This window comes from Mycobacteroides sp. LB1 (assembly GCF_013449725.1).
Lineage (GTDB): Bacteria > Actinomycetota > Actinomycetes > Mycobacteriales > Mycobacteriaceae > Mycobacterium.
Map to the genome: position 1 here is coordinate 1 of NZ_JACCFF010000004.1, position 228,243 is coordinate 228,243.

Annotated in this window: 226 protein-coding genes, 5 tRNA genes and 2 pseudogenes (1 of these 233 only partly in view); 129 read left to right on the top strand and 104 right to left on the bottom strand. The window is 63.9% G+C overall.

The annotated features are described in order from the left end of the window. Nucleotides 1-319 precede the first annotated feature (319 nt). From MLB1_RS16160 to MLB1_RS16185, 6 genes are read left to right on the top strand one after another with little or no spacing between them, the layout of a single operon-like run. Nucleotides 320-1,579: a cytochrome P450 gene (locus tag MLB1_RS16160; protein WP_180750876.1), complete on the top strand. Its 1,260-nt coding sequence runs from the start codon at nt 320-322 to the stop codon at nt 1,577-1,579. A 23-nt stretch (nt 1,580-1,602) separates the two neighbouring features. Then, on the top strand, nt 1,603-2,664 hold the full coding sequence (locus tag MLB1_RS16165) for an acyl-CoA dehydrogenase family protein (RefSeq protein ID WP_180750877.1): 1,062 nt from the start codon (nt 1,603-1,605) through the stop codon (nt 2,662-2,664). Between the two features lie 12 nt (nt 2,665-2,676). Next, nucleotides 2,677-3,840 carry an acyl-CoA dehydrogenase FadE29 gene (fadE29, locus tag MLB1_RS16170; RefSeq protein ID WP_180750878.1) on the top strand — a complete coding sequence of 388 codons (1,164 nt, stop codon included), beginning with the start codon at nt 2,677-2,679 and terminating at the stop codon, nt 3,838-3,840. Nucleotides 3,841-3,848: 8 nt separating this feature from the next. Next, entirely contained in the window at nt 3,849-4,793 is a 945-nt protein-coding gene (locus MLB1_RS16175; RefSeq protein ID WP_371750642.1) for a bifunctional MaoC family dehydratase N-terminal/OB-fold nucleic acid binding domain-containing protein, read from the top strand. After that, on the top strand, nt 4,778-5,182 hold the full coding sequence (locus tag MLB1_RS16180; RefSeq protein ID WP_219603222.1) for a MaoC family dehydratase: 405 nt from the start codon (nt 4,778-4,780) through the stop codon (nt 5,180-5,182). Before MLB1_RS16175 ends, MLB1_RS16180 begins: the two co-directional genes overlap by 16 nt. Further along, a complete protein-coding gene (locus MLB1_RS16185; protein ID WP_180750881.1) occupies nt 5,179-6,339 on the top strand; it encodes a lipid-transfer protein in 1,161 nt (386 codons plus the stop codon). Before MLB1_RS16180 ends, MLB1_RS16185 begins: the two co-directional genes overlap by 4 nt. Before the next feature lie 5 nt (nt 6,340-6,344). Here the strand turns inward: MLB1_RS16185 and MLB1_RS16190 are convergent, their stop codons facing one another. Then, the gene (locus tag MLB1_RS16190; protein WP_180751244.1) at nt 6,345-7,031 is read right to left on the bottom strand and encodes an Rv3717 family N-acetylmuramoyl-L-alanine amidase; all 687 of its coding nucleotides are present in this window, start codon (nt 7,029-7,031) and stop codon (nt 6,345-6,347) included. A 221-nt stretch (nt 7,032-7,252) separates the two neighbouring features. Here MLB1_RS16190 and MLB1_RS16195 point away from each other — a divergent pair, with 221 nt between their 5' ends. After that, a complete protein-coding gene (locus MLB1_RS16195) occupies nt 7,253-8,011 on the top strand; it encodes a hypothetical protein (RefSeq protein ID WP_180750882.1) in 759 nt (252 codons plus the stop codon). Nucleotides 8,012-8,020: 9 nt separating this feature from the next. On the opposite strand, the gene MLB1_RS16200 is transcribed toward MLB1_RS16195, so the two are convergent. Beyond that, the gene (locus MLB1_RS16200) at nt 8,021-8,878 is read right to left on the bottom strand and encodes a MaoC/PaaZ C-terminal domain-containing protein (protein ID WP_180750883.1); all 858 of its coding nucleotides are present in this window, start codon (nt 8,876-8,878) and stop codon (nt 8,021-8,023) included. A 9-nt stretch (nt 8,879-8,887) separates the two neighbouring features. Continuing rightward, nucleotides 8,888-10,576 carry a 3-oxosteroid 1-dehydrogenase gene (gene kstD / locus MLB1_RS16205; RefSeq protein WP_180751245.1) on the bottom strand — a complete coding sequence of 563 codons (1,689 nt, stop codon included), beginning with the start codon at nt 10,574-10,576 and terminating at the stop codon, nt 8,888-8,890. A gap of 88 nt (nt 10,577-10,664) precedes the next feature. Here kstD and MLB1_RS16210 point away from each other — a divergent pair, with 88 nt between their 5' ends. From MLB1_RS16210 to dmpG, 4 genes are read left to right on the top strand one after another with little or no spacing between them, the layout of a single operon-like run. Beyond that, nucleotides 10,665-12,314, top strand: a complete 1,650-nt coding sequence (locus MLB1_RS16210) for an FAD-binding protein (RefSeq protein WP_180750884.1) — start codon at nt 10,665-10,667, stop codon at nt 12,312-12,314. Beyond that, complete coding sequence (locus MLB1_RS16215) at nt 12,307-13,092, top strand: 2-keto-4-pentenoate hydratase (RefSeq protein ID WP_180750885.1); 786 nt, start codon at nt 12,307-12,309, stop codon at nt 13,090-13,092. The genes MLB1_RS16210 and MLB1_RS16215 overlap by 8 nt, the downstream gene beginning before the upstream one ends. Before the next feature lie 6 nt (nt 13,093-13,098). Further along, entirely contained in the window at nt 13,099-14,007 is a 909-nt protein-coding gene (locus tag MLB1_RS16220) for an acetaldehyde dehydrogenase (acetylating) (RefSeq protein ID WP_180751246.1), read from the top strand. Between the two features lies 1 nt (nt 14,008). Beyond that, complete coding sequence (dmpG, locus tag MLB1_RS16225) at nt 14,009-15,085, top strand: 4-hydroxy-2-oxovalerate aldolase (RefSeq protein ID WP_358149805.1); 1,077 nt, start codon at nt 14,009-14,011, stop codon at nt 15,083-15,085. 11 nt (nt 15,086-15,096) lie between these two features. On the opposite strand, the gene MLB1_RS16230 is transcribed toward dmpG, so the two are convergent. From MLB1_RS16230 to MLB1_RS16295, 14 genes are all read right to left on the bottom strand, one after another. Continuing rightward, entirely contained in the window at nt 15,097-16,272 is a 1,176-nt protein-coding gene (locus MLB1_RS16230; protein WP_180750886.1) for a hypothetical protein, read from the bottom strand. After that, nucleotides 16,272-16,595 (bottom strand): WXG100 family type VII secretion target, encoded by a 324-nt coding sequence (locus tag MLB1_RS24280; protein ID WP_180750887.1) that lies wholly within the window; start codon nt 16,593-16,595, stop codon nt 16,272-16,274. Before MLB1_RS24280 ends, MLB1_RS16230 begins: the two co-directional genes overlap by 1 nt. Nucleotides 16,596-16,750: 155 nt before the next feature. Continuing rightward, on the bottom strand, nt 16,751-17,035 hold the full coding sequence (locus tag MLB1_RS16240) for a hypothetical protein (protein WP_180750888.1): 285 nt from the start codon (nt 17,033-17,035) through the stop codon (nt 16,751-16,753). Between the two features lie 20 nt (nt 17,036-17,055). After that, entirely contained in the window at nt 17,056-17,334 is a 279-nt protein-coding gene (locus MLB1_RS16245; protein ID WP_180750889.1) for a WXG100 family type VII secretion target, read from the bottom strand. A gap of 80 nt (nt 17,335-17,414) precedes the next feature. After that, the gene (locus MLB1_RS16250) at nt 17,415-18,227 is read right to left on the bottom strand and encodes an ESX secretion-associated protein EspG (protein WP_180750890.1); all 813 of its coding nucleotides are present in this window, start codon (nt 18,225-18,227) and stop codon (nt 17,415-17,417) included. Then, nucleotides 18,224-19,330, bottom strand: coding sequence for a PPE domain-containing protein (locus MLB1_RS16255; RefSeq protein ID WP_180750891.1), 1,107 nt, complete (start codon nt 19,328-19,330; stop codon nt 18,224-18,226). The genes MLB1_RS16250 and MLB1_RS16255 overlap by 4 nt, the downstream gene beginning before the upstream one ends. 48 nt (nt 19,331-19,378) lie before the next feature. After that, nucleotides 19,379-19,666: a PE family protein gene (locus MLB1_RS16260; protein ID WP_180750892.1), complete on the bottom strand. Its 288-nt coding sequence runs from the start codon at nt 19,664-19,666 to the stop codon at nt 19,379-19,381. A 13-nt stretch (nt 19,667-19,679) separates the two neighbouring features. Beyond that, a complete protein-coding gene (locus MLB1_RS16265; protein ID WP_180750893.1) occupies nt 19,680-20,975 on the bottom strand; it encodes a hypothetical protein in 1,296 nt (431 codons plus the stop codon). Between the two features lie 11 nt (nt 20,976-20,986). Then, nucleotides 20,987-21,274, bottom strand: a complete 288-nt coding sequence (locus MLB1_RS16270; RefSeq protein ID WP_180750894.1) for a hypothetical protein — start codon at nt 21,272-21,274, stop codon at nt 20,987-20,989. A 607-nt stretch (nt 21,275-21,881) separates the two neighbouring features. Next, the gene (locus MLB1_RS16275; protein ID WP_180750895.1) at nt 21,882-23,324 is read right to left on the bottom strand and encodes a hypothetical protein; all 1,443 of its coding nucleotides are present in this window, start codon (nt 23,322-23,324) and stop codon (nt 21,882-21,884) included. Between the two features lie 35 nt (nt 23,325-23,359). Beyond that, on the bottom strand, nt 23,360-23,995 hold the full coding sequence (locus MLB1_RS16280) for a hypothetical protein (RefSeq protein ID WP_180750896.1): 636 nt from the start codon (nt 23,993-23,995) through the stop codon (nt 23,360-23,362). An 8-nt stretch (nt 23,996-24,003) separates the two neighbouring features. After that, a complete protein-coding gene (locus MLB1_RS24285; RefSeq protein WP_180750897.1) occupies nt 24,004-27,414 on the bottom strand; it encodes a DNA/RNA non-specific endonuclease in 3,411 nt (1,136 codons plus the stop codon). 17 nt (nt 27,415-27,431) lie between these two features. Next, nucleotides 27,432-27,731, bottom strand: a complete 300-nt coding sequence (locus tag MLB1_RS16290; RefSeq protein WP_180750898.1) for a hypothetical protein — start codon at nt 27,729-27,731, stop codon at nt 27,432-27,434. Nucleotides 27,732-27,755: 24 nt separating this feature from the next. Next, nucleotides 27,756-28,244 carry a YbaB/EbfC family nucleoid-associated protein gene (locus MLB1_RS16295; protein ID WP_180750899.1) on the bottom strand — a complete coding sequence of 163 codons (489 nt, stop codon included), beginning with the start codon at nt 28,242-28,244 and terminating at the stop codon, nt 27,756-27,758. A gap of 227 nt (nt 28,245-28,471) precedes the next feature. Between MLB1_RS16295 and MLB1_RS16300 the strand changes: the two genes are divergently transcribed. From MLB1_RS16300 to MLB1_RS16310, 3 genes are read left to right on the top strand one after another with little or no spacing between them, the layout of a single operon-like run. Beyond that, nucleotides 28,472-29,410 (top strand): hypothetical protein, encoded by a 939-nt coding sequence (locus MLB1_RS16300; protein WP_180750900.1) that lies wholly within the window; start codon nt 28,472-28,474, stop codon nt 29,408-29,410. Between the two features lie 15 nt (nt 29,411-29,425). Then, on the top strand, nt 29,426-29,851 hold the full coding sequence (locus MLB1_RS16305) for a YbaB/EbfC family nucleoid-associated protein (protein WP_180750901.1): 426 nt from the start codon (nt 29,426-29,428) through the stop codon (nt 29,849-29,851). Continuing rightward, nucleotides 29,848-30,147: a hypothetical protein gene (locus MLB1_RS16310; protein WP_180750902.1), complete on the top strand. Its 300-nt coding sequence runs from the start codon at nt 29,848-29,850 to the stop codon at nt 30,145-30,147. The genes MLB1_RS16305 and MLB1_RS16310 overlap by 4 nt, the downstream gene beginning before the upstream one ends. Nucleotides 30,148-30,165: 18 nt before the next feature. On the opposite strand, the gene MLB1_RS16315 is transcribed toward MLB1_RS16310, so the two are convergent. From MLB1_RS16315 to MLB1_RS16375, 13 genes are all read right to left on the bottom strand, one after another. Further along, nucleotides 30,166-31,962, bottom strand: a complete 1,797-nt coding sequence (locus MLB1_RS16315) for a hypothetical protein (RefSeq protein WP_180750903.1) — start codon at nt 31,960-31,962, stop codon at nt 30,166-30,168. A gap of 28 nt (nt 31,963-31,990) precedes the next feature. After that, the gene (locus tag MLB1_RS16320) at nt 31,991-32,308 is read right to left on the bottom strand and encodes a hypothetical protein (protein ID WP_180750904.1); all 318 of its coding nucleotides are present in this window, start codon (nt 32,306-32,308) and stop codon (nt 31,991-31,993) included. Continuing rightward, a complete protein-coding gene (locus tag MLB1_RS16325; protein WP_180750905.1) occupies nt 32,301-33,347 on the bottom strand; it encodes a 3-oxoacyl-[acyl-carrier-protein] synthase III C-terminal domain-containing protein in 1,047 nt (348 codons plus the stop codon). The genes MLB1_RS16320 and MLB1_RS16325 overlap by 8 nt, the downstream gene beginning before the upstream one ends. Before the next feature lie 6 nt (nt 33,348-33,353). Beyond that, nucleotides 33,354-34,112, bottom strand: a complete 759-nt coding sequence (locus MLB1_RS16330; protein ID WP_180750906.1) for an ESX secretion-associated protein EspG — start codon at nt 34,110-34,112, stop codon at nt 33,354-33,356. Nucleotides 34,113-34,212: 100 nt separating this feature from the next. Next, nucleotides 34,213-34,497, bottom strand: a complete 285-nt coding sequence (locus tag MLB1_RS16335; protein WP_180750888.1) for a hypothetical protein — start codon at nt 34,495-34,497, stop codon at nt 34,213-34,215. 20 nt (nt 34,498-34,517) lie between these two features. Then, a complete protein-coding gene (locus tag MLB1_RS16340) occupies nt 34,518-34,796 on the bottom strand; it encodes a WXG100 family type VII secretion target (RefSeq protein WP_180750889.1) in 279 nt (92 codons plus the stop codon). An 80-nt stretch (nt 34,797-34,876) separates the two neighbouring features. Next, nucleotides 34,877-35,689, bottom strand: coding sequence for an ESX secretion-associated protein EspG (locus tag MLB1_RS16345; RefSeq protein ID WP_180750907.1), 813 nt, complete (start codon nt 35,687-35,689; stop codon nt 34,877-34,879). Continuing rightward, nucleotides 35,686-36,780 carry a PPE domain-containing protein gene (locus MLB1_RS16350; RefSeq protein WP_180750908.1) on the bottom strand — a complete coding sequence of 365 codons (1,095 nt, stop codon included), beginning with the start codon at nt 36,778-36,780 and terminating at the stop codon, nt 35,686-35,688. The genes MLB1_RS16345 and MLB1_RS16350 overlap by 4 nt, the downstream gene beginning before the upstream one ends. Nucleotides 36,781-36,831: 51 nt before the next feature. Next, nucleotides 36,832-37,125, bottom strand: coding sequence for a PE family protein (locus MLB1_RS16355; protein WP_180750909.1), 294 nt, complete (start codon nt 37,123-37,125; stop codon nt 36,832-36,834). A gap of 12 nt (nt 37,126-37,137) precedes the next feature. Next, nucleotides 37,138-38,427, bottom strand: a complete 1,290-nt coding sequence (locus tag MLB1_RS16360; protein ID WP_180750910.1) for a hypothetical protein — start codon at nt 38,425-38,427, stop codon at nt 37,138-37,140. Nucleotides 38,428-38,438: 11 nt separating this feature from the next. Further along, nucleotides 38,439-38,726, bottom strand: coding sequence for a hypothetical protein (locus tag MLB1_RS16365; protein ID WP_180750911.1), 288 nt, complete (start codon nt 38,724-38,726; stop codon nt 38,439-38,441). Nucleotides 38,727-39,208: 482 nt separating this feature from the next. Beyond that, entirely contained in the window at nt 39,209-39,565 is a 357-nt protein-coding gene (locus MLB1_RS16370) for a YbaB/EbfC family nucleoid-associated protein (protein ID WP_219603224.1), read from the bottom strand. Then, the gene (locus tag MLB1_RS16375; RefSeq protein ID WP_219603225.1) at nt 39,562-39,885 is read right to left on the bottom strand and encodes a hypothetical protein; all 324 of its coding nucleotides are present in this window, start codon (nt 39,883-39,885) and stop codon (nt 39,562-39,564) included. The genes MLB1_RS16370 and MLB1_RS16375 overlap by 4 nt, the downstream gene beginning before the upstream one ends. 135 nt (nt 39,886-40,020) lie before the next feature. Between MLB1_RS16375 and MLB1_RS16380 the strand changes: the two genes are divergently transcribed. From MLB1_RS16380 to MLB1_RS16390, 3 genes are read left to right on the top strand one after another with little or no spacing between them, the layout of a single operon-like run. Next, on the top strand, nt 40,021-43,197 hold the full coding sequence (locus MLB1_RS16380; protein WP_180750912.1) for an AAA family ATPase: 3,177 nt from the start codon (nt 40,021-40,023) through the stop codon (nt 43,195-43,197). Between the two features lie 23 nt (nt 43,198-43,220). Beyond that, nucleotides 43,221-45,035: a type VII secretion AAA-ATPase EccA gene (gene eccA / locus MLB1_RS16385; RefSeq protein WP_180750913.1), complete on the top strand. Its 1,815-nt coding sequence runs from the start codon at nt 43,221-43,223 to the stop codon at nt 45,033-45,035. Continuing rightward, the gene (locus MLB1_RS16390) at nt 45,035-46,972 is read left to right on the top strand and encodes a MinD/ParA family protein (protein WP_180750914.1); all 1,938 of its coding nucleotides are present in this window, start codon (nt 45,035-45,037) and stop codon (nt 46,970-46,972) included. Before eccA ends, MLB1_RS16390 begins: the two co-directional genes overlap by 1 nt. Here the strand turns inward: MLB1_RS16390 and mnhG are convergent. The 10 genes from mnhG to glp form a co-directional block, all read right to left on the bottom strand. Continuing rightward, the gene (mnhG, locus tag MLB1_RS16395) at nt 46,969-47,295 is read right to left on the bottom strand and encodes a monovalent cation/H(+) antiporter subunit G (RefSeq protein ID WP_180750915.1); all 327 of its coding nucleotides are present in this window, start codon (nt 47,293-47,295) and stop codon (nt 46,969-46,971) included. The genes MLB1_RS16390 and mnhG overlap by 4 nt on opposite strands. Next, on the bottom strand, nt 47,292-47,582 hold the full coding sequence (locus MLB1_RS16400) for a monovalent cation/H+ antiporter complex subunit F (RefSeq protein ID WP_180750916.1): 291 nt from the start codon (nt 47,580-47,582) through the stop codon (nt 47,292-47,294). Before MLB1_RS16400 ends, mnhG begins: the two co-directional genes overlap by 4 nt. Next, the gene (locus tag MLB1_RS16405) at nt 47,579-48,142 is read right to left on the bottom strand and encodes a Na+/H+ antiporter subunit E (RefSeq protein WP_219603249.1); all 564 of its coding nucleotides are present in this window, start codon (nt 48,140-48,142) and stop codon (nt 47,579-47,581) included. Before MLB1_RS16405 ends, MLB1_RS16400 begins: the two co-directional genes overlap by 4 nt. Nucleotides 48,143-48,153: 11 nt before the next feature. Beyond that, nucleotides 48,154-49,755 (bottom strand): Na+/H+ antiporter subunit D, encoded by a 1,602-nt coding sequence (locus MLB1_RS16410; protein ID WP_180750918.1) that lies wholly within the window; start codon nt 49,753-49,755, stop codon nt 48,154-48,156. Next, nucleotides 49,752-50,216 carry a Na(+)/H(+) antiporter subunit C gene (locus MLB1_RS16415; protein WP_180750919.1) on the bottom strand — a complete coding sequence of 155 codons (465 nt, stop codon included), beginning with the start codon at nt 50,214-50,216 and terminating at the stop codon, nt 49,752-49,754. Before MLB1_RS16415 ends, MLB1_RS16410 begins: the two co-directional genes overlap by 4 nt. Next, complete coding sequence (locus MLB1_RS16420) at nt 50,213-53,122, bottom strand: Na+/H+ antiporter subunit A (RefSeq protein WP_180751250.1); 2,910 nt, start codon at nt 53,120-53,122, stop codon at nt 50,213-50,215. Before MLB1_RS16420 ends, MLB1_RS16415 begins: the two co-directional genes overlap by 4 nt. Nucleotides 53,123-53,208: 86 nt before the next feature. Beyond that, the gene (locus MLB1_RS16425; protein WP_180750920.1) at nt 53,209-55,407 is read right to left on the bottom strand and encodes an AAA family ATPase; all 2,199 of its coding nucleotides are present in this window, start codon (nt 55,405-55,407) and stop codon (nt 53,209-53,211) included. Between the two features lie 6 nt (nt 55,408-55,413). Continuing rightward, nucleotides 55,414-56,298: a CDP-diacylglycerol--serine O-phosphatidyltransferase gene (gene pssA, locus MLB1_RS16430; protein WP_180750921.1), complete on the bottom strand. Its 885-nt coding sequence runs from the start codon at nt 56,296-56,298 to the stop codon at nt 55,414-55,416. 11 nt (nt 56,299-56,309) lie between these two features. Then, nucleotides 56,310-57,041, bottom strand: coding sequence for a phosphatidylserine decarboxylase (locus tag MLB1_RS16435; protein WP_180750922.1), 732 nt, complete (start codon nt 57,039-57,041; stop codon nt 56,310-56,312). 39 nt (nt 57,042-57,080) lie between these two features. Further along, a complete protein-coding gene (gene glp / locus MLB1_RS16440) occupies nt 57,081-58,274 on the bottom strand; it encodes a gephyrin-like molybdotransferase Glp (RefSeq protein ID WP_180750923.1) in 1,194 nt (397 codons plus the stop codon). A 152-nt stretch (nt 58,275-58,426) separates the two neighbouring features. Between glp and MLB1_RS16445 the strand changes: the two genes are divergently transcribed. Continuing rightward, nucleotides 58,427-59,224 (top strand): HAD-IIA family hydrolase, encoded by a 798-nt coding sequence (locus MLB1_RS16445; RefSeq protein ID WP_180750924.1) that lies wholly within the window; start codon nt 58,427-58,429, stop codon nt 59,222-59,224. Nucleotides 59,225-59,239: 15 nt separating this feature from the next. Then, nucleotides 59,240-59,629 (top strand): VOC family protein, encoded by a 390-nt coding sequence (locus tag MLB1_RS16450; RefSeq protein WP_180750925.1) that lies wholly within the window; start codon nt 59,240-59,242, stop codon nt 59,627-59,629. Here MLB1_RS16450 and MLB1_RS16455 read toward each other — a convergent pair. Both MLB1_RS16455 and MLB1_RS16460 read right to left on the bottom strand, forming a co-directional pair. Further along, nucleotides 59,626-60,036 (bottom strand): hypothetical protein, encoded by a 411-nt coding sequence (locus MLB1_RS16455; protein ID WP_358149724.1) that lies wholly within the window; start codon nt 60,034-60,036, stop codon nt 59,626-59,628. The genes MLB1_RS16450 and MLB1_RS16455 overlap by 4 nt on opposite strands. Next, nucleotides 60,033-60,620 (bottom strand): MspA family porin, encoded by a 588-nt coding sequence (locus MLB1_RS16460; RefSeq protein WP_180750926.1) that lies wholly within the window; start codon nt 60,618-60,620, stop codon nt 60,033-60,035. The genes MLB1_RS16455 and MLB1_RS16460 overlap by 4 nt, the downstream gene beginning before the upstream one ends. Nucleotides 60,621-60,817: 197 nt before the next feature. Between MLB1_RS16460 and MLB1_RS16465 the strand changes: the two genes are divergently transcribed. Further along, complete coding sequence (locus tag MLB1_RS16465) at nt 60,818-61,732, top strand: SDR family NAD(P)-dependent oxidoreductase (protein WP_180750927.1); 915 nt, start codon at nt 60,818-60,820, stop codon at nt 61,730-61,732. On the opposite strand, the gene MLB1_RS16470 is transcribed toward MLB1_RS16465, so the two are convergent. From MLB1_RS16470 to MLB1_RS16480, 3 genes are all read right to left on the bottom strand, one after another. Then, nucleotides 61,729-62,232, bottom strand: a complete 504-nt coding sequence (locus MLB1_RS16470; protein ID WP_180750928.1) for a cupin domain-containing protein — start codon at nt 62,230-62,232, stop codon at nt 61,729-61,731. The genes MLB1_RS16465 and MLB1_RS16470 overlap by 4 nt on opposite strands. A 19-nt stretch (nt 62,233-62,251) precedes the next feature. Beyond that, a complete protein-coding gene (locus MLB1_RS16475) occupies nt 62,252-63,946 on the bottom strand; it encodes a DEAD/DEAH box helicase (protein ID WP_180750929.1) in 1,695 nt (564 codons plus the stop codon). 144 nt (nt 63,947-64,090) lie between these two features. Then, entirely contained in the window at nt 64,091-65,011 is a 921-nt protein-coding gene (locus MLB1_RS16480; RefSeq protein WP_180750930.1) for an SDR family NAD(P)-dependent oxidoreductase, read from the bottom strand. Between the two features lie 100 nt (nt 65,012-65,111). Here MLB1_RS16480 and MLB1_RS16485 point away from each other — a divergent pair, with 100 nt between their 5' ends. The 3 genes from MLB1_RS16485 to groL all read left to right on the top strand — a co-directional run bounded on the left by MLB1_RS16485 (nt 65,112) and on the right by groL (nt 68,646). Continuing rightward, complete coding sequence (locus MLB1_RS16485; protein ID WP_180750931.1) at nt 65,112-65,675, top strand: TetR/AcrR family transcriptional regulator; 564 nt, start codon at nt 65,112-65,114, stop codon at nt 65,673-65,675. 46 nt (nt 65,676-65,721) lie between these two features. Next, complete coding sequence (locus MLB1_RS16490) at nt 65,722-66,810, top strand: hypothetical protein (protein WP_180750932.1); 1,089 nt, start codon at nt 65,722-65,724, stop codon at nt 66,808-66,810. Nucleotides 66,811-67,020: 210 nt separating this feature from the next. Next, entirely contained in the window at nt 67,021-68,646 is a 1,626-nt protein-coding gene (gene groL / locus MLB1_RS16495) for a chaperonin GroEL (protein WP_180750933.1), read from the top strand. 71 nt (nt 68,647-68,717) lie between these two features. On the opposite strand, the gene MLB1_RS16500 is transcribed toward groL, so the two are convergent. Then, the gene (locus MLB1_RS16500; RefSeq protein ID WP_180750934.1) at nt 68,718-69,737 is read right to left on the bottom strand and encodes a hypothetical protein; all 1,020 of its coding nucleotides are present in this window, start codon (nt 69,735-69,737) and stop codon (nt 68,718-68,720) included. 391 nt (nt 69,738-70,128) lie between these two features. On the opposite strand from MLB1_RS16500, the gene MLB1_RS16505 reads away from it, so the two are divergent. From MLB1_RS16505 to MLB1_RS16545, 9 genes are all read left to right on the top strand, one after another. Next, nucleotides 70,129-70,998 carry a TauD/TfdA family dioxygenase gene (locus MLB1_RS16505; protein ID WP_180750935.1) on the top strand — a complete coding sequence of 290 codons (870 nt, stop codon included), beginning with the start codon at nt 70,129-70,131 and terminating at the stop codon, nt 70,996-70,998. Beyond that, entirely contained in the window at nt 70,995-71,549 is a 555-nt protein-coding gene (locus MLB1_RS16510; RefSeq protein WP_180750936.1) for an FcoT family thioesterase, read from the top strand. The genes MLB1_RS16505 and MLB1_RS16510 overlap by 4 nt, the downstream gene beginning before the upstream one ends. Nucleotides 71,550-71,598: 49 nt before the next feature. Beyond that, nucleotides 71,599-73,092 (top strand): fatty acid--CoA ligase FadD10, encoded by a 1,494-nt coding sequence (gene fadD10 / locus MLB1_RS16515; RefSeq protein ID WP_371750643.1) that lies wholly within the window; start codon nt 71,599-71,601, stop codon nt 73,090-73,092. After that, the gene (locus MLB1_RS16520) at nt 73,085-73,336 is read left to right on the top strand and encodes an acyl carrier protein (protein WP_180750938.1); all 252 of its coding nucleotides are present in this window, start codon (nt 73,085-73,087) and stop codon (nt 73,334-73,336) included. The genes fadD10 and MLB1_RS16520 overlap by 8 nt, the downstream gene beginning before the upstream one ends. Further along, the gene (locus tag MLB1_RS16525; protein WP_180750939.1) at nt 73,333-77,517 is read left to right on the top strand and encodes an AMP-binding protein; all 4,185 of its coding nucleotides are present in this window, start codon (nt 73,333-73,335) and stop codon (nt 77,515-77,517) included. Before MLB1_RS16520 ends, MLB1_RS16525 begins: the two co-directional genes overlap by 4 nt. A 31-nt stretch (nt 77,518-77,548) precedes the next feature. Beyond that, nucleotides 77,549-77,857 carry a PE family protein gene (locus tag MLB1_RS16530; protein ID WP_180750940.1) on the top strand — a complete coding sequence of 103 codons (309 nt, stop codon included), beginning with the start codon at nt 77,549-77,551 and terminating at the stop codon, nt 77,855-77,857. 38 nt (nt 77,858-77,895) lie between these two features. Continuing rightward, nucleotides 77,896-78,189 (top strand): type VII secretion protein EsxS, encoded by a 294-nt coding sequence (locus MLB1_RS16535; protein WP_180750941.1) that lies wholly within the window; start codon nt 77,896-77,898, stop codon nt 78,187-78,189. A gap of 33 nt (nt 78,190-78,222) precedes the next feature. Further along, nucleotides 78,223-78,513 (top strand): WXG100 family type VII secretion target, encoded by a 291-nt coding sequence (locus tag MLB1_RS16540; protein WP_180750942.1) that lies wholly within the window; start codon nt 78,223-78,225, stop codon nt 78,511-78,513. 68 nt (nt 78,514-78,581) lie between these two features. Continuing rightward, on the top strand, nt 78,582-78,806 hold the full coding sequence (locus MLB1_RS16545) for a heavy-metal-associated domain-containing protein (RefSeq protein WP_180750943.1): 225 nt from the start codon (nt 78,582-78,584) through the stop codon (nt 78,804-78,806). Between the two features lie 27 nt (nt 78,807-78,833). Here the strand turns inward: MLB1_RS16545 and MLB1_RS16550 are convergent, their stop codons facing one another. Further along, a complete protein-coding gene (locus tag MLB1_RS16550) occupies nt 78,834-79,640 on the bottom strand; it encodes a class I SAM-dependent methyltransferase (protein ID WP_180750944.1) in 807 nt (268 codons plus the stop codon). Between the two features lie 166 nt (nt 79,641-79,806). Between MLB1_RS16550 and MLB1_RS16555 the strand changes: the two genes are divergently transcribed. From MLB1_RS16555 to MLB1_RS16575, 5 genes are all read left to right on the top strand, one after another. Then, nucleotides 79,807-81,225 (top strand): PPE domain-containing protein, encoded by a 1,419-nt coding sequence (locus MLB1_RS16555; RefSeq protein ID WP_180750945.1) that lies wholly within the window; start codon nt 79,807-79,809, stop codon nt 81,223-81,225. A gap of 150 nt (nt 81,226-81,375) precedes the next feature. Next, nucleotides 81,376-82,413, top strand: a complete 1,038-nt coding sequence (locus tag MLB1_RS16560; protein WP_180750946.1) for a pyridine nucleotide-disulfide oxidoreductase — start codon at nt 81,376-81,378, stop codon at nt 82,411-82,413. Beyond that, nucleotides 82,410-82,757 carry a DUF202 domain-containing protein gene (locus MLB1_RS16565; protein ID WP_180751252.1) on the top strand — a complete coding sequence of 116 codons (348 nt, stop codon included), beginning with the start codon at nt 82,410-82,412 and terminating at the stop codon, nt 82,755-82,757. Before MLB1_RS16560 ends, MLB1_RS16565 begins: the two co-directional genes overlap by 4 nt. 122 nt (nt 82,758-82,879) lie before the next feature. Next, nucleotides 82,880-82,951 (top strand) — tRNA-Thr (locus MLB1_RS16570). 51 nt (nt 82,952-83,002) lie between these two features. Continuing rightward, entirely contained in the window at nt 83,003-83,401 is a 399-nt protein-coding gene (locus MLB1_RS16575) for an HNH endonuclease (protein WP_180751253.1), read from the top strand. A gap of 8 nt (nt 83,402-83,409) precedes the next feature. Here the strand turns inward: MLB1_RS16575 and MLB1_RS16580 are convergent, their stop codons facing one another. Continuing rightward, nucleotides 83,410-84,168, bottom strand: coding sequence for a hypothetical protein (locus MLB1_RS16580; protein WP_180750947.1), 759 nt, complete (start codon nt 84,166-84,168; stop codon nt 83,410-83,412). Nucleotides 84,169-84,300: 132 nt separating this feature from the next. Here MLB1_RS16580 and MLB1_RS16585 point away from each other — a divergent pair, with 132 nt between their 5' ends. Both MLB1_RS16585 and MLB1_RS16590 read left to right on the top strand, forming a co-directional pair. Beyond that, entirely contained in the window at nt 84,301-85,041 is a 741-nt protein-coding gene (locus MLB1_RS16585) for a response regulator transcription factor (protein WP_358148403.1), read from the top strand. Next, nucleotides 85,041-86,525: a HAMP domain-containing sensor histidine kinase gene (locus MLB1_RS16590; RefSeq protein WP_180750948.1), complete on the top strand. Its 1,485-nt coding sequence runs from the start codon at nt 85,041-85,043 to the stop codon at nt 86,523-86,525. Before MLB1_RS16585 ends, MLB1_RS16590 begins: the two co-directional genes overlap by 1 nt. On the opposite strand, the gene MLB1_RS16595 is transcribed toward MLB1_RS16590, so the two are convergent. Both MLB1_RS16595 and MLB1_RS16600 read right to left on the bottom strand, forming a co-directional pair. After that, nucleotides 86,497-86,901 (bottom strand): HIT family protein, encoded by a 405-nt coding sequence (locus MLB1_RS16595; RefSeq protein ID WP_180750949.1) that lies wholly within the window; start codon nt 86,899-86,901, stop codon nt 86,497-86,499. The genes MLB1_RS16590 and MLB1_RS16595 overlap by 29 nt on opposite strands. A gap of 30 nt (nt 86,902-86,931) precedes the next feature. Continuing rightward, entirely contained in the window at nt 86,932-87,888 is a 957-nt protein-coding gene (locus tag MLB1_RS16600) for an EamA family transporter (protein ID WP_180750950.1), read from the bottom strand. 72 nt (nt 87,889-87,960) lie between these two features. Between MLB1_RS16600 and MLB1_RS16605 the strand changes: the two genes are divergently transcribed. Continuing rightward, nucleotides 87,961-88,854 (top strand): LysR family transcriptional regulator, encoded by an 894-nt coding sequence (locus MLB1_RS16605; RefSeq protein WP_180750951.1) that lies wholly within the window; start codon nt 87,961-87,963, stop codon nt 88,852-88,854. A gap of 3 nt (nt 88,855-88,857) precedes the next feature. Here MLB1_RS16605 and MLB1_RS16610 read toward each other — a convergent pair whose 3' ends face one another. Together MLB1_RS16610 and MLB1_RS16615 are read right to left on the bottom strand one after the other, a co-directional pair. Continuing rightward, nucleotides 88,858-89,712 carry an alpha/beta fold hydrolase gene (locus MLB1_RS16610; protein WP_180750952.1) on the bottom strand — a complete coding sequence of 285 codons (855 nt, stop codon included), beginning with the start codon at nt 89,710-89,712 and terminating at the stop codon, nt 88,858-88,860. Beyond that, nucleotides 89,709-91,487: an amidohydrolase family protein gene (locus MLB1_RS16615; RefSeq protein WP_180750953.1), complete on the bottom strand. Its 1,779-nt coding sequence runs from the start codon at nt 91,485-91,487 to the stop codon at nt 89,709-89,711. The genes MLB1_RS16610 and MLB1_RS16615 overlap by 4 nt, the downstream gene beginning before the upstream one ends. 109 nt (nt 91,488-91,596) lie before the next feature. Between MLB1_RS16615 and MLB1_RS16620 the strand changes: the two genes are divergently transcribed. Genes MLB1_RS16620 through MLB1_RS16630 form a run of 3 tightly spaced genes read left to right on the top strand, consistent with a single transcriptional unit; the run spans nt 91,597 to nt 94,131 of the window. Then, the gene (locus MLB1_RS16620; protein ID WP_180750954.1) at nt 91,597-92,193 is read left to right on the top strand and encodes a TetR/AcrR family transcriptional regulator; all 597 of its coding nucleotides are present in this window, start codon (nt 91,597-91,599) and stop codon (nt 92,191-92,193) included. 31 nt (nt 92,194-92,224) lie between these two features. Then, nucleotides 92,225-93,484: a phosphoribosylamine--glycine ligase gene (gene purD / locus MLB1_RS16625; RefSeq protein WP_180750955.1), complete on the top strand. Its 1,260-nt coding sequence runs from the start codon at nt 92,225-92,227 to the stop codon at nt 93,482-93,484. Nucleotides 93,485-93,504: 20 nt separating this feature from the next. After that, complete coding sequence (locus tag MLB1_RS16630) at nt 93,505-94,131, top strand: hypothetical protein (RefSeq protein WP_180750956.1); 627 nt, start codon at nt 93,505-93,507, stop codon at nt 94,129-94,131. Here the strand turns inward: MLB1_RS16630 and MLB1_RS16635 are convergent. After that, on the bottom strand, nt 94,128-94,937 hold the full coding sequence (locus tag MLB1_RS16635) for an alpha/beta hydrolase (RefSeq protein WP_180750957.1): 810 nt from the start codon (nt 94,935-94,937) through the stop codon (nt 94,128-94,130). The two genes, MLB1_RS16630 and MLB1_RS16635, sit on opposite strands and share 4 nt — an antisense overlap. Nucleotides 94,938-94,999: 62 nt before the next feature. Next, nucleotides 95,000-95,806 (bottom strand): alpha/beta hydrolase, encoded by an 807-nt coding sequence (locus tag MLB1_RS16640; protein ID WP_305803606.1) that lies wholly within the window; start codon nt 95,804-95,806, stop codon nt 95,000-95,002. Between the two features lie 72 nt (nt 95,807-95,878). Between MLB1_RS16640 and MLB1_RS16645 the strand changes: the two genes are divergently transcribed. The 4 genes from MLB1_RS16645 (at nt 95,879) to MLB1_RS16660 (ending at nt 100,442) form a co-directional block, all read left to right on the top strand. Further along, nucleotides 95,879-97,024 carry a pyridoxal phosphate-dependent aminotransferase gene (locus tag MLB1_RS16645; protein ID WP_180750959.1) on the top strand — a complete coding sequence of 382 codons (1,146 nt, stop codon included), beginning with the start codon at nt 95,879-95,881 and terminating at the stop codon, nt 97,022-97,024. Nucleotides 97,025-97,109: 85 nt separating this feature from the next. Then, complete coding sequence (locus tag MLB1_RS16650) at nt 97,110-97,793, top strand: TetR family transcriptional regulator (RefSeq protein WP_180750960.1); 684 nt, start codon at nt 97,110-97,112, stop codon at nt 97,791-97,793. A 9-nt stretch (nt 97,794-97,802) separates the two neighbouring features. Further along, complete coding sequence (purB, locus tag MLB1_RS16655) at nt 97,803-99,221, top strand: adenylosuccinate lyase (RefSeq protein WP_180750961.1); 1,419 nt, start codon at nt 97,803-97,805, stop codon at nt 99,219-99,221. 3 nt (nt 99,222-99,224) lie between these two features. Then, nucleotides 99,225-100,442: a cytochrome P450 gene (locus MLB1_RS16660; RefSeq protein ID WP_180750962.1), complete on the top strand. Its 1,218-nt coding sequence runs from the start codon at nt 99,225-99,227 to the stop codon at nt 100,440-100,442. 67 nt (nt 100,443-100,509) lie between these two features. Here MLB1_RS16660 and MLB1_RS16665 read toward each other — a convergent pair whose 3' ends face one another. Further along, a complete protein-coding gene (locus MLB1_RS16665) occupies nt 100,510-101,136 on the bottom strand; it encodes a hypothetical protein (protein ID WP_180750963.1) in 627 nt (208 codons plus the stop codon). A gap of 18 nt (nt 101,137-101,154) precedes the next feature. Between MLB1_RS16665 and MLB1_RS16670 the strand changes: the two genes are divergently transcribed. Genes MLB1_RS16670 through MLB1_RS16680 form a run of 3 tightly spaced genes read left to right on the top strand, consistent with a single transcriptional unit; the run spans nt 101,155 to nt 105,000 of the window. Next, nucleotides 101,155-102,048, top strand: coding sequence for a phosphoribosylaminoimidazolesuccinocarboxamide synthase (locus MLB1_RS16670; RefSeq protein ID WP_180750964.1), 894 nt, complete (start codon nt 101,155-101,157; stop codon nt 102,046-102,048). Continuing rightward, nucleotides 102,045-104,186 carry a S9 family peptidase gene (locus MLB1_RS16675; protein ID WP_180750965.1) on the top strand — a complete coding sequence of 714 codons (2,142 nt, stop codon included), beginning with the start codon at nt 102,045-102,047 and terminating at the stop codon, nt 104,184-104,186. The genes MLB1_RS16670 and MLB1_RS16675 overlap by 4 nt, the downstream gene beginning before the upstream one ends. Further along, on the top strand, nt 104,179-105,000 hold the full coding sequence (locus MLB1_RS16680) for an SDR family oxidoreductase (protein WP_180750966.1): 822 nt from the start codon (nt 104,179-104,181) through the stop codon (nt 104,998-105,000). The genes MLB1_RS16675 and MLB1_RS16680 overlap by 8 nt, the downstream gene beginning before the upstream one ends. Here the strand turns inward: MLB1_RS16680 and MLB1_RS16685 are convergent. Continuing rightward, nucleotides 104,993-106,396, bottom strand: coding sequence for a sugar porter family MFS transporter (locus tag MLB1_RS16685; RefSeq protein ID WP_180750967.1), 1,404 nt, complete (start codon nt 106,394-106,396; stop codon nt 104,993-104,995). The two genes, MLB1_RS16680 and MLB1_RS16685, sit on opposite strands and share 8 nt — an antisense overlap. Nucleotides 106,397-106,463: 67 nt before the next feature. Here MLB1_RS16685 and MLB1_RS16690 point away from each other — a divergent pair, with 67 nt between their 5' ends. From MLB1_RS16690 to MLB1_RS16705, 4 genes are all read left to right on the top strand, one after another. Next, complete coding sequence (locus MLB1_RS16690) at nt 106,464-106,964, top strand: glutathione peroxidase (protein WP_180750968.1); 501 nt, start codon at nt 106,464-106,466, stop codon at nt 106,962-106,964. Nucleotides 106,965-107,149: 185 nt separating this feature from the next. After that, complete coding sequence (locus MLB1_RS16695) at nt 107,150-107,854, top strand: DUF2334 domain-containing protein (protein ID WP_180750969.1); 705 nt, start codon at nt 107,150-107,152, stop codon at nt 107,852-107,854. Nucleotides 107,855-107,871: 17 nt separating this feature from the next. After that, nucleotides 107,872-108,507 carry a hypothetical protein gene (locus tag MLB1_RS16700; protein WP_180750970.1) on the top strand — a complete coding sequence of 212 codons (636 nt, stop codon included), beginning with the start codon at nt 107,872-107,874 and terminating at the stop codon, nt 108,505-108,507. Between the two features lie 29 nt (nt 108,508-108,536). Then, nucleotides 108,537-110,189 carry an FAD-binding dehydrogenase gene (locus MLB1_RS16705; RefSeq protein ID WP_180750971.1) on the top strand — a complete coding sequence of 551 codons (1,653 nt, stop codon included), beginning with the start codon at nt 108,537-108,539 and terminating at the stop codon, nt 110,187-110,189. 116 nt (nt 110,190-110,305) lie between these two features. Here MLB1_RS16705 and MLB1_RS16710 read toward each other — a convergent pair whose 3' ends face one another. Next, complete coding sequence (locus MLB1_RS16710; RefSeq protein WP_180750972.1) at nt 110,306-110,944, bottom strand: MBL fold metallo-hydrolase; 639 nt, start codon at nt 110,942-110,944, stop codon at nt 110,306-110,308. Nucleotides 110,945-110,995: 51 nt separating this feature from the next. Between MLB1_RS16710 and purS the strand changes: the two genes are divergently transcribed. The 3 genes from purS (at nt 110,996) to MLB1_RS16725 (ending at nt 112,759) form a co-directional block, all read left to right on the top strand. Then, nucleotides 110,996-111,232 carry a phosphoribosylformylglycinamidine synthase subunit PurS gene (gene purS / locus MLB1_RS16715; protein WP_180750973.1) on the top strand — a complete coding sequence of 79 codons (237 nt, stop codon included), beginning with the start codon at nt 110,996-110,998 and terminating at the stop codon, nt 111,230-111,232. Further along, on the top strand, nt 111,229-111,903 hold the full coding sequence (gene purQ, locus MLB1_RS16720; protein ID WP_180750974.1) for a phosphoribosylformylglycinamidine synthase subunit PurQ: 675 nt from the start codon (nt 111,229-111,231) through the stop codon (nt 111,901-111,903). The genes purS and purQ overlap by 4 nt, the downstream gene beginning before the upstream one ends. Nucleotides 111,904-112,168: 265 nt before the next feature. Then, entirely contained in the window at nt 112,169-112,759 is a 591-nt protein-coding gene (locus MLB1_RS16725) for a hypothetical protein (protein WP_180750975.1), read from the top strand. Between the two features lie 97 nt (nt 112,760-112,856). Here the strand turns inward: MLB1_RS16725 and MLB1_RS16730 are convergent, their stop codons facing one another. Beyond that, entirely contained in the window at nt 112,857-113,654 is a 798-nt protein-coding gene (locus MLB1_RS16730) for a family 1 encapsulin nanocompartment shell protein (RefSeq protein WP_180750976.1), read from the bottom strand. Continuing rightward, nucleotides 113,651-114,658, bottom strand: a complete 1,008-nt coding sequence (locus MLB1_RS16735; protein WP_180750977.1) for a Dyp-type peroxidase — start codon at nt 114,656-114,658, stop codon at nt 113,651-113,653. Before MLB1_RS16735 ends, MLB1_RS16730 begins: the two co-directional genes overlap by 4 nt. 42 nt (nt 114,659-114,700) lie before the next feature. Between MLB1_RS16735 and MLB1_RS16740 the strand changes: the two genes are divergently transcribed. Next, nucleotides 114,701-115,957 (top strand): M18 family aminopeptidase, encoded by a 1,257-nt coding sequence (locus MLB1_RS16740; RefSeq protein WP_180751255.1) that lies wholly within the window; start codon nt 114,701-114,703, stop codon nt 115,955-115,957. Here MLB1_RS16740 and MLB1_RS16745 read toward each other — a convergent pair. After that, complete coding sequence (locus MLB1_RS16745) at nt 115,947-116,765, bottom strand: maleylpyruvate isomerase family mycothiol-dependent enzyme (protein WP_180750978.1); 819 nt, start codon at nt 116,763-116,765, stop codon at nt 115,947-115,949. The two genes, MLB1_RS16740 and MLB1_RS16745, sit on opposite strands and share 11 nt — an antisense overlap. Before the next feature lie 134 nt (nt 116,766-116,899). On the opposite strand from MLB1_RS16745, the gene MLB1_RS16750 reads away from it, so the two are divergent. The 7 genes from MLB1_RS16750 (at nt 116,900) to purF (ending at nt 124,827) form a co-directional block, all read left to right on the top strand. Further along, complete coding sequence (locus tag MLB1_RS16750; RefSeq protein ID WP_180750979.1) at nt 116,900-117,292, top strand: DoxX family protein; 393 nt, start codon at nt 116,900-116,902, stop codon at nt 117,290-117,292. Nucleotides 117,293-117,352: 60 nt separating this feature from the next. Beyond that, entirely contained in the window at nt 117,353-119,638 is a 2,286-nt protein-coding gene (purL, locus tag MLB1_RS16755; RefSeq protein WP_180750980.1) for a phosphoribosylformylglycinamidine synthase subunit PurL, read from the top strand. Then, nucleotides 119,635-121,434 (top strand): alpha/beta-hydrolase family protein, encoded by a 1,800-nt coding sequence (locus MLB1_RS16760; protein ID WP_180750981.1) that lies wholly within the window; start codon nt 119,635-119,637, stop codon nt 121,432-121,434. Before purL ends, MLB1_RS16760 begins: the two co-directional genes overlap by 4 nt. Then, nucleotides 121,431-122,072, top strand: a complete 642-nt coding sequence (locus MLB1_RS16765) for a CPBP family intramembrane glutamic endopeptidase (RefSeq protein ID WP_371750638.1) — start codon at nt 121,431-121,433, stop codon at nt 122,070-122,072. Before MLB1_RS16760 ends, MLB1_RS16765 begins: the two co-directional genes overlap by 4 nt. A gap of 61 nt (nt 122,073-122,133) precedes the next feature. Then, nucleotides 122,134-122,745, top strand: coding sequence for a hypothetical protein (locus tag MLB1_RS16770; RefSeq protein WP_180750982.1), 612 nt, complete (start codon nt 122,134-122,136; stop codon nt 122,743-122,745). Between the two features lie 53 nt (nt 122,746-122,798). Then, nucleotides 122,799-123,185, top strand: coding sequence for a sterol carrier family protein (locus tag MLB1_RS16775; RefSeq protein ID WP_180750983.1), 387 nt, complete (start codon nt 122,799-122,801; stop codon nt 123,183-123,185). A gap of 91 nt (nt 123,186-123,276) precedes the next feature. After that, on the top strand, nt 123,277-124,827 hold the full coding sequence (gene purF / locus MLB1_RS16780) for an amidophosphoribosyltransferase (RefSeq protein ID WP_219603231.1): 1,551 nt from the start codon (nt 123,277-123,279) through the stop codon (nt 124,825-124,827). On the opposite strand, the gene MLB1_RS16785 is transcribed toward purF, so the two are convergent. From MLB1_RS16785 to MLB1_RS16795, 3 genes are all read right to left on the bottom strand, one after another. Continuing rightward, complete coding sequence (locus MLB1_RS16785; RefSeq protein WP_180750985.1) at nt 124,824-125,351, bottom strand: hypothetical protein; 528 nt, start codon at nt 125,349-125,351, stop codon at nt 124,824-124,826. The two genes, purF and MLB1_RS16785, sit on opposite strands and share 4 nt — an antisense overlap. A gap of 76 nt (nt 125,352-125,427) precedes the next feature. Then, nucleotides 125,428-126,441 carry an AraC family transcriptional regulator gene (locus MLB1_RS16790; protein ID WP_180750986.1) on the bottom strand — a complete coding sequence of 338 codons (1,014 nt, stop codon included), beginning with the start codon at nt 126,439-126,441 and terminating at the stop codon, nt 125,428-125,430. A gap of 120 nt (nt 126,442-126,561) precedes the next feature. Beyond that, entirely contained in the window at nt 126,562-127,032 is a 471-nt protein-coding gene (locus MLB1_RS16795) for a MarR family winged helix-turn-helix transcriptional regulator (protein WP_180750987.1), read from the bottom strand. A 103-nt stretch (nt 127,033-127,135) separates the two neighbouring features. Between MLB1_RS16795 and MLB1_RS16800 the strand changes: the two genes are divergently transcribed. After that, a complete protein-coding gene (locus MLB1_RS16800) occupies nt 127,136-128,017 on the top strand; it encodes an SDR family NAD(P)-dependent oxidoreductase (RefSeq protein ID WP_180751257.1) in 882 nt (293 codons plus the stop codon). Here MLB1_RS16800 and MLB1_RS16805 read toward each other — a convergent pair. Next, the gene (locus MLB1_RS16805) at nt 128,003-128,983 is read right to left on the bottom strand and encodes an NAD-dependent epimerase/dehydratase family protein (RefSeq protein ID WP_180750988.1); all 981 of its coding nucleotides are present in this window, start codon (nt 128,981-128,983) and stop codon (nt 128,003-128,005) included. The two genes, MLB1_RS16800 and MLB1_RS16805, sit on opposite strands and share 15 nt — an antisense overlap. Nucleotides 128,984-129,188: 205 nt before the next feature. Here MLB1_RS16805 and MLB1_RS16810 point away from each other — a divergent pair, with 205 nt between their 5' ends. The 4 genes from MLB1_RS16810 to MLB1_RS16825 are packed head-to-tail and all read left to right on the top strand — an operon-like array spanning nt 129,189 to nt 134,333. Beyond that, nucleotides 129,189-130,715 (top strand): ABC transporter substrate-binding protein, encoded by a 1,527-nt coding sequence (locus MLB1_RS16810; protein ID WP_180751258.1) that lies wholly within the window; start codon nt 129,189-129,191, stop codon nt 130,713-130,715. Beyond that, nucleotides 130,712-131,737 carry an ABC transporter permease gene (locus tag MLB1_RS16815; RefSeq protein WP_180750989.1) on the top strand — a complete coding sequence of 342 codons (1,026 nt, stop codon included), beginning with the start codon at nt 130,712-130,714 and terminating at the stop codon, nt 131,735-131,737. Before MLB1_RS16810 ends, MLB1_RS16815 begins: the two co-directional genes overlap by 4 nt. Further along, nucleotides 131,737-132,678 (top strand): ABC transporter permease, encoded by a 942-nt coding sequence (locus tag MLB1_RS16820; protein ID WP_180750990.1) that lies wholly within the window; start codon nt 131,737-131,739, stop codon nt 132,676-132,678. The genes MLB1_RS16815 and MLB1_RS16820 overlap by 1 nt, the downstream gene beginning before the upstream one ends. Continuing rightward, nucleotides 132,675-134,333, top strand: a complete 1,659-nt coding sequence (locus tag MLB1_RS16825) for an ABC transporter ATP-binding protein (RefSeq protein WP_180750991.1) — start codon at nt 132,675-132,677, stop codon at nt 134,331-134,333. Before MLB1_RS16820 ends, MLB1_RS16825 begins: the two co-directional genes overlap by 4 nt. On the opposite strand, the gene MLB1_RS16830 is transcribed toward MLB1_RS16825, so the two are convergent. The 3 genes from MLB1_RS16830 to MLB1_RS16840 all read right to left on the bottom strand — a co-directional run bounded on the left by MLB1_RS16830 (nt 134,330) and on the right by MLB1_RS16840 (nt 138,537). After that, nucleotides 134,330-136,381 carry an alpha/beta fold hydrolase gene (locus MLB1_RS16830; RefSeq protein WP_180750992.1) on the bottom strand — a complete coding sequence of 684 codons (2,052 nt, stop codon included), beginning with the start codon at nt 136,379-136,381 and terminating at the stop codon, nt 134,330-134,332. The genes MLB1_RS16825 and MLB1_RS16830 overlap by 4 nt on opposite strands. 117 nt (nt 136,382-136,498) lie before the next feature. After that, complete coding sequence (locus MLB1_RS16835; RefSeq protein ID WP_180750993.1) at nt 136,499-137,908, bottom strand: amidase; 1,410 nt, start codon at nt 137,906-137,908, stop codon at nt 136,499-136,501. Then, nucleotides 137,905-138,537 (bottom strand): TetR family transcriptional regulator, encoded by a 633-nt coding sequence (locus MLB1_RS16840; RefSeq protein WP_180750994.1) that lies wholly within the window; start codon nt 138,535-138,537, stop codon nt 137,905-137,907. The genes MLB1_RS16835 and MLB1_RS16840 overlap by 4 nt, the downstream gene beginning before the upstream one ends. A gap of 90 nt (nt 138,538-138,627) precedes the next feature. Here MLB1_RS16840 and MLB1_RS16845 point away from each other — a divergent pair, with 90 nt between their 5' ends. From MLB1_RS16845 to purM, 3 genes are read left to right on the top strand one after another with little or no spacing between them, the layout of a single operon-like run. Beyond that, nucleotides 138,628-139,644, top strand: coding sequence for a Rieske 2Fe-2S domain-containing protein (locus MLB1_RS16845; protein ID WP_180750995.1), 1,017 nt, complete (start codon nt 138,628-138,630; stop codon nt 139,642-139,644). Further along, entirely contained in the window at nt 139,641-140,714 is a 1,074-nt protein-coding gene (locus MLB1_RS16850; RefSeq protein ID WP_180750996.1) for a dihydrodipicolinate reductase, read from the top strand. Before MLB1_RS16845 ends, MLB1_RS16850 begins: the two co-directional genes overlap by 4 nt. A gap of 60 nt (nt 140,715-140,774) precedes the next feature. After that, nucleotides 140,775-141,854 (top strand): phosphoribosylformylglycinamidine cyclo-ligase, encoded by a 1,080-nt coding sequence (gene purM / locus MLB1_RS16855; protein WP_180750997.1) that lies wholly within the window; start codon nt 140,775-140,777, stop codon nt 141,852-141,854. A gap of 21 nt (nt 141,855-141,875) precedes the next feature. Here purM and MLB1_RS16860 read toward each other — a convergent pair whose 3' ends face one another. Beyond that, entirely contained in the window at nt 141,876-142,058 is a 183-nt protein-coding gene (locus tag MLB1_RS16860) for a DUF3073 domain-containing protein (protein WP_180750998.1), read from the bottom strand. A gap of 132 nt (nt 142,059-142,190) precedes the next feature. Beyond that, nucleotides 142,191-143,267 (bottom strand): folate-binding protein YgfZ, encoded by a 1,077-nt coding sequence (locus MLB1_RS16865; RefSeq protein WP_180750999.1) that lies wholly within the window; start codon nt 143,265-143,267, stop codon nt 142,191-142,193. A 69-nt stretch (nt 143,268-143,336) separates the two neighbouring features. On the opposite strand from MLB1_RS16865, the gene MLB1_RS16870 reads away from it, so the two are divergent. Continuing rightward, complete coding sequence (locus MLB1_RS16870; protein WP_180751000.1) at nt 143,337-144,191, top strand: aminodeoxychorismate lyase; 855 nt, start codon at nt 143,337-143,339, stop codon at nt 144,189-144,191. A 312-nt stretch (nt 144,192-144,503) separates the two neighbouring features. On the opposite strand, the gene MLB1_RS16875 is transcribed toward MLB1_RS16870, so the two are convergent. Further along, a complete protein-coding gene (locus MLB1_RS16875) occupies nt 144,504-145,124 on the bottom strand; it encodes an FABP family protein (RefSeq protein WP_180751001.1) in 621 nt (206 codons plus the stop codon). Nucleotides 145,125-145,471: 347 nt separating this feature from the next. Here MLB1_RS16875 and MLB1_RS16880 point away from each other — a divergent pair, with 347 nt between their 5' ends. Together MLB1_RS16880 and MLB1_RS16885 are read left to right on the top strand one after the other, a co-directional pair. After that, nucleotides 145,472-145,846, top strand: coding sequence for a hypothetical protein (locus MLB1_RS16880; RefSeq protein ID WP_180751259.1), 375 nt, complete (start codon nt 145,472-145,474; stop codon nt 145,844-145,846). A gap of 141 nt (nt 145,847-145,987) precedes the next feature. Then, entirely contained in the window at nt 145,988-146,350 is a 363-nt protein-coding gene (locus tag MLB1_RS16885) for a hypothetical protein (protein WP_180751260.1), read from the top strand. Between the two features lie 25 nt (nt 146,351-146,375). Here the strand turns inward: MLB1_RS16885 and MLB1_RS16890 are convergent, their stop codons facing one another. Further along, nucleotides 146,376-147,029, bottom strand: coding sequence for a response regulator transcription factor (locus MLB1_RS16890; RefSeq protein ID WP_180751002.1), 654 nt, complete (start codon nt 147,027-147,029; stop codon nt 146,376-146,378). A 130-nt stretch (nt 147,030-147,159) separates the two neighbouring features. Here MLB1_RS16890 and MLB1_RS16895 point away from each other — a divergent pair, with 130 nt between their 5' ends. The 4 genes from MLB1_RS16895 (at nt 147,160) to MLB1_RS16910 (ending at nt 150,833) form a co-directional block, all read left to right on the top strand. After that, complete coding sequence (locus MLB1_RS16895) at nt 147,160-148,623, top strand: DUF4118 domain-containing protein (protein ID WP_180751003.1); 1,464 nt, start codon at nt 147,160-147,162, stop codon at nt 148,621-148,623. A gap of 384 nt (nt 148,624-149,007) precedes the next feature. Continuing rightward, complete coding sequence (locus MLB1_RS16900; protein ID WP_180751004.1) at nt 149,008-149,664, top strand: MspA family porin; 657 nt, start codon at nt 149,008-149,010, stop codon at nt 149,662-149,664. Nucleotides 149,665-149,679: 15 nt separating this feature from the next. After that, nucleotides 149,680-150,246, top strand: coding sequence for a hypothetical protein (locus tag MLB1_RS16905; protein WP_180751005.1), 567 nt, complete (start codon nt 149,680-149,682; stop codon nt 150,244-150,246). Between the two features lie 17 nt (nt 150,247-150,263). Continuing rightward, nucleotides 150,264-150,833 (top strand): hypothetical protein, encoded by a 570-nt coding sequence (locus tag MLB1_RS16910; RefSeq protein WP_180751006.1) that lies wholly within the window; start codon nt 150,264-150,266, stop codon nt 150,831-150,833. Between the two features lie 92 nt (nt 150,834-150,925). Here the strand turns inward: MLB1_RS16910 and MLB1_RS16915 are convergent, their stop codons facing one another. The 6 genes from MLB1_RS16915 to lmeA all read right to left on the bottom strand — a co-directional run bounded on the left by MLB1_RS16915 (nt 150,926) and on the right by lmeA (nt 154,054). Continuing rightward, entirely contained in the window at nt 150,926-151,231 is a 306-nt protein-coding gene (locus MLB1_RS16915) for a DUF1416 domain-containing protein (protein ID WP_070936675.1), read from the bottom strand. Nucleotides 151,232-151,233: 2 nt separating this feature from the next. After that, nucleotides 151,234-152,067 (bottom strand): sulfurtransferase, encoded by an 834-nt coding sequence (locus MLB1_RS16920; protein WP_180751007.1) that lies wholly within the window; start codon nt 152,065-152,067, stop codon nt 151,234-151,236. Nucleotides 152,068-152,110: 43 nt separating this feature from the next. Next, on the bottom strand, nt 152,111-152,608 hold the full coding sequence (locus MLB1_RS16925; protein WP_180751008.1) for a DUF4395 domain-containing protein: 498 nt from the start codon (nt 152,606-152,608) through the stop codon (nt 152,111-152,113). Nucleotides 152,609-152,677: 69 nt separating this feature from the next. Next, on the bottom strand, nt 152,678-152,764 hold the full coding sequence (locus tag MLB1_RS24290; protein ID WP_353615267.1) for an Ms5788A family Cys-rich leader peptide: 87 nt from the start codon (nt 152,762-152,764) through the stop codon (nt 152,678-152,680). Nucleotides 152,765-152,774: 10 nt separating this feature from the next. Beyond that, complete coding sequence (locus tag MLB1_RS16930; protein ID WP_180751009.1) at nt 152,775-153,194, bottom strand: thioredoxin family protein; 420 nt, start codon at nt 153,192-153,194, stop codon at nt 152,775-152,777. Nucleotides 153,195-153,238: 44 nt separating this feature from the next. Beyond that, complete coding sequence (lmeA, locus tag MLB1_RS16935; RefSeq protein ID WP_180751261.1) at nt 153,239-154,054, bottom strand: mannan chain length control protein LmeA; 816 nt, start codon at nt 154,052-154,054, stop codon at nt 153,239-153,241. A gap of 98 nt (nt 154,055-154,152) precedes the next feature. On the opposite strand from lmeA, the gene MLB1_RS16940 reads away from it, so the two are divergent. The 7 genes and pseudogenes from MLB1_RS16940 (at nt 154,153) to MLB1_RS16970 (ending at nt 160,975) form a co-directional block, all read left to right on the top strand. Next, nucleotides 154,153-154,947: a response regulator transcription factor gene (locus MLB1_RS16940; RefSeq protein ID WP_180751262.1), complete on the top strand. Its 795-nt coding sequence runs from the start codon at nt 154,153-154,155 to the stop codon at nt 154,945-154,947. Between the two features lie 22 nt (nt 154,948-154,969). Then, complete coding sequence (gene mshD / locus MLB1_RS16945; RefSeq protein WP_180751010.1) at nt 154,970-155,848, top strand: mycothiol synthase; 879 nt, start codon at nt 154,970-154,972, stop codon at nt 155,846-155,848. A gap of 168 nt (nt 155,849-156,016) precedes the next feature. Further along, nucleotides 156,017-157,156, top strand: a complete 1,140-nt coding sequence (gene pstS / locus MLB1_RS16950) for a phosphate ABC transporter substrate-binding protein PstS (protein WP_180751011.1) — start codon at nt 156,017-156,019, stop codon at nt 157,154-157,156. Between the two features lie 80 nt (nt 157,157-157,236). Beyond that, nucleotides 157,237-158,310 carry a phosphate ABC transporter permease subunit PstC gene (gene pstC / locus MLB1_RS16955; RefSeq protein ID WP_180751012.1) on the top strand — a complete coding sequence of 358 codons (1,074 nt, stop codon included), beginning with the start codon at nt 157,237-157,239 and terminating at the stop codon, nt 158,308-158,310. Next, nucleotides 158,307-159,215 (top strand): phosphate ABC transporter permease PstA, encoded by a 909-nt coding sequence (gene pstA, locus MLB1_RS16960; RefSeq protein WP_180751013.1) that lies wholly within the window; start codon nt 158,307-158,309, stop codon nt 159,213-159,215. The genes pstC and pstA overlap by 4 nt, the downstream gene beginning before the upstream one ends. A gap of 10 nt (nt 159,216-159,225) precedes the next feature. Next, the gene (pstB, locus tag MLB1_RS16965) at nt 159,226-160,002 is read left to right on the top strand and encodes a phosphate ABC transporter ATP-binding protein PstB (protein WP_180751014.1); all 777 of its coding nucleotides are present in this window, start codon (nt 159,226-159,228) and stop codon (nt 160,000-160,002) included. A 39-nt stretch (nt 160,003-160,041) separates the two neighbouring features. Next, nucleotides 160,042-160,975 (top strand): annotated as a pseudogene (locus tag MLB1_RS16970) (NADP-dependent oxidoreductase). A 7-nt stretch (nt 160,976-160,982) separates the two neighbouring features. Here MLB1_RS16970 and phoU read toward each other — a convergent pair. The 4 genes from phoU to MLB1_RS16990 all read right to left on the bottom strand — a co-directional run bounded on the left by phoU (nt 160,983) and on the right by MLB1_RS16990 (nt 166,387). Then, nucleotides 160,983-161,660, bottom strand: coding sequence for a phosphate signaling complex protein PhoU (phoU, locus tag MLB1_RS16975; RefSeq protein WP_180751015.1), 678 nt, complete (start codon nt 161,658-161,660; stop codon nt 160,983-160,985). Between the two features lie 112 nt (nt 161,661-161,772). Beyond that, nucleotides 161,773-164,052 carry an LCP family protein gene (locus MLB1_RS16980; protein ID WP_180751016.1) on the bottom strand — a complete coding sequence of 760 codons (2,280 nt, stop codon included), beginning with the start codon at nt 164,050-164,052 and terminating at the stop codon, nt 161,773-161,775. Nucleotides 164,053-164,198: 146 nt separating this feature from the next. Further along, complete coding sequence (gene dusB / locus MLB1_RS16985; protein ID WP_219603269.1) at nt 164,199-165,332, bottom strand: tRNA dihydrouridine synthase DusB; 1,134 nt, start codon at nt 165,330-165,332, stop codon at nt 164,199-164,201. 41 nt (nt 165,333-165,373) lie between these two features. Next, complete coding sequence (locus MLB1_RS16990) at nt 165,374-166,387, bottom strand: acyl-ACP desaturase (protein WP_180751018.1); 1,014 nt, start codon at nt 166,385-166,387, stop codon at nt 165,374-165,376. A 214-nt stretch (nt 166,388-166,601) separates the two neighbouring features. On the opposite strand from MLB1_RS16990, the gene MLB1_RS16995 reads away from it, so the two are divergent. After that, a complete protein-coding gene (locus tag MLB1_RS16995) occupies nt 166,602-166,949 on the top strand; it encodes a hypothetical protein (RefSeq protein ID WP_180751019.1) in 348 nt (115 codons plus the stop codon). Here the strand turns inward: MLB1_RS16995 and MLB1_RS17000 are convergent. Continuing rightward, on the bottom strand, nt 166,906-167,550 hold the full coding sequence (locus MLB1_RS17000; protein WP_180751020.1) for a TetR/AcrR family transcriptional regulator: 645 nt from the start codon (nt 167,548-167,550) through the stop codon (nt 166,906-166,908). The genes MLB1_RS16995 and MLB1_RS17000 overlap by 44 nt on opposite strands. 74 nt (nt 167,551-167,624) lie before the next feature. Here MLB1_RS17000 and MLB1_RS17005 point away from each other — a divergent pair, with 74 nt between their 5' ends. The 3 genes from MLB1_RS17005 (at nt 167,625) to MLB1_RS17015 (ending at nt 170,487) form a co-directional block, all read left to right on the top strand. Beyond that, on the top strand, nt 167,625-168,641 hold the full coding sequence (locus MLB1_RS17005) for an oxygenase MpaB family protein (protein ID WP_180751021.1): 1,017 nt from the start codon (nt 167,625-167,627) through the stop codon (nt 168,639-168,641). A gap of 84 nt (nt 168,642-168,725) precedes the next feature. Continuing rightward, the gene (locus MLB1_RS17010; RefSeq protein WP_180751022.1) at nt 168,726-169,730 is read left to right on the top strand and encodes an oxygenase MpaB family protein; all 1,005 of its coding nucleotides are present in this window, start codon (nt 168,726-168,728) and stop codon (nt 169,728-169,730) included. A gap of 82 nt (nt 169,731-169,812) precedes the next feature. Further along, nucleotides 169,813-170,487, top strand: coding sequence for a GAP family protein (locus MLB1_RS17015; RefSeq protein WP_180751023.1), 675 nt, complete (start codon nt 169,813-169,815; stop codon nt 170,485-170,487). Between the two features lie 9 nt (nt 170,488-170,496). Here the strand turns inward: MLB1_RS17015 and MLB1_RS17020 are convergent, their stop codons facing one another. After that, entirely contained in the window at nt 170,497-171,345 is an 849-nt protein-coding gene (locus tag MLB1_RS17020; RefSeq protein ID WP_180751024.1) for an SDR family NAD(P)-dependent oxidoreductase, read from the bottom strand. Nucleotides 171,346-171,385: 40 nt separating this feature from the next. Beyond that, a complete protein-coding gene (locus MLB1_RS17025) occupies nt 171,386-171,883 on the bottom strand; it encodes a DUF1772 domain-containing protein (RefSeq protein WP_180751025.1) in 498 nt (165 codons plus the stop codon). Nucleotides 171,884-171,985: 102 nt separating this feature from the next. Here MLB1_RS17025 and MLB1_RS17030 point away from each other — a divergent pair, with 102 nt between their 5' ends. Continuing rightward, nucleotides 171,986-172,450: a DUF2269 family protein gene (locus MLB1_RS17030; RefSeq protein WP_180751026.1), complete on the top strand. Its 465-nt coding sequence runs from the start codon at nt 171,986-171,988 to the stop codon at nt 172,448-172,450. Between the two features lie 51 nt (nt 172,451-172,501). After that, a complete protein-coding gene (locus tag MLB1_RS17035; RefSeq protein ID WP_180751027.1) occupies nt 172,502-173,404 on the top strand; it encodes a DMT family transporter in 903 nt (300 codons plus the stop codon). 7 nt (nt 173,405-173,411) lie between these two features. Here MLB1_RS17035 and MLB1_RS17040 read toward each other — a convergent pair whose 3' ends face one another. Further along, nucleotides 173,412-174,374 (bottom strand): AraC family transcriptional regulator, encoded by a 963-nt coding sequence (locus MLB1_RS17040; RefSeq protein ID WP_180751028.1) that lies wholly within the window; start codon nt 174,372-174,374, stop codon nt 173,412-173,414. Between the two features lie 111 nt (nt 174,375-174,485). Here MLB1_RS17040 and MLB1_RS17045 point away from each other — a divergent pair, with 111 nt between their 5' ends. Beyond that, a complete protein-coding gene (locus tag MLB1_RS17045; RefSeq protein ID WP_180751029.1) occupies nt 174,486-175,181 on the top strand; it encodes an alpha/beta hydrolase in 696 nt (231 codons plus the stop codon). A 65-nt stretch (nt 175,182-175,246) separates the two neighbouring features. Here MLB1_RS17045 and MLB1_RS17050 read toward each other — a convergent pair whose 3' ends face one another. Continuing rightward, nucleotides 175,247-176,533 (bottom strand): MFS transporter, encoded by a 1,287-nt coding sequence (locus MLB1_RS17050; RefSeq protein ID WP_180751030.1) that lies wholly within the window; start codon nt 176,531-176,533, stop codon nt 175,247-175,249. A 71-nt stretch (nt 176,534-176,604) separates the two neighbouring features. After that, nucleotides 176,605-176,680, bottom strand: a tRNA-Lys gene (locus MLB1_RS17055). Nucleotides 176,681-176,818: 138 nt separating this feature from the next. Between MLB1_RS17055 and MLB1_RS17060 the strand changes: the two genes are divergently transcribed. From MLB1_RS17060 to MLB1_RS17095, 8 genes are all read left to right on the top strand, one after another. Beyond that, a tRNA-Glu gene (locus tag MLB1_RS17060) sits at nt 176,819-176,891 on the top strand. Between the two features lie 29 nt (nt 176,892-176,920). Next, nucleotides 176,921-176,997, top strand: a tRNA-Asp gene (locus MLB1_RS17065). Nucleotides 176,998-177,043: 46 nt separating this feature from the next. Beyond that, nucleotides 177,044-177,120, top strand: a tRNA-Phe gene (locus tag MLB1_RS17070). A gap of 189 nt (nt 177,121-177,309) precedes the next feature. Next, complete coding sequence (locus MLB1_RS17075) at nt 177,310-177,543, top strand: hypothetical protein (RefSeq protein ID WP_180751031.1); 234 nt, start codon at nt 177,310-177,312, stop codon at nt 177,541-177,543. A 500-nt stretch (nt 177,544-178,043) separates the two neighbouring features. Beyond that, complete coding sequence (locus tag MLB1_RS17080) at nt 178,044-180,632, top strand: polymorphic toxin-type HINT domain-containing protein (protein WP_180751032.1); 2,589 nt, start codon at nt 178,044-178,046, stop codon at nt 180,630-180,632. Between the two features lie 15 nt (nt 180,633-180,647). Continuing rightward, on the top strand, nt 180,648-181,043 hold the full coding sequence (locus MLB1_RS17085) for an ankyrin repeat domain-containing protein (protein ID WP_180751033.1): 396 nt from the start codon (nt 180,648-180,650) through the stop codon (nt 181,041-181,043). 255 nt (nt 181,044-181,298) lie between these two features. Beyond that, nucleotides 181,299-181,586, top strand: coding sequence for a hypothetical protein (locus MLB1_RS17090; RefSeq protein ID WP_180751034.1), 288 nt, complete (start codon nt 181,299-181,301; stop codon nt 181,584-181,586). Nucleotides 181,587-181,601: 15 nt separating this feature from the next. Beyond that, a complete protein-coding gene (locus MLB1_RS17095) occupies nt 181,602-182,375 on the top strand; it encodes a DUF695 domain-containing protein (RefSeq protein ID WP_180751035.1) in 774 nt (257 codons plus the stop codon). Nucleotides 182,376-182,509: 134 nt separating this feature from the next. Here the strand turns inward: MLB1_RS17095 and MLB1_RS17100 are convergent, their stop codons facing one another. The 3 genes and pseudogenes from MLB1_RS17100 to MLB1_RS17110 all read right to left on the bottom strand — a co-directional run bounded on the left by MLB1_RS17100 (nt 182,510) and on the right by MLB1_RS17110 (nt 185,281). Next, a complete protein-coding gene (locus tag MLB1_RS17100) occupies nt 182,510-184,003 on the bottom strand; it encodes a PPE domain-containing protein (RefSeq protein ID WP_180751036.1) in 1,494 nt (497 codons plus the stop codon). Nucleotides 184,004-184,124: 121 nt separating this feature from the next. Further along, nucleotides 184,125-184,292 (bottom strand): annotated as a pseudogene (locus MLB1_RS17105) (VOC family protein); the annotation flags it as partial. Nucleotides 184,293-184,390: 98 nt separating this feature from the next. Further along, nucleotides 184,391-185,281 (bottom strand): alpha/beta hydrolase, encoded by an 891-nt coding sequence (locus tag MLB1_RS17110; protein WP_180751037.1) that lies wholly within the window; start codon nt 185,279-185,281, stop codon nt 184,391-184,393. A 106-nt stretch (nt 185,282-185,387) separates the two neighbouring features. Here MLB1_RS17110 and MLB1_RS17115 point away from each other — a divergent pair, with 106 nt between their 5' ends. From MLB1_RS17115 to MLB1_RS17135, 5 genes are all read left to right on the top strand, one after another. After that, nucleotides 185,388-186,131 carry an SDR family oxidoreductase gene (locus tag MLB1_RS17115; protein WP_180751038.1) on the top strand — a complete coding sequence of 248 codons (744 nt, stop codon included), beginning with the start codon at nt 185,388-185,390 and terminating at the stop codon, nt 186,129-186,131. A 28-nt stretch (nt 186,132-186,159) separates the two neighbouring features. Next, complete coding sequence (locus tag MLB1_RS17120; protein WP_180751039.1) at nt 186,160-186,597, top strand: SRPBCC family protein; 438 nt, start codon at nt 186,160-186,162, stop codon at nt 186,595-186,597. Nucleotides 186,598-186,667: 70 nt separating this feature from the next. After that, the gene (locus MLB1_RS17125; protein WP_180751040.1) at nt 186,668-187,243 is read left to right on the top strand and encodes a TetR/AcrR family transcriptional regulator; all 576 of its coding nucleotides are present in this window, start codon (nt 186,668-186,670) and stop codon (nt 187,241-187,243) included. Nucleotides 187,244-187,250: 7 nt separating this feature from the next. After that, nucleotides 187,251-188,021, top strand: coding sequence for an SDR family oxidoreductase (locus tag MLB1_RS17130; protein WP_180751041.1), 771 nt, complete (start codon nt 187,251-187,253; stop codon nt 188,019-188,021). Next, on the top strand, nt 188,018-188,830 hold the full coding sequence (locus tag MLB1_RS17135) for an enoyl-CoA hydratase/isomerase family protein (RefSeq protein WP_180751042.1): 813 nt from the start codon (nt 188,018-188,020) through the stop codon (nt 188,828-188,830). Before MLB1_RS17130 ends, MLB1_RS17135 begins: the two co-directional genes overlap by 4 nt. Before the next feature lie 10 nt (nt 188,831-188,840). Here the strand turns inward: MLB1_RS17135 and MLB1_RS17140 are convergent, their stop codons facing one another. The 7 genes from MLB1_RS17140 to MLB1_RS17170 form a co-directional block, all read right to left on the bottom strand. Continuing rightward, complete coding sequence (locus tag MLB1_RS17140; protein ID WP_180751043.1) at nt 188,841-189,485, bottom strand: TetR/AcrR family transcriptional regulator; 645 nt, start codon at nt 189,483-189,485, stop codon at nt 188,841-188,843. After that, nucleotides 189,485-190,267, bottom strand: a complete 783-nt coding sequence (locus tag MLB1_RS17145) for an enoyl-CoA hydratase-related protein (RefSeq protein ID WP_180751044.1) — start codon at nt 190,265-190,267, stop codon at nt 189,485-189,487. The genes MLB1_RS17140 and MLB1_RS17145 overlap by 1 nt, the downstream gene beginning before the upstream one ends. Beyond that, a complete protein-coding gene (locus MLB1_RS17150) occupies nt 190,264-191,418 on the bottom strand; it encodes a thiolase domain-containing protein (protein WP_180751045.1) in 1,155 nt (384 codons plus the stop codon). The genes MLB1_RS17145 and MLB1_RS17150 overlap by 4 nt, the downstream gene beginning before the upstream one ends. Next, nucleotides 191,415-192,485, bottom strand: a complete 1,071-nt coding sequence (locus MLB1_RS17155) for a lipid-transfer protein (RefSeq protein ID WP_180751046.1) — start codon at nt 192,483-192,485, stop codon at nt 191,415-191,417. The genes MLB1_RS17150 and MLB1_RS17155 overlap by 4 nt, the downstream gene beginning before the upstream one ends. Further along, nucleotides 192,478-192,954: an OB-fold domain-containing protein gene (locus MLB1_RS17160; protein ID WP_180751047.1), complete on the bottom strand. Its 477-nt coding sequence runs from the start codon at nt 192,952-192,954 to the stop codon at nt 192,478-192,480. Before MLB1_RS17160 ends, MLB1_RS17155 begins: the two co-directional genes overlap by 8 nt. Next, nucleotides 192,951-193,406 (bottom strand): OB-fold domain-containing protein, encoded by a 456-nt coding sequence (locus tag MLB1_RS17165; RefSeq protein WP_180751048.1) that lies wholly within the window; start codon nt 193,404-193,406, stop codon nt 192,951-192,953. Before MLB1_RS17165 ends, MLB1_RS17160 begins: the two co-directional genes overlap by 4 nt. A 120-nt stretch (nt 193,407-193,526) precedes the next feature. Further along, nucleotides 193,527-194,492, bottom strand: coding sequence for an ABC transporter substrate-binding protein (locus MLB1_RS17170; protein WP_180751049.1), 966 nt, complete (start codon nt 194,490-194,492; stop codon nt 193,527-193,529). Nucleotides 194,493-194,713: 221 nt separating this feature from the next. Here MLB1_RS17170 and MLB1_RS17175 point away from each other — a divergent pair, with 221 nt between their 5' ends. The 6 genes from MLB1_RS17175 to MLB1_RS17200 all read left to right on the top strand — a co-directional run bounded on the left by MLB1_RS17175 (nt 194,714) and on the right by MLB1_RS17200 (nt 200,870). Next, complete coding sequence (locus tag MLB1_RS17175) at nt 194,714-195,700, top strand: hypothetical protein (protein WP_180751050.1); 987 nt, start codon at nt 194,714-194,716, stop codon at nt 195,698-195,700. A gap of 64 nt (nt 195,701-195,764) precedes the next feature. Next, on the top strand, nt 195,765-196,715 hold the full coding sequence (locus tag MLB1_RS17180; protein WP_371750644.1) for a hypothetical protein: 951 nt from the start codon (nt 195,765-195,767) through the stop codon (nt 196,713-196,715). Next, nucleotides 196,712-197,476, top strand: coding sequence for a hypothetical protein (locus MLB1_RS17185; protein WP_180751263.1), 765 nt, complete (start codon nt 196,712-196,714; stop codon nt 197,474-197,476). The genes MLB1_RS17180 and MLB1_RS17185 overlap by 4 nt, the downstream gene beginning before the upstream one ends. A gap of 38 nt (nt 197,477-197,514) precedes the next feature. After that, nucleotides 197,515-198,534, top strand: coding sequence for a hypothetical protein (locus tag MLB1_RS17190; protein ID WP_371750645.1), 1,020 nt, complete (start codon nt 197,515-197,517; stop codon nt 198,532-198,534). Between the two features lie 72 nt (nt 198,535-198,606). Continuing rightward, entirely contained in the window at nt 198,607-199,698 is a 1,092-nt protein-coding gene (locus tag MLB1_RS17195) for a CaiB/BaiF CoA-transferase family protein (protein WP_180751051.1), read from the top strand. A gap of 98 nt (nt 199,699-199,796) precedes the next feature. Continuing rightward, nucleotides 199,797-200,870 carry an alpha/beta hydrolase gene (locus MLB1_RS17200; RefSeq protein WP_180751052.1) on the top strand — a complete coding sequence of 358 codons (1,074 nt, stop codon included), beginning with the start codon at nt 199,797-199,799 and terminating at the stop codon, nt 200,868-200,870. Here MLB1_RS17200 and MLB1_RS17205 read toward each other — a convergent pair. After that, entirely contained in the window at nt 200,859-202,028 is a 1,170-nt protein-coding gene (locus MLB1_RS17205) for a pyridoxal phosphate-dependent aminotransferase (RefSeq protein ID WP_180751053.1), read from the bottom strand. The two genes, MLB1_RS17200 and MLB1_RS17205, sit on opposite strands and share 12 nt — an antisense overlap. Before the next feature lie 21 nt (nt 202,029-202,049). Then, complete coding sequence (locus tag MLB1_RS17210; RefSeq protein WP_180751054.1) at nt 202,050-202,457, bottom strand: hypothetical protein; 408 nt, start codon at nt 202,455-202,457, stop codon at nt 202,050-202,052. A gap of 282 nt (nt 202,458-202,739) precedes the next feature. On the opposite strand from MLB1_RS17210, the gene MLB1_RS17215 reads away from it, so the two are divergent. From MLB1_RS17215 to MLB1_RS17240, 6 genes are all read left to right on the top strand, one after another. Beyond that, nucleotides 202,740-203,948 (top strand): acetyl-CoA C-acetyltransferase, encoded by a 1,209-nt coding sequence (locus MLB1_RS17215; RefSeq protein WP_180751055.1) that lies wholly within the window; start codon nt 202,740-202,742, stop codon nt 203,946-203,948. A gap of 29 nt (nt 203,949-203,977) precedes the next feature. Then, nucleotides 203,978-206,125, top strand: a complete 2,148-nt coding sequence (locus tag MLB1_RS17220) for a 3-hydroxyacyl-CoA dehydrogenase NAD-binding domain-containing protein (RefSeq protein WP_180751056.1) — start codon at nt 203,978-203,980, stop codon at nt 206,123-206,125. 576 nt (nt 206,126-206,701) lie between these two features. After that, nucleotides 206,702-208,093: a condensation domain-containing protein gene (locus MLB1_RS17225; RefSeq protein WP_180751057.1), complete on the top strand. Its 1,392-nt coding sequence runs from the start codon at nt 206,702-206,704 to the stop codon at nt 208,091-208,093. 60 nt (nt 208,094-208,153) lie between these two features. Next, nucleotides 208,154-209,353 (top strand): serine hydrolase domain-containing protein, encoded by a 1,200-nt coding sequence (locus tag MLB1_RS17230; RefSeq protein WP_180751058.1) that lies wholly within the window; start codon nt 208,154-208,156, stop codon nt 209,351-209,353. After that, nucleotides 209,350-210,711, top strand: coding sequence for a hypothetical protein (locus MLB1_RS17235; protein WP_180751059.1), 1,362 nt, complete (start codon nt 209,350-209,352; stop codon nt 210,709-210,711). Before MLB1_RS17230 ends, MLB1_RS17235 begins: the two co-directional genes overlap by 4 nt. A 2-nt stretch (nt 210,712-210,713) precedes the next feature. Beyond that, entirely contained in the window at nt 210,714-213,848 is a 3,135-nt protein-coding gene (locus MLB1_RS17240; protein ID WP_180751060.1) for an MMPL family RND transporter, read from the top strand. Here the strand turns inward: MLB1_RS17240 and MLB1_RS24295 are convergent. Further along, complete coding sequence (locus MLB1_RS24295) at nt 213,775-214,443, bottom strand: TetR/AcrR family transcriptional regulator C-terminal domain-containing protein (protein ID WP_180751061.1); 669 nt, start codon at nt 214,441-214,443, stop codon at nt 213,775-213,777. The genes MLB1_RS17240 and MLB1_RS24295 overlap by 74 nt on opposite strands. Before the next feature lie 65 nt (nt 214,444-214,508). Here MLB1_RS24295 and MLB1_RS17250 point away from each other — a divergent pair, with 65 nt between their 5' ends. The 5 genes from MLB1_RS17250 (at nt 214,509) to MLB1_RS17270 (ending at nt 220,144) form a co-directional block, all read left to right on the top strand. Then, a complete protein-coding gene (locus MLB1_RS17250; RefSeq protein ID WP_180751062.1) occupies nt 214,509-215,978 on the top strand; it encodes an FAD-dependent monooxygenase in 1,470 nt (489 codons plus the stop codon). A 1-nt stretch (nt 215,979) separates the two neighbouring features. Further along, nucleotides 215,980-216,981 carry an LLM class F420-dependent oxidoreductase gene (locus tag MLB1_RS17255; protein WP_180751063.1) on the top strand — a complete coding sequence of 334 codons (1,002 nt, stop codon included), beginning with the start codon at nt 215,980-215,982 and terminating at the stop codon, nt 216,979-216,981. 87 nt (nt 216,982-217,068) lie between these two features. Beyond that, on the top strand, nt 217,069-217,554 hold the full coding sequence (locus MLB1_RS17260; RefSeq protein ID WP_180751064.1) for an SRPBCC family protein: 486 nt from the start codon (nt 217,069-217,071) through the stop codon (nt 217,552-217,554). 23 nt (nt 217,555-217,577) lie between these two features. Continuing rightward, the gene (locus MLB1_RS17265) at nt 217,578-218,927 is read left to right on the top strand and encodes a PA14 domain-containing protein (protein WP_180751065.1); all 1,350 of its coding nucleotides are present in this window, start codon (nt 217,578-217,580) and stop codon (nt 218,925-218,927) included. 71 nt (nt 218,928-218,998) lie between these two features. Beyond that, complete coding sequence (locus tag MLB1_RS17270; protein ID WP_180751066.1) at nt 218,999-220,144, top strand: acyltransferase; 1,146 nt, start codon at nt 218,999-219,001, stop codon at nt 220,142-220,144. A 4-nt stretch (nt 220,145-220,148) separates the two neighbouring features. Here MLB1_RS17270 and MLB1_RS17275 read toward each other — a convergent pair whose 3' ends face one another. Next, the gene (locus MLB1_RS17275; RefSeq protein WP_180751067.1) at nt 220,149-221,801 is read right to left on the bottom strand and encodes a DNA repair helicase XPB; all 1,653 of its coding nucleotides are present in this window, start codon (nt 221,799-221,801) and stop codon (nt 220,149-220,151) included. Between the two features lie 88 nt (nt 221,802-221,889). Then, nucleotides 221,890-224,118, bottom strand: a complete 2,229-nt coding sequence (locus MLB1_RS17280) for a helicase-associated domain-containing protein (protein WP_180751068.1) — start codon at nt 224,116-224,118, stop codon at nt 221,890-221,892. A gap of 95 nt (nt 224,119-224,213) precedes the next feature. Here MLB1_RS17280 and MLB1_RS17285 point away from each other — a divergent pair, with 95 nt between their 5' ends. The 5 genes from MLB1_RS17285 to MLB1_RS17305 all read left to right on the top strand — a co-directional run bounded on the left by MLB1_RS17285 (nt 224,214) and on the right by MLB1_RS17305 (nt 227,185). Next, nucleotides 224,214-224,387, top strand: coding sequence for a hypothetical protein (locus tag MLB1_RS17285; protein ID WP_180751069.1), 174 nt, complete (start codon nt 224,214-224,216; stop codon nt 224,385-224,387). A 7-nt stretch (nt 224,388-224,394) separates the two neighbouring features. Next, on the top strand, nt 224,395-224,892 hold the full coding sequence (gene moaC, locus MLB1_RS17290; RefSeq protein ID WP_180751070.1) for a cyclic pyranopterin monophosphate synthase MoaC: 498 nt from the start codon (nt 224,395-224,397) through the stop codon (nt 224,890-224,892). Beyond that, nucleotides 224,877-225,365, top strand: a complete 489-nt coding sequence (locus MLB1_RS17295) for a MogA/MoaB family molybdenum cofactor biosynthesis protein (RefSeq protein WP_180751071.1) — start codon at nt 224,877-224,879, stop codon at nt 225,363-225,365. Before moaC ends, MLB1_RS17295 begins: the two co-directional genes overlap by 16 nt. Continuing rightward, the gene (locus MLB1_RS17300; protein ID WP_180751072.1) at nt 225,362-225,790 is read left to right on the top strand and encodes a molybdenum cofactor biosynthesis protein MoaE; all 429 of its coding nucleotides are present in this window, start codon (nt 225,362-225,364) and stop codon (nt 225,788-225,790) included. Before MLB1_RS17295 ends, MLB1_RS17300 begins: the two co-directional genes overlap by 4 nt. Nucleotides 225,791-225,877: 87 nt before the next feature. Next, on the top strand, nt 225,878-227,185 hold the full coding sequence (locus tag MLB1_RS17305) for a lipase family protein (RefSeq protein WP_180751073.1): 1,308 nt from the start codon (nt 225,878-225,880) through the stop codon (nt 227,183-227,185). Nucleotides 227,186-227,189: 4 nt separating this feature from the next. On the opposite strand, the gene MLB1_RS17310 is transcribed toward MLB1_RS17305, so the two are convergent. Together MLB1_RS17310 and MLB1_RS17315 are read right to left on the bottom strand one after the other, a co-directional pair. Continuing rightward, a complete protein-coding gene (locus tag MLB1_RS17310; RefSeq protein ID WP_180751074.1) occupies nt 227,190-227,897 on the bottom strand; it encodes a class I SAM-dependent methyltransferase in 708 nt (235 codons plus the stop codon). A gap of 6 nt (nt 227,898-227,903) precedes the next feature. Continuing rightward, nucleotides 227,904-228,243, bottom strand: partial view of a class I SAM-dependent methyltransferase gene (locus MLB1_RS17315; protein WP_180751075.1) — the end only. Its footprint extends 449 nt past the window's final position; only the last 340 of its 789 coding nucleotides appear in the window; its start codon lies beyond the right edge, outside the window — the gene reads right to left on this strand; it ends in the stop codon at nt 227,904-227,906.

Here is a 228,243-nt window from a genome sequence, read left to right on the forward strand (position 1 = left end):
CTGGATGCTGCCCAGCAGCTCGGCAGGATGCAGCCCCGCGAGCCATCCACCTCGTTTGCCGATAGGGCTGCGTGTCGCTTCGACAATGACTGGATTACCCATGGAGCTGCTCCTTTGCGCTCTGAACCTTCACTTAAAGGTAGAACACGTTTCAGTCTGGAAGCAATGAGAACGTGTTCTCCCCCTGTGCACCACGTTTCGTCTGCGCTGATCGTGTGCTTCAATGGGGCTAGAGAGTGTCGTATCTCACTCGGCTCTCACTAGACGGTCTAACCAGATCGTCCCTGAAAGACGCCCCGAAAGGCCATAGGAGTTCAACGTGGTGCACCCCAGCCTTCCCGCCGGTTTCGACTTCACCGACCCGGAGATCTACGCAGAACGGCTCCCGATCGAGGAGCTCAAGGAGCTACGGAAGACGGCTCCAATCTGGTGGCAGGAACAGCCAGAGGGAGTTGGCGGCTTCAACGACGGCGGATACTGGGTCGTCTCCAAGCACAAGGACGTCAAGGACGTGTCGCTACGCAGTGACGTCTTCTCCAGCTGGGAAAACACCGCGATCCCGCGGTTCCAGGACGACATCACGCGCGAGGCGATCGAGCTGCAGCGCTACGTCATGTTGAACATGGACGCCCCGCACCACACGCGCTTGCGCAAGATCATTTCCCGTGGTTTCACTCCGCGTGCCATTGGTCGGTTGCGTGACGAGCTGAACGAGCGCGCTCAACAGATCGCGAAGACGGCGGCGGCGAGCGGCAGCGGGGACTTCGTCGAGCAGGTCTCTTGTGAACTGCCGCTGCAGGCCATCGCTGGGCTGCTCGGGGTGCCCATCGAGGATCGCGGCAAGCTGTTCAATTGGTCCAACGAGATGACCTCGTATGACGATCCTGAGTTCTCTCATATCGACCCAGCGGTCTCGTCGATGGAGATCCTGGCCTACTCGATGGAGATGGCGAAGCAGAAGGCCGAGAACCCGGGCGAGGACATCGTGACCACGCTCATCAACGCCGAGGTCGAGGGCGAGGGCAAGCTGTCCGATGACGAGTTCGGCTTCTTCGTGATCATGCTGGCAGTGGCCGGTAACGAGACTTCGCGCAACTCGATCACCCAGGGCATGATGGCCTTCACCCAGTTCCCGGAGCAGTGGGAGCTGTACAAGAAGGAGCGCCCCGAGACTGCCGCCGATGAGATCGTCCGCTGGGCAACCCCAGTGACGTCTTTCCAGCGGACGGCGTTGGAGGACACCGAGCTTGGTGGTGTGCAGATTAAGAAGGGGCAGCGCGTGGTGATGATGTACCGCAGCGCCAACTTCGACGAAGAGGTGTTCGAGGATCCGTTCTCCTTCAACGTCATGCGTAACCCCAACCCGCACATGGGTTTCGGTGGCAGCGGTGCGCATTTCTGCATCGGGGCCAACCTGGCTCGTCTGACCATCAACCTGATGTTCAACGCCATCGCCGATCACATGCCGAACTTGGCTCCGGCAGGCGATCCGAAGCGGTTGCAGTCCGGCTGGCTCAACGGCATCAAGCACTGGCCGGTTGACTTCACCGGCGTTAGCGGTTGCCCGGTTCTGCAGTAGTTATTCAAAAGGAAACGCACGCTATGGATTTCGCTTTTGCAGAGGAGCAGCAGGCTGTCTCCGATGTGGTCGAAACGGTGCTTGCCGATCGTGAATTCATCGGCGTAGTGCCCGCGATCGGATACGACGAACCTGTCTGGCGGGCACTGGCTGACAACGGGGTCCTGAATCTTGCGCTGCCGGAACGACTGGGCGGTGACGGACTGGGCCTTGCCGAGGTATCGGTGGCGCTCCGGGTGCTCGGTAAGCACGGCGCCCTGACGCCGGCGCTGTCCACTCTCGGGTTCGGTGTGGTTCCCCTGGTGGAACTGGCCTCTGACGAGCAGCAGGATAGGTACCTTGCCGGTGTGGGCTCCGGCGGAATCCTGACGGCGGCTCTGAATGAACCGGGCCGAGCCGTTCCTTTCACGCCTTCGGTGTCCGCCGTACGCGATGGGTCCTCGGTGGTGTTGAACGGCCGCAAGATCGGCGTTCTGCATGCGGCCGAGGCGAATTGGATACTTGTCACCACCGACAATGGCGTCGTTGTGGTGGCACCTAACACCCCGGGCGTGACAATCGCCCGGACGCCTACGGCCAGTAAGGCTGCCGAATACGCGGTGACCTTTTCCGATGTCTCGGTACCTGCGTCGGATGTGTTGAGCGGGTCGGTTGATCGGCTGAATCACCTTGTTTTGGCAGCTGTTGGTTCCTACGCGGATGGATTGGTTTCCGGCGCTTTGCGTCTTACTGCAGACCATGTGTCGAACCGGGAACAGTTCGGCAAGCCGCTGGCTACCTTCCAGGCGGTATCGCAGCAGCTGGCAGATGTGTACGTGGTGTCGCGGACACTGAATCTCGGTGTCACATCTGCGGTGTGGCGGCTGTCGGCAGCGCTCGATGCGACCGAGGACCTGGACATCGTGGCGTTCTGGATGGCCTTGGAGGCGCAGCGGGTCATGCAGATCTGCCATCACCTGCACGGCGGTCTGGGCGTGGATATCACCTACCCCATGAATCGCTACTACTCGACGATCAAGGACCTGAGCCGTCTGGTGGGCGGTTCCTCCGAGCGTCTTGACGTACTCGCTGCGGCGCAAGTCTGATTGGACTCGACGATGCTCATTGATCTCACGCCGGAACAGGCGAAGCTGCAAAGCGATCTGCGGCAGTATTTCTCGAATCTCGTCACTTCCGACGAGACCCGCGGGATGATGGTCGACCGTCATAGCGCGTCCTATGAGGCCGTCGTGCGTCGGATGGGTCAGGACGGCTGGCTCGGTGTCGGATGGCCCAAGGAGTATGGCGGACACGGATTCGGTCCGCTGGAGCAGCAGATCTTCATGAACGAGGTCATCCGCGCCGATGTCCCGATGCCCCTGGTGACACTGCAGACTGTCGGTCCGACCCTGCAGAAGTACGGCACCGAAGAGCAGAAGAAGAAGTTCCTACCCGGAATCCTGGCCGGCGAAATCCATTTCGCCATCGGATATACCGAGCCGGAGGCGGGAACGGACCTGGCGTCCTTGCGCACCTCCGCGGTTCGCGATGGCGACCACTACATCGTCAACGGGCAGAAGATCTTCACCACCGGCGCACACCAGGCCCAGTACATCTGGCTGGCCTGTCGCACCGATCCGGATGCACCCAAGCACAAGGGCATCTCGATTCTCATCGTCGACACAAAAGATCCGGGTTACTCGTGGACGCCGATCATCACCAACGACGGTGCACACCACACCAACGCCACCTACTACTCCGATGTCCGGGTGCCGGTGGAGATGTTAGTGGGCGAGGAGAATCAGGGCTGGAAGCTCATCACCACCCAGCTGAACCACGAGCGGGTTTCACTGGGCCCCTCTGGGCGAATTGCCGGCATGTACGACCGGGTATATGAGTGGGCCGCGAAGCCGGGGGCCGACGGTGTCGCGCCGCTGTCACACGATGATGTCCGCCGCGTTTTGGGTGAGATGAAGGCAGTATGGCGGCTCAACGAGCTGCTCAACTGGCAGGTCGCCTCGTCGGGTGACGACATCAGCATGGCGGATGCGGCGGCGACGAAAATCCTTGCCACCGAATGGATTCAGAAACTCGGCCGGTTGAGCGAAGGAGTCGTGGGCCGCTATGGCGATCCCGCGGACGCGAACACTGCCGAGACACTTGAATGGCTTGATGCACAGACCAAGCGCCACTTGGTGATCACCTTCGGTGGCGGTGTGAATGAGGTTATGCGCGAGATGGTTGCAACCGCAGGACTAGGAACCCCGAGGGTTCCGCGATGACTGATGTAGTGCTTCAGGTTCAAGAGGGTGCGGCCAAGATCAAGGCCGACGGGCCGAGTACACCCAAGGTGGGTCGCGACCCCGTCAACCAGCCGATGATCAACAACTGGATCGAGGCGATGGGGGACAAGAACCCCATCTACGTGTCCGATGAAGCGGCCCGTGCCGCAGGGCATCCCGGCATCGTCGCACCGCCGGCGATGGCGCAGGTGTGGACCATGGGCGGGTTGCACAAGGTGCAGGCCACCGACGACCCGCTGGGTCGTGCAATGGAGCTATTGGACGGAGCTGGGTACGAGTCGGTCGTCGCGACCAACTCCGAACAGATCTACCACCGTTACTTAGCGCCGGGTGAAGAAGTCAGCATCACCAACGAGGTGAGCGACATCTTCGGACCCAAGCAGACCGCGCTGGGTGAGAGTTTCTTTATCAACATCCACGTCGAGTGGACGGTCGGCGACGAGCTTGTCGCCGAAATGAATTGGCGCATTATGAAGTTCCGACCGGGCGCGAAGCCCACATCGGATGTGCCCGAAGACCTTGATCCGTCCAAGTTGATGCGACCGTCCTGGTCGCGCGATAGCGCCTACTTCTGGGAAGGCGTCGCCGCGCACGAGCTGCGTCTGCAGAAGCGGCCCGACGGCTCGTTGCAGCACCCGCCGGTACCTGCGGTCTGGCAGGACAAAGAGGCGCCCGTCGAGTACCAGGTGGCCAGCGGCAAGGGTGCGGTGTACAGCTACGTCGTGCATCATGCGCCGCAAGTTCCCGGGCGTACTTTGCCTTTCGTGATCGCCCTGGTCGAGCTCGAGGAAGGTGTCCGGATGCTCGGGGAGCTCCGCGGCGTCTCACCCGATGATGTCGTAATCGGGTTGCCCGTTCAGGTGACATATCTCGACTTCCCGGCCGAGGGCGATAGTCCGGCGTGGACCCTATACGCATGGGAGGCAGCGTGAGTATCGTTGGCGAGAAGCTGCCCGAGCTGAAACTCGAAGGCACTCCGACATTTATCGTGTCGACCGCGTTGGCGACCCGTGACTTCCAGGATGTGCACCACGATCGCGATCTGGCGCAGGCCAAGGGTTCCAAGGACATCTTCGTCAATATCCTCACTGACACCGGTTTGGTGGAGCGGTTCGTCACCGACTGGGCGGGCCCGTCTGCGCGTGTGAAGTCCATCGCGTTGCGTCTGGGCGTCCCTTGGTACGCCTACGACACCACGGTGTTCTCCGGTGAGGTGTCGGCCGTCGAGGACGGGCTCGTGGAGATAGATGTGGTGGGCCGCAACAGCCTTGGTGATCACGTCACCGCCAAGGTCAAGCTGACGATCGGAGCGGGACAGTGAGTCTCTCGGGTAAGGCCGCCATCGCGGGCATCGGCGCCACCGATTTCTCCAAGAAGTCTGGACGCTCGGAGCTGCGCCTGGCGTCGGAAGCCGTGCTGGACGCGCTGGACGATGCCGGGCTAGCCGCGTCGGATGTTGACGGCTTGGTGACCTTCACCATGGACTCCAACCTGGAGACCGCAGTCGCCCGCTCGACGGGTATCGGCGAGCTGAAGTTCTTCAGCCAGATCGGCTACGGCGGCGGGGCGGCAGCCGCGACGGTGCAGCAGGCCGCGTTGGCAGTTGCCGCCGGTGTCGCGGAAGTTGTTGTGGCATACCGTGCATTCAACGAGCGTTCGGAGTTTCGGTTCGGCCAGGTGATGACCGGACTCAGTTCAACGGCTGACTCGCGCGGGGTGGAGTACAGCTGGTCGTACCCGCACGGGTTGAGCACACCGGCGGCATCGGTGGCGATGATCGCCCGGCGGTACATGCATGAATACGGCGCCACAAGTGCCGATTTCGGTGCCGTGTCGGTGGCCGACCGTAAGCATGCGGCCACCAATCCAAAGGCTTTCTTCTATGGCAAGCCGATCACCATTGAGGACCACCAGAACTCGCGGATGATCGCCGACCCGGTGCGACTGCTCGACTGCTGTCAGGAAAGCGACGGTGGGGTGGCGATCGTCGTGACGACTCCCGAACGTGCGCGCGATCTGAAGCATCGTCCGGCAATCATCGAGGCCGCCGCGCAGGGGTCGAGCGATGACCAGTTCACCATGTACTCGTACTACCGTGACGAGCTTGGGCTGCCCGAGATGGGCCTGGTCGGCCGGCAGCTGTGGGCGCAAAGTGGCTTGACGCCCAATGACATTCAAACCGCGATCCTGTACGACCACTTCACGCCGTACACCCTGCTGCAGCTCGAAGAGCTGGGCTTCTGCGATAAGGGCGAGGCCAAGGATTTCGTCGCCAACGGCGCCATCGAGCTGGGCGGGAAGCTGCCGATCAATACGCACGGCGGTCAGCTCGGCGAGGCCTACATCCACGGCATGAACGGCATTGCCGAGGGTGTGCGTCAGCTGCGCGGCACGTCCGTCAACCAGGTGCCGAATGTCGAACATGTCCTCGTCACCGCCGGTACCGGGGTGCCGACCTCCGGCCTCATCCTGGGGTAATCGACTCAGCTCAGGAACCTGGCTATGCCCTGAGCGATCGCCGCCGCCAGACGGGCTTGGCCATCCGGACTGGACAGCATCGCGGCGTCGTCGCCGTTCTTCATGTTTCCGCACTCGATGAGGATTGCCGGGTACTGGGCCAGGTTTAACCCGGCTAGGTCGGAACGCCCATAGAGACCGTCGTTTCCACGGTAGGTCGACGGCTGGAATCCGGAGGTCTTGAGCTGATCGCGCATGGTGCTGGCCAAGCGCAACGACGGACCCGCCTGCGCTTCGTTGATCGGCGGATTCGAGTAGTTGACGTGAAATCCCCGGCCGTCTCGGGGGCCGCCATCGGCATGAATACTGACAATCGCATCGGGATTGAAGGAGTTGCCGTTAGCGGCGCGCTGGTCGATGCATGGTCCGAGTGCGTTGTCGTTGCCGCGTGAGAGCGCGGTGCGAACACCGGCCCCGGTAAGGGCCTGGCGGATGTGCAACACCACATTCCAGTTGAAAGTGTGCTCAGGAAAGCCTGCATCGGTGGCGGTGCCGCTGGTCTGGCAGTTCTTGGTGCGCCCCCGGCCGTCACTGACCTGCCGGGTGATCGAGCCGTCGTTGGCGCCGTTGTGGCCGGGGTCGAGGAAGACGATCTTGCCCGCGATGGGAGATTGGGCATGGGCCAGGGCGGCGGTTGAGAGCATGGCCGGCATGCTCAACAGGACGGGCACGCTCGAGGCGTACTTGAGGACATCGCGTCGCGAGAGGCAGCGGGACCGCTTGGCGGGACCGCACGGGGAGGTCTGCACGCGGGAAAGGTATGCGCCGAACCTGGGGTACGGTGCTCGGACATGTGGCTCGGTTGAACTGTGGCCGAGACGAGACCGTATCGCAGTCACAGCTTTCTGACAGAAACCCCGGTAATGCTTGGTCGATGATCTATCGGGAGGCCTCGACCGCGGCGGGCGTGCTGACCCGCCTGCGCAGGGACCTTGCCGAGACCTTTCAGCCGCCACGTCGATGGCTCGAGGGATTGGGTCTGAACCTCGCACTGTCGATCGCCTACCTAATCATCTGGCAGCCGATCGCCCAACACGGACGCAAGCGCGACTGGGCGCTACTCGTCGGGACCTACTTCGCCATGTTCATCTTTGCCGACGTGTCCGTGACCAACATGCTCGGTCTGGACGCCGATCGAGTCAGGCACGCGTTGCGGGGTCATCGGTCGCTTCTACATGTCTTGCTGGTCAAGAACATCGCACTGTTTCTCGTCGCCGGGCTACCGACACTTGTGCTGACGGCTTTCCTGACCATCCACCGGCAGCAGGCAACCCAGACCGCGATCACGGTGCCCGATGTCGCCGTGCACATCGTGAGCTGGCTGGGCCTGGGCAATCTGGTGTCGGTGCTGCTGCCCATGGTGGCTCGGCCGCTGCGGATGCGTTGGCGGCAACGGGGCGACCTGTTGGTCACCGCGCGATGGCTCATCTATCTGGCCCTGCCATATGGCGTCTACTACCTCGTGGCACCGGTAGGAGGTATTCCACGGGCCATATTCGGGCGCAACGTTTTCCACTCCATGCCGCTTACCGAGCGATCCCTCATGGAACTCGGCTTGGGTATCGCGGTCTGGAGCATCGGCACCGTGCTTGCGCTGGGGGTGAACCGCTACCGCGGAATACGGTGGTACTAGCCGGAACGGCTATTTGTAGGTGAGCTCCACATCGGCCAGTGCGGGAGCGTCCTCACGCTCGGCCACGACTGCAGAGATCAGCAGCTTGCCGTCTTCCTTCCAGATGCGGGTCTTGAGTGTCTCGCCCGGGAACACCACACCCGCGAACTTCGCGGCATATGAGGTCACCCGCGAGGCGTCACCGTCCAGCGCCGCGTCGACGGCCGCCTTGCAGACCACGCCGTAGCTGCACAGCCCATGCAGGATCGGACGGGGGAATCCCGCCGCTGCCGCGAAGGCGGGGTCGGAGTGCAACGGGTTGCGGTCGCCGCAGAGCCGGTACAGCAGCGCCTGCTGCGGCAGGATGTGCGTCGAAACTTCCAGGTCCGGCGCGCGTTCGGGAGCACCACCGGCAGCGGACGGACCTCTTTCGCCGCCGAAGCCGCCCTCGCCGCGCGCGAAGATCGAACGACGGATGGTCCACAGGGGCCCCTGGTCGTCGGAAGTTGTTGTCTCCGTGACGATAACGGCAGCCTTGCCCTTGTCCCAGATCTCTACGATCTTGCCTTCCGACCGCGCGGTACCCGAGGGTGGCAAGGCGCGGTGCGCGGTCACCTGCTCGGTGCCGTGCAGGATCTTGGCCAGGTCGATCTCTATACCCGGGAACGACACCTTGGGGGGCTCCACCGCGTGGAAACCGGAGGCGACGGTCGCGAACGTCGGCAACACCTGCGGGGTCTTGTCTTGTAGGTACCGCAGTTCGGTCTCGCTGACTGGATCGGCGCCTGCACCAATCGCCAGGTGATACAGCTGCACATCGGATGCGGTCCAGGAGAATTCCGCGGGCTCGACAGCAGCGCCCAGGGCGATATCGACGTTGATAGGCATGAGCCGACCCTACTTGCCGGCGATATCGAGCGCGGCGAGGTAACCCCACGTCATGGCTGGGCCAATGGTGGCGCCCGGGCCGGCGTAGGTATGACCCATCACCGGAGTGCTGACATTGCCTGCGGCGTAAAGACCTTCGATGATGCTGTTGTCATCGCGCAGCACCCGGCCTTGGAGGTCGGTGCGCACACCACCCTTGGTGCCCAGGTCTCCCGGCACCATCTTGGCCGCGTAGAACGGGCCCTTCTTGAGCTCACCCAGATTTGGGTTCGGCTTGTTGGTGGGGTCGCCGTAGTAGCGGTCGTAGGCGCTCTTGCCGCGGCCGAAGTCCTCGTCCACACCGTCGCGGGCGAAGCCGTTGAACCGCTCGATGGTCTGCGCTAACGCATCTATGGGGAGTTTCGCCAATTCCGCTAGCTCTTCGATGGTGTCGGCCTTGACGATGACACCCGACTCGATCCACTTGCTCGGAATCTTCTGTCCCGGCTGCAATCCGCCGAAGATGTACCGGTTGCGGTACTCCTGGTCGAAGACGAGCCACGCGGGCAGGTTCTCGCCCGGACCTGCGCCTTGGCCGTACTCGCCGCCGTACATGCGGTGGGTGGCCTCGACGTAGGGCAGCGATTCATTCATGAACCGCTTACCGGACGCGTTGACGATGATCGACCCGGGGGAGTTGCGCTCGGACAGTGCGAACCATGGCCGGCCGACCAGCGGAACTGTCGGGCCCCACCACGAGTCCTCCATGAACTCGAGCGCAGCGCCCAGCTTTTCGGCCGCCAGGATGCCGTCACCGGTGTTGGCCTTGGCGCCGACAGTCCACTCGGTGGTGATGGGGGCGCGCTGGTACTTCACGCGCATCTGCTCGTTGTGCTCGAAACCACCCGAGGCCAGGATGACGCCCTTGCGTGCCTTGATGACCGTCGGCTCGGCGGACTCGGCGCCATTGCTATCGCGCACGTAGACGCCCTTGACGGTGCCGTTCTCAATGTAGAGATCGGTCAACGCGGTGTTGAGCTTCACTGAAACTCCCGCGTCGCGCAGGCCGATACGGAGTGCCGCCGACAGCGCACGCCCCATGCCGACGAGCTTCTTGCCGGTGCCCTGCGCCCAGAACGTGCGCACGCCGACGCGCAGGCTGCGCAGCAGGCCACGCGGGTGGCGCTTGAGTTGGTTCAGCCGCACGTAATCTTGCTGGCGCACCACGACATTCAGCGGAACCTTGCCGTACGGTGGCTCCAGGTTGGGCAGCTCGTCACCGAGCTTCTTGGCGTCGAAAGGCTTTGGCTCCACCGAGCGTCCGGCGGCACGTCCACCCGGCGCCTCGGGGTAGTAGTCGGAGTAGTTGGGCACCCAGTCGAGCTTCAGCGGGGAGTTCGCGAGCACGAACGAGAGCATCTCCGGGCCGCGATCGAGATAGGTGTCGATCTTCTCGCGGGGCACGACATCGCCGATGATGTTGTAGAGGTACTCGCGGGCCGCCTCGGGGGTGTCGGTCTGTCGGGCCTTCTTGAGCACCTCGTTGTTGGGGATCCAGACGCCACCACCGGAACGGGCGGTCGATCCGCCGAAGTGGGGGGCCTTCTCGATCAGTACGGTGCTCAGCCCGTTGTGTGCCGCGGTGAGCGCCGCAACCATGCCGGCGCCACCACTCCCGACGACGACGACGTCGTACTCCTGCTCAGTCATGTAGAACACGTTATAGAATTGAGGCGGCCCGGCGCTACCGGCGCTGGCCTGTGGTTTCATCGTTCCGACACTTTGATGTTGCGGTGAAAACAGAAACATGTTGCTGTTTTGGCTATATGACGATGAGGGAGGCCCAGTGCCGGGTCGGTTGGATGTGCCCGCTGTGCCCTCCCCGGATGTTGTCATCGTCGGGTACGGAGTGGCCGGAGCGGCGGCCGCCCTGGCCGCGCTCGAACGCGGTGCGTCCGTCACGATCTTGGAGCGATTCGACGGTGGCGGGGCTTCCGCCATTTCAGGGGGCATTTACTACGCCGGCGGCGGGACGAACATTCAGCGCGACGCGGGCGTTGAGGACACCCCGGAGCTGATGCTGGAGTACTTGCAGCTGGAGGTCGGGGACGCTGTGAAACCCGAGACGTTGCGCCGTTTCGTCGACGGCAGCGTCGACACCCTGGATTGGCTACAAGGTTACGGAGTGCCGTTCGAGGGTTCGCTGGCTCCGTTCAAGACTTCGTACCCCACCAACGACTACTACCTCTATTTTTCCGGCAGCGAATCCTCTGGGATGGCGCGCACGGTGACGCCCCCTCGTCAACGCGGACATCGGGCCTTTGGCCGCGGCGTGTCCGGTAAGGCGCTCTTCGCGCCGTTGGCGGCCTCCGCGGAGCGTTTGGGTGCCGACGTGTGGCGGCAGACCCGGGTCACGGATCTGATCATCGAGGGCGGTCGTGTCGTCGGGGTGCGGGGGGCGACGCTGAAGGACGCACCGGGTTGGGTGCAACGGACGTACGCGCGTTTGACGCGCTACGCCACTAAACCCGGCATCTACTACCCACCGATGCGAAAGGCATTGGAGGGGCCTGCCTATGCGTTGGAGCGTCGGTTCGCCAAGCCGTTTGAGATCCGCGCCAACGACGGGGTGATCCTGTCCTCCGGCGGGTTCATCGCCAATCGTGAGTTGGTGGAGCGATATGCCCCGGCGTACGGGGACGGGTTGCAGCTGGGTACTGCGGGTGACGACGGAACCGCGTTGAAGCTCGCGGCGCCGTTGGATGCAGCCACCGGGCACCTCGACGAGATCTCCGCCTGGCGTTTCATCGTGCCACCCGCCGCATTCCTTGGCTCGTTGTTGGTGGATGCCAAGGGGCAGCGGATGGTTGACGAATCGCGTTATGGCGCCGCGCTGGGCAAGGCGATTGTGCAGCAGGCCGGTGGGGTGGGGTATCTGGTGGCCGATAAGGCGCTGCTGAAGCGGGCTCGTCAGCAGCTTGGTTCGCAGACGCTGTGGTTCCAGCGGATACAGGCCGAGGCGTTCCTCAATGTGGGGCGCAAGAAGGCCGGCTCCATCGAGGAGTTGGCGGCCAAGGCGGGTATCGATCCGGAAGCCTTGGCGCGCACCGTATCCGAGCATAATGACGCTATTGACGGCGGCGCGCCGGATCCGATGGGGAAGCCCGACGATTTTCGTGTCAAGATCGGGCAGGGACCGTTCTATCTGTTCAACGTGTCCATCAAGACCAACATGCTGAATCCGTGCCCGATGCTGACTCTTGGCGGGCTGGTTGTGGACGAGGAGACTGGTGTCGTGCAGACGACATCCGGCGACGCCATCCCGGGGCTCTATGCCGCCGGACGTGCGGCGGTGGGTATCTGCTCCAATTCGTATGTGAGCGGGTTGTCCCTAGCCGACTGCGTCTTTTCCGGGCGCCGGGCGGGGACCGAGACTGGAAGGCGCCTAGATGCTTAGTTCCGAAGTTCGTGAGGCCATTGCCGCCGATCTGGCCGAGGCCGAGCGCACCCGGGTGGCCATTGGGCCGCCCACCGACACCTACCCGGATTTCGGCGTCGTGGACGCCTACGAGATTCAGCTCGCCAATATTCGCTCTCGCCTAGCGGACGGTGCCAAGGTCGTCGGGCACAAGGTCGGCTTATCGTCCGAGGCGATGCAGAAGATGATGGGTGTCCACGAGCCGGACTACGGGCATCTGCTGGCCGATATGGAGCTATTCGAGGATGTCGCGGCGTCGGCGTCCAAGTTCCTGTTCCCGCGGGTGGAGGTGGAGGTCGGATTCATCCTGGCTGCTGATCTTCCCGGTGAGGATTGCACCGAGGATGATGTGTTGGCCGCGACTGCCGCGTACGTGCCGTCCATCGAGGTGGTAGACAGCCGGATCACCAACTGGCAGATCAAGATCTGCGACACCATCGCCGACAACGCATCCTCGGCCGGGTTTGTCATTGGCAAGCAACGGGTTTCGCCGAAGGACATCGACATCAAGTCGATCGATGCGGTGCTGACCTGCAACGGCGAGAAGTTGGCTGAGGGCAGAAGCGACGCGGTGCTGGGCAATCCGGTGACGTCGGTGGCATGGCTGGCGCGCAAGGTGGCGTCGTTTGGTGTGCGCTTGCGTGCGGGCGACGTGGTGTTGCCGGGGTCGTGCACACGGGCATTTGACGCCCATCCGGGGGACGAGTTTTTGGCCGAGTTCGCCGGACTTGGTTCGGTCCGACTGGCTTTCGAGTAGAGGAGAATTGTGAGCAAGGCATCTGTAGCGATTGTCGGTTCGGGAAATATCAGCACCGACCTGCTGTACAAACTGCAGCGGTCCGAGTGGCTGGAGCCGCGGTGGATGATCGGGATCGACCCCGAGTCCGAAGGCCTCAAGCGCGCCCGCGGGTTCGGGCTGGAAACCTCGCACGAGGGCGTCGACTGGCTGCTGGCGCAGGATGAGAAGCCCGACTTGGTGTTCGAGGCGACCTCTGCGTACGTGCATAAGGCCGCGGCACCGCGATACGAGGAAGCCGGGATCCGGGCGATCGACCTGACGCCCGCCGCGGTGGGTCCTGCGGTTGTGCCGCCCGCGAATCTGCGCGCACACCTTGATGCCCCGAACGTCAACATGATCACCTGCGGTGGCCAGGCGACGATTCCGATCGTGTACGCGGTGTCGCGAGTAGTCGAGGTGCCCTACGCGGAGATCGTGGCGTCGGTGGCGTCTGTTTCGGCAGGGCCGGGCACGCGCGCCAACATCGACGAGTTCACCAAGACCACGTCCAAGGGTGTCGAGGTGATCGGTGGCGCCAAGCGCGGCAAGGCCATCATCATCCTGAATCCGGCCGATCCGCCGATGATCATGCGCGACACAATCTTCTGCGCGATCCCGGAGGGCGCGGACAGGGATGCGATCACGGCGTCGATCCACGATGTGGTGAGCCAGGTGCAGCAGTACGTGCCCGGGTATCGGCTGCTCAACGAGCCGCAGTTCGACGAGCCCTCGGTAGTCAACGGCGGCAACCACGTCGTCACCACCTTCGTCGAGGTGGAGGGTGCGGGCGATTTCCTGCCGCCGTACGCCGGGAACCTGGACATCATGACCGCGGCCGCGACCAAGGTCGGCGAGGAAATCGCCAAAGAACTTCTATCAGCGAAGGTTTCGTAATATGGTTTCGGACACCAGTACTCAGCTTTTGGGCACCGACGGCATCTTCTTCGACGCGGCATGGGATGTGCGGATCACCGATACCTCGCTCCGTGACGGCTCGCATCACAAGCGGCATCAGTTCACCGCCGACGAGGTGCGAGCCATTGTCGCGGCTCTCGACGGCGCGGGTGTGCCGGTCATCGAGGTGACTCACGGTGACGGGTTGGGCGGGTCTTCGTTCAACTACGGCTTTTCGAAAACCCCTGAGCAGGAACTGATCAAGATCGCAGCGGAGACGGCTACGAATGCCAAGATCGCCTTCCTGATGCTGCCGGGTCTCGGGACCAAGGAAGACATCATCGAGGCGCAGGGCAACGGTGGATCGATCTGCCGTGTCGCCACGCACTGCACCGAGGCCGATGTCTCGATTCAGCATTTTGGGCTGGCACGTGAGCGCGGGCTGGAAACCGTTGGCTTCCTGATGATGTCGCACACTGTTTCGCCGGAGAAGCTGGCCAAGCAGGCGCGGATCATGGCGGATGCCGGATGCCAGTGCGTGTACGTGGTGGATTCGGCGGGCGCATTGGTTCTCGACGGTGTGGCTGACCGGGTCGCCGCGCTGGTGGCCGAGTTGGGTAACGATGCGCAGGTTGGTTTCCACGGGCACGAGAACCTGGGTCTGGGTGTCGCCAACTCGATCGAGGCCGTACGCGCCGGTGCCAAGCAGATCGACGGCAGCACAAGGCGTTTCGGTGCCGGCGCGGGCAACGCTCCGGTTGAGGCGTTGATCGGCGTGTTCGACAAGATCGGCGTGAAGACCGGTATCGACTTCTTTGATATCGCCGATGCCGCCGAAGAGGTTGTCGCGCCCGCGATGCCGGCCGAATGCCTGCTAGACCGCAACGCGTTGATCATGGGCTACAGCGGGGTGTACTCCAGCTTCCTCAAGCACGCGATCCGGCAGGCGGAGCGGTACGGGGTGCCCGCGCACCAGCTGCTGCACCGCGCCGGTCAGCGCAAGCTCATTGGTGGGCAGGAAGATCAGCTCATCGATATCGCTCTGGAGATCCAGCGGGAGAACGCAGCGAAGGGGTAGCAATCTCCTCGCTAGGGTGTCGGCAGCTTTACTTTGTCCGGGTACTGCTGCGTTAATCCAACAGCACTGTCACTCGAGACGGGGTGCCACGTAGCAGTCGGAATGATCGGAATGCTTCCGACATTGACCGCGTACTGGGTTCGCATCTCGTAGTTGTATTTGTAATTCACTCCGAGACAAGGATTGCCTTTGCCATCAAGCGCGACATAGTACTGGCTCGGCGTGGCACCGGTGGTGCGAAATTGCACTCCTTTGCTCACGCTGATGTCGATGTTCTTCAGCTTGCCGGGGTTGGCGGCATTGCCGGTCGGGTTTGGATCGCGGGGTCCAGGTACCGTGAGTGTGGCCTTACCGTCCGCGTTGCGGCCGGTAAGTAGATTTCCGCTGTAGCCTCCGGTACTCCCCTTCTTATTTGGGTCAAGCGCCACTGCGGGCGCGTACATTGCGCCGAGCCGTTGGAGTTCTTCTGGTGTTGCGTTAAGGGGCACACGCACATTGGGAAGGATTCGATTGGCGTTTCCGGGTAGGTTCGCTTGCCCCATCGTCGGCTTCCCGTTAATCGTCGATGGCGGCACGACCCCAGGCACATGGTCAGGCTTCTCAGGAGTGGGCATTGACTGCGTCTCGATGCCGCTAATCGGCCGCTGGCCGCTCGCCCCCTCGATGGCTGTCGCGAGGTTCATATCAGCTTCATTGCCTTTATCTGTCGCCTCCTTGACCATTTTCTCCGCCCACTGACGGTTGAGTTCTCTGAGGCGGTTCTCTTCGGCATCGGATGCCTGGCTTGCATACGGGCCTACTAAGGGGACCCCGGGTGCAACTTCCGGACGTGACAAGAACGTTGCAGTGACTTTCCCGGTGGAATCATCAAGTGAAAGATATGGCCGCTCCGCGATGTAGCTGCGTGCATCGCGTAACTTGTCCTTGGCTTCTTGAAACTGCCGCTCGGCCGTCCATGCCGCGAAACCGACTTGTACTGCTTCATTTCCGTGGGCGTCGATGTCAACACGGTGCTCCTTGGCTGCACGTTGCGCCGCCTCGCCCGTGGACCCTGTCCATTGTGAGAACAGATCCGGGTTCTTGAGATGCTCGTTTAGCCCGGTGCACGTCTGCCCCTTCTGCTGGCAGAGATTGAACACTTGTCCGATCGAACCGGGGTCGATCTTGTCGAGTTCCGCCGGTGTCATTAGACGGTCCTTGGACGGTCACCCGAGGGGGAGGGCTGAGAGGTATGGTCGCGATCAACCGACTCAAATCCATAGGCGCTGCTGTGAAGATGCCCGCCGTGGCTATCGACGTTGGTGACTATTCGGGACGTGCTGGATTCCCAGCTGGTAAGGACGCTCTGCATTGCGCTGACTGACCTTGACGACCAGCCACTCAATGCGTTGTGGATACCTTGATGTTGGGACGTGAATTCATCTTCGCTGTCACTCGCCGCCTTTCGCACTCGGCTGCCAGTTTGATGGAGTAGATCCGTATCTACCTGAAGATTCAAGGGGTTCGTCATTCGATTTCGTCCTAATGTAGAGCGACAGTTGTCAAGCCAATCGAGCTGTCTTCTATGGATCGATCGTCGCGGACTGAGAACTACTTGGATTTTGAACCGTCCGGCCGGGTGGGCTCGGTGTGTGATTGCTGTGCCGAGCCCACCTGGGGCGGGTGTTAGAACTGTGCGGCGTTGGCTGCGTCCATGGCTTGCATGGTTTCTTGTTTTTCGCGGGCTTGTTGTTGGGTGTTGTGTAGGTCGGTGATGCAGTTGTCCATCATTTGGGCGACGTTGATGTGGGCCTGGTGTAGTGCTTGTTGGCCTTGGCCGGTGTAGACCTCGCCGAGCTGGCGGAACAGGGTTTCGATTTCTTGTTTGGCTTCTTCGGCTTTTTGCAGTCCGCCGGTGATGCCGTCGATGGCGGAGTGGTTGGCTTCGAATTGGTAGACGATCTCGCTCATATGCTTTGTCCTCTCGGTTTTTAGCGGGCGCCGTCGTTGGAGGCGACGCTGTTCATGTGGGTTTCGGCTTTGTTGACGAGTTCGGTGAGGGTTTTGATCAGCACATCGAAGTCATCGGTTTGGCTTGAGGACTGCTGGAAGTACAGCGATGAGGCGTCGCCTTTCCAGGTGCTGCGGACCATCTCATCGACCGAGTTCTTGATTTCGGTGAGCTTGCCGGCGATGGATTGCACGGTTTGGTGCATGGTGTCGGCCTTGGACTTGGCCTCGGCGTGAGTGAGTGAAAGTGGTGATCCCACGGTTGGTTCCTTTCTTGGTTTTCTTTATGCGGTGACTGCTCTGTGGTGGATCCCAGCGGAATCCAGGACACCTGGCCTACTTATCGATCCCCCTCCCATCCGCCGGGCAACAACTCAACTAGCTGGCAGATGGCCTGCGAAACAGAATGATTGGAACCACCCTTGAGCGTGGCCCACACCTGCCCACTAGGAGACAAACTCGGCGCCGACACCAACCGACCCCGCTTGGTATAGAAAACCCCAACAGCCGCCGATGCCCGAACAATCCGGTCATCCACATCGAGTGTGTAGTACACGATTTCACCGAACGCCTGCCGTGACGCCAACGCCGAACCCAGAAGCATCGCGTTTCTTTGGTCGGTGCCCAAAGCGCGAATCGTGTCGGAAAGCGCGGCCGCATCATGCGTACCGTTCAATGCGGTACTGAGCACATCGATAGGGGCGCCAACAGGATCGACGGGCATCGCCTCGGCTGCGGGTAGCTCGCCGAGCAGCGCACGTGCGGCCACATCGAATTCCCCGTGCCCGCTAAGTTCTCGGAGCAGAATTTCGTTTCCGATCCGCCGTGCCAACACCATCTGTCGGCCCGAACGAACTACTGCGACTCGTGAGATTCCCTCGGGCGTAACGAGTCTCATCGATAACTCGCGCTCGGGCCGCTGTAGTACCCGAACCATCGGAATCAGTTCAGGAGACACCAACCCACCAGCGATAAGTCCACGTGACGAAAGCGCCGTCGTCGCGTAGTCGAATGCCGCGTCGAGCACGGCATGGGTCGTGTGCCGCGGTCTGATCGCCAGCACGGTGGGAAAGGTATGGACCCCAATGCGGTTTCCGACGACCTGCAACTCGTCATCGGTGAGCGTGTACGCCGAAGCCAGGAAGGTCGTCATGCCGACTCCTTGTCCCCACCGATGACCGCTGGTGACACCCAGCGGTCGGACACCGGCTCAAGCGTCCGCTCAGGCTCGGAACTGTCCCACGGTGCTGGGGCCGGTTCAGCCGGGACCGCCAACTCGTCGAAGACTGATGAGGTCGGCGACCAGCTCACGTTCGACACCTGGAACGGTGAATCATTCTGAGCCGCTGCAGGAAGCCAACCGGGCCCGCCGGATGACAGCCCGGCACCGGCCTCGCCTGCACCCTGCAACGTGGAAGCCGGTCGCACCGAATCGAACTCGCGATCGTGGTCTCCACCGCGGCCGGCTCCCGTCATCGGGGCATAGGGGGATCCACCCATACCGGAGCCCATCGCACCGGCCCCACCGGCACCGCCGCCGAATCCAACGCGCTGCAACTGAGCAGGTGTCTTGCTCGCTTGCACCGCGCGATCCTGCCGAGCCTGTAACGCGGTGGGTGCCATCGGCGCTCCGCCCATGCCGCCGGCGCCTCGGCCTGAGGCAGCTTTCCCCGCTGCCTCCTTTGCGTCCTTCTCTGCCCTGAGGGCATCACCGTTGACAACCTGCGGTGGAGGCGGTTCCTCCCACGGTTCGGCCAACGGTGTGACAGCTTCTTCGTACTGCGTCATCACCAGTGCGGCGTTGGCCAGATCGGTCGTCGCGTTCTCATCGAACTCCGCGAACGTCCCGCTCAGCACCGCGCCGTTGTATGCCTCCAGTGAGGCCATCATGTCGTGGCGGGCTCTGCTTTCGACGGCCTCCGTGACGCTCGGCATCGCGAGCACGGCAACGGTATTGGCGACTGCTGCTTCCTCGGCGCGCTGCCCGTTGGCCGCGGAGTTCAGCGCGGTCGCAGACAACCACTCGACCATTGCTTCCAGTCGTGAGATCACGGCATTTGAGCCATCGCTGGACCATGCCGCGCGCAGCGTGTCGAGGATCTTCTTGTAGTCCTCTGACGCTGTCGCGTGCGCATTCGCGATCCGCACCCATGCTGCGCCCGCCTCGCCCATGGACGTTGGTCCTGCGCCCTCGGTGAGGTCACGCGCCAACTGCTCAGTGCTGCGTGCTTCCCACACTACGTTTGTGAATCCCACGTGAACCTCCCCTCGGCCTTATCGCAGTGGTCTCTTGAGTTGTTACCGTCAGAACGCGGAATCGACTGCAGCGGAGGCATTTCCGTGTGACCGCAAGGTGGCCGCGATCTCGCGAAGCTCATTCAGGCCCTGCTGATTCGACTTGCCGAACGACGCCTTCACCTCGTTCATGGTTGCGGCTGCGCGCACCGACACCTCGTCACGTCCGGGTGCAATCACATTGAGGTTCGAGTCCTCGTCCTGCATGGTCTTCTGCAGCCGATCCGCGAGCGCATCCAACTGCTTTGCGGCTTCGGCGACTTCGCCGACATTGATCGAAAGTCCCGAATTGCTCATGATTTTCTCCTTCTTAGATCCGTAGGCCAATATCTGGTTCGTCAAATGGGTCTGCCTCGCCGAGCACGGGTACGCCGACCTGCATGTCGTTGATCCCGGCCAGATCCCACTCGTTGGACTTCAACAGATCGGAGTTGTGGACGCCTTGCTCGTTGGCGTTCCCACCGCGGCCGCCCGCGCCGGGCGCCATACCCGTGCCGCCGCCCGACGAAGCGCCCATGCCGGGTCCGGCGGCGCCACCGCGGACGGCACCAAAGGAGCTCAGCTTGGTGGAGTCGCTGTTGCCGATACCCGCGCCAGGCATGCCTCCCCCCATACGCGCAGCCAGGCTCTGCTTCGGCGTGGCCGACCCGATGCCGTGACCTGCGCTCTTCGCGCCGGCAGCGGCGAGAGGCTTGTAGTCCTTGATCGGGGTCTTGGCTGCGGTCTTGCTCGCATCCTTTGCGGCACTGGACATCTTGCTGATCATGTCGGTGCCGGTTTTCATGCCGGTGCTCGCACCCTGGGTGACCATGCTGAGGCCGGAGGAAAGGAGTCCGGTGCCGACTTGCAGGCCGGGGCCGATAAGTGAGGCGACGGGCACCTGCGTGCCGGCGATGTTCACCGCCGCGGTGTTACCGGCCAGTGCACCTTGGGTTGTCGTGATGACCGTCGCGGCCTGGGTTACGGCGTTCACCGCGCCGGCGATGATGTTTCCGAGGGTGAGGGGAATGCCCGGAAGATTGACGGCGACGAGCTGCTGGAAAGTGGCGATGATGGTCATGAGCTCGGTGCGAGCCTTGGCGGTATGTGCCGCTGCCTGAGCGGTATTGGCTTTCACGGTCTGCGATTGATCGGAGATCTTCTGGCCGCTTTGCGCCGCGTTCTGTGCGGCCTGCGTCGATGCATTCGACGCTTGACCGGTCCACTGAGATCCGTTCGAAGATGCCGACTGGTTCATCGCAGTCGATGCGCTTTCGATTGCCTTCGACACACTCTCCATGAGCTTCGTCGGATCCATGGATTCGAAGATCCCTGTGCCCAAGCTGCTGAGCGCATCGGTTACCGGAGTGATCATCGACGACGGATCCATTGGGTTGGACGCAGCGGGATCCTGCTCTCCAGGCTTTGCTTCCTGATTGGCCTGGCCCGGAATGGCTGGAATCCCAAGCCGATCCATGATCTCGTGGACAGGCATGTTCAGGTAATCGGCCAGGTTCTGCTCCGACGCAGCGATGATCGGTCCGGGATCAAACCCGGACTGCTGCGGTGCGACTCCGCCGCTCGCGCTCGGCGCGATCGGGGTGGGCTGCGGAGTGACGTCGGCCATGTCGGATTTACCTAGAGCGCCGAATCCACCGCGACGAACGCGGTCTTGGAAGCTTCGGTGCCTGCGCCAATCCCGGCGTGCAGGGCTCCCAGCGCCAGAGTGGACGCCTGGTTGTTCCCGAGTGCCTGCGCCAGCGCGGCGAGGTATGTCACGCCGATCGGGCCAATTGCAGCACACGCGGAAGCGAACGTCGCGGCGCCGTCGAACGACCCGGCCGCTGTCACGGTCTCGCCTGCCGCCACAGCGGTGGCCGACATGGCCTCCATCGCGACGGGCACTGCTGTGAGTTCGTTACTCATCGATTTACGACCCCTCAACGTCTCGCGGTCGCCCTTAGCCGACCTCTTTAAGTAATTGACGGCGAGCATAGCTAGGAGGAAATGACTACGCCAGTTGTCAAAGTGGAATTTTGAGCTCGCCGTGGTTGCCGGGGCCGAATGGATGCGCGAGGCGATTTGGCCCTTTCGGACCCCGCAGGGGGCCGCGCTGCGTTTGACGACGTAGAGAGCGTTTTTTCGGCGAATGATTGATTGACACGTGTCGAAATACCGCACTACAAGTGTAGTTTGCACGCACTATAGTCGTAGTTGGAAATTTTTCACCGGGCATACGTGAGGCCGGTGTCGCGTGATTTCCGGGTCGATCGGAGCGCCCCCGTTGCCCGATTTCGCCCTCCAAACAAGACTCAAAACGGGTCCTCCAGTCGACCCGAGTATGTCGCTAGCGGGACCTGTGAAGTTGCTTGGCGGCCGGAATTCGGAGGTTGCTAGATGTATCGATTCGAGGTAACTCCCTCTAGCCGAGGCGGCGCAGACGCTGCGTTTGATGAACCGCTGACGCCGCAGCTCCGAGAGCTATCGCCGCTTCAAGGGGCCTGCGTCCGCACCGTGCGCAGCGGCCGGTCGGTCAGCGAGCCTTGCGAATCCGCTGCGCGAACCGGCGGGCGAACACTTCGGCGAGCTGCGACGGCGCCGCAGACGTTGAGGCCTGCTCCACCACACCGTCATCGGCCACCAGGAAGACCGCACGACCGATGGCGATTTCACCCTCGGCGATCGGCGCGAACACCTGCCAGCCCCCGTCCCATCGGTCGGCGACCAGCCGATCCAGCGGGTACTCGACGCGATGAGTGCGGCAGAAGTCCACAACGCGATCTGTGGCGGTCGCCCGATCTATCGGCGGATGCGTCGGCAACAACAGATCGGCCGCGTCGAGCTGCGCGAGAGCCTCCGCCATATCGAAGGATTCGGGTGCGCCATCGACGAACAAACGACCAAACACCCGCTCGGTGACAATTCGCGCCTCGGCCGCATGCACAAGATCTGCTGTGGCATAGGCATTCTGGTCAGTCGGTTCCACGCCAATGCGCTTCAGAACGGTCGCGACCAGACTTGCCGTGCTCTCCAGCGTCCACACTCCCGGTAGCCCACGCGCGATCTCGTCAGTGGGTTTCCAAGCATCCTCGCCGGCGAGTTCCGGGCGATACCAGTGTTCCCCGTCCCACCAGTAGCAGAAGGACAGCAGCCCGCGTTCGGCCCGCGGATCCAAGTACAAGTTGTGCAACCATGAGGGCGCATCACGGTAAAGGTCAGGCCAGCCGATCACGCCGCCATACGCAGCAGACAGCAGCCGGGAGTCCTTCCGTCCGCCGGATAACACCGCCCGGTTGCCGGGCAGCCGGCACAGCGTGGACCCGCCGTTATCGCCGATGTACAGCTGAAAGGCGGGGTCCACGCGCAGGTTGATTGGCGCCTCGGAGCCGCGGCACACTGCGGCGAGCACCGCGATACGCGCCCACAGCGTTGGCAGCGAAGGGATTTCGTCATCGGAGACGCGAGCACCGCCGACCGCCACAGCCTCCGCAACCGCCTGTGCCGCGGTGCGCAGCTGCTGCCCCGTGTTGTTCATGTACGCCAGCAGCCACAGCGGCACCTCGCGCGGGAACTCCTCGATATCGCGCCGGTAGGCCTCGGCAGGCAGCAGCTGGTCAAAGGGCAGCTCCTCCTGCCCGTAGTCGAACGAGACTTGCAGGGCACCCGTTTTGTCGCAGTCGAACAGCAGTCGCAGCCACGGCCCCTGCGGGCCAACGGTCACCCTCCGATGCACGCGGATCAGCTCGATGACGCTCGACGTGATAGGTATCTGAGTCGGCTCGCGATCACCCACTACCGCAACGGCATTCGCAATTTCGCGACCACCGGCAAGGCTAAACACCGCGTGCAGGTCATCCCAGCCCTCCGGTGCAGCCTGCGCGATCACCTGAACAACCTGCTCGACAAGCGCTTTGGGTTCCAGGTCGGCGACGGGGTGGTCATCGCTGACGACATCGAACTGCTGGGGTTCGGTCATCGGGCGCTCTCCTTGACTAGCTCAATCGGACTGCGTCAATCGGCGTGCACGGCTAATTGGTCGAACCTGACAAACGTGAATCCATCCATACCGGGCACGAACACGCGCACCGTCAGCAGGGGTGTGGGCTCATTATCGAACACGATCACCTCGGTGGTGTCGGGTGGCAGCTCGGCCGGCCATCCCGCATCGTCGGTCGGCTCGCTCACCAGCAGCTTGGCGGTCCGGCCCTTGAGCCCCGTCTGGTCGACTCGCACGGGTTCCCAGTCGTCCGGCTGATCGACACCGCCCTCCCCGAAAAGCCGAAAGGCGCGATCCGCGATATCTGCCTGGTTGTCGGGCGTCATCTCCCATGCCTCGGCATCGATACCGAGGAACGGGTACAGAACTCCGGTCGGTGTGCCTTTTCGCACGGTCACGACGGCCGCATTCCACAGGTCCTGTGCCGGGAGGACGCCCTCGTTCCGGATGGCTTCCATGATGTCCTCAATCGCGCCATGGCAATTCGTCGGACCGGGGTACCACCGACGCCCGACGAATCGGAAACCCGACGACGTCACGACACCCTCATCGATATAGATGAAGTACACATAGCGGTCCCACTCAGCGGCATTCAGGCGGCTGTCGGCGTGGAGGAGCTCGGCTATCCGGTCGACGTCGTGCTGGCTCATCTCACTCCCTACTTAAGCTTCTTGGTTATCTCAGGTGTGGGCAGTCGCGTGAACTTTTGGCCGCCGGTGTTGTCGAAGGTCTTCCGGTTGAAATACACGGTCTCGTCGGTTCCGGCCTTGTTGACGACCCACTCGACCGCGACCTTATCAGGGCGTTCCGAGGGCGGAATGAGGTCGATTCGGGCGTATACCTCGCCGCCGCGGTCGATGAATACCCCCCATTCGTTCTCCACCGTCTTAAATGCGCCACGGTTGAAATTCAATTCCTGCGGAAAGAGATTCGCGAACTCTTGATCCAGGGTGAATCGGAACGCCGACATGTGTCCGGCATCGTCACCGGCATGACTGGAACTGACCGCTCCCTGCGCGCTGGTCTCACTGCTCGGACGCTCGGGTACCGGATCAAACGTCTGCCGGTGGAGGAAGTCGACGCGGGCGGGGTGGCCATCCAGCACAGTGAAAACCGCAGTATTTCGCCCGACGGTTACCTCTACCTCCCTGACCGCCGAATCCGGGAATTCCAGATGGGTGCCGCGCGTGAAATCACGTTCAATTCGGGTGCGCGATACATCGGTGGTGTCAGGGTGCCCGAGAATGCCGTCTCGAGGAACTCCTGGTTCACCCAAGTGGCTTTCCCAGGCGTAGTGCCGTTCGGTTACGCCGGGACGCACCTCGCGGGTGCTGATTGGATCGCCGGGTCCGTCATCAACCATGTAGCGCTTGGGCTTCTTCGACTGCTCGGCTTCGGCAGCGGGCTCGGTGGTGTGATCGGGTGGTGGGCCATGATCGCCATCGGGCGCTCGTGCGCCGATATTGTCCTGGGCTCGAATGTCCGGCAGGTCACCAGGATTCCTGGGGTCGATACCCAGCCCCTCGTTGACGCTCTGACGGCTGGCGGTCGACTTCTCGATGATGCGTTCGTAAAGCTCTCGTCCTTGGTAACCCTCCGACGAGTATTTCGCGACGACCTGGTCCCAGCTTCGGTTCGGGCTGTCCCGGTTGAGGTCCGACGCAGCTTGCCGATCGACCATCAGTTCCCGCGCCCACGAACGCAATTCGTTCCGCATATCGACCATGGCCCGGGCGCGGGTCTCGGGGTCGACGCCGCGCGACACCATATCGTCGTGCATGGCGTTCATCCGCTGCTCACCGTTGAGATAGACGGTGCGAGTCTGGTGGCCGTCGAGGGTGCCCGGGTGATATCCGGGAAGGTCTAGCCGGTTCGAGATGTGGTCGGACGGATAGTCGTACGGTGGAACATCATTGGCGCTGTCGACCTCGGTGCGGTCATGGGGTACGCCGGAGTCGGGCGAATCCGCTATACGCACTCCATCATCGCCGTGCGATGCGGCCCGTTCGACGGGGGACATCGGATGCACCGGCTGTCCGTCCGGATGGAATTCCGCCATCTGGGTGCGCGCGACCCGGTCGAGCCCGTGGGGTGGCCATGGATGCGGTGTGCGGTCGGGTCCGTCGTACACCAAGGGGCGGTTCGGATCCCGAGGATTGGGCTCGACGGAATAGGTATGCGATCCGGGATGCCCTTGGGTGAGACCTTCGGCGCGGTAGGTGTCGACAACGATGACGCTGCGGCCCTCACGGGTGGCGGCCAGGATATCGGCGGGTGTCGCATCGCGTAGGCGGGTTCCCAGGGCCTGTTCATAGTCGGAGCGCGGCGTCCCCTCGCCACCGTGGTCCTTGACTTGTTCTACGGTCGTGTTGGGATGCCGGTCCTGGAAGCCGTCAATGGTCTGTCGCGCACATTCGTTGGGGCCGGGGTATCGCGCGCCGGCGCCGTCTCCATGGTCAACCGCTCGTGCATCCGGAACATGATGTGCCGCCTCTAGATCGATCTGATCCGCACGGTTGTTACTACCGCTGTCCACTGGCTCTGGACCGTCACGCGGGGTATGCGGCGCATCCGTCTCGACGTCCCTTGCCGGGGTGTGATCGGCGCCGGTCTCGTGCACGGGGCTTGCCTCGGATTTGGCGTGGGGCGCCATCTCCGGGGTTCGTGAGATGTCTGCGCCCGAAGTCTTCGCGACGGGCGCCGCAGCATCTTTAACCCCGGCAGCCGGGGCGCCCGCGTGTGATGACGCTGCCGTGTTGGCGTGCGATGACCCTGCGGAACTCGTTGCCGTCGTTGATGACTGCTGTTGTGCATGCGGTGGTGGCGTGGAGGATCCGGCGGGATGGGATGGGCTAGCCGCGGAAGAGGACGGGGTTGTCGCGCCGGCCTGGTTCGGCGCCGTGCCAGACCGCGGCGCCCCGTCCTGCGACAAGGAGGGTTGTCCAGACCTGATCGGATCGCTTGGGATGGAGGACGATTCAGTGCGTGGCTGAGCAGCGGACTCGGTCGATTCACCTGTGTGTCTGGCCGCCGCGGTATCCGTGCCGGTGTGCCCGTTCTCGGGCGTCGCACCGTTTGTCCGGGCAGCTGCCTCTGCGGGGCCGCGATCGCCCACCGACGCGCGCGCCGCCGGCTCGCTCGGACCGCCACCGGTGGTTCGCATGACGTGGTTGTCCACCGATCGGTGCATGAGCCCGGCCGTGGCCGCGCCACCGAAGATCATGGTGGGGTCGAAAGTGACGCCTTCCCGGTACGTCATCAAGGCCGCGGTGCCGGCGACGTTTGCGCCCACGCCGGTGGAGTATCCACGGAAGGCCGATGAGGCCACCCTCGCGAACGGCGAGTTCCCGCGGGCGATCAGGCGGCTCAGTCCGGGGGCGATCATGTGCCCCGTGGCGGCACCAACCGTGCTGGCCACCGCCGTATCGATCAGCCGGTCCACGTCATACCCGTGCCGGGTTCCGAGCGCGTTCTGCAATGTTTGAATGCCGAAGTCTTGGCTGCCTGCGATCGCCAGCTGAATCCCGACCGACTTGACGAGTCGCTTGACCGCAGTCTTGGTGAACGCCTTGGCCGCGGTCTCAAGAATCCGCTTGAGCAGCCACGCACCGAGCTGCCTGATCGTACTGATAGTGATGGCCTCGACGACGGGAATCTCCGCAAGGGACCCGCCGAAGGTCTCGGGTGCAGCCGCTATCGCGAAACTGATCTGGACGGCCGCGATGGCCAGCGTGGAGAGGACCAGCATCTTGATGTACTGGATCTCGGTTCCGTGCATACCGGCCATCTCGCCGATGGCCTCCAACGCCTGGGCGAGCTTATCCAGCGAGTAGTCACCGTCGAAGAGTTTGGCGAATTCCGCATCGATTGCGTTGGCGGATTGGCCAATTACCGCATGTGTGGTCTCCGCGCGCACTCGATTGGTTTCCGGGATGAGGTCCCTGAATTCACTGGCTGACGCCTGCCAGGCAGCCTTCAACCGCTGCATGGCGTCTTCGTCGCCCTCGGGCCACTCCGATCCGGCCAGATAGGAGACCCATTGCAGCCAACCGGGTATCTCGATGGTCACGAGGAACTTTCTTCGGGCTAGGCGCGGTCGGTGCCCTCGAGATTATTGGCGGTGAGGTTGATGCCCGTGGCGTACTGGTCGAGCAGGTCGGTCTTCGCGTCGACGGATCCGTGCACCCAATTCACCTGTGCGAGATAACCCTCTGCGCCGTTGGCGAATGCTCTGCCATCCTTGCTGCCGCCCCAGGCGGCCCCTTCGGTATTGGTCTTGTCGACGAGCCGCGACAGCACATCCTTGTAGCGCTCGCTCACGCTATCGAGATGCCTTGCGACACCACGCAGTTCGCTCGGGGTCAGCTCGGTATCGTCACCCACCATCGGATCCTTTCGTCATGACGTGGCTCAACCCCTGACCCGATGCCAGGGGTTGTCGTTGCCGTCGTCGGGGAATGTCGGTTCACGCTCGAGGCTCAGACGCTCGGGGGAGTCCGGCGGCGCAGTCGACACCGACGGGATCCTGGATTCGAAGTCATGCAGGTCGGGTGCGCCGTGCAGAATTTCCGATAGAGGAGGAAGTTCGGCACGGCGGTCCAACAGCGGCTCCATCAGTGCCGCGGCGCGGCGGTTGACGTCCTGTGCCGCGAGTTGGGCCGCATACGTAATGTCTTGGCCGAGTTCTTCAAAGTCGTATTCGTCGAGATACTCCGGATCGATCTTTGTTTCGACCACGACACCCCGCGCGTTTACCGACACCTGAACCATGCCGTCGGCTACCGCCGCGGTGGCGGTGAGGGCCGCCTGCTGCCGCTGTACGACGGCGATATCGGCAAGTTGCTCCTGAGCGACCGCCATGATTTCGGTGAAGTCGACACCTGGGCGTTCATTCACCATTCGAAGACAGGCCAATCTTGCCTCGTCGGTACTGCCATGGGGGTGATTCTTCCAGACTGTCGGGGGCGCGCGCTCAGTAACAGCGAATCCAACCGCTAGGCGCATGCAGCAACGCCGAATGGAAAAGCCGATCCGATCAATATTTCGTTTACCTGCTGGACATTTGGATGTCAGATCAGTATTTTTTGCATCAAAGATGGCTAACACCAAACATGTTAGGGTCGCACATGACCATTCAGATCCCGGGGTATCTGCAATGGGTTTCGTATCTGGTGGGGTCGGAGTGGCCGAAGGGCGACGAGGATGCCATGTTCCGCATCGGCAACGACTGGCGTACGTCCTCAGACGATATGACGGGACTAATACCCGAGCTGAACCGAATGCGTGCGAGCACCATGGAGGTGCTTCAGGGGCAGACCGCCGGCGCGGCAGATAAGCAGTTCAAGCTGCTATTCGACGGGGAAGCCTCCGTCGATAAGCTCGCCAAAGCAATGGCGGCACTTGGTGATCTCTCGGATGGTACCGGCAAGAGCATCGAGTACACCAAGCTACAAATCCTGACCTCGTTGGCGATCGCGGCGTTTGAGATCTCCTGGGCTCTTGCGCAGACATCGGTGACGTTCGGCGCCTCCGCCGCGGCAATCCCAGTTATCGAAGGAGCCACCTCGATCACCATTCGTCAGGTGGTGGCGATGCTGATGCGGCAGATCATGACCGACCTGGGAAAGACGCTGACGAAGACCACGGTCAGCCGGATCGTCAAGAAGACCGGCGTCGAAATGTCCGAGGCAGTCGGGCAGGAACTCTTTGTCCAGGGCATACAGCAGTCCAAGGGGCACCAGAACGGTTACAACTGGCAGAAGGTCGGCATCGTCGCGGTGGCGAACGGCGCGGGCGGTGCCACACAGGGCACCGTGGGGATCGTAGGCAACCGTTGGGTCGCGAAGACCGGTATGAATCCCTACGTCTCGGGAACACTCGTGGGGTACAGCTCGGGTGTCGCCAAGAAGATCGTCGGTCAGGTATCCACCGGTCAGCCCGTGGATATCGTGTCCGCTTTGGGTTCTGCCAGCACTGCCGCCACTGGTGGCATCAGGGGCGGACGGGGAGCACGGGCGAGCGCCGCACGGGCCGATGCGGACACCGCTGCTGCGGCTTCCGCGTAAGGGAACGGGCATTCGATGGACAACGACGCGCTACGCCACGAGCTCGTCGATGCATTGGCGCTCGTCCAAGAACATATGAATGACCTTGCGGCCCTTGAGGAAAAGCGCGCTGCCTTGTCCGCAACCGTGACAGTCGCCGACGCTACCGTCGCGGTGACCGTGGACGCCGACGGCGTCGTCATTCAGACAGTTGTGGATGAGTCGTACATCGACGAACACGACCTGACCGACTTGGGAAGCTACGTCACCGCGGCCGCACAGGAAGCCGCCAACGATGTGGAGTGGCAGCTAGCGGAGATGCTCCAACCGATCGCGGAACGACGCGAACAGTTCCCGTCATTATCCGAAATCGTCAACGGCGCACCTGATATCAGGGAGCTGGTACCGGACTTCTTTAAGATTCAACACAGCCCCTACCCGACAGCGAGGAGCAAGCGATGAGCCAACCGTTGGGTGTCACACCCGCCGACTTACGGGCGACCTCCCGGTATCTCGCCGATGTCAGCTCCCGGATGAAGGGAGTGCGGACATCGCTGGAGGGAATGCTCGGCGGCGAGGGGGAAGCGTGGGGACATGACAAGATCGGCGGTCGGTTCGCCAATGGTGGTCATGGTTATAAGTCCCAATTGAATTGGGTCAATGGATCGATTGACGCCAAGACCGACCTGCTCGACTACTACGCCGACAGCCTCAAGAAAACTGCCGACACCCTCGAGCAGGGCGACTCCACCTGGTAGCCCGAGACAGACCGTGAATTACAGGTTCAACATCTGATCGGATGACGGCGAGTCGGAAGACTGTTGGGCCGGAGCGGAATCGCGCCGTCCACCCGGCGCAGCGGAATCGGGCTGCCACGACGAGTGTCGAGATGGCACCCGGCGACGCGGCGGAGCCGGCTGTGCTTCCTCGGCGGGTGGAGGTGTGTCGCCGAGTACGGGGACAACCGTATCCGGGTCGCCGATGAGCTCCGAACCGTTCTGACGCGACCGGAGCGCCTTGTTGGCCTTGTGTTCCTTGCCTTCTGCTCCTTTCGCTCCGGTGGGTCCGCCACCCATACCGGGCGCACCCCCCATAGCGCCGGAGGCAGAACTGGCTGCCGCAGGCACCCCCGCGCGGGAACCGCCGGAGTTGGATGACGCCTGTGGTGAAGACAGCCGTGCCCCGGGTTCATGTGCACCCGCGCCGCCGATGCCGCCACCAGAGCCGCCACCGATGCCCTTTGGCACGGGTGCCTTGTTGCCCAGTCCGAGCGCGCCTTCCTTGAGACCCGAGAAAGGCTTCTGCCCCTGCGCGGCGCTCGCAGCCTGTTGTGCCGCCTGTTGCGCGGCCCCCAGTGCGGAATTGAGGCCCTGGGTCATTCCCTGCAGTGCCGACTGAGCCGCCGACGTCAGATCCTGAGATCCGGAGCTCGTCGAAGGCTTGTTCGTGTTGTTGTTCTGCGAGGGGTCTGTTGTCTTGTTATCGCCGGGTTCGGTTTGGTCACCTGGGAGGATGGGGGTGTTCCCCTTGAGCTGGTTCTCCAGTTCCTTCGGGTCAAACGCCGGCTTGCCCGCACCGGGTGTGTTGAGGGCAGGCGTTCCGCTGCCGGGTGTACCTCCGGGTAAACCACCGGGGTTGCTTCCGGGAACGCTGGGACCTGGGGTCGGCTGTCCGTAGGTCATGTTCGGCGGCGAGGGAAGATTGGGGAAATTCTCCACCACTGCAACGACTGTCGGGTTGTACGTGTCCTTGAAGAGCTGTACCGCCAAGTGGTAGTCGGCGATGGAGCGCTTGATCTGCTCCATCTCTTTGAGGGCATCGGCCGCCGTGACGTAACCGTCGCTGTTGTTCCGCAGACGGCCCCCGCCGTCGAGGTGATACTTCGAATTGAACTCGCCGATCCGCTGATCGAGCCGCTCCTTGTTGAAGTTTCCCGAGTCGATCAGCTGGTCGTTGGCATCGTTGGGGAATCGGTCCCGGATGCTGGTAAATGCGTCGCTCAGCACCTTCAAGCGATTCGCGAGCGCATCGGAAGACGGAGTGAAGTCGAAAATCGATGTCTTGGTGACCTGTTCGGAGGCGGTCTCGGCGGCCTCGGCGCTCTCTCCGGACCACTTGCCGGAGATCGCGCCACCCACCTGGGTCTTGAAGTCCTCGGAGGCCGTCTTCAAGGTGTTGCCGTGGTCCCGCCACGCCGTCCCAGTGGTGTTGAGCTGGTCGGGCTTCAGTGCGTCCTTTTCGCGGCGTAGGTCGGTGAAGTTCCGGCTCTCCCAGTTGAGAGCCTGGGGACCGTGTAAACCTCTTTGAACCTCCTGGGCCACACTGTGATCGGAAAGCAAGCCGGGTACCTCGCCGAGCAGCTTGCTGTCGGGTGTGTACTTCTTCTGGTCGTTATCGGTCTTAACGGCATCGGCGGGCAGCTGCACGAACTTGCCATCGGGCCCGACCAGGGCGGCACGCTTGGAATAGTTCGGATTCGTCACCCACGCGTTGTCGTAGACAGCACCGCTCTTGCCTTCCTCATTGGTGCTGGTGCCCATGGTGGCACCCACGTAGTTTCCAAATCCGCCCATGATTCGCTACCTTCTGTCGGCGATCGTCTCAGTTTTGGTCGGTCTGCTGAGCGGCAGTTGCCGCGTCGCGGGCCGTCTTGACGAAGTCCTTGGTCTGACTGAGCTGCTCGCTCAGATACTTGGTGAGCGTGGTGCCGCGCGCATCGAAAGCCTTCTTCAGCAGCACGGCCAACGGATTATCCGGCGTGCCATACCCTTCGGTGTTGTCGAGGGTGTCGTTGATCATTGTGGTCAGGCTGTTCTCGTAGGGGGCGATCGTCTTGTCGATCGCGGGAATTGCCGACGGGTCGAGGTAAAGCTTCTTGTTGCCGGTGGCAGCGTCGAGGGAAGCCCAGGGGTTAGTCATGATTCTCCTCATTGGTGATCGGTTCTACAGAGACGTTGATGGGTAGCGTCACATCCTTTTCGATCCGGACGAGGACCGCTGCGGAGTTGACGAAGTTTCCGGCTGAGAACAGCATGACGAGATCGCCGACCTTCGCGATCTTGTTGTTCATCAGGTACGCGAGATTCACACAGAAGTCGGACACCGTCAGATGGCCGAATCGAGCACCGAAGTCATGCAACGCGGGGTTCGGCTTCAGCTGCGACTGCTTGGCAATCAACTCGGTGACGTAGGACGGCTCGATGAAACACGGTGCAAACAAATCGATTTCGCTGGGGTCGACGCCAACGCGTTCATAGCAATCGACGACGGTGGCGATGGCACTGCGAAAGCTTGCCATGGCGTTGTTTGCCGCGGCTTCCGGATAGCGAGAGTTGTGCTCCTCGAATCGAGCCAGATAGCCTGCCAATTCTGGGAACACGGGATCGTCGATGCCGAAATCGGCTCGGCTGCGCATGGCATCGGCTGAGGCATTATATGAGCGCGTTGCCCCGGAGAGGATCCTCGCGAATCCGTCGTGCTTATTCAGGATCGCGCAGAAGGCGTTGTCGCCCAGTAGGGAACCTTCGACGATCGGACTGGCCGCGTATTCGTATCGGTCGAAGTAGAAGATCGAGTCACCGCCGGTGACCATCGCGTAATCGCCATTCCACCCCGCCTCGAGCACGGCATCGGCCAACATGACTCCGAACAGCCCGCCGGAACAGAACTGCCGGATCTCGGCGGCCCCGCCCGCGGAATCCCTGCCGAGGACCGATCGTTGCAGCGAGTTGTGGATCGGCCACAGGTGCTCACCCTGATACAGCGTTCCGCAATGAAATGAGGCCGCGAGGTTGTCCGCGGCAATCGCGAGTAGCGACGAATCGATCTGGTGGGCAGCGGCTTCCACCATTTCATGAACCGACGGCATCTCCGGGGCATTAGTCGTGAGATGACGTGGTCGGCCCTCGGCATCCGTACCGTCAGGTACATAGGCCGACACCATGCTCAGGTATGCCATCGTCGCTTAGTCCGATCCCGCCGAAAGTCGTTCCGCGGCTTTCATCTGCAGCTCTTCCACCCGCCGGAAGGCGTCGAGGAGGTTGGGGACGGTCGCCGGAACCACCTGGAATTCCTCGGCTCCCTCGTTGACCAGATACGCGCCATCGTCGGTAAGGTTGACCAGCGTGAGGTAGCTCGGGTTCCGGAGTTCGTAATCCAGACTGAAGTCAGCGGAACCTGCCAACAGGATCGACGCGGTGATGTCCGTTTCGTCAAAGAGCTGTGATGGCGTCTCGTTCTCGTATCGCCCCTTCTTGGCAGGGCGCGTTCCCGGCGTGTATTCGGGAAATGCTTCCAGCACCACCTGCGGGAAGTCGACGTTCGCGCAGCCGATGATCTGTACGTCCTCGCCGAAAATCGTCTGCTCACTGGGGTCTTGGGTGATCACGGCGCAGTATCCGGTTGTCCCGATGACACCGAACAGCCGGTACAACCGCTGGTCCTGGCCTTCTTCGATCCGCCCGAATCCCTGCATCATGAAGGCGGGAAACCGCAGCGCTTCGAGGATCCGTACGCGGTTCTCGTTTAAACTCTCGCGTAACCGACTCAGTGCGGCGGCTCTATCGGCCTCCACTTCGGACATGTATTGCTGCCGGTTTCGGTAGGAGAGCGGAAACGGCATGTTGTCAAGGCCGAGAGCCTCCCAGATGCATCTGAACTCGAAGCCGGTCATGAACCATGGCTCCACATTGAAACGCACGGGCGCAAGCTCGTCGGTGATCATGCTGGATTGCCTTTAGCCACTAGATATCTCCCTCGCTCGAACCGTCCGGCCGGGTGGGCTCGGTGTGTGATTGCTGTGCCGAGCCCACCTGGGGCGGGTGTTAGAACTGTGCGGCGTTGGCTGCGTCCATGGCTTGCATGGTTTCTTGTTTTTCGCGGGCTTGTTGTTGGGTGTTGTGTAGGTCGGTGATGCAGTTGTCCATCATTTGGGCGACGTTGATGTGGGCCTGGTGTAGTGCTTGTTGGCCTTGGCCGGTGTAGACCTCGCCGAGCTGGCGGAACAGGGTTTCGATTTCTTGTTTGGCTTCTTCGGCTTTTTGCAGTCCGCCGGTGATGCCGTCGATGGCGGAGTGGTTGGCTTCGAATTGGTAGACGATCTCGCTCATATGCTTTGTCCTCTCGGTTTTTAGCGGGCGCCGTCGTTGGAGGCGACGCTGTTCATGTGGGTTTCGGCTTTGTTGACGAGTTCGGTGAGGGTTTTGATCAGCACATCGAAGTCATCGGTTTGGCTTGAGGACTGCTGGAAGTACAGCGATGAGGCGTCGCCTTTCCAGGTGCTGCGGACCATCTCATCGACCGAGTTCTTGATTTCGGTGAGCTTGCCGGCGATGGATTGCACGGTTTGGTGCATGGTGTCGGCCTTGGACTTGGCCTCGGCGTGAGTGAGTGAAAGTGGTGATCCCACGGTTGGTTCCTTTCTTGGTTTTCTTTATGCGGTGACTGCTCTGTGGTGGATCCCAGCGGAATCCAGGACACCTGGCCTACTTATCGATCCCCCTCCCATCCGCCGGGCAACAACTCAACTAGCTGGCAGATGGCCTGCGAAACAGAATGATTGGAACCACCCTTGAGCGTGGCCCACACCTGCCCACTAGGAGACAAACTCGGCGCCGACACCAACCGACCCCGCTTGGTATAGAAAACCCCAACAGCCGCCGATGCCCGAACAATCCGGTCATCCACATCGAGTGTGTAGTACACGATTTCACCGAACGCCTGCCGTGACGCCAACGCCGAACCCAGAAGCATCGCGTTTCTTTGGTCGGTGCCCAAAGCGCGAATCGTGTCGGAAAGCGCGGCCGCATCATGCGTACCGTTCAATGCGGTACTGAGCACATCGATAGGGGCGCCAACAGGTTCCAGCTGTGCGGGCTCGGCGGCCGGGAGCTGGCCGAGCATTGCCTGCACCGCAATCCTCATCTCGCCGCCCGACTCGAGCTCGCGCAGGAGAATCTCGTTACCGATCCGCCGCGCCAACACACTGCGATTGCCCTTGCGAACCACGGAGATTCGTGCAGTCCCATCCGGGGTGACAAACCTGACCGCGAACTCGCGGTCAGGGCGCTGCAAGGCGCGGACCAGTTCGATGAGCTCTGGAACCACCAACCCGTCGACGATGAGGCCGTCGTCGGTGAGGTCGGTAGTTGCCGCATCGAAAGCTGCGTCCAAGGACGGCTGGGTGGCATACCGGGGACGAACAGCAAGAACAGTGGGGAATCCTTGTGCACCAATGCGACTGGCGACGACTTGGAGTTCGTCATCGGTCAGTCGGACTTCCGATCGCAGCGCCGTGGTCATTGCGACTCCCTCTCGCCACCGATGACTGGCGGCGAGACCCAGCGGTCGGAAACCTGTTCCAGGGTGCGTTCGTCGTCGGGTGCCCAGTTCTCCGGTGCGGGTTCCGCGGGAACTGCCAGTTCGTCGAAGAGAGCACTGGTCGGCGACCAGCTGACATTCGACACGATGAACGGCGATTGGTTCTCGGCCGTCGCAGGCAGCCAGCCCTGACTACCGTCCGAAAGCCCGGAGGCCGCCTCGCCACCTCCGTCAAGTGTGGAAGCCGGTTGCACGGAATCGAATTCACGATCGTGCCCGAGACCTCGGGCCGCCCCCGCCATCGGTGCATACGGCGCGCCACCCATGCCGCCTCCGCCGCCGGAGACCGGGCCGCCTCCGAAACCGACGCCTTGAAGCTGCGCGCGCGCATTGCTCGACGTGACCGTGCGATCCTGACGAGCCAGGAGAGGTGCGGGGGGCAATCCCGCGCCACCGTATCCGCCGCCCCCGCCGGCCGCGGCCTTTTCGGCGGCGTTCTTGGCCTCCGTCTCGGCCTTGAGCGCCGCGCCGGACACGACCTCCGGGGGAGGGGGTTCTTCCCATGGTGTCGCGAGTGGAGTGACAGCCTCCTCATACTGGGCCATGACCTGGGCGGCGTTGGCCTGATCGGCAGTGGCCTGCTCATCGAACTCGGCGAACGTCCCGGTCAGGACCGCGCCGTTGTATGCCTCGAGTGAGGCCATCATGTCGTGGCGGGCCTTGTTTTCAACCGCCTCGGTGACGCTCGGCATCGCCAGCACCGCAACGGTATTGGCTACAGCAGCCTCTTCCGCACGCTGCCCGTTGGCCGCAGCATTCAGCGCGGTCGCCTCCAGCCACTCTCCCAGGGACTCGATCCGTCCGATGACCGCGCTGGATCCGTCGCTCATCCACGCCGTGCGCAGGGTGTCGAGGATCTTCTTGTAGTCGGCCGATGCGGTGGCGAGTGCGTTGGCGATGCGCACCCATGCCGCACCTGCTTCGCCGATCGATGTGGGTCCGGGACCGTCGGTGAGGTCGCGGGCGAGCTGCTCGGTGCTACGTGAGTCCCACACCACGTCGGTGAACCCCACGTATGCCTCCCGCTGCCTCTCGTAGAACGTTCTTGTGTTGAATATCGCTGGCTAAAAACGGAAATCGGAATCGATGACTTCGGTGTTCGTTCCGTGTACGCGCAGCGCGGCCGAGATTTCGCGAAGCTCGTTCAGGCCCTGCTGGCTCGATTTCGCGTAGGAATCCCTGACCTCGTTCATCGTGGTGGCGGCGCGCACCGACACCTCGTCGCGGCCGGGCGCGACGACGGTGAGGCCGGCCTCCTCCTCGTGAAAGGTCTGTTCCAGACGGTCGGCAAGCTCATCGAGCTGCCTTGCCGCATCGGCCACACCGGTGGTGTTGATCGAGAGTCCTGAATTCGCCATGGCTTTCCTTCGTTACGTTGACAGCGAGATTTCCTGTGGTTCAGCAGATTCCGCCGCCCCGAGAACAGGAGGGGCGACCGTGCCGAGATCACCGACGATCTCGTCACCCTGGCCGGTGGTGTGCAGGAAGTCCGGTGAGCTGTGCCCGCCGCTCGCGTTGGCGCGACTGGCGCCGGCGGGCATCATTCCCATGCCACCACCGGCCGGTCCACCGGCCATTCCGACACCCGATACACGCGGCGCGGAGGGCGCGAGCCGTGCGGCCTCGGTCGCACCCGAGAGTCCTGCGACATTGGTTCCTGCGCGCGGCACAAGGCTCTGGATCGGCGCGCTACCTCCAGTGCCGCCTCCACCGAGGCCTCCGTTGGAGGAGAAGGCCTTCGTACCCGCAGCCGTTGATCCCGCCGCGGTTGATCCCGCAGCCGTTGACACGGCCTGACCGATCGCACCGGTACCCGAGCTGAGCGCCTGGGATCCGGCGCTGATTCCGGAGGACATGGCACTGGTCGCCGCCTGGAGGGCCGGGCTCATCATCTGATACCCCAACTGCGCCACATTGATTGGGTTACCCGCTGTGGTGACCGCTGCGGCGTTTCCGGCGAGTGCGGCCTGCGTGGTGGTCATCACCGTGGCGGCCTTGGTGACGGCCGTCGCCGCGGCGGTGAAAATTGCAGGGATCGTGAACGGCACTCCCGTCAGCAGCTGAGTGAACGTGGCCTGAAATTCGACGATGATCTGGATGATCTGGGCGCGTGCCTCTGCCGCGGTCGCTGCGGCCTGTGCGGCGTTGGACTTGAGGACCTGCGACTGCTGCGACACCTCCGCGCCGTTTTGCGCCGCGAGTTCGGTGCCTTTTTCGGCGGAGCTCGCCGCCGGTCCCTGCCAGCCCGAGCCGGAACTTTGGGCGGCCGATTTCATCGACGATGAGGCGCTTTCCACCGCCTTGGAGACACCGTCGAAGGCAGATGTCGGATTCATCCCCTGAAACAGCCCGCTGCCCAGCGTGCCCAGCGCCTGGGTGACGGGAGAGATCAGCGCCGACGGATCGAGTGGGTTCGACTGCGCGGGGTCGGCTGTGTCGGTCCGCTCCTGATTCTCTTGCGTGGGATCGCTTCCAGCCTCCGGGTTTGCGGGAATTCCAAGCTTCTTCAGGATTTCCTGGACGGGCTGGTTGAGATAGTCGGCGAGATTCTGCTCGGCAGCCGCTATCACCGGACCCGGGTCGTATCCGGGCAGCTGTTGAGCGACGGCCCCGGTGGAATACGGGGCGAGAGGAACTGGTGGTGGGTTGACTTCAGCCATAGCGGAATGAATTAGAGGGCGGAGTCCACGTTTACGTACCCGGACTTGGATACTTCGGTGGCGCCGCCTATGGCCCCATGAAGGGCACCCACCATGAGCGTTGCCGCCTGGTTGTTCACCTGCGCTGGAGCAAACGCCGCGAGGAACACGGCGCCGATTGGGCCCACGGCGCCCAGGACACTGGCCTGCATTCCCATCGCGTCATACGTGCCCGCCGCACTGATCATTTGTCCCGCACCAACGGCGGTTGCCGAGATCGTCTCCATGGCAGTCGGAACGGCTGTCAGGTCTTTGCTCATCGGTATCACCCATCGGAATCGTTTCGTTTCGCTCTTAGCCGGTGATGATCTACGACTGCTGATGAGCATAGCTACGGCTCACCGGCTGCACCAGTTATCAGAGGTTAATTTCTGGTTCATCAAAATTGTCGGTTGCTAGGGCTATCGGACGATATGTCGCTGTCGGGTAGATCGCGCACATCGGATAGTACAGCGAGTTGACTTGCCGTCGCCGACACGCTCGAAATTGCCTACTACGGCCGCAGTTTCCTCAACGAAGTGACCTGTAGTGCACAGACTTTAAACATTGAGCTAACATTCGGCGACCATCATGGAAAGTGAATGTCGGATGGGGGTGCGGAGTCGCCGCAGCTCTGATGGAAATCAACATTGCAGAGTCGGTCGGCCAAGCGAAAGCCCACGAGTCTGCCGTCTCATCGACTTATGTGCCGCCGCGTGGCGTAGGCAAGGTAGCCGTTATTAGCTCGTTATATTCGCGGTAATTAGCTTGGATCGGGTGTGAAGGTGGAGCCATCCCATTTCGTCAGGGGCTGGTGCCGTAGCTCTTGGAACCGTTTGTTGAATTCCGCGCTGAGGAATTGTTGCCGCTCCAGCGACACGCGCAGAGCCGCCTGAGCGGTCTCCACGATGAGTTTGGCCAACTCGTCCGCAGGCATCCGCTGTGCCTGGCTACTGAGCCACAACCCCAGCATCGCCCCCGAGGCGTTGACCTTCACCTTCACCGCCTGGTTCTGGCTGACCATCTCCACCGAAATCGACTTGCACTCGTCGTTCATGGCCTGCAGCAGGTCGCGCTGCTTGAGAATGCGTGCGATCACCGAATCCGCGAGACCGCTCATACCGATCGCATCCAGGTCAACGGGGGCTCGTCATCGGATCCCATGATGGCTTCCTCGGCCACCGCCAGTTCGTCTTCGGTGGCCAGCTCCATGACTCTGACGATCTCGGCGCCGTACGGCTCCTGCAGGATCTCGCGGCGGCGGGCGACCTGCTGGCGCATTGCCGACAACCGGCACAGTGCGAAGATCTCGTCGGCTAGCGCCTGTGGTGGCTTAGCCAATTCGCGCTGATCGATCTTGAGACTCACCGGCAGACCCTGCTCGGTGGTTACCACCGAGATCGAGCCGGTGCGGGATCGCACCGAACGCTGCGAGGACATTGGCATCTCCCTTAAGCTGCTGGTTGAGTACGGGGGATTATTTGGTTGGGTAACCAGTCTTGATACCCGGGCGCTAGCTACTGAGTAGGATCGAACTCTACGACGATTTGGCGATTGAGGAAGGGGAGGGGGACGTTGCCCAAGCAGGATCGTGGTGCGCCCGCCCGTCCTCCGTGGCTGCCCGAAGAAGACGAACAACGAGGCTTTCTTCGTTCGTTGAGGCGCAAGAAGCGTAACGAGGGTGAGGACGCGTCCGACGAGGATTCGTTAACCCGCGAGACGGAGCACACCTCCGGGCCCAAGGTTCCTGCGTTGAAACAGGACGCCGAGACGGTTCTACCGCCCGTTGAGCACGCAGCCGTCGTACCGACCGAAGAAAAGCCAAACGGCGCCAAGTCAGTTCCCGATGCCTCCAAGTACTACACGCCGGCACGCACGCCGGCGCCAGTCGACGAGAAGCCGTCGACGGCCGAGTCGAATGCGATTGCCCCGAAGCCTGTTTCGGAGGTGCCGCGGATCATCGCGAGCCCAATTCCGGAGATGAAGCCGGAGCCATGGCCAATACCGCAGGTGGAGCAGTCGATGCCACCCTCGTCTCTCGCACCCCCGGTAATTCCGGTGCCCGAGCCTGTCGCAGCCGAGCCGGCCCCTGTCGCGGAGGAAGTCACTCCCGGACCGGTCGAGCCGGTGTCCTCGGTGGAGACTCCCGTGGAGGTGGATCCGTCGGAGACCGCGCAGGAGCCTGTTCAGCCGGAAGAGGCGAGCCGACCGGCGCCCACCACCGATGCGAGTGGTGACGTGGACCCGTTCTCGCGGTTCAGCGTTCTCGAGGCCAAGCTCCGCCAGATGAGCCTCGACGAGAGCATCACCGATGGTGAGCTCGAACGGCGCCAACGCCACGCAATACCCGCACCGGAGCCTGAAAGTGAACCGGAGGCCCCCGCTGCCCTCAGCTTCACACCACCAGAGGTCGTTGACGACGCTCCCGATCTCGTCGAAGACGTGGCGGAGGCGCTACAAGCAGCAGAGCCCGCTCCGGCGCCCGCCCTCGCCTTCACGCCGCCGGCGGCCGCCGCCGACGCTCCCGAAGCGATTGACGATGCGCCTGAGGCAGTCGCGGAGAATGTTCCCGAGACGGCCGAACTAGGGCACGTCGAGGCCGCCACCGAGGTCGAGGCCACCCCGAACGACGAGCCTGAGTCGGTGCCCGCGGAGCCGGAACCAACCGCGGGGCTCACCGCAGACTTTGTGCCCCAGGCGCCGGAGGCGGACGCCGATATCGTCGGAGATTTCGTCCCCCAGAACGCCGTGGTCGAAGCGCCTTCCGAAACGGCTGCACCGTCGGGCGAGCCCGTGACCGAGGTTGACGATGTCGATGCCAGGGCAGCCGCATTGCTGCTTCGCATCGAGGCTAAACGTGCCGAGCTCGATGAGGAATTGGCCGCACACGATGCGGCTGAGTCGGAGATCCTGGCAGAGCCCGAGCCGGAACCGATGCAATTCACCCCGATGGTGGCGCCATGGGCCGCGACAGAGGAGCCCGCACCCGTCGAGATTCAATCTCGCGACGACGTGAGCACTGAAAACGTCGCCGAGGAACCGGTCGAGCCCGAACTGACCGCATCGCCCGACCCCGAGCCGGTGGCCGAGGAAACGTCGGCGGCGTCCGCAATCGAGGACCTGGCCGCCCCAGGGCCCGAATTGCCGGTCCAGCTGGAGGTTTCGGCGCCTCAGGCGGTTGATCCGCAGCCCGCCGGGGATATCGCCAAAGTTGAGCCCGAACTGTCGGTCGAAGTTCCTGCGGTACCCGCCGTGCCCGAGCCGTCCGTCGTTGTTGAATCTGAGCCTGCCGTCGAAGACACTGCAGGCACCGCGGACGTTGCAGAGGGGGACAAGCCACAGCGTCAGCCGGGTCGCCGACTTGCGCCGCCGCCGTGGCAGATTCCCTCCGCGATGCAGCCCGCTCCGACGCCGGAACCACCGGCGCAACCCGCGTATTACGTGCCGCCGCCACAGCTCCAACAGCCGGGGCCGCTTCAGCCGCAACCGCAACCACCGATGCAGCAGCAGCCTGCTGCGCAGGCGCCACCAGGATGGAACCCGCGGCAGCCCTACCCGGGGCAGTGGTCACAGGGCGCTCCTCAAGCGCCGCAACCCTATGGCGGGCAACAGCTTCCGCCGCAACAGCCTCCGCAACCCACGAGTGTTCAGGGTCAATGGCAGTGGGTGCCGCAGCAGCCGCAGGCGCATCAACCTCCTCCGCAGCAGGTACCGCCACCCTCGGTGCAGCAGGAGCCGCCCGCTGGGTACGTGCCTTCGCCGCAGGCTACTGCCCCTCCTGTCAACTACCGTGCGCCGCAGGCATATCGGATGCCGCCTTCGCTCGACGAGGCAGAGGTTGTCAACCGCAGTCGTTACGCACCGCGGTCCGGCTGGCGCAAGGCGGTGCACAGGTCCACCGCGGGTCGTGTTAACCCAGGAGACTCGCGTAAGGACCGTGAAAACGACCAGCTGCTGGCCAGTATCCGTCAGCCGATTCTTGGTGACTACCGAATCGCGGTGCTGTCCATCAAGGGTGGCGTTGGAAAGACAACTACCACATTGGGATTGGGTTCGGCATTCGCAACGATCCGTACCGATCGGATCATTGCCGTGGACGCCAACCCCGACCGTGGAACCCTGGCGGAACGTGTGCGCGACCATTCGACGCAATCCACCGTTCGCGATCTGCTCAACGATCAGAACATCAGAAGTTACGCCGATGTGCGCAATCACACCCGGATGGCGACCAGCCGCCTGGAAGTGCTTGCCAGTGAACAGGATCCAGCGGTATCGGAAGCCTTCGGTGAGGTTGACTACCGCAACACGATCGACATTCTGCAGCGGTACTACAACATCATCCTGACGGACTGTGGCACCGGAATCATGCACTCGGCGATGGCCGGAGTGCTCGACCTTGCACACACCATCGTGCTGGTGAGCTCACCAGCCATGGATTCCGCGCGTAGCGCCTCGGCGACGCTCGATTGGCTTATGCAGCACGGACATTCGGGGCTAGTACGCGAGGCGCACGTTGTCTTGAGTGCCTCACGTCCTGGATCGGCCGGGATCAAGCTCGACAAGGTCTACGAGCATTTCGAGGCGCGTTGCCGGTCTATTCACATGATCCCGTTCGATCCGCACCTCGCCGAAGGCGCCGATGTCGACTTCAACCTCCTCAATGCGGATACCAATGAGGCGTATCTCGGGCTGGCCGGCGCGATTTCCGAGAGTTTCCCACGACTTCGCATGCGCGGCGACGAGCAGCGATAAGACGAAGAGGCAGGAAAAGCAAGATGGTTGACGCTAGAGACGCCCAGCGGGTCTTTGACGCCGGTGTGCTCTCGCTCGGTATTCCGATCGACGGTCTGGAGACAGACCGCGATGTCGGATACGCCAAGCTCGCCTTCCAGCGCGCCACTGAATACGACCCGGATATGTGTGACGGCTGGCTGGGTCGTGCGGCCGCCGGTGACGTCAGCCCCGAGGTTATTTTCAATCTGTATCGCACGAGCCAGACGACGATGTTCCGCGAACAGCGGCGCCTAGGGTTGCCTCCACGGGCGCTGGCCGGCCTGTTCGAGACCGGGCTGTACATCAACTACACGCTCGCCACCTTCACCGAGACCTGGCTTGCGTATGCGGCAAGTCTCATCGTGGGCAAGGACTTTGGCGAGGCCGAGCATGTGCTGAATGAACTGGACAAGCTTCGAGCCCGCATGGCCGACGGTAACAGGGACGCCCAGGAGATCTGCGCCTATGTGCGCGGAGTCCTTCACTTCACCACTCAACGCTGGCCGGATGTGCTTACCGCCCTTGCGAATTCGTCTTCGTTTACGGATCCGTACATTGGCGCGGGTGCGCATCTCATGGTGGGCTCCGCCTGTGCGCAAATGGGATTGTTTGTCGAGGGTATTCGGCGCCTCGACCAAGCCATCGAGGGGCCGATCCCCGCGGCCAAACGCGCCGCCGAGTTCTGCAAGGGACTCACACTTCGTGAGATTGGCAAAGAAGACGAGGCAAGGGTCATCTTCGAGCGGATTTACAGTGAGGAACCAGGTTTCGAGGCCAACGCCTCGGCGTTGCGTGATCCCAAGTACCGGTTGATCATCACCTCTAAGGAGATCATCGACACCCGGACCGATAAGTGGGATCCGAGTACCGCGCGGACCGAGGGTGATATCGACGCCGAAGACCTAGCCGAACGCAGTAACCGGTATCTACAGAAGGCCCAAGAGGAGCTGGACCGCCAGATCGGCATGGCCGAGGTGAAAACCCAGGTTGCCAAGCTGCGGTCGGCGGCCAGGCTGGCGAAGGTGCGTGGTGACAAGGGACTCAATGCCGCGTCACGCAGCCTGCATCTCGCCTTTACTGGGCCTCCCGGAACCGGTAAGACCAGCATCGCTCGTGTCGTGGCGCAAACCTACTGTGGTTTAGGGCTTCTCAAGACGCCCACGGTTGTGGAGGCCAAGCGGCAAGACTTCGTCGGGCAGCACCTCGGTAGCACCGCGATCAAGACTGACGCGTTGATCGATACTGCGATGGACGGCGTGCTGTTCGTCGATGAGGCGTACACCCTCATTCAAACCGGGCTATCCGGTGGTGACGCATTCGGTCGCGAGGCGGTCGACACTCTGCTGGCCCGCATGGAGAACGATCGCGATCGACTGGTGGTGATCATTGCCGGGTACGACGGTGAGATCGACCGATTCCTTGCCGCCAATGACGGCCTGGCGTCCCGCTTTACCAAGCGCATCAGGTTCGCGTCGTATAACCCGTCGGAGCTCGGCGATATCGGTCGCATGATTGCCAAGAGCAGGGATTCCGATCTGTCCGAGGACGCGTACAACGAGCTGGTGGCCGCGTGCGAGACGCTCTACAACCAAGATGCTGTCGACCAGTCGGGACAGCAGCGACGCGGTGTCGACATGGCGGGTAACGGGCGCTTTATTCGTAACGTCATCGAAGCCGCCGAAGAGGAGCGCGAGTTCCGGCTCAGCGAGGAGCACGGTGCGGCAGTGGAAGAGCTCGACGAGGATTCGCTCCGACGTATCGAGGCCGCCGATATGCGCGCAGCCCTCAAAAACGTTCTCGGAATGTTGGGGAACTGATGGCTGATTCCCGTGACAACACACCCGATTCGCCGCCGCCGAGCGGCCCTTGGCGTGAGCCGATCGCGGATGGGCTAGGCCAGGAAACCAAAGGCAGTCCGTTCCGTCGATCCAAGAGCCCGAACCAGGAATTCGTGCCGCCTAGCGCCGATTACTTCCCGCAGCCGACCCTCAAACCGCCACCCTCGCTGCCGAAGAGTCCCAAGCTGTCACGGCGCCAGCGGAACCACCAGCGCAACAACCAGAGTCCGATGAATCCGATATGGGAACCGGATCCACTGAGCGCGCACGGCATGCCGCAGTATCAAAATCCGGCGCCCCCCGCTCCGCCACAGTCGTACGGTGCGCCGGTCCAGCAGCCACCCCCGAATTACCAGCCACCCCCGAATTACTATGTGCCGCCGCAGAATTACTATGCTCCGCCGCCTGCACCCGGCCCCGCCGCTCCGCCGCCGGGGCCCGCGGCTCCGATGGAATCCTTTGCGCCCCCGGTCGCGCCGGAGACAAGCCACCTACCGGCATGGCCCGCCTCCGCAGTGGTGGTGCCGGAGCCTCCCACCGCACCGCCTCCTGCGGAGACGCCTCCGGCAGCGTGGGAGGAGGAGCGCCCCAGGGACGAGGCAGCGAACGAACAGGCGCCTGTCGAGTTGCCGCCGCCGCCCGCGCCGGTGGAACCGGCACCGACTTCGGCCCTACAGGTTCTGCCCGACGATGCGTCATCGATGATTCCCGCGGGCATGACACCGTGGGGTGGCCAGGCACCCCAGACGCCGCCTGTGCCGATGCCGCCCGCCGCACAGTGGACGGCGCCGCCGCCGACCCCGCCGATCGCCGTCGCCCCGCCTGCGGCGTTCCCGCGAGCTGATTGGAACGCGCCGGCTGCGCCACAGCGGGCTCCGGGAAGTCCGACTGGTTATGTACCGGGGCAGACTCCGTTCACCGCAGCGCGGCCGGAGGTCCCCGTGCATCGCCCGGTGGCACAACCGCAGCGACCGCAGGGGCCGAGCCATGACCAGCTAGGTCTGATCAGGTCGGCGAAGCCACTGCCAAAGAGTGGGTGGCGCAAGGCCGTTCACCGGCTCTCGGGTGGAGCCATCAACCCCGGCGAGTCGTCGGACGAATCGCATCGCAGCGATATGATCGATCGGATCAATGCGCCGGTGCGCGGTGACTATCGAATCGCGGTGCTGTCCCTCAAGGGCGGTGTGGGTAAGACCACCACCACGTTCTCCCTGGGTGCCACGTTCGCCTCCCTGCGCGGTGATCGCGTGATCGCCGTCGACGCCAACCCCGACTTCGGGACGCTGGCTCAGCGCGGCCCGGATGAGACGCGTTCGACGGCGCGAGACCTGTTGCGTGATCCCGATATTCACCGATATTCCGATGTGCGCAGGCACACGTCGCAGAGCGCAAGCCGCCTGGAGGTGCTTGCCTCCGAACGCGATCCGGCGGCGTCCGAGCTGTTCTCGGAGGCCGACTATCTCGCGGTGATGCGGATCTTGCAGCGGTTCTACAACATCATCTTGACCGACTGCGGCACTGGACTCATGCACTCGGCGATGTCGGGGGTGCTGGGCGAAGCCAATGCGATCGTGCTCGTGACGTCGCCAGCTATCGACGGTGCGCGCAGCGCCCTGGCAACACTGGACTGGCTTGACCACCACGGGTATTCGCACCTGGTGCGTCAATCGGTGGTGGCCATCAGCTCGTCGCGGCCGGGCGCCTCCTCGATTGACCTCGAACAGCTGAGCCGGCATTTCCTGACGCGCGCTCGGGCGGTACACATCATCCCGTTCGACAACCATCTGTCGGAGGGTTCGGAGATCTCACTCGAGCTGATGGGCAAGAAGGCGCGGACGGCGTTCATGGAGCTGGCGGCTGCCGTGGCCGACGGCTTCTACGAGGGCGGAAACACCCGACAGACCAGCTGGACCTAACGTTCCAGTTCGTCGGTAGTCATCAGATCATCGCGGACGCTGCGCTCGCGATATGCCAACCGCGCCACCCGGTGTGCGACCACCGGGGCGGTGATGATGGTGAACAGTCCGGCGAGCACGATCATGCTGACATCGGCATGCCCACGAAGCCGCAGCGCGGCGCCGGCCAGCACCAGGAGCAGCCCCAACACCTGAGGCTTGGAGGCGGCATGCATGCGCGCCAATGTGTCGGGGAATCGCACCACGCCGATCGCGGCGGTCAATGCCAGCACAGAACCCAACAACACCAACGCGCCGGAGATGCCGTCGAGGAATGCGTTCATGGGCGGCGCCTTTCATCTCGCGGGTCGATCGCGGTATCCGGCACGCGGTATCGGGTCACGCTCACCGAGCCGAGGAAACTGATCAGGGACAGCGCGACAATCCCGTACAGCACAGTGGAATCCAGGCTGTAGGCCGCCCACGCGGCCAGTGCGCACATGGTGACGGCCACCAGAGTGTCGACAGCGACCAGTCGGTCCAGCGTGTTGGGCCCGGCGAGTAGCCGGTACATCGTGACGGTGGCCGCGGCGATGAGTAGCACCGCCGCGATATGCCACACGAGGTTCATAGTCCCTCCCTCGCCGCGGACCCGTCGACGATGTCGTTTTCCGGGTGCCAGTCGCTCTCCCGCTCGAAGGCGGCGATGAAAAGTCGCTCCAATTGCCTCAATTGAGCGTAGAAGCTGGCCACGGCCTTCGGCGAGCCGACATCCAAGACGTGCACATATGCCAGTCGGCGCTCCTGGTCGATTTCCAGGACCACCGAACCCGGAATGATCGTCAGTGTGTTGAGCAGAAGTGCCATCACCAGATCGGACTTCACCGAAATCTGTGCTCGCAGCACGGCACTCAACGGTGGTGGGCCGGGCCTGATCGCCAGCCAGGCCACCTGCAGGCTGGACAGCACCATGTACCAGGCGACTGTAAACGTCAGCCGGATCATGGACACCACGTGGAGACGTCCCTCGACCGGGAGGCGTGGCATCGGCATCAGGACCGTGATGACCAGAGCCACCAGCAGCCCGGTGATGGTATTGGCGACCGAGAAATTGCCCCACAGCATTGTCCAGACCAGTACGAGCCACACCACGATCCAGGCCCGCAGCGCGAGCTCCCGCGGGCCGTGCATCACCAGATCTTTCACCGTGCGCCACCCCCGAGCACTGCGTTGATGTAGACCGCACGGTCACGGACCTCGGCGGCGGCGCGGTCGCTTATCCCGATGATGGGCCCCGCGAAGACCGTTAGGGCCACCCCGACCGCGATCAAACCCAATGTGGGCGCCAGCATGCCGACCGGCATCCGGCCCACATCTTCACGATCGACAAAGGCCACCTCTACGGCATCGTCGAGAAGTGCCGACGGTGTCGCCGCGGCCAGATCACCCTCCGGCGCATCGATACGCGGCCGCCAGAATGCCTTGGTCCATACCCGCGCCACCGCGTACAGGGTCAGCAGACTCGTCACTGTGCCCCCGGCCACGAGTATCCAGGCCAGCACCGAGCCCTGCAGCGCCCCTGCCTCCAGCAGTGCGACCTTGCCGATAAACCCCGAGAACGGCGGGATGCCGGCGAGGTTCAGCGCGGGCACCACGAACGCGAAGGCCAGCAGCGGGCTAGCAGCGGCAAGGCCACCCAGACGATTCAATGACGATGAGCCGGCCTGGCGCTCGATGAGGCCGACAACCAGGAACAACGTCGTCTGCACGATGATGTGGTGTGCCACGTAATAAATGGCGCCCGACATGCCCAGCTCGTTGGACAACGCGATACCGAAAACCATGTACCCGATATGGCTGACCAGGGTGAAGGACAGCAGCCGCTTGATATCGCTTTGCGCGATGGCGCCCAGGATTCCGACGATCATGGTGAGCAGTGCCGCCACCAGCAGCACCGTATTCAGGCCACCGCCGGGGAACAACAGGGAATGCGCGCGAATGATGGCGTACACGCCCACCTTGGTGAGCAAGCCCGCGAACACGGCGGTCACGGGCGCGGGGGCGGTGGGGTAGGAGTCGGGCAGCCAGGTCGACAGGGGGAAGATGGCCGCCTTGATGGCGAAACCTATGAGCAGTACCGCGAAGATCGCCATCCGGGTGCCCGACGGGATACCGTCTGCGCGGAGGGCGATTTCGGCCATGTTCAGCGTTCCGGTCGCCGCGTAGACAAAGGCGATGCCCAGCAGGAAAACCACCGAGGACATCATCGAGACCATCACGTACGAGATGCCCGCACGCACCCGGTCGGCACTGGCCCCGATGGTGAGTAGGACAAAACTCGCGGACAGCAGCACCTCGAAGCCGACGTACAGGTTGAACAAGTCGCCTGCCAAGAAGGCGTTGCACACACCCGCCGACAGCGCCAGATAGGTGGGCAGGAAGATCGACACCGGCTGCCGGTCGTCACCGTCACGGATACCCTGAGCTGCCGCGTACAGCACCACCGCCAGCAGCACGATGGCCGACACCACCAGCATCAACGCCGAAAGGCGATCTACCACAAGGGTTATCCCGAGAGGTCCCAGCCGCTCCGGGGTCGGCCCCCAGCCACCGACGGCCAGCGCGAAGGTGCCGTCGCGATCCGCCAGGTACAGCAGTGCGAAGCAGACACCGAGGACAGCGGTCAACGCCGTCACGGTGATCAGCAGTTGTAGCCGGGGACGACGCCCCGCGATGAGGGTCAAGGCGGCCGCCGCCGTCGGCACGAGCACCGGCAGTGGTGTGAGAACGGCAATGGCACTCATGACTTCTCCCCCGCCGGTAGTGCATCGAGCTCGGCGGGGGAGTCTTCATCGGGAGATTCGGATGGCTCCGTGCGTTCGTCCCGGTCGTCGGTGACCGGTTCCAGAGGCTCCTGGGCGACGCGCGCGTCTTCAGCGTCATCGTCCACGACATCATCGGCTTCCAGGGTGAACATCCGATAGATCAGTGCGAGGGCGAAAGCGGCAACACCCATGGTGATGACGATTGCGGTGAGGATCATGCCCTGTGCCAACGGATCTGCGTCGGTATCGCGACCGGCCGACTGCCGCCCCATGATCGGTGGGTTACCCGACGGGCCGCCTACCGTGAGGATTAGCAGGTTCACGGCGTTACCGACGAGGAGCAGGCCCAACACCATACGTGTCAGGTTGCGTTCCAGCATTAGGTACACGCCACACGCGGTGAGAGCACCGATGATGATGAGCAGTCCGAGATTTGTCATGCTCCACGCACCCCTCCCCGGGCACGTGGAGACTCCTCGAGCTCGACATCCAGGCGCGCGCCGAGGCTGCGCAGCACGTCGAGTACCAGGCCGACTACCACCAGGTACACACCCAGATCGAAGAACAATGCCGTCACGATCTTGACGTGCCCGAATCCGAACATGTCGAATTGGATTGTGGCCGAAGACAGCACGGGTGCACCTAGCAGCAACGACATCAGTGCGGTGCCGCCGGAGAAGGCCAGTCCGAGACCGAGGATCTTTCCGGCGTCGAAGGGCAGGGTCTCACCCAGCTCGTAGCGCCCGCCTGCGAGATAGCGCAGCACCAGCGCCAGACCGGCAGTCAGGCCGCCCGCGAACCCGCCGCCCGGAACGTTGTGCCCGGCGAAGAAAAAGTAGATCGACAGCGCCATGACGAGGGGGAAAATCAGCCGCGTCGCCACTTCGAGAACCAACGACCGGTGCTTGGGATCGCGTAACTCGGTGCCGCGCAGCCAGATACTGGAAGCTACTACGATATCGGGCTGACCGGCCGTGTCCCATGGTCTTCGCGCAAGTGGCTCATCCGATACCCATGACCTTCGCGCAAGCGGCTCATCCGAGACGCGCGGAGCTCTGCCAAAACGCCGGTGCCGGAACATTAACGAGGCCACACCCGTGGCGGCGACCAGCAGCACCGAGATTTCGCCGAGGGTGTCCCAGGCACGGATATCCACCAACAAGACGTTTACCGTATTGGCTCCGTGCCCGCGCAGATATGCCGCCTCGGGGAGGAGGTCGGCGATGGGCCGATCACGTCGCGCCGCCATCGCATACACCCCGAGTGTGGTGACGGTGCATCCGACGGCGATCGCGAGCACAGCACGAGGAAGCCGGAACCTGTTGGCCTGCTCGATATTCGATTCGGCGGGCAGGGCGCGCAGCACCAACACAAAGATCACTAAGGTCAGGGTCTCGACGAGAAACTGGGTCAGCGCCAGGTCGGGCGCACCGTGCAGGGCGAAGATCGTGCCCGTCCCGTACCCGGTGATACCCACCAGCAGCACCGCCGCGAGACGGTTACGCATGAGCGTCGCGCCGATGGCGGCCGCCAGCATCAGCACACCCACCACAGGTTGCAACGGGGAATCCCACAGTTTCAGATGTGCTTGGTCGCGGGCGCCAAGGGCCAGCATGATCGTCGGCAGCATCACGAGGGTTACCAGAATGGTGGCCTGGGTGAACGGGATTGAGCCTCGCTGGGTTAGCGCGGTCAGTCGCTGGGACAGCACATCGGCGCCACGTAGTGCCGCGTCGTAGCCGCGGTCGGCATTCCCCAGCGGATTGACGGCGAGCCGTGCCCGTCGTAGGCGCCCCCGCGAGAAGAACGCAAAGATACCGACCGCGAAGGCCAGCGCGGTGAGCAACAGTGGAACCCCGAAGCCCTCCCAGATCGCGATATGCGCGTCAACAGGATTGGCGTAACTGCCGAGCACCCAGTTGAGCCAGTCGGGTAGCACCCCGGCCGCGACGCCCGCCACTGCCAGTAGCGCGGGCGCTGCCACGAAAGTCGAGGCCGGAGCATGCCTTCCCTGAACGCGAGCGCTGGGCTCGGGTAATCCCTTCCGCGCGAATGCTCCCCACATGAATCGCATGCTGTAGGTGATGGTGAACATCGAACCGATGACGATCCCGGCCAGCACCCACGGTGCCGCCGAACCGAGCACCCGGCTGTGCAGGACGGTGGCGAAGGCAAGCTCCTTACCGACGAACCCGAGGGTCAGTGGGACTCCGGCCATACTCGCTGCGGCGAGCCCGGCGACTACGAGAAGTGACGGTTCGCGATTTCCGAGCCAGGCCAGCTTGCGGATATCGCGGGTGCCGACCGTGTGGTCGATGACCCCGACCACCATGAACAGTGCGGCCTTGAACAACGCATGTGCGCACAACATCACCAGCCCGGCCAGCAGGATGTCGGGATCGCCAGTACCGGTGAGCACAACCAGGAACCCGAGCTGGCTCACCGTGCCAAAGGCGAGGATCAACTTCAGGTCGTACTCACGCAGGGCTCGCCAGCCTGCCAGGATCATCGTGGCGATGCCCAATACCAGCACGATGGGCCGCCACGGCGTCGCCTCGGCGAACCCCGGCGACATGCGGGCCAACAGATAGATACCGGCCTTCACCATTGCCGCAGCGTGCAGGTAGGCGCTGACCGGAGTAGGTGCCGCCATCGCGCCGGGAAGCCAAAAGTGCAGGGGCACAATGGCGGATTTACTCAGCGCGCCGATCAGCACCAGCACCAGGCCGACGTTGGCGGCCATACCCGACGGGGGATGTGTGATGAGGTCGGACAGCAAGAAGCTGCCACCCACATGACCGAGCACGATGACCCCGACCAGCATCGCCAGACCACCGGCGGTTGTCACCAGCAGTGCCTGCACCGCTGCCCGACGACTTGCGAGCCGCTCGGCGTAGTGCCCCACGAGGAGGAAGGACAGCACGGTTGTCAGTTCCCAGAAGATGTAGAGCAGCAGCAGATTGTCGCTGACCACCAAGCCGAACATGGCGCCGGAGAATGCCACCAACTCGGCAGCGAAGCTCGGTAGCCGCGGTTCGGTGTGCCCGTCGCGATGCCGGAAGTAGCTCGCACAGTAGAACAGGACCAGCGACCCGATGCCGAGCACCAGCACGCTCATGATTGCGGCGAGTGAGTCGAAGCGCAGCGCGATATCCATCGCCAGTTCGGGGACCCAGGGGATATCAATTCGTGCGTCCACTCCGCCAGTTGGCCACCTTGCCAAGACCCAGATCAGCGAACCCAACGGGACAAGGGCAAGGGGGTAGAACGCCAGTCGGCCAACGCGCGCCACAAGTAGCGGCGCCAGCGCGGCCGCCAGGGCGTGCGCAAGCAGAATCGCAAGCAAAGGCACTCCCGTCTATCTGTTGTTGGGCGGGGTGTCGTGATGCCTAGTTTACGGGGCGCTCGACGATTGGCGCGACGCAACCCTTTTCAGCGGTTGTCAGCAAACGCGCGCAGCGAAGCCACCTGCACCGGGTCCAGCGAGGGGCGCACGGTGGCCCGGGCCGTTTCGACATCGGCGACGGTCACGTCGGCGGCATCGATGGAACGCCGCATTGCCGCCATCGCCGCCTCACGCAACAGCGCCGCGCAATCGGCGGCCGAGAAGCCCTCGAGTTCGGTGGCGAGGGCATCCAGATCCACATCGGCGTCAAGCGGCACCGATCGGGCGGCGGTCTTGAGAATGTCTTTGCGGGCTTGCGCGTCCGGAGGCTCGACGAACACCAGGCGTTCCATCCGACCGGGACGAAGCAGTGCCGGGTCGATGAGCTCGGGCCGGTTGGTGGCACCGAGTACCACCACGTCGCGCAGCGGTTCCACCCCGTCCAGCTCGGTGAGCAGGGCCGCCACCACTCTGTCGGTGACTCCCGAGTCGAAGCTCTGCCCGCGTCGCGGGGCCAGCGCATCCACCTCGTCGAGGAACACCAATGAGGGCGCGGAATCCCGGGCACGCCGGAACAGATCGCGCACCGCCTGTTCGGAGGCGCCGACCCATTTGTCCATCAGCTCGGCACCCTTGACGGCATGGACCGAAAGCCTGCCCGAGCTGGCCAGCGCCCGCACCACAAATGTCTTCCCGCAGCCGGGCGGCCCGTACAGCAGCACCCCGCGGGGCGGATCCACGCCCAGCCGCTCGAAGGTGTCCGGATGCTGCAAAGGCCACAGAACAGCTTCTGTCAGCGCCTGTTTGGTGGTTACCATGTCGCCGACGTCATCGAGGGTTATCGACCCGACGGCCACCTCTTCGGTGCTGGACCGCGAGAGCGGACGAATCACGGACAGCGCACCGACGAGATCTTCCTGGCTGAGCGCTGGTGCGCTGGCCTGCTCGCTGGCGCGTGCGGCCGCCCGCAATGCGGCCTCGCGTACCAGGGCGGCCAGATCGGCCACCACGAAACCCGGTGTCCGTGCTGCGATCTCGTCGAGCTGCAAATCCTGCGAAGGCACTTTCGCTAGCAGGACCTCTAGCAGTGCCTTGCGGGTGGCGCCGTCGGGCAGGCTCAGGCCCAGCTCGCGGTCACACAGCTCGGGAGCACGCAGCCGCACATCGATCGCATTGGGATGGGCGGTGGTCGCGATGAATGCAACGCCGGAAGTGGCTACCGCAGAGCGCAACTCAGCGAGAATGAGTGTCGCCACCGGTTCGGCGGTGGCAGGCAATAGTGCGTCGACATCGGAGATGAGCAGAACTCCACCGGACTGCCGGACCCGACTCACGGCGCCGCGGATCGCATTGAGGCGTCCATCCGCGGTCGTGGCTCCCACTTCCGGCCCGTCCAGTTCGAGGAGTGTGCGCGACGCGCAGACCGCGCGCGCCAATGTCGCCTTGCCGACACCGGCGGGCCCGGAAATCAGCACGCCCAGATTGGGCTGGGCGCCCAGTGTCTTCAGTAGACCGGGTTCGTCGAGGGCAAGTTTTAGCCACTCGGTGAGGCGTGCGACCTGCGCCTGGGAGCCCTTGAGGTCCTCCACGGATACCGCTGCGACGGGTTCGGTCGGCGGGGCCGCCTCGGCAGCCGGGGTCGGAGGCTGGGTGGATGGTGTCGAACCCTGCCAGCTGACAAGAGAATTGGGTTGCACGCTGACCGGACCGACCGGATCGACCGCGGTCACCGTCAGTAGTTCGGAGGTCCAGGTGATGCCCACCGATCGGGCCAGTGCCGATGTCGCCTCCGAGGTGGAGGTGCCCGGCCCGAGGTCTCGCGGCAGCAGTGACACGGTATCCCCGACGGTCATGACCTTGCCCAACAGCGCCATCCGTAGCGTCGCCGACGAAACGGATTGGGTGGCAAGGGAGGAGCCGCTCACGGTGACCGACCGCGCGCCATACACCACTACTGGCGCGATGACGACCGACGCGTCCTCACGCAGACCCGCATTCGACAGCGTGACATCGTCGAGCAGGGCGGTGCCGGCGGGAACCGAGCGAGGGGCGATACCCACCACCGCCGTGGTCGTCCGCGATCCGGTCAGTGATATCGCATCCCATTCTCGGATCCCTAGGGCGGCAATTGCTTCCGGATGCAACCGGACAACACCGCGCCGCGAGTCGACGGCCGATGTGTTGAGACGGACAGTGAGGGTGAGCGATGAGCCGCTTGCGCGAAGAGCATTGGGAGAGGAGCTCATGGCGCCCTAGCGTGGCCTGCCGGGCCGTCGCAGGCCAAGACGTGCCGCGGTTCGCCTTTTGGGCAGCGAGCCCCGTCGGAATGAGCGTCGCTGGTCCCGACGCTGGTCGCGACGAAGATCCCGGCGTTCCTTGGGCTTGGCATCCCAGGACTCGGGCCGTGCGGCCACCCAGCGCTGACCGCGCCAGGCGAACGGGATATGCGCCAGGTAGACGACGATCAGGACCAGTAGCAGCACATATGGGTACTGCAGCAGTAAGGCGGCGGCCACCGTCACCAGAGCGAGCAGCAACACCACCATGCGGGGTGGCACCGAGACGGATTTCATGGCTGCGGTGGGGATCTGGCTGACGATGAGCATGGATACGACCACCATCCATCCGCATATCGCCCATACCGACGACCACCATCCGTCGCCGAACTGCAGATAGGCGGCCAATGGTGCCAGCACCATCAACGCCCCTGCCGGGGAGGGCACCCCGACGAAATACTCCTTGGTGAACGCGGGCTGGGAATCGTCGTCCAGCAGCGTGTTGAAGCGCGCCAGCCGCAGCACGATGCACACCGCGTAGAGAAGCGAAAAGACCCACGCCGTAGGGGTATCCGACAGCATCGAGATGTACAGCACCACGGCGGGAGCGACACCGAAATTCACCGCGTCGGCGAGCGAGTCGATCTCGGCGCCCATCCGAGACGTCGCGTCCAGGAGCCGGGCGATCCTGCCGTCGAGACCGTCGAGGATCGCGGCTGCGGCGATCAAGGTCAGCGAGATATACGGCTTTCCGTCGAACGCGAACTTGATCGAGGACAGGCCACCGCAGATCGCCAGCACCGTCATGACACTCGGCAGGATCCGGATGTGGACGGGACGCTTCGAGGCGGCTTGGTTCATGGACGAGCCGCTTACGCGATGTCCGGCGAGGAGGGTAGCTCGGCCAGCACCGTCTCGGCGCCGACGGCCCGTTGTCCTTGCTGGACAAGAATTTTCGACCCCTCGGGCAGGTAGGTGTCGACCCGAGAACCGAATCGGATCAATCCGTAGGTATCGCCGATCGACAGCTGGTCACCCACCCTCGCGTGGCAGATGATGCGACGCGCGATGAGCCCGGCGATCTGAACCACCACCACATCGTGCCCGGTACGGGTGCGGATCTGCACGCTATTGCGTTCGTTGGCGACGCTCGCCTCGGCGCGATCCGCGGACAAGAACTGTCCGCTGCGGTGGATGACTGCGGTCGCTGCGCCGGCCACCGGAACACGCTGAACGTGAACGTCGAATACCGAGAGGAAAATGCTGATGCGGGGGAGCGGTTCGGCGGGCAGCCCGAGCTCCGGCGGCGGCACCGCACGGTCGACGAGGCAGATCTGGCCATCGGCGGCGGCGACCACCACATCGGCGCGATTGGGTGGGATGCGCGCCGGATGCCGGAAGAAACCGGCACACGCGCCGGCGAGTGCCAGCCCGGTACCGCGAATCCAGCGGTTCTTGAACCCAAGGCCGGCCAGTCCCAATCCGCCTGCGATGAACGGAAGGCCTGCGGGATGGATCGGTGGAATGGTCGAGCGGAACAGTTCGACGATATGCGGGATCCCGGAATCGGGCTCTGAACCTACGGGGCGGGGACGTCTTGCCACTGGACCATCCTAGTGATTGCAGCGGAGCGCGGTGGCCCGCTAGGTCAGGTTCCAGACGCTGACCGTCGTTCCCGCGGCCAGCTCGGTGACGTCCTCGGGTATGTCCAGCAGGCAGTTCGATGCCGCCAGCCAGCGCAGATGGTGCGACGCGGGAGGGCCCACGGCCGTCACGGTGCCTTTCTGCGCGTCCCAGCATCCCCGCCGGAATTGCCGCTTACCGGCGGGGGCGGAGATCGGATCGGTGAGGACCGCCTCATGGCGCTCCCTCGCCGGGGCCAATCCCATGGCAGCGCGCAGCGGTTCACGAATGAACACCTCGAACGACACCAGTGCGCTGACGGGATTCCCGGGCAGGGTGAGTACTGGGACGCCGTTGACGCGACCCGCTCCTTGCGGCTTACCGGGTTGCATGGCCACCGAGAGGAACTGGACCCCCGCGTTGGTGAGCGCGTCCTTGACCACCTCATACGCTCCGGCGCTCACCCCGCCGGTGGTGATCACCAGGTCGGCCTGCGCACCGAATTCATCCAGCACGGACAGGAATTGGTCGACGTCATCGGCGACTGTCGGTGCCACGACGGCATCGGCTCCGGCCTCCTGGACGGCCGCGGCCAGCATGACCGCATTGGATTCGTAGATCTGTCCCGGCTTGAGGTCGGTGCCGGGGGATACCAGCTCGCTGCCGGTGGAAGCGATGACCACCCGCAGACGGGGATGCACGGTGAGTTCTTCCAGGCCGAGCGCCGCGGCAAGTCCCAATGCCGGTGCGTTGAGGCGGGTGCCGGTGGTCAACACGGTGTCACCGGCACGCACATCCTCACCGGCGCACCGGATGTGTTGCCCGGCACGGGGTTCCTCGGTAATGGTGACGGTGACGGTGCCTCCGTCGGTGACCTCGACGGGCACCACCGCGGTGGCACCTGACGGAACCGGTGCGCCCGTCATGATCCGGTGTGCGGTGCCGGGGGTCAATGTCAGCTCGTCGGTGCGCCCGGCGGGGATGTCCTCGGTGACCGGCAGCGTTATCGGGTGAGCGGGCGAAGCCCCCACGAGGTCGTCGCGGTAAACCGCATAACCGTCCATCGCCGAGTTGTCGAACACCGGCAGATTCAGTGGCGCGATGACATCGGCGGCCAGTACCAGCCGTTCGGCGGCCCCGACCGGTACCCGTACGGGTACCGGAGCGGAGATCAATCCGGCGACAACCTGCTGGTGTTCTGCGACGGAACGCATCGGCTAACTCTATCCATCGCAGAGTTGCCCGCATTCGAGCGACAACCTGCTACGCCGCCGAGGGCGTACCGCACGCAGGGGTTTAGCCGCATACCGTGTACCGGGTAGGCCCTCGACGTGCGGTGTCCACGGCGTGGCAGCAAAATGGCGCCATGACCGTCGGTGGAGTGCTCTTCGATATCGACGGGGTCTTGGTGACCTCGTGGGAGCCGATCGACGGCGCGGCCGAGGCCCTCAACGCACTTCACGACGAAGATGTTCGTCGTTGTTTCTTGACCAACACCACCTCGCGGACCCGGGTGCAGATCGCGGAACTGCTCACCGCCGCCGGGCTGGCTGTACCCGCCGACGAGGTGATCACCGCAGCCATGCTGACCGCGGACCATGTGATCGCCCAGCATCCGGGTGCACGGTGCTATCTGTTGAACGATGGGGATATCACCGCGGATATGCCGGGGGTCGACTTCGTCGAATCCCTCTCCGATGACCCCGATGTGATCATTCTGGGTGGCGCCGGCCAGCAGTTCGACCACGTCGCGCTGAGCCGGGTGTACGACCTCATGGCTCAGGGGATTCCGGTGGTCGCGATGCATCGCAACGCGGTATGGAGCACCCGCGAGGGATTGCGAGTCGATACCGGTGTGTACCTGGCGGGGATGGAGCAGGTGTCGGGACGTAAGGCCGTCGCCGTCGGCAAGCCGGCTCCGGCGGGATTTCAGCTGGCGGCCGAGCGGATGGGCTGCGACCCGGATCAAGTCGTGATGGTGGGTGACGATTTGATTGTCGACGTGTTGGCTGCGCAGGTGGTGGGAATGACCGGCGTGCTGGTGCGCACCGGGAAGTTCCGTCAGGACACTCTCGACAGGTGGGCGGCCGACCAGTACACGATGCAACCGGCGTACGTCATCGACTCTGTCGCGGATTTACCGCACTTGTTGTCGGACCTGTAGACCAGAATCGGCGACATGATCGATCACTTTGGTATCAACTGTGCGGACCTACCGGCAGCAGCCGCGTTCTACGACAAGGTGCTCGAGGTTCTCGGGTACACCCGCCAAATGGATTTCGGTGTCGCTATCGGGTACGGAACGGCAGGAAAACCCGACTTCTGGATCGGCGGCGACCCTGATGGACAGGCATCGACGGGTCCCAATCGTGAGATCCACGTTGCCTTTTCGGCTGCGAGTATCGAGAAGGTTGACGAGTTCTTCGCGACGGCGACCGGTGAGGGCGCCGAGGTGCTCCATGCGCCCCGGCTGTGGCCCGAATATCACCCCGGCTATTACGGGGCGTTTGTGCGCGACCCCGATGGGAACAACGTCGAGGCGGTGTTCCACGGGGCAGCGCCTGCCTAGGAGCCCGGTGTAACGATCACGGTCGGCGCGGACTTTGTCGGAACAGAACCCGCCGGGACGATTGGCGCCGGTGGCGTCGTCGATTCTTCGGTCGAGTGCGCGGGGGTGACCGATGCTGCACCATCGGGTATCACGATCGGTGCCCGCGCGGTGCCGCGTTGACTGGAATTTTCGGAGTCGGCGTCCGAATCCGCATCGGGCGGCCAATCCACGCTTGTCGGGGGCCAACTTTCGGCCTTATCGCCGCCTGCCGCCGCCGGGGGAGCGCATCCCGCCGAAGCGCCGAAATCCCCTGGGCTGCAGTTATCGGCACGTGCGGCGGGGATCGGTGGCAGGGCCAGACACAGAGACAGGGCCGCGGCGCAAGTAATGCGGATGACCAGACGAGATTTCGCGGGGCTGCTCACAGCGAGAGAATGTCCCCGTAGACGTTGACGCTGTCATCGGACTTGTCGGTGTCGATCATCGCCGTCGTGAAGAACCGGACGGAGACTGGCCCGCCGCAGGCGTCCACTTTGACGTGCGCGTCATGCACCACGATCTCGCCGGTGCGGCCCTTGAGTGCCTTCTTGCCCAGCACGATGTTCTTGATCGTTCCCGGAAGTAGGTTGATCGAAATGCTCCCGTTCACTTCCGCGTAGGGGCCGATCATCCCCAGTAGATTGGTGCCGCCCGAGAAGCCGGGATTGATTCCCGCGTCGGCGCCGACGTCGACGCTGCCGCCCTCGCTGAGGTCGATCTGACAGCCCAGCTGCAAGCCCATGACGAGGGTGCCCGAGTTGACCGGGATAGCTCCGTTGCCATCGATGCCGGCGGCTGACTTACCGGTGACAAAACCCTCGCGAGTGAATGCCGTCGCGGCCATGTTCGGCACCGAGTTGATTGTCATCCGTGTCAGTGATGCGCTCAGATGCCAGCCATCGTCGGTAACTGCGGACTGGGTCACGTCGGCCACCGGCAGCGGATCGGCCCCCGCTACCGCGATGCCCACACAGAAAAGTGAAATGACAAGAGTGACAACAGAAATAATTCTGCGCACGAACCCGCCTTATATGGAGTAGATGGCCAAACTCGGTTATCCGGCGCCGAGCGTATTGACCCCGGCTGTGGGATACCTGGTACCGAACACCGGGAGAACTGTGAATGCACCGGGTGGGCAGCGCGGTGGATCTGCGGCAGGATGCAGTCGTGACCGATGAATGGACCACCGCCGATATCCCTGACCAGACCGGACGCGTCGCCGTCATTACCGGCACCAATACCGGCCTGGGCCTGGAGACGGCCCGTGCACTGGCAGGCGCTGGCGCCCAGGTAGTCCTTGCGGTTCGCGATCTCGAAAAGGGCGCCGCCGCTGTTGACGAGATCAAAAAAACCGCGCCTGAGGGCAACCTGGCGCTGCAGCGGCTGGATCTGTCGTCGCTGGCGGATATCAAGTCCGCCGCCGGACAGCTGAGCACCGAATACCCACAGATCGATCTGCTCATCAACAACGCAGGGGTGATGTACCCGCCGAAGGGCAGCACTGCGGACGGGTTCGAGCTGCAGTTCGGCACCAACCATCTGGGTCATTTCGCCCTCACCGGTCTGCTGCTGGAGAATCTCGCCGCCGTGCGTGGGTCCCGCGTCGTCACCGTCAGCAGCAACGGGCATAAGATCAGGGCAGCAATACATTTCGATGATCTGCAGTGGGAGCGCAGTTACAGTCGCGTGGGGGCATACGCTCAGTCCAAGCTCGCGAATCTTTTGTTCACCTACGAGCTGCAGCGGCGCCTTGAGGCCGCCGGGACCGAGACCGCGGCACTGGCCGCACATCCTGGCGCATCGGGTACTGAGCTGATGCGCCACATCGCATTCGGCCCGGAGGCGTTTAGTGCAGCAGTGTTGAAACTCGCGCAGAGCCCGGCGATGGGAGCGTTGCCCAGTCTGCGCGCCGCCGCCGACCCGACAGCGTTGGGTGGCCAGTACTACGGGCCTTCAGGTTTCGGCGAGCTCCGCGGATATCCGAAGGTGGTCAAGTCGAGCAAGCAGTCACATGATAAGGCTCTGCAACAACGGCTTTGGTCAGTCTCTGAGGAGCTGACCGGAGTGCGGTTCCCCGTCTAGACGAAGAAGTTGTCGTGGTCGATGAACCACTGGGTGCGTTGTTCATCGGTCATATCGGCGAGTGTGCCGAAGCCCTCGAAATACTTCTCGCGGGGCGCGCCCGGAGCGAACAGCATCAGCATGGAAGCTGTTTCGCCCGAATCGTTTTGGAATGCGTGGAGTCCGCCCGGGGGGACGAACAAGAAGTCGCCAGGGGTGGCGTCGACCCAATTTTCACCGTTGTACAACCGCCAGGTGCCGGACAGCACGAAGAACGCCTCCGACATCGCCTTGTGGAAATGTGTCGCGGCACCGAAGCCTTTCACCGGCCCGGCGTCGATTCGGTACAACCCGTAGTCGCCAGCCGTCGACTGTTGGGTGGCCAGGTAGTGGTACTGGACGACGTTGCCGTCACCCGGGGCGTAATCGGGCGGATCGGTGGCCGGTTTGAATATCGCGCTGATCTCGCCGGTATCGCCCTGATATCGCGGTTCGGGATATCCAGAAACGAGCAGTGACATGCGATTCACGCTACGCGCGTTACAGCTCCCGGTGAAGGGTGCGGACCGCGACGATGCGCTCCTTGAGTTGATCGCGGGTGGCCGCCGCGATCGGGGGGCCGCCGCACCGGCGGCGCAGCTCGTTGTGGATCCAGCCGTGCGGCTTACCCGACTTGAAGTGAGTGGCCGACACCAGCGCATTGAGCTCGCGTCGCAGCTCGCGCAGCTGGCCGTGTGTCGAGGTGATCTCCGGTGGCACCTCGCCCGATGCGGTGCGCTTGGTGAGCTGCTCTTCCTGCCTGCGCCGCAACAGATCTCGCATCTGGTTTGGATCGAGCAGGCCGGGAATGCCGAGATACTCGGCCTCCTCCTCGCTGCCTGCGGGTGTCGCGGTGCCGAAGGATGCCCCATCGAAGATCACCTGGTCCAGCTCGGCGCTGGCGCTCAGCGATTCGAATCCCTTTTCTTCCTCGCCGGGCTCGGTGCGCTTGCGCTCCTCCTGCTCTTCACCATCCATCGGTTCGCGATGCGGCTTACCGAGCACGTGATTGCGCTGCTCTTCGAGCAGGCTGGCGAGCTCCAGCAGCGTCGGCACCGAGGGCAGGAAGATGCTCGCCGTCTCGCCCGGGGCCCGTGAGCGGACGTACCGCCCGATTGCCTGGGCGAAGAACAGCGGCGTCGAGGCACTCGTCGCGTAGACGCCGACGGCCAGACGTGGCACGTCGACCCCCTCGGACACCATGCGCACGGCCACCAGCCACTCGCTGCTATCGGCGGCGAACTGGGAGATGCGGTCCGAGGATTTCGGATCGTCGGAGAGCACCACGGTGGGTTCCGTGCCGGTGATCGTGGTCAGCAGCTTCGCGTAGGCGCGTGCGGCCTTCTGATCGGAGGCGATGATCATGGCCCCGGCATCGGTCATGCCGCCGTTGCGTTTCTGCTGCAGCCGCGCATGGGCGGCGCGCAGCACCGCAGGCATCCAGTCACCGTTGGGGTCCAAGGTGGTGCGCCAGGCGCGTGCGGTCTGCTCGGCGGACAGCGGCTCGCCGAGGCGGGCGGCGTGTTCCTCGCCGGCACTGTCACGCCAGCGGGCCTCGCCCGAGTAGGCCATGAAGACCACGGGGCGCACCACACCGTCGGCCAGTGCCTCGGAGTAGCCGTAGGTGTGGTCGGCCCGCGAGCGCTGGAAGCCCGCGCCGTCGGGCTCATAGTCGACGAACGGGATGGGGCTGTCGTCGCTGCGGAAGGGCGTCCCGGTCAATGCAAGGCGTCGGGTGGCGTCGTCGAACGCCTCGCGGACTGCCTCACCCCAGGTCTTGGCGTCTCCGGTGTGGTGGATCTCGTCGAAGATCACCAGGGTGCGGTGATTCTCAGTGCGCACCCGATGTCGGGTGGGGTGGCTGGCGATCTGTGCATAGGTGACGACCACGCCGTGGTACTCCGAGGAGGTCTGTGCATCGGAGTTGCTGAACCTCGGGTCTAGGGCCAGGCCGAAGGACGTTGCCGCCTGCGCCCACTGCACCTTGAGGTGTTCGGTTGGTACGACGACGGTGATCTTGTCGACGGTGCCATCGGCCAGCAGCTCGGTAGCAATGCGCAGGGCAAATCTCGTTTTCCCTGATCCCGGGGTCGCCACGGCCAGGAAATCCCGGGGTTTGGCGGCCAGATACCGCACCAAAGCCCTACGCTGCCAGCCCCGCAATGTATGGGTGCTGGGCGCCTCTACAGCCCGCACCCTATCGACTCCGTTCTGATTCGATGATTGAGTCGCAGACTAGCGCAACGGATTACGAGAGTGCATCCCGGCGGGCGTGGCGGGCACCGCGTGTCGTGCCACGGGCGTGACAGTCGATACGGTGCCCGCTTCCTGCCGTTTAGCTCACTTGACCGGGAAGATCACTCCGGTGAGTCCCTCAGACACCGACCACAGCCGGCGCTGCAAATCGAGGTCATAGGACTGCTCGCTCGATGCGACAACCTTGGGGTTCCCGCGTTGCTCGGCGAATCCGTCCGGGCCGTAGTACTGGCCGCCCAGGACGGCAGGGTCGGTGGCGGCTCGCAGAGTGGGAAGGGCGCCCATATCGGCGCCCTGGGTCAGCAGCGGAGCCACCACGCCGAAGATTGCGCGGACCCACAGCGGTGAGTTGCGTGCCAGCTCAGTGTTGGAGCCGCCCGGGTGCGCGGCCAGGGCGACGGTATTGGTGCCCACCAAGCGCCGCTGCAGTTCGTAGGTGAACAACAGATTGGCCAGCTTCGACTGCCCATACGCCGCCACCCGGTCGTAGCTGCGTTCCCACTGCAGATCATCGAAGTGGATGGCTGCGCGTAAACGGTGCCCGATGCTGGAGACGGTGACGACGCGTGACCCCTCGACCGGCAGTAGGCGATCCAGCAGCAGACCGGTGAAGGCGTAGTGGCCCAGGTGGTTGGTGCCGAACTGAAGCTCGAAGCCATCGGCGGTGGTGGACTTCTCCGTCCACATGACACCGGCATTGTTGATCAGCAGATCGATCTTCTCGTAGCGCGACTTGAGTTCGTCACTGGCTCGCTGAATGGAATCGAGTGATGACAGGTCCAATGTCTGCAGGGTGACGTCGACACTCGAATGCGCCGCGGTGATCTCGTCGGCCGCGGCCTTTCCCTTCTCCGTGTTGCGCACCGCGAGCACGACGTGGGCGCCGTGTGCGGCCAGTGCCTTGGCGGTTTCCAGCCCGAGGCCGGTGTTGGCGCCCGTGATGACCGCGACGCGGCCGGCCTGATCGGGTATGTCGGTGGTGTTCCATTTGGTTGTCGATGCCATGGGGATTCCTTGAGTAGTATTTCAGCAACCGGGGCGGTTACTCCGCTTACGAATATACGGAACGTACGCCCCGTTTTGTCAACACCCGGAGGACTGTGAGATGGATCAACCCGCCCGTCCCTTGCGCGCCGATGCCGCCCGCAACCGCGCGCGGGTGTTGGAAGTCGCTTATCAGACATTCGCCGAGGAGGGCCTTGGCGTCCCGATCGACGAGATCGCGCGGCGCGCGGGGGTAGGTGCCGGGACCGTCTACCGGCATTTTCCGGCCAAGGAGGACCTATATCGCGCGGTCGCGGAGGATCAAATGGGCAGCGTGATTGGCAAGGGGCGCGAGCTGCTGGAATCTGCCAGTCCGGGTGAGGCGCTGTTCGGATTCTTGCGTGTGGTGATGGACTGGAGTAGCGCCGATCAAGGATTGGTGGACGCGTTATCGGGCGCTGGTATTGATGTTCAGGCACTCATACCGCATATCGAGGAGTCCTTCTACGCCGTCCTTGGTGACCTACTGCAGGCCGCACAGAAGGCGGGCACGGTGCGCCCCGATGTCGGTGTGCACGAGGTCAAGGCGCTCATGGTCGGTTGTCAGGCCATGCAGAGCTACAACAAGGAAGTCTCGCAGCAGGTGACCAACGTCGTGTTCGACGGGCTGCGGCCGCGCCGGTAGTCATGGGTGATTAGCTTCGATACCTTTAGTGGGTCGGAGGTAGCAAATGTTGATGCGTCGGTGGATGGCAGTCGCGGCAGCGCCGCTCCTGGTGACCGGGTGCTCGTACTTCGGGTCGCAGCACGCTGACGACTGGCGCGGTCGGACCGACGTGGATTCCGCGGAGCTGGCGATCAACACGGTGCTGCGGGATATCGATCCGTGCGGATTCGTGGACGCGGAATCGATCAAGGCCAAGATTCCGCGTGCGATCTCCTACGGATACGCCGAGGGTTTCGACCGGTGCACCCTTCGGCTCGGCGCGTACGACGGCGATTTCACCAGTGATGTCTCGGCGACCATCGGGTTCGATTTCACGCCTGATCCAGGTGAGATGGTGGAGCAGCCCACTGACGCGGTGCAGGTCGGCGGAATAACGATCATCCATATGTTGGGGCCGACTAGCAATCGCGGATGGTGCCGGTATGTCTTCAATCTGGGTGTCGGTGACGTTCCCGACCCGTCATCCCGTGGTGGCGTCGCCGATTTGATGAAGCGGGTGCGCGTCGAGGTGAGGGCCAGCCTGTCGAACGACCCGGGTCCGGGTCGGCCGATCTATCCCTGCAAGGAGGCGATCGCGATCGCCTCCGGGGCTGCGCAGATCAGGTCGCGGCAGCTGCCCGGCAGGTCCGATTCCGTTCCATTCCCCGCTGGGCAGGACCCGTGCGCGCTGTTTCCCGATCTGCGTGATTTCTCCAACTACAGTCCCGGCGGCACCGGAATGGGGAGGGGCCTATATGGCTGCCTATTTAGTTCTGGCCCGCCCGGCGACCCGAAGACACACAGGGTTCGGATGACGCTGCGGCCGGTGGACCCACATGAGCCCGACACCTCGTCGTACGGGGACGAGAGGCATTCGGTGGTCGAGCAGCGAGATGGTGTCGAGCTGCATGTCAGCACCGTCACTCGGAGGTACGACAAGCCGTTCTGCGAGGTCTACGTGTTCCTCGGTTCGGAATACCGGCCGACGTACTTCACGCCGGAAAGGGCTCGCCCGGAGGATGTTCGGGTGCCCGGTGCCGTATTGCGGGGAACTTCGTCCTGTGACGACATCAAGGACGTGGCCGCCGCGGCGGGTAAGCGATTCCGTCCATAAGAGCCGACAGGGCGGTTGTCCTCGGGGTATTGCATCCAGATCGACCTTGCACTCGCCATGTCCGAGTGCTAAAAATGGGATTGGCACTCACGACCGGTGAGTGCTAGGCCGGGACGGTGAGGCCGCAGCCCACACAGCTGCGTCCGTCCGTCGCGGGCACTGAGCCCGGCCAAGAACGTGCAACCCCCTATACGGAGGAATCACTTCGCAATGGCCAAGATAATTGCGTATGACGAAGAGGCTCGCCGCGGCCTGGAGCGGGGCCTTAACGCCCTCGCTGACGCGGTCAAGGTGACGCTGGGGCCCAAGGGTCGCAATGTCGTCTTGGAGAAGAAGTGGGGCGCCCCCACGATCACCAACGATGGTGTGTCCATCGCCAAGGAGATCGAGCTGGAGGACCCGTACGAGAAGATCGGCGCTGAGCTGGTCAAGGAAGTTGCCAAGAAGACCGACGACGTCGCAGGTGACGGCACCACTACCGCCACCGTGCTCGCTCAGGCTCTCGTGAAGGAAGGCCTGCGTAACGTTGCCGCCGGCGCCAACCCGCTCGGCCTGAAGCGCGGCATCGAGAAGGCAGTGGAAGCAATCACCACCGCCCTGCTCGCTTCTGCGAAGGAGATCGACACCAAGGAGCAGATCGCGGCCACGGCCGGTATCTCCGCGGGCGACCAGTCCATCGGCGATCTGATCGCCGAGGCCATGGACAAGGTTGGCAACGAGGGTGTCATCACCGTCGAGGAGTCCAACACCTTCGGCCTGCAGCTGGAGCTCACCGAAGGCATGCGCTTCGACAAGGGCTACATCTCGGGTTACTTCGTGACCGACGCCGAGCGTCAGGAAGCCGTCCTGGAGGATCCCTACATCCTGCTGGTCAGCTCCAAGGTGTCGACCGTCAAGGACCTGCTGCCCTTGCTGGAGAAGGTCATTCAGGCCGGCAAGCCGCTGCTGATTATTGCTGAAGACGTTGAGGGCGAAGCACTTTCGACCCTGGTCGTCAACAAGATCCGTGGCACCTTCAAGTCCGTCGCCGTCAAGGCCCCGGGCTTCGGAGATCGCCGTAAGGCAATGCTGCAGGACATCGCCATCCTCACCGGTGGCCAGGTCGTCAGCGAAGAGGTCGGCCTCTCCCTGGAGACCGCCGGCGTCGAGCTGCTCGGTACCGCGCGCAAGGTCGTCGTCACCAAGGACGAGACCACCGTCATCGAGGGTGCAGGCGATGCCGACGCGATCCAGGGCCGTGTGGCCCAGATCCGTGCCGAGATCGAGAACAGCGACTCCGACTACGACCGCGAGAAGCTGCAGGAGCGCCTGGCCAAGCTGGCCGGCGGTGTTGCGGTGATCAAGGCCGGAGCTGCCACCGAGGTGGAGCTCAAGGAGCGCAAGCACCGCATCGAGGACGCCGTTCGTAACGCGAAGGCCGCCGTCGAAGAGGGCATCGTCGCCGGTGGTGGCGTCGCCCTGCTGCAGGCTGCCCCCGCGCTGGATGCGCTCTCGCTCGAGGGTGACGAGGCCACGGGTGCCAACATCGTGCGTGTGGCGCTGTCGGCTCCGCTGAAGCAGATCGCCTTCAACGGTGGTCTGGAGCCGGGTGTCGTCGCAGAGAAGGTCGCGAACCTTCCTGCGGGCCACGGCCTCAACGCGGCGACCAACGTGTACGAGGATCTACTCGCGGCCGGCGTTGCCGACCCCGTGAAGGTGACCCGCTCGGCGCTGCAGAACGCAGCGTCGATCGCGGCACTGTTCCTCACCACCGAGGCCGTCGTTGCCGACAAGCCGGAGAAGTCGGCCGCACCTGCGGGCGACCCGACCGGTGGCATGGGCGGTATGGACTTCTAAGTCCCCCAACGGAAAAGGCCCGGTCTGCATCACGCAGGCCGGGCCTCTTTCGTTTTCGGGAGCGTCTTCGCTTACACCGGTGGCGGTGCGATGACGCCTCCGGTGAGACGCCGGTAGGTGTAGGCGTGCATCAGAGCGCATACAGCCATGGCGAACGGCAGGAAAATGATTCCACCCAATCCGCAGGTGATCCCAGTGGCGAGTGCCGCGGCAAATGCGATCCCGATCGCGATGAGGTCGACAAGGAGCACAGAACCTACGTTGCTCTTGACCAATTCGATACCTGCTTTTACAGCGGCAAGACCGGACAGTCCACGCTCCAACGCGAAGTAGCCGGTGAACTGGGTGAACACAAACACCGCAATTCCCACGACGAGCGACAGCAGGCCGGCCAGGAGGATCAGAGGAATACTCCCGGTAAGGGCCGCGCCGAACGAGATCAACTGCGTCACAAAGCCTGGGACGGCGGTCAACACCACGGCTCCGGCGAACTGGCCAAAATTCCGGAACTGGAAGAAACTGCCGAACCCAACGGGTCTACCGTCGGCTATCTCAAGATTCGCGCCGACGAGGCAGTTCATTGCGACTAGTCCAACGGCAATCGCCACAATGGTGGTGAACAACGAGACGACCGGGGACGTCGCGGTGTACACGGCGAGTACATCGTCTGAGTCAGGCACCGCCACCATGCTCGTGCCGACCGCCTGGATCAGTACCTGCGGGATGGCAATGATCAACATCCAGACGATGTATGGGGGAACGATCGTGCCGAAGCGTTTGGTGACTTGAGCCCACGACCAGCTCCACGCCTCGCCGGCTGAGAACGGGCCCTGTGGCGGCCACGGCGCCTGCGGCGGCGGGTAGCCGTATCCGGCGGGCGGGTATCCGGCAGGCGGCGGTGGGAACTGTCCACCTGGGTACTGAGGAGCTCCCGGAGGACCTGCCTGATACCCGGGCTGCGGGGCATATCCCGGCGGAGGACCGGGCTGGAATCCGGGCGGGGGTGCCTGCGGATATCCCGGTGGCGGCTGATTCGGGTTGTACGCGGAGGGATCGCCCGATGCGGGCGGTTCTTGCGGTGGGTAAGTCACCAAATAAGGCTAGCAGCGGATGTGTTTGCTGGATGAGATATGTGCAGTATGGCCAAAGGTGTGTTCTGGTGCGCGATCTCGACCGGTAGGGGTGGCCTTGCGTCGCTCACGCGTTGGCCTGAGTCATTGCCCGGATTGCCCTGCCGTACCGCGGCGCCGGGGTCGGGCGGAATCTGTTCTGCTGACATCGCCGACTCTCGACGTCGGGCGTGATGTCAACCACTAATTGCATTGTTTTCCAACGGTTTACCCGCCGCGAGCTCGGCAGTCGCACATTCGCGCCGCGGGTGCCCGAAACAGGTTTCACGTTCTCGGGAACTTTTCACGAGCCTGGCTCGACTCTTCCTTTAGTCGCATCAGTTGGCCGATCAGCACAAAGAACAGGGAGTCGATGACGCTCAACGTGAAGGGCGAGGGACTGGGGGCGCAGGTCACAGGGATCGATCCGGGGAACCTGGAGGGCATCACCACACAGGAGATCCGCGAACTCGTCTACCGGAACAAGCTCGTCGTCCTCAAGGACGTACATCCCTCCCCCGAGGAATTCATCCAGCTCGGACGGTTGCTCGGCGAGATCGTGCCCTATTACGAGCCCGTGTATCACCACCAGGATCACCCGGAGATCTTCGTGTCTTCAACCGAAGAGGGCCAAGGGGTTCCGCGGACCGGTGCGTTCTGGCATGTCGACTACATGTTTATGCCGAAGCCGTTCGCGTTCTCCATGGTGGTGCCGCTGGCGGTGCCGGGGCGCGACCGCGGCACGTATTTCATCGATCTCAACAAGGTGTGGGAATCGTTGCCCGCCAAGACAAAGGACGCGGCGCTCGGGACATTCAGCACGCATACCCCACGGCGCTACATCAAGATCCGCCCGAGCGATGTCTACCGGCCCATCGGGGAAATCCTGGCAGAGATCGAGCAGATCACGCCACCACAGAAATGGCCGACGGTGATCAAGCACCCGAAGACCGGGGAAGAGATCCTCTATATCTGCGAGGCCGGCACCGAAACGATCGAGGACGGTAATGGGGGACCCCTGGACGCAGTGCTGCTCCGGCAGCTGCTAGAGGCGTCGGGACAGCTCGACCCCGATTATGCATCGCCCTTTATCCACACTCAGCACTACGAGGTGGGGGATATTGTTTTGTGGGACAATCGGTCCCTGGTGCACCGCGCGAAGCACGGGACGGCGTCGGGCACGCTGACGACCCATCGCCTCACCATGCTGGACGGCCTCGAGACGCCGGGATTCGCGGCGTGAGTGCGGTCGCGGCCACCCTGTCGGTACAGACCGGGTTGCCTTCTGCGGGCATGGCCCCCATCGCCGAGGATCTCCTCAGCAGGGTCCTCGAGCCGTATTCGTACAAGGGATGCCGCTATCTCGCCGACGCGGAGTACGGAGTCACTGCCGACGCGGTCCACGCGCAGGGAAACTTCGCGATCAACGAGTCTGCCTACATCCGGAGCACTGGGCATTTCAACGCCGTGGAGCTCGTGCTGTGTTTCAACCAGCTGGCGTACAGCGCATTCGCTCAAAGTGTTGTCAACGACGATATCTGGGCATTCCGGGGCTGGTCGGTCGACGACTACTGCCAAAACCAACTCGCCAGCATGTTGATCAAGAGCACGTCATCGCGATTCCGGCGGCTGGTCAATGCGCAGCAGTTCTCCGCACGCTTACAGGCCCGCGACTTTCATATCGTCGAACGGTCGTGGCGTTACCTCCAGTTCCACAGCACCATCGAGTTCTGGGACCAGGACGGAGGATCCGCGGCCGGAGAGTTCGACATCGCGGTCCTCAACATCCCGTAGCCGCCGACAGGAAGCACACTTCACCGCCATGTCTCAGCGACCGCCCACCGTGCTGGAACGGGTCTTCAGCCAGGCTCGAGCCCAACCGAATTCAATTGCGTTGCGCCGCAGCGACGGCACCGGTGCCGTCAGCTACGGTCAGCTCGTCGTTGCGGTCGGAAGGCTTGCCGCGAGACTTCGTGCCGAGTCGGTTACCCGGGGATCCCGTGTTGTGGTTCTGTCCGACGACGGACCCGAGACATATCTCTCGGTACTGGCGTGCGCACAGCTTGGGGCCATCGCCGTCATGGTGGACAACACCCTGCCCCCGGCGGCCATCGCGCGCTTCTGTGAGATCACGGCCCCGACCGCGATCCTTCCGGCGACTACGGGTGCTGCTGCAGGGGAGGATGCCGCGGATAGTTCCCCGAATGGCGAAACAGATTGGGTTACAGGGCAAGCAGACGACGCGCTCGCCATGATCTTCACCAGTGGCACAACCGGCGAACCGAAGGCCGTGGTGCTTCCCAACCGTACGTTCTTCGCCATCCCCGATATCCTGCGTGACGAGGGATTGAGCTGGATCGACTGGGTGGCGGGGGAGACGACCTACTCTCCGTTACCTGCGACGCATATCGGTGGGCTCTGGTGGATCCTCAACGGGCTGATGCACGGCGCATCGTGTATCACCGGTGGTGAGGGCTGGGCATCGCTGCGTGAGCTGCTCGTCACGAACGAGGTGGCCACGGCGTGCCTGGTGCCAACCCTCCTCACGAGGTTGGTGTCCGAGCTCAAGATCACCGGCGTCGAAATTCCTTCCTTGCGGTTGATTGCGTATGGCGGCTCACGGGCAATCCCGGCCGATGTGCAGTTCATCGAAGCAGCGGGGGTACGCACGGCCCAGGTCTACGGTCTGAGCGAAACCGGCTGTACCGCACTGTGCCTGCCGAACGATGACGAGTCGATCGGCAGGATCGAGGAGGGTGCCGTCGGACGCCCGTATCCGGGGGTGCAGACCTTTCTGTCCGATGACGAGTCCGGTGGGCCGACCCGCGGCGGAGCCTCTGCTTCTTACGGCACATTGTGGATCAAGTCGCCCGCGAACATGCTGGGGTACTGGAACAATGCCGATCGCACCCGGAAGGTACTGGCCGACGGATGGGTGAACACCGGCGACCTGGTGGAGCGCCGTGACGATGGCTTCTTCTACATCAGGGGACGCTCCTCGGAGATAATCATCTCCGGAGGAGTCAACGTGGTACCCGACGAGGTTGACCGGATTGCCGAAAGCATTGCGGGCGTTCGCGAAGCGGCGTGCTATGAGATACCGGATGAGGAGTTCGGGGCACTCGTCGGGTTGGCGGTGGTGTCCGCCGTACAGCTCGACGGGCCGGGCACAGCCGAGCTCAAGCGGCGGATCGCAGCCAACTATCGGCGTGAGTCGGAGTCGATGGCCAGACCCGCGACCATCGCTCTTGTCGAGGATATCCCTCGGACGAAGTCAGGCAAGGTCATGCGTTCGTCATTGGCCGCCATGGTGATTGGAGCGCCGTCACGTGCCTGACACCACGCGGAACCGGATCCTGGCGGCAGTCTGCGAGGTGCTGTACATCTCGGAATCGGAACTCTTCGACGGTGACGTCACCGACCTGCGCGACCTGGGGCTCGATTCGGTTCGGTTCGTGCTCTTGATGAAGCAGCTTGGTGTGGCTCGCGGATCCGGACTGCAGAAGTGTCTGGTGGCAGACCTATCCATCGCAGGCTGGACCCGGGTACTCGAGCAGCCCCAGCGGGAGCATGCCACATGACGGTGGCGATGGAACCTCGAGTGGACCGTGTGCCGTTGAGCAGGTCCCAGCAGAACATGTACAACGGCGCGCTGCAGGCCGACGATCCCGGGTTGTATCTGATTGGGAAGAGCTATCGGTTCCACCCGCTCGAGGTGCCGGTGTTCCTGTCCGCTTTGGAAGCGTCGATCGCCGCGAACCCCGTCCAGCTCTGCGTCATGGAGGCGGCGCAGGAGGGAACAGACTACCCAGAACTGGTGCAGCGTTTGCAGTTCAGCGACATTGTGTCGGTGGTTCCGGCCGGAGCGGATCAGACGTTTGGGTCCACAGGCGAGCTGGTGCACAGGTGGTCCCAGGATCTCGTCACCAAGCCGCTCGTACGCTATACCGTGCGCACCGAGGCGGACGGGCGGGTGTCGGGGCTCGATATCCATGCGCACCATCTGCTGCTCGATGGCGGCGCCATGGGGATGATCGAGACAGATCTCGGCCAGCGTCTCGCGCGGACCTGTGAGTCCGAAGTTCCTTGTATCAGTGAGGGTCTTGCGAAGCTCTCGGCAGCACACAGCCGCGAGACGAAAAGGACGGATGAATCGCTGCAGCGATTCGCCGAGACGATTCAGCGTGAGCTTGCCGATGCGTCGCGAGACGGCGGACACGGACAGAGCCTGGGCGACGCACCGTTGGGCGCGGCCAAGGGCGTCCTGCGCGAATCGGTCATTCTGTCGGGCAAGGTATTCGACGCGATTGAGGCGCTCTCCGAGGCCAAACAGGTGCCGCTGAACATCCTGGTGGCCACGGCCTCGGTTGCGGTGGACGCGAGTCTGCGGCAGAGCACAGCAACGCTGTTGGTCCACGCGGTGGACAACAGGTTCGGCGATCCCGATCTGGAAGTTGCGACCTGCCTGGTCAATTCGATCGCACATCCCGTCCGTTTCCCGGCCTTTGCGTCCGTGCGGGATGTCGTGCGTGCGCTCGATCGAGACTATGTCAAGGCGTCGAGACGCCGGTGGCTCCGCGAGGAACAGTACCGCCGAATGTACTTGGCAATAAACAGGACATCGCATGTCGAATCGTTAACCTTCAACTTCATCCGCGAGACATGTGCACCTGCCCTACGCCCGTTTTTGTCGGCCGCACCATATGCGACGGATATCGGCCCGGTGGAGGGTATGACCGTGTCGTGCGTATTGGACGAGGACCACCGCACCCTCACCCTGTCCATCTGGCACCGAGCGGACCTGCCCGAGGTGGCCGCACACCCGTGGGTTGCCGAGCGCATCGCCGCGGCGCTCGGCTCGATGGAATCCATGTGGCACAAGCCCATTGCCCTGACCGTGAACGAATGGTTCGGGATCGGCGCCGACGGCACCCGGCGTAGAGGCGATGATTGCTTGCCGACAGAGTCTGCGACGGCGCCCGCTTGGTTCCTGGACACCACCGGTGGTGTGGAACAGTTCCTGCACCGGCGGCGATTCGTCGAGCCTTGGATTGCGTGGCTGGTGGGCGATGGCGTCGCGCCGGGTGACATCGTGGTCTGTGTCGACGACGACACCGACCAGGCCATCGATCTCCTGATCGCATGCCATCTCGTCGGCTGTGGATACAGCGTGTGCGACAGCTCGGAAGAGCTTCCCCTGCGCGCCGATTCGATTTTCGAACATGGCGGTGGAGCCGCGGTACGGGTGATCGACGTCACCGCGGACCTGACCGCGGTGGATCTGGACGGTGAACTACAGCGGCTCGTCGACGAGCGCGTCGACCGGCTGGCGCGTGACGGCGATCTAGGCACCAGAACGGCGTACATCATGGCGACCTCGGGGTCGACTGGGCGGCCTAAACTTGTGCCGGTTTCTCACGGTGCGCTCGCGCTGTTCGTCGGCGCGATCAGAGATGCCTACGGCTGGGGGGCGCAGGACAGCATTCTCCAATGTGCGCCGCTGACATCGGATATTAGCGTCGAGGAAATCTTCGGTGCCGCGGTCTGTGGATCGCGGCTGGTCCGTTCCGCCGCAATGAAATCCGGTGACCTGGGCGCACTCACCCGGGATATCCGTGAGCACAAGCCAACCCTGATTGACCTGCCGACCGCCGTGTGGCACCTGCTGTGTGAGGACGCCAAGGCGCTGGCCGTAATCGGTGCTTCTGGTCTGCGTCAGGTTGTCGTTGGCGGTGAGGCCATCCGTTCCAGTGCGGTCGACAAGTGGATAGCGTCCGCTGCTTCCCGGGATGTCTCACTGATCTCGACCTACGGGCCGACCGAAACCACAGTCGTCGTCACGTATCTGCCCATCGCAGGTGAGCAACCCGGAGACGGTACCGAGCGGCTCCGGGTGGGACTGCCGGTCGTACCCAACACAGTCTTCGTCGCTTTCGGCGAAGTGGTCATCGTGGGAGATACCGTTTCGGCGGGTTATCTCGGGACACAGAGCGATGGCTTCGGTGTGGTGAGCACCGCCGCCGGCGCGTCTCATCGGGCATTCGCCACGGCGGACCGCGTGGTGTTCGATGAGGACGGTTTCCCCGTCTTCGCTGGGCGCCGCGATGCGATCGTGAAGATCTCCGGTAAGCGGATTGACACTGCCGAGGTGATCCGCCGCATCTCCGCGGACCCTGCGGTCGCCGATATCGGCGTGGGACTGCACAACGGCGCCCTCGCGGTGTGGTTCCGGGCCCGGAGCCTTCGTAAAGACCTGGAGGAGAACGAGGTAGCAGTGCGGATCAGACGCCTGCTGGTGAGCCTCGGTGTCTCGTCATTCTTCGTGGTGGGTGTGCCGAGCATTCCGCGTTTGCCGAACGGCAAAGTCGACAACGACGGCCTGCGGGCGATACCGCAATTCGTGGACGCCATACCGGAGGAGGCGGAGACCGGGGAGACTGCCGCGGGACTCGCACGGATCTGGAGCCGACATCTCGGACGGGTGATTCACGCGGAGTCGTCGCTCCTGGCTGAGGGGATCGGCTCACTCGATCTCATCAGGATCCTCCCGGACACCCGCAGGTATCTCGGCCGCCAGCTCTCCGTCCTGGACCTGATCAGTGCCGACAGTGCTGCCTACCTTGCCGCGGCGGGTGCGGCGGCCGAGGAGCTCGCGGCCACAGAAACCGCAACCGAGATAGCTGCGGACCTCGAACGACTGATGGCGAGTCGACACGTTACGTCGTTGAACAGCAGTAACTCTCAAGACCACCGCGACGGACCAATCGTGGTGCTGGGTGCATCGGGGATCGTTGGAACCGGGTTCGCCCGCGCGGTGCTCGACCTGAAACGGGGACACGTGCTGCGCCCCGATGTGATCTTGGTGACGAGGTCAGAGCTCCCCGACAGTGGACCCTGGCCCGCCCTCCGGGACGTCGCCGGTGTCCGGGTTCAGCATGCCGGGCCCGGGTTCGGCCCGGGGGCACTGGACGCGCTGATGTGCGAGACCGGTGCCCGCACCCTGGTCAACTGCATCGGAAACACGAACATGCTGGCGCCCTACCGGGATATCCGAGATGCCAACGTGAAGTGGGTCTCTGCGGCCGCGCAGGTGTGTGCGGAGCGCGGCGCTCGGTTGGTTCATATGTCGACGTTCGTCGTCAACGCGGACGCCGCGGATGCACGCGTCACCGATCCGCGTGAAGCCGTCTATCCCTATGCGGCGTCCAAGGCGCTGGCCGAACTGATTGTCGCGGGGGCGCCGGGCGGGCTCGACTTCACGCTCGTGCGGCTGCCCCGGGTGCTCGGTGAGGCCGGCCAGTTGGGCGACGGTGCCGACGTGTTGGTGTCGATCGTCGATGCATGTATGGCCTTGCGGTCCTTCCCTTCTGTGGCGCTGACCGAGGAGGTCACCACGGGCAGTGTCGCGGCGAAGTCCATCCTCGGCAGGGTGGGAGAACCGTCCGCACTCGGCCGGGGAATCATCGTGGTGCGCGGCATGGCCGTTCCGTACGCTGAATTCCTCGGCGGGTTCGGTCTTGACGAACTCGAACTCCGGGAATGGAAGCGCCGACTGGACCTCAGCGATTGGGCCAAACGGAATCCGCGGAGATGGTCTGTGATCGACGCTTGGTCGGGCCTCGGGATGAGGCTCGGCTCCCGCACCTATGCGGACTATCTTGCCGAGTATCCGACCATTTCCCTCGGCGCAGCGCCCGTGACGGAGCTCGCCGCGGTCCCGGAGTCGATCCGGGATCTGCTCGCGCAGGGACGTTCTCGATGACCGAAATGCACTCAGAGGAGGAGAACTCGCGATGAACCTCAACGTCGTTCCCGAGGGACTGGCCGCCGCCAGTGCCGCGGTCGAGGCCCTGACCGCACGGCTTGCTGCGGTTCATGCCGCTGCCGCGCCCGTGATCAGCATGGTGGTGCCACCGGCCGCTGACCCCGTATCGATCCAGAGTGCGGCGGTGTTCAGCGCTCATGGGGTCGAGCGCAGTGGCGCCGGCACCGGTGCCGTCTACGAGCTGGGCCGGGCAGGGGTGGGGGTCACCGAGGCCGCCACGAGTTACACCGTTGGCGATATGCAGGCCGCCGCAACGTATATGCCGGGAATCGCATAGAGATCGTTCCAACACAACATGATTGAGGAGAGGTTCGTATGAGTTTGCTTGATGCACACATCCCGGCTTTGGTGGCCGCTGAGGGCACCTTCGGGGCCAAGACCGCACTGATGCGTTCCACGATTTCCCAAGCCGAGACCGCCGCGATGTCCGCACAGGCCTTCCACGTCGGGGAATCCTCGCTGGCCTTCCAAAGCGCACACGCCCGATTCGTGGAAGTCGCCGCCAAAGTCAACGCCCTACTCGATATCGCCCAGCTCAACCTCGGTGATGCCGCCGCAACCTACGTCGCCGAAGACGCCGCCGCCGCCAGCCGCTACGGCGGCATGTAACCCCCGAACCAGAAAAAGAAAGAGGCCACCTAGATGTCGCAGATCACTTTCAACTACCCCGCGATGCTCGCACACGCCGGGGAAATGAACACCTACTCCGGTGTCCTGACCGCCCTGGGCGCCGACCTGGCCGCCCAACAAGCCTCCCTACAAGCGGTCTGGCACGGCGACACCTCCATGAGCCAAGCCGCCTGGCAAGCCCAATGGAACACCGCCATGGAAGAACTCATCCGCGCCTACCGCGCCATGGGCAACACCCACGAAACCAACACCCTGTCCATGAACGCCCGCGACATGGCCGAAGGAGCCAAATGGGGCGCATAAACGCCCTGACGTTGCTTCCCAGCCCCATCAAAGCCGTTGTCAGTAACTATTTCAGGAGGAAAAACAACATGTCTGAGCAGATCTTCGCCGTCAGCGGGATGCACTGCAACTCATGCGTCATGGGGGTCACCGAGGCCCTGACCGCACTCGACCCGGTGCGGGAAGTGACGGTTGACCTGGATCCCAAGGGTGCGTCGACGGTGCGTGTCCTGTCCGACAGCGTGCTGTCGGTCGAAGAAGTCCACGACACGCTCGTCAGGGCTGGAGGCGATTTCGCCGTTGCCGCCGGATAGCGACTTCCAACTGGAAGTGCCGGTAGATCAGCCGAATTCGATAACCGTATGAGGTGCCCGCAGCCGGTCGAGTCCGGGCAACGCGTATAGCAGCGGGCCGGCCCACCGCAGTACCTTGCCGCGCCCGGCAGGCATCCCCAGTTCGCGCACGTTGCGGATGCCGGGGATGGCGCGTAGCTCCTCGTATTGATTTGCGGTGAACGAGAACGGCATTGGTGGCACGACGTAGTGCTCGCTGAGCTTCATGCCGCGCTGTGAGTGGGTGCTCAGGAACTTCGGTACGGAGTCGAAGACCAGCCTGCCGCCGGGAAAACGCTTGGCACACGCTGCGATCAGATCGAACACCAGATCGCGATCCAAGTACTGGAACAGGCCCTCGGCGGTAATCAGCACACCGTTGGCGTCGTCGACCTGATCCATCCACGAGTAGTCGAGTGCGGACTGGGCGCAATACCGCAACCGGTCCAACGGTGGGAGCAGCTGCCGGCGCAGCCGCACAATGGGCTCCAGGTCCACCGACAGCCAGGTGAGCTCACCGTTGTCTACACGCCAGAAGCTCGTCTGCAGCCCCTCCGCCAGGGCAACTACACAGGCGCGCGGTTTCATGGCCAGGTACTCGCGCGTGGCGCGATCGAATATCAAGGCGCGCAAGGCCGTAGCTTGATGAGTGCGGCCGAAGTGCTGGAAGTCGTAGTCAAGATCGGCATGCAGTGTGATCGCCATGGGGTCATTGAGAATGCCGTCCGGCCGAGCCGCCTCGGTTGCCCGTTGGTGCAGGGTGAGGAGCGCGGTCTCGGACACACCGTCGAGGTGGCGAGCGTCGATGGCTGTCATGGGCCTGACTGTACGGGACGGCAACAGTAGGTGGGAATCGCTGTCGCGCAACGGTAAATGTGATTTAGGACGCCGATTCTGATTGTTCGGAACTTTCCGGCGTGCTGTCCGACTACTCCTACGGTGGCGTGAAACTGCTTGCGCCCATTCAGCGGGGAGGCGGAGTGTGACGGCACCGATGTGGATGGCTGAGCCTCCGGAGGTGCATTCGGCGTTGTTGAGTGCCGGCCCGGGCCCGGGAGCGGTGCTGGCCGCCGCCATGCAATGGCAAGAGCTCGGGAACAACTACGCGCGCACGGCGGTCGAGCTGACCCAGGTGCTGGCCGGCGTGCAGGCGAGCAGTTGGCAGGGTCCCAGTGCCTCGCAGTATGTGGCCTCCCATGGGCCCTACCTGGCCTGGCTGGAACAGGCCGCGGTTGAGAGTGGTGTCATTGCCGCACAACACGAGACAACCGCAGCGGCCTACGGCAGCGCGCTCGCGGCCATGCCCACGCTTGCGGAGTTGGCCGCCAACCACGTCACGCATGGAGTCCTGGTCGGCACGAACTTCTTTGGAATCAACACCATTCCCATCGCGCTCAATGAAGCCGACTATGTCCGCATGTGGGTGCAGGCGGCGCTCACCATGAGCACCTACCAGGCGACCGCCGAGGCGATGACATCGGCGATGCCACCCACTCAACAGGCGCCCCCCATTCTGGGGCCCGGCGGTGAAGCCCGCAGTGACCAATCGGATAGCCCGGGTTCACCGGACCAGATCACGAAGATGCTGCAAGGCTTTCAACAGTGGTTCGAGAAGATGGGCTTCAATCCGGCGACCTCGGCCGTTCTGGCCGTGATCATGCTGTTCCTCTATGACCTCCTTTGGTATCCGTACTACGCCTCGTATCTGCTGCCCTTTCTGATTCCCGCCCTCAGCGGACTCAGCGGCTTGGCGGCACTGATACACCTGCGGCCCGCTGCGGCGGCACTTCCGGTACCGGTGACGGCGCCATCGGGCGACAGGCCGATGCCCCGACCGGCGCACCACGCGGAGCCGAACCTCGCTGCTGTGCCCATGCCTGCCATGCCCACCACCCCTTCGGGTGGGTCATCGACGGTTACGCCCGCGCCGAGCGCGCCGGCCTCGACCGCCGCCGGTACTCCTGCGCCGGCCGCCGGAATCAGTTACGCCATACCCGGTTTGGTGCCGCCAGGGGTGAGCTTTGGCCCCAAGGGCACCACGAAATCATCGGATACCGCGGTCGACACCGTCGATGCCGCCGCAGCGGCAAGTGTTGCGGCGGTGGCACCGGCTCGGCGCAGGCTGCGCAGCAAGAACAAGGCCCGTATCGGAGGCCAGCGTTACGAATACCTGGAAGAGACAGGCGATATGCGTGCCACGGCCGACTACTCGACCGGTATCGAGACCACGGATCACACCGCGACCGGCCGGGGTGCCGGTCCACTCGGCTTCGCCGGTACGGCGCCCGCTGTCTCCACTGCGCACACCGCGAGGACCGTCAGGCTCTCATCCGACGACACCCGGCAGGTGGTTCCGATGCTCCCGAGCACCTGGGAGGCCGATAACGGGGAGCAGCTGTAGACCCGTTACCTGTGTTTATAAGTAAAACTTTGGAGCTGCTCTCGGATTAGTCACTACTCACGGCCGCTTTTGCGCCGAACAATCGAAGACAGTCACCGGAATTACTGGCGGTGGTGTTCTTGGATTTTCCACGCAGAGAAGGGCAGAACAGTGAGTGAGTACGGGTGGACAGTGGTCGGCGCGGGACCCGGAGGAATCGCGGCGGTGGGAAAGCTCCTTGATCACGGGGTGCCACCAGGTTCGATCGCCTGGATCGACCCGTCATTCTCCGCAGGTGACCTGGGCGCGAAATGGCGTGCGGTACCGAGCAATACGTCGGTGAAGCTGTTCATCGGTTACCTGACGGGCGCGGCGTCCTTCCGCTTCGCCCACGCACCGCATTTCGCGCTGAACGACTTCGCGCCCACAGACACCTGCCTGCTCGGGGATGTGGCGGACCCGCTGGTCTGGATAACGGGGCAACTCTGTGCGCAGGTGAGCGCCCTGCGCACCACCGCTACGGGCCTTTCGCTGCACGGCGGCCGGTGGACCGTGCAGACGGAGCAAGGTGACATCACCTCAAAGAACGTGATTTTGGCGGTTGGATCGGCCGCCAAAAAACTCGACTACCCCTGGTTGAACGAGATCCCGATCGAGGCGGCGCTGAATCCCGAGAAGCTCGCCGAGCAGCCGTTGGAGGGAGCCACCGTTGCCGTGTTCGGCTCATCGCACTCAAGCATGATCGCCTTGCCCAACCTGCTGGCAGGCTCCGCGGCCAAGGTGATCAACTTCTACCGCGGCCCGCTGCGCTACGCGGTCGACATGGGGGATTGGACGCTCTTCGACGATGTGGGGCTGAAAGGTGAGGCGGCACGCTGGGCGCGGGAGAACATCGACGGGGTGCTGCCGGACCGGCTGGAAAGATGTTCGGTCGACGGTGCGCACTTCCAGGAGATGCTCCAGAGCTGCGACTACGCGGTGTACACCGTGGGATTCAGTCCCAGGTCCCTTCCCGCCACGCCGCAGTGGGGGCAGCTGGAGTGCAATGCGGCCAACGGGATCATCGCGCCCGGTCTGTTCGGGGTCGGAATTGCGTTCCCGGAGTACCGGATTGACCCTATGGGCTTCGGGGAGTACCGGGTGGGCCTCCAGAAGTTCATGGAGCGCCTCAACAAGACCCTGCCGCTGTGGCTGAAGTACGGCTCGTGACTGTCGGCGAATCCGTTGGTGCTGAACCCGATTACCGATTCACGCTCGCCAACGAGCGGACATATCTGGCCTGGGTGCGCACCTCGCTGGCACTGATCGCCAGCGGTGTCGCACTCATGCAGTTCGTTCCCGAGTTCTGGATTCCGGGTGCCCGGCATGTGACGAGCATCCTGCTGGTCATCACGGGCGGCGTGCTGGCGATGGCGGCCGCGAGGCGGCGGCGTCGGGTACAAGAAGCCATGCGATGCGATGCCGACCTGCCGCCCAGCCATATGCCGACATTCCTCAGTGCGCTGCTGCTGGGGATGGTTGTGCTGCTGGTGGCGCTGCTCGTTAAGGGCTGAGCCCCTGAGTGACATCGAGCGTGGGGATTCGTCAGGACTGCTGTCGCGGCAGTACCTGGCTGCGTGCGGCGGTCTCCGAACGCAGCGTGGACGAAGACCGCTAAACTGTAGGACGTTCCATTGCCTCCTTAGCTCAGTGGTAGAGCACCGCTCTTGTAAAGCGAAGGTCGTCAGTTCAATCCTGACAGGGGGCTCAACGCGCTATCCGGCATGTCGGTGCCGTCACGTAATTTCAGCCCATGAGACTGTGCCTTGCTTGCGGCGCAACACTTTCCATGCGAAGCCAGAAGATCTATTGCGGCAATGCTTGTCAGGCGGTAGCCCGACGCGACGCCAGTACCAGACTGTGGCTCGAGTCCGGTGAGGCCCGGGTGCGCAGCGAGCAGAGCCACTTCATTCGGCTCTTTCTCGCCGAGGCTCAATCGGGCCGTTGCGCGATCTGCAGCGGAGCGAGCATCTGGCAAGACTCCCCGCTCGTACTGGTCTTGGACCATATCGACGGAAACCCGGAAAACAATTGTCGAGAGAATCTCCGGCTCGTCTGCCCGAACTGCGACTCGCAACTGCCGACCTACAAGAGCCGCAATCGCGGCAATGGCCGCAGTTTTCGCCGGCAGCGCTATGCGGACGGAAAGTCGTACTAGCCCGCCCGCTAGATCTCACCTTCGATAACGCGCTCGGACCGTATCGGTCGCGGCGAGCTGGATGGGCTCGACGGCCGGGAGGGCCTACGGCGCGGCAGGAACCCGCCAAGCGGCGAGACCACAGAACTGAGGGCCGAGACGGTATCGGTCAGCAGCTCGATGGTGGGCGTCAGCGCGTCGATGTTGGGCGCCAGCTTGGCGGCCGTCTCCGAAAGATTGGCCAGCTGCTGCAGCGGGCCGTCCTTGGCGGTGAACTTGTCCAGGACGCCTTCCTCGCGCATCAGCCGCTCGAGGATGCCGTCCTCGGCGAGCAGCTGGTCGACGAGCCCACCCGGTGCCAGTGCCCGGTCCAGGGCGCCTTCCTGGGCGGTCAGTCGGTCGACAGGGCCGCCCTTGGCGAAGAGTCGGTCGAGCACACCGCCGGGTTCGGTGAGCCGGTCGGCTAACCCGCCGGGAGCCATGATGCGTTCCGCCGGCCCTCCGGGTCGTAGCGCCCGGCCCAGCGGTTTGTCCTCCTCCATGAGCTCAGCGACCCTCATTGCCGAGCTCAGTGGGCTCTTGCGGCCGACCATCGCCAACAGGGATTCGACGGTGCCAACCAGCCCGGCGCCGGGGGCGTCATCCGGGCCGTCGTGCGGCTGTCCGTCGGGGATCGCGGCGAGCACCTCGCGCCCGGTATCAATCGCCTTGGTGGCCATCGCCAGGCCGGCGTCAGCAACCGCCAGCGACACCTTGAGCGGCGCTGTGATCAGCGACACCAGCTTCATGGCACAACTGTAAGGCCCAGAACGTCCGGTGGGGTCGCTAAAAGTTGGCTGACAATCTCCTGTGAAGAACTCACAGGAACTTCACAGCGGAGATCCAGCACTCTGTAAAAAATAGGGAGAAGATTGTCAGTGGTGAGCACCGTGGAGACGACACACCCAGGCACATTCCCGATCAACGGCACCACGCCCGCCAAGGTGCTGGTGGTCGACGATGAATCGAACATTGTCGAGCTGCTGTCTGTCAGTCTGAAATTTCAGGGGTTTGACGTCTATACCGCCGATAGCGGGGCCGCCGCCCTGGATCTGGCGCGTACCGTCCGCCCCGATGCGGTGATCCTCGACGTGATGATGCCTGGCATGGATGGGTTCGGTGTCCTGCGCCGCCTGCGTGCCGACGGGATCGATGCCCCGACGCTGTTCTTGACCGCCCGTGACGGTCTGCAGGACAAGATCGCCGGGCTGACCCTCGGTGCTGATGACTATGTGACCAAACCGTTCAGCCTGGAAGAGGTCGTCGCCCGGCTGCGTGTGATCCTCCGGCGCTCTGGGATGGGCTCCGAGCCCGCCCGCAAGTCGCGGCTGAGCTTCGCCGATATAGAACTCGACGAGGACACCCATGAGGTCTGGAAGGCCGGTGAGCCGGTGGCGCTCTCGCCCACCGAATTCACCCTGCTGCGGTACTTCATGATCAATGCGGGCACGGTGCTCAGTAAGCCCAAGATTCTCGACCACGTGTGGCGGTACGACTTCGGCGGCGACGTGAATGTCGTCGAGTCCTACGTCTCATATCTGCGGCGCAAGATCGACAATGGCGAGAAGCGGTTATTACATACGCTTCGTGGCGTGGGATACGTACTGCGCGAGCCGCGCTAATGGCAGTCCCCGGCGTGCGTCGGGGTGTACCGCTTCGGGTGAGCCTCGTGGTCGGAACCTTGGTTCTGGTCGCGCTCGGGCTGGTGGCCTCCGGTATCGCGGTGACCACCACGATGGAGCGCACGATGATGAATCGTGCGGATCGCGAGCTGATCGACGCCGCCAACGGGTGGGCGAATCGGCCTCCTCCTCCACCCCCCGCCTTCGACACCAACCGCCATCGGCCTCCGTCTTTGTTCTTTATCCGGACAACTGATGACCACGGACGGGTGGTCATCATGCTCAATGACCGTGCCCGGGCCGATCCGGGCTTGCCGCTCGACAACGATGTGGGTGGCCGTCCCGTGACGGTGCAGTCGTCGGACGGTTCGGGAACAGAGTGGCGTGCGGTCTCCCGTCACGATGTGATGGGCGGGTACACGACCGTCGCACGCGATATCACCGATGTCCGTACCACCGTTCGGGACCTGTTGTGGCTGCAGGTTGCTATCGGTGCGGCCGTGCTGACAGTGCTCGGTATCGCCGGATATTGGTTGGTGCATCGCAGCTTGCGACCGCTGAGCGAGGTGGAGGCGACGGCGGCGGATATCGCTGCGGGACACCTCGATCGCCGGGTACCCGAACGCGACCCGCGCACCGAGGTCGGGCGATTGTCGTTGGCGCTCAACGGAATGCTTGCACAAATCCAGCGTGCGGTGGCCGACTCGGAGAAGTCGGCGAAGACGGCACGCACCTCCGAGGAGCGCATGCGCCGGTTTATCACCGATGCCAGTCACGAGTTGCGCACACCCCTGACCACCATTCGTGGTTATGCGGAGCTATACCGTCAGGGCGCGGCCACCGATACCGAGCTGGTGCTGGGTCGAATCGAAGGTGAGTCAACCCGCATGGGGCAGCTGGTGGAGGACCTGCTGCTGCTGGCGCGACTCGATGCGCACCGGCCCATGGAGCAGCGGCTCGTCGACCTGCTGGTATTGGCCACCGATGCGGTGCATGACGCGAAAGCCACTGCGCCCGAACGTGATATCGAGCTTGAAGTCTTCGACGGCCCCGGCACCCCCGAGGTCATCGGCGATGAGCTGAGATTGCGGCAGGTGCTCGGCAACCTGGTGAGCAACGCGCTGGGGCATACCGTCGCGGCCGTCCGGGTAAGGGTTGGAACCGTGGGCGATGACGCGATTCTGGAGGTCATCGACGCCGGGCCCGGTATGACGACGACGGACGCCGAACGTGTCTTCGAGCGCTTCTATCGGGCGGACACGTCGCGCACCCGCAGCAGCGGCGGCACCGGGCTCGGGCTGTCGATCGTCGACGCCCTTACCGCTGCGCACGGCGGCACCGTCACCGTGCACACGGCTCCCGGCGAGGGCTGCCGATTCGAGGTGCGACTGCCGCGTGCCGATATGACCGACGACGAACCAGAAGCCGACGAACCCGAGCCAAAGATTTTGCGGGCTAGTCGATCTGAGCCAGCGCAGCCTTGATCTTGGCCTGTGCCTCGTCGAGAGATTCCGGTGACGGGTTGGGGTCGGCGTTCTCAAAGCTGAAATCGGTCAGCGTGTAACCGGGGAACACGTGCACATGCAGGTGTGGCACCTCCATACCCGCGATGATGTAGCCGGCACGCGGTGCGTCGAACGCCGTGCGGATGGCGCGGCCGACTTTCTGGGCCACGACATTGACCTTCGCGAAAGTATCCCCGTCGATGTCCTGCCACTGATCGATCTCGGCGCGCGGCACCACCAGGGTGTGGCCGGGGGTGATCGGCGCGATGGTCAGAAACGCGACCACATCGTCGTCCTCATAGACGAATCGACCGGGTAGTTCTCCGTTGATGATCTTCGTGAAGACGCTGGACATGCCCCTAGGTTAGTGGCTCGTGCGGGCGGCTCAGGCCGGGGACAGTTCATGGGGCGCAGGGTCACGCACCTCGCTGAAATCGACCGCGGGGGTGGCGGCGGGGCGCGCCGTCATCCCGATCAGGCATCCGGCGATCACCACGACCGCCCCCACGAGCTCCGCGGCGGTCGGCTGCTCTCCGAGGGCAAGCCACGAGGCGGTGATCCCGACCACCGGAACCAGCAGCGAGAACGGTGCGACCCGGCTCGCGGGGTACCGGCCCATGAGATAGGTCCACAGGCCCAGGCCGACGATGGTGGCCAGCAGCACGATGTAGGCCAGGCCGGCGAGGGCGATGAGCCCGCTGCGCTCAGTGATTGACGTCAGCGCGCGCCATCCGGCGGACGGCCCCTCGGCGACCGCTGACAGCGCGAACAGCGGGATCGGCGGCACCACCGACATCCAGAGCGTGAGCCGCAGCGCTGTTTGCGGATCGCTGTTGTCTGCCATAGCCTTTCGACTCGCGATGTTGCCGAAGGCCCAGCCCAGGGCGCCGAGTAGCGTCAGGATCACCGGGACCACTGCGGCCGATGCGCCGTGCACGGCACGATCGGCCGCGATCAGCGCCATGCCACCCATCGCGAGGGCGATACCCGCGATCTGCAGACCCGACATCCGTTCGCCGAGCAACAGCACGCCCAGGATCACCGTGAACGGTGCCGATGCTTGCAGCACCAGGGAGGCGAGCCCCGTCGGCATTCCGTTCGCCATGGCCAGAAACAGGAAGGCGAACTGGATGGTGCCGAAGCCGATCCCGTACAGCAGGAACCACCGCAAAGGCACCCGCGGTCGGGGCACGAAGAGGATCACCGGGATCGCGAGCACCGCGAACCTCAGCCCGGCGAAGAAGACCGGCGGGAAATGCTCGAGCCCCGCATGTATCGCCACGAAGTTCAGGCCCCACAACACTGCGACAGTCAGTCCGAGGAGCCGGTGCCGAGTGGTCATGCCGTCGATCCTGCGTACTCAATCGATTTAGCACAATCTAATTAATGTGCACTATTAATGTAGATTTTCTTCATGGAAGTGCGCCGCCTGCGGATTCTCCGCGAATTTGCCGACCGTGGCACCGTCGGCGAGGTGGCCGACGCGATGAGGCTCACCCCCTCGGCGGTATCGCAGCAACTGAAGGTCTTGTCACGTGAGGCCGGTGTGCCGTTATTGCGGCAGGCCGGACGGGGAATCGCGCTCACGGAAGCCGGCCGTGCCCTCGTGCTGCGCGCCGACGAGGTGATTGCCGCCGTCGACCACGCGGCCGAGGAGATGGTGACGTATAGGGAGGGGACCCAGCCGGTCGTGCGGATCGCGTCGTTCCCGTCTGGTGGCAGCCTGCTGCTGCCGCGGCTGGTGGCGGCGGTCGAGGGTGTGGTGGACGTGCGCCCGGGCGACGAGGACGTGACGTACAGCGAGGCCCCCGGGCTGTTGACCGAGTACGACATAGTCGTCACCCACCGGGACGAGCTGGCCGCCGCCCTGCGGTCGGCGCGGGTGTGGTCGATGACGCTGATGCGGGAGCCGATCGATCTCTTGGTGCACAGGGATCACCCGCTGGCGGGGCGTGGTTCGGTCACACCGGACGAGCTGGCCGACGAGACTTGGATCAGTGTCCCCGAGGGCTTCCCGGTAGATGACGTGCTGGTCTCGCTCGGGGTATCGACGGGCATCCGTCCTCGAGTCCGATTCCGGTTCAAGGATTTTCAGATTGTCGAAGACATGGTGGCGCACGGCCACGGCATCGCACTGATGCCGCGGTACGTGAGCCGGAGCCCGCGGGTGGCGCGTCTCGTCATCCGTGAGGTCCGCGCGGGGCGGCTGTATGAGGTACTGGCCCGCCCCGGTGCCCAGCACCGCCCGGCGATTGCCGCGACCATCCGCGGGTTGCAGGACGCGGCGGCCGTGTTGGAATCGCGGTAAGTGTTAGACGGAGTGCTCGCTGTGCTCCCGGATGTGCTCCAGCACCAACGCAGCGGTCTCGTCGGGCCGTTCCTCGGCAATCCAGTGGGACACGCCCTCGAAGACCTCGAACCGGTAGGGTGCGTCGACGTACTTGGGATTGGCGTCGGCGGCCGCACGGGTCACTGCGGCATCCCCGTCGCTCCAGATGAAGAGGGTGGGCACCCGGACCTTCGGCGCCGGCGACCGCAGTGAATAACGCATCGCCCGATACCAATTCACCGTCGCGGTGGCAGCTCCGGGCTCGTTCAACAACTCCCGGGTACGTTCGGCCAGCCGGTCGGATACCTTCATCCACTTCTTGCCGAAGCGGCCGAATGCCTCCCTGTCGCTGAAGATGAACAGCCATTCGGGGAATCTCGGGATCTGGAACAAGAGCATGTACCAGGAATGCAGAATCTGGCCGCGCGGCATCGCATCCCGGAATGCGCGCGGGTGTGGCACCGACAGCACGGACGCGGTGTGCACCCGGTCACCGTGGACTCCCGCGACCTGCCAGGCCACCGCAGCGCCCCAGTCATGGCCCAAGACATGGAATTTTTCGACACCGGCCTGGTCGGCGAGCGCAATAACGTCTCCGGCCAGCTTGTCCAGGGTGTAGTTCTTCACCCCAATGGGCCGGGTGCCCGCGGAGTAACCCCGTTGATTGGGCGCCAGCACCCGGAAGCCGGCCGCAGTCAGCTTTGGGATGACCTCTTCCCACATCGTCGCGCGTTCCGGAAAACCGTGCAGCGCAATGATTACCGGGCCATCGATGGGGCCCTCGTCCAGGACGTCGAAGGTCAGCCCGTCATTGGTGAAGCTGCCGAGCCCGCTCATCGGACGGCGAGCTTCTCACCGGCCTTGAGGTAGTGGCCGGTTTGCAAGTCTCGTCCGTAGCCCGCGATGAACTCGCCCAGGCGGAACACCACCTTGCCGCTGATCGCGGTGGCCACGACGGTCTCGTCGTTGCGGTTCACCATGCGAGACAGGTTGTCGAAGAACGGAGCCTCTGCCTCGTTGTAGGCGTCGACCGTGTCGTCCAGCTTCGTGGGGTCGATGACGACGAAGTCGGCACGGTCACCCTCACGTAGATGTCCGGCGTCCAGGCCGAACCAGTCGGATAGTTCGCCCGTGAGCCGGTGTACCGCATGGCCAAGGGGCAGCACGGTTTTCCCAGCCTTCTGCGCGTCGTTCATGCGTTTGAGGAAGCGCAGCGCGAAGTTGTAGAACGCCATGTTGCGCAGGTGCGCACCGGCATCGGAAAAGCCCATCTGGAAGTTGGGGTCCTTGGCCATCTCGTCGAGGACCTTGGGGCGATGGTTGCCGACGACAGTGGTCCACCGGACGTTCTTTTCGCCGTTCTCGACCAGCACGTCGAGGAAGGCGTCGAGCGGCTGGATACCGCGCTCGTCGGCGATTTGCCCAAAGGTCTTGCCGATCAGCGAGGCATCGGGGCATTCGACGACGCTGGCATCGTAGAAGTCCTTGTGCCACAGGCCCGGCTTGTGCTTCTTGATGGCGAATTCGCGCCGGAACTTGCGGCGGTAGGTCTTGTCGGCCATCAGCTTGTTGCGTTCGAGCTGCTCGCGAATGTGTAGCGCCGCGGTACCGGCGCCGAACTCCTCGAACACCGGCAGGTCGATACCGTCGGAGTAGAGGGTGAACGGCACCGGGAGGTGCTGGAACTTGACGTTGGACTTGAAGAACCTGTTACCGATCGCCGCCGCGGCGCTGAAGAACACGTTCGCGCCCTTGATGCTCTTGGAGTCGGCTGCCACCAGCAGGCTGACCGGAACGGCCTTGCGACGCTTGAAGAAACGGGTTCCCGAGGACAGGAAGAACAACACGGCGGTCAGCGGGTTTTCGATGTTCGGGGCGCTCTGCAGGATGCGGTCACGCTTGCGTAGCACGTTGATGAGGTGCCAGCGCTCATGCCACCACGCGTAGGTCGATGGCAGTGCCCGCGAGCGGTAGCGGTCGCCGTCGAGCTTGTCGATGGGGGCGTCCATGCCGGACATGCCGAGCATCCCGGCATCGAGTGCCTTGTCGAGCATGTCGGCCATGCGGTCGAGTTCCTTGCGAGTGGGGAACGACCAGTTGTTGGTGGCCCGTCCCAGCCCCATGACGGCGGTACGCAGATCTGAATGCCCAAGGAAAGATGTCACATTCGGGCCGAGGGGGAGAGCGTCGATCTTCTTGACGTAGCTCTCCGGATCGGTCCAGTCCTGGAACTCGTTGAGGGCGCCGATCACATGCTTACGCGGCACCGCCTCCACGCGGCTGAACAGGTCGGCCGCATCCTCGGGCTTGGCGTAGACCGTCGACATGGAGCAGCAGCCCAACACGATGGTGGTGACGCCGTGCCGAACGGACTCGTCGAGGCCCGGGTTGAGCAGCACCTCGGCGTCGTAGTGGGTGTGGATATCGACGAACCCGGGCAGCACCCATTTGCCGGCGGCGTCGATAACCTCTGGGCAATCGGTCTCATCGAGCGCAGCAGTCGAGACCGTCGCCACCCGTCCATCCTTGATGCCGAGGTTGGCCTGGCGCGGCTCGGACTTGGTGCCGTCGAACCAGAGGCCGTCGCGAATGATGAGGTCGTAATCGCTCATGGGGGGCTGCCCTTCGTTGGGTGTTACCGAGAGTCTAAAAAAGATGGCAACCAATCACAATGTTAGTGATGGGCGCCACATTCGTGTCGCATTCCTCTAGTGTGCACCCGTGAGCCGCACCCAAGCTGAGCGTCGAGAGTCGACCATTGCGCGGCTGCTCGATTCCGGTATCGACACCATCGCTGAGCTGGGATATTCACGTGCCTCCGTGCAGAAAATCGCCCGGCGTGCGGGGCTGTCGTACGGGGCGCTGTTCCGGCATTTCCCGACGGTCGGCGATTTCATGGGCGCGGTGGCGCGCGAGACCTTGCGCCGCCAGCTGGCCACGGTGCGGGCGCAGTTCGATGAGGCGGGGGATCGTCTCACCGAATTTGTGGACGTGATGGCCGTGATGCGGGCGCTCAAGGAGGAGCCCATCAACGCGGTGCTGTACGAACTCATGGTCGCTGCGCGCACCGACGAACAGTTGCGCGCGACCCTGCAGGTCGCGGTGGCCGAGTACGGCGCCCAAATGGTTGGGCTGGCGCGATCGGTGCCGGGCACCGACCGATTGTCCGAAGCGGAGCTCGTCACGCTGGTGTTCATGATCACCGATATGTTCGACGGGGAGGCACTGGTGAAGACGCTGCGCCCCTACCCGGAGCTGGTCGCAGGTAGGGACGCGCTGCTCGCCAAACTCCTGCGGGGATACCGCCCGGATGCATAGCCAGCCATACCCCGACCGATAGGGTCGGGGCATGCGCGTCCTTGTCATTGGGTCCGGTGGCCGTGAACACGCTTTGGCGCTCGCGCTGCGGCGCGACCCGCAGGTGGACTATCTGGCGATAGCCCCCGGTAATGCCGGGACCTCTGCCGTCGCCGAACAGCACGCGGTGGACATCGGCTCCGGTACCGAGGTCGTGGCGCTGGCCGCGCAGTTGAACGTGGATCTCGTGATCATCGGCCCCGAGGTCCCGCTGGTGCTCGGCGTCGGCGACGCCGTGCGTGCGGCAGGCATCGCATGCTTCGGTCCGTCGGCCAACGCCGCGCGTATCGAAGGGTCCAAGGCTTTCGCCAAGGACGTCATGACCGCCGCCGGAGTGCGCACCGCGCGTAGCGAAATCGTGGACAACCCAGCGCATCTCGATGCGGCCCTGGACCGGTTCGCCGGCGAGCCGGCCTGGGTGGTCAAGGACGACGGGCTGGCCGCGGGCAAGGGCGTGGTGGTCACCGACGATCGGGCCGCGGCCCGGGCGCACGCTGCGAGCCTGCTCGACGACGGGCATCCGGTGCTGCTGGAGTCCTTCCTCGACGGGCCCGAGGTGTCCCTGCTGTGCATCGTCGACGGCGAGACAGTCGTGCCGCTGCTGCCGGCTCAGGATCACAAGCGGGTGGGCGACGGCGACACGGGCCCGAACACCGGCGGCATGGGTGCCTACAGTCCGCTGCCCTGGCTACCCGAGGCGGTGGTAACCGAGATTGTGGACACTCTCGTCAAACCCGTTGCCGCTGAGCTTGTTAAGCGCGGCAGCACATTTACGGGAGTCCTGTATGCGGGGCTGGCGATCACCTCGAACGGTCCCTCCGTCGTCGAATTCAACTGCCGCTTCGGCGATCCCGAAACTCAGGCGGTGCTGGCGCTGCTGGAATCGCCACTGGGGCAGCTGTTGAATGCCGCCGCGACCGGGACTCTCCACGACTTCGGCCCGCTGCGCTGGCAGAACGGCAGTGCCGTCACCGTGGTGCTGGCCGCCGAGAACTATCCGTTGCGTCCGCGCACCGGCGACGTGATCACCGGCTCCGAGGGCGAGGGTGTGCTGCACGCCGGGACTGCCCGTCGTGAGGACGGCGCCGTCGTGTCTTCCGGTGGACGGGTGCTGTCGGTGGTCGGCACCGGCGCAGATCTAGGGGCCGCGCGCGCCGATGTGTACGCGAAGGTCAAGGCAATTCGTCTGCCGGGCAGCCACTTCCGCAGCGATATCGGGCTGGCCGCCGCCGAAGGGCGTATCAGCGTCTAGGCGGATGACAAGGGGGACTGATGGGGCGCCGAGGTTGGTTTGCGGTTGGTTCGGTGGCCGTGGTTCTCATCGCGATCGTGCTGCTGGCGGCGAGCTGGAGGTCGAATCGATCACAGGCCGTGCCGGCTCCTGATGCCCACGAATTGTCGTTGTGTACCGCCTTTCTCGCTGTCAGCGAACGTGCCACCCTCGAGTACGACGACTTCTCGAAACTGACAAAGCGTCGCACCTGGTCGTGGGAGGACGAGCGGGTCCGCGTCGCTGCATCAGCGTTCGGTCTGGCATTGCGGCGCGAGACAGAGTCGTTGCGGGTGCTGCTGCCCGACAGTCATGCCGAACATGGACTGACGTTGGAGGCGGACATCCGTGGCATGACCGAACAGAACCTGGTGTTGGCCGACAAGATCACCCGGCGTGACGGCCTTCTCTCGGTCGACGCGTTGGTCCTCCGCTACGGGTTCGCTCATCAATCGGCGGCGCGTTCCTGTAATACGACTCGCGACTTCGAAGGCATCAGGCAGGAACAAGTACATCAGTGCGAGGACCGACGGTCGGGTTCGATTGCGAACTGGTGGACGGTCCGATGCGTTCAGGCGCCCAAGGAACCCTCAACGACTTTCGAGGTCCCTCCGAATCCGGGACTCTAAGCGGCCAGGATCGGTGCGATCCAGCTGAGTGCGAGCGGGACCTGCGATAGCCAGTACCCGCCCTCGTGTGCGCCCGGACCGAATTCGCCGGCGGGAGTCGCCGGGAGCTGCTCGGCGAAAACCTTACTGGCAGTGTAGAACCTGTCATTGAACCCGGACGACACCCATATCGGCATCCCGTTCAGCTGGGGCCGCCCTAAAACGGTGTTCTCTTCCCAGTTCTCCTCGTTGTCAAAGGCGTCGGCGGTGGCTTCCGGATAGGACAGCCATATTGACGGGCTGACCGCGGCGACGGCGGCTGTCCGTGGGCCACCCAGGCGCGCGCCGTTGAGAAGCGCGCCGTACCCGCCCGCGGACCAGCCCATGAAGGCGACCCGGGACACGTCGAGACCTTCCTGCTCGGCGAGCATCGGGATGAACTCGTTGATGATCATGGCGCCGGGATCGTCACCGTTCGCATGGGGGTGCCAGTAGCTGTTGCCGCCGTCGATCGCGGCGACCGCGAAGGGCGGGGCTCCCGCCGCGACCAAATCCCCGAGCATCCGCTCGTAACCCCAGTAGATGGTCCGGTCGGCGTTCTCGTCACGGCCGTGCAGCATGATCACCGGCCGTACGGGCCAATCGACCCCGGGTGGCCTGGCTATCTTCCACCCGGTGGGAATGCCCCCGCGAGCCTCGGAGATGAACGATCCGCTGGTGACATCGGCGGCGGCCCGAGCAGGCGCCGCGAGCGCCGGGAGAAGCGCAGCACCGGCCCCGAGCGTGGCACCCATCTGCAGCAGGCGGCGACGGCTCATATCGGTCACGGCCGCCATAATGCCAGCGGATGGCAAACCCGTCGAGGTCGTTGGTTATCCGGTCACCGGCGTCACGCGGTGAGCAGCGGCGCCATCCATGCCATTTCCGCGCCGATCTGCGAGCTCCAGAAGGAGCCGTCATGGCCGCCGGGACTGAATCCGCCCGCGGGTGGTGTGGGCAGCTGCGCGATGAACTGTTTGGTAGCGCTGTAGAACGGATCGCTGTCACCGCAGTCGATACGCAGCGGAATCGAGTTCAGGGCCGCCAGCCCCCACACCGAGTTCGCGGCGTAGTCGTCAGGGCCGTCAAAGGCGCCTGGTGCGGCAGCACCCGAGGACGTCCACAGCGCCGGGCTGACGGCGGTGATGGCGGCGGTGCGCCCAGCGCCCAGGCGCGAGCCGAGCAGCATGGCACCGTATCCGCCCATCGACCAGCCCAGGAATGCGACGCGTGAGGTGTCCAGCCCCTGCTCGGCCAGCAGCGGGATGAATTCATTGAGCACCATGGCGCCGGAGTCCTCGCCTGAGGCCCGCTTGTGCCAGTAGCCGCCGCCACCGTCCACGCTCGCGAGGGCGAACGGCTTGGCGCCCGAGGCCACGGCCTGCGCCAGCATGTTCTGCACGCCGCCTTCCATGACGCCTGCGGCCGTCTGACCTTTGCCGTGCAGCGCGATGATGGGCCGGATCGGGCCGGTGACACCGGGCGGCCGGGCGATCCGCCATTCGGTGCCCACACCGCCGCGGGCGGCCGAGACGAAGGAACCCGCGGAGATGGCACCATCGGCGCGGGCCGGGAAACCTCCCGTGCCGAGTAGGGCGGCACCGGCTCCGGTCGCCGCGCCGAGCTTGAGCAGAGAGCGTCGGGACAGATCACGCATGTCGACCATCATGCCCGGGCGATGAGCGCTAGCGCGAAGAGCATCTTGCCGAGCGTTCGATACCGTCGATTCATGGCAGGTCTCTCGCAGCGATCGGACGTTCCACCGTTCTACGTCATGGACGTGCTGACGGCGGCGGCCGCGCGCCAGCGCACGCATGGGGACCTGATCTCCCTGGCTGCCGGCCAGCCGTCGACGGGTGCCCCCGCGGTGGTTCTCGACGCGGTGCGGGAGGCCCTCGGTACGCACGTGCTCGGGTACACCGAAACACTGGGACTGCCGGAACTGCGTGCGGCGATCGCCGAGTATCACCGGGAGCGATCGGGTATCGACGTCTCCGCGGACGACGTCGTCGTCACCACCGGATCCTCGGGTGGATTTACGCTGTTGTTCCTGGCGGCTTTCGATATCGGGGACACCGTGGTGATGACGCGCCCCGGATATCCCGCATACCGCAATTGTCTTGCCGCACTGGGCTGCCGGGTCATCGAGATCGACTCCGGACCGGAGACGCGATACCAGCCGACGGTGGCGATGTTGGAGGCACTCGATAAACCGCCCGCCGGTCTCATCGTCGCCAGCCCCGCCAACCCGACCGGCACCATCATCGACGCGACGGAGCTGGAGGCACTCGCGTTATGGTGCGAGGCCAACGGCACCCTGCTGATATCCGACGAGATCTACCACGGACTGTCCTATGGCGATCAAAAGACTTCCAGTGCATGGGAATTCAGCCGTGAAGCGATCGTGATGGGTTCGGTGTCCAAGTACTTCTCGATGACGGGCTGGCGGCTGGGCTGGATGCTGGTGCCGCGCCGTTTCCTGCGCGCCGTCGACCGGTTGTCCTCCAACTTCACCATCTGTCCGCCCGCCGTCTCCCAGTACGGTGCGCTGGCGGCGTTCAGCCCCGAGGCGCGCGTCGAGCTCGACGGACATGTGCGTCGGTACGCCGCCAACCGGACGCTGCTCATCGACGGTCTTGCGGCCGCGGGTATCACCAAGATCGCCCCGCCCGACGGCGCGTTCTATGCCTATGCCGATATTGAGCACCTGACCGATAATGCCGAACAGTGGTGCGCGGACTTGTTGGCGCGCACGGGGGTAGCCGTTGCACCGGGTATCGACTTCGATACCGCGCACGGCCACCACACCGTCCGGTTGAGCTTCGCCGGGAGCGGAGACGCGATCGAGGAGGCATTGGAGAGGCTGGGCACGTGAGTCGGCGGCGGCTGACGCCGACTGCTTGCACGAGATAGCGCAAAACGCCCGTGGGGATGCGTCGCTGCTGGCAGCATGACTTGGCGTGACGGTCAGGCAGCAGGTGGAGGTGTTCCCGCACGGGAGCGCCGTGCACCGTCCCCAAGCTACCCCGAAAGGGGAGCGACGGCGGCGTGCGCTGATCAGTGCCGCCGCTGAGCTGTTGCGGGAGAATGGTATTGATGCGGTACGCCACCGTGCGGTGGCGCAGCGTGCGGGCCTGCCGCTGGCCTCCACCACGTATTACTTCTCCTCGCTTGAAGACCTCATCGCGCGGGCCGTCGAGCATGCAGGGGCACACGAGCTGGAACAGATCCAGGAACGGCTGTCGTTGGTTCAGTACCGGCGTCGCGGCGCCGCCGCCACTGCCGAGGCGGTGGTGGACCTGTTGTTCGGCACGCCGGGCTTCGGCGGTGGGGAACAGCTGGTGTCGCGGTATGAGCGTGAGCTGGCCTGCAGCCGCCATCCCGAATTGCGCGAGGTACAGCAGCGGTTGCGCGACCAACGGGACGAAGCGGTGGCGCAAGTGGTTCGCCGCTCAGGCCGGTCCATCGATAACGAGCATGTTGCGGTGCTGATTTCGACGATCGATGGCGCGATTGTGGGTGCGCTCACCGAAGCCGCGAGCAGCCCGCAGGCGACGGCGACGGCGATGCTGGTGGACGTCATGGACGTACTCGCCCCACTGGAAGTGGAGCAGATGGCAGAGTCGATTTCCTACCCCCCATAGACTCTTGTCGTGCAAATCCCTAACGTTCTGGCATCCCGGTACGCGAGCGACGCAATGGTGCAGTTGTGGTCGCCACGGTCAAAGGTGGTGCTGGAGCGCCAGTTGTGGATCGCGGTACTGCGCGCCCAACGCGATCTCGGCATCGACGTTCCAGACGGTGTCATCGAGGACTATGAGCGAGTTGTCGAGGATGTCGACCTGGATTCGATCGCCGCTCGTGAGCGTGTCACCCGTCACGATGTAAAGGCACGCATCGAGGAGTTCAGCGCACTCGCCGGACACGAGCACATCCACAAGGGCATGACGAGCCGCGATCTCACCGAGAACGTCGAGCAGCTGCAGATCCGGCGGTCGCTGGAGTACGTGCACGCACATGGCGTCGCGGTGGTCGCGCGGCTCGCGCGTCACGCCGTCGAGTATCGCGATGTGGTGATGGCCGGGCGCAGTCACAATGTCGCCGCGCAGGCAACCACATTGGGTAAGCGGTTTGCGTCGGCGGCCGACGAGACGCTGCTCGCGCTGACCCGGCTGCGTGAGCTTCTCGACCGGTATCCGCTACGGGGTATCAAGGGCCCGATGGGCACAGGGCAGGACATGCTCGACCTGCTCGATGGCGATACCGACAAACTGGCGGAACTGGAAGAGCGGGTTGCGGGATTCCTCGGATTCTCCAACACCCTGACGAGCGTCGGCCAGGTGTATCCACGCTCGTTGGACCACGATGTGGTGTCCGCGTTAGTGCAGCTTGGCGCCGGACCGTCCTCGCTGGCGCACACCATCCGCCTGATGGCGGGGCATGAGCTGGTCACCGAGGGCTTCGCCCCCGGACAGGTGGGCAGCTCGGCGATGCCTCACAAAATGAACACCCGCAGCTGCGAACGCGTCAACGGCCTGCAGGTGGTGCTGCGCGGGTACGGCTCCATGGCCGCGGAACTGGCTGGGGCGCAATGGAATGAAGGCGACGTATTCTGTTCGGTGGTGCGCCGTGTCGCCCTGCCCGACGCGTTCTTCGCCGTCGACGGGATGATCGAGACCTTCTTGACCGTGCTCGACGAGTTCGGTGCGTATCCGGCGGTGATCGACCGGGAGCTGCGTCGCTACCTGCCGTTCCTGGCGACCACCAAGGTGTTGATGGCCGCGGTGCGAGCCGGGGTGGGTCGTGAGGAGGCCCACGAGGTCATCAAGGAGCACGCCGTCGCGACGGCGTTGGCCATGCGTGAAAAGGGCGCCGAGCCAGACCTTTTGGGCCTGCTGGCGGATGATCCGCGGCTGCCGCTTGATGCCTCGACACTCGAGGCGGCGCTGGCCGACCGGGCCTCGTTCACTGGGGCCGCCGCCGATCAGGTCGATCGGGTGGTGGCTGCTGTCTCGGCGCTTGTCGACGCTTACCCCGATGCCGCCGCGTACAGCCCGGGTGCCATCCTGTAGTTCATGGATGGGGTGGACCTGACCGACCTGGACAACTTCGCCGGCGGATTCCCCCATGCCCTGTTCGCGAGGCATCGGCGCGAGGCGCCGGTGTACTGGCATGAACCCACCGAGAACACCCCCGATAATGAGGGTTTCTGGTCGGTGGCAACGTACGCGGAAACCTTTGAGGTGCTGCGCGATCCGGTGACGTATTCGTCGGTGACCGGAGGTGATCGCCCGTACGGCGGTACCCTGCTGCAGGATCTGCCGATCGCCGGACAGGTGCTCAACATGATGGACGATCCGCGGCATCGTCAGATTCGCAAGCTGGTGAGCTCCGGTCTGACCCCGCGCATGATCCAGCGTGTTGAGGATGACTTGCGGGTGCGGTGTCGGGCACTTCTGGATGCGGTGGAACCGTCGGTACCGTGTGACTTCCTGGTCGATATCGCCGCTGAGCTGCCCATGCAGATGATCTGCATTCTGCTGGGGGTGCCGGAGTCGGATCGGCACTGGTTATTCGAAGCCGTAGAGCCCAGTTTCGATTTCGGCAAGTCACGCCGCTCGCAAGTTACCAGCTCCCTTGGCGACCCGAATTCTGGCATGTACCAGTATGGTTCGGAGTTGGTTGCCCGTAAGCGTGCCGAGCCGTCCGATGACATGTTGTCGGTGGTGGCCAATGCGACGGTCGACGACCCGGAGGCGCCCTCGCTGTCGGATGCGGAGTTGTACCTGTTCTTCTACCTGCTGTTCAGTGCGGGTGCCGAGACGACGCGCAATGCCATTGCCGGTGGACTGCTGGCCCTACTTGAGCATCCTGATCAATTCCGTTCGCTGCGTGCGGATCTGGGGCAGCTGCCGTCGGCAATCGAGGAGATGCTGCGCTGGACCTCGCCGTCACCGTCCAAGCGCAGGACCGCAACCGTCGATGTCACGTTGGGCGGACGGCGCATCTCTCCGGGACAGAAGGTGGTGGTCTGGGAGGGGTCGGCCAATCGGGATGCGCTGGTGTTCGACCGGCCGGACGTGTTTGATATCGCGCGCAAACCCAATCCGCACTTGGGTTTTGGGCAGGGTGTGCATTTTTGTCTGGGTGCGCATCTCGCGCGTCTGGAGCTGCGCGTGGTGTTCGAGGAGCTGCTGCCGCGTTTCGCGTCCGTGCAGCTGGCCGAGCCGGTGGAGTGGACGCGCAGTAACCGGCATACCGGTATCCGGCACCTGGTGGTCGCCGCTTCCTAACCCGCCGACACGCCGCCTGGTGGCGGGTTCGTATCGCATGTTCACGCCATAAGCGGGCGTGTCGACGCTAGGTGGTGCGCCAGGTCTTCGGCGGACCGATACCGGCCGCCTTCAATTCGACGGCGGCCAGGCCGCGTATCGATGCGGTGTCCTGGGCGCGCCAGGCCGCCACCGGATCGGCAGTCACGACTGTCAGCTTGTTCAGCGGCCGGTTGGCCAGCGCCCGCAGGGCCAGCAGCTGTTCACCGGTGGGGGTAGCAGCGAGCTGCACCGCGATCAGCTTGCGGCGAAAGAATCTGATCCGCAGAAAGATCCACGGCCCTGCGAAGGCCAGGATGGGTGGTGCGGCGACGGCGATCGCCAGTACAACTGCCAGCCAGGTCGCGGTGGTGTCCAGGTTGTGGCCGGCACCGGCCAGATCCCCGGCCGCCTCACTGGCTGCGCGCAGCGGACCACCCACTTTGTCGCCCACCAACGGAATCTTGTGTGCGCTATCGCCCGCGGAGTTCAGGTTGTCCGAGATGCCGTCGGCGCCGTCCTTCACCTGACGGCCCACCTCGGCGATCGCCGAGACGGCGCCGTGCACAGCAAGCCCGACAAATACCCAGATTGTGGTCCAGATTGCCACCGCTACATCGCTGAACAGCTGGGTGAGCAACCGTCCCGGTCGGGTGGAGTAGGGCAGGAATCGCATGAATCGTAGGATGGCACGATGCGTCCTTTGCTGTCCGATTACCGGCATGTGGCCAGCGGAAAGGTCCGTGAGCTGTACCGAGTCGACGACGAACACCTGCTGTTCGTCGCCACTGACCGGATTTCCGCCTTCGATTTCATCTTGGATACGCCGATACCGGACAAGGGGCGCATCCTCACCGCGATGAGCGTGTTCTTCTTCGGGCTGTTGGGGACGCCGAACCACCTGGCCGGGCCGCCTGACGATCCGCGTATCCCGGAAGAGGTGCTGGGCCGGGCTCTGCTGGTGCGCCGGCTCGACATGCTTCCGGTGGAATGTGTGGCCCGCGGATACCTCACCGGATCCGGGCTGCTGGACTACCAGCGCACCGGCGCGGTGTGTGGTCACGCGTTGCCGCAGGGGCTTGGTGAGGCCAGCCGTTTGGATCCGCCGTTGTTCACACCGGCGACGAAGGCCGATATCGGAGAGCACGATATGAATGTCGACTTCGCCACGGTGGTGGATCTGGTCGGCACGGTGCGCGCCAACCAACTGCGCGACGAGACCATCAATGTCTACACGCGGGCCGCGGCTCACGCCCTTCAGAAAGGAATCATCCTGGCCGACACCAAGTTCGAGTTCGGAGTCGATGGCGCGGGCACGCTAGTGCTGGCCGACGAGGTGTTCACCCCGGATTCGTCCCGCTACTGGAATGCCGCCAACTATCGGGCCGGGGTGGTGCAGGACAGCTTTGACAAGCAGTTCGTGCGCAACTGGCTCACCGGGCCTGAATCGGGATGGGATCGCGCGACGGACACCCCGCCGCCGCCTCTGCCGGACGCGGTGGCCGTGGCCACGCGGGAACGTTACATCGAGGCATACGAACGTATTTCGGGCCTTCGGTTCGCTGATTGGATCGGTCCGTCGGCGTGAGCGGGCCCGTACGCCCGCCCACCGCGAACCGCATCGACACCCAGCGTGAGTACCACGGGGATACCTTCGTTGACTCATACGAATGGATGCGTGAGAAGGAAAGTCCGGCTGTCATCGAACACCTGGAAGCCGAGAACGCTTACGTCGATGACCAGCTCGGGCACTTGGAAGGGCTGCGTAGCACCATCTTCGGCGAGATCAAGTCGCGCACCAAGGAGACCGATCTTTCGATTCCCACCAGGATGGGGCAGTGGTGGTACTACGCCCGCAGCTTCGAGGGGAAGCAATATGGCGTTCATTGTCGTTGTCCGATAGGCGAATCCTCGGGGAGGGAAAGCTGGACGCCGCCGACACTGGATCATGACGTTCCGGGGGAACAGATCCTGCTCGACGGGAACGCGGAAGCGGAGGGGCACGATTTCTTCTCCCTCGGCGCCGCCACCGTCAGCCCCGACGGGAACACGTTGGCGTACTCGGTCGACGTCGTCGGTCACGAGATGTACACGCTGCGGTTCAAGGACCTGCGTACCGGTGAGATGTACCCGGACGAAATCGCCGATATCGGAGCGGGAGCGACGTGGGCGATGGACAGCCGGACGTTGTACTACCCCGTGATCGACGAGGCGTTCCGCCCCTACGCCATTCGCCGGTACACGCTGGGTAGCGGCGAGGAACCAGTCGAGGTGTTCTCCGAGCCGGACGAGCGTTTCTGGATCGGGGTCGGCCGCACCCGCAGCGACCGCTTTGTCGCCATCAGCGTGCACTCCTCGGTGACCTCGGAGATCCTGATCGGCGACGCCGACGATCCCGCCGCGACCTTCACGCCAGTCTGGCTGCGTCGCACCGGTATCGAATACACCGTCGATCACATAGTGGTGGGTGATGAGGATCGACTCCTTATCCTCCACAACGACGGCGCCGTGAACTTCGCGCTCGCCGATCTGCCGGTCGCCGCGGTTGCCGATGGGCCCGCCGACCCCGCACTCGCACGCACCCTGATCGCTCATCGTGATGATGTGCGCCTGGATGGCGTGGAGGCGTTCGCGGAGCGGTTCGTGATCGGATATCGGCGAGAAGCCTTGCCGCGCATCCAAGTATGGCCGATCAGTGGCGATGGATACGGCGCACCGCAGGAGGTCGTGTTCGATTCGGAACTGATGCTGTCCGGGCTGGGCGACAACCCCGAATGGAATTCGCCGCTGCTGCGCGTGGGTTGTACCTCCTTCATTACACCGACTCGGGTCTACGACCTCGACGTTCGCACCGGGAAACGCACGCTCCTCAAGGAGCAACCGGTGCTCGGCGGCTATTGCCGCGAGGACTACGTGGAGCGGCGGGAGTGGGCGGTCGCCGAGGACGGCACCCGGATACCGCTGTCGGTGGTCCACCGCAGAGATACTCGTGAGCCGGCACCGACTCTTCTGTACGGGTACGGCGCGTACGAGATGTGTGAGGACCCGCAGTTCAGCATCGGCCGACTCTCGCTGCTGGACAGGGGCCTGGTGTTCGTCATCGCCCATGTGCGCGGGGGCGGTGAGATGGGCCGTCTCTGGTACGAGGACGGCAAGATGCTGTACAAGAAGCACAGCTTCACCGACTTCGTCGCGGCGGCAAGGCATCTCATCAAGGCCGGGGTTGCGTTACCGGACCGGCTCGCCGCTTGGGGAGGCAGTGCGGGCGGCCTGCTGGTAGGTGCCGCGGTGAATCTGGCGCCCGAGCTGTTCGCCGGAGTGCTGGCACAGGTGCCCTTCGTCGACCCCGTCACCACCATCTGCGACCCGACGCTGCCGCTCACCGTCACCGAGTGGGATGAGTGGGGAAATCCGTTGGAAGACAAGGATGTCTACGACTACATCAAGTCCTACTCGCCGTACGAGAACATTCGTGCCACCGAGTACCCGACCATTCTTGCGATGACCTCACTGCACGACTCGCGGGTGCTGTACGTCGAACCTGCCAAATGGGTGGCCGAGCTGCGGCATACCACTACCGGCGATCGCCCCATCCTGATGCGCACCGAGATGACGGCAGGCCACGGCGGTATCAGTGGGCGTTACGAGCGCTGGAAGGAAAGTGCATTCCAGCTCGCTTGGATCCTTGATGTCCTCGGCGCAGAAGGGGAGAAGTCGGATGTCTGATGAGGTCGTCGTTGTCACCGGCATCGGCGGAATGGGCAAGGTCATCGCCCGTCGCCAGGGCATCGGTAAGACGCTCCTGATCGCCGACTATAACGAGGAGGCGCTGCAGACGGTCGTCGATGAGCTAAAGGCCGACGGGCACAACGTCATCGGTCAGCGGGTCGACGTTTCCTCGCGCGATTCGGTCGCTGGGCTCGCTGAGTCCGCCGCAGCGCTCGGGCGGGTCACCCAGGTGGCGCACACCGCCGGCCTCTCGCCCGCGCAGGCACCGACGCAGGCTATTTTGGCCGTCGATCTGGTGGGTGTGGCGTTGGTGTTGGAGGAGTTCGGCAAGGTCGTCGCCTCCGGCGGTGCGGGCGTGGTGATCGCCAGCATGGCCGGACACATGCCCCTGGAGCTCACCGCCGAGCAGGAACAAGAGCTCGCCACCACCCCCGCTGAGGATCTACTTGTGCTGCCCTACGTGCAGAGCATCGAGTACCCCGCGGTCGCGTATCAGTTCTCCAAGCGCGCCAACCATATTCGCGTTAGGGCTGTTGCCCGGCGGTGGGGCGTGCGGGGAGCTCGCATCAACTCGATCAGTCCCGGGGTGGTGTCCACCAAGATGGGGCATCAGGAACTCGCCTCGGAGACCGGTGCCATCACGAAGGCCATGATCGACGGCTCGGCCTCCGGACGGATCGGCACATCCGACGATATCGCTGCCGCGTCCGCATTCCTGCTTGGCCCCGAGTCGTCCTATGTCACCGGCACCGATCTGTTGGTGGACGGGGGAGTTGTCGCCGCCGCACGGTCAGGCCAGCTGTTCAGCTGATGACCGAATCCATATCCTCGAGGCTCATGCCCTTGGTCTCCTTCACCCAGCGCGCCACGAACACCAAGGACAACACCGCGCAGATCGCGTAGAACCCGTAGGCGATTCCCAGTGCGTCACGCAGCGCGGGGAAGGTCACGGTGACAAGCCAGTTCGCGGCCCAGTTCCCCGCAGTAGCCACTCCCATGGCCGCCGCGCGGATCCGGTTGGGGAAGATCTCACCGAGCAGCACCCAGACCACCGGACCCCAGGACATTCCGAATGCGACGACAAACAGGTTCGCGGCGATCAGGGCAACGGGTCCGGCTATGGGTCCCAGGTGTGGCTTGCCGTCCGTGACGGCGGCCGAACTGAAGACGATCGCCATGGTGCCCAGGGTCGCAGCCATACCTGCCGAACCGATGAGCAACAACGGTTTCCGGCCCACCCGGTCGATCAACGCGATCGCGATCAGCGTGGTCGCGATATTCGTGATCGAGGTGATGACGGTGATGGTGAAGGACGAGCTCTCGCCGAACCCGACGGCCTGCCACAGCACATTCGAGTAATAGAAGATCACGTTGATGCCGACGAACTGCTGGAACACAGCCAGCGCCACACCAATCCACACGATGCCGTACAAACCGCCGGCGGGCTTGCGCAGATCGCGCCATGAGGGCGCGGTGCTCTGATCGAGCGTCTCCTGGATTCGGGTGATCGTGATGTCCAGGTTCTTCTCTCCGAGCAGCCTCGTCAACACCGTGCGGGCCTCGGGTATCCGGTGCGTGGCAACGAGATAACGAGGTGACTCCGGGATGGTGTACGCCAGCGCGCCGTAGACCAGCGCTGGTACCGCCATCATGAGAAACATCCAGCGCCATGCGGGCAGTCCCAGCCACAGCTCGCTACGGGAACCACCCGCCAGGTGTGCCAGCAGCCAATCGATGGTGAGGGACAAGAAGATTCCGGTGACAATTGCCAATTGCTGTAGCGAACCCAACCGGCCGCGGATGTTCGACGGGGAGGTTTCCGCGATGTAGGCCGGTGCGATAAGTGAAGCGACGCCCACCCCCACTCCGCCGATCACGCGAAAGGTGACGAGCAACTCGATATTCGGCGATAGTCCGGCTCCGATCGCGCTCAGCAGAAACAGGGCGGCGGCGATCTTCATGACCGCCACCCGCCCGATCCTGTCGGCGACGCGTCCGGCCGTCATGGCACCGAGAGCGGCCCCGAGGAGCGCGGAGGCGACCGCGAATCCCAGCTCCGCGTCCCGGATCGCGAACTCGTCCTGGATCGCCTGTACAGCACCGTTGATGACCGCGCTGTCGTACCCGAAGAGCAGTCCGCCCAGCGCCGCCACCGACGCGATCCGCAGGGCACTGCGGCCAGAGGAGAATTCGTTCTCCTCGCTCATATGACCTCCCGCAACGTTGCGTAATGTGCAAACAGTCAACCATCGCAATACCGGTAACGTGATGAGCATGACCGATCTCGCCTCTATCCCGTTGACCGCACTCGATGGCTCAGAGCTGTCACTCGCAGATTTCGGCGATAACGCCATTCTGGTTGTCAACGTTGCGTCGAAATGCGGTCTCACGCCGCAGTACGCGGCTTTGGAGAAGCTAGCCGGCGACTACTCCGAACGTGGCCTCACGGTGCTCGGAGTGCCCTGTAATCAGTTCATGGGTCAGGAGCCGGGGACGGCAGAGGAGATCCAGACGTTCTGCTCCACTACCTATGGGGTGACGTTTCCGCTGCTGGAGAAGACCGATGTCAACGGGGAGAGTCGGCATCCGCTGTACGCCGAGCTCACCAAGACCGTGGATGCCGAGGGCACTGCGGGGGATGTGCAGTGGAACTTCGAGAAGTTCTTGATTGCGCGGGATGGTGCTGGATCTTTCCGGCCGGTTAACCGATTCCGGCCGACGACGGTGCCGGATGCCGCCGAGGTGATCGCGGCTATTGAGAAGGAGCTGGGGTAGCGGTCGAGCGGCGACGGATTCGGGCGCCGTTCGTAGTGCCCGGCTACGAGCGACAATCTTGGTCTGGGCTTTCTGGATTGCGCATTGTCGCTCCGAGGCGGGCACTTTGGGCTGATGCTTGAGCGTTCTTTTCGATGCGGGGTGTCTGACACCTTGCGTACATCTGAAGTTGCCACACTGGCGGCATGGCAGGACAGCTGCTGGTATCGGTATCGGGAATATGCGACCGCACTCTCGACGAGATCGCTGTATTCACTGAGGAAATGGACAAGCGGTCGATTCCGCTGTCGTTCCTCGTGTCTCCCCGTTTGAAGGGCAAGTACCGCCTGGTGGAGGACCAGCCGACGGTCGACTGGTTGGCTGCGCGCCGGTCGCGGGGTGACGCCATCGTGCTGCACGGGTACGACCAGGCTGCGACCAAGAAGCGTCGCGACGAGTTCGCCGCGTTGCCCGCGCATGAGGCCAACCTGCGTCTGATGGCCGCCGACCGCGTGATGGAGCAGACCGGGTTGCGTACGCGACTCTTTGCGGCGCCCGGTTGGACCGCGTCATCGGGAGCCGTTGAGATGTTGCCGCGCAATGGTTTCCGTATGAACATCGGGCTCTCGGAGATCACCGATCTGGTGAGCGGCACGTCGGTGCGGGCGCGAGTTCTGGGTATCGGCGAGGGATTCCTGTCCGAGCCGTGGTGGTGTCGAATGCTGGTCCTGTCGGCCGCACGGACCGCCCGTCGTGACGGCGTGGTGCGGGTGGCGATCTCGGCCAAGCACCTTCGTAAGCCCGGTCCGCGGCAGGCCATGATCGATGCCATTGATCTGTCGCTGCTGCACGGTTCGGCGCCGGGCATCTATGAGTGGTTGCCCAAACAGGTATTACACAGCGTGGCCTAGTCGGTACAGTTTGCTCCATGCGTCACGCACGGGGGATTGCCATACTGATGTCGATCCGGGTGTCGGGCGCAATCGCGCTGGTGGTCTTTCTGGCCGGATGCACGGCGCCCTCGCCGGTGGCCCAACAGCCATCCGCCACTACGTCGACGACGGCTGCGCTTTCGCCGACCCTGCCGCAAGGGACTTCGACCACCGAGGTCTTCCCGAACTTTCCCGATCTCACCGGCTTCCGCGAACGTGGGATGACGGGCTACGAATACGGGGATCTCAAGGCATTCGCCGACGGTGGCTACTACCGCTTCTCCACACCGGACGGCCTGCGTTGTCAGATGAAGGGATGGAACAGCGGCCGCGGCGGCCCACCTGGGATTGTCGAGTGCTGGGGATCGATGCCCGGTACACCTGATTGGGCGCGCGCGGTTGCGGCGTCCAACGGTGCGCCCGGCAAGTTCTTCGACCCCAAGAAAGGCCCCGAACCGTCGGGAACGTTCCGGCCGCTGCCACCGAAGTCAACGCTCAGGGTCAATTTGTTCGAGGGTGACTACATGTTCTGTGCGGTCGGCGACGCCGGGATGACGGCGTGCCGGATGGGCTACCTCGATGCTTGGGGACATGGCTTTGTGCTTTCACCGCAAGGAAGTTGGACCTTTTAATCGCAGTATGACCCCGCTACGGTGAACCGGTGACTGATACCGACGCCATCGTTGTAGGCGCAGGCTTGGCCGGTTTGGTGGCGACCTGTGAATTGGTGGACCGCGGCAAAAACGTCATCATCGTCGATCAGGAGAATGCCGCCAACCTCGGCGGGCAGGCCTATTGGTCGTTCGGTGGTCTGTTCTTCGTCAACAGCCCCGAACAGCGCCGCTTGGGGATCAAGGATTCCCACGAGCTGGCCCTGCAGGACTGGCTCGGCACCGCTGGATTTGACCGTCCGGAGGACCACTGGCCGCGCCAGTGGGCGCACGCGTACGTCGACTTCGCGGCGGGAGAGAAGCGAAGTTGGTTGCGTGCCAGGGGTTTACAGACATTTCCCCTGGTGGCCTGGGCGGAGCGCGGTGGCAAGGATGCGTTGGGGCCGGGTAACTCGGTGCCGAGATTCCATATCACCTGGGGCACCGGTCCCGGTCTGGTGGAGATCTTCGCCAGACGCGTGCTCGCCGCGGTCGACCGTGGCCAGGTGCGCATCGCCTACCGGCATCAGGTCGATGAGCTAATCGTCGAAAACAGCACCGCCGCCGGCGTCCGCGGCACTTTGCTGGAGCCGTCAACCGTCGCGCGTGGTATTGCCTCCTCGCGAACAGCAGTGGGAGAGTTCGAATTCCGCGCGCAAGCCGTCATCGTGACCAGTGGCGGCATCGGTGGCAACCACGACCTGGTACGCGCAAACTGGCCCGAGCGCTTGGGACGTGTTCCGTCCCAGCTGTTGACCGGCGTACCGGCCCATGTCGACGGCCGCATGCTCGGGATTTCGGTCGCTGCAGGCGCTCACCTGATCAACCGCGACCGGATGTGGCATTACACCGAAGGCATCACCAACTACGACCCGATCTGGCCGGGGCATGGAATCCGTATCCTGCCCGGGCCCTCATCGCTCTGGTTGGACGCCAACGGATCTCGCATACCTGCGCCGCTGTTTCCCGGATTTGACACCCTTGGCACGCTGGAACACATCTGCCGCAATGGGCACGACTACTCGTGGTTCATCCTGAATGCGCGGATCATCGCCAAGGAGTTCGCGCTGTCGGGGCAGGAGCAGAATCCCGACCTCACGGGCAAGGATGTGCGTGGGGTGCTGCGGCGCGGTAAGGCGGGACCGGCGGCGCCGGTGCAGGCGTTCATCGACAAGGGCGTCGATTTCGTCTCCGCCACGAACTTGCCGGACCTCGTCGCCAAGATGAACGCACTCCCGGACGTCACCCCTGTGGACTACGCGATGATCGCCCAGCAGGTGACGGCCCGCGATCGGGAGGTGGCCAACCCGTACGGCAAGGATCCGCAGATCGCCGCCATTCGTGCCGCACGCGCGTATCTCGCCGACAGGTTCACCAGGGTGGTGGCCCCGCATCGGCTCACCGATCCCAAGGCGGGTCCGCTCATCGCCGTGAAGCTGCACATTCTTACGCGAAAGACCTTGGGCGGCTTGGAAACCGATCTCGACTCGCGCGTTCTGCGCGCCGATGGCAGCTGCTTTGAGGGGCTGTACGCGGCCGGCGAGGTCGCCGGGTTCGGTGGCGGCGGCGTGCACGGGTATCGCGCATTGGAGGGCACCTTCCTGGGTGGTTGCATCTTCAGTGGACGGGCCGCGGGCCGCGGTGCGGCCGAGGACATCGGCTAGCCCCTAGCCCCTAGCCCCTAGCCCGTCGACACGCCGCGTTGCGCAGGGTTCGTATCGCACATGTTCGCCACGAGACGGCGTGTCGGCGCCAAGAAGGCCTGGAAGGCCTAGCAGTCCTAGAAGGTGACCGCGTCCTCGTGGGGTAGCACCTGGAATTCGGCGTCGGACATCTCGCGAAATCGCGTGTAGAAGAACGGGTATGCGGCCTCTTGCAGGATGCCCTGGTGAATGGGCACCGCCCGGGCCGGGTTCACCGCGCGCAGGTACTCGATCGCCTCGGACACCTTCATCCACGGCGCTGCCGCCGGCAGCGCCAGCACGTCGACATCCTCGCCGGGCGCGAAGAGCGCATCGCCGGGATGCATGAGCCGTGCCGGATGGTCACCGTCGCCGATCAGATACGAGGTGTTATCGATGAGCGGGATCTCAGGATGGATGACCGCATGCTGGCCTCCCACCCCGCGCACACTCAGTTCCGCGACGGTGAACCGGTCGCCGGCGTGCACTGCCTGCCATGGCTCGCCCAGCTGCGCCGCGGTCATCGGATCGGCGTAGAGCGCCGCCCCGGGGTTGGCGTCGACCAGCGCGGGTAGCCGCTCCAGATCCACGTGGTCGGGATGCTGATGGGTGATCAGGATGGCCGACAGACCGGTGATGCCCTCGAATCCGTGCGAGAAGTTGCCGGGATCGAACAGCAGAGTGGTGCCGCCAAAATCAGCCAGCAGGCACGAATGCCCGAAGTGGGTCAGCCGCATGAAGGGGAGTCTAGGCGGGATGTGGCCCGTCCCACACGGTAAAGTCAGCCCGTGGCCCGAGTCGTCGTAAACGTCATGCCGAAACCCGAGATCCTGGACCCGCAGGGACAAGCGATCGTGGGTGCACTCGCCCGCCTTGGCTATGCCGGTGTGGCGGACGTCCGTCAGGGCAAGCGCTTTGAAATCCAAGTCGACGGCGATCTGTCCGATGACGCGCTGGAGTCGATCGCCGAGGCGCTGCTCGCGAACACGGTCATCGAGGATTGGGAAGTAGTTCGCGAGTCATGAGCGCACGTATCGGGGTCATCACCTTCCCGGGAACCCTCGACGATGTCGACGCCGCCCGCGCGGTGCGACTCTCCGGCGCCGAGGCCATTTCGCTATGGCATGCCGACGTCGATCTGAAGTCCGTCGACGCGGTGATTGTGCCCGGCGGCTTCTCCTACGGCGACTACCTGCGCGCCGGGGCCATCGCAAGTCTTGCCCCCGTGATGCGCTCGGTGGTCGAAGCCGCCGCGAAGGGTCTGCCAATCCTGGGTATTTGCAATGGTTTCCAAGTGCTGTGCGAGGCGGGGCTGCTGCCGGGGGCGCTGACCCGCAATGCCGGTCTGCACTTCGTGTGCCGCGATGTGTGGCTGGGTGTCGACGCCAACCACACCGCCTGGTCCTCCCGCTACGAGCAGGGTGCCGACATCCTGGTGCCGCTCAAGTCCGGCGAGGGCCGTTACGTCGCCTCGGAGGAGGTGCTCGACGAGCTGGAGGGTGAGGGACGGGTGGTCTTCCGCTACCGCGAGAATCCCAACGGCTCGATGCGCGATATCGCCGGGATCGCGTCGGCCAACGGTCGCGTGGTCGGGTTGATGCCGCATCCGGAGCACGCCACCGAGGCACTCACCGGCCCCAGCGATGATGGGCTCGGCATTTTCTACTCGGCGCTCGACGCCGTGCTTACCGCTTGAGCTGCGCCTCCAGTAGGCATTTGCTGCCGATTCGGCATGTCGGCCGCATGCTCTAGCCTTATCTGGCGGTGGGGTATCACCGCCCCCGGCCATGTTGGTTGGCTCTTCGATAGTGGAAAGCAAAGCCGAATTCAGCTGGTTTGAGCATCAAGGCCTCAGCTGTTATGCAGTTTGCCGATCTCCCAGCTATGCTCCCACCAACTTAGGGAGGAGCATGTTCATGGGGTGGTCAGTCAGGCGTAAAAGGCGAGGTATGGCGGCGGCCATGTCGATTGTGATTGCGGTTATCGGGTTCGCGAGCCCGGCGAGGGCGGACGGCAGTTTGGCGGACAAGCCGAGCTCACAATTGATGTTGCTGCTTCCTGACGACGCCATTCCCGCAGACTGGAAGGTGGAGAAGGACGATCTCGCCGGCGCAACCAGTAGTGGTGACCAGTTGTGTCACCAGGCTGGTGACGCGAATGGTGCCAAGGTTAACTTTCTGGTTCGTTTGCAAGCGTTGTCGCGTTGTACGGAATCGGTCGATGTTCTTTACGGCAAAGAGAACCCCGGGGTCGACATGATCGCCTGGGCCAAGTCCATCGTGCCCGCGCAGGGGTTCAACACCCTGGAGACGGGCACCGCGTCGGTGCAGGTTTCGTCCGCGCCCGGCCCGAACACCGGGCCGTATCCGTCGGTCACGGCGCTGATGCGGCCGGCCGACATGGACCAGGAGATTCCAGGGCAGCTGGTGACGTGGGTCCGGGTTCGTGGGCTGCTCGTTGTAGTGCGATCGTTCGCGTGGGATGCGGGTGAGGGGCGGGCGAGGCTTGACCAGGTGGTGCACTCGGCGATCGGGAAACTCCAGGCCGTTTGATCTTCTCGTTGCCCACCTTTGAGCGACAAGCAAGATAACGAATTGCTTTGTCGCTCAAAGGTGGGCACACATGAGTGTGTTTAGAGCCCGGGCTCGCCTAGGGCAGTAGCGCGACCGACGCCTCGGCGGTGTAGCTCAGGAATGTCAGGGTCTCCTGCAGGTAGAGCTGCACGCTGTCTGCGTCATGGGACAGGTAGCCGATGGTGACATCGGTGCCCAGCTGCAGATCGAAGTCGCCGCCGCGGCAGCTCAGCACGAGTGCGCCGTCGATCGCCGGCGCCCAGAGGATCTCCCCGGTGACCAACCGGCGAAGGTGCTCGCGGATCGGGTACCCGCGATCGGAGGCCTCGCTGACCTTCGTGTACTCCTCAGCCGACAACAGCACCGAGTACGGGCCGTCAACACCCGCCAGCCGCAGCTCCGAGAGTGCTTGCGCGACGACGTCGGGATACTGGCGGACATCGTCGGGCAGCTTGAGCTCGGGATTGGAGCTGGATTCGCGGATACCGACGATCGAGGCGGCGGGATAGCCCTCGAAGATCGCCCGGTCCTCGGCGAACGCCAGCTTTTTGGCAGCCTCCTTGACCGGGTCCCAGTCGGAGTCCTGAGAGCCGCGCTCCACATCGTCGATGGCGGACCGACTGATGGTGAAGGGGACTCGCAGCCGCACAAGCGGTTTGCTTTCCCGCAGGTGCGCTTGCACGCCGTCGGCGGGTGCCGCCACGTCGAGTAGGTGTCCGGTGCTCACGGCCGCGCTAGAGGGACCGCCCGGCTCGCTGACGTCAACCACCCGGCGTCCGGCGATATGGCGTTTAAAGGTACGGCTGGCCTCGGTTTCGATCTCCGCCCACGCCTCGTCCGTGATGGGTGCGAGTTCGCGATACAGGTTGTTCATGCCGACGTTCCTTTCAGGCTGCCGATGGATAGGGACCCGTGGTATTCAGTGGATTTCGCGGCTACCTGAGTGGGCAGCGGCGGGGGAGCATCGAGGAAGTCGGCGGACGGCGCGAAGAACAGCCCACCGGTGACCGCGGTCGAGAAGTCCAGGATGCGGTCGGTGTTCCCCGGCGGATCCCCGACAAACATGTTGCGCAGCATGCGTTCCGTGACATCCGGGGTTCGCGAGTAGGCGATGTAGTACGTCCCGAACTCGGACTTACCGAGCTCTCCGAAGGGCATGTTGCGCCGCAGGATCTGCAGTTCGTTGCCCTCCTCGTCTTCGATGACGTTCAGTGCCACATGAGAATTCGACGGTTTCACGGCGTCGTCGAATTCGATGTCATCGAGTTTGGTGCGCCCGATCACCTTCTCCTGCTCGTCCACGGTCAGGGCGCTCCAGGCGGCCATATCGTGCAGATACTTCTGCACGTGCACGTAGCTGCCTGCGGCGAAATCCGGGTCCTCGGCACCGACAAGGGCGGCCGAGGCGGCTTCGTCGCCGTCGGGATTCTCGGTGCCGTCTACGAAACCGAGCAGGTCCCGGTTGTCGAAGTACTGAAACCCGCGCACCTCGTCCACCACGGTGATCGCACCCGCCAATGCCGCGGTGATGCGCCCCGCCAGTTCGAAACAGCGGTCCAAGGTCGTGGCTCGAAGGTGAAACAGCAGGTCACCGGGTGTGGACGGGGCAGTATGTCGCCCACCTCGCACTTCCGGAAACGGCCACAGCTGCGCGGGTCGTGGCCCGGCGAAGAGTCGGTCCCAGGCATCCGATCCGATCGCTGTGACCAGCGACAACCCACGTGCCGGGTCACGGAACCCGATGGCCTTCGCCAGGCCGGACAGATTGGGTAGAGCGTCGTGAACTGCCTGTTCCGCGCCATCATCGACTGTCACCACAAGGAAGATGGCCGATGAGGACAGCGGTTCCAGGACCGGTTGCGGCGCGGGATCGGGCACTCTCCGACCCTAGACCGGATGCGGTCAGCCATCATGGGAAGGGTGACCGCGACCGCCGCAGGACTGTGCCAATTCATCGACGCCTCGCCGTCGCCGTTCCACGCCGTGGAGACGGTGGCGCAGCGTCTCCGCCAGGAGGGCTTCACCGAGCTCTTCGAGGCGAACCGTTGGCCGGGGCATTCGGGCGACTACTTCACGGTGCGATCGGGTTCGATCGTGGCCTGGCGTGGCGGTGACTCCGATGCCTTCCGGGTGATCGGTGCCCACACCGACAGCCCGAATCTTCGGGTGAAGGCCAGTGCTGACCGCGTGCAAGCGGGTTGGCCCATGGTCGCCTTGGAACCCTATGGCGGCGCCTGGGTGCAGACCTGGCTGGACCGCGATCTAGGGCTGTCCGGGCGGGTGCTGGTGCGTGACGGAGATACGTTGCGGTCCACATTGATTCGTATCCAGCAGCCGATCCTGCGGGTGCCCAACCTGGCGATCCATATGGTCAGTGCGGAGGAGCGCAAGAAATGGGTGATCGACCCGCAGTGGCATATGAACTCGGTGTGGAGCGGTAAGCACAGCTTCGACGAGTTCATCGCCGAGCAGCTGGGGGTCGCCGCGGCCGATGTGCTTGGACGCGACCTGATGGCACACGACCTCACTCCGGCCGCGCTGATCGGCCCGGACCAGAGCCTGATCAGCGCCCCGCGTTTGGACAACCAGGCCAGCTGCTATGCCGGTGTGGAGGCCTTCCTGGCCGCGGAATCGACGTCGACGGCGGTATTGGCGCTTTTCGACCATGAGGAGATCGGTTCGGTGTCCGGACATGGCGCGCACTCCGATCTCCTGTCGACGGTGCTAGAACGAATCGTGCTGTCCAGCAACGGCACCCGGGAGGATTTCCTACGGTGTGCGGCCGCGTCGTTGATGGTCTCGGCCGATATGGCACATGCCACCCATCCCAACTATCCGGACCGTCATGAACCGGGCCACCACATTGCCGTCAACGCCGGACCGGTGATCAAGATTCATCCGAATGTCCGGTACGCCACCGACGGGCGGGGGGCGGCGGCCTTCGCCATGGCATGCGAGCGGGCCGAGGTTCCATTCCAGCGGTACGAACATCGAGCCGATATGCAGTGCGGTTCCACCATCGGTCCGTTCGCGGCATCACACACCGGCATGGTCACGGTCGACGTGGGCGCGGCCACGTTGGCCATGCACTCGGTGCGTGAGCTGATGGGCGCGCATGACGTGCCGATGTACGCCGATGCGCTGCAAGCGTTTCTGGAGTTGCCGGCTACATCGTGAAGCGCAGATTAGCAACGATCTTCCAGCCCAGATCCGGGTCGCCGTCGAGCGTGAATCCGTTGCGGTTCGCACTGGCCCGCCCGCCGAGGTGGCGGGCGAACTCACAGGTGTCCGCCGTGAGCGTCACATGCGGGGGCTCCGAGAACTGAGCCACGATACGCGCGCGATCCGGAATCTCGATGTTGACATTCTGCGCGCCGATTCCGTTGAGCACGAAGCGGATCCGGCTGCCCTGGGGTGCACCCGCCCGTTTCCCGACGAGGAACGGCAGCGCGTTGATCAGCTCGGTGAGCGCGGGCGCTGCCGGCACCGGGTCGGCCGGAGCGGCCAGCCCGAGACTGTCGCGGACATCCAATTCGTGCATCCAACAATCGAAGTCGCGGATCTGCATGAATCGGCCATAACTCTCCTGGCCCACGGGCGTCACAGTCTCGGCGTTGAACTGCTCCTGGGACAGGCCCTCAAGGAGGGCCAGGCGCGCACTGGTCACGGTACGCAGGTCGTTCAGCACCGCAGCCGGCGGCAGCTTGCGGTAGTAGGTGAGCCACCGTTCGTTGAGGACACCGACGGGATTGTGCACGTGCGGAAGACCGGCCACGGCCTCCTCGGTGCTGGGGATCGGGTCGCCCGAGAGCAGGCGTTCGGTGCTCACCACATGCGCGATGACGTCCTTGACGGCCCATCCTGGAAGCACTGACGGTGCGGCCCACTGTTCGTCTGTCAGTGAGGCGCCCAGCTCGTCCAGCGCGGTCCACTCGGCGGCCAGCGCGGCGACGACGGGTTCCTTGGCGACGATCGTGACGGTCATGGCCCGAGCCTACGAGAGCCGGCGTGGGCAGGTCTCGAATTGGGTGCTGTCGACCGCCGCGCGATGAATTTCTCGGATTCTGTCGGTCTGTCTCCCTACAGTTGTTCCATCGGGGATTTCGAGAAAGGAATCTCATGTCCGTCACATCGACGTTCAGTGAAAAAACCGCGCCGGAGAAGATCGGTATCGCGCTGAGCGGCATCATCCTGCTGTTCCTGCTCTTTGATGCCCTGCCCAAGATCTTCGGCGTGGAATGGGCGCAAAAGGCCACTGAGCAGCTGGGCTTCCCGGCGTACCAAACGGCACTCATCGGTTGGGTGCTGCTGGCATGCACCATCGCCTGGGCCATTCCGCGCACATCGGTGCTCGGCGCCGTGGGGTTGACGGCCTACCTGGGCGGTGCGGTCACGATCGACATGCATGAGGAGCTGTGGTTCCCCGTCGTGTTCGCGATCGGTTTCGGACTGCTGATCTGGGCGGCGATGATCCTGCGCCGGCGCGAACTACTGAAGGTGCTGATCGGCTAGCGCGGGCAGGTCTTGAACTGCCGGCGGAGCTCGGTCCGGGTTCGACGTTAGAATCTGCTGGTGACTTCACGGGTTGACACGGTCGATAACGCAACAGCCACCCCCGATCACCCGCAGCCCTTCGCTGAACTAGGGCTCAAGGACGACGAGTACGCGCGCATCCGGGAGATCCTCGGCCGCCGCCCCACCGATGCCGAGTTGGCTATGTACTCGGTGATGTGGAGCGAGCACTGCTCGTACAAGTCCTCCAAGGTGCACCTGCGCTACTTCGGGGAGACCACCACCGAGGAGATGCGCTCGGCGATGCTCGCCGGTATCGGGGAGAACGCCGGGGTGGTGGACATCGGTGACGGTTGGGCGGTCACCTTCAAGGTCGAATCGCATAATCACCCGTCGTACGTCGAGCCCTATCAGGGCGCCGCAACGGGTGTTGGCGGCATCGTCCGCGACATCATGGCCATGGGTGCCCGGCCGATCGCCGTCATGGACCAACTGCGTTTCGGAGCCGCCGACGCCCCCGATACCCGCCGTGTCTTCGATGGCGTGGTGCGCGGTATCGGCGGTTATGGAAACTCGCTGGGGCTGCCGAATATCGGTGGCGAGACGGTATTCGACGCCTCGTATGCCGGTAACCCGTTGGTGAATGCGCTCTGTGCCGGGGTGCTGCGCAAGGAAGACCTGCATCTGGCCTTCGCCTCCGGTACCGGTAACAAAATCATCCTGTTCGGCGCGCGCACCGGGCTCGACGGTATCGGCGGCGTGTCGGTGCTGGCCTCGGAGACCTTCGGCGGCGACGAGACCGAAGGCGCCTCGCGTAAGAAGCTGCCCAGCGTGCAGGTTGGCGACCCGTTCACCGAGAAAGTGCTCATCGAGTGCTGCCTGGAGCTTTATGCGGCGCATCTGGTGGTCGGCATCCAGGACCTCGGTGGCGCCGGATTATCCTGCGCCACATCGGAACTTGCCTCGGCCGGCGACGGCGGCATGCACATCGATCTGGAGAAGGTGCCGCTGCGTGCCACCGGGATGACCCCCGCGGAGGTGCTGTCCAGCGAGTCGCAGGAACGCATGTGCGCCGTGGTGACGCCCGATAACGTCGACGCGTTCATGGCGGTGTGCCGCAAGTGGGACGTGCTCGCCACTGTCATCGGTGAGGTCACCGATGGCGACCGGCTGCGGATCACCTGGCACGGCGACACCGTCGTCGATGTGCCGCCGCGCACCGTCGCTCACGAGGGCCCCGTGTATCAGCGTCCGGTGGCCCGGCCCGACACCCAGGATGCGTTGATCGCGGACACCACAGCCGGTTTGGCGCGTCCGTCCACCGGTGACGAGCTGCGGCAGACGCTGCTGGACATGATCGGCAGCCCGCATCTGTGTAGCCGCGCCTTCATCACCGAGCAGTACGACCGGTACGTCCGCGGTAACACCGTGCTGGCCGAACACGCCGACTCGGGCGTCATTCGGATCGACGAGCAGACCGGCCGCGGAATCGCCTTGGCCACCGACGCTTCCGGCCGCTACACCGTGCTCGATCCGTACACGGGCGCCCAGCTGGCACTTGCCGAGGCCTACCGCAATGTGGCGGCCTCCGGGGCCACCCCGGTCGCGGTGACCAACTGCCTGAACTTCGGCTCCCCGGAGGACCCCGGTGTCATGTGGCAGTTCTCCGAAGCCGTCCGCGGCCTCGCGGACGGCTGTGTGACGCTAGGTATCCCGGTGACCGGAGGCAATGTCAGCTTCTACAACCAGACCGGTACCACTCCGATCCTGCCCACACCCGTCGTAGGGATCCTCGGTGTGCTGGATGACGTAAATCGGCGCATCCCAACGGGATTTGGAACCGAACTCGGTGAGACGCTGATCCTGCTGGGCGATACTGCCGACGAGTTCGACGGCTCCATCTGGGCGCAGGTGGCACACGATCACCTGGGCGGCACACCGCCGAAGGTCGACCTCGCTCGGGAGCAGCTGCTGGCCCAGGTGCTCACCGCGGCATCCCGCGATGGGCTGATCTCCGCCGCTCACGACCTGTCCGAAGGCGGCCTGATCCAGGCCGCTCTGGAGTCCGCACTGGCCGGTGAAACCGGTTGCCGCATCCTGCTTCCCGAGGGTGCCGATCCGTTTGCCTTCCTCTTCTCCGAGTCGGCCGGGCGGGTGCTGGTGGCCATTCCGCGCACCGAGGAGAGCCGGTTCCTGTCGATGTGCGAGGCGCGGCAGCTCCCCGCCGTGCGGATCGGTGTCGTCGATCAGGGTTCGGATTCCATTGAGGTGCAAGGTCAGTTCTCCATCACGCTCGCCGAGTTACGAGAGGTTCACGAAGGCGTGCTGCCCAGGCTGTTCGGATGAGCGAGACTCCTGGAGTACCGGTCACCACGAGCACCGTCGATCCCGATGACTGGATCGGTCGCAGCTGGCTGGCATTCCAGGAGCTTGAAGAGCACGTGAACCGGCACCCCTTGGTGGCCTGGGCGTGGAATCTGCTGCGGCTGGATTTCTGTGGAATTGCCTTTGGTGCCTTGTTCTTCTGCCTTTCGCTCACCCCGTCGCTGATGCCGCGCACCTGGCTTTTCCAGGGGCTGATCGGCGGTTGCACCGCCGCCATCGGCTATGGCATCGGTGTGGTTCTCTCCAAGCTGGTGCTGCGCTTCTGGCTACGCAACCAGCGGTGGTGGCCCCTGCGTGATCGGGTGATGGTGACCGCCAAGCTCGGGGTGGTGGTGGTGTCGGGCGCATGCTCCCTGGCGATGATCGTGCCCGCGGCACGCTGGCAACGTGAGATCGCCGCCCTCATGGAAACACAGGGCCCATCCACTCTCGAGTACTCCAAGGCCTTCGTGGTCTCGATTGCCTTTGGCGCACTGATTATTTCGATCTCCCGGGTACTGCGCGACCTGGTGCGACTACTGGCCCGTTTCCTCATCCGCCGTCTGTACCTCAGCCGTGAGGTATCGCTGTTGATCGGCACCGCCATTGTGGTGGTCTTGGCCATCCTGCTGTTCAACGGTGTGCTGGTGCGGGGCTTCTTCGCTGCCGCGAATGCCTCCTTCGGCCCGCATAACGACACCACCCGCGCCGGTGTCGAGCAGCCCATACAGCCGGAGCGCTCCGGAAGCCCCGCGTCGCTGTCCTCCTGGGAAAGCTTGGGATTTGAGGGGCGTAACTTCGTCTCCGGCGGTTTGCATGCCAACGAGCTGGCCAAGGTGAACGGCCGCCAAGCCAAGGAGCCCATACGGGTATACGCGGGATTGGAGACCGCGGGCACCGCCGAGGAGCGGGTCGACATTCTGGTGCGAGAGCTGGAGCGCACCAAGGCGTTCGAACGTAAGGTGCTCGTGATCGCCCCGACCACCGGCACCGGCTGGGTGACACCGAGCGCCGCCCGGGGCATTGAGCTCATGTACAACGGGGACACCGCGATGGTGGCGACCCAGTACTCCTTCCTGCCCAGCTGGATCTCGTTCCTGGCCGATAAGGAGAAGGCGCTCGCATCGGGCAAGCTGCTGATCGGCGCCGTCCAGAAGCGCTGGGCGCAACAGCCCGAAGGGCACCGCCCCACGCTGCTCATCTACGGCGAGAGCCTGGGATCGTATGCGGGACAAGGAGCATTCGACTCTCTGGGCGATATCCGCGCCTCCGGGGTCGACGGGGTGCTGTGGACCGGCCCACCCAATTTCAGCAATCTGTGGAGCACGCTGGTCACGCGGCGGTGGCCGGGAACCCTTGAGGCGCGGCCGGTATTCGACAGCGGGAACACCGTGCGGTTCGCGATAGGCCCCGATATCGACGCCCTCGCCCAACAGGAATGGCGGACCCCGCGGGTGCTCTTCGTGCAGCATCCGTCCGATCCGGTGACCTGGTGGTCGCCCGATCTGCTGTTCACCGAGCCTGATTGGCTCAAGGAGGCGCCGGTGGGTGACCGACCCAGCGCCATGCGTTGGTACCCCATCGTCACCTTCTGGCAGGTGGCGGCAGACCTGGCCAACGCGGTCGGAGTGCCCGACGGGCACGGCCACAATTACGGCGTCTCCTCGGTCAACGGGTGGGCAGCGATCGCCGCGCCGTCGGGCTGGACCCCGCAGGACACCGAACGGATCCGAAAGGCACTCGACGACACCGCGTCGCTCGACGGCCCCGACACGTGACCTCACGCGCCGGAGTGCTGGTCCTGGCCGCCGCGCTGGCGGCCTGGCCGGCGGTGCTGGGACGGTTCCCGCAAGGTTGGCGGCCAATGCTCGGGGCGGGGGCCAGTACCGCGCTCGCCGCCGCGGCCGATACCCCGCTGGGCCTACGCCCACCCCAACTCGGCGCGGGTGTGCGGCTCGGCGGACTCGTCGCGTCCGTACTCGCCGTCATCATCGGTGTCTCACCGGCACTGAAACCGGTGCGCACTTCCATGCGGGAGCGGGACATCGACCTTCATCCCGCGGCATGGCTGGGGTTGCACATTCCGGTGGGCACGGTGTGGTCGGAGGAGCTCGCGTTTCGTGGAGTGCTGCAGCCGCTGGCGTCCGAGGTGTTCGGGAATCGGCTGGGTGGAATTCTGCAGGCGGCGGCGTTCGGGCTGGCCCATATCCGGCCCGCGCGGGCCGCGGGAGACTCCATACCGGTGACGGTGGTGGTCACCGGGTTATCCGGCTGGTTGCTCGGTTGGCTACGTGAACGCTCCGGGAGCGTGGCGGCACCGATATTGGCCCACTTGGCCCTGAACGAGGTCGGGGCGGTGGTGGCACTGATGGTGCAGCGGTCGGGCCGCGGACAAGATCAGACGGTCCGACCGTAGATGTAGTGCGGTATTTCCCCGAATCCCGGACTCCTGGGTACTCGCTGTAGATAATCGGCGGATGGCCTCGAACTGGAGAAGCAGTATTCGGCGTGCCGGTGCCGCGCTGGCAGGACTGACGGTCGCCGCCGGAGTCGCACTGGCCGGACCCGCCGGCGCCGACCCCGGGCAGGGAGCGTCGCTGCCCGTATTCGTCCCGCATCCCTCGGACTGGTCACCGGACAACTCGGTGTTTCCGTACAACATGTGGCAGAACCGGGCGAGCGATGAGCAGTTCACGGCGCTGCGGGATTCTTGTCAGTGGTTCAACGCGCAGTACGACACCCTGATGGGCTCGGTGTTCGGATTCCAGAATTACCTGCGTGATCACCGCGATGTCTGGGCGGCCTCGGGTTCGGACACCGTCGGCAATGTGGTCACCGCCAACCTGGATCAGTCGGCCGCATTCCTGGATCCCCGGGTGCATACCCTCTACATCACCAATTACCCCGATCAGAGCCAGTACTCGCCGCTATACAACGGCGACTCCTTCTATCACCTGTGGTTCCAGTTCACCCAGATCAGCGACAAGATGAAGCAGCAGCTGCCATCCGGCGTGATCAATGCCAATATCGCCACGGCCAACGTCTACGGGAACACCATCCGCAACTCCGGAGTCTGCGACGGGGCGTAGTTCTTTTGCCCGGTCATTCGGCCGGGTTCGGCTCCCTAGATAGGCTGGCAGATATGCCAGCTCGTGCCCCGGATGCCGCGTCGACCCGGGCGGCCGTTCTTGCGGTGGCTGACTGGTTGGGTAACCCGCAGGTGCCTGAGCCGGAGCGTGCGGTACTCGCCGACGCCGTCCGTTTCACTGCCCGGACGCTCGCCGCCGCCGCACCCGGTGCCTCCGTGGAGGTGCGGGTCCCCCCGTTCGTTGCGGTGCAATGCATCACGGGTCCGCGCCACACCCGTGGCACCCCACCCAACGTCGTGGAGACCACCCCGCGGGCCTGGCTGCTGATGGCCACCGGACTGCTGACCCTGGATCAGGCCATTGCCGATCGGTCGGCCACCGTGTCCGGATTCCGGGCCGGTGAGATCGCCGACTGGCTGCCGTTGGTGCGCGTCACCTAGCGGGGCACGCCGCCTGATTCCACTCGGTTGCCGGCTCGGCAGAAACCCCGGGCCGGCCGATTCCGCGTTCAGCAACCTTGCCCGTAGACTGATGTGGTCACCCACCCCCCACCAGGGAGCAGCCATTGTGACCGCACAGCCCATTGAGCTCGAGAACGACCCGCGCGAGGAATGTGGCGTATTTGGAGTCTGGGCGCCTGGTGAAGAAGTAGCCAAGCTCACCTATTACGGCCTGTACGCGCTGCAACACCGTGGTCAGGAGGCCGCCGGCATAGCCGTCGCGGACGGCTCACAGGTTGTGGTGTTCAAGGATCTCGGCCTGGTCAGCCAGGTATTCGACGAGCAGACCCTTGCCGCCATGCTGGGACATGTGGCGGTCGGACATTGCCGCTACTCCACCACCGGTTCGGTTACCTGGGAGAACGCCCAGCCGGTGTTCCGGACGACCGCCGCCGGCACCGGAATCGCGCTGGGTCACAACGGGAACCTGGTGAACACCGCCGAGCTCACCGCGCGGGCACGCGATGCCGGCCTGATCAACTCGAAGGCGCCTGGCAGAGCCACCACCGACTCGGACATCATGACCGCGCTGCTGGCACACGGGGCTGCTGACGCCACCATCGAACAAGCGGCGATGACACTGCTGCCTACCGTGCGCGGTGCGTTCTGCCTGGTGTTCATGGACGAGAACACGCTGTACGCGGCACGAGACCCGCACGGGGTCCGGCCACTGTGCCTGGGCCGCCTCGACACGGGGTGGGTCGTCGCCTCGGAGACCGCCGCCCTAGACATCGTGGGTGCGTCGTTTGTCCGGGATATCGAGCCCGGCGAGCTGCTCGCCATCGACGCGGACGGGGTGCGTTCGAGCCGCTTCGCCAGCGCGACGCCGAAGACCTGCGTCTTCGAATACGTCTATCTGGCCCGCCCCGACAGCATGCTTGACGGGCGGTCGGTGCACTCCACCCGCGTCGAGATCGGGCGCCGGCTTGCCGCCGAACACACCGTTGACGCAGACCTGGTGATCGGTGTTCCCGAGTCCGGCACACCCGCGGCCGTCGGCTATGCCCAGGGGTCGGGTATCCCTTATGGGCAGGGGTTGATGAAGAACGCCTACGTGGGCCGCACCTTCATCCAGCCGTCGCAGACCATTCGTCAGCTCGGTATCCGCCTGAAGCTCAACCCGCTCCGCGAGGTCATCCGTGGCAAGCGGCTAGTGGTGGTGGACGATTCGATCGTCCGCGGCAATACCCAACGGGCGCTGGTGCGGATGCTGCGCGAGGCGGGAGCGGCCGAGATACATGTGCGTATCGCCTCCCCGCCGGTGCGTTGGCCATGCTTCTACGGCATCGACTTCGCTTCTCCCGCAGAACTTATCGCGAACGCGGTAGAGTCGGAGGACGAGATGCTGGATGGTGTCCGCACCGCAATCGGTGCCGACAGTCTCGGCTACATCTCGGCCGAAGGAATGGTCGCGGCCACCCAGGAGCCTCGCTCACGGTTGTGCTGCGCATGTTTCGACGGGAATTACCCGATCGAGCTGCCCAAGGAAACGGCATTGGGCAAGAACGTTGTCGAGCACATGCTCGCGGCGACCGCGCGGGAAACATCAAGCGACAGCGCTGATTCCGTCCAGACACACTAGTCGCTACGTTCCTGGGGTGGGTACACCTCAACGACGGTGACATCCCGGAGGACCTTGAAGTTCTTTTTGATGATCTCAATCTGGGCGTCGATCATGCCCTCGAGCGCCGTCATGAAGGAATGGTGAAGGTCCCCGGTCAGGATGATTTCGTCGATCAGCACGAACAGCTCCGCCGTGACGGATGGCTTCTCCTCGTAGACGTTGAGCACGATGGTAGTGGTCGCGCCCTGCAGTCCTTTCGACACGACCTGATAGCGGCCCCGACGGGTGGCGAGAAGTTCTGCCTTCTGGGTGGTTTCGACAACCTCCCACTCGATGGGCATCATGAGGCCGGCGAGTCCGGTCAATGTGGTGAATCTGTCTCCAGCGGTGAGGTCGCCGAGGCGACGACGCTGATCGGCAGAGGCGATGGGTGCGTGATTGCCGGGTTCGATGTCGTCTGCCGACGGTAACTCGAGTTTCGACACGAAGTAGATGGCCTCAAGGCTGCGGGTGACCTCGAAACGCCGTTCAGCCGATAGCAAACTTCCGCCCCCTTGGATCTTATTTGCCCGAGGTTATGTGACGGATGGGACGTACGCGATGACCGAATCAAGCGAATTACTTGACCGAACGCGCACACGCCCGGTACTGAGCCGGTGACGAGCCTGTCCATCGGCGAAATGCTCGGGTGAACGCGCTGACTTCAGAGAAGCCCAGGCGACTCGAGAGGTCGGTGAGCGATTCCTTCTCGCTCTCAAGGCTTTCGATGGCCTCATCGCGAAGTGTCGCGTCGCGGATCTCCCGGACCGAGGTGCCGAACTCAGCCCGCAGGGTTCGTTGCAGGGCCGAAGAGGTTATACCGAGCATGCCCGCGATCTCGCCGACGGCGGCGACTCTATGCCCAACTCCTGTCTGGACGATGCGCCGGATTCGGTCCGGCAGCTCCGTCTGGAAATCGCGCGTTTCAAACCACACCTTGTCGGGGTGATCGAAGAGTGTCGTTATCTCCGACTCCGTACGAAGGATTGGTGCATCCACCAGATCGGCATCGAGAACCAGTGCCGCAGAATCGCTATCGAAACGGATAGGGGCGTTGAATATGTCGCTGTGCTCCGAGTGCCCGTCGGGTTGTGGGTGGGGGAGGTGCACGTACTCGACTCGGACTGGGCGCATGGTCATCCAGCTCAACATCAGGACCGCGATGGTCATCGCCCACTCGGTACCTGGGATCCCCGGCAAGCGGAGAGTGGACACGTCCACAGAGATGGTCGCGCGCCGGCCCGATCTGGACGTGACGAAGGTGGGTGCCCCCAACACCGCCTCTCCGAACGCGGTCCACCGGTCGAACACGGCGGTTAAGGTTCGGGCCGTCGCCAGGCTGAACAACAGCATGCGGATGGTGCCGGAGGGGACCGGGATGGTGCTCATGCCGAATGATTCGTCATTGGTCCGGGAGTACCCCGTGTGCACGAGTGTCCGTACCTGCTCAGGGGAGATCGACACCGGCTCGCCTTCGAGGAGACGTGGTGAAATCCCCGCCTCCATCAGCATTTTGGCTGCATCTGCACCGCGCTGTCGTACCTGATCGACGGCGGCGGTGCCCCATCGTGCCGGGATCGACACCTCTGCCACGCCACCTCCTGAACACTGACCCAGGAAAGATCTTGGTATAGATCGTTGCCGGATTCAACTATTGGGCGACCGGTGTTCTGTCTGGGTATGCATGGCCGAGGAGGTGAACAGGGCGAGCGGCTAGCTCCCGGAGTACCGGGGAACGTCGATTCCCCTTGTGCGCAATGATTCCGAGACCTTGCCCAGCAAGCGCAGCAGCTCGTCCTGTTCCTTTGTGCTCAAGTCGTCGAAGAGGGCCGCCGCGGCCGACTGGGATGGACCAAGCTCTGTCAGTGCGAACCGCCTTCCGGTGTCGGTGATCTCGAGGCAGGTGATCCGGCGGTCGCGCTGATGCGGCACCCTGCGGACCAGGCCCTCCTTCTCGAGTCCGTCGATCAGGACGGTCATGCTCCGTGGCGACATGCCGAGATGTTCGCCAATTTCGCTCATCCCGGCCGGATCGGTCCGGGTGGTCAGAGCGATCAGAACACTCGCACGGGGGATGGTCATGCCGCCCTCGGTGGTGATGTTCATCCGCGACCAGGTGGTGACGGCCTTCGCCGATTTGACGAATGTGAAGAGCAGCTCGAGATTCCTATCGGTACTTGACATTCCAACTCTTATCAATTGATAATATCCGTGTTGATATATTCGCCTAGATCTTAGACCTCGTGGGAGAGCAAGCGTGCCTCAATCGCCGCAGCGCGTGATCGTTATGACCGGGGCCACCGGTGGCCTCGGTGCCCAAGCAGCCAAAATTCTTGCCGAACAACCTGATATCCGCCTGATCGTGGGCGCGCGCGGTACTGGACGGAGTGTGCCGGGGGCCGAGGTGCTCCCGCTTGACCTGGTCTCCTTGAATAGCGTTCGAAGCTTCGCCGACGCCGTGAGTCAGCTACTTGGCGATACTCCGATCCACGCACTGGTGCTCAACGCCGGGCTGCAGTTCCGCGACGCACAACACCGAACGGAGGACGGTTTCGAAACGACCTTCGCCGCCAATCACCTGGGTCACTATCTCCTGGCGCGGCTGCTGTTGCCCAATATTGCCGAGAAGGGTCTGCTGCTGATCACTACCAGCGACACGCATGATCCGGCGATCATCCCGTTCGCGCCGCGTGCGCTTGAGCCCCAGAAGCTGGCGCATCCAGAGAGTGGGGGCGCCGCGGCAGGATTCCGGGCGTATGCCGCTTCGAAGCTGTGCAATCTGCTTACCGCCCGATCGTTCGCCGCGCGTGCGGATGTGACACGTCGTGGCATCGAGGTGATCGCCTACAACCCGGGCCTCACCCTGGGTACCTCGTTGGCGGCTCCGGACTCGGCGGCAGTACGGCTGATAAGTGTCGGGCTGCGTCCCGCGATGCGATTGATCTCCCGGTTCCGTCCGCAGTTCCATCCCGGGACGGCTGAACGCGCGGGGGAGGCACTCGCCGAGCTCACACTCGGTGCCGTAGCGCCGCCGCCTGGACGCATCTACGTATCATTGGTCAAGGGGGACATCACTTTTCCCGACCCCGCCCCTTTGGCGCAAAGCGATGAGGCGCGCGATCGGCTGTGGCGAGAGAGCGCCACGATGGTGGGGCTAGAGCCGGCCTGAGCTGACGAAGAAGTCGACGAGCTCGTTGACTGTCGTCTCGATCGGGCGTGGGTCGTAGCCCAGCTCGGTACGGGCCTTGGTGATATCGACAGCGGGGGACACCGTCAGCTTGTTGAACGCGGCACGGCTCAGCGCATCATTCTTCAGCAGCTTGCCGAGCGGCTCGATGACCGGAATCGCTGCGTTGAGCAGACTCATGGGCAGTGCGAACAGCGGGCCGCGCTTGCCCACGTGCTGTGCGGCCAGGCGACACACCTGCAGTAGGCCGCCCGTGTGTCCGCCAAGCAGGTAGTTCTCGCCGGTCCGCCCCTTCTCGCCGGCCAGGTACAGCCCGGCCGCGACATCGCGGGCATCCACCAGGTCATACGTGCTGGCGACCATCGCGGGCAGCCGCCCGCGGGCGCTGTCGAACAGCAGCTTGTTAATGCGTGACAGTGGCGATGGAGCAGCCAGATCCACCGGGCCATAGACCCCGGTGGGGTTACCGATGACTGCGTCCAGACCTGATTCGATGGCCTCGCGTACGGCCACTTCGCCACCCCATTTGGAGCGCTGGTAGACGGGCAGGTCAGCACTCGTCGAGCGTGGAGACTTCTCATCGATGGTGGCCACGCTGTTGGAGTACGAGTCGATCGAGCTGCAGTGCACCATACGGCGGGCGCCGACCGCGAGGGCGGCTTGCGCGACGGTGCGGGCACCCTCGGTGTTGATGCGCCAGCACAGCTCGTCCTCGTGCTTGAGGGTGATGACGGCGACCAAGTGGTAGACCACCTCGACGCCGTCGAGGGCCTTCGTCATCGAGTCGAGGTCGAGGACATTGCCGGATACCCAGGTAACGGCCGGGCGGGTCTCTGGCGAGCTGGGCACCGCGCGGTCAATGGCGACCACCTCATGGCCGTTTTCCACCAGTAGATTGACCAGGTTGGTGCCAATGAAGCCGGCGGCTCCGGTGACGGCAGTCTTCATCTTCGTCCCTTGTGTGGCTCGGGTGTCTTGACCGCCGGGCGCTCGTGCGGACGACGGGATCGCAACCAACCTACCTAACGCTCGCTTGGTAAGCCTTGTGACATGTATTGCACCGCACCCGGCAGGTTGAGGCAAGAGTTGCCATACTCGTCGGATGCGCAAACTGGCAGTGGCCGCATCCGTGCTGCTCCTGGCGGGGTGTGGGATCGGGCGGCCACCGGGTGCCGTCGATGGCGAATACCTCACAGTGGGGACTACCGACCGGGTATCCACCCTTGACCCGGCGGGGGCTTACGACAACGGGTCCTTCCAGGTGGAGAACCAGGTCTACCCCTTCCTGATGAACTTCACCCCGGGGACCGGTGACCTCAAACCCGACCTGGCCGCGTCGTGCGGATTCAAGAACCCCACGCTCTACAGCTGCACACTCAAACCTGGCTCGGTGTTCGCCAACGGCCACAAGCTGACGTCATCGGATGTGAAGTACTCGTATGACCGCGAACGTGTCATCGATGATCCCAACGGGCCGCAATCGCTGCTGGCCAACCTCGACCGTGTGGAGGCACCCGACGACCTGACCGTCGACTTCCGGCTCAAACTCCCCAACGACCAGACTTTCCCCCAGGTGCTGGCCACCAATGCCGGGCCGATCATCGACGAAGAGGTCTTTCCTCCCGACCGGCTGCTCGACGATGACGCCATCGCCAAGGCGGAGCCCTTCGCCGGCCCGTACACGATCACCTCGCACAGCAAGAACCAGCTGATCGGCTTGCGCGCCAATCCTCGCTACGTGGGCGGGCTGGGTAAGCCGCAGTGGGAACTGATCGGCATCAAGTACTACACCGGTGGCGAGAACCTCAAGATCGACATCGAGAACCGGGCCATCGACGTGGCCTACCGGAGCCTGTCGCCCAACGACATCGAGACACTCCGGGTCAATCCGCGCCTCGCCGTGCACGAGGGCCCCGGTGGTGAGCTCAGGTACATAGTCTTCAATCTCAAGACCATGCCGGGCGATACGGACGCGCAGAAGCTCGCGATCCGCAAGGCCGTCTCATCGCTGGTCGACCGTGAGGCATTGTCCCGCAACGTATACAAGGGCATCTATACCCCGGCGTATTCAGTAGTGCCCGACTCTATGCCGGGTGCCGTTGAATCGTTCAAGAACCTCTACGGAGCCAAGCCCAATGTCGAGCTGGCACGAAAGCTTTTGTCGGATGCCAATATTCCCCTGCCGGTGCTGATCAACCTGCAATACAACCCGGACCACTACGGGGGAAACTCGTCGGAGGAATACGCGGCGGTCAAGGGCCAGCTCGAAGCTTCTGGCTTGTTCCGGGTGGATTTGCAGTCCACCGAGTGGGTCGCCTACCAGGAGCGGCGGTCATCGGACTCGTACCCCGTTTACCAGTTCGGCTGGTTCCCTGATTTCCCCGACCCGGACAACTATCTGACCCCGTTCTTCATGCCGGACAACATGGTGGTGAACCATTTCTCCAGCGACACCATCACCCGGCTCATCACCGCCGAGGCCACCGAGCCGGACCGCGCCAAACGTCTGGGCATCATCGGCCAGATCCAGGATCTGATGGCGCGCGACTACATTTCGACACTGCCGCTGCTCACCGGGAAACAGATTGCGGTGTCGGTGAAGAACGTCGACGGGATCAAGCTCGGTCCGTCGTTCAAGTTCCAGTTCACTCCGCTGAAGAAGACGGGTAGCACCGCATGAGTACCACGTTGCTTCGCTATCTCGGGGTGCGCCTGGCGCTCATCATTCCGACAGCGTGGATCCTGATGACACTGGTTTTCGTCCTCATGCGCGGTATCGGCGATCCCATCACCGCCCAGGCCGGCGGCAGGCTCACCCCGGCGGAGATCGCTAAACGTAAGGCCGATGCGGGATTCGACCGGCCGATCTGGACGCAGTACTGGGAATACCTCACGGGTGTGCTGCGTGGTGACTTCGGCCGCACCCTCACCGACAAGCGGTCGATCACCGACATCATCGTGGTCAACGGTGCCGCCACCCTGGAGCTCGCGGTCGGCGCAATCATCCTGGCGCTGTTGCTGGGGATTCCCTTGGGGCGCCTGGCCGCAACTCATCGCGACAAGATCACCGATGTGTCCTTGCGGATGGCGGCGGTGCTGTTCTACGCCGCCCCGGTGTTCTTCGTGGCGATCCTGCTCAAGTTGTTCTTCTCGGTGAAACTCGGGTGGCTGCCGGCATCGGGGCGTAGCACCGTCGGTACGGAGATCGCGCTTGACGCCATGCCGCACCGCACCCATCTGTTGTTGGTGGACACCGTGCTGTACGGCAACGGCGCATATTTCGTGGACGCGCTCAAGCATCTGGTGTTGCCCGTGCTGGCCCTCGGCCTGCTGACCGCCGGAGTGTTCCTACGCTTGGTGCGAGTCAATCTTTTGCAGACGCTGCGTGCCGGATACGTGGATGCCGCCCGGGCACGCGGGCTGTCGGAGAGGGTTGTCGTCGGACGGCACGCCTTCCGGAACTCGCTGGTGCCGGTGGTCACGGTAATGGGAATGCAGATCGCCATGCTGCTTGCCGGGGCCGTACTCACTGAGACCGCATTTGAATGGAACGGATTGGGTTCGCAACTGGCGCACTATCTTTCGGCGCGCGACTTCGTCGCGGTGCAGGGTATCGTCACCGTGATCGCGATCATCGTCGCGGTGATGAGCTTCGTCATCGACGTGGCGGTCGCGTACATCGACCCGAGGGTGAGGTTCTGATGACGACATCGGTCAAGGAGTCGTTCGGCGCCCGACTGCGTAGGCTGCCGGGTCTGAGCCTGCTGCGTTCCGCCTATGGTCTGCAACGGTTCACGCTGGTGTCCGGACTGGTCCTCGTCACCGGTTTTATCCTCGTTGCGATACTGGCACCTTTGTTGGCGCCGTATGGGTTCTCGCAAACCAGTGTGGACGGTGTCGATTTCGTGCGACAGCAGGCGCCGTCGTGGCAGCACTGGTTCGGTACCTCGGTGCGGGGCGAAGATGTGTTCTCGCGCGTGCTGTTCGGTGCCCGCACCGCGCTGCTGGTCATCGTGACCTCGCTGGTGGTCTCCCTGCCGGTGGGTGTGGCGCTGGGTCTGACCTCCGGATACCTGGGCGGTTGGTTGGACCGCGGGCTGGTGCTGGTGACGGATGCGCTGTATGCCATGCCCTCGCTGCTGCTGGCCATCGTGGTGTCGATCGCGGTCACCGGAGGGCAATCCAGTACCGGCGGAGGCATTCTCGCGGCGGCCATCGCCATCATGGCCGTGTTCGTACCACAGTACTTTCGGGTGGTGCGTAACGCCACCGTCGGTATCAAACAGGAGCCTTTCGTGGATGCCGCACGGGTGACCGGCGCAAGTACCCCGCGAATCCTGTTCCGGCACATCCTCTCCAATGTCACCTCGTCATTGCCGGTCATCATCACCCTCAACGGTGCCGAAGCCATCCTGACGTTGGCCGGGCTCGGATTTCTTGGGTTCGGCATCGAACCGACCCAGGCCGCCGAATGGGGCTACGACCTGAACAAGGCGCTATCGGATGTGGCGAACGGCATTTGGTGGACGGGGGTTTTCCCCGGTACGGCCATCGTGCTGGTGGTGCTCGGCATGACGCTGGTGGGCGAGAGCCTCAACGAGGTCATCAATCCTCTCCTGCGGACACGGCGAGGTGACGCGTGAGTGAGAAAGAAGTGTTGGCTGCGCTGTCGTTCCGATCGCTGTCGGTGACGTTCAGCACCGATAGCGGGCCCGTGGCTGCGGTCGAAGATGTGTCGTTCGACGTGAAACCCGGGGAGGTCCTGGCCGTCGTCGGGGAGTCGGGTTCGGGCAAGTCGGTGTCCTCTCGCACCGCGATCCAGCTGCTACCAGAGACCGCGCGCATCACCGGTTCGGTTCTGCTCGACGGCCGCGATATCACCACACTGTCGGGCCGTGAGCTGACGGCCATGCGCGGCAAGGATATTGCGATGGTGTTTCAGGAGCCCGGGGCAGCACTGGATCCGCTGTTCACCATCGGATACCAAGTAGGTGAGGCGGTCCGTGCACACACGGATCTGAACCGTACGCAGACCCGCGCGCGGGTCGTCGAACTGCTCAAGCTTGTGCAGCTACCCGACCCGGAGCGCCGCTATGACTGCTATCCGCACCAGCTCTCGGGCGGTCAGAAACAACGCGTGGTCATCGCGATGGCCATCGCGTGTGACCCGAAGGTCATCATCGCCGACGAGCCGACGACCGCTCTGGACGTGACGGTGCAGGCCGAAATCCTGGAACTCCTCAGGGATCTGCGGGACAGGATCGGCAGCGCCATCCTGCTCATCACCCACAACATGGGGGTGGTCGCCGATATCGCAGACCGTGTGGTCGTGATGAAGCAGGGCAAGGTCGTCGAAATAGCGCCGGTGGAACAGCTTTTCGCCGATCCTGCCGAGCCGTACACCCGGGCACTGTTAGCGGCCGTCCCGCACCTGGGGCAGGGAGACCCAGAGCACGCGCCTGATCCGAGCGGAGAGCCGGCCGAGCCCGTGCTGGAAGTGTCCCATCTCGTGGTGGAATTCCCCGGCCTACTAGGGCGTGCGTCCTTCCGTGCGGTTGATGACGTGAGCTTCAGCATCTGCCGTGGGAAAACCCTTGGACTGGTGGGAGAATCGGGCTCGGGGAAGTCAACCATTGGCAGATGCGTGGCCGCGCTGCAGCAGCCCGCCTCCGGGTCGGTGCGGATGCTTGGGCAGGAAATCGTCGGCATGAGCCAGCGCAAGCTGCGCCCACTGCGCGCCAAGTTCGGGTTTGTATTCCAGGACCCGGCCACCTCCCTGAACCCGAAGATGCGTGTGGGCGACTGCATCGCCGAACCCATGTGGGTGCACCGGTACGGTGATCGGCGCGAGATTTCCGCCCGTGTCGCCGAGCTCATCGCGGCCGTACAGCTTCCGGATGGCACCGAAAACCGCTATCCCCATGAGCTTTCCGGAGGACAGCGGCAGCGTGCCAATCTCGCCCGAGCGCTGGCGTTGGGCCCCGACTTGCTGGTCGCCGACGAACCCACCAGCGCGCTCGATGTGTCTGTACAGGCGGCCGTCCTGGACTTGTTCGAGGAGCTACAGCAGCAGTGGCAGTTCGCCTGTCTGTTCATCAGTCACGACCTCGCCGTGGTGGACCGACTTGCCGACGAGGTCGCGGTGCTGCGCCACGGGGTTCTCGAAGAGATGGGGCCGCGAGGCCAAATTCTGCGCAACCCGTCGACCGAATACACCCGCGCGTTGGTCGCGGCCGTACCGGTGCCGGACCCCGTAGAACAACGAGAGCGGCAACGGAATCGCCGGCACAGCCGTTAGGAGTCGCCTGCGGTGTGCTCGTGGGACGGCCCGTCGGCGGACTTCTTGTGGTCACCGGAACCCGAGCTCGAGCCGGCTTCCGGATGTCCCGGCTTGCTGTCACCTGCTCCGGCCGCTGATCGCGAGCCCGTCGATCCTGAGGTGTCCGTGTTCCTATTCGGCGCGGAAGACTGTTGTCCACCAAGGCTGCTCGATGATCCAGTGCGTCCAGGGGAACCGTTGGGGGCGTGCGCACCCGGTCCGGGGCCGGTCGACGTCGTGCCGGAGCCGGGATTGCTTGTCGGGCCGCTGGGCGCCGAGGGTGCGGACTTGTTTCCCAACACCGAGTCGTTAGAGTTGGTTCGGTCGGGTGTCTCTTGTGACCCGCTGCTGTATTTCGGCTTCAGTCCACTGGCTCTGGGTGTTGTATGAGCCTTGCCGGCCTCGGACTTGCTCGGCGACTCCTTCAGTTTCGTATCGGTCTGTGGTGACGTAGCGGTTTCGGGACTGTGCTGCGTGCCATTCACGGAGGTACGGGGTTCGGATGTGGGGCTCTTGGCGGTCGTGTCCACAGTGGCCTTCGGTGTCTCATCCTTCTCTGCCCCGGGAGTCGATGAGCCCGCGGCCTTGGGCTTTTGGCTCTGCTGGGGCGGATCCGAGGCGAACTTCTTCGTCGCGTCGGGGGTCGGGCTGCTCGCGACGGTCACGCCGTCAGTGTCACTGATAGACACCGCCTGGCCATTGCGGTTCAGGGTGACGTTCTTCCCCGCGATCTCGAGTCTTGCTCCGTACGGTGTGGTGGCTGTGGATCCGTGTCCGTCGACGATGGTCGTGACGTGTCCACCCTCTGACACCGTCGTGGTGGCACCTTCTCGAGTCAGCGTGGTACCGGGATTGGCCTTGATCTGATCGGCGGAGTGCTGAACGGTCTGACTGGATTTCAGATAGTTGGTCACTGCCGAGATGACATCTCCGGTATTCAGGCCATGGTCAACCACCTCGTCCCGAGCCACGCCGGGCAGTGAATGTACTTCGATGTTAACTGCGGTGGAACCAGGTGCTGCGGTGATGAATTGAGATCTATATGGCGTAGCCACTACGTCATCCTTGGTGCTCACCACCAGGTAGTCGACGCCGGGTTTGGTATCGGGCAGCCGGTTGAGGTTGTCGAGAAACTGGCTACCCACGGTTTGTTGGGACAACGACGGCCACGCCAGGGTGCTGGCGGCCGCATAGATCACGTCCTTGACGGGTTTCCAGCCGTTGATGTCGACCGAGTTACCCACCGGCCCGACGAAGTTCGCCAGTCCACTGAACGTGGTGCCGTGGCTTGACGGTGCCAGCTGGACCACATTCGCGACGTTGTCGGCCGTGTTCTGCGACAGGAAGTTCTTGATGAGCAAGCCACCTTGAGAATGGCCGACTAGATCCACCTTTTTGGCACCGGTTCGGTCCAAGACCGTCGCGACTTCATCGGCGAGCTGTTGTGTGGACACCTCGACATCACCGAAGCCGCGCAGCCCGATCTTCTGTCCGATCGACCCGACGAGGCCCTGAAACCCGGTCTGTCCGTATTCGAAGGTGAATGCATTCATCCCGGCATCGTGGAGGCTCGTCTTCATCGCATCCCAGTACTTTTGATTCTCGGCCGTCCCGTGTACCAGGACGACCGGGATGCTCCCAGGTGTGGGTTTGTCGGCTTCGGAAGGGGAAGTAGGGGATTCGGAGTTGATTACCGCGTCGAGACCATGGCCGTTTTCACCCGGGTTCAGCGAGACGGTGGTCCGTTTGGTGATCGTCAAGGCAGGTGAGGAATCGGCGACGCCATGCTCCGCCCCGATTGGTGTCGAGCTTGAGGTCAGGGAAATGAACCCGGACTCCACCGTCAATGTCATCGGGGCGGGCAGGGGATTGTCTGGGATCGTGTGGAGGGCAGCGGGCGCCCCGCCTGTGACAACCAATGCTGTGACTAGGGACGTGGCCAACAGGACACGGAGTCTGTCTGCACGTGGGTGATGCAGAGGGGGATTCCGAGCGATACCGCTCGCTCGGTGCGATGCCGTCGGCATGAACAAAACGGTAGATGCTTAACCGGTAGATCGCATGTCGAGAATCCCAATTCTGTTGCAACACCGATAATTTGTGACTGGCATCACGGTTGCGGGTCGGTGGTGGCGCCGGCGCGACTAGCCCAGAATCGAGAAGGGCTGCGCCTCCTCGATTTCCAGTGCAAGCTCAAGCAGTGTCCGCTCACTGCCGCGGCGACCGCTGAACATCACTCCGATGGGTAGTCCGTCGGGATCCTGCCCGAGTGGAAGCGATATCGCCGGTGCGCCGGAGGCGTTGTGTACCGGTGTGAATCCCACATATGAGCTGAGTTTGTGCAGTAGCTCTTCGGGGTCCTGGTCGGGGGTCAGATATCCGATCCGTGGCGTGGTGTGGGTGAGCACGGGGGTAAGCACCGCGTCGATACCGGTGTTGAACCCGCGCTCGTACACCCGGGCGGATGCGGCCAGTCTGGCCAGGAACAGCGGTGTGCGGTACGCCCGCCTGGCAAATCTGCGGCTGAGACCGAGCGTCAACGGATCCAGCCGGGAGGCGTCGAATCCGTCGAACAATCTGGATCCACCCTTGGCGACCGCGAAGGCCAGAAAGGACCAGTAGTCCTCGAAGTCGGTTTTGAACGAGGGCAGCACCGCGGGCGTGTACGGCTCGATGCTGTGACCAAGGGATTCAACCACTTTCGCGGCAGAGTCCACCGCCTGCCGAGTGGCGGGGTCCGTTGCCGGAGTGAACGGGGAATCCATGCATAGACCGATCCGCAGCCGACGTTGGCCGGGGCGATCTACGCGGCCTATCGGCGTTAGCTTCGGGTTGCGATAGTTCAGCTCGGCGGCCTCGAAGAAGCGTGCACAGTCACGGACGCTGCGCACAAGAACCCCGTCGGCGACGATCTTCACCGGCGCGGAACTGCTCGAAGGGTCACCCAAAAGCCTTCCGCGACTGGCTTTGAGGCCCACGAGACCACATACCGCCGCCGGGATTCGGATGGATCCGCCGCCGTCGTTACCGTGTGCGATGGGCACTACCCCGGCAGCCACCAGCGCCGCCGAGCCACCAGATGACCCGCCCGCGGAGAAGTCCGTGTGCCACGGATTGCGGGTGACCGACCCGCCCGAACGTTCCGTGCTGGCCGACCAGCCGTATTCGGGCATGGTGGTCGACGCGATGGGAATGACTCCGGTGCTGAGGAACTGTTGGGTGAACGGTCCATCGACGGTCTGCAGCGTCGGCGGGATGGCCGCGGAGCCTTCCGTAAGCGGCATTCCAGCCACATGGATGTTGCTTTTCGTTGCCGTGGGTACGCCTCCAAAAGCGCCGAAGGCCTCACCTTCCGCCTCGTGTGCACGCTCGCGTGCCCGCGGAAAGTCCTTGAACTCCACTGCATTGAGCGCGGGATTGACCCGTTCGAGACGGACGATGGCGGCCTCGACGCATTCGGCGGCGGTGACCTCGCCGGAGGCGATCCGCTCGGCGACTCCGGTGGCATCCAGGTCGCCGAGGGCATCCTCGGTGAATGCATGAACGCGGGTCATGCGTGACCTCCTAAGTAGGCGACGATCGCGTTGGTCAGCCCTCGACGGGCTTCCTCGAGATCCGAATAGGTTCCCAGCTGTTTCTCCGAGACGAGCCCCCGCATGGCGCCAGGGATGAAGGCCGCCACCTCGTGCACCCGGACGGGATCTACGTCCAAGCCATCGAACGCCTGCTGGCATGCTCGCGCCCAACGATGCTTCCATGAGGCCAGCTCGGCGGCTGTCTGGGGGTACAGCTGCTCCAGCTCCTTCGGTTGGTGTGGCAGCGATCGACGCAGGTTCTCGATGGCCCGCGAGTCCGGTGAGGTCAAACCCCGATAGAGGGTCTCGACGATCGCGCTGACCCGCGATTGCAGGGAAGCCTCCGGATCCGTCAACCCCTTCTTCCATGGCTGGTCGCCGCGACGTTCGGCGGTGCATTGCAACACCGCGGCCCACAGACCGTCGATATCGCCGAACTGATACTTCACGGCGCCCCAGGTGGCGCCGCATTCCTTGGCGATTCTGTTCGCCGACACCGCCGCCGGATCGCCCGAGGCAAGTACGCGCAATGCGGCGTCGAGCATGGTCTCACGGGTAGCCAGGCCACGGCGATTCGCCCGCCGCCCGGTGATCGCCGCTTCGCTCATCTCAACGATGCTAGTGGGCCGCCCATTTTCATAGAACTATCTGTGAAAAGTGGCCGGATTCGATTACTGTCACCGCGTAAGGAGGTTCCGATGCCGAAGCCGCCGTTGTCGATGAAGCCCACGGGATGGTTCCAGGTCGCCTGGTCCGCGGAGATCGCCGTCGGCGATGTGCACCGGATGACCTACTTCGGGCGCGAGATGGTGGCCTGGCGCGCGCAGTCGGGGGAACTTGCGGTGATGGATGCGTACTGCGAGCACCTCGGCGCGCATCTGGGCCACGGCGGACATGTTGAGGGTGACCGGATCGTCTGCCCGTTCCACGGCTGGGAATGGAACCGCGACGGCAAGAACGTGTGCATTCCCTACGAAAAGCGGCCAAACCCGTTGCGGCGCATCCAAAGCTATCCCGTTGTGGAATGCAATGAGGCGGTCTACATCTGGCACGACGTGCACGGCAGGGCACCCTACTTCGACGTCCCCGATGTCTTCACCGGATTCGAAGACGGCAGCAGCGCCACGGACTACTACCCCGGATATCCGCACAGCACCCTGTATTGCGAACGGCTACAGCTGCATCCGCAATATGTTCTCGAAAACGGAGTGGACTTCGCACACTTCAAGTACGTGCATAAGACGCCGTTCATCCCGAAGTTCACCCGACAAGAGTTCGCGAAACCCATCTCCTACGTCGACTTCACCATCGCCTTCGACGAGATACCGGGCATGTCCGCCGAGGATATGAAAAGCGGGGTGCAGGCCATCAACGGCGGATTGGGTGTCGCCGTCACCAAGAGCTGGGGGATGATCGACAATCGCACCGTCTCCGCGGTGACCCCGGTTGACGACGAGACCTGCGATGTCAGATTCACCGTCTTCATCGGACGGCCGCCCGGGGCTGATCCCAATGATTCCAGCGAACCGCCGCAAACCGCAAAGACGTTCTCGCAGGCCATTATCGATCAATTCCTCGCCGATATCCACATTTGGTCGCATCAGCGGTACTCGGATCCGCCCGCGCTGGTACGTGCCGAATACGAAGGCTTCATCGCCCTACGGAAATGGGCGACCCAGTTCTATCCCGAGCTCGCCGAGGAGATCAGAGCATGAGCGCTATCAGGGTGTTTCAGGTCGCCACCGGAAATGTCGGCACCGAGATGATCAAGCGCCTCGCCCAGCATCCCGATCTGGAGCTGGTCGGATTGCATTGCTACTCAAGGGAAAAGATCGGTCGAGACGCCGGTGAGCTCGTGGGTCTGGAATCCAACGGTGTCATCGCCACTGGCACCGTCGAGGAGATCATCACCGCCAAACCCGACGTACTGACCTTCCACGGTGTGTTCCCCGACGAGGACCTGTACGTCAAAGTGCTCGAGGCGGGTATCGACATCGTCACCACCGCAGACTGGATCACCGGGCACCACCGCAACCAGAACCACCCGCACCCATCGGGCCGTCCCACCACCGAGGTGTTGCAGGAGGCATGCGAACGCGGCGGATCAACCTTCTACGGCACCGGCATGAATCCAGGGCTGACGCAGATTCTGGGCGTGATCCACTCTTGCGATGTCGCCGAGATCGAGAACGTCACGGTCATCGAATCGGTAGATGTGTCCTGCCACCACTCTGTGGACTCCTGGGAGATGGTCGGGTACGGACGCCCAGTAGCGGACCCAGAGATCCCGGCGCTCTTGGAGAAGGGCACCCGCGTCTTCGCCGACGGGGTGTATCTGATGGCCGACTGCTTCGGCCTTGAACTCGACGACGTCACCTTCTCCTACGAGCTGGGCGCCTGCACCGAGGACGTCGACCTCGGTTGGTACCGGCTGCCGAAGGGCTCGCTGGGGGCCAATTACCTGAAGTACCAGGGGATTGTCGACGGGGTGCCGAAGGTCGAGGTGCACGTCGAGTGGCAGATGACCCCGAAGACGCAGCCGCACTGGAACGTCAAGGGCTGCTACATCACCAAGATCCAGGGCGATCCGTGCGTTTATAGCAAGCACATGGTCATCCCCAAACCCGGAACCGACTTCTCCAACCCCGCTGCTTTCGCATCCGTCGGGATGACCGTCACAGGCCTGCCCGCACTCAACGCCATCCGGAGCGTCATCGACGCGCCGCCGGGGATTCTCACCTCGGCCGACCTGCCGTTGCGCGGATTCGCGGGGCGCTTCAAGTAACGCTCTCAAGGGGCTGTGGCGGCACCGATCCCAGCCGGGACGGGTACCGTAAGGCCCGATATGAGCGAGCGAGCCGACAAACCCAGTAATTCGTACGCCGCGGCCGGGGTGGATATCGAAGCCGGTGACCGGGCGGTCGAGCTATTCAAAAAATCAGTCGCCAAGACCCACCGCCCCGAGGTGTTGGGTGGACTCGGCGGCTTTGCCGGGCTGTTCGCCCTCAAAGGCGGGTATCGCGAGCCGGTGCTGGCAGCCTCCACCGATGGCGTCGGCACCAAGATCGCGGTCGCGCAGGCCATGGACAAACGCGACACCGTCGGCCTCGACCTAGTGGCCATGGTGGTCGACGACCTCGTCGTCTGCGGGGCCGAACCGCTATTTCTGCAGGACTACATCGCCGTCGGCAAGGTAGTCCCCGAGCGCGTCAGTGAACTGGTCGCCGGCATTGCCGAGGGATGCGCCATCGCCGGCTGCGCCCTGCTGGGCGGGGAGACCGCCGAACATCCGGGTCTTATGGCACCCGATGACTTTGACCTCTCGGCCACCGGCGTCGGCATCGTGGAGGCAGACCGCGTGCTGGGACCGGACCGGGTGCGTCCTGGCGACGTCGTGATCGCCATGCGATCCTCGGGACTGCATTCCAACGGGTACTCGCTGGCCCGGCACGTGCTGCTGGATATCGACAGGATGGACCTGTTCGGACAGGTCGAGGAGTTCGGCCGCACGCTTGGCGAGGAGCTGCTCGAGCCCACCCGCATCTACGCCAAGGATTGCCTGGCACTGGCCGCCGAGACCGAGGTGCGCACCTTCTGCCACGTCACCGGCGGCGGGCTCGCAGGCAACCTGGCCCGCGTCATACCCGACGGATTGGTCGCCGAGCTCGAACGCAGCAGCTGGACCCCCGGCCCCATCTTCGCGATGATCGCCCAGCGCGGCCGCATTGAGCGCGCAGAGATGGAGAAGACCTTCAACATGGGCGTCGGCATGGTCGCGGTCGTCGCACCCGAGGACGTCGACAGGGCTCTGGCGGTCCTGACCGCACGGCACATCGACTGCTGGACCCTGGGCGCCATCAAGAAGTCAGGCAAGGAATCAGGCAGCGAGAATGCGGTGCTGGTGGGCCAGCACCCGAGGTTCTAGGGAGAAGCGATACCTGGAGCCTTAGCGGCGCCAGGCCTCCTCGTCCTCAGTCCAGCGATCGCTGGTGCGGTCATCATCCGGTTGGGGTGATGACGGAGCGCCGGAGAGTTCACGGCGGAGCTCCTCGAGATTCGTGTTAGGAGAGCTGTATTTCAGCTCGCGAGCAACCTTGGTCTGCTTTGCCTTTGCCCGGCCGCGGCCCATGGGGGAACCCCCTCGCGCAATAGCGGAGCGGCCCAATATTAGGGCGGCTCCGGTGGAGTGTTTTTATCGATCCTGACGATAGTTTAGCGTGCCGATCCACCGACTGCTGCACGCCCTAACTGCCCGGTTGGCTTATCGGTGGCGGAGCCGGTCCACCGCAGCGCGTCCGCGCTGCTCACCGCCCAGATCGGGTAGTAGATCGAGGTCAATGGCGGCGGCTGATGGGCCTGCCGTCAGGGGTGTCGGATTCCCGTTCGCGAGTGCCTCCGCGACCGAGCGTTTGACCAAAGCCAGGGCGATGGGGCCGAGATCGACATGGTCGACCACCGAGCCCACCCGGCCGACCGTCCGGCCGCCTGCGGTCACCTCGTCACCTGTGGATGGGCGGTCGGCGGAGCCGTCGAGATGTAGCAACACCAGCACCCGCGGCGGCTTGCCCAGATTGTGTACCCGGGCTACCGTCTCCTGCCCCCGATAGCAGCCCTTTTCCAGGTGTACGGCGCGTGGATCGTCGCCGTCGGCGATCCACGCCGCCTCATGCGGGATGGTCCGCTCGTCGGTGTCCAGGGTGAGTCGTGGCCGCGCGGCTGCCACTCGGAGCGCTTCGAACGCCCACAGACCGGCAGGGCGTACGCCCAGGCGCTCGGCGACGTCCTGTCCGGAGGGGACCAGGAGATCGAACGTCGCCTCGGGAAGGGGCCACGGCATGCGCCGGATGAGGCCACCGCCGGGGAGTGCGACCGCGCGGTCCCCGGCGGGGAGTGCTGTGATCCCCAGCTTTTCGGCCAGGTCGCCGGTTTCCGGACCGACCAGGCTGAAGACCTTCAGATCGGACGCGGCGACCTCTACCTTCGCCCAGAACACCATCTTGGAGAGGAAGTCGCGTAACGCCTGGCCACGCCACGGCTCGGTGTCCAGGTAGGTAATGCCGTCCAGATCGGTCTGCACCCAGTGGTCTTCGACGCGTCCCTGTCCGTCGAGGCTGAGGTTCTCCCGCGTTTCGCCGTCCTGCAGATCCGCGACGTGCTGGCTGGAGATGGTGTGCAACCAGCTCAGCCGTTCGGGGCCGGATAGGGCGATGACGGGGCGCGTCGACCGATCGATGAGGACTGCACCGGTCAGAGCAGCGCGCTGCTCACCCAGGGGGTCGCCGTAATGCCACACCGCGCCGGCGTCGGGGCTGCCCTCGGGCACATAAATGGCGCTCATCGGTGCCTATGTTCTTCACGTAAGCGGCTCATCACATGTTCAACTCTACGACCGCTAATCTCAATGCCCATGGCGGTAGCGGTGCTGGTCACACTCGATGGCAAACAACACGACCCATCGGTGCCGCTGTTACACGCCGATGAGCTCGCCGCTGTGCGCGGAGACGGTGCATTCGAGACGCTGCTGGTGCGTGGTGGCACCGTCTGCAAGCTGGAAGCTCACTTAGACCGGATGGCTGTATCGGCCGAGGCGATGGATCTGTCCGAGCCTGACCGTGCTGCGTGGCGCGCGGCCGTCGAGGTCGGTGTGGAGCAATGGAACTCGATATCGTGTGAAGACGCGATGCTACGCCTGGTGTACACACGGGGGCGCGAAAGCGGTGGGGACGCAACGGCATACCTGACCATCGCGCCGGTTCCGGAGCGATCACTGCTGGCGCGGAGTGACGGCATCTCGGTGATCATGTTGGACCGCGGGCTGCCCGCGAGACCCGCCGAACCGTTGCCGTGGTTGCTGTCTGGGGCCAAGACGCTGTCCTACGCGATCAACATGTCCGCCCTGCGGTATGCCGAACATCAAGGGGTCCAAGACGTCATCTTCGTCAGCTCGGACGGATTCGTGCTCGAGGGGCCGCGCTCGACGGTCATCGTCGACACCGGCGATGCCTTGATCACGCCGTTCCCGGAACACGGAATTCTGCACGGAACCACTCAGCGGGCGCTCTTCGAGGTCGCAGGCTCCGCCGGGATTGAATGCCGGTACGCGGCCGTGACGCCTGCTGATTTAGTTGCCGCCCAAGATATTTGGATGTTGGCCAGTATTACTCTCGCGGCTCGGATACATACGCTCGACGGCGTCGCGCGTCCCGCGGGGCCGTTGGCGGCGCGGTTGCCCGAGCTGGTCGACAACGCCATCGCGCTCTAGTTCTGTTCGCGCTCGAATAAATAGGTTGTCGCGCACCTGCTTGCGTCGTACCGTCGTCGGTACACAAGGAAGGAGGTGGTCCGAATAGTGATTTCATATTGGACATGTGAGGTGGCTGCCCGCTAGCAGCCATGTGCTGTTGGCGAATCTCCAGCAGCCACCCGGCCCCCGAATCCTCGATTAGTCCGATCGAGCCGAACGGTTCGGGGGCCGCCCCCTTTCTGGGGACAGCGGTAAGTGCCCGGCTATGAGCGACAACACCTGGGCGCCCGCGGATTGTCGCTCCGAGGCGGGCAGTAACGGTGTCTTTGGTTAGCCCGCGAAACGCGACAGGCGTGCCGAGAGGTGCGGTTCCAGGCCGCCGCCGTCGGCGCCCACCCGCTCTTCGACGTAGGCCAGGTCACCGCCGTCGACAATGCCGTAGAGGCGCTTGGCCCCGCCGATCAGCACACCGGACTTACTACGGGCCAGTGCATCGGTGACCAGCTCCCAGGACGAGGCATTGCGCGGCTGACCGTAGAACAGCTCGACAAAACCCGCGGCATGCGCCAGTACCAGCTCGATGGCCTGCTTCTCGTCAGGATCATCGGGGTCGGGCGCGAAGCGCCAGAACCCGCTTTCGCGCAATGTCAGTCGGTCGAACTGCCGGTCAGCATCCAGCCGCCACGACTGAGAATCCCACGTGAGATAGTCGCTGCCGTCGTGCGCGACGATGATCTGCTGACCGAAGCTGTAGTCGCCGTCGGCATCCCGGCCCTCGCCCTCGCCACGCCAGACCCCAACCAGGGGCAGTAGTGCGAGCAATGCGGCATTGAGATCCGGGCCCTCGCGCAGATTCGCGGTATCGGCAGGGATCGGGAGGTCTTGGAAGGTGGGTAGATTCCGGCCCACCGATGGCCGCGCTTCGGCAGCGGCCGGATCGGGTTCCGTCACGACTCGTCGGTGATCAACCGGTACAGCGCGTAGAGCGCAAACCAGGTGATGACGAGCACCGCGGCTACCAACATGATCTCGAAGAAGAGCACCACGGATAGAGAGCCTACCTGGGATAACGGTGTGACCCACACCTCGCCGGGTAACGCCGCCTCCAGCTACCACGATGGAACGTTGTGATGATCTTTCCGGGACGATTGTTATCAGCGTTTTTCGCTTCCGCCGTGGTGCCTTTCGGGCTTATCGCCGCTCCCGCAGCGAATGCGCAACCGCCTAGGTTCCCCGATGTCGACTCCTATCCGGCCGTCGACCTCGGCGAGTACCGGGTGATCGGCGCGCACCCGAGCATGTCGGGTTGGGTGTTCAGCACCCCCGGCGGACTCACGTGCTGGGACAGCATGATCGCCGAAATCGGAGTGTCGTGCAGCGGCTCGATCCCCGGTGCGCAGCCGGATATGAACACCGTGTCGGTGTCGCTGACCGGGAGGGGGCAGATCCGTCGCGATGACACCCCCAGCGAGGTCAACGAGCATCCGCTGCTGCCCGCCGGGTCGAAGATCGCCCCGGACAACGGCGTCGTCTGTGCCGTACTTGCCGATGACGCACTGGTCTGCCGTGCCAAGAAACCCGATTCCTGGTCCAAAGAAACTCCGGATCCGCCGGACAGGCATTACGGCGAGCACGGATTCGTCGTACAACCCTCCGGCAGCTGGACGTACTGAACATCGCGCTCCCCAATTGTGGGGGTAGGCACCCATGAACTTTGGGTGTCTATCTGGATGCCGACAGGTAGTGCACGCAGGACGATTGCCAGCAGGAGCATTACGGAGAGGGAATCAGCTGTGTGGCAATCAAAGTCAGTCCTGCGGGGAATCGGTACCGGTCTTGTCGCTCTCGCGCTTGTGGTGACGACACCGGGTGTCGCGCTTGCGGCACCCGACAAGCCGACTCCAGTACCGTCGCCGGACCACGACGGTGAGTGGCTCGAAGGCGGTATGGCGCCCACTGAAGCACAGCAGCCGCGCGACAGTGCGGGTGGCTGGGTCGATCACCCGGGAGGCACCGGACCGCAGTGCATGGACAGGGGCGTCGTCTGTCGCACGGGAATCTGGTACCCCGACCAGATCCAAAGCCAACGCGGTCAATCCGAGTGGGTGCAGTTGCCCGACACCACCGGTGCCGAATGTGAGAATCCTGGCGTTATATGCGGGAACACGGCGTCGTAGCCGCCGATACGGCGGTGATCCAGGGTCAGTTGCCCGCCAGGAAGGTGATCACTGCGAGCACCCTGCGGTGATATTCGTCGGTTTCGGCGAGGTTCAATTTCGTCATCACGTTGTGAACATGCTTTTCGACTGTGCTTTCGGTGATCCACAGTCGGCGGGCGATGCCGGCGTTCGATAATCCCTCGGCCATCACGCCCAGTACCTCCCGCTCCCGTTGGCTCAATGCGTCAATCGGGTGGTCGCGGCGGCGTGCCACAACAAGCTCTCTGACCAGTGCCGGGTCCAGTACCGCGGCGCCTCCGGCAATCCGGTTCAATGCATCGACGAACTCCGCGATATCTCCGACACGGCTTTTGAGGAGGTATCCCCGCCCGCCGCCGGTGGCCACGAGCTCGATTGCATATTCCGCCTCGATGTGTGCGGAAAGGACCAGCACGCCGGTACCCGGGAACTCCCTGTGAATTGCGCGGGCCGCGTCGAGTCCCTCTGCCGTGTGCGTCGGAGGCATCCGGATATCCGTGACGACGAGGTCGGGCTTCTGCGCCCCGACCAATGCCATCAGGTCGATGGCATCACGTGCCTGGCCAACAACCTCGAAATTCGAATGTTCGAGAAGGCTGGCAATCCCTTCACGAAGCAGTACGTCGTCGTCAGCGATTACCACGCGCAAGGCCGCCACAGCGCCAGAGTAGCTGCGCCGTCTGTATAGCTATATTCGAAGTGGCAGGACGTATCTAGGGCCCCAGAGGTAAGGAAGTTCGAGACTTGACGCCCACTATCTCAACGCTGCCGCTTGGGGTCGCCCCACGATGGCCAGTGAGTTGGTAATAGGAGATAACGGCCGGGCGTTACGACCCAGATTGTGGGGATGGCTGACGCTTCCCTTCCGTCCGGGCGCACCGCCTTCTGCAACCCTCGGAATCCTGGTGGCGGCGGGCTTTCTGGTTTCTGAAACCGTCGCGGCGCTCCTCCTGCGGCAGATCGCGCCGACCGAGCGCATGGGCACGATCTATCTTCTCGGCATCCTGGTCGTATCGGCGATCTGGGGTCTGCGGCTCGCGGTTCTCACCTCGATCGCCAGCGCGGTCACCTTCGATTACGTACGCGATTGGCCGGACGGTCATGTGCTGTCGGTGGAGCTGCAGAACGGTGTAGTCCACGTGATTTTCCTCGTTGTCGCGCTGGTCGCCAACGGGCTGGCAAGCCTGGCCCGTGCCCGCACCAACGAGGTGGAGGCGCGCCGCCAGGCGGCGGCGGCCATCGCTGAACAACAAGCCGGATTGCGCCGGATCGCGACTCTTGTCGCGCGGGGGGTGCCGCCGGCCGAGGTGTTCGCGGCGCTGGTCCACGAGATGGTCGATTGTCTGCATGCCGACGCCGCGGTTCTCCTGCGGTATGAGTCCGGCAGCTACGTCACCATCATTGCGGTGTCCGGTGACGTAGGAATCGGCCACATGCCGGGAGCCCATCTAGCGCTGAACGATGGTGTATCACCCGGGGAGGCCCTGGGATTCCGCGCTAGCGTCTCCGCCCCCATTCGCGTTGGCGGAAGCACGTGGGGAGCGGCAGTTCTGAGGGTAGAAGACGTTGATGCTGCGCCCATCGACGATTTCGCCGACCTCGTCGCCACCGCGATCGCGAACGCCCACACGCGCGAAGAACTCACGGCCTCCCGCGCGCGGATCGTGACAGCGGCCGACGAGGCACGTCGCCGTTTGGAGCGCGATCTGCATGACGGTGTACAGCAGCGTCTCGCCTCGCTGCGCCTGCGACTTGGCATGGCTACCGCAGCAGTACCGGCCGATCTCCAGGATCTCGCCGACCAACTCGCCGAGCTGAATGCCGGTTTGATCGGTGTCGCCGAAGACCTCCAGGAGTTCTCACGAGGTGTGCACCCGGCGATCCTGGCCAGCGGCTTGCGGCCCGCGTTGTGCACCCTGGCACGGCGTTCAGCCGTTCCCGTCACCATCGAGGTAAACATTGACGGCCCGGTGGCCGAGTCGGTCGAAATGGCCGCCTATTACGTGCTGGCTGAGGCACTTGCCAATGCCGCCAAGCACTCCGATGCGTCCAGGGTGCAGGTATCGGTGCGGTGCAGCGGGCCGGATCTCCGTATGGCAATCCGGGATGACGGGATGGGTGGGGCCAATCCCCGTAAGGGTTCGGGACTCATCGGGCTGACAGACAGAGTCGAGGCACTCGGCGGGCGTCTGAGTGTGACCAGCCCCATCGGTCGCGGCACGTCTCTGGATGTTTCGATTCCGATCACCTGACTGGGGCGACCGCTTTGTGGCTGCCTATTTCTTACAGGTAATTCTCGGGTACGGCGACTAGTGGTTCCGTCCTTATGGGGGGAAACCACACCTGCCTAATAGTGGGAGACCATACCAAATTCCGCGTTTAGCCCCTGTTAACCAAGATTCGAGGCGGCGTTAACTGCTCTCTAGCTAGATGATGTCCGTTCAGTTGTGGAGAGTCTTATCGGGCAGAGGTCACGACTAGAGGAATTGTCATGATGCCGCATAACTCGCCGAATTTTTTAGGTCATTGCCCGTTCAGGGCGATGTAGTCGATATCAGTCGATAAATGACCATGGGCGGACGGCACTTTTCCGTAAGACAGAACGGCGATATTCAGGAATCCTTCGAAAGGCTCACATGGCAGGAATTCTCGATCGACTTATCCGCACTGTGTATATCGCGGCAGTGCTTGGCTGTGTAGCTGTGACAGCAGCGCCCGCGGCTCTCGCGGATGCTGTGAACATGGCACCCGAGGACCTCGACCAGGTAACCCCAGACGGGTGGAATATCCACCTGTCCAGCTATAACGAGGTCGTCAACGCGATTCCGAACCTCGCCAATGCGTCGAATTCCAGGGAGGCCTTTGTCACCCTGTATTCCTCGGCAAGAGCCGAGGGCGGGCAAGGAGCAATCCTGGACAGTCTGTTCATCATGGGGTACCAGCTCGGCTGCCAATCTGACGTGTCTAGCGGCCTCCAATTCGGTGGCGCCGCCTCCGGCGGCGTGAGCGGCACCGGGACTCTTGGGTCGAGCAACTCGGTGGGCGGGTCCATTGGTGGCGGCGCGACCGGCTACGCGCAGACGGTCCTGGAACCCGGTGTCATTGTCGACCTGCCGATGTCGAACATGGGCCTAGACAAGTCGGGGCGGGCAACGCTCGATGTCACGAATCTGCACGTCAAGGCCGACGCCTGCGGCGGCGATGTCACCATCCGGTCATACGCATACCTGCGGATCTCGACTTCCGGGGCGCATTCGTCCTACGCCATCTACGGCGAACCCGTCAAAATCTGAGCTGGGAGACACGCCATGACATCACCCCTCGGCATCGGGGGATTACTCGCGATTGTCATCGGCGCGAGCCTCGTCCTCGCGCCGAACGCATCCGCCGACCCGGTACCCCCGGGTCCACCGCCCGGCTACGACGGACTCCCGTACCACAACATGCCGGGCAGGATTGGCCATCAACCTGGTGCATACACCTGGGTCCTCGGCTTCTACATGCGACCGCGCCGGGTGCTTGACACTGCTGGCGTCGCCGCCATGACCAACACCGACTCGCAATCGGCCGAATTCGGGCTCCCCGGTTCACAACTCGGTGTCGAACCGCAGCGGCGCTCGATGGTAGGGAATGCCTACGGTGTGCGCCCCGAGACGCCGATGGACTCGACAGGTGCACCCGATCCTGCCGGTGGTGTAGTGCCCGGGTACACGATGCCGGCAGGGACTCCGGGCGGCGGTCTGGAAGATCCGTACGCCGGGACTGCGAGACAGCTCCCGCTCGGGGGCGAGTCCCAGCAGCCGACCGCCAACGGAACTGTAGGGCCGAACTCCGTCAATAGTGGGCCAGATCTCGGCCCGACGGCGTCTAAGTGAAGGAAGGGACCCACCGCATGAGGCTGCACCTGGTACGAACCGCGACGATCGCTGGGCTGCTTGCCCTAGCCGTTCTTGAAGCGCCGAGCGCCGCAGCTGACCCGTCGGTACCTGGTGACCCGACCGGCCAGATATACAACCCGCCCGGCTATATCGGCTATTACCCCGGCGCCTATGGGTTTCAGACCATCTACTCCTTGACCCCGCCGCCCCGGGTTCTGGACGCGGGCGGCGTCGGGGCCATGACGAACGCAGACCCCGCGTCCTCCCATGTAGGCCTACCTGCTGACCGTCTCGGTGTTCAGCTGAAGCATGTCGTGGTGAAGCCACAGGAGGCCGGTCCGCGAGGGCAGGTGCTCGGAGTGCGCCCCAGTTCGCCGATGCAAGAGACCTCGGCACCCGATTCGGCTGGTGGTGTGATGCCGGGAGCGACGTCCGCCATTGGTCAACAGAACCCGGCGACCGGGCAAGCCACCGGATTGGAAAATCCAACCCCCACCGGGGATGCGCCCGAGCAACCCATGCCCGGTCTGGAGGCCAGGCAGCCGGCCCGGAGTCCTGTCGCCGGACCAGACACGGCCAACTGATCGCTCACTGAAACCACAAGCGCGCAACTACGCACCTGTTTCCCGAGTAGGGGTGTGCGTAGTTGCGCGCTCGGCGGCAAAGCTAGAAGAGGCTAAGCCTCGATCTTGATGTCGACCTCGTGGATACCGGCGCCGGTGGGGCTCACCGTCGCGGTGCCGTTCCCGGCCGAGGACAACGCCCGCAGCGTCCAGTCGCCTGGTGCGGCGAAGAACCGGAAGTCGCCGGTCGCCGATGCGACAACCTCGGCGGTGAATTCATCCGAGGAATCCAGCAGGCGCACAAAAGCACCGCCCACTGTCTGACCGTTTCCGTCGACCACTCGGCCGGTGATCACGGTTTCCTTCTCTACGTCAACGCCTGCCGGAATGGCCAGGCCCTGCTTCGGTGCACTGCACATAACTAGCTTCCCAACTCGATCGGGGCGCCCACCAGGGAGCCGTATTCGGTCCAACTGCCGTCGTAGTTCTTCACGTTCTGGTGTCCCAGGAGCTCCTGCAACACGAACCAGGTGTGCGAGGAACGCTCACCGATGCGGCAGTACGCGATGGTCTCCTTCTCGCCATCCAGGCCGGCGTCGGCGTAGAGCTTGGTCAGCTCGTCATCCGACTTGAAGGTGCCGTCCTCTTGGGCCGCCTTGCTCCAGGGGACGTTGATGGCGGTCGGCACGTGTCCGGGGCGCTGGCTCTGCTCCTGCGGCAGGTGGGCGGGAGCCAGGATCTTGCCGGAGAACTCGTCGGGCGAACGCACGTCCACCAAGTTCTTGGCACCGATCGCGGCGATCACCTCGTCGCGGAAGGCGCGGATTGTGCTGTCCGGTGTGGCGGCCTCGTAGGAAGTCGCGGGCCGCGAAACGGTGTCGGTGGACAGCGACCGGCCGTCGAGTTCCCACTTCTTGCGTCCACCGTCGAGCAGCTTCACGTCCTGGTGCCCGTACAGCTTGAAGTACCAGTAGGCGTATGCGGCGAACCAGTTGTTGTTGCCGCCGTACAGGACCACAGTGTCGTCGTTGCCAATGCCCTTATCGGACAGCAGCTTCGAGAACTGCTGCTGGTCGACGAAGTCACGCTTGACCGCATCCTGCAGATCGGTCTTCCAGTCCAGCTTGACGGCGCCCTCGATGTGGCCGACGTCGTACGCGCTGGTGTCCTCGTCCACCTCCACGAACACCGTGTTGGGGGCAGAAAGATTGTCTTGCGCCCATTGGGCGGAGACCAGTACGTCAGAGCGTGCCATATAGAGGATTTCCTTCCGTGTTTTTGGTGGGTTTATTGATGGATTACTGGGCCGACGGTTGTGTACGGCGAAAACGGGTAACGAGGGGGTACAGCTGGCAGCCCAGGCAGATGCCGAAGGCGGCGTTCAGGAACGCGGCAGCGAGAGCGAAGGCAGTCGCGATCACGCCGAGCAGTGTGACACCGGTACCGAATCCGATGGCGCCGATTGCCGCGAAGGTGAAGCCCAGCAGCTGCGCGAACTGCAGCGGCGGGACGGGTTCGCGTTCGGTCACCGGGCTCAGCCGCGGCTGAATAAGTGTTCGGAAGAGCGTTCCGTAGGGCGCGCGATGCGGGCCCAGTAGCGCGCCGATCGCGAACACCACCGCCTGAAGTCCCAAAATCACCGCGGCAGCCGTCGGTGACACGGCGGACACCGCCAGGGTGACGATGAGAATGGTGGTGGTGACCCAGGCGACGAAGCGGGGCCCGCGGACGTCGACCTGCAGGGGGTGGGATGAGCCGCCGGCGTGAAGACCGTCAGGTGTTGGGGCAGTGGTCATGGGTTGTTGTGCTCCTAGGGGTGGCGGATATGGCTACACCTGTTGCGGCACACTCAAAGGTGGCCGCGATTAGCAGCAACAACAGCAGCAGCCCGCGACGCGGCACAGATCGACGGCGCGTCGTTTCGTGAGCATCGGCTCAAGGCGGGCTTGCACGGCGACGAGTTTACCCCGGCTGCGTCAGGCCCTGCAGAGCAGTGCGCAGGTCGGCGGCCTTGGGCACCCCGGAGACTCGATAGGCCTGCCTGCCGGTCGCGTCGAAGATGAAGGTCGTCGGTAGGGAAAGCACCGAGAGCGCCCGAGCAGCGTCGGGGTTGGAGTCGATGTCGACCTCTATATGCGCGACCCCGGGCTCGCCGGCCGATACCTGGTCTACGACTCGGCGGACCGACGCGCACGGACCACACCACACCGCGCTGAAATGCACGATCGTCGGCCCAGTCGCGGACAGTTCGATACCGGGCGGGGCCTGGACCTCGCCTGTTCCGCCGGGTCCTTCGCGCAGCCTGCCGGACCTGCTCTTGATTGCCACCGCGATGAGGCTCGATGCCAGCAGCGCGACCGCTATCGCAATGACTACGGTCACGAGTGGCGACGAACCGCTCGCGTGCAGAGCGGACAATCCTGTCGTCATGACTGCTTGAACGCGTCCAGGGAGATCGTTACTCCCTTGGCGATACCTTCGATGATCACATCTGATCCACGCGCGCCGACCCTTGTTGGTTCGATGGCGAACGGAAGCTTTTGTCGCGGGACCACCTTGGTGAACGCGGCGAACACGGCGCGCTGCTGGTCCTCCGGCACATCGCGATCGGCAGTTCCCGGGCCCGTGACCACGGATGTTGCTACAAGCTGAAGATCTGTCTTGTCCGGGCCGACGACCGAGACGTCGACGGACACGGTCACCTTGTGTTCGAAGTCACCCGTCTTCGGCGTTCCGGTCAACAGCAGACCGGTTCCCGACGATATGCCGGACTCGGTGGTGCCGCCGGTGGCATCGTTCTGTTCCTTCGGCGGCGGTTCGACGGCAAGGTCGTTGATTCCCATGAATCGGCCCAAGTGATTGGAGTCGATGATGATCCGGCTCTCGATCCTGTCCACACGCAATGGAGAGTCCGGACGGATAAGCCAGGAGGACTTGGAGATGTCAATACCGTGCAACGTGCCTTCCAGCGTCGCCTTCCCGGTCTCCGCGTGGTCCACACCGTGCGCCTTGATCTCAACTTCCCTGTACCGGTGTGCGTAGGCCTGCGGGATGAACGGGAAAACCAGAATCGCCACCGACGGATCAGAGCTGAGGTCCGCCTCGGTGCGCAGGGTCCGGGACAGCCGGTATTCCGCGTAGATCGCACATCCGAAATCGGTGGCAGTGGCCGCGATTGCTAGTGCACACACCACCGAGATAATGGCGATCAGGGGCTTGCGCATCTGCACATTCTGGCGCATCACCGCGCGTCCGCCCCTCTGGGCCGGGCTTATCAGCAGGTGGCGCGGTACATTATGGAACACCTGGAGACCGAAGCACCCGGGTGTTGGAGGGCTCGTTGGACCTGTTGTTGTTGACCGCTGACTCAAACCCGGATGCGGTGCTGCCGTCTCTGGCGCTGCTCGCCCATACCGTGCGACCGGTGCCCAGCGAGGTGTCCTCGCTTCTAGAAGCAGGTTCGGCCGACGTGGCCATCGTCGATGCGCGCACCGATCTGGCCTCCGCGCGGGGCCTATGCCGGCTGCTGGGCGCGGCTGGATCCTCGGTTCCAGTGGTGGCCGTGGTTAACGAGGGCAGCCTCGTGGCGGTCAACGTCGACTGGGGTCTGGACGACATCCTGCTGCCCGGAACTGGTCCCGCCGAGATCGACGCACGGCTGCGTCTACTGGTGGGCCGTCGCGCGGGTGCGATCAATGTCGAGAATGCCAGCAAGGTGATACTGGGCGAGCTGGTCATCGACGAGGGCACCTACACCGCACGGCTGCGTGGCCGCCCGCTTGACCTCACCTACAAGGAGTTCGAGCTGCTCAAGTACTTGGCGCAGCACGCCGGCCGGGTATTCACCAGAGCGCAGCTACTCCAAGAGGTTTGGGGATACGACTTCTTTGGCGGCACCCGCACAGTGGATGTTCACGTACGACGCCTGCGCGCAAAGCTCGGCCCCGAGTACGAGGCGCTCATCGGCACGGTGCGCAACGTCGGCTACAAGGCGGTGCGGCCGCCTCGCGCGAAGGGCGAACCCAACGGCGCGGAAAGATCTGGCACCCCGGAACCCGATATCGACGACGACGTGGACGATGACGCCGCCGACGGGGACATCGCCGCTGCACCAGGGACCATCAACGCGGGCTGAATCCCACGACTACCGTGGCGGTATGACCGAATGGGTCCAACTTCTCGATGATCAACGCCAACTACAGATACGCGAGTTGATAGTCGAGGCCACCCGCGCCGACGGTATTGCCCCGGTAGGGGAACAGGTGCTGCGTGAGCTGAGCGGAACCGAGACCAGGCACCTGGTAGCCGAAGATGGGGACGACACGGCGGCGTACCTCAACCTGGTTACGCCCGACGAGAATGCCACGGCGATGGCTGAATTGGTGGTCGCGCCGGGCGCTCGCCGCCGCGGAATCGGTTCGGCCATGGTTCAGCACGCACTCGTCGCGGGCGGTGAGGGCACCCGAATCTGGGCTCATGGCGACCTACCGGCGGCCAGGGCGGTCGCAGCCAAGCTGGGACTGGCCCCATTGCGGCGGCTCCATCAGATGCGACGTACTCTCGCCGATCTGCCTGCCGTTTCGGCCGACCCCACTGTTGTCATCCGGCACTACCTTGGGCCGCAAGATGATTCGGACCTGCTGCGTGTCAACAATGCAGCATTTTCCTGGCATCCGGAACAAGGGGGCTGGACGCGGGACGATCTCGCCGATCGCTTCGCCGAACCCTGGTTTGATCCGCGCGGACTATTTCTCGCGCATGATGCGCAGACCGGTGACCTTCTTGGATTCCATTGGACAAAAAGGCATTTGGACAAGCCTGGAGTCGGTGAGGTGTACGTCGTCGGCGTGGACTCCGCCGCGCAGGGCAGGGGATTGGGCCGCCTACTGACGCTGGTGGGTCTGCATCACCTCTCGGACACCGGCATGGACACCGTGTTGCTGTACGTCGAGTCGGATAACGACGCAGCCCTGCGGACATACGAGCGGCTGGGATTCCGGGTTGCCTTCACCGACGCCGCCTACGGTCGAGCCTGATGGGCGTTTACCTGCGATAACGACCGGACTGTCAAGTCTGTGAGTTCACTTTCCGTTCACCTGCGGAAGGGTGCCCGTCCATCGACTGCCTTTAGTTTCCGGGGTGCGCGTTGTTGATCCATCCCCATCACCCCGATCTTTCCTCACTCATGCGAGAAAGCGAGAGCCGTGAACCTCAAGGCCGTGAACCTTAAAAGCACCGGCACCACGATCTTCGCGGCGGCCGCCGCGATCGCTCTGTCCGCCAGCCTTGCCGCCTGCGGTTCCGACAAGACCACCGGAGCTTCCTCCTCCAGTGCCTCCGGTTCGTCTTCCGCGTCAGGTGACTGCGCGGGCAAGGCCAAGCTGAGCGCCGAGGGCTCTTCGGCTCAGAAGAACGCGTTCGACATCTTCGCCAACGAGTACTCGACCGCTTGCTCCGGAAAGTCGATCAACTACAACCCCACCGGGTCGGGCAAGGGCCGCGACAACTTCATCGCCGGACAGGTCGACATCGGCGGCTCAGATTCGGCACTGTCCGAGGAAGAGGCGGGCAAGGCCAAGGAGCGCTGCGGCGGCAACGAAGCATGGAACCTGCCGGTCGTCTTTGGGCCAATTGCCTTGGCGTACAACGTTCCCGGTGCCGACAAGCTCGTCCTGAACGCCGACGCCGCCGCCAAGATCTTTACCGGCGCCATCACCACCTGGAATGATCCGGCCATTGCCGCGCTCAACCCGGGCGTCACGCTGCCGGACACCAAGGTCACCCCGGTGTACCGCAAGGACAAGTCCGGAACCAGCGAGAACTTCGGCAAGTACCTGACCACCGCTGCCCCCGAGAGCTGGACCAAGGGCAGCAGCGGCACCTGGGAGGGTGGCGCCGGCGAGAGCGCCGAGAAGTCCTCGGGGGTGGCCGAGAAGGTCAAGGCCCTGCCCGGTGCCATCACCTACGTCGAGAAGGGCTACGCCGACGACCTCAAGATGCCGTACGCCCAGATCGACAGTGGCGCCGGTGCCGTGGCACTGACCCCGGAGACCGCCGCAGCCTCGGTCGAGACCGCCAAGTTCGCCGGTGAGGGCAACGACCTCAAGCTGGACCTGGCCTCGATCTACGGGACCAAGACCGCCGGTGCGTACCCGATCGTGCTGGCCACCTACGAGATCGTCTGCTCCAAGGGATACAAGGACGCCGACGTCGCCGCCGCGGTGAAGTCGTTCCTGACGGTCGCGGTGAACCAGGGACAGAAGGGTCTGGCCGATGTTGGCTACGCCCCGCTGCCCGCACAGTTCAAGACCCGCCTCGAGACGGCCATCAAGGCACTGGCTTAGCAGGCGGTTTCGTCCCCGCCCGGGAAGCTATTTGCAACCCGGGCGGGGACGTACCATCAACCACATAGACAGCGAGTTCAATGAGCAGCCAGACCAGCGGGATTGATCCTGTAGGGGTAGCCCATCCGGCCGATCATGACCGAGTCGTACCCGAGGAGACGCAGACCCTGATGATCCCCGAGGCGATGGGCCGCAGAGACCTCGAGCCGGAGGCTAAGCCAACAGGCGTAGTACGGCCCGGAGACCGCATCTTCTCGGGACTCGCGACAGGGTCGGGCGTATTCGTCGTCGCACTGATCGGGCTGGTGGCCGTATTTCTGATCCTGCGCGCCATCCCCGCACTCAACAACGACGACGAGAACTTCTTCCTCTACAACGGCCCATGGCGCACCGATGACACGGCGCACATGCATTTCGGTGTCCTCGATCTGTTCCAGGTCACCGTCTTCGTCTCGGTCTTTGCGCTCCTGCTCGCCATGCCGGTGGCTCTCGGTATCGCGATCTACCTCGCCGAGTACGCGCACGCACGGGTCCGTGGGCCGCTGGCCTACGTCATCGACCTGCTGGCCGCGGTTCCCTCCATCGTGTACGGCCTGTGGGGCATCTACGTGCTGGCGCCGTCGATCGCACCGATTGCCCTGTGGCTCAACAGGAACCTCGGGTTAATACCGTTCTTTGCCGACAGCCCCGTCAACATCGCTGGTGGTGGCAACCTCTTCACCGGTGGCATCGTGCTGGCGGTGATGATCCTGCCGATCATCGCCGCGGTCACCCGTGAGGTGTTCATTCAGACCCCCAAGGGCCAGATCGAGGCCGCGCTCGCGCTGGGCGCCACCAAGTGGGAAGTGGTGCGCACCACCATCATTCCGTTCGGTATGTCCGGATACATCAGCGGCTCGATGCTGGGACTCGGCCGCGCGCTGGGCGAGACCATTGCGCTGATGCTCATCCTGTCCGGCACCTCGGTGGCATTCGGCTGGTCGCTGTTCGACAGCGGGAGCACCTTTGCCACCCATATCGCTTCCAACGCCTCGGAATTCAACAACGAACTGGAAGCCGGCGCCTACATCGCCGCCGGTCTGGTGCTGTTCGTGCTGACATTCGTGGTGAACTCGGCGGCGCGCGCCGTCGTCGGCGGAAAGGGCCGGGCATGACCGCGACACTTGACAGGCCCGTGAAGGAACCCGCCTTCCATCCGCTCTCGGGTAGGCGCAAGGCCACCAACGCGATTGCCACTGTGTTGGTCTCGGCCGCCGTGGTGATTGCCCTGATTCCGCTGGTGTGGGTGCTGTACACGGTGCTCGATCGCGGATTTAGTGCCATCCTCAGTTACGACTGGTGGTTCACATCGCAGAACATGATGACGAACCGGATCGCGGGTGGCGGCGCGTATCACGCCATGGTCGGCACTCTGCTGCAGGGCTTGTTCTGCGCGATCATCTCGGTGCCTATCGGCATCTTCGTGGCGATCTACCTCGTTGAGTACGGCGCTAACTCTCGGCTGGCCAAGCTCACCACTTTCATGGTCGACATCCTGACCGGTGTGCCGTCCATCGTCGCCGCTCTCTTCGTCTATGCCCTGTGGGTTGCCACTCTCGGGCTGCCGCGGTCGGGCCTGGCGGTGTCTTTGGCGTTGGTGCTGTTGATGATTCCGGTAGTGGTGCGCTCCTCGGAGGAGATGCTCAAGATTGTCCCGAACGATCTGCGCGAGGCCTCTCTTGCCCTGGGGGTGCCGAAGTGGAAAACCATTGCGCGCATCGTGCTGCCCACTGCTCTCTCGGGTGTAGTGACCGGTGTGATGCTCGCGCTGGCTCGTGTCATGGGCGAAACCGCGCCGCTGCTGGTGCTCGTCGGCTACAGCAAGCTGATCAACTACGACATGTTCGGCGGGGAGATGGCCTCATTGCCGGGCATGATGCTCGACCAGCGCAGTGGCTCGGTGGTAGGGCTTGCTGAATCCCGTTTGTGGGGCGCCGCCCTCACTCTCATTCTCGTGGTCGCCATTCTCAACGTGGTCGCCAAACTCATTTCGCGCTTCTTCGCGCCGAAAAAGGTCTAGGAAGGTACTCATGGCCAAGCGTCTCGATCTCAAGGACGTCAACATCTTCTACGGCAAGTTTCACGCCGTACAGGAGGTGGCACTTTCCGTTCCGCCTCGTAGTGTGACGGCCTTCATCGGCCCGTCAGGTTGCGGCAAATCGACCGTGTTGCGCACCCTGAATCGGATGCACGAGGTGACACCGGGTGCTCATGTCGAGGGTTCGGTGCTGCTCGACGGTGCAGACATCTACGGTGCCGGGGTGGACCCGGTATCGGTCCGTAAGACCATCGGGATGGTTTTCCAGCGGCCAAACCCGTTCCCCACCATGTCGATTCGCGACAACGTGGTGGCGGGCCTGCGGCTGCAGGGCGTGCGCAGCAAGAAGACCCTCGACGAGGTCGCCGAGCGCTCGCTACAGGGCGCCAACCTGTGGAACGAGGTCAAGGACCGTCTCGACCGCCCGGGTGGCGGACTCTCCGGCGGTCAGCAGCAGCGTCTGTGCATCGCCAGAGCCATTGCGGTGCAGCCGGATGTGCTGCTGATGGACGAGCCGTGCTCTGCCCTGGACCCCATCTCCACGCTGGCTATCGAGGATCTGATCTCCGAGCTCAAGCAGGAGTTCACCATCGTCATCGTCACCCACAACATGCAACAGGCCGCGCGTGTCAGCGATCAGACCGCGTTCTTCAATCTGGAGGCCGCAGGCAAGCCGGGCATGCTGGTGGAGATCGACGACACCGAGAAGATCTTCTCGAACCCCAGCCAGAAGGCCACCGAGGACTACATCTCCGGACGCTTCGGCTGATCCAGGAATAGCTCGGGCCGCGCGGCTGTCTTACTGCCTATGACCAAGGCAGTGCGGTTCGATCAGTACGGCGGAATCGACGTCCTGCAGGTGCGTGATGTCCTGCGCCCAGTACCCGCGTCGGGTGAAGTGCTCGTGCAGCACGCCGGTGCGTGCTGCGGGGATCAACCCGGGTGAGGCGAAGATCCGCACCGGCGTGCTGCACGACAGGTTCCCCGCGACCTTCCCGTCCGGGCAGGGCAGCGATCTGGCGGGTGTGGTCGTTGAGACCGGCTCCGGAACCGGTGGGTTCGCCGTGGGTGACGAGGTGTTCGGCTTCACCAACAGCCGAGCCAGTCATGCCGAGCTCGTTGCGGTACCCGTCACACAGTTGGTGGCCAAGCCGGTCGGGCTGTCATGGGAGGTCGCGGGTGGCCTCTTCGTTGCCGGTAGCACTGCGTATGCGGCCGTCGGTTCAGTAGGTCTGAAGCCCGGGGATGTGGTTGTCGTCGCCGGTGCGTCCGGGGGAGTGGGCGCGATCGCGGTTCAGCTTGCCCGGCTGGCCGGTGCCACGGTCCTGGGTATCGCTGGAGCAGGAAACGATGAGTGGCTCATCGGGCATGGTGTGATCCCGGTGAACTACGGTGACGGGCTCGCTGACCGGTTGCGGGCGGCGGCCCCCGGCGGGCGGCTCGACGCCTTCCTGGACTTCTTCGGCGGAGGCTATGTCGAATTCGCGCTCACCGAACTCGATATCGCCTTGGAACGCATCGACACCATCATCGATTTCGCGGCAATTGAGCGGTTCGGGGTGCAGAGCATTGGCAACGAGGAAGGGGCAACGGCGAGCGTCATCGCCGAACTTGCTGCCCTTATCGTCGAGGGAAAATTGGAAGTGCCTGTGGCGGAGGTGTTTCCGCTAAGCCAAGTACGCCAGGCCTTTGGGTTGCTCGAACTGCAGCACACCCGCGGGAAGATCGTGCTGGTGCCCTGACTACTCGTCAGATGGCGGTCAGGTGGTCTTGGCCGTGGCCTTCTGACGGCAGGCTTCCGGTGACCTGGAAGATGACCCGGCGGGCGACTTCGACGGCATGATCGGCGAACCGCTCGTAGAACCTGCCCAGTAGTGTCACGTCGACGGCGGCAGCCACCCCGTGCTTCCACTCCCGGTCCATCAGCACGGTGAACAGATGCCGGTGCAAATCATCCATCGCATCGTCTTCTTCGTTGATGCGAGCGGCCTTCTCCGGGTCGCGGGTCAACAGCACTTCTTGTGCGCTATTGCCCAAATCGACTGCAACACGGCCCATCTCGGCGAAGTATCCGTTGACCTCCTCCGGCAGGGCGTGTTGCGGATGGCGGCGACGGGCGATCTTGGCGACGTGCAGGGCGAGCGCGCCCATGCGGTCCACGTCTGCGACGATCTGGATGCTGCTGACCACTCCGCGTAGGTCGCCTGCCACCGGGGCCTGCAGGGCCAAGATGGCGAAGGCGTTTTCCTCGGCGGCGGCGCTCATCGCCGTGATCTGCTCGTGGTCGGAAATTACCTGCTCGGCAAGGACGAGGTCGGCCTGCAGCAATGCGCGAGTGGCTCGCTCCATCGCGGCACCGGCCAGCCCGCACATCTCACCCAGCTGTGCCGATAGCGATGACAGCTGCTCTTGAAACGCGGTACGCATGGATCAAGACTACGGACCTGGTGCCGTCGAGTCATGGCCCTGGTGTGAACGGCGAATGAATGCCACCAGGAATTCCGTGGACAAAAATGCAATCGATGTCCAAATTGACTGACTATTCGCAGGTAGCGTCGCCGGCGTTGACGACCGTCAGGTCCATCGGAAGCTCGGCGGGAGCCATCGCGCCCGAGGAGAGCTGTAACTGCACGGTCGATCCGGCGGTCGGCGGAGCCTGCAAAATCGCTGTGGAGTTGTAGTCGCTGCCGAGTACTACGCGCACGGTGGATTGAGCGCCGGTGATCCGCTGGAGCTTGGCGCCACCGAATGCGGCGGCAACGGTCGCTGCCTGCTGTTCGTGCCCCGGCGAGAAGAAGACCGTGGTGTTGGGCAGGGCGGAGGGATAGTCATCGGTGGTGGTGATGCTGAATCCGTAGTGGGTCAGCTGGCTGGCCGCTGCTGCCGCGAGTCCGGTCTGGCCCGTGCTGTTGGACACGTGCACGTTGATCTCGCTGGGCTCGGTGGTCACCAGGTCTGCCGGCTCAGTCGGTGTGGCAGCGGCAGTCGGTGCAGCCGTGGATGTTTCGCCGAGCCCGGTCGCGGCTCCGTGCTCGGCGGACGCCAACGTGGTGTCTTGCGTGGTGGTGCCGGGCATCGGGACGCGGGTGCCGTCGGCCTGCAGCTCGCCGGGCAACGGATCGTCATTGATGATGGCGTCGAAGATCTTTCGGATATCCGTGGTGCGCGGGGTCTCATTACCCTCGGAGTCGGTGCCGTCGGTCGGCACTGTAAGGAAAGTGATCCGGCCGGCCTTCACGTCCTGGAGCGACTGACCAAGGTCCACAAGGTCTTTCGTCCTGATGTTGTCGACGTACGAGTCGTCGATGAAGGTGTTCACGACGTTGTTGAGCTTGCTCAACGAGAAGAAGGTGTTGTGCGAGATCATTGAACGCAGCAGGGAGGACAGGAACAGCTGCTGCCGCTTGATGCGTCCGTAGTCGCCGTTGTACTCGGTGGTGACCTGCCTGGCGCGCACGTATTGCAGGGCTGTGTGCCCGTCAATTGTTTGGCGCCCAGCGTTTTCCAGTACGGTGCCCAGCTCGTAGTCCTCGATCGGCGTGGGGGTGCACACCTCGACCCCGCCGAGCGCGTCGACCATCTTGGAGAAGCCGGCGAAGTCCACCCCGAGGAAGCGGTTGATGTTCAATCCCGACATCTTCTGGATGACCTTGACCAGGCACTTGGGTCCGCCGAATGCGAACGCCGAGTTGAGTTTGGTTTCGGTGTACGCCTTGTCGGGTCCGTAGGACCGGGTGTCCTCGTTCCAGACCTCACAGAGCGTCGGCTGGATCGCTAGGTCGCGCGGGAAGGACACGACCGCGACGCGCTTACGGTTGGCCGGGATGTTGACCAGCATGATGGTGTCCGAGCGTGTGCCTTCGGCATCGGAGGTGTCGCCGGCGCCCATCGCGCTGTTCGCCCCTGAGCGAGTGTCGACGCCGATGATAAGGAAGTTCTCGTCGCCGTACTGGGCGTTGGCATCCCGGATATCGCGGGAGTTCGGGTCCAGCGCCTCGACGCGATTGAGCGCGTTGTTCTTGACGTTGCTCCACTGCCACGCTCCGCCGGTCAGGGCGAGCGAGCACACCGCGACGAGGGCGGCAAACGAGCGTCCGACGTAGATGGGCCGTCGCGAACGCTGGGGCTTCTGTTCCTGGACAACGGCTTCCGGATTTCCTATCCGGATCGGGATGGCGCGGGTGTCGATTGCATCATCCAGATTCGATGCTCGTACGCGACGCGCGGCGGCCTTGTCGTAGAGGGGGGCGTCGTCCGGGTAGTCGACATACTCGTCGGCTCGCTCATCGGCATGGTGATCGAGATCGGGTGCGTTCTGGTGCACCTGGGGGATGACGTCGGTGTGGCTTTCGTCGGCAATGTGCGGCGGCGCGGGCCGGACGGCTTCCTCTGGCTCTTCGGCCTCAGTGCGGGCGTGCCGGCGTGACCGGCGGCCGCCGCCGGCACCCTCGCGGGCCAGCAGATCGGCCACCGAGAGTGAGTGTGAGCCGGTTTCGTGTGCCGATGACACCGGTGGTTCCGGTGCCCTGGTGGGCGCCGGTCTGGCCGGTCTCGGCGTGGGTCGCGGTGCTGCGGCCTCGGGCGCCGCGTGGTGAGTCTCGCGCGCCGCCTGTTCGGTCTCGAACCTTCGGCTCCACTCGTCGTCGGTGGGATCGGGCAGTGAATGGTTCAGAGCCGGTGGCGGTGTCCACGGTGTGTTGGATGCGGCCGATGACACCTCGATGTCAGGATGACTGCCAACGGGCTCGATTGCGCGTTCCCATGGGGCCGCGCCATACGGGCGCGGTTGGGCAGGAGTGGCGTGGGGGCCATCACCCATGTTCAACCTCGCTCAGACGTCTGGACAGTTGCAAGTACACGGCACACCGGCAGCACATAGCGCCGTGCCGACGGCACGGTCGTCGTCACATGCTACTGAGCATTGCCGCAGATCACCATGCCCAGTGACCTAGATGTGACCCCACCTCACCCACCAGAGTGCATGACATCGGCGGCCAAGGGAACCGTGCAATCTTCTGGGTCATTGAGCCAGCCTTCCGGCAGCGACACCTTCCCCGGTGACCCCTGACGCCCCCGCGGCCCGTTTCCGCCGTCTGGGAAGGGCGCCGTGGGGTCGAGCTGATTGAGCAGGGTGTCCAGCTCGGCGAGGGTGCTGACGAGTGCGAGCGCCCGCCGGATATCTCCGCCGGCCGGGAAGCCGTGCAGATACCAGGCGATGTGCTTGCGCATATCGCGCAACGCCTTGTCCTCGCCAAAATGATTGACGAGCAACACAGCGTGACGTCGCATGATGTCTGTTACCTGCCCGAGATTTGGGGGCACTGGAATCGTCTGACCGTTGAAAACGGCACTCAGTTCCGTGAAAAGCCACGGGCGCCCGAGGCATCCGCGGCCGATGACTACGCCGTCGCATCCCGTCTGTTCCATCATCGCGACCGCGTCGGCGGCGTCGAAGATATCGCCGTTCCCGAGGACGGGGATGGTCGTCACGTGGTTCTTGAGCGCTGCGATCTGACGCCAGTCCGCGGTGCCCGAGTAGCGCTGTGAGGCGGTGCGGGCGTGCAGCGCGACGGCCGCAGCTCCCTCCGACTCTGCGATGGCACCCGCATCCAGATGGGTGTGGTGGTCGTCGTCGATGCCGACGCGGAATTTAACCGTGACCGGTATGTCGGTGCCTTCGGTGGCCCGCACGGCGGCCGCGACGATCTGCCCGAACAGCCGCCTCTTATATGGAAGGGCGGCGCCTCCACCGTTTCGGGTGACCTTGGGTACCGGGCATCCGAAGTTCATGTCGATGTGGTCGGCAAGGTTCTCGTCGACGATCATCTTGGCGGCACGGTAGGTCGTTTCCGGGTCGACCGAGTACAGCTGCAGCGACCGCGGCGATTCTTCGGGGGAGAAGCTCGTCATGTGGAGCGTGGCGGGGTTCCGTTCGGCGAGCGCTCGCGCGGTGACCATCTCGCAGACGTACAGCCCGCTGACGGTGCCCGTGGTGGCCAGCTCCAGCTCCCGGCACAGTGTCCGGAATGCCACGTTGGTGACACCGGCCATCGGGGCCAGCACCACCGGGCTCGGCAATGCCAAAGACCCGATCCGCAGCTCACGGGATCGGGCCTTCGGTTGAAGCGTGCTGGTCACTGTTAGACGCTGACCGCTTCCTGGGAGGCCTTGGCCGCCTTGGCGGCGTTGCGCTCGGCGCGCTTGGCCTGACGCTCGAGGTACTTGGCCTTTACTTCCTCGAAGTCGGAGGAGGTCTTCCTGAGATCGTTGACGATGCGGTCCAGGTCTTCGCGCAGGACTTCACCCTCGCCGCTGAGGTCGGTGCGTTCGAAGATGCGCCATTTGCGCAGCACCGGCAGTACGACCTCGTCGAGGTGCGACTGCGGGTCGTAGACGCCGCCGGTGGCGATGGTGACGGCGCTCCGGCGGAATCCCGGAATGGTGTAGCCGGGCATCTTGAAGTTATCGAGCACCCGGTGGACGGCCTTCACGGCCTGGTTCGGCGACACTTCGAGGGCGGCCTCGACCATGTTCCGGTAGAAGATCATGTGCAGGTTCTCATCGGTGGAGATGCGCTTGAGCAGCTCGTCGGCGATCGACTCGTTGCAGGCCTTGCCGGTATTGCGGTGCGAGACGCGGGTGGCCAGCTCCTGGAAAGTCACATAGACGACCGAATCGAGGAGGCTGTGGGCGAAAATCTCCTCCCCGCCCTGCCGGTTCTGGCCGGGGGAGAAGCCGCGGGTCATCTGCTCGACGCGGAGCTTCTCGAGCTCCACGGGGTCCACTGACCGGGTCACGACCAGGTAGTCACGGATGGCGATGCCGTGGCGGTTCTCCTCGGCGGTCCACCGGTTCACCCAGGTACCCCACGGCCCGTCCATGGTGAAGTTCATGGCGATCTCGCGGTGGTACGAGGGCAGATTGTCCTCGGTGAGCAGATTGGTGATCATCGCGACCCGGGCCACCTCGGAGAGCTTCGACTGCTCCGGGTCCCAGTCCTGCCCGCCGAGTGTCCTGTAGTTCTTGCCATCGGACCACGGGATGTAGTCGTGCGGGTTCCAGTCTTTGGTGACACCGAGGTGGCGGTTGACATTCTCCTCGACCACGGGCTCGAGCTCGTGCATGAGCTCAAGGTCGGTGAATTGCTTCTGCATGCACATTCCTTGAGTTTTTGACAGATTTATCTGTATCCGACGGTTGCAGTCAATATATCTGTAAACGGCGGTTGCACACAAGTGGACGGATTGCGCCCCATGTTCGCTCCTCCGCATGCGTTCCGACGTGCGGATAGTTACATTTCTCGCTCGGCCTGCAAGGCCATTACACCGGCAGTATGCTTGCTCACAACCCAAGGTGGAGGTGTAACCAGTGAAGTCGGTAGTCAAGGCGACAGCGGTCGCCGTTGCGGGCGCAGGTTTCTCATTGGCGGCAGCCGCAATGGCCCACGCGGGTGGCCCCAGTGACACCACCGGACAGTTCTATGCCGATGCGTCGTCGACGCTCAAGGGTGAAGGCTATTCGGTTGTCGTGGCAGGTCGTTCCGGTGACCAGGTAGGTCTGGACAATTGTCTTGTCTCCCACCAGGAAGCGTTTACCGTCAAAAAGGGGCAGGACGACCGCGGCAAGATGGTCCATGTGACCCTGCGCTGCTACAAGGCCGAGGTCGCGGCCGCTAAGAAGGCTGCTGAGGAGAAGGCGAAGTCCGCGTCGACGTAACCGTTGTCGGTGTCGTTGACGTAGCGCCCTGCAGCATGATCTGAACGCAGTAGTCCACGAACCGCTGCCGCTCCACTCTCAGGTCCTCGTTCAGATATGCCCTGAAAAGGCTTGTCAGCGCACCCACCAGGCTGGTCGCGACGAGCTGTTGCTGCACCTCGTCGGTGAGGTCGGTGCTGAGCTTTCCCTGTAGCAGCGCAACGAATCGCGGCAGCCAGTCGTAGCCGGACTCGGAGAGAGTCGGCTCAAACGTCGGCGCTATCAGCAGGACTCGACCCATGGTGGGTTCGTCCACCATGAGCCGTACGAAGGCGTCGACACCTTCATATGCCGATCGCGCGCCGCTGAGGGCCTCGATCGCCCGAAAGCCCACATGGTCGTACACGGCCCGGACGAATGTGTCGCGGTCGGAGAAATTCTCGTAGAAGTACCGCTCGGTCATGCCCGCGGATCGACACACCGCACGGACGGTGACCGCTGGTCGGGGGCTGAGCCCCAGGAGCCGCACGCCGGCCGCCATGAGCTCGCGACGCCGCTCATCGGCGCGCTCTGCCGGTGAGACACCCGCCCAGCTGCGTCGCTGCGCTTGACCGTTCGCCACGGGCCTCCTAATCTGGTGTTGAAACTGACAACCTTGATTGTCAGTATACGTCGAACTGCAACGGAGCGTTCCGAATGGTCAACGATATGTCCGAGCTCGCCGCGACGGAACCCACCGTGGATTCCGACGCCTTCACGACGGGTTGCCCGGTGAGCCATGGAGCTGGTCCGGCGATGCCTGTGCCGTTGGGGCCGGAGTCTTTGACATGGAAGTACTTCGGCGATTGGCGCGGTGTGCTGCAGGGCCCGTATGCCGGGTCCATGCAGAACATGCATCCTCAGTTGGGTGCCGCGGTGGAGGAGCATTCCTTGTTCTTCCGGGAACGCTGGCAGCGGCTTCTGCGCTCGTTGTACCCGATTGGCGGCGTGGTATTCGACGGGGACAGGGCTCTCCGGACGGGTGCCGAGGTGCGTGACTATCACATCGGTATCAAAGGTGTCGATAGCCAAGGGCGGCGGTACAGCGCGCTCAATCCCGATGTCTTTTACTGGGCACATGCCACCTTCTTTATGGGGACGATCGTCGTGGCGGACTGGCTCAGCGGTGGAATCGGTGAGGTCGAGAAGCGTCAGCTGTTCGACGAGCATGTGCAGTGGTATCGCATGTACGGCATGAGCATGCGGCCCGTGCCGGGCAGCTGGGAGGAGTTCCAGGAGTACTGGGACCACATGTGCACCAACGTGTTAGAGGACAACAAGGCAACACGCGACGTGCTCGACCTCTCCACTCTGGCAGTGCCGCCGTTCGCGCAGTGGATTCCTGAAGGTCTTTGGCGGTTCCAAAGGCGTTTAGTGGCACCGCTATTCGTGTGGCTGACCGTTGGGTTGTACCACCCGGCGGTGCGAGAACGGTTCGGGTACACGTGGTCTGCGCGTGATGAGTGGTTGCACCGCGCGTTCGGTCAGGCTGTCAATCTGCTGTTCAAGTTTGTCCCCGAACGTAAGCGGCGCCACCCGCGGGCCCGGGCCGGATGGGACCGTGCCACTGGCAGGATTCCTGCCGACGCCCCGCTGGTGCAGACTCCTGACCGCAATCTGCCGCCGATGGATACCTGGGGCAGCCCGATGCACTACAACCCGAAGGTGTCCTGAACCCGAACGTTTTTGGTGCTTGACGTCACCACATCGCGCCTCCTACTGTCGACATATAACTGAATCGCAATTCAGTTTCTGAAAATGGCTACGACGGAGTGGGTAATGGCCGATGGCGAGGTCGATTCTCTGACGGCAGGGTGTCCTGTCTCGCACGGTTCGGACCGATCGGTGGTCACGCCGCTCGGCCCGGAGTCGTTGACCTGGAAACTCACCGCGGACTGGTCCGGGATGTTGATGGGCTCGTACGCCACCGCGATGCAGAACATGCACCCGAAACTTGGTGCCGCCGTCGAGGAGCACTCCACCTTTCTGCGTGAGCGGTGGGAGCGGCTACTGCGGTCGCTGTATCCGATCACCGGCGTGGTCTTCGACGGGCATCGCGCGCCGGTGACCGGCGCTGAGGTGCGCGGCTATCACATCGGTATCAAAGGTGTTGATAGCCAAGGGCGCCGCTACAGCGCACTCGACCCCGATGTCTTCTATTGGGCGCACGCGACCTTCTTCAAAGCGTTGTTGCTGTCGGTGGAGCGGTTCGGCGGAGGTCTCACCGAGGCCGAGAAGCGCCAGCTCTTTGACGAGCACATCGTCTGGTATCAGATGTACGGCATGAGTATGCGGCCGGTGCCCAAGACCTGGGAGGAATTTCAGGAGTACTGGGACCACATGTGCACCAACGTCTTAGAAGACAACAAGGCAACGCGTGATCTGCTGGACTTCGCCCTGTTGCCGAAACCGCCGTTCCTGCCGTTGGTTCCGAACTGGATGTGGGGGTTAGCGCTTCCGGTCTTCACGCGGTTCTCCACGTGGGTGATGGTGGGTATGTTCGATGAGCCGGTGCGAAAACGCTTGGGGTACAACTGGACCGACCGTGACGAGCGGCGCCTTGAGTGGCTGGGCCGGGTAAACCACGCGGTCTTCCGGCTCGTGCCCTTTCGGTGGCGTAAGCACCCACGCGCGCGAGCGGGGTGGGACCGGGCGACCGGGCGGATGCCTGCCGACGCGCCATTGCCGCAGACTTCGGCTCGCTACCTACCGCCGGTGACGCTGCGCGACAGCCCCCATCACTACAGCCCGAAGGTGTCCTAGCTTTCATGCCGGGCCGGATGCCCATGCGCGCAGTTTGTTTTTCGCCGGTGACAACCTGTCCAAGGTGCGTAGATTGCTGCTCATGGCAGGAAGTTGGGGCTCTGTCCTAACCGGGCTTGTTCCGCTCGGGCTGGTTATCGCGCTCTCACCGATCACGGTCATCCCGGCGGTGCTGGTCTTGCAGGCGCCGCGGCCGCGGCCAAGCGGTCTTGCCTTCCTCGCCGGCTGGCTGTTGGGCCTGGCCGCACTCACGGCGCTTTGTGTGGCGGCCACCGGCCTACTAGGCGGGCTACACCGGTCGGTGCCGAACTGGGCCTCTTGGGTGCGCGTGGTCCTCGGATCGGCGCTTATCCTGTTCGGTGTTTTCCGGTGGCTGACCCGGCATCGTCATACCGAGTCGCCCGGCTGGATGCGATCGTTTTCCACGATCGGCCCGGCGCGGGCGGCGATAACGGGGACGGCTTTGGTGGTGGTACGTCCCGATGTCCTGTTCATTTCCGTTCCTGCGGGATTGGCGATCGGCGCCAGCGGGCTTGGTGTCGCAGATCGCTGGACGGCCGCGGCGTTCTTCGTCGCTCTCGCCGCATCGACAGTGGCCGTCCCGATACTGGCTTATGCGGCCGCGGGGCACCGCCTCGACGACACAATGGGTCGGCTCAAGGATTGGATGGAGAAGAACAACGCGGCATTGATGGCGGCAATCCTGGTCGTGATCGGTGTGATGGTGCTGTACAACGGAATTCACGCTTTGAAGTGAGAAGTTCTGCTAGCCGTGCACCGGCAGCGGCTCGATACCGACGAGCTCGCAGCTCTTGGCATACAGGTCATCTTGCGCCGCTTGATTTCTCGTGTAGCGCCGTACCGGGCTTGGCTTTTGCGCGGAGAGGTAGTCCCCATTGCGCCCGCGGTGCTCCTCGGCCACCGCCATGTCGGTGATCAGCTGACTGGGCCGCTCCGGTGTGATCAGCGCCAGCATCACCAGCGGCCGGATGGGCTGCGGTATCTCACGCCAGATGTCGGATCTGACGTTGCCGGGGTGTAGCGCGTTCGAGGTGACCCCATCGGGGAGGCGGCGGGCAAGCGCATTGCTGAACATGAGATTGCCCATCTTCGACTGCGCATAGGCAGAGAAGGTGAAGTAGAAACGCCTTCCGCGCCAGGTTTTTTCGTTGATCCTGCCTACGCTGTGAGCGACGGAGGCCAGGTGTATGACGCGGGCATCGCCGGTTCGCGCGGCCTGCAGCTGCGGAAGCAGCAGGTGCGTCAGCAGGAAGGGGCCCAGATAGTTGGCCCCCCACTGCAGCTCGAATCCGTCCTCGGTTCTGGACTGGCGCATCGGTGAGGCGCCGGCATTGTTGATCAACACGTCGACCTGGGGGTGCTGTGCGGCCAGCTCACCGGAGAAACGGTGGATGTGCTCGAAAGAGGACAGATCCAGCGACATGATGTCGACCTTGGCGCCGGGCGTTGCGGCCAGGATTTGATCGCGCGCTGCCCCGGCCTTCTGCTGATTGCGGCAGGCCATGACGATGGTGTGCCCATCGGTGGCCAGCCGCTGCGCCGTGGCCAGGCCGATTCCGGCGTTCGCGCCGGTGATGACAATCGTCTTGGGCATGCTGATCTCCTCGTCGAGACGTCCGGAACAGGGGGAAGTCTCACACGGTGGTGGCCGGGTGTCGACCGGAGGTCTGCCAGATAAGCCGCAGGGCTCTCATTGCGAACAGTAGGGCGATGGCGGTGAGGACCACGCGGACGAGGTTGAGTATGTTCCATTGCAGCGCGAGCTGATGTAGCTCACTGGGGGTTTCGCCCAGAGCGCCGAAGAAGAGCGTTGTATTGAGTTTGACGATGACGTAGACGGACAGGACCACGGCTGCGATCTCGGCGAGGCAGGCCAGGAACAGTGAGAGTTTCTCGGGGGCTCTGCGAGGGGTGCGCACGAACCACACGATCAGGGTAATGGCGGCGATCTGGGTGAGCGGGATGTAGTAGTACACCGGATTTGTCACCTCGGTGAACTGCTGAAAGGCCTTCAGCTGCTCCTTGGTGTCGCCGGCGATATTCGGTCCGATCACGATGGCCTCGTACAGGTTTCCGAAGAACCACATCGCGATCCCGAACACGGTGAAGTACATCAGCAATCGACGGCCCATCGGCACATACTCCCAAGATCGGGGCCCGATACGGCCAAAAGTCGTCGAAATATGGCCAGCAGCGGCCTTTCGGCGTAGCGCTGGGACCGATACGGTCTGCGCGTGACCAAGGTATTGCTGTCTATCCACGTGCTGGCCGTGATTCTCGCGGTAGGTCCAATCGCCGTGGCGGCCAGTATGTTTCCGGCGTTTGCACGTCGGGCGGCCACCGCGCCGGAGGTTGGTGGAGAGTTGGGCAGCCTGCGCACATTGCATCGGGTCTGCCGGGTGTACGCGGTGGTGGGCATCGCGATTCCGATGTTCGGCCTACCGCTCGCCGATCTCATGGGGGTGTTGGGTAGTCCCTGGCTGATCGCATCGCTGGTGCTCACGGGTCTGGCAGCGGCGGCGTTGGTGTTCGTGGTGCTGCCGCGGCAGCAGCGGGTATTGGTCAAGTTGGGTGATGGGGAATCGCTCGAAACCCAGGTGTTCTCGCGCCTGGCGATGTTTACGGGCATCTTCAACTTGCTGTGGGCCGTCGTCACCGTGCTGATGATTGTGCGGCCGGGGTCCAGCACCGGAGCCTAGACGGCGGAAAACCGCTAGCGCCCACGGCCGGTGGTCCTGTGGAATCGTTGGGTGAACACCGTGACCATCGCCCCGACCAGCAGCCGGTGGCTTCCCCTTCAGTTCGCGGCCTTGGCTCTGGTGTGGGGTGCGAGCTTCCTGTTCATCAAGATCGGTCTGCAAGGGTTGTCGGCGCTGCAGGTAGCGGCCGCACGCCTTGATTTCGGTGCCCTCACTCTCGTTTCCCTGGTTCTGCTGCTGCGAGTTCCCCTGCCGCGCCAGGCCAAGGTGTGGGGGCATATCGCCGTCGTCTCGCTGACGCTGTGCGTCATCCCGTTCGTGCTGTATCCGTGGGCCGAGCAGACCATCGACTCTGGGCTGGCGAGTATCTATAACGCGGCAACCCCGTTGATGACCACTCTGGTGACACTGGCCGCCTTGCGCGCCGAGCGGCCCGGCAGGATGCAGCTGCTCGGATTGGCTCTCGGGTTCCTGGGTGTGTGCGTGGTGCTGGCTCCTTGGCAATTGATCGGTCATGGGGGCCCGGTGCTCGCTCAGTTCGCTTGTTTGGGGGCGACTTTCAGCTACGGAATCGGTTTCGTCTATATGCGCAAGTACGTCACGCCGCTGGGCCTACCCGCGCTGATGGTCGCCGGAATCCAGGTGGGTGTGGGGGCGGTGCTGATGACCGTCGTGGTAGCGCTCGCCGACCACCACCGGATGGACGCGACTCCCGTGGTGGTGCTGAGCATGCTGGCACTTGGGGTGCTGGGGACGGGATTGGCCTATGTCTGGAATACCCGCATCATCAATGGATGGGGCGCCACCGCAGCGTCCTCGGTCACCTACCTGACCCCGGTAATCGGGGTGTTGCTGGGCGCGTTGCTGTTAGGCGAGCGCATCGGCTGGCACGAACCACTGGGCGGGGCGATTGTGATCGCCGGAATTGTGCTGAGCCGCAAGGGCAGTCGCTGACACGAGGTCATCTGGGACGGTGTCGCATGCGCCAACGCAATGGAGGCTCGCCAAATCGGCGCTGGAACGCCCGGCTGAAGGCGGCGTCGGAGGTGTAACCGACGGCTCTGCCGACCTGGCTTACCGCCTCGGTGTTGAAGCGCAGGAGATGCGCCGCCCGATCGAGCCGTCGCTCGGTGATGTAACTGGCGGGCGGCTGTCCCAGCAGCGCAGTGAACCGCTGTGTGAAGGCCGAGCGTGACTGCTGCGCGTGCTTGGCGAGCTCTGCGATGGACCAGGGGTTCTCGAGATTTTTGTGTATCGCGGTGAGCACGGGGGCCAAGCGCGGGTCCATGGCCGCGGTGAGCCAGCCGGGTTCGGCGCGATCGGATGTCGACCACTCCCGCAGCGCATGGATGAACAGGAGGTCCAGGATCCGTGACAGCATCACCCATGAGCCAGGGCTGGGTGTGACGACCTCGGCCAGTACGAGCTGAAGAGACAGCGATAGCCATTCATGGCCGGGCTGATCGGTCCGAACGACGATGGCCGGCGGCAGGACCGACAGGAGCGGGTCGGCGGCTGTCTTTTCCGCGGTGAACCGCCCACTGACCCAACGGGTTGCGGTCTGGGTGTCCCGCACGCTGACGTGCCCGTCCCTCGCGGACAGGCTTCGTACACAGCTGGGCTCGCCCTTGGCAAGGCGGTGTGCGGTACCGCGCGCGAGGAGCACCATGTCTCCGGCTCCGAGGGTGTGCTCGAGATCTCCGTCGATATACACGCGGAGCCCGGGGGTCTCTGCGATGTGGAGTACGCGATCGCTTGAAGAGAGGGCGATATCGAACGGCGGCTCGGAAGAGCAACGCATCACGGCTTCGCCTCTCAACCCGATGGCGGATAGGACGCCGGAGAACGCGTCGATATCTGGCGAGTCTGAGAACCAGCTGTGCGATTCTGGCCGATCGGCAAAATATTCAGGATGATCGGTCATACCACTTGCTCCATAGTCCAAATATGTTGGTGGAGACCCGGTAAGTCAACAGTGCCGTCCACGGCGGGCGTGCCGGGGTTGAGGTAGGCCAACATCGAATGAGAGGCAGATATGTCCAGCAAACCGGCCATCGTCCTGGTCCACGGATTCTGGGGTGGCGCCGCGCATTGGGGGAACGTGATCGTCGAGCTGCATAAGCGTGGCTACGGGGAGCTTTATGCGGTCGAGAACCCGTTGACGTCACTGGCTGATGACGCTGCCCGCACGCGGCAGATGGTGGAGCAGATCGACGGGCCTGTGCTCCTTGTCGGGCACTCGTACGGCGGTGCGGTGATCACCGAGGCCGGCGACCTCCCGAACGTGGTAGGCCTGGTCTATGTAGCGGCATTCGCCCCCGATGCGGGTGAGAGCCCCGGTCAGCTGACCGAGCAGCTGCCCCCGGCCGCGGCGGCCAATCTGGCCCCCGACAGCGATGGCTACCTGTGGATCAAGCAGGACAAGTTCCGCGAGAGCTTCGCCCAGGATCTGCCCGAGGATGCGGCGCTCGTCATGGCCGTCACTCAGAAGGCGCCGCTGGCATCGACTTTCGGTGATGCCATTACCGCACCCGCGTGGAAGGTCAAGCCGTCCTGGTATCAGGTATCCACACAAGACCACATGATCAACCCCGAGAACGAACGACGGATGGCGCAGCGGATAAACCCCCGCAAGATCATCGAGCTGGATGCCAGCCACGCTTCTCTGGCGTCCCAACCCGTTGCCATCGCCGATCTCATTTCCGAGGCGGCTGAGGAAGTCGCCGGCTAGTAGCCATTAGGCGGGTGGGGCATCGGCAGCTGCTGCTGGTGCCCCACTTGCGAGGCCGTCGCGGGCTAGGTGGCCGAGTCTCCGGTAACGGCATCATCGGCAAGATCTTCGAGCTCCTTGCCCTTGGTTTCGGGGCCGAGGAGATACCCGATTATCGTCAAGATCCAGAGCCCGCTGAGCGCCAGATAGGGAGTCTGAACTCCGTAATGCGTTATGGCCCAGCCCACTACCGCTGGCGCAGCGATCGAGACAACGCGGCCGCCGCCGACCGCGATACCGAAGCCGGTCCCGCGCAACACGGTAGGGAACAGCTCGGCGACATACGTATCGCCGACACCCCAGAGCCAGCCGAGCGTTGCGATCGAGATGGCGCCGAACACCAGATACTCCGGAAGAGAGTCCGCGGTGGCTCCTAGTGCGGTAGAGGCAATTTCGATGACGGCGGCGAGAATGGCCGAGGGGCGCCGCCCGATCCAGTCAGCCAGCGCGGTGCCGATGAACACGAACACGGCTTGCAGCAGGAAGAAGACCAGGGCATAGCGGATCGCGTCGATCGAGGTGGCGTGGAACTTCTTGACGATGTAGGTGGTCAGGAAGAGCGTCATGCCCCAGTAGCCGACCGCGTTGGCGGTGTAGACGAGCCAGCCGACGATGAGGCGCCGCCGCACGCCGGGAAGATGCCGCAGCTTGGGCTTGGCGGCACCGCGTTCGACTTTGGCCTGTGTGTTTACGTAGCGGTGCGATTCTTTGATGCCTTGCCGGACAAGGAAAAGCACGACCGCGGGGATGATCGCGACGACAAATGCCGCCTGCCAACCGAAACGCGGAACCAATACCAGGGCAACTCCGGCGGCCAGGACGTAGCCCAGCGAGAAGAGCGAGAAGATCACGCCCCCAACGCCTATGGCGCGGGTCTTGGCAGGCCACACCTCGGCCGTGTAGGGCGCACCGACCGCGAGTTCGCCGGCGCCGCCGATGCCCGTCAGGAATCGCAACCCCGTGAAGGCCGCGATATTCGTGGTGAGACCGGCGAGTGCAGTCGTGATGCCGTACAACAGGATTGAGGCCCCGAGTGTCGTCTTGCGCCCCCACCGATCGGCGGCGAGGCCGAATCCGATGGTGCCGATGGTGTATCCGAACAGGAAAATCGATCCGATGTATCCGGCTTGGGCCTCGGTGATGTGCAGGGTCTTCTTGATCTCGGGCAGCACCAGGCCGTAGATGTTCACCGCATACGAGTCGAAGCCGTAGCCCAGTCCCGCCGTTACGGCGACGAAGAACGCCTGCCTGAACGTCACGGGGCGGGATTGGGGCGCTGGTGTCTGGGTGGTGTCCTCGGCCGTCGACGTCATTTTCGGAACGGTATGAGGCGGGCGAGGGCCTGATAAGGCTCCTGCTCCCTCTGATCGCAATCGGGCGACGCTGGTGCCCCCACCAGGGCTCGAACCTGGGACCTGCGGATTAAAAGTCCGTAGCTCTACCAACTGAGCTATAGGGGCGTGCCGAGACAGAATACTGGTTGCGCTGGTGGGCAAGCACCGAGGTAATCCGGTTTGGGATCTGGGGAGGTTGTGCCCTAAGCTGGGCGAGCTCCCAACGCGACAGCGTTGTGGGTACCCCGGAGAGATTCGGATTGGGCCCCCATCGTCTAGTGGCCTAGGACGCCGCCCTTTCACGGCGGTAGCACGGGTTCGAATCCCGTTGGGGGTACGCAACCAGTCATACTGGGAGCAGAGTAAGGCCCTGTGGCGCAGTTGGTTAGCGCGCCGCCCTGTCACGGCGGAGGTCGCGGGTTCGAGTCCCGTCAGGGTCGCCAGTACGGCGAGGCAGTATTGCGGGTTTTACCCGTGGACGTGCCGTCCGGCCAGGTAGCTCAGTTGGTACGAGCGTCCGCCTGAAAAGCGGAAGGTCGCCGGTTCGATCCCGGCCCTGGCCACCATGAGAGCCCGCTGGTGACAGCGGGCTTTTCTCGTATCTCGGGACAGGTCCCGATGGGCCAGATATGACACGTCAGATTCCTGGCTCTTCCGGTGCTTCTTGAAGGGGGCACCGGGCATGTCATGTTCCGGTTCACTTCGACTACCCCTACTTCGCGCGCCTTTCGTCACCTGGCGAGAAGGGGAAGCCGATGCCCGGGCGGCATGTATTCGAGGACCGCGCCGGCGACGGTGGGAGTCGCTGGTACAGCGCAGCATACCTGAATGAGGACGGCGCGTTGGTGATCGCGATCCACGGCCTTTGGCCTGTGGTGGAGAAGACCTTCGGCATGTCCGAATACGAGGCGTGCGAGACGTTCAGTGCCGACCAAACGGCCGGGGACGTCACAGAGATCTCCCCTCAGTCGTTCCAATCGACTGACTGACCGGGCACTCGAAGTCTTCAGTGATACGTGGACGGCTCATCTCGTTCGTCCGGACTCACCGATCGCGCGAATGTGCGGCGGTCTTCGGTACCTGAGCTGAGCTGTGACGGTCAGCGCTGGATCCAACTGGCGATGAGCGCGGTCTGATCCAGACCCGCGCCGACAGTTTTTCATCTGGATTTGTTTGCTTGTGGGTTACGTCAAGGTTTCCCTGTGGTGGCCGCAGGTGTGGTCGCTCTCCTCTGAGCTGCGTCTATTGGGCGAAGTTTACGAGACTCGCTACTTCAACAGGTTCGTATTCCCTGGACGGCTGAGTCACAAGATCAAATATTGGCTATGTCCTCGTCTTTTACTTGTCGGCTACTGGGTGTACCTTGCTTGCTATGTCCGAAATTGGTCCCGATAATCACGCTTCTGCCAGTGATTCTGGCAAGCTAATAGGTGTGTGGTCGTGCCGCCGTTCGCGGACCCAGGGTCATCCGAAAGGTAGTTCCCTGACGATGCCGGTGGACCGCTCCAAAAGATTGCCATCGGTCGTGAAGGCGCTGGCGGTGCTGGCGGCGGTGGCAGTGCCGTTGTCGATGGTGCAGCCTTCGGCGGCGCTTCCGGTGGTGTCGGCGGCTGAGCAGTTCGGGCTAGGGGCAGCGAAGGCGTTCGGAGCCTCGGAGCTCGGCCCGGAGTTGGCTGGGGATGCGGTGTTGCCTTCGGCGCAGCGCGCCGCGGGCATCCCGATGGATACGGCGGCAGGCTGGGATCTGCCGACCGCCGATGGACGCACTGTTCAGCTGGTGCCACCAGGTGGTCTTGCTTCGGGTCAAGTCACCGCTGCCGGGCAGGTGGTGTACCCCGACGCAGGGGCGGGGTACGACGTGCTGGCCGAGAACACCGCAATCGGCTCACGCATGGTCACCCGCATCTCTGGGCCTGAGAAGACGCGCACCGTCACGATGTTCGTGCGCACCCCCGCCGACACAGTGATGCTCGCGCACAGCAATGGTTTTCTCTCGGTCAACAACGCCAGCTCCCAGGCGGAGACGCTGTTGTTGTTCGCGCCCTCGGAGGTCCGCGACAGCAGGGGTGCATTGGTCCCCTCGGCGTACGTCACCCAACAACTACGCCCTGATCTGTATTTGTTATCGCAGGTGATCTCCCCGGACGGGGGCACGGCGTGGCCGGTGTATGCCGACCCATTCGGTATCGATATCCCCAACCCGATCACCGCAGCCAAGAACGCGGTCTCAGCTGTGGTCAGCAGCGGTGAGCAGCTGGTGAACAAGGTTGTCGAGGTCGCCGCCCCCGCAGTCAAGAGTTTCGCGGCGGCCAACGCGCAGCTGGCCTCTCAAGCCTGGTCGGGGATCAAGGCCGGGGCCACCTACGTCAAGGAGAACCCGCTGGAATTCGCCCAGATCGTCGGCGGCACAGCACTGGTGGCCTCCGGGGTGGGTTCTGGTTTCGGTGCCGGGCTGATCACCAGCGGCGTATCTGGGCTGGTCAACAAAGCTGCCGAAGCGAATCCCGACAACAAATGGCTCCAAGCCGCAGGCATGGTGACCGAGGCCGCCACCTATATCGGTCCGGGCGGCATCACCAAGAAGGGCCTGCAGGAACTCGGCACAGTCGCCAAAGAGGGCGTCGAAAACCTCGCCCAAAAGGCGGTACCCAAACTCACCTCCAAGGCCGACGACGCCGCCAAAGCTGTCGTGCCCACCCCCAAACCTCAACTTGCCGACGAGGTTGCCGCTACGGGCAAGGCACCCACTGTCAACCCGGCCGAAGGGCCCAAGGCCCCCAACGCGCCGCCGACTGGCCGCGATATCGCTTGCCCTGGACAGTCTTTCACCCCTGAAACCCTTGTTGTGCTGGCCGATGGCAGCACCAAACCGATCAGCACCATCACTGTTGGCGATCAGGTCATAGCTACGGATCCGGTTGCTGGAATCACTGCACCGCAGCAGGTTTCGGGTGTATGGGTCAACCACGACACGGACCTGCTCGACCTGACTATCGCTGGTGCTGACGGTCAAGTGACGATGGTGCACACCACTGCCGGACACCCCTTCTACCGCAACAACGCTTCCGCTCCCGGTGGTGCCGCACCGCTGGTCGTCAAGACGGCGGCAGGCACTCCTGCACGGGGATGGACAGATGCCGGGAACCTGCAATCGGGTGACCGCCTTACCACCGCCGAGGGCGCACCTGCCCAGGTCGTCGGCACCCGTGTGGTGCCCGGCACGGCCGATATGTGGGATCTGACCGTCGAGAACACCCACACCTTCCACCTGGCCACTACCGCAGGCAACGTCCTCGTCCACAACTGCACACCACCGCAGATCCCCGGCCCGAAGCCCGATCAAGTAGTGCCGGGCGGTGAACACTCCTGGCCCCTGCCGCCAGCCAAGGGCGATGAACGGCTGTCCAAGGATTTGACCTCACGGGTGCCGCTGCGTAAACCGACCAAACAGGACATCAAGGACAACCACACACTCCGGGATGCCGATGGCACCCCGCGTGACCCGGATACTGCTCAGCGGATCGAGGGCACCCCTGACAACGGGCATTTACCCAGGTATGAAGAGAAGACCACCAACGAGATGGTCACCCAGTACGGGTTGTCCCGCCGCGAGAAAATGGAATGGTCGAACGTCTCCGGCCACTACCAGCTACAGCACCCGACACCCAACCGCGGGCATCAGTTCGAGAATCCTCGCAGCGCCGACGAGATGTACAAGGAGTACCAGGGCTGGGCGCGGGAGAATATTCAAACTAATCCCAAGCTGGCGCAGGACCCGACCGCGCGTCGGCGGGCAGGGCTTGATCCGCTGCCGCAACGCCCCACTGGCCCGGCGCAGCAGCGCGGCACCCAGGCCGTCCGCGGCCAGGCCGTCACTAACGGCCAACGCGCCAAAGCCGTTGACGGGGCACACCAGAACGGCAACGCCGCATCCGGGAACAAGCCCAGTAGCAACACTGGAAGTACCAGTCACCATGACGGCAGTGGCGGCGGTTCACACTCCAAATCCAACGGTGGTAGTAAGAAGGGCAACGGCAAGGGCAACCGCGCTAAGCGGTCCAGGACCGGGCGGCACTAGAAGAAGGAGAGCTCCATGGCGCGAACAGATCTGCACTACGAGACCTGGAGCGAGGAGCGTACACGCGAACTGATTGCCGATGGCCTTGATGTCAACGAGGCAGACGGCCAGGGCCTGACCCCGCTCCATTTCGCCTGCACAAGCTGGAACCCTGGCGCTGCCAAAGCGCTACTGGAAGCGGGCGCGACTGTGGACCCGCAAGACAAGTGGGGGAACACACCGTTACGGCGAAGCGTGGGCGATCACCCGAACGCCCTGGCGCTGGTGACCCTGCTCTTGGAGTACGGCGCGAACCCTACGATCGAGAACAACTATGGGCACTCCCCGATCAGCCTCGCCCACCAGGTGCAGGGCACCGAAAACCTCATCCCGGTGCTCGAAGCCGCCGCAACACGATTCGCCAAGTCGTAACTGTCCCGCTTGTCCCTCCCATCAGAACGGAAGCGCCGCAGGCAACAACAAACCAGCGGCAACTCCGGCAGCGCCACGGCTCACCATGACGGCAGCGGAGGTTCGCACTCCAAGAGCAACAGGAGCAAGAAGAACAACAAGGGCAACGGAAAAGGTAACCGCGTCAAACGTTCTCGGACAAGTCGGTACTAATATGCGCCGTAAGTCAGGACGTTTCTCGGTGAAACGAGGAAATACGGGAAGGCTGGCGTTCTTTTGACCGAACAAGCAGTGATTATCGAATGGGACATCGAGCCATCACTCGAATTTATATTCGAGACAGAAGACCAACTGGCGCAAGCTATTTCCCCCAACGAGCTTGGGGAGGTAGATGGCAACGAGGTCGGCAACGGCACTGCCACCGTCTATCTGTACGGAGACAGCTGCGATGCGCTCTGGAAGGCGATCGAACCAATCGCTCGCCAGCTCTCACCCGGCCCCGCGAGAGCACTTATCCGAGCGGGCGGCCCTGAGGTTGAGCCCCGACAAATCAGATTCTCGTAGTAGCGGCTCAGTAGAATGAGTCAAATTCTGTACGGATCGTGGGATATCTATACGCGGAGCGATGAGAATTCATGTGAGGTGATTGCCTTCGATTTCGAGGCTGCCAAGTACGATCTTTCAGATGATTTACCATATTGCGCTTTGATTAAAATAGATATCAAGAACCCAGGCCCGAGCGGGGAGCCGGTTGAGCCTGAGGCTGAAGTGCTGTACGACATGCAGGACGCCCTGGTCAGTCGTTTAGCACAGGATGGCGCGGTGTGTCGCCTCGTTGCGCGCGTCACGCACTCTGGGGTCCGCGAACTTATCTTTGGCGTCGCTACCTGGGAAGAATTTGGTCCACCTGTAGGTCAATGGTTATCCGAGCATGACACCTATGTTATTGACGTTTTTGAATTGCCCGACTGGAGTTTCTATGACGAGTACGTTAGGCCGACAACAGAGACACTGGAGTACCTGGAGGATCGCCAGACCGTCGACCACATAGTCAAGAGTGGTGTCGACCCCTCAGAGTGCCGGGTAATCGATTTCTTTTTCTACGGAACACTTGTCCAGCTCGCGGAGACATCGCAAGTACTTCGTCAACGTCAGTACAGCGCCGACGACATGAGTACGGACGATAGGGAACCGGGCAGGATGTGCCTTGAAGCGCATAAGCACATGACGCTTGATGAGCTATATGACGAAACCCGACTACATCGAGAACTAGCGCGGCAACAGGGGATTATTTACGACGGCTGGGGCACCTCCATAGCATCCAGCGCCGAAACCGCCTCCGCCCTAGAGTAGTTCGGATGATTTTTGCCTCGGCGGCATCGCGGGGTTTCAGATACGACAGATGCGCTCGCAGCTGCTGATTCGATCCGACTTCTCGCTCAAGTCACGGGCGGCGAGGTTGTGGTCACTACGTCGCCTTGCCCGACCTAATCGTCGGCGCGATCGGGATTCCAGGTATTCGGAATCATCGGCGCCCGAGCTCCATTGCTGAACTCGTCGCGGCCCAGCGTCGTCAATCCTGTTGCCGTCGTGGCCGTTCTGGACGATGTTCCGGTGAAACCCATGGGTCCGGCACCCCGGTGTGACGCCGAGGTGGAGTCGGAACCTGCGCCAGAATCCGACGCAGGGGTGGCATCCAAGTCCATGTATTCGAAGGCGTGATCCTTCTGCTTGGCGCGATCGCGACGGCGGCGCGTCTGCCGTGCCGCAGCCGTCGCGGCCGTAGCGGCCTGCTCTGATGCCGACGTCCGCGCGGCTGAACTCGCCCGTGTGCGCGCATGGCTTCCGATCACCGATCCCGCACCGATACGTGGCCCGCCACCGACGGCATAGGGGAATGAGAAGCCCGGGTCGCCGACGGGTGGCGGAGGGGAGGGTGATGGCGCAGGACTGGGGGCAGTGGGCGCAGGGGCGTTACCCGAAGCTGGCGCGGGAGCCGGTGCTGAGGATGGGCTGGTAGTCGGGGCCGTCCCGGGGGGCGCCACCGTGGGGGCCGGCTCGGCGGGACTTGGTTCCGCGGCAAGAGCTTCGGGGGAAGGCTGGACACCGGCCAGCCCTGCGAATCCGGCCGCCCATCCCAGGTTGGCGACCGCCAGCGCCAAGGCGGGCTGGATCAGCGCCGGGGCGAACTGGCCGATTGTCGAAGCCAACTGGGCGGCATGAAAGGTCACATCGGCCAGCACCATCGGCAGATTGGTCAACAGTGCGGCCGGATCCGTCAGCAGGTTGTTCAGCAGCAGCTTGAAATGCTCACCCATCTCACCGGCGACATCCAGCCACCACTCCGGGTCGGTGGGGTCTAGGTCACCGTGACCGTGGCCGTCGTCGTGATCGTGATCATGACCGTTCAAGATCGACGGTGCCGGTGTCGAGTGTGGTGTGGACGACATCGCCACCTCGGAGGCGCCTTGGTAGCTCGCCATCGTGGTGGCCGCTTGCACCCACATGCGGATGTAATCGGCCTCGATGGCGACGATGGGAATGGTATTGATCCCGAAGAAGTTTGTGGCCACCAGTGCCGCGTGGGTGGCGTGGTTGGCGGCCAATTCAGCGAGAGTGGGCATCATCGCCAATGCAGCGCCATAGGCGCTGGCCGAGATCTCGTGTTGAACCGCCCTGGCATTGCTTTCGATGCCAACCCGAGTCAGCCATGCCAGGTATGGGACGTGTGCGGCCACATATGTTTCCGCGCTGGGGCCCTGCCATGCTCCCGCATGTGTCGCAGCCAAGATCGCGCGGAGCTCATCGGCGGCCGCGGTGTAGTTTGCGCCCAACGACGACCATTCAGCGGCGGCCGCAAGCAGAGGCCCTGGGCCCGGGCCGCCGCTGAGTAACGCTGAATGCACCTCTGGCGGCGACGCCATCCACACCGGAATTGCCACGCTGCACCCTCCGTTAATGATAATGAAAACGATCTTCATTTACATTAGCGGCAGGGATCTCACAGGTTTTCAGTACCTCGCACACAGGATCGGCGCCTGGGACGAGGTCGTAGGGGAGGTCGAGATTCACCGACTCCGAACAGGCGCCGCGATTCGAATCTCAGAGTGGGTTGAGGCGGGCCTTGAGCAGGCAGAACTCATTGCCTTCGGGGTCGGCCAGGACGTGCCACTGCTCGTGCCCCGTCTGGCCGACGTCTGCCGTGCGCGCGCCGAGCTTCAGAAGCCGTTCGAGCTCGGCGTCCTGATCGCGGTCGGTGGCGTTGACGTCGGGCCAACATCTCAGGCGCACGACACTCAAGCACGAGCTCGCTGATGCGGCATGCCATGAACTAAACCTGCTTTCTGCGGGGACTGCCCGGGACGCGATCAGACCAGCGCGTCCTGCAGGTTCCGGCAGGCCTTGGCCACAAAGTCCTTCGACACTCCTGCCCACGGCACGAGCCTGTCGAAACCGTGGAAGGCGCCCGGTACCACCTCCAGCTCGCATGGCACGCCTGCCGCCTGCAGGCGGCAGGCATACGCGAGGTCCTCGTCGTGGAACAGATCCGCCGTCCCGATGCCCAACCATGCCGGTGCCAGTCCCGCCAGATCCGTCCGACGACCCGGCACGGCGATATCGCGGTCCGCGCCGTCGAGATAGGAATCCCAGCCGAATCGGTTGCTCTCGGTGCTCCACAACCGAAGATTGGTCTGATCGATGTCGGTGCGAGCCGTCGTGCGGTCATCGATCATCGGATAGACCAACAGCTGCGACGCCGGAGCCACCTCACCGCGGTCACGTGCCAGGAAGGCGAGCGACGCCGTCAGTCCACCGCCCGCACTGGCACCGCCGATGGCGATTCGCGTCGGATCGATCCACCCCTGCACGGACAACCAGCGCAGCGCCGCATAGCAGTCTTCGAGGGGTGCGGGGTAGGGATATTCGGGCGCCAGCCGGTAGTCGACGGACACGACCGGGAATCCGGTCTCTCGCATCACCTTGTGGCAGAAGGAGTCGTCCTGCCGCGCTGCGCCCATCACATAGCCGCCGCCGTGAATCCACAACAGGGCCGGGGACGGCTCGATGAGATTTTTGGGCACGTGCACGCGAACGTTCACATCGTCGTTCACCGCCATGGTCCGCACCCCCGGCACGGGGAGGAGGCCGGAGACGCGGATAAGGGCACGCAGCCTGGAGAGGTTTCTAGGAAGGCCGACCTGTTGCGGAAATACCTTGGCGGCCAGGCGGAGATCCGGATGAATGTCAGGGGACGACACATAGCGAGTATGCCGGGACCAGCGGCGCGCCGTGGGCGATTCCGGAGTTGGGAATGTTTAAGACCCCTCGCCCGCTTGACTCCTGCGTACCGACGGAAGGATCGACATGACTCAACCACTCAAGGGGTGCCGCGCATTCGTCACCGGTGGAGCGCGCGGAATCGGCGCGGGCATAGTGCGCAGGCTCGCTACCGACGGCGCCGATGTGGTCCTCACCTTTTCCAGCTCGTCTCAGCAGGCGGCTGATGTGGTCGCCGACGTCGAGGAGGTGGGCCGTCGCGCAAAAGCCATCCAGGTCGACGTGTCCGAGCCGGGCCAAGTGGCTGGAGCAATCGACGAGGCGGTCGAATACCTTGGGGGACTAGATATCCTGGTCAACAATGCCGGGATTGCCACATTTGGTGATCTCGAGACCGCCACCCTCGAAGATTTCGACGGCATTGTCGCGGTCAACGTGCGCGCCGTATTTGCCGCCATCAAGGCCGCTTCCCCGCACCTGCACGAGGGCGGCAGGATCATCAGCATCGGAAGTATCGGCGGTGACCGTTCACCTACGCCGGATATGTCGCTGTATGCGATGTCGAAGGCCGCCGTCGCCGGTCTCACCCGTGGGTTGGCGCGCGAGCTCGGGCCTCGCGGGATCACCATCAACACAGTTCAGCCCGGTCCGGTGGCCACCGATATGAACCCCGAGGACGGTGCGCTGGCCGAGGTACTGCGCCCCGACATCGCTGTCGGACGCTACGGCCAGCCGCGCGATATCGCGAGTCTGGTGAGCTACCTGGCCTCCGACGAAGCGTGGTACATCACCGGCGCCGCGATCAACATCGACGGGGGCTTCACCGTCTAGTAGGTGTTCGGTCGCTAGGGTCGGATCCATGGCCACTAGCGATACCCGGGAAATCGTCATCGAAGCGACGCCCGAGCAGATCATGGATGTCATCGCCGATTTTGAGGTGCTGCCGAAATGGTCCTCGGCACACCAGAGTTCGGAAGTTCTCTCGACCGGGGCGGATGGCCGTCCCCACGAGGTGAAGATGAAGGTGAAGACGGCGGGTATCACCGACGAACAAACCGTCGCCTATACGTGGGGACCCCATACCGTCAGCTGGACGCTGGTGAAGGCCAGTCAGCAGCGCCGGCAGGACGGCAAGTACACGTTCACACCCAAGGGTGACAAGACGCACGTGACGTTCGAGCTGAGTGTCGACCCGCTGATCCCGCTTCCCGGCTTCCTGCTGAAGCGGGCCATCAAGGGCGCTATGGAAACCGCGACCGATGGGCTCCGCAAGCAGGTTCTCGCCACCTATCGGTAGGGCCTTTCTTTCCGGTGCGTCACCCTAGTATCGTTATTTCAAATATCGAAACTAGTGGGACGGTCGGATAGTGGATAAACGCCAGGGCGGACGCCCCCGCGATCCCGATAAGGACGACGCGGTGCGCGAGACGGTGCGCCAGATGCTCGCCGCCGAGGGCTATCAAGGCACAACCATCCCTGCGGTGGCGCGGGCCGCCGGAATTGGTGCACCCACAATCTATCGGCGCTGGCCCACCCAGGCCGACATGGTGGAGAGTGCGATCGCCGACCGTCCCTGGCCTGTGGCCTTGGCCGATCGTGCCGAATTCCATGAATATCTACCCATTTTGGTGCGCGCCGTGGTCGAGTACTTCGCCGATCCGGCCACCCGTGCGGCGATGCCGGGACTCTTGGTCGAGTACTACCGAGAACCAAGTCAGTACGCGGGCCTTGTGGAGCGCAGCGAAACACCGCTGCGTGAGGAATTCCGGGAGGCACACGCCGAGGCCGTCACCGCCGGGCGGTGCGCCGCCCAGCCTGGGCCCGACGCACTTTTCGACGCCATCGTGGGCATGGCGGTTTACCACGGCGTCCTTCGTGGTACGGCCGACGATGCGCTCGTCGAACAGATTCTTGGCGTGATCCACGCCGCCATCCGTTGTTAGGAGAAGCATGAACCGAGAAACATTCGCAACCCTGTTCAACCTCACCGGGCGCACCGCCATCGTGACTGGAGGAACCCGCGGGATCGGACGCTCGATTGCCGAGGGATACATCTGCGCGGGCGCTAATGTCGTTGTGGCAAGCCGTAAATCGGAAGCATGCGACGAGACGGTCGCGCATCTGCGCGCGCTGGGTGGACGGGCGCTGGGTGTCCCCACACACACCGGCGATATCGAGTCCCTGGAGCACTTGGTACAGGCCACCGTCGCGGAGTTCGGCGGTATCGACATCGTGGTGAACAACGCCGCCAATGCCCTCACCGAGCCGGTCGGTGCCTTCACGGTCGACGGGTGGGATAAGTCGTTCGGCGTGAATCTGCGTGGACCGGTGTTCCTCGTGCAGGCCGCACTCCCGCATCTGGTGGCCAGCAGGCATGCGGCGGTGCTCAACGTGGTGTCGGTGGGCGCCTTCATGTTTGGGCAGGGTGTCTCCATGTACTCGGCCGCCAAGGCTGCCCTCGTCTCGTATACCCGGTCGGCGGCGGCCGAGCTCGCCTCGCGGGGTGTGCGTGTGAACGCTCTCGCCCCCGGCGCCATCGATACCGACATGGTGCGCAAGACCGCGCCCGCCGAAGTGGAACGAATGGCCAACGCCAATCACCTCAAACGGCTCGGACTCCCAGACGAAATGGTGGGCACCGCACTGCTTTTGACATCCGAAGCGGGTAGTTACATCACCGGCCAGACCATCATCGCCGACGGTGGGTTGGTGGCCCGATGATCCGTACCGAGCATCGAGACAACGGAATCCTGATCGTCACCATTGATCGTCCAGAGCGTCGCAATGCGCTCGATCCGCAGACGGTGGCCGAGCTACACTCCGTGGTCCAGAAGGCCGATGGCGACCCCGCGGTCCGCGTGGTCGTCCTCACCGCGGTCGGCGCATCCTTTTGTGCTGGTGCCGATCTGAAGTCGCTACCGAGCGATTTCACCAATACCGATGTCACTTCAACTGCCGCGTTGCTCGGCGCCGCTGATTCTGAGGTGGTGCGCACGCTCGCTGCCCAGGAGCTGATGGCCTCACTGTTCGAACGGATTCACCGGATGCGTCAGCCGGTGATCGCTGCCGTAAACGGGCACGCAGTCGGTGGCGGTTTCGCGTTGACGCTCGCTTGCGACATCCGGTTCGCTTGTCCGGAAGCATCTTTCGGCGCCGTGTTCATTCGCCATGGGGTGTCCAACTGCGATATGGGCACCAGCTATCACCTGCCGCGTCTGGTGGGTGCGGCCCGCGCTGCCGAGCTGATGTTGACAGGCCGGGTGTTCGACGCGCAAGAGGCCCAACGAATCGGCTTGGTCTTCGATGTGGTCCCTGCCGATGACCTACTCGATGCGGCACTGGCGAAGGCGGGAGAGATCGCCGCGCATTCCCCCTTGGCGGTATGGATGACCAAGGAGACTATGTGGCAGACGGTCGACGCGCCGAGCCTGCGTCACGCACTCGACCTGGAGAACAGAACCCAGGTGATGTGCACCGCCACCGGGGAACTACGCCGGTCCTTTGACGCGTTCCGGGAGGGGACCAAGTAGGCGGGTGCAGTTAGCCCGCATTTGGCGGTCCGGCCAGGATCGCCGTCACCATGTCGATGAGCTGTGCGCGCATCTGCCCCTCGTCCAGATAGGTTCCACTCAAAGACATCAGACGATTCGTATGTGCGGTATCTCCGAGCACCACACAGGTCAGCGTGACCGCGTGGGTGACCCCGAACCGGATCGCAGGCAGCTGTGCCTGCGGGCGCAGCCGCAAGATGAGCTCCTGTAGCCGCGCGGCCTGTGGCTGGAAACTCGCTCCCATTGCGATGAGCGCGGGATGTCCACTGATGAGGAGCTTCCCGAGTGTGGAAAGCCATGCGGTGCCGCCATCTTCGCCGATCTCGGCGAGCGGCATGACGATTGCCTCAGCTATGGAGCGCAGGGTCCCGGCGTCCTCCGCGGTATCGAGTAACGCGAACCGGCGCGTCTCGATCTGGTGTAGGTACTTGTCCAGGAGCGCCTCGATGAGACGCTCCTTGGATCCGAAGTGATAGTGCACGGACGCCACATTGGTGCCGGCTGCCCCCATGATGGCGCGTAGCGATACCGCGTCCACGCCGCGTTCGGCGAAGAGCTGCTCGGCGGCGCTGAGCAACCTCTGGTCGGTGGAATCGTTTGTGGCCCTGGATGGCTCGATCGATGTATTGGTCATTATTGCCCGGTGAACCGTGCCTCTCGTTTCTCGCGGAAAGCGGTCAACCCCTCGCGGGCATCCGCCGAGGTGATTACCTGTCGGGTAAGCCGTGCCTCGATGGCGCGGGCGTCGTCCTCGGCGATCCAACCGCTGCGCACGATCGCCTCCTTGGCGTTGCGTACGGCTAGCGGACCGTTGCGGACCACGCGTTCGGCGATGCTGCGGGCCTTGTCCAACGCGGTGCCTGCCGGCACCACGTGTCCCACGAGACCGAAATGGTAGGCCTCCTGGGCGGTCAGCGGCTCTCCGGTGAGAATCATCTCGACGGCCTTGGTGTAGGGAATCTGCCGCTTGAGTCGGACCATGGACCCGGCGCCTGGTACCAGTCCGCGCTGTACCTCCGGAAGGCCGAATGTTGCGTTCTCGTCGGCAACTCGAATATCGGTCTGCTGCAACATCTCACAGCCGCCTCCGAGGCACGCGCCGTTGACCGCCGCGATGAGCGGTTTGGTCAGGCTATGGGTGAGCAGCAGGCCCTTGCCGATGGCGGCGGGATCGAGCGGCGCCGAGCCGTCGCGGACCATCCAGCCATCACTCAGATCGCCACCCACGCAATAGGCGGTACCGGCGCCCGTGAGGATGGCGACCCGAATGGCGTCATCGCCATCGATCTCGTCCCACGCATCGGCGAACTGCCCGACCATGCTGGTGGACAGTGCATTTCGCCGATGCGGACGGTTCATGGTCAAGGTGACGATCGGACCGTCACGCTCGACGAGAAGTTCTCGCACTTCCGTCATGGCTTCTCGCTTCCCACCACCCACAGGGCGTGAAACTGCGATGCGCCACCCATGGCGTGGCCGATCGCGCGTCTGGCGCCGTCCACCTGATGTTCCCCGGCCAACCCACGTACCTGCAACGCCGCCTCGGCGAACCGGAGCAACCCCGTCGCGCCGGTGGGGTTACCGGAGAGCACACCACCGGACGGGTTGATCGGATGCCTGCCCCCGAATGCGGTGTGGCCCTCGTCGACTGCGCGCCAACCAGATTTCTCCGGTGCCAGCCCGATGTTCTCCATCCACATGGGCTCATACCAGCTGTACGGGATGTAGAGCTCGGACACGTCGACCTCGGTGGTGGGGTCGGTGATCCCGGCCTCGCGATACGCATCGGCGGCGCATTCCTGTCCGGCGCGTGGATTCACTTCATCGCGTCCCGCGAAATGTCCGGTTTCGGTACGCCATCCGGTTCCATGAATCCAGGCGGGTGGACTGGCGGCGTGTGTCGCGTACAGCTCGGAGGACACTACGACGGCACACGAGCCATCGGATGACGGACAGGATTCCAGAAATCGGATGGGGTCCCAGAGCATCGGGGAGTTGCGTACCTCCTCGACGGTGATATCGGGTTTATGGATATGCGCGTAAGGGTTTCGAGTGGCGTTGAGGCGGTGGTTCACGGCCACCTGCCAGCCGATGTGCTCCGGTGCGCCCGAGCGGCGGATGTACTCGCGGATGACCGGTGCGAAATGCGCACCCGCACCGGCGCCCAACTGGGCGCTGAACGGTAGCGGCCGCGACAGTGCCCAAGTGAAATTGCCCTCGGACTCTTTGGAATACGCGACTACCAGCACCCGCTCGGCGAGCCCCGCCTGCACCAGATGGGCGGCATAGATGGCTGCGTGGCCTCCCACGCTGCCGCCGGTGAAGACCCGCGTGACCGGGAGGCCGCGCGCGCCCATCGCATCGGCGAGGTACAGCTCGGGATTCATCACCCCGTCAAAGAGGTCGGGGGTCTTGGCGAGCACGATCGCGTCGATATCCGCGAACGTCAGTTCGGCGTCGGCCAGCGCACCGTCCACCGCCTCGCGGACCAGTGCCGCGATGGTCACCTCGCGCTTCTTGGCTTGCTTGCTCTGTCCAACCCCGACCACGGCGACACCGGAGCTCATGCGCTTGCATCCATCAGGCAGACCAAATTCTGCTGTAGCGCAGGCCCGTTGGTGGCGTGAGCAAGCGCGCGGGTGGCGCGCCCCTGATGAATGGCGCGGGCCGATTCGCCGATGCGGATCAAACCGGTCGCGGTGGCGGGAGCGCCGGCCAGTGGCCCTCCCGATGGGTTGACGAGTGCGTTGTCGATGCCAAAGGTTTTGGTGAGTAACGGTTCCGCGTAGCTGTATTCGGTGTGTAGTTCAACCACTTCCACACTTGAGGCTCCGAAACCGGCCATGGCGGCCGCCTTTTCGCCGGCTATGCGTGCCGAATCGAGCACCGCGAGGTCTCGCGAACCCGGGTAGTGCGTGTCCATCCGGTGATCGATCGCCCGGATCCACGCCGGCCGCCGGGTTAGGCGACGCGCCACGTCACCGGCGGCCAGGATCAGCACCGCTGCGCCATCACCGATCGGTGCGGCATCGTGTGCGCGCAGTGGTGAGGCGATGTACGGCGCCTCCAGCAGCGTCTCGATTCCCGGAGCGCCCGCCTTGAGAGCAAAGGGATTTGACAGCGCGTCGGTCAACGATTGGTTCACCACATCGGCCATCTCGTACTCCGTGGTGATACCGGCCTCGATGGCCGCCGCCGCCTGTAGCCCGGCCATCGCATGCCGGTGCGGATGCAGGGGAGTTAGGTAGTAGGGGTCCAGTGCGGAGGGAGCCACTTGGTCGAGGTCTGTGGGCAGGGCCCCACGGCCGATGCCGTACACGAGCGCGATATCGCCATGGCCTAGTTGGAGCCACGCCCACGCCTCGTAACATGCCCAGGCTGCGTCCATTTCGACATGAGATTCTGATATCGGCGGCCAGGCGCCGACGGCGTCGAGAGACTCGATGTACGCGAAGGTGCGCCCCTCGAAGAAGTCGTGGCTGCCTGATGTATAGAAGTCGATATCCGCGCGGCGCAGCTCGACCTGCTCCAGGGCCTCGCGGACAACCGGGAGCAGGATCTCGGCCATATCGTCGCGCAGATTTGCTGCGGTACAAGGTGATTGAGCAAATGAAACCACGGCTACGTCACGCACGGGTGGCCTCGTTGGATACCGGGCGAAAGTAGCGGATGCTTTGCATGGTGGCACCGAGATCCTCGTCGGCCACCCAGGCCGGCTCGACCGTCATCCCGATGTGAACCTGGTCGGGTTCGGTGTCGCCGATCATGTGCATGAGCCTGGTGTCGGAGCCGTGCAACTGGATATGTGCCACCGCGTAGGGCGGGGTGAACACCTGGCCCGGGAAGGGGAAGCTGACGATGCAGAAGGTTTCTACCGTGCCCGTTCCCACGAGCGGGTACGGTTCGCCCAGCTCGGTCAGGCATCGCGAACAGAATTGGGGTGCAGGACAATACGCGCGTTCACAGCCGGGGCATGTGCGTGCCAGCAGCTGCCGCTGTGCTAATCCGCGCAGGAACACCGAACGGCCGGTTCCCGCAACGTACGTGTAGTCCATATGAAATGGACTGGCGATCGAGGTGACCGGTTCGGGTAACGCGGTCATCGCTCACCCACCGGCTCGAAGCAGACGATATCGGTGATGGCGCCGACGCGGTCGGGGCGCCAGCGTGGAGTAACCGTCAGCCCGTTCCTCATCGTCTCGGGTAACCCCGCGACATCGACGGCGTGGAACATCGCGTTGGCGGTTCCGTCGATGCGGATGAGTGCCCACGCGAAATCCGTGTCGAGTTCGTCGACCGGCCGTCGTGCTACCCAGGTCCATTGCAGGACAACGCCCTTCGGTTCAAGCTCCACCAGTTCGCCGGTGGCGCTGGCGTCCGCTGGGTCGAATTCGAGTACCGGGCACAGTACCTGGCCAGCGGCGGTGCGCACTCCGAACAGTCGGGCGTCACGAAGGCCGCCGAGGAAGACGCCGATTTTGGGGCCGACGGTGCGTTCGAATCCGAACTCGATGGTGTACGGAGCGCGGAGGGATTCGGCGGTTTGGTCGGTCACAAGCCTCCCCGAGCGGGTTCCATCAGTTGATTGAATCGAGAGATAGGACCGTAACACGGGCGTGACGGGGGCCACAGGTTTACGTCAGCGCGACTGGTGGGATCTGAACCCAATAGCCGGTTATCGCGGGGGAGTTGGTTTCAACGCCGCTTCGAGCTGGGGTGTCAGTTGTTCGAGGGCATAGATCCGGGCGAATGGCCCGCCGAGCCGCATTGCACTCACCACCGGGCTGTTCGCCGGGATGTAGATGGCGCGCCCCTCGATGACGTTACGCAGGTTGGCAAGCGCACCCAGGGACTTGGCCTGCTCTTCGGTAGCCCCCACCACCACCAAGAGGTCCTCGTCCGCCTTGGTTTTCAGCTCGTCGTCGGGCACCGGGCCGGAGTACTTCTGGCTCAGGAACCCCAGACCGTCGAGTACCGCCCGGCGTGGATCTCGGAAGCCCACCAGGAAGGTGCCTTGCCCGTCGGCCATCCAATCGACCACGGCCGTGCGGTTGACCCAGTGCTGGTGTCCCCTGCGTATCTGGTTGTAACGGGTCCCGACCTCTTCGGATCGCTCGCGTGCCTGATCGGACTTGCCCAGTGCTCGCCCGATAGTAAAGAGCTGGGTATACCAAGGTGTTTCGGATCGGTCGAGGCGATTCTCCGAGACGACGGTCGGTGCGATCTTGGCGAGTCTGTCGTAGGTGGGTCTGTCGATATCGGCACCGGTGGCCAGGATGAGATGGGGTTTTGCAGCGGCGATGGCATCGAAATCCAGGTCGGTGCCCGAGACGATGGGAGGGTTCGCGACCTCGGGTCGGACCCAGGGATAGGTGGGATATTCCGGCAGTGTGGACCGGATGCCGACAGGCCTGGTGCCCAACGCCTGAGCGATGTCCTGGTCGTTCCAGCCCAGGGTGACGACGCGGTCGGGCCGCCACGGCACGACCGTATTGCCATACCTGTGCGGAATGCTCAGGGGGAAACCGTCGGCAGTCTGGGGCGGCGTGGGCGCAGGTGCCGCACTGTGGTCGGAGGAACAACCGGCGAGCGCCAGCAGCGTCAGGAGCGCGGCAATCACGCGCCATCCGGCTGTTGCCATGTCGAGCAAAGTACCACCGGCCAGCGGCGATAAGCCAAAGTGACCCAAATCGGCTCGGGGTGAATCGAACGGCTGCCCATAGGGTTGCACGCCCACCACCTGCAGGAACGTCACCAGGAGGGATATCGCTGACCAGACGTTGCCATTGACGCATGTTCGGGGCGTTCATAGGTTTGCGGCGTTCCCAGCTCGTGCTCGGGTAAGTGCAACAGGAAGCGCCGATGATCAAGCATCTCACCCGCCGCGCGACAGTCGTCCTTGTCGTGGCAGCCGCGGCCATCTCGCCCGCCGCCTATCCGGCGCTGGCGGATACGGCCACGCCGCTCAACGGACTGTTCGCGTTGAGCCCCGGCAGCTGCGCGGAGGGTCGGGCCACCGGCTCCTACTTCCGCATGATTCTGCCCGCCGGTGACGCATCCGGCCCCTACCTGGCCAATGGCGATTCGACCTGCTCGGATAACACGGTCACCCTGCTGGCGCCGGGAAGTGACGGTGGCTTGAAGTCGGGTGAATATCAGCCGCAGCCCGCCAGCGCCTTCGATGGAAACGGAAACGCGGTGTCCGGCAGCATTACTCAGCCGGTCAAGTTCTATGGCGTGGGCTTTGCCACCGCATCCAACCAGACCGATCCGCAGACCGGTCAGGGCACCGCCACGCCCCAGATCACGGTGAGCGGCAACAAGCTCGGTGGCGATCTCAGTGCCTTCGGGGTGACGTGGAACAACCAGTTGTTCAACCAGGGATCGCCGAAACCCGGTGGCGCCTTTCCCGGTAAGACCACGCCGGTGACCGGCACCTACGACCGCAACACCGGCGCCTTCATCGTCGAGTGGACCAGCCAGATCGTGGGCGGTCCGTTCAACGACTTCACCGGGCTGTGGCATTTGGTGGGCAAGGTCGGGGGTGGCGCCGGTGGCGCGGTCGCCGAACCATCACCCCCTCCGCCGCCGGGTGCCCCACCAGCGGCGGATGCACCGCCCGCCGCCGTGGCCGCGCCGGCTGCCCCCGGGCAGGTCGTTGTTCAGGCAGGGCAACAGGTGGTGGCGCCGCCACCGCTATCGGCCGGCCAGCAGCTCATCGCGTTGCCCGTTGACGACAACCCCCGCACCGTGACCCCACCGTGGGTCATTGCGCTGCTGGTATTCGTGGCCATCGGTGGCGGAATCCTGTTTGTGGTGGGGGAGCGGATCTTCAGCCGTGGCCGCTGAGCGGTTGGCCGAGACGTCCAAAGCGGCCCTGCCCTCGTACGCGGATATCGTCGGCGAGCAGGCGGTGGTTGCCGAGGCCGGACCGGCTCCAAAACCCCGGTGGCCGTTTGTCGCACTCATCGCGCTCGGTGTGCTGCTGTTCGTGGTCCCGGTGGTCACCGGGATGTTCACGCGCGCCGCGGGTGGTCAACAGCTGCTCACCGAGTTTCACCCCTTCGTGTCGTCGGAGGTGCTCACCAAATTCCGCGGTTACCTCGACACCGTGGATGCCGCCCGCGCCGATGTGCAGGCGACCCAGGCTGTCGCGGGCGGGCACTATGAGCGTCTGGATTCCTTTGTCGCGCAATATCCGTCGATCCGACAGGATATGAACGGTCTGCTGGACGCGGTAGACGGTCAGGTGGGCAACTACGGGAAGCTGCGCGCCGTCGGCCCGTTCGACGTGTTTCCGTTCCTGCTGGCGGTGCCGGGACTAGTCTTGGTCGGCGCCGGGGTCTGGGGTCTTCGACGGACACGAAACGGCGAAAAGGCGCTTGGTGCGCGGGTTCTCGCGGTCCTGGCGGCAGTGGTGCTGATCGCCGTACCGTTCGCTGACGGGCTCTTCTCCCGTGCTCCGGCGGGTACCCAGCTCATCGATGCCTTCACCCCGATCATGACGCATGAACGAGTGGCGGCGGTTCAGCGGCATTTCGTGGTGCTGGTCGCAGCGGAAGGGGAGCTGGACACCCAGTTCCTCGGTGATCTACGGCATCATGATCCGGCCCGCGCGGTTCCGGGTATCGACGCCTTTGTTGCCCAATGGCAGCCCATGACAGCGGATTTCGCTTCGCTTATCGGAGTGATGGCCGACAACGTGGACAACTTCGGCAGGGTGGTAGCGCTCGATCGGATCACCGTGCCGCTGGGTTTCCGGTCATTCGACTATTTCGGGTGGTTCTTCCTGGTGCCCGGTGTACTGGCGGCCGTGGCCGCTATTGACGTGAAAGGAGCCGCACGGTGGCCAAAAAGACGATGATGCGCAGCGCGCTTGGCGCGGCGCTGGCGGCGACGGTGCTGGTGACGGCTCCGGCCTGTGGGTCGGAGAAGCCGGCCGAGTCCGCACTCACCGGGCTCCTGGCATTGGAGCCCGGCACGATCGACGGGAACAAGCTCAGCGGAACCTGGTTCAAGATGGTGCAACCGGGCGGCAACCCGCAAGAGGGGCCCTTCATGCCGAATGCGAATTCTCCTGTGCCGCAGGGGGCGGCGACGCTGCTCGCACCGGGCACGGATGGCGGGCTAGTCCTGGGCGGCTACCAGGGTGAACCGGATCCTGCATTCGACGAGGCCACCGGATACTCGCTGGCCACTCGCGTGACCCAGCCGACGAAGTTCTTCAACATCGAATTCGGCATCTCCACCAACAAGATCGACCCGCAGACACGGCGCGAGCTTCTGGCGCCCTCGGCCACGGTGGCGGGCGACAAGATTACGGCGGACCTTTCCGCCTGGGCCGCCTCGTGGAACCGTCAGGAGTTCAACCAGGGCGCGCCCAAGCCGAAACCCAAGGAGCAGGCTCAGATTCCCGGCGAGGCGCGTGCCAAGCAGGTATGGGAGTTCGTCGCGGGGCGTTGGGTCGGTCGCGATTCCGTAGACGGCGAGAGTCCCAGGGCCACGGGGACATACGACAAGAACACCAAGAAGTTCACTCTCGATTGGACAAGTCTGATCGTGGGCGGCCCGTTCAACAGTTTCACCGGGGTCTGGCACCTCGAAGGTGTGGTGAAGGACCGATGAGTCGATTGGACGAAGATGAGACGGCGGCGTTGACCCCGATGCCGGCAGCAGAGACGGCTGCGATCGCCTCCACTGGTCGGACGCCCGCCAAGGAACGCGTATTCGTGGTCGCGGTAAGGACATTCGCTGCTATTACCGTGATTGGCAGCGTGGCCGCCATCACCCAGTTGTCGTACTCACCTCCGCGAGCACCCATCGTCGGGTATCAGATCGTGAACCGCGACGGCTCGATTCCCGAAGGGGCTATCCCCATCCCGGTGCCACCGCCGGGGCCGCAATTGGTGGCTCCCCTGCCTCGCCCTCAGACACCCTCGCATCCACCGGGGCAGGCCGCTGGACCGTTCGGTTTACTGCCTTCGGTGACCGACCGCGGCCTTCCGATATCTGTTGCTGCCCCTTGCCCTTTCGGCTGGCCCGCGCCGGGGCCGGATGAGCAGGGCGGGTTGGCGTCGCTGATCGACGTGGCACCGGCGGCTGGCGTGTTCTCATCGGAGGCGTTCGCCCCGGCCACGGCCTATGAACCGATTCTGAAGATGATGGGTCCGGTTCTGGCCCGGATCTCCCCGTTGCTGTCCCGGCATCCGTGGGGGATCGACCAGTTCGTCACCCGATTTCAGACCGTCATGGTGCGGATCCTCGAAGCGATCCTCCCCTACTACGGCCCCTACCGCGGCGACGTCCTCAAGGCCGAGGGTGACCTCGCGAAAGCGTTGACTCCCTTCTTGGAGAGTCTGTACAACACCCCGTCGGCGCAATGCCTTGTCGCATGGGAGGCCCAGCGCATCCGCGATGCGCGTGGGGGACGACCACCGGCGCTGCGCCTGCACGACCTCGGCAAGGTGATCGATCTGTTCCGCTCGACGCACTTCCGTGAGGGCGACGACGATCCACCACCCGCGCCGTTGCCCGTCTACGAGTACACGCCGCCGCCCGAGCCGCCACCGGCATCGGATGCCCCGGCCGCGCCGACCACGTCGCGGTCGCCGATCCCCAACTTCCCGACCCCAACTCCGACACCCGCACCGGTATCGGCTCCGGCGATCTCGTCGTCGCTGTAGTACGCGCCTTTGGGTCGGAGTGCGGGAGGGTTTCCCAACCAACGGGTTGACTGGGCACGCTAGGGTGGCCCCATGACTGACACAGGCGTCAAGACTGGCCCTCTCGCGGGCGTAAAGGTGATCGAGCTCGGCGGCATCGGTCCCGGGCCACACGCGGCAATGATGTTGTCCGACTTGGGTGCAGATGTCATCCGGGTGCGTCGCCCCGGCGGGCTTGCCATCCCTGCCGAGGAGAAGGATCTGTTCCACCGCGGCAAGCGCCTGGTCAACCTGGACGTCAAGAAGGACACCGAGGCGCTGCTGGCGCTCGTCGACAAGGCCGATGTGCTGCTGGACCCGTTCCGGCCCGGTGTGTGCGAGCGCATTGGGATCGGGCCGCAGGAGTGCGCCAAGCGCAACCCGCGCATCATCTTCGCCCGCATGACCGGTTGGGGCCAGAACGGGCCGATGGCGGAGCGTGCCGGACATGACATCAACTACCTGTCGCTGACCGGAGCCCTGGGGTCCATGGGTTACCGGGACCGCCCGCCGATGCCGCCGATGAACTTGGTCGCCGACTTCGGCGGTGGCTCAATGCTTTTGGTACAGGGGATCCTGGCGGCGCTGTACGAGCGGGAGAAGTCCGGCAAGGGGCAGGTTATCGACGCCGCGATGGTCGACGGTGTCAGCCAGCTCGCCCAGATGCAGTGGACGATGTACAACAACGGCCTGCTGTTCGACGAACGGGAATCTGGGCTGCTCGACGGTGGCGCGCCGTTCTACGGCACCTACGAGACCTCGGATGGCAAGTACATGGCGGTGGGTTCTATCGAGCCGCAGTTCTTCGCGATCTTGGTGCAGGGTCTGGGGCTGGACCCCGACAGTGTGCCGTTCCAGCTCGACAAGGCGCGGTACCCAGAGATGCGCAAGATGTTCGACGATGCCTTCAAGGCCAAGACACGCGACGAGTGGACCGAGATCTTCATCGGTACGGACGCCTGTGTGTCACCGGTGCTCACTTGGGGCGAGGCCAAGCAGGACGCACACCTGAGGGGGCGCGACACCGTGGTCGATGTCGATGGTGTGACCCAGGCCGCGCCCGCTCCCCGGTTCTCGCGGACTCCGAGCGGTCCTATCGAGGCGTCGCCGAAGGACACCACTGAAATCGCCGATATCGGCTGGTGATCTAGGCGGGACTATTAGTACTGGGTACTGATAGTCTCACGCAAAGCAACGACGCTACGAGGAGACCCGAACCGATGTCCCGTGCCCAAAAGAATGCTATGCCCGAACTTTCTGGGCCCGAGGTGACTGCTCCCGTGTACACCGGGCCGGAGTGGATGGGTAAGGCCAATTGGCATTCGGTCGCCGAGACCTACCTGTTCAAGGCATTGGGCAAGCCCGGTCTCTTCGCGATGACGCAGGCGATGTTGGCCGTCAATCGCCGGTTCCCGCAGTTTCTGCTGAACCGGCGATACGACGGGACGGAGCGGCTCATGGGCTGGGTGCCCGGCGTGCGCGGGACCCGCACCGAGCGCGTGCAGCTGCCAAACTGCCCTGCCGAGTGGACGTGGAACACCAAGAACGTACCGGGGCCCAGCTCATCAAGTGATGCGCCGGTGGTCGTCTACTTCCACGGGTCGGCATTCATCGCACTGGGCATCAACAGCCACCGCCCGCTGGTCAGCCATATCGCGCGTGACTCCGGTGCGCGGGCGCTAAGCGTGGGGTACCGGCTGTGCCCCCGCAATCTGGTCGAGGATGCCGTCGCCGACGGTGTCGATGCGTACCGGTATGTCCTGGATCAGGGTGTGGATCCGGACAACATCGTGCTGGCGGGCGATTCGGCCGGTGGCTTCCTGGCGGCGATGACCGCGATCGCGGTACGGGACCAGGGGCTGACTCCGCCCGCGGGCTGCGTGTTGATATCGGCGGCTACCAGTAATGATATGGAGCCGAAATACGCTGCAGGCAAACGTGTTGGCGATGCCATGTTCCCGGTGAACTTCTTGAAGATGATCAACGACGTGTTCCTGCTGCGCAACGGTGCGCGTCAGCCGGGGCCTTGCCCGGCCGACGCGGACCTGACGGGTCTGGGGCCGTTCCTGTTGCAGGTGGGCTCGCAAGAGGCATTGCGGTCGGACTCGGAGTTGCTCGCGGAACGCCTTGTCGCCGCCGGTGTTCCGGTGCGGCTGCAGATCTTCGATCGCGCCATTCACGTGTTCCAGGTGTTCGCGCTGTCCAACCCCGATGCGCGGCGTGCCGTCGCTGAGATCACCGATTTCATCAAGATCTTGCCGAGGCTGGCCAAGATGCGGCAGCATCCCCACACGGCTGCGGTGGGACTAGGCTCCTAGCCTCGCCAGTCGGGCTATCGCCTCGTCGATTACTGCGTCGCGTTTGGCGAAGGTGAACCGCACCAGGTGATTCCATTGGCCCGCGTAGGCGTCGCAGAAGGCGCTTACCGGAACTGCCGCCACCCCAACGGCTTCCGGGAGGCGCTGGCAGAGCTCTGCGCTGTCGCTGAACCCGAGAGGCCGCGGGTCGACGCATACGAAGTACCCACCCTCGCTGCGGTGCACCTCGAAACCCAGCCCGGCGAGAGCATCGGACAGGCGATCGCGCCTGCGCTGCAGCGACCCCCGCAAGTTCTTCACCCACGCTTGTTCGGTGTCGAGTGCTACCGCAATGGCGGGCTGAAAGGGTCCCCCGCCGACGTAGGACAGGTATTGTTTGGCGGCCCGCACTCCTGAGATCAACTCTGGTGCGCCACAAGCCCAGCCAATCTTCCAGCCGGTGCAGTTGAATGTCTTGGCGGCACTGGAGATCGTCACGGTGTGATCGGCCATCCCCGGCAGGCTGGCCATCGGCGTGTGGGTGCGCCCGTCGAACAACAGCCGTTCATAGACCTCGTCGGAAATGACGATCAGGTCGTGTTCGACGGCGAGTGCGGCGACCCGTGCCAGCTCCTCGTCGGTGAACACGGCGCCGGTCGGGTTATGCGGTGAGTTGATCACCAGCGCCGCCGTCCGGGGAGTGATCGCGGCGGCCAGCGCATCGAGGTCCAGCGCGAAGCCGTCCGCGTCGGGCACCAGGGATACCGGCACCAGCGTGGCACCGGCCATCGCCACCACCGCCGCGTAGGAGTCGTAGTAGGGCTCGATGAGGATGACCTCCGAGCCGGGCTCGACGAGCCCGAGTAGCGCCCCGGCGATTGCTTCGGTGGCGCCGACGGTGACCAGGACCTGAGTGTCCGGGTCCAGATCCTCCCCGTACCGGGCCAGCCGGTCGGCGGCGATGGCCCGGCGCAGCTCGGGAATGCCCGGGCCGGGCGGGTATTGGTTCATTCCGCTTGCGATGGCTTCGCGTGCGGCCTCCAGCATGGCGGGCGGGCCGTCCTCATCGGGAAAGCCCTGTCCCAGATTGATCGCGTCATGTTGGACGGCCAGCGCCGACATCTCGGCGAAAATCGTGGTGGCGTATGGCCGCAGCCGCCTGACGGTCCTCGGCTCCACGGTCGCAGCCTACCGCCGGTTCTAGCAGCTGGGCGGTTCGAAGGACAGGTCGGTATCAGGTATCGGGCAGAAGTAGTGCGTCAAGCCGGGGTTGTCTCGGTCGCGGTTGTCCACGAAAACCTCCACATCCCGGTCGGCGCTGTATACCCGGTAATAGGTGGTGGTGTCCTCGAGGAAGAAATTCGCGACGATGGTCACCAACTCGGCCCCGGTACCCGCGGCGCGGGCCTGGCGCATGCAGTTCAGATAGTTGGGCGGGATCTCATGCGCCGGCGGCAGCATGCGCAATCGCCCGCAATAGTGCAGTGGCGCGCGTTGTTCGAAGGCGGCGTCTGGGCTGGTCTGCTCGGGCTCGGCCTGCGCCGGCGGCGCAAGTCCGGCCGCACCGATCGCCAGGGTCGCGAGCACCACGAAGGGCCATGTAGGCATGGCCCCAGACTGGTTGGCTCCGGTCCCGAGCGTGCGGATTTTGGTGGAATCTCGTCAGAGAGCACCGGAAACCGCACACTCGGCTGGGGCGCCACCCCCAGGTGAAGTACGCCGCGCAGCCCTCCCAACCAACGGGTTGGGAGGGCTGCGTACCGCCGGTGCGGTGTCCTGGTCTAACGTAGGGCTGTCTCGGTGAAACTGACCCGGAGTCAATCCGGGTGCAAACGCCGCGGCGCTTGCACCACATGCCCCATACGCACCTCCCTATAAGGACGTATACCCATGACTGAAGCATTCATCTACGAGGCCATCCGCACACCGCGCGGTAAGCAGAGGGGCGGCGCCCTCAACGAGGTCAAGCCGCTGAACCTTGTGGTCGGCCTGATCGAAGAGATCCGTCGCCGCTTCCCCGATCTGGACGAGAACCTGATCAGCGATGTCGTGCTCGGCGTCGTGGCCCCCGTCGGCGACCAGGGTGGCGATATCGCTCGCACCGCGGTGCTGGCCGCCGGCCTGCCCGACACCGTCGGTGGCGTGCAGCTCAACCGCTTCTGCGCCTCCGGCCTGGAAGCCGTCAATATCGCGGCCCAGAAGGTCCGTTCCGGTTGGGACGACCTGGTGCTCGCCGGTGGTGTGGAATCCATGTCGCGCGTGCCGATGGGCAGCGACGGCGGCGCCTGGGCCTCGGACCCGGCCACCAACTACGACGTGTCCTTCGTGCCGCAGGGCATCGGTGCCGACCTGATCGCCACCATCGAGGGCTTCACCCGTGACGATGTCGACGCCTACGCCGCCCGCTCGCAGGATCGCGCCGCGGCCGCATGGTCCGGCGGTTACTTCGCCAAGTCCGTTGTGCCGGTGAAGGACCAGAACGGTCTGCTCATCCTGGATCACGACGAGCACATGCGCCCCGGCACCACCGCCGCGGACTTGGGCAAGCTGAAGCCGGCCTTCGAGGGCCTCGCTGCTCTGGGTGGGTTCGACGATGTGGCACGCATCAAGTACACCTACGTCGAGAAGATCAACCACGTGCACACCGGCGGCAACAGCTCCGGCATCGTCGACGGCGCCGCCCTGGTGCTGGTCGGTTCCGAGGAGGCGGGTAAGTCACAGGGCCTCACCCCGCGTGCCCGGGTCGTGGCCACCGCCACCACCGGTGCAGAGCCGCTCATCATGCTGACCGGCCCCACCCCGGCCACCAAGAAGGCGCTCGACCGCGCCGGACTGACTGTGGACGATATCGATCTGTTCGAGCTCAACGAGGCCTTCGCCTCCGTGGTGCTGAAGTTCCAGAAGGATCTGAACATCCCGGACGAGAAGCTCAACGTCAACGGCGGTGCCATCGCCATGGGCCACCCCCTGGGTGCCACCGGCGCCATGATCACCGGAACCATGGTCGACGAGCTGGAGCGCCGTGGCCTGCGTCGCGCGCTGATCACGCTGTGCGTCGGCGGCGGCATGGGCGTAGCCACCATCATCGAGCGAGTCTGAGCCGGATAAGACAAGAGGAGCCAGAACCAATGAGTGCAAACACAATTCAGTGGGATAAGGATGCCGACGGCATCGTCACCCTCACCCTGGACGACCCCAACGGCTCGGCCAACGTGATGAACGACGACTACAAGCAGTCGATGGCCGCGGCCGTCAAGCGCCTTGTGGAAGAGAAGGATTCGATCACCGGCGTGGTTATCACCAGCGCCAAGAAGACATTCTTCGCCGGTGGTGACCTCACCAAGATCATCCAGATCCAGCCCGAGCACGCCCAGGAGGCCTTCAACGAGGTCGAGGAGATCAAGAAGGATCTGCGCACGCTGGAGACCTTCGGTCGTCCAGTCGTCGCCGCCATCAACGGCGCCGCCCTCGGTGGTGGCCTGGAGATCGCGCTGGCCACGCATTACCGGATTGCGGCCGATGTCAAGGGATCTCAGATCGGTCTGCCCGAGGTATCGCTGGGTCTGCTGCCCGGTGGCGGTGGCGTCACCCGCGTGACCCGCATGCTCGGCATCCAGAACGGCTTTGTCACCGTGCTGGCGCAGGGCACCCGGTTCAACCCGACCAAGGCCAAGGAAGTCGGCCTGGTTGACGAATTGGTCGGCTCCGTCGACGAGCTGATCCCTGCCGCCAAGGCGTGGGTCAAGGCCAACCCCGAAGCCGTGCAGCGCTGGGATGTCAAGGGCTACAAGATCCCTGGCGGCACTCCGGCCACCCCGGCGTTGGCGGCCATCCTGCCGTCATTCCCGTCGAACCTGAAGAAGCAGCTCAAGGGTGCGCCGATGCCGGCCCCGCGGGCCATCCTGGCCGCTGCGGTCGAGGGTGCTCAGGTGGACTTCGATACGGCCAGCCGCATCGAGAGCCGCTACTTCACCAGCCTGACCACCGGCCAGGTCGCCAAGAACATGACGCAGGCGTTCTTCTTCGACCTGCAGACCATCAACGGCGGCGGATCGCGCCCGGAGGGCATCGCTGCGACGCCGATCAAGAAGATCGGTGTGCTGGGCGCGGGCATGATGGGCGCCGGTATCGCCTATGTCTCGGCCAAGGCCGGTTACGACGTGGTGCTCAAGGATGTCACGCTGGAGGCCGCCCAGAAGGGCAAGGCCTACTCGGAAAAGATTGAAGAGAAGGCTCTTTCGCGCGGCAAGACCACCGCCGAAAAGTCCGCGGCACTGCTGGCCAAGATTACTCCTGCCGCCGATCCCGCCGATCTGGCCGGTGTCGACTTCGTGATCGAGGCGGTCTTCGAGAACACCGAGCTCAAGCACAAGGTCTTCCAGGAGATCGAGGATGTCGTGGAGCCCAACGCACTGTTGGGCTCGAACACCTCCACGCTGCCCATCACCGGGTTGGCTGCGGGTGTGAAGCGCCAAGAGGACTTCATCGGTATCCACTTCTTCTCACCGGTCGACAAGATGCCGCTGGTGGAGATCATCCGGGGCGAGAAGACCTCCGATGAGGCGCTGGCCCGCGTGTTCGACTACGTGCTGGCCATCAAGAAGACCCCGATTGTCGTCAACGACAGCCGCGGCTTCTTCACCTCGCGTGTCATCGGCACCTTCGTCAACGAGGCCGTCGCCATGCTGGCCGAGGGCATCGAGCCCGCGACCATCGAGCAGGCTGGCAGCCAGGCCGGGTATCCGGCTCCGCCGCTGCAGCTTTCGGATGAGCTGAACTTGACGCTGATGCAGAAGATCCGCAAGGAGACCGTCGAGGCCGCCAAGGCCGCCGGCCAGGACGTGCCGGAGGATCCGGCGGGCCGGGTCATCGACACCCTGGTGGAGGCGGGCCGTCCGGGCCGTCTGGGCGGTGCCGGCTTCTACGACTACGTGGATGGCAAGCGCACCGAGCTGTGGCAGGGACTGCGGGAGACCTTCAAGACCCGCAATGGCGCCGATCCCGCCAACCCACCGCTGCAGGACCTCATCGAGCGCATGCTGTTCGCCGAGGCCCTCGAAACGCAGAAGTGCTTCGACGAGGGTGTGCTGACCTCGACCGCGGATGCCAACATCGGTTCCATCTTCGGTATCGGGTTCCCGCCCTGGACCGGTGGCGTGCACCAGTACATCGTGGGTTACCCCGGTGGCAAGGCTGGGTTCGTCGCTCGTGCAAAGGAATTGGCCGCCAAGTACGGCGATCGCTTCAACCCGCCCGCATCGCTCTTGGACGCGTAGACAGGGCTAGAACGAACCCTCAGCCGCTCACCCTTCGGGGTGGGCGGCTGAGGTCGTTTCAGGGGGCGCTGACGAGTGATCGTGGATTCAGAATCGTCGTGAGATTCCCAGTAGGCGTCGGTATCGGGGCCGAAATGCCTTGTGGATTCTGCAGATTTAGAGGCGGCCGCCAGAAATAGTTGCCCCGCGGACGTGGCGTGCGCCACAGTATCGATCGCCGAGGGGGTGGCACACAAATTTATCCGGTGATCCCGTAGGTTCTCTGATGACACTACAAACATAGTTATTGGTTATTCGCGTACCCAGAGATGAATTAGCAGGTCATAGGGTATTTCTAGACGCAAGTTATATTTGCTAGGACTGGGTTACCGTAAGACTTTCAGTAAGTTGCTGTAACTTGATGTAGCGGGACGTTACCCACAGTTCACTAGCTATTTCTTTCACGTAACGTACCTTTGCGAGATATTTATTCGCTACGCTGCGCGCGATGAGTAATATCTTTGCCACTCGCAATGCGGCAGGTAAATCGAATTTGGTTCGGCTCGTATCCAAGATCGCTGGACGGGGATAGGGACGATGGTTGCACTCGGAACGATCCACGATTGGCGCCCCAAGCCCGGGACCGTCATCTCTTGGAGCGCTTCGCCCCGTGCCCGCGAGGTCGCGGTACAAGCGCCCGCCAGTGCCGTTCCGCCCAGTTACCAGCAGGCGCAGCACCTGCGCTCGTACCGGGAGCTTGCCCGCCAGGACCGCGAGATGGGCCGGCTCGGGATCGGTGCCTGGGACATCCCGGGTACGTGCGATATCGACGCCATGACCGCGGCCATCAACGCACACCTGCGGCGACATGACACCTACCACTCGTGGTTCGAGTTCGATCCTGAGGACCGAATCGTCCGGCACGCGATCGAGGACCCGGAGTCGATCGACTTCGTGCCCCAGGACCATGGACTGCAGCGACCCGATGAGATCCGTGCGCACCTGCTGCGCACCTCGGGGACGCCGCTCACGTGGGACTGCTTCACGTTCGGCGTGATTCAGCGTGCGGACCACTTCACCGTGTACCTGAGCGTGGACCATCTGCACACCGACGGGATGTCTACCGGAATCTTGTACGTCGAGATCCAACTGATGTATGCCAGCCTCCTGTACGGGTCGGCCATGCAGCTCCCGCCGCCGGCGGGCTACCTGGAATTCTCCGCTCGCGAGCATGCGCACAACCAGGCCATGAACCTCTCCTCCTACGAGGTGCGGGCCTGGATCCAGTACGCGCAGGACAACGGCGGCACCCTGCCCGACTTCGCGCTGCCGCTCGGGGACCGGTCGGTGCCGAACGTCGGCGGGATGGTGGCGGCCCAGTTGATGGACGCCGAGGAAACGGTGGCATTCGAGAAGGCATGTGAACAAGCGGGCGTGCGCTTCAGCGGTGGCGTGTTCGCGTGCGCGGCCTTGATCGACCGCGAGATCACCGGCGCCGATACCTTTTACGGCATTACCCCCTATGACACTCGCAGCACCGCGGAGGAGCAGCTGTCCGCGGGCTGGTACGCGAGTTTCATCCCCTTCGTCGTCGACATGTCGGACGGATCCTTCGCCAGCGTCGCGAGATCCGCACAGAAGTCGTTCGACGAATGTCAACCCCTGGCCAAGGTGCCGTTCGAGCGGGTGCTGGAACTAGCCGGCCCGGAATCCGGGCTGACCGCTCCTGAGTACGTAGTGCCGATGGTGTCCTTTCTGGACGCGCGCAAGATCCCAGTCAGTGCCGAATGGGATCGCATCAATGGTGGAATCTTCGGGGACAGCCGATCTTCTGACCAGGTCTGTATGTGGGTCAACAGGTTTGAGAACGAAACAAACCTGACTATCTCATTCCCCGACAACGCCGTCGCCCGTGAATCTGTGTCGCGCTATCTCGAAGTAGCACGCCTGGTTTATCAGCGTGTCGCGCAGTCACAGTTCGTTTCCTGAAACCGCGGCGTTGCGGCCGCACTATGCAGCATTGAACAGCAGTGAAAGGTGGGCATTGGCATGAGCACAAGCCTCGATATTGCGGTGAATGGAACCAGCTCACCGGATTTCGACAACGTCCGGCATGCGTTCGCGTTGAACTTCCTGGAGAACGACGAGCTGGGCGCGGCCGTCGCGATCTGGGTCGACGGGGAGCTCGTCGTCAACCTCTGGGGCGGCTGGGCTGATGAGGCCCGCACCCGTCCGTGGACGGAAGACACCTTGGCGCCGGTGTATTCCGGCACCAAGGGGTTGATGAGCACCTGCGTTCACATGCTCATCGAGCGCGGTGTGCTCGACCTGCATGCGCCGATTGCCCGGTACTGGCCCGAATTCGGCCAGGCCGGTAAGGAATCCATCACGGTGGCCATGGTGCTCGGGCACCGCTCGGGTGTGATCGGACCGCGCACCCGGTTGACGCCCGAGCAGGCCGCCAACTGGGACGAGGTGTGCGAGCACCTCGCCAGGGCGGCACCTTGGTGGGAACCCGGGACCGCGCAGGGCTACCACATGGCGACATTCGGGTTCATCCTCGGCGAGGTCGTCCGTCGCACCACGGGGCAGACGCTTGGCGAGTTCCTGCGCACCGAGATCGCCGAGCCGTTCGGGCTTGACGTACATGTGGGATTACCCCATGGCGAGCACCACCGCTGCGCCGAGATGGTCAACAAGCCCTTCCTACGCGATGTCTTCCGCGGAGCGCCTTCGGAATTCGATGCCATGAGCGATCATCCGCTGTCCGGCCCGCTGATCTCCGGCGACTTCATCCCCGACGACGAGATCGCCCGGCGGGATATCGGGTTGTGGCGGGCACTGGAGTTCCCGGGCACCAACGCGCATGTGTCGGCGCTCGGCCTGGCCACCTTCTACAACGCCATGGCGCGCGAGAAGCTACTCAGCCGGGAGCACATGAATCTGGTGCGGGTGTCGCAGGGCGGGTTCGATCCCGACGTCGTGCTGGGACCGCGGGTGGCCAACCATGGATGGGGCCTGGGCTACATGCTCAACCAGCGCTGCTATGCCGGGCCAAATCAGAAGATCTTCGGACACGGCGGATCTGGCGGTTCCTACGCATTCGTCGACCTGGAGCACCGTATCGGGTACTCGTATGTGATGAACCAGTTCGACGTGACCAAGGCAGATGCCGATCCTCGCAGTGTGCGGCTTATCAACGAGCTCTACACCACGTTGGGGGTGGCGCCGGCGGGAGAGTCGCTATGACGGCGACAATCCCAGTCACCGGTTCCGTCTTCGGGACTGCCAGGGCCAGTGCCCATCTAGATTTCGTCGACCAGGCATCTTTCCTGGGCGTGCGGGCCACCGAGATGTCCACACTGGGACAGATGGTCTGGATCTACGAACGTGATATCGACACCGACCGACTGCGCGTATTCCACGCCAATCTGGGACGGGGACTCTTCGGGCGGCGAATCGAACGGTCTCGCTTGCCGTTCGGGCGCCATCGCTGGGTGCTCGATCCGTTCTGTCACCCGATCGACGTCGAGCTGGCACCGCTGCCACGGGCCGAACTGCAGGATTGGGTGCACCGGCATGCGCAGTTGCCGATCGACCCCGAGTACGGCCCGGCCTGGCGGTTGGGCGTGGCTCGATTCGCCGACGGCGCCACCGCGGTGAGCCTGGTGGTCTCGCACACCATCGCCGACGGGGTGGGCATGTGCCAGGCCATCGCCGATGCTGCCAACGATGCGGATCTGCCCCTGGGGTACTCGATACCGCAGTCGCGCAAGCGGTTCCGCGGTGTGGGCGAAGACTTGCGGCGTACATGGCGGGATTTGCCGGAGGCCGGCCGGGCCTTTCGTAGGGCCACCAAGATGATGTCTGCGCGGCGCCAAGACATCCGGCATGCCGCGCTGCCCCCACAGTCTTCCCGTGTCGACCAAGTGCCGGCAGCCACCGTCTACCTGGACGAAACCCATTGGGACACACATGCGCGGGGCCGCGGAGGCACCAGCAACTCGCTTGTGGGCGCTTTCGCGGCGCAGCTCGCCACGAAGCTTGGCCGGACCGGGGAAGACGGCAAGGTGACGCTGTCCATGCCGGTGAACGAGCGCATCGAGGGCGATGTCCGCGCCAACGCGATGACCTCGGTGATGTTCACGATCGACCCCGCAGATGTGTCGATCGATCTGCGCGGTATCCGCAATGCCACCAAGCAGGTGCTTTCCGGTCTGCGCGATGAGCCCGACGAGAAATGGGCGCTGCTGCCGCTCACTCCATTCATCCCGCGCGCGGCCGCACGGCGGCTGGCCAATGTGGCGTTGGAGTACAACGATTTCCCGGTGGGCTGCTCAAACGTGGGGCCGCTGCATTCCGATGTGAACCGGCCCGACGGCACTCACGCCGACTACATCTTCTGCAAGCTCGCCGAGCAGCGGGTGCGCCCCGATGAGGTGTTGAGCACTTACGGGCAGTTGTTCCTCGCCTCGGGCCGGGTCAACGGTCAGGTCTTCGTGGCGGTCGTCGCCTACCAGCCCGGAATCGTCGAATCACGGGCAGAATTGACCGCGTACCTCTCCGAGACGCTTGACGACTTCGGCCTGCGCGGTGTGATCGAGTAGCCGTGGCGGACAACACAGGTGGTATCTACGGACTGATCGCTCGGATCGTCCGGAAGGCTCCTGTCGTCGTCATCGGGTTTTGGATCGGGCTGGCGGCGGTCTTGGCTCTGACTGCGCCGTCGCTGCAGAAGGCCATCGAGGATCACCCCGTCGATCTGCTGCCCAAGGATGCTCCCGTCATGGAGACCACCCGGCAGATGGTCGAATCGTTCCAGGAGTCGGGTGCACAGAACATCCTGCTGATCGTCCTCACCAACGAGAATGGGCTGACCCCAGCGGACGAACAGACCTACCGGATTCTCGCGGCCCGAATGCGCGAGGACACCCGTGATGTGAGCATGGTGCAGGACTTCATCACCAAACCGATGCTGCGCGAGATGATGTCGAGTACCGACGGCAAGGCGTGGTATTTGCCGGTGGGATTGCAGGGTGAGCTCGCCACGCCCGAATCCGGTAAGGCCTATGTTGGGGCCTTAAAGATCATCAAGGACGCCACCGAGGGCACCACCCTGAAGGCCTTTACGACGGGGCCGACCGCCACCGTCGGGGATCTGACGGTGGTGGGAGAGCGTGACCTGCATAAGGTCGAAATCACCACGGCTGCTTTGGTTCTTCTCATCTTGCTGATCGTCTACCGCAATCCGGTGACGATGATGCTGCCGCTCGTCGTGGTGGGTGTTTCGCTGGGTATCGCCCAGGCGGCCGTCGGGGGACTGGCGCAGATGGGTCTGAGCATCTCGAATCAGACGCTGACGTTTATGACCGCGATGATGATGGGCGCGGGCGTCGACTACGCGGTCTTCCTCATCAGCCGATATCACGAGTACGTGAAACAGGGCATGGATTCCGATAGCGCGGTGGCCGCCGCGTTGGAGTCGATCGGCAAGGTGGTCGCGGCGTCGGCAGCGACGGTGGCGGTGACCTTCCTGGGGATGGGCTTCACCAAGCTGGGCATCCTGTCTACCATCGGTCCCGCGCTGAGCGTGTCCATCCTCATCGCATTCGTGGCCTCGGTGACCTTCCTCCCCGCGGTGCTGGTCCTGGTGGGGCGTCGGGGCTGGGTGAAGCCGAGAAAGGCCTATGCCAACAAGATTTGGCACCGTTCGGGCATCAACATCGTCAAACGGCCGGGTACGCACCTGGCGGTGAGCCTGGTCATTCTGATCATTCTCGCCACCTGCGGTGCGATGGTGAAGTTCGGCTACGACGACCGCAAGAACCTGCCGGCCTGGGCCGACAGCAACCAGGGTTATGCCGCGATCGAGAAGCACTTTCCGGTGAATTCGACGCTGCCGCAGTACCTCTACATCAAGTCGCCCCATGATCTACGCACCCCGCGCGGGCTGGCAGACCTGGAGCAGATGGCCGCGCGGGTGAGCCAGGTTCCCGGTGTCGACAAGGTTCGTGGAATCACCCGTCCGACCGGTGAACCGCTTGAGGAGGCCAAGCTGTCCTTCCAGGCCGGTGAGGTCGGCGGGAAGCTGGGCGATGCCTCGAACCTGATCGACGCCCGGACGACGGACCTGGACAAGCTCGCGGCGGGCGGACATACGTTGGCCGACAAGCTTGGTCAGGTACGCGACTCGGTGAAGAACAATCTGGGCACGGCGCGCGCACTGGTCGACGTGCTCGCTCAGCTGCGGGGTAGTGGAAAGACCGGCACGCTGGCTGATCTCGATTCCGTGGACAAGCTGGTGATCAGCATGCATTCGTTGGGCGACGCCATCGAGTCGAATGCTCAGAGCTCCAGCGAGGTGTATGGCTGGATCGAACCCGTCGCACGTGCTCTGGTCGGCAATCCGGCCTGCGAGATGGACGCCGCGTGCCGGTCCTCGAGGGAGGAGATGAACCGGTTCCTGGAGACGAAACAGGATGGGACCAGGGACAGGATCGTCGAACTGGGGCGTGAGCTGAAGGCGGTCGACAACGATAAGCAGATCACCTCGACCATCGCCAAGCTGCGCACGGCGTTGAACTCCATCGACACGAACCTGCGCAGGCTCGGTCTGGCCGACACCTACGGCATCCAGCAGAAGTTCTCGGAGGTCCTCACCGGGGTCAACTCGCTCGCCGACGGCAGCGGGCAGCTTGCCGAGGGTGTGCAAATGCTGGTGGACCAGACCAAGCAGATGGGCGGCCAGCTGGGCGACGCGTCCACGGTTCTGGTTGCCGCCAAGCGTGATGCCGCACCCGGATCGATGTCCGGGTTCTATATCCCGCAGCAGGTGCTTACCCAGGAATCTTTCAAAACTGCTGCAGCGGCGTTTGTTTCCGCGGACGGGCATGCGGTGCGCTACCTGGTGCAGAGCAACCTGAACCCATTTAGTCCCGAGGCGATGGATCAGGTCCGCGCCATCCAGGATGCCGCACATAGCGCGCAGCCCAACACCACGTTGTCCGATGCATCCATCTCGATGGCGGGGTTGTCGGCTATGTACAACGATATCCGCAATTACTACAACCACGATCTGCGATTCATCATCGTGCTGACGGTGATCGTGGTGTTGCTGATCCTCGTCGCGCTGCTGCGGGCCATCGTTGCGCCGCTGTATCTCATTGGCTCGGTGATCATTTCGTATGCCTCGGCGGTGGGCATCGGGGTGATCACCTTCCAGTTCATCGGTGGGCAACCGTTGAGTTGGAGTGTGCCCGGGATGGCGTTCATTGTGCTGGTCGCCGTGGGCGCCGACTACAACCTCCTCTTCATCTCGCGTATTCGCGACGAGTCGCCCGACGGCATCCGCTCTGGTGTCATCAAGACGGTCAAATCGACCGGTGGCGTAATCACCTCTGCCGGAGTGATTTTCGCCGCATCGATGTTCGGTCTGCTGATCGGCAATCTGCAGTCGATGGTCGAAGCGGGCTTCATCATCGGCATGGGTCTGCTCCTGGATACCTTCCTGGTACGCACCATCACCATTCCCGCCCTGGTGGTGCTGTGTGGACAGGGGAACTGGTGGCCCTCGGCGATCGTGGAACCCTGGTTCCGTCAACGATTCTCGCGGTCGAAGGCGAAGCCGGATGCTGCCGAGGAACAAGAACCCGACGCGGAGTCCGAACCGATCAGCGCCGAGTTGCCACCCGAGGAGCCGCAGACTTCCGTTTCCCGCGAAGTCGAGCTCGTAGGCCGTCGATGATGACGGCTAGCCCGTCCTCAAAGTCTGCATCGAAGTCGGGTTCGTAGAGCTCGGAAAAAGCCTGTGCCACAGTGGGATGCGTGGTCATGTCCACATGCGCCCGCATGTTCTCCTCGCTGTAGGGATTCGATTCCGGATACTCGAAACCGTCGCGAGTCTGCTGTTCGATGGTGAATCCGATGGTGTAGTGAAAGATCGTTGGCGTCAGTCGCGCGGCATCGCGCAGGGTGAACCCGGCCTTCGTCATCACGTTGAGCATGGGTTCGGTCATGTCGGCGGCCTTTGCGGTGGCGGTGCCGGCGAGAATCCGTGCCCCTTGGTGATAGCGCAGCATTTCGCGGCGTAGCGCGCGGGCGCCCTCGGTGAGGAATTGATCCCACCGCGGCGTCGAGAGATCGAATTTGTTTACGGCGTCGCCGAACATCGCGTCGGCCATCGCATCGACGAGGTCGCGGCGGTTCTTCACATGCCAGTAGAGCGCGGGTGCCTGGACGCCCAAGGCCGCCGCGACCGACCGCATGGTCAGGTTCTCGGCGCCGTGCCGGTCCAGCAGGACGAGGCCGGCGCGAGCGATGGTTTCACGATCGAGGGACACATTGACACCTTAACAACGTTAAAGTAAATATGGTTGTAATACCTATAACGACGTTAAGGAGTGTCATGACCGAGCATGCCGTAGTCATCGCAGGTGGCGGGCCGACCGGACTGATGCTGGCCGGTGAACTGGCCCTCGCCGGTATCGATGTCGCTGTCTTGGAACGTCGAGGCAGTCACGAGGAGGCGGGCTCTCGTGCAGCGGGGGTGCATTCGCGCACCATCGAGGTGTTCGATCAGCGCGGTATCGCAGACAGGTTTCTCTCCCAGGGGATGACCGGTCAGGTGACCCATTTTTCGGGCATCTTCATGAGCATCGAGGATTTCCCCACCAGGCACCCGTACGCGTTGGGTCTGCTTCAGCACTACACCGAGAAAACGCTCGCGGCCTGGATCGCCGAACTCGGGGTGCCGATCTATTACGACGTGGAGGTCATCGGATTCAACCAGGACGACGCCGGTGTGAACGTAGAACTTGCCGATGGTCGCGCGATGCGCGGGCATTACCTGATCGGATGCGATGGCGGGCGCAGCACCATCCGTAAGGCCTCGGGGATCGGATTTCCCGGCTATGACCCGTCCTGCTCGGCGATGTTGGTCGATGCCGAGATCACCGAGCAACCGCTCGAATTCGGACTGCTACGCAAGCCGGGTCAATCCTTCCTCGGCATCTTGCCGTTCGAGGAGGGGTGGTGCCGTCTGGTCTTCAGCACGGACCTCTCCCGGCTAGGCATCGAACCGACCTTGGCGGAAGCCAAGGAAGCGCTTATCGCCATTGCAGGAACTGATTTCGGCATTCACAGCCCGCGCTGGATGTCCCGGTTCTCCGATATGACCCGACAAGCCGACCGATACCGCGACCGACGCCTGTTCCTGGCCGGAGATTCCGCGCACATCCATTTCCCGTTCGGTGGGCAGGGACTCAACACCGGAGTCCAGGACGCGGTGAATCTCGGCTGGAAGCTTGCCGCGGTGATCAAGGGAGAAGCGCCGGACTCGCTGCTGGACACCTATCACTCCGAGCGCCACCCGGTGGCAGAACGGGTACTGCATAACACCATGGCGCAGACGCCGTTATCCGATGCGGGCCCCCGCATGGACGCGCTGCGCGATATCGTCGCCGAACTGCTTGCCATGGACGAGCCGCGTAAGCGGATTGCCGGAATGATGAGCGGCCTGGACATTCATTACGGGCTGGGCGAGGGGCACCCGCTGCTTGGCCGCCGCATGCCGGATCTCGATGTGGCGACTGCGGACGGGCTGACCAGGGTGTACCCCTTTCTGCACACCGCCCGCCCGGTGCTGCTCAACTTCGGGGCGCCGGGGCAGCTGAGCATCGACGGGTGGGCGGACCGAGTTCAGCTGATCGACGCCAAATACACCGGTATATGGGAACTTCCGGTACTGGGCGAGGTTGCGGCACCGGACGCCGTGCTGGTGCGGCCCGACGGGTACGTCGCTTGGGTGGGCGACGGTTCCGATACGGGTCTCGCCGAGGCGCTGACTCGATGGTTGGGGCCGGGCGTCCGGGCGTAGTGTGGCCCAGGTGGCCGAGACACTGCAGTTCGGAGCTTTCATCCCGCAAGGCTGGCGCTTGGACCTGGTAGGCATCGCACCCGAGCATCAATGGGATGTCATGCGCGATCTGGTCCGCTATGCAGAGGACGGTCCCTGGGACTCGGTATGGGTCTACGACCACTTCCATACCGTGCCGGTACCCACCGACGAGGCGACCCATGAGGCGTGGACGCTGATGTCCGCCTTCGCCGCCGTTACCTCGCGGATCAAGCTGGGGCAGATGTGCACGGCGATGGGATACCGAAACCCGGTGTATCTGGCCAAGGTCGCCGCGACGGTAGACCTCATCTCGGGCGGGCGCACTCAGATGGGCATCGGCGGCGGCTGGTACGAGCACGAGTGGCGCGCATACGGTTACGGATTTCCCGATGCTGCCGAACGCCTCGGCAGATTACGCGAAGGGGTCCGCATCATGCGCGATGCCTGGCGGGACGGTCGCGTCACCCTGGACGGCAGGTATTACCAGGTATCCGATGCGATTGTGGCGCCCAAGCCACTGCAGCGGGGCGGAATTCCCCTGTGGATTGCCGGCGGTGGCGAGAAGGTGACGTTGCGGATCGCGGCGCGCTATGCCCAGTACACCAACTTCGGACAGACGCCCGAGGAATTCGAGCACAAGTCGAAAGTGCTTGCGGGGCACTGTAAGGATGTCGGTACGGACTTCGATGCGATTGTCCGGAGCGTCAACGTGAACGTCGTCATAGGCGCCGACGATGCCGAGGTCGCCGACCGGTTGGCGGCCATCAAATCGCGGCTCGTCCCGGTCATCGGCGAGGACGTGGCCGAGGTGATGGTGGGCAATCTGGCCGAGACGGCCGGGACCCCGGAACAGATCGCCGAGCGTCTGACGGAGTTCCGCAACCGCGGACTGGGATATGCGATATGCAATTTTCCGGAGGCCGCCTACGACCGTTCCGGAATCGACTTGTTCGTACGTGAGGTCGTTTCTGCACTGACCTGATCGCCTTGAACAAGCGTGGAGTTGCGCGAGCGGCTGCAGCGGTAGCCCATCTTGTTTACACAATTACTAGTACCGTAAGTTACCGGCATGCCTGCACTTCAGTCCGTCGATGAAACCTTCCTGGCCACCGCTCCGGTTGTAGTCAGCGAAACCATCTCAGTTCCGCTCTCCGCCGACGCGGTGTGGCGCGAGCTGACCAATGACACCACCTTGCGGTGGCTGGCTCCCGGCCTTCGGGTGATCTGGGGCAGTCCCCGGGCCGGTGTCGGCGCCGTCCGCCGGATCGGTCCGGTAGTCGGACCGAAGGCGCACGAGAAGTACTTCCTCTGGGAGGAGGGTCGGCGCAAGGCCTTCTATATGGTCAAGCCCCCGCTGCCGCTGCCCGGACTACGGGCGTTCGCCGAGGACTACGTGGTGACACCGACCCCCCAGGGCTCCGAATTCACGTGGGTATGGGCGATCGACGGTTCGGGGCTGGTGCGCCATGTGGCGCCGGTGGTGCGCGCCATCGTGGGCTTCGGGATGAAACGCACCCAGCGGCACCTCACCAAACTTGCCGCGGCCGGAAGGTAAGCAGCCGCCCGTAGAGTGAATTCGTGCGCGCGGCAGTCCTGCTCTCGGTGTTCCTGTTGGTGGCTGCCTGTGCGCCGGTCGGTCCCGGGACGGACGTCGCGGCGACGAACCCTTGCGATGTGGGTCAGTACTGGACGCGTTACTACAACAACACCGATCAGTCGGGCACTGCGGTGCTCGCCAGATGCGAGTACTCAGTCGGCGGGCACTTCACCGGATCACCCGCGCCATGGGTTAATGCCGACGGATTCTCGGTCGATGCCACCGGCTCGATCCGGTTTCCGGTGGCGGGTGAGTATCGGATCGCCTCGATGAGCGGTGGTGTCGTCGCGCGCGTGTGGCTCGATGGCGAGCAGATCTTCGATCACGCCGACACCCGCGACTGGGGCACCGACCTTGCCACGCGGAACGTCGAGGCCGGTGTGCACACCATCCGGGTCAGCTTTCTCAATGCCGGCGGCCCTGCGGTACAAGAGTTCTCGGTGTCCCAAACGGCGCGCGGGCCGGTATCGACGAACGGTAACTATTTCGCGGCCAACTCATTCCTGAATCAGCCTCTCCCGCCGAACCCGCCGGTCGACCCTCGGTCGCCGTATTGGGTTGCCGCGCTGCTGAACAATCCGAGTATCAAGACCATCGACGTCAACGAGGACATCTGGACCACTGCGGTGTATCACGCCCCCGCGGGCACTCCCACCCGCGCCGTCACCGTCCGCAACAGTGGGAAATCGATCGACGTCCCGTATCTGCCGCACTACCGACCCACGCAGGACTCTGACGCTCACATCGCGATCATTGACGACACCAACGGATGTGAGTACGAATTCCAATCCTTCGCAACGGAATCCATGTCGGCGATCGCCCAGGCCACCTATCGGGTCGACACCGGATCAGGAGGACATGTCAGTGGGCCCGCACATTCGGGAGGCGAGCTGTCCTATCTCGCGGGGCTGATCACGCCGGAAGATGTGCAGGGCGGAGTGATCGATCATGCACTGCGGTTTGCCATCCCCATCAATGCACCCACCTATGTGTATCCGGGTACGCGCTCGGACGGCACGGTCCCGGACGGGGTACCGGAGGGGATAAGGATTCAGCTTGATCCGTCCCTCGATCTGCGAACGTTGAATCTCAGCCCCTTTCAACGAATGGTCGCGACGGCGCTGCAGAAGTACGGGGCGTTTGACGCGGACGTCGCCAAGAGCTTCTCGCTGACGGCGCGAAGCGTGATCGACGGCACCCGGTACCCGACCCATATCGAGGACCTGCCCAGGGAGTTGATCGGGCAACTTCGGTTCCTGACGCCCTCGATCAGCTCGACGGATATCCAGCTCGACACTGCCGACGACGGGGTATGTAAACAGCAACGGTAATCTGGCTACGCCCGTACCCTACTTTCGATGCAGCGAATCCTTCGCGATCATCGAGTTGGAGAGTCGTAGTAGTGAACCAGCATCTCGCTGATGACAGGCTGTCGCAACGCGCGGTGGCCGCCTACGAGTCGTTCCTTGCGACAAAGAAATTCGGGGCGCTGGACGGCCTGCGAGCACTGAGTGTCCTCGCGGTGATCTGGCACCACACGTCCGGGACGCCCGGTCCGCGGATCTCGCAGAGCGGATTCATGGGCGTCGATTTCTTCTTTGCGATCAGCGGCTTTCTCATCACCACCTTGCTGATCCGCGAACGTGATCGCGCCGAGTCTATATCGCTGCGAAACTTCTACGCACGCAGGGCGTTACGCATATTCCCGCTGTACTACGTGGTGCTGATGCTATACATCGTGCTGGTGTTCGCCACCGAGCGCGGTACGGCAAAGGGTGAGCAATTCTTCGGGAACTTAGCGGCCTTCCTGACCTACACCGTCAACTGGTTTGTCGACCTCACCAGCGGCACCTCGGTGCCGTTCTATTTTTCGTGGTCGCTGTCCACGGAGGAGCAGTTCTACCTGCTGTGGCCACCGCTGTTGGTGGGTGCTCTGTTGGTGGGCAAGGGGCGAATCTGGGCACCGCTCACCGTGCTTTTCGCTTTGGCGTCGGTATCCGTCTGCGCCGGCATCTTCCTGGACACTGAGCTGCTGCCCTGGCGCATGCTGGCGAGCCTGTCATTGCCCATCCTGCTCGGCGCGGCCTTCGCGATTGTCGTGAACACCCGTCGCGGCTACGCCGCGGTCGCGATGGTGCTGGGTTGGTGGTGGTCGGCCCCTGCGGTCTTTGCGGTGATGATCGCAGGACTGTGGTGTGGCGCCCCGTCATGGTCGATCCAGATCGTGATGGCCGTTGCCGTTACCGCCGTCACTATCCGCGAGAACACGCTGATGCATCCGGTACTGACGTGGCGGCCCCTCGCGTTCATCGGCGTGATCAGCTACGGCATCTACCTGATGCATATGTTGTGCGCCAACGTCGTACGCCGGCTTGTGCACGAAGAGCAGGGACTGGCGCTCTGCGCTGGCACGGTTGTCCTCGTCATCGCCGTTGCCTACCTGAGCTTCCGGTACTTCGAGACGCCCTTGCTGCGGATCAAGCGCCGCTTCGAATCACCCGCCGAGCAGGCCGGCGACGAACTCTCCCGGGCTCAGGACGAGCGTTGAGTGCTCAACCGATCGCAGGCCCCAACAAATCGTCGGCGTCGGTTATCCGATAGCCGTAGCCCTGTTCGGCCAGGAACCGCTGCCGGTGTGCCGCGTACTCGGCGTCGAGGGTGTCACGGGACACCACCGAGTAGAAGTAGGCCTGCCCGCCGTCGGCCTTCGGCCGCAGCAGCCTACCCAGGCGCTGCGCTTCCTCCTGGCGTGATCCGAATGTTCCCGAAACCTGTACGGCCACAGCGGCTTCTGGAAGATCGATGGAGAAGTTAGCGACCTTGGACACCACTAGGGTCGCGATCTCTCCGCGCCGGAACGCGTCGTACAATTGCTCACGTTCGGCGTTCTTGGTGGAGCCCTGGATCACCGGGGCGTCGAGTTCGGTCCCTAGTTCGTCGAGCTGATCCAGGTAGGCGCCGATCACCAGCGTCGGCACCCCCGGGTGGCGGGCCAGGATCGACTTCACCACATTGATTTTCGTGTGGGCCGTCGAGCACAGCTTGTACCGTGCATCGGCCTCGGCGGTTGCGTAGATCATGCGCTCGTTCTCGGTGAGGGTTACCCGCACCTCGATGCACTCGGCGGGGGCGATCCAACCTTGCGCCTCAATGTCTTTCCACGGCGCGTCATAGCGTTTGGGGCCGATGAGGCTGAACACGTCGCCCTCGCGACCGTCCTCACGGATGAGGGTGGCGGTGAGTCCGAGGCGGCGCCGCGACTGCAGATCCGCCGTCATCCGGAACACGGGTGCGGGCAGCAGGTGCACCTCGTCGTAGATGATCAGCCCCCAGTCGCGGCTGTCGAAGAGCTCCAGATGGCGGTACTCACCCTTGGTGCGCCGGGTGATCACCTGATAGGTGGCGATGGTGACCGGGCGGATCTCCTTGCGCTCGCCGGAGTATTCGCCAATCTCCTCCTCGGTCAACGAGGTTCGTGCAATGAGTTCACGTTTCCACTGGCGCCCGGCGACGGTGTTGGTGACCAGGATCAGGGTGGTTGCCTGTGCCTTCGCCATGGCGGCCGCACCCACCAGCGTCTTGCCGGCGCCACAGGGCAACACCACGACCCCGGAGCCGCCCGCCCAGAACGAGTCGGCGGCCATCTGCTGGTAGTCGCGTAGCTCCCATCCGTCCTGCGCGAGGCTGATCGGGTGGGCCTCGCCGTCCACATATCCGGCGAGATCCTCTGCAGGCCAGCCGATCTTGAGCAGCATCTGCTTGATGCGACCCCGCTCGCTGGGGTGCACCTGCACCGTATCGTCGTCGAGACGGGCGCCGAACATGGGGGCGATCTTCTTGTGTCGCAGCACTTCTTCGAGCACGGCGCGGTCGAGGCTGACCAGCATGAGCCCGTGTGCCGGATGCTTGACGAGCTGTAGGCGTCCGTACCGTGCCATCGTGTCGACGATGTCCACCAGCAGTGGCTGCGGCACCGCGTAACGGGAGAAGGTGACGAGCGCATCGACGACCTGTTCGGCGTCGTGGCCGGCGGCGCGGGCGTTCCACAATGCCAGCGGCGTGATGCGGTAGGTGTGTACATGCTCGGGTGCACGTTCCAGCTCCGCGAAGGGGGCGATCGCCTGGCGCGCCGCGTTGGCCTGGTCGTGATCGACCTCCAGCAGCACGGTCTTATCGGATTGGACGATCAGCGGTCCGTCGGTCATTCGATCCAGCCTACTGACCCCCGCCGACACGCCCATTTGTGGCGGACACGTGCGATACAGAACCGCCACCGCGCGGCGTGTCGGCGCCTTAGGAGGGCGGTGATACCGCGGTGATGCGATGGATCGCGAAATCCCGGATGCGCCCCGCGGCGGTGTCGAAGGCTGACAGCTGCCCACCCCGCACGCTGATCGGGTTGACCACCCGCGAGGACGCCACCCCGGCCGGGTCCACGTATCCGATCAACACGCTGGTCTGCGCCTTGGCCGACTGCTGCAACAGCGCCACCGCATGCGACAGCTCGATGCGGACACCGCTGTCGCGATCACCGACAGCTCGGATGGCCTTGATCACCGCGGCCGCAGCGGGCTCGCTGAGCACCGGTGGTGTCCACCCCATGCGATGTGGCTGCGGCGTCACCCGGGCCCGGTGCGCACGCAGCTCCACGATCGTCCCGGTGGCGTCCTCGGCAGCGGGGGCGAACCCCGCCGAGCGCAGTCCGGCCACCAGCTCAGCCAACGGGGCCAACGACACCGCGACGGTCGGGGCCAGCAGCCGCAGGCCCAGATCCTCGGCCAGATGCGACGACATCACCTGCGTCAGCAGGGCGATGTCGTCGCAGCGCAGGAACGAGGTGGCCACCCCGGCGCGCAACTGCCCATGCCGGCGCGCCACATCGTCGATGAGGTATGTCAGTGACTGGGGGACAGGGGTTTTCGATCGTGAACTGAAGAAGCTGTGCAGACCCGTGGCCGTGCGTCCCGAGTCCAGTGACCGGCGGATGCTGCCCTCGCTCACCCGAAAGACGCTGGCCGCCCCCGCCGATTCCAGGTCTGCTACCGCCGACAGATCCAGTTCCAGCTCGCGGGTCAGCGGACCCGGAGCCACCACGGTGAGGTCGGCCTGCACCAAGAAGTGATCGATGGGCGCGGGCAGCGCCTTCTCCATCGCGGCCAGCGTGGCCAACTCGTTGCCGGCGCTGTCCAGGAAGACGCGAACAGGTGTCGGTAGTGCGCCACGTCCGATCACTCCTAGCGTCGTCGCCTCGAGCAGCAGGGCCGTTACCGGTTCCACACCTAGCCGAGTACCCCAACGTGGACGACGCCACCGCATCACCCGGGACGCCTCCTCGGGCTGCAACCCGTGCCCGGGATCCAATTCGCCGAGGATCTCCAGCAGCAGCTTGCGGTCATACGGTGCCGCCGTCGAACGCAGCGAATCCGACAGGGCCGCAATCGGTTTGTCCTCGCTGGTGCGTTTGCCGATCAGATCGGGCCGCGCCGCCAACATCAACCAGGCCGTCATCAACCGCAGCCAACGGGACGCTGCCGACAGCTCCACGAACCGATCGGCCTGGACGGTCGGCGCCCAATGCCAGCCGTCGTTATCGGTCTGGATATCGGGCTCGCCCAGTGCGATCAGCTCCGCGGCGGCCAGCACCTCCAGCAGCAGTCCCATGCGGGTGTCATCGATACCCGTCGCCTTCGTGAGCCGTTTGACCTCGCGCACTCCCAGGCCGCCGCTGCGCAGCTGCGGTGCGGGGTTGACGCCGAGCTCGTCGAGCAGCAGTCCCACCTCGCGCAGCAGATCCAGGGCGGCGCCGGCCGCGGCAGCGTCGGCCTCGGGCTTGGTCGACGTCGTCGTCTTCGTGATCGGGGGCTGTAGCCGGTCCGGCTCCTCGCCGCGCAACAGCTGTGCCACGGATCGGGGCAGCAGCACCGTCTCGTCGTCGATGCGCTGCAACAGGCCCGCGGACAGCAGCCTCCGTACGGGTCGGTCCGGAGGGGCGTCCGGGGCGGCATCGCGGGTGCGACCGATGGGGGACCCCGCGATCAATGCCTGCAGCAGCTCCATCTCGCGGCCATCGGCGATCTCTAGTGCGGCACGCGCCTCGTCGAACGAGTCGGGGGTCTGCTCGCTGATCACCTGCCCAACCACCCAGGGCAGACCGAACCGGGTCTCTGCCGCCAGGTGCAGCTCGCCATCGCCCCACACCAGTGCGAGGTCACGCAGCCGGTCCAGGGTGGCGCGTACCTGCAGTTCCGTGGCGCGCCCGTCGACCAGGGCAAGCACATCCGAGAGCGGCACGCCGGTGACCTCCGCACGTGCCACCAGCAGCGCATCCAGCACCGCCAGGGTCAAAAAGTCCAGGTTGTCGGAGGCTGCGCGCACCGATTGGCGTGACAGCGCACGGCTCGCCAGCGCCGCCAGCGAGCCGGGGGGTGGGGATGCCAAATCGGGCCGCAGTCGGACCAGCTGCACCAACTGTTCATCGGTCAGTTGGTGCAGCCAGGTAACCAACGCCGCGTCATCACTCATCCGGGCATGATCCTCTTCGCGCACGCGCTCATCGGCGACCAGCGTAATCGCGGGTTGGGTTCGCCGTCGGCCCCCCGGCCTGCCACAATGACTTTGTGGCTGACAAGAAGCAGTACGTCGACAACGGCTGGCCCGCGCATGTGGACGGCGAGCACGCGGTGAGCGAGCTCGCGACCGACCGCACGGGAGCGCTATCTCCGTTCGGCGACATCGAGTTCCCGGTGGAGTCTGTGCCGTACGTGCACCCCGTCACGGTCATCAATAAGTAACAGGGGCATGCCCGACCGCCTGTCGCATATCGACGAGCACGGGTCCGCGCACATGGTCGACGTATCGGCCAAACAGGCCACCGCACGCGAGGCCGTCGCGGCGGGACGGTTCGTTACCACCCCCGAGGTTCTGAAACTTCTCTCGGACGGCACGCTCCCCAAAGGTGACGCCATCGCCACCGCTCGGCTGGCGGCCATCATGGCTGCCAAACGCACCAGCGAGCTCATCCCGCTGTGTCACCAGATACCGCTCACCGGCATCGACGTGGATTTCGAGATTGGGGCTATCGAGGGTCCCGCCGACGTAGCGGGGTCCATCCACATCACGGCCACTGTGCGCACCAACGACCGCACCGGGGTCGAGATGGAAGCGCTGACCGCCGTGACGGTCGCCGGTCTGACGCTGCACGACATGGTCAAGGCGGTGGACCCGGCATCGCGTATCGACGACGTCCGGGTGCTGCGCAAAGAGGGCGGCAAGACCGGAACATGGACCCGACCGTGAAGTCTGCGCGGGTGGTCGTGGCCTCGACCCGTGCCGCCGCCGGTCTGTACCCCGATAAGACCGGGCCCCTCATCGTCGAATGGCTCAGTGCGCAGAATTTCCGCGTTGAGGAACCGGTCGTGGTGCCCGACGGCGATGCGGTGGGGGAAGCGATCGGGGAGGCGGTTTCTTACGAGGGAGTTCGGCTCGTTGTCACCACCGGCGGTACCGGGCTCTCACCGACTGATGTCACGCCTCAACAGACCGCCGCGCTGCTGGACTACCAGATTCCCGGTCTGGCCGATGCCATCAGGCGCTCCGGGCTGCCTGCCGTGCCAACCAGCATCCTGTCCCGTGGCGTGTGCGGTGTCGTCGGCCACACGCTGGTGGTGAATCTGCCCGGCTCCACCGGCGGGGTGCGTGACGGGCTGTCGGTACTCGGCGGAGTGCTCGACCATGCGCTGGACCAGATCGCCGGGGGTGATCACCCATGAGCGCCGCCGTCACCAGTGCGCTGCTGACCGCGGAACGCATCTCGCTGATCGAGCACGAGCAGCTCGTCGATCATGAATCTGCTGGAGCCACAGTCGGATTCGTGGGCAATGTGCGCGATCATGACGGCGGTAAGACGGTGCTGCGGCTGGAGTATTCGGCGCATCCGTCGGCCCAACAGGTGCTGGCCGATGTGGTGGAACGTATCGCCGCTGAGGCCGAGGGCGTGCGTGCGGTGGCGGTGAGCCACCGTATCGGCGCGCTTACGGTCGGTGAGGCGGCCTTTGTCGTGGCGGTGAGCGCCGACCACCGTCGTCAGGCATTTGCCACCTGCCAGCGCCTCGTCGATGACGTGAAGGCGGCGCTACCGGTATGGAAGCACCAGTTCTTCGCCGATGGCAGTGACGAGTGGGTGGGCTCGGCCTGAAAAATCGGGGCTCCGGTTGGGGTTTGATACCTAAAAACCCAGATCAGGGCACTACTGTTCCGTTGAGTGCATTAACTTCCATAGTTCATGAGCACTGTCGCGCAGCCGAAACGCTCCGATGTGGCGCCCGCGCCCGAGATCTTTCCGCACCCCGGTAGACGCCCTGCCCGCCCGGCCGAGGATTCCTTCCATATCCCGCCCGACGGCTTCGGTGATACGGCACCGGGAACGGTGCTGCATGCCCGTCCTGTGGATGTCGGATTCCTTGGGGTACTTCGCCAGCGAGTGACCGCCTGGCAGCTGCTGTACCGAACCACCGATCCGCACGGCGCCCCGGAAGTCACCACGACGACGGTGCTGGTGCCAGCGGCGCATGACTCCGCCAACCCACGCCTGCTCGGTTATCAATGCGCGATCAATTCCAGCCAGCGAACTTGCTTCCCGTCCTACTGTCTGTTGCAGGGCGCCCGGGGGCCATTCGCCAACCCGCAGATCGAGCTGTTGCTGATGGCGGCCGCGCTACGCCAGGGGTGGATCGTGAGCGTTGCTGACCACGGCGGGCAGCCGGGACGTTATGTTGTTGCGCGCCAACCCGGTTATCACGTGCTTGACGGATTGCGTGCCACCCTGGCCTTCTCCGAACTGCGTCTCCCCGCCGGCACGGCGATCGGACTGTGGGGCTACTCCGGTGGCGGACTTGCCAGTTCGTGGACCGTGGAGATGGCGCCGGGCTACGCGCCGGAACTCAATATCGTGGCCGCGGCGCTGGGTTCACCGGCCTCCGACCCCAGCGCTATCCTGGAGAGGACCAACGGCGGCGTGTTCGCGGGTCTTGGCATGGCCGCGATCTCGGCGTTGCAGGACAGCTATCCGGCATTGGATTCCATGCTGCGTGAACATCTTTCGCGCAAGGGTGCAAAGATCATGATGACGGTGCGCGGTTTGTCGACCGGTCAGGCGATTACCCGCTATGCACTGCGGAACTTCGACAGATATCTCGACCGCCCGTTGGCCGAGCTGATGGCGCTACCCGATATCGCCGCCATGAGCGAGGACCTGCGCCTGGGCAAGGTAGCGCCGACCTGTCCCGTGTATCTCTACACAGCGGTGCGCGATCAGCTTGTCGGTATCGCCGAGGTGGATCGGCAGGCCGAGTTCTATCTGGCTAACGGCACGGATGTCACGTATCGGCGCGATCGGCTGAGTGAGCACCTGTCGCTGGTGGTGCTGGGGGCACCCTCGGCGTTGCGGTGGCTGACTCAGCGGCTGGAAGGCATGGTGCCTGAATCCGGTACCAGCACTGTGACATCCATGCTCGCCTCTCCATCCGCGCTGTGGACCATCGCCGCGATATCGGCGTCGGCGGCCCGCGTACTCGCGGGCCGCCAGCTGTAGCTCCTTAGGCCCGTTCGGCGATCACCGTGTACACCGGGACGTAGAGCAGCTGATCGTCGACATCCTGTTCGAGCCGGTCCAGTCTTTCGGGGTCTCCGCGGTAGCTGCCGCGAATCGCGTTGAGGAACTCGGCCTTTGGCGCCGCCATTGTGGTCGGGTTCAGCTGCAGCACGGTCCATCCATTGGCGGGTAGCACCTGTTCGATCTCCTCCGCCTGCAGCGCGTTCTGGAACGGCGTAGGCACGCCGTGCACCTTTCCCTGTGCGAAACACCAGATGTACCAACGCGCTCCGGGGCGGGTGGCACCGTGGAGGGCTGACGCGTACTTCGCGTTTCCTTCCACGTCGAAGCAGTGGTAGACGCCGCTGTCGATCACGGTGTCGAACCTTCCGTCCCAGCCGTCGAGCTTGGTGGCGTCGGCGACTTGGAAGTCAACGGTGACGCCGGCTGCCGCTGCCCGGCCCTTGGCTTGTTCGATCGCCGAAGGGGCAAAGTCCAGTCCGGTGACGTTAAAGCCTTGCTGGGCAAGATAAATGGCATTATCGCCGAGGCCGCAGCCGATATCCAGGACGTCTCCGCGGACCGCGCCGAGCAGGGCCAGCTCCTTGATGCGGGGTTTAGCCTCCTTGGAATCCCACGGGATGATGGGTCCGTTGTCCTTGACGCTCTCTCGGTATAGATCCTCGAACGTGTTCTGGGTTGGTGCGGTCATGACTGTTCAGCCTCTTTCTGCGACGATGTTGAAGAACGGCATGTGGATCAGATCGTCGTCCAGCTGCTGGAGACGCTCGAATGTCTTCTGTGCTTGTTCGGCCACGCCCGGCAGCTGATACCGCTCGCGCATCTCGGCGGGCATCTGCTCGGGGTCGATACCGGCCAGCGCGGCACCGACGAATGCCACTCGAGATCCGAGATATGTTGTGCTACCGAAGTATTGGATGTTCCAGTTGGCTTCGGCCAATACGCTCTTGATCTCTTCGGGATCCTGCACACCGAACGGCATCGCGATGCCGTTCACGGTGCCGTCGCCAAAGCAGGCGATGAACCAGCGCGCGCCC

Coding starts and splice junctions, on each gene's coding strand:
- mnhG (WP_180750915.1), bottom strand. CDS start 47,295: ATGAACGCATTCCTCGACGGCATCTCCGGCGCGTTGGTGTTGTTGGGT.
- MLB1_RS16805 (WP_180750988.1), bottom strand. CDS start 128,983: ATGAAGACTGCCGTCACCGGAGCCGCCGGCTTCATTGGCACCAACCTG.
- MLB1_RS16870 (WP_180751000.1), top strand. CDS start 143,337: ATGGCGGTAGCGGTGCTGGTCACACTCGATGGCAAACAACACGACCCA.
- MLB1_RS16290 (WP_180750898.1), bottom strand. CDS start 27,731: ATGGTGGGTGACGATACCGAGCTGACCCCGAGCGAACTGCGTGGTGTC.
- MLB1_RS16695 (WP_180750969.1), top strand. CDS start 107,150: ATGGCAGGACAGCTGCTGGTATCGGTATCGGGAATATGCGACCGCACT.
- MLB1_RS16775 (WP_180750983.1), top strand. CDS start 122,799: ATGCCAGCTCGTGCCCCGGATGCCGCGTCGACCCGGGCGGCCGTTCTT.
- MLB1_RS16425 (WP_180750920.1), bottom strand. CDS start 55,407: ATGAGCTCCTCTCCCAATGCTCTTCGCGCAAGCGGCTCATCGCTCACC.
- mshD (WP_180751010.1), top strand. CDS start 154,970: ATGACCGAATGGGTCCAACTTCTCGATGATCAACGCCAACTACAGATA.
- MLB1_RS17135 (WP_180751042.1), top strand. CDS start 188,018: ATGATCCGTACCGAGCATCGAGACAACGGAATCCTGATCGTCACCATT.
- MLB1_RS17170 (WP_180751049.1), bottom strand. CDS start 194,492: ATGGCAACAGCCGGATGGCGCGTGATTGCCGCGCTCCTGACGCTGCTG.
- purQ (WP_180750974.1), top strand. CDS start 111,229: ATGAGCGCACGTATCGGGGTCATCACCTTCCCGGGAACCCTCGACGAT.
- MLB1_RS16270 (WP_180750894.1), bottom strand. CDS start 21,274: ATGAGTAACGAACTCACAGCAGTGCCCGTCGCGATGGAGGCCATGTCG.
- MLB1_RS17235 (WP_180751059.1), top strand. CDS start 209,350: ATGACGGCGACAATCCCAGTCACCGGTTCCGTCTTCGGGACTGCCAGG.
- MLB1_RS17075 (WP_180751031.1), top strand. CDS start 177,310: ATGCCCGGGCGGCATGTATTCGAGGACCGCGCCGGCGACGGTGGGAGT.
- MLB1_RS16920 (WP_180751007.1), bottom strand. CDS start 152,067: ATGGCACGCTCTGACGTACTGGTCTCCGCCCAATGGGCGCAAGACAAT.
- MLB1_RS16700 (WP_180750970.1), top strand. CDS start 107,872: ATGCGTCACGCACGGGGGATTGCCATACTGATGTCGATCCGGGTGTCG.
- MLB1_RS16770 (WP_180750982.1), top strand. CDS start 122,134: ATGGCCTCGAACTGGAGAAGCAGTATTCGGCGTGCCGGTGCCGCGCTG.
- MLB1_RS17250 (WP_180751062.1), top strand. CDS start 214,509: ATGACCGAGCATGCCGTAGTCATCGCAGGTGGCGGGCCGACCGGACTG.
- MLB1_RS16275 (WP_180750895.1), bottom strand. CDS start 23,324: ATGACCGAACCCCAGCAGTTCGATGTCGTCAGCGATGACCACCCCGTC.
- MLB1_RS16685 (WP_180750967.1), bottom strand. CDS start 106,396: ATGAGCGAGGAGAACGAATTCTCCTCTGGCCGCAGTGCCCTGCGGATC.
- MLB1_RS16645 (WP_180750959.1), top strand. CDS start 95,879: ATGGCAGGTCTCTCGCAGCGATCGGACGTTCCACCGTTCTACGTCATG.
- MLB1_RS17145 (WP_180751044.1), bottom strand. CDS start 190,267: ATGACGGAAGTGCGAGAACTTCTCGTCGAGCGTGACGGTCCGATCGTC.
- MLB1_RS17195 (WP_180751051.1), top strand. CDS start 198,607: ATGACTGACACAGGCGTCAAGACTGGCCCTCTCGCGGGCGTAAAGGTG.
- MLB1_RS16325 (WP_180750905.1), bottom strand. CDS start 33,347: ATGGCATACCTGAGCATGGTGTCGGCCTATGTACCTGACGGTACGGAT.
- MLB1_RS16665 (WP_180750963.1), bottom strand. CDS start 101,136: ATGCGATTCCTGCCCTACTCCACCCGACCGGGACGGTTGCTCACCCAG.
- pssA (WP_180750921.1), bottom strand. CDS start 56,298: ATGAACCAAGCCGCCTCGAAGCGTCCCGTCCACATCCGGATCCTGCCG.
- MLB1_RS16180 (WP_219603222.1), top strand. CDS start 4,778: ATGGGAGGCAGCGTGAGTATCGTTGGCGAGAAGCTGCCCGAGCTGAAA.
- MLB1_RS16470 (WP_180750928.1), bottom strand. CDS start 62,232: ATGTCACTGCTCGTTTCTGGATATCCCGAACCGCGATATCAGGGCGAT.
- moaC (WP_180751070.1), top strand. CDS start 224,395: ATGCCCGACCGCCTGTCGCATATCGACGAGCACGGGTCCGCGCACATG.
- MLB1_RS16190 (WP_180751244.1), bottom strand. CDS start 7,031: ATGCCGGCCATGCTCTCAACCGCCGCCCTGGCCCATGCCCAATCTCCC.
- MLB1_RS16795 (WP_180750987.1), bottom strand. CDS start 127,032: ATGTCAAGTACCGATAGGAATCTCGAGCTGCTCTTCACATTCGTCAAA.
- MLB1_RS16900 (WP_180751004.1), top strand. CDS start 149,008: ATGGCAGGAATTCTCGATCGACTTATCCGCACTGTGTATATCGCGGCA.
- MLB1_RS16630 (WP_180750956.1), top strand. CDS start 93,505: ATGGGGCGCCGAGGTTGGTTTGCGGTTGGTTCGGTGGCCGTGGTTCTC.
- MLB1_RS16925 (WP_180751008.1), bottom strand. CDS start 152,608: ATGACCACTGCCCCAACACCTGACGGTCTTCACGCCGGCGGCTCATCC.
- MLB1_RS16445 (WP_180750924.1), top strand. CDS start 58,427: ATGACCGTCGGTGGAGTGCTCTTCGATATCGACGGGGTCTTGGTGACC.
- MLB1_RS16910 (WP_180751006.1), top strand. CDS start 150,264: ATGAGGCTGCACCTGGTACGAACCGCGACGATCGCTGGGCTGCTTGCC.
- MLB1_RS17175 (WP_180751050.1), top strand. CDS start 194,714: ATGATCAAGCATCTCACCCGCCGCGCGACAGTCGTCCTTGTCGTGGCA.
- MLB1_RS17015 (WP_180751023.1), top strand. CDS start 169,813: ATGGCAGGAAGTTGGGGCTCTGTCCTAACCGGGCTTGTTCCGCTCGGG.
- MLB1_RS16540 (WP_180750942.1), top strand. CDS start 78,223: ATGTCGCAGATCACTTTCAACTACCCCGCGATGCTCGCACACGCCGGG.
- MLB1_RS16595 (WP_180750949.1), bottom strand. CDS start 86,901: ATGTCCAGCGTCTTCACGAAGATCATCAACGGAGAACTACCCGGTCGA.
- MLB1_RS16415 (WP_180750919.1), bottom strand. CDS start 50,216: ATGACAAATCTCGGACTGCTCATCATCATCGGTGCTCTCACCGCGTGT.
- MLB1_RS16745 (WP_180750978.1), bottom strand. CDS start 116,765: ATGACCGTCACGATCGTCGCCAAGGAACCCGTCGTCGCCGCGCTGGCC.
- MLB1_RS17010 (WP_180751022.1), top strand. CDS start 168,726: ATGGCTACGACGGAGTGGGTAATGGCCGATGGCGAGGTCGATTCTCTG.
- MLB1_RS16335 (WP_180750888.1), bottom strand. CDS start 34,497: ATGAGCGAGATCGTCTACCAATTCGAAGCCAACCACTCCGCCATCGAC.
- MLB1_RS16730 (WP_180750976.1), bottom strand. CDS start 113,654: ATGAACAACCTGTATCGCGAACTCGCACCCATCACGGACGAGGCGTGG.
- MLB1_RS16405 (WP_219603249.1), bottom strand. CDS start 48,142: ATGCACGGCCCGCGGGAGCTCGCGCTGCGGGCCTGGATCGTGGTGTGG.
- lmeA (WP_180751261.1), bottom strand. CDS start 154,054: ATGCGCCAGAATGTGCAGATGCGCAAGCCCCTGATCGCCATTATCTCG.
- MLB1_RS16490 (WP_180750932.1), top strand. CDS start 65,722: ATGTTGATGCGTCGGTGGATGGCAGTCGCGGCAGCGCCGCTCCTGGTG.
- MLB1_RS17190 (WP_371750645.1), top strand. CDS start 197,515: ATGCCGGCAGCAGAGACGGCTGCGATCGCCTCCACTGGTCGGACGCCC.
- pstB (WP_180751014.1), top strand. CDS start 159,226: ATGGCCAAGCGTCTCGATCTCAAGGACGTCAACATCTTCTACGGCAAG.
- MLB1_RS16860 (WP_180750998.1), bottom strand. CDS start 142,058: ATGGGCCGCGGCCGGGCAAAGGCAAAGCAGACCAAGGTTGCTCGCGAG.
- MLB1_RS16590 (WP_180750948.1), top strand. CDS start 85,041: ATGGCAGTCCCCGGCGTGCGTCGGGGTGTACCGCTTCGGGTGAGCCTC.
- MLB1_RS16750 (WP_180750979.1), top strand. CDS start 116,900: ATGTCCGTCACATCGACGTTCAGTGAAAAAACCGCGCCGGAGAAGATC.
- MLB1_RS16610 (WP_180750952.1), bottom strand. CDS start 89,712: ATGAGCGGGCTCGGCAGCTTCACCAATGACGGGCTGACCTTCGACGTC.
- MLB1_RS17300 (WP_180751072.1), top strand. CDS start 225,362: ATGAGCGCCGCCGTCACCAGTGCGCTGCTGACCGCGGAACGCATCTCG.
- MLB1_RS16300 (WP_180750900.1), top strand. CDS start 28,472: ATGACCATTCAGATCCCGGGGTATCTGCAATGGGTTTCGTATCTGGTG.
- MLB1_RS16535 (WP_180750941.1), top strand. CDS start 77,896: ATGAGTTTGCTTGATGCACACATCCCGGCTTTGGTGGCCGCTGAGGGC.
- MLB1_RS16400 (WP_180750916.1), bottom strand. CDS start 47,582: ATGAACCTCGTGTGGCATATCGCGGCGGTGCTACTCATCGCCGCGGCC.
- MLB1_RS16230 (WP_180750886.1), bottom strand. CDS start 16,272: ATGACACCGGCGGAACTCGACAAGATCGACCCCGGTTCGATCGGACAA.
- MLB1_RS17200 (WP_180751052.1), top strand. CDS start 199,797: ATGCCCGAACTTTCTGGGCCCGAGGTGACTGCTCCCGTGTACACCGGG.
- MLB1_RS16905 (WP_180751005.1), top strand. CDS start 149,680: ATGACATCACCCCTCGGCATCGGGGGATTACTCGCGATTGTCATCGGC.
- MLB1_RS17100 (WP_180751036.1), bottom strand. CDS start 184,003: ATGAAGATCGTTTTCATTATCATTAACGGAGGGTGCAGCGTGGCAATT.
- MLB1_RS16320 (WP_180750904.1), bottom strand. CDS start 32,308: ATGACTAACCCCTGGGCTTCCCTCGACGCTGCCACCGGCAACAAGAAG.
- MLB1_RS16815 (WP_180750989.1), top strand. CDS start 130,712: ATGAGTACCACGTTGCTTCGCTATCTCGGGGTGCGCCTGGCGCTCATC.
- MLB1_RS16830 (WP_180750992.1), bottom strand. CDS start 136,381: ATGCCGACGGCATCGCACCGAGCGAGCGGTATCGCTCGGAATCCCCCT.
- MLB1_RS16580 (WP_180750947.1), bottom strand. CDS start 84,168: ATGAAGCTGGTGTCGCTGATCACAGCGCCGCTCAAGGTGTCGCTGGCG.
- MLB1_RS17150 (WP_180751045.1), bottom strand. CDS start 191,418: ATGAGCTCCGGTGTCGCCGTGGTCGGGGTTGGACAGAGCAAGCAAGCC.
- purD (WP_180750955.1), top strand. CDS start 92,225: ATGCGCGTCCTTGTCATTGGGTCCGGTGGCCGTGAACACGCTTTGGCG.
- glp (WP_180750923.1), bottom strand. CDS start 58,274: ATGCGTTCCGTCGCAGAACACCAGCAGGTTGTCGCCGGATTGATCTCC.
- MLB1_RS16265 (WP_180750893.1), bottom strand. CDS start 20,975: ATGGCCGACGTCACTCCGCAGCCCACCCCGATCGCGCCGAGCGCGAGC.
- MLB1_RS16980 (WP_180751016.1), bottom strand. CDS start 164,052: ATGGGTGATGGCCCCCACGCCACTCCTGCCCAACCGCGCCCGTATGGC.
- MLB1_RS16605 (WP_180750951.1), top strand. CDS start 87,961: ATGGAAGTGCGCCGCCTGCGGATTCTCCGCGAATTTGCCGACCGTGGC.
- MLB1_RS16200 (WP_180750883.1), bottom strand. CDS start 8,878: ATGCCTATCAACGTCGATATCGCCCTGGGCGCTGCTGTCGAGCCCGCG.
- MLB1_RS17305 (WP_180751073.1), top strand. CDS start 225,878: ATGAGCACTGTCGCGCAGCCGAAACGCTCCGATGTGGCGCCCGCGCCC.
- purF (WP_219603231.1), top strand. CDS start 123,277: ATGTGGTCACCCACCCCCCACCAGGGAGCAGCCATTGTGACCGCACAG.
- MLB1_RS16850 (WP_180750996.1), top strand. CDS start 139,641: ATGAGCGCTATCAGGGTGTTTCAGGTCGCCACCGGAAATGTCGGCACC.
- MLB1_RS17225 (WP_180751057.1), top strand. CDS start 206,702: ATGGTTGCACTCGGAACGATCCACGATTGGCGCCCCAAGCCCGGGACC.
- MLB1_RS16525 (WP_180750939.1), top strand. CDS start 73,333: ATGACGGTGGCGATGGAACCTCGAGTGGACCGTGTGCCGTTGAGCAGG.
- dmpG (WP_358149805.1), top strand. CDS start 14,009: ATGGTTTCGGACACCAGTACTCAGCTTTTGGGCACCGACGGCATCTTC.
- MLB1_RS16895 (WP_180751003.1), top strand. CDS start 147,160: ATGGCCAGTGAGTTGGTAATAGGAGATAACGGCCGGGCGTTACGACCC.
- MLB1_RS17020 (WP_180751024.1), bottom strand. CDS start 171,345: ATGCCCAAGACGATTGTCATCACCGGCGCGAACGCCGGAATCGGCCTG.
- MLB1_RS16250 (WP_180750890.1), bottom strand. CDS start 18,227: ATGACGACCTTCCTGGCTTCGGCGTACACGCTCACCGATGACGAGTTG.
- MLB1_RS17040 (WP_180751028.1), bottom strand. CDS start 174,374: ATGACCGATCATCCTGAATATTTTGCCGATCGGCCAGAATCGCACAGC.
- MLB1_RS17095 (WP_180751035.1), top strand. CDS start 181,602: ATGAGTCAAATTCTGTACGGATCGTGGGATATCTATACGCGGAGCGAT.
- MLB1_RS16820 (WP_180750990.1), top strand. CDS start 131,737: ATGACGACATCGGTCAAGGAGTCGTTCGGCGCCCGACTGCGTAGGCTG.
- MLB1_RS16295 (WP_180750899.1), bottom strand. CDS start 28,244: ATGGTGAATGAACGCCCAGGTGTCGACTTCACCGAAATCATGGCGGTC.
- MLB1_RS16260 (WP_180750892.1), bottom strand. CDS start 19,666: ATGAGCAATTCGGGACTTTCGATCAATGTCGGCGAAGTCGCCGAAGCC.
- MLB1_RS16330 (WP_180750906.1), bottom strand. CDS start 34,112: ATGATCACCGACGAGCTTGCGCCCGTGCGTTTCAATGTGGAGCCATGG.
- MLB1_RS17045 (WP_180751029.1), top strand. CDS start 174,486: ATGTCCAGCAAACCGGCCATCGTCCTGGTCCACGGATTCTGGGGTGGC.
- MLB1_RS17130 (WP_180751041.1), top strand. CDS start 187,251: ATGAACCGAGAAACATTCGCAACCCTGTTCAACCTCACCGGGCGCACC.
- MLB1_RS16240 (WP_180750888.1), bottom strand. CDS start 17,035: ATGAGCGAGATCGTCTACCAATTCGAAGCCAACCACTCCGCCATCGAC.
- MLB1_RS16990 (WP_180751018.1), bottom strand. CDS start 166,387: ATGCAGAAGCAATTCACCGACCTTGAGCTCATGCACGAGCTCGAGCCC.
- MLB1_RS16410 (WP_180750918.1), bottom strand. CDS start 49,755: ATGAGTGCCATTGCCGTTCTCACACCACTGCCGGTGCTCGTGCCGACG.
- MLB1_RS16840 (WP_180750994.1), bottom strand. CDS start 138,537: ATGAGCGAAGCGGCGATCACCGGGCGGCGGGCGAATCGCCGTGGCCTG.
- MLB1_RS16480 (WP_180750930.1), bottom strand. CDS start 65,011: ATGGCATCGACAACCAAATGGAACACCACCGACATACCCGATCAGGCC.
- MLB1_RS16365 (WP_180750911.1), bottom strand. CDS start 38,726: ATGAGCAAAGACCTGACAGCCGTTCCGACTGCCATGGAGACGATCTCG.
- MLB1_RS17005 (WP_180751021.1), top strand. CDS start 167,625: ATGGTCAACGATATGTCCGAGCTCGCCGCGACGGAACCCACCGTGGAT.
- MLB1_RS17140 (WP_180751043.1), bottom strand. CDS start 189,485: ATGACCAATACATCGATCGAGCCATCCAGGGCCACAAACGATTCCACC.
- MLB1_RS17050 (WP_180751030.1), bottom strand. CDS start 176,533: ATGACGTCGACGGCCGAGGACACCACCCAGACACCAGCGCCCCAATCC.
- MLB1_RS17115 (WP_180751038.1), top strand. CDS start 185,388: ATGACTCAACCACTCAAGGGGTGCCGCGCATTCGTCACCGGTGGAGCG.
- MLB1_RS16360 (WP_180750910.1), bottom strand. CDS start 38,427: ATGGCTGAAGTCAACCCACCACCAGTTCCTCTCGCCCCGTATTCCACC.
- MLB1_RS16215 (WP_180750885.1), top strand. CDS start 12,307: ATGCTTAGTTCCGAAGTTCGTGAGGCCATTGCCGCCGATCTGGCCGAG.
- MLB1_RS17280 (WP_180751068.1), bottom strand. CDS start 224,118: ATGAGTGATGACGCGGCGTTGGTTACCTGGCTGCACCAACTGACCGAT.
- MLB1_RS17210 (WP_180751054.1), bottom strand. CDS start 202,457: ATGCCTACATGGCCCTTCGTGGTGCTCGCGACCCTGGCGATCGGTGCG.
- MLB1_RS16760 (WP_180750981.1), top strand. CDS start 119,635: ATGAGCGAGACTCCTGGAGTACCGGTCACCACGAGCACCGTCGATCCC.
- MLB1_RS16485 (WP_180750931.1), top strand. CDS start 65,112: ATGGATCAACCCGCCCGTCCCTTGCGCGCCGATGCCGCCCGCAACCGC.
- MLB1_RS16880 (WP_180751259.1), top strand. CDS start 145,472: ATGTCGGGTTGGGTGTTCAGCACCCCCGGCGGACTCACGTGCTGGGAC.
- MLB1_RS17085 (WP_180751033.1), top strand. CDS start 180,648: ATGGCGCGAACAGATCTGCACTACGAGACCTGGAGCGAGGAGCGTACA.
- MLB1_RS16195 (WP_180750882.1), top strand. CDS start 7,253: ATGATCTATCGGGAGGCCTCGACCGCGGCGGGCGTGCTGACCCGCCTG.
- MLB1_RS17080 (WP_180751032.1), top strand. CDS start 178,044: ATGCCGGTGGACCGCTCCAAAAGATTGCCATCGGTCGTGAAGGCGCTG.
- MLB1_RS16355 (WP_180750909.1), bottom strand. CDS start 37,125: ATGGCGAATTCAGGACTCTCGATCAACACCACCGGTGTGGCCGATGCG.
- MLB1_RS17220 (WP_180751056.1), top strand. CDS start 203,978: ATGAGTGCAAACACAATTCAGTGGGATAAGGATGCCGACGGCATCGTC.
- pstC (WP_180751012.1), top strand. CDS start 157,237: ATGAGCAGCCAGACCAGCGGGATTGATCCTGTAGGGGTAGCCCATCCG.
- MLB1_RS16725 (WP_180750975.1), top strand. CDS start 112,169: ATGTCGATTGTGATTGCGGTTATCGGGTTCGCGAGCCCGGCGAGGGCG.
- MLB1_RS17295 (WP_180751071.1), top strand. CDS start 224,877: ATGGACCCGACCGTGAAGTCTGCGCGGGTGGTCGTGGCCTCGACCCGT.
- MLB1_RS16375 (WP_219603225.1), bottom strand. CDS start 39,885: ATGTCCTCGCAGCGTTCGGTGCGATCCCGCACCGGCTCGATCTCGGTG.
- MLB1_RS16210 (WP_180750884.1), top strand. CDS start 10,665: ATGTTGCTGTTTTGGCTATATGACGATGAGGGAGGCCCAGTGCCGGGT.
- MLB1_RS16345 (WP_180750907.1), bottom strand. CDS start 35,689: ATGACCACGGCGCTGCGATCGGAAGTCCGACTGACCGATGACGAACTC.
- eccA (WP_180750913.1), top strand. CDS start 43,221: ATGGTTGACGCTAGAGACGCCCAGCGGGTCTTTGACGCCGGTGTGCTC.
- pstA (WP_180751013.1), top strand. CDS start 158,307: ATGACCGCGACACTTGACAGGCCCGTGAAGGAACCCGCCTTCCATCCG.
- MLB1_RS17215 (WP_180751055.1), top strand. CDS start 202,740: ATGACTGAAGCATTCATCTACGAGGCCATCCGCACACCGCGCGGTAAG.
- MLB1_RS16280 (WP_180750896.1), bottom strand. CDS start 23,995: ATGAGCCAGCACGACGTCGACCGGATAGCCGAGCTCCTCCACGCCGAC.
- MLB1_RS16845 (WP_180750995.1), top strand. CDS start 138,628: ATGCCGAAGCCGCCGTTGTCGATGAAGCCCACGGGATGGTTCCAGGTC.
- MLB1_RS16680 (WP_180750966.1), top strand. CDS start 104,179: ATGTCTGATGAGGTCGTCGTTGTCACCGGCATCGGCGGAATGGGCAAG.
- MLB1_RS17025 (WP_180751025.1), bottom strand. CDS start 171,883: ATGGGCCGTCGATTGCTGATGTACTTCACCGTGTTCGGGATCGCGATG.
- MLB1_RS16390 (WP_180750914.1), top strand. CDS start 45,035: ATGGCTGATTCCCGTGACAACACACCCGATTCGCCGCCGCCGAGCGGC.
- purM (WP_180750997.1), top strand. CDS start 140,775: ATGAGCGAGCGAGCCGACAAACCCAGTAATTCGTACGCCGCGGCCGGG.
- MLB1_RS16370 (WP_219603224.1), bottom strand. CDS start 39,565: ATGAGCGGTCTCGCGGATTCGGTGATCGCACGCATTCTCAAGCAGCGC.
- MLB1_RS16550 (WP_180750944.1), bottom strand. CDS start 79,640: ATGACAGCCATCGACGCTCGCCACCTCGACGGTGTGTCCGAGACCGCG.
- MLB1_RS16545 (WP_180750943.1), top strand. CDS start 78,582: ATGTCTGAGCAGATCTTCGCCGTCAGCGGGATGCACTGCAACTCATGC.
- groL (WP_180750933.1), top strand. CDS start 67,021: ATGGCCAAGATAATTGCGTATGACGAAGAGGCTCGCCGCGGCCTGGAG.
- MLB1_RS16310 (WP_180750902.1), top strand. CDS start 29,848: ATGAGCCAACCGTTGGGTGTCACACCCGCCGACTTACGGGCGACCTCC.
- MLB1_RS17260 (WP_180751064.1), top strand. CDS start 217,069: ATGCCTGCACTTCAGTCCGTCGATGAAACCTTCCTGGCCACCGCTCCG.
- MLB1_RS24280 (WP_180750887.1), bottom strand. CDS start 16,595: ATGACGAACCCCTTGAATCTTCAGGTAGATACGGATCTACTCCATCAA.
- MLB1_RS17120 (WP_180751039.1), top strand. CDS start 186,160: ATGGCCACTAGCGATACCCGGGAAATCGTCATCGAAGCGACGCCCGAG.
- MLB1_RS16305 (WP_180750901.1), top strand. CDS start 29,426: ATGGACAACGACGCGCTACGCCACGAGCTCGTCGATGCATTGGCGCTC.
- MLB1_RS16615 (WP_180750953.1), bottom strand. CDS start 91,487: ATGAGCGATTACGACCTCATCATTCGCGACGGCCTCTGGTTCGACGGC.
- MLB1_RS16530 (WP_180750940.1), top strand. CDS start 77,549: ATGAACCTCAACGTCGTTCCCGAGGGACTGGCCGCCGCCAGTGCCGCG.
- MLB1_RS16600 (WP_180750950.1), bottom strand. CDS start 87,888: ATGACCACTCGGCACCGGCTCCTCGGACTGACTGTCGCAGTGTTGTGG.
- MLB1_RS16710 (WP_180750972.1), bottom strand. CDS start 110,944: ATGCGGCTGACCCACTTCGGGCATTCGTGCCTGCTGGCTGATTTTGGC.
- MLB1_RS16670 (WP_180750964.1), top strand. CDS start 101,155: ATGCGTCCTTTGCTGTCCGATTACCGGCATGTGGCCAGCGGAAAGGTC.
- MLB1_RS16640 (WP_305803606.1), bottom strand. CDS start 95,806: ATGCGTGATCTGTCCCGACGCTCTCTGCTCAAGCTCGGCGCGGCGACC.
- MLB1_RS17310 (WP_180751074.1), bottom strand. CDS start 227,897: ATGACCGCACCAACCCAGAACACGTTCGAGGATCTATACCGAGAGAGC.
- MLB1_RS16835 (WP_180750993.1), bottom strand. CDS start 137,908: ATGACCCGCGTTCATGCATTCACCGAGGATGCCCTCGGCGACCTGGAT.
- MLB1_RS16915 (WP_070936675.1), bottom strand. CDS start 151,231: ATGTGCAGTGCACCGAAGCAGGGCCTGGCCATTCCGGCAGGCGTTGAC.
- MLB1_RS16315 (WP_180750903.1), bottom strand. CDS start 31,962: ATGGGCGGATTTGGAAACTACGTGGGTGCCACCATGGGCACCAGCACC.
- fadE29 (WP_180750878.1), top strand. CDS start 2,677: ATGCTCATTGATCTCACGCCGGAACAGGCGAAGCTGCAAAGCGATCTG.
- MLB1_RS17185 (WP_180751263.1), top strand. CDS start 196,712: ATGATGCGCAGCGCGCTTGGCGCGGCGCTGGCGGCGACGGTGCTGGTG.
- MLB1_RS16800 (WP_180751257.1), top strand. CDS start 127,136: ATGACCGGGGCCACCGGTGGCCTCGGTGCCCAAGCAGCCAAAATTCTT.
- MLB1_RS17160 (WP_180751047.1), bottom strand. CDS start 192,954: ATGACCGCGTTACCCGAACCGGTCACCTCGATCGCCAGTCCATTTCAT.
- MLB1_RS16690 (WP_180750968.1), top strand. CDS start 106,464: ATGACCGATCTCGCCTCTATCCCGTTGACCGCACTCGATGGCTCAGAG.
- phoU (WP_180751015.1), bottom strand. CDS start 161,660: ATGCGTACCGCGTTTCAAGAGCAGCTGTCATCGCTATCGGCACAGCTG.
- MLB1_RS17230 (WP_180751058.1), top strand. CDS start 208,154: ATGAGCACAAGCCTCGATATTGCGGTGAATGGAACCAGCTCACCGGAT.
- MLB1_RS16450 (WP_180750925.1), top strand. CDS start 59,240: ATGATCGATCACTTTGGTATCAACTGTGCGGACCTACCGGCAGCAGCC.
- MLB1_RS16165 (WP_180750877.1), top strand. CDS start 1,603: ATGGATTTCGCTTTTGCAGAGGAGCAGCAGGCTGTCTCCGATGTGGTC.
- MLB1_RS16865 (WP_180750999.1), bottom strand. CDS start 143,267: ATGAGCGCCATTTATGTGCCCGAGGGCAGCCCCGACGCCGGCGCGGTG.
- MLB1_RS16660 (WP_180750962.1), top strand. CDS start 99,225: ATGGATGGGGTGGACCTGACCGACCTGGACAACTTCGCCGGCGGATTC.
- MLB1_RS17275 (WP_180751067.1), bottom strand. CDS start 221,801: ATGACCGACGGACCGCTGATCGTCCAATCCGATAAGACCGTGCTGCTG.
- MLB1_RS16505 (WP_180750935.1), top strand. CDS start 70,129: ATGACGCTCAACGTGAAGGGCGAGGGACTGGGGGCGCAGGTCACAGGG.